The organism is Burkholderia sp. 9775_39 (assembly GCF_015712225.1).
Taxonomy (GTDB): Bacteria; Pseudomonadota; Gammaproteobacteria; order Burkholderiales; family Burkholderiaceae; genus Burkholderia; species Burkholderia cenocepacia.
On sequence record NZ_JACCQC010000005.1, the window covers coordinates 112273 to 326443 of the forward strand.

The 214171-nt window shown below is 68.2% G+C and carries 193 protein-coding genes and 2 pseudogenes (1 of these 195 cut by a window edge); 99 read left to right on the forward strand and 96 right to left on the reverse strand.

What is annotated here, in order from left to right; all coding sequences use genetic code 11:
- The 3 genes from nirB to H0X90_RS08870 all read right to left on the reverse strand — a co-directional run.
- Positions 1–238, reverse strand: the 5' portion of a protein-coding gene (gene nirB / locus H0X90_RS08860; protein WP_077189395.1) for a nitrite reductase large subunit NirB. Its footprint begins 2360 nt before the window's first position; 238 of the gene's 2598 nt are visible here — the first part of the coding sequence; it begins with the start codon at positions 236–238; the stop codon falls past the left edge of the window.
- Between the two features lie 21 nt (positions 239–259).
- On the reverse strand, positions 260–1585 hold the full coding sequence (locus tag H0X90_RS08865; RefSeq protein ID WP_006494732.1) for an MFS transporter: 1326 nt from the start codon (positions 1583–1585) through the stop codon (positions 260–262).
- Between the two features lie 145 nt (positions 1586–1730).
- Entirely contained in the window at positions 1731–2012 is a 282-nt protein-coding gene (locus tag H0X90_RS08870; RefSeq protein WP_155123390.1) for a hypothetical protein, read from the reverse strand.
- Between the two features lie 228 nt (positions 2013–2240).
- Between H0X90_RS08870 and cobA the strand changes: the two genes are divergently transcribed.
- The 6 genes from cobA (at position 2241) to H0X90_RS08900 (ending at position 7335) form a co-directional block, all read left to right on the forward strand.
- The gene (gene cobA / locus H0X90_RS08875; protein ID WP_006488745.1) at positions 2241–3002 is read left to right on the forward strand and encodes a uroporphyrinogen-III C-methyltransferase; all 762 of its coding nucleotides are present in this window, start codon (positions 2241–2243) and stop codon (positions 3000–3002) included.
- A gap of 120 nt (positions 3003–3122) precedes the next feature.
- Positions 3123–3719 (forward strand): ANTAR domain-containing response regulator, encoded by a 597-nt coding sequence (locus tag H0X90_RS08880; RefSeq protein WP_006494730.1) that lies wholly within the window; start codon positions 3123–3125, stop codon positions 3717–3719.
- A gap of 5 nt (positions 3720–3724) precedes the next feature.
- Positions 3725–4777 (forward strand): CmpA/NrtA family ABC transporter substrate-binding protein, encoded by a 1053-nt coding sequence (locus H0X90_RS08885; RefSeq protein ID WP_077189393.1) that lies wholly within the window; start codon positions 3725–3727, stop codon positions 4775–4777.
- Between the two features lie 112 nt (positions 4778–4889).
- Positions 4890–5489, forward strand: a complete 600-nt coding sequence (locus tag H0X90_RS08890; RefSeq protein WP_006483783.1) for a uracil-DNA glycosylase family protein — start codon at positions 4890–4892, stop codon at positions 5487–5489.
- Between the two features lie 89 nt (positions 5490–5578).
- Positions 5579–6520, forward strand: coding sequence for a helix-turn-helix transcriptional regulator (locus tag H0X90_RS08895; protein ID WP_006483777.1), 942 nt, complete (start codon positions 5579–5581; stop codon positions 6518–6520).
- Positions 6521–6636: 116 nt separating this feature from the next.
- On the forward strand, positions 6637–7335 hold the full coding sequence (locus H0X90_RS08900; protein ID WP_034202256.1) for a fumarylacetoacetate hydrolase family protein: 699 nt from the start codon (positions 6637–6639) through the stop codon (positions 7333–7335).
- A gap of 54 nt (positions 7336–7389) precedes the next feature.
- Here H0X90_RS08900 and H0X90_RS08905 read toward each other — a convergent pair whose 3' ends face one another.
- From H0X90_RS08905 to H0X90_RS08920, 4 genes are all read right to left on the reverse strand, one after another.
- A complete protein-coding gene (locus tag H0X90_RS08905; RefSeq protein WP_006494727.1) occupies positions 7390–7929 on the reverse strand; it encodes a DUF4303 domain-containing protein in 540 nt (179 codons plus the stop codon).
- A 126-nt stretch (positions 7930–8055) separates the two neighbouring features.
- The gene (locus H0X90_RS08910; protein WP_048988112.1) at positions 8056–9267 is read right to left on the reverse strand and encodes an MFS transporter; all 1212 of its coding nucleotides are present in this window, start codon (positions 9265–9267) and stop codon (positions 8056–8058) included.
- Between the two features lie 228 nt (positions 9268–9495).
- Positions 9496–11079, reverse strand: coding sequence for a trypsin-like peptidase domain-containing protein (locus H0X90_RS08915; RefSeq protein WP_171984136.1), 1584 nt, complete (start codon positions 11077–11079; stop codon positions 9496–9498).
- A gap of 343 nt (positions 11080–11422) precedes the next feature.
- Positions 11423–12901, reverse strand: coding sequence for a PLP-dependent aminotransferase family protein (locus H0X90_RS08920; RefSeq protein ID WP_077189391.1), 1479 nt, complete (start codon positions 12899–12901; stop codon positions 11423–11425).
- A gap of 173 nt (positions 12902–13074) precedes the next feature.
- Here H0X90_RS08920 and H0X90_RS08925 point away from each other — a divergent pair, with 173 nt between their 5' ends.
- Positions 13075–14277 carry a GNAT family N-acetyltransferase gene (locus H0X90_RS08925; protein ID WP_077189390.1) on the forward strand — a complete coding sequence of 401 codons (1203 nt, stop codon included), beginning with the start codon at positions 13075–13077 and terminating at the stop codon, positions 14275–14277.
- A gap of 24 nt (positions 14278–14301) precedes the next feature.
- Here H0X90_RS08925 and H0X90_RS08930 read toward each other — a convergent pair whose 3' ends face one another.
- Both H0X90_RS08930 and H0X90_RS08935 read right to left on the reverse strand, forming a co-directional pair.
- Entirely contained in the window at positions 14302–14784 is a 483-nt protein-coding gene (locus H0X90_RS08930) for a DUF3331 domain-containing protein (protein ID WP_077189389.1), read from the reverse strand.
- A gap of 41 nt (positions 14785–14825) precedes the next feature.
- Positions 14826–16034 (reverse strand): CynX/NimT family MFS transporter, encoded by a 1209-nt coding sequence (locus tag H0X90_RS08935; protein ID WP_077189388.1) that lies wholly within the window; start codon positions 16032–16034, stop codon positions 14826–14828.
- A gap of 216 nt (positions 16035–16250) precedes the next feature.
- Here H0X90_RS08935 and H0X90_RS08940 point away from each other — a divergent pair, with 216 nt between their 5' ends.
- The 5 genes from H0X90_RS08940 to H0X90_RS08960 all read left to right on the forward strand — a co-directional run bounded on the left by H0X90_RS08940 (position 16251) and on the right by H0X90_RS08960 (position 22503).
- Entirely contained in the window at positions 16251–16991 is a 741-nt protein-coding gene (locus H0X90_RS08940) for a GNAT family N-acetyltransferase (protein WP_034202247.1), read from the forward strand.
- 348 nt (positions 16992–17339) lie between these two features.
- Complete coding sequence (locus tag H0X90_RS08945; RefSeq protein WP_034202246.1) at positions 17340–18404, forward strand: 2,3-butanediol dehydrogenase; 1065 nt, start codon at positions 17340–17342, stop codon at positions 18402–18404.
- 286 nt (positions 18405–18690) lie between these two features.
- Positions 18691–20784 (forward strand): HAMP domain-containing histidine kinase, encoded by a 2094-nt coding sequence (locus H0X90_RS08950; protein ID WP_227739700.1) that lies wholly within the window; start codon positions 18691–18693, stop codon positions 20782–20784.
- A 110-nt stretch (positions 20785–20894) separates the two neighbouring features.
- Positions 20895–21551, forward strand: a complete 657-nt coding sequence (locus H0X90_RS08955; RefSeq protein ID WP_048988266.1) for a VC0807 family protein — start codon at positions 20895–20897, stop codon at positions 21549–21551.
- An 85-nt stretch (positions 21552–21636) separates the two neighbouring features.
- The gene (locus H0X90_RS08960; protein ID WP_077189434.1) at positions 21637–22503 is read left to right on the forward strand and encodes a CPBP family intramembrane glutamic endopeptidase; all 867 of its coding nucleotides are present in this window, start codon (positions 21637–21639) and stop codon (positions 22501–22503) included.
- Positions 22504–22534: 31 nt separating this feature from the next.
- Here the strand turns inward: H0X90_RS08960 and H0X90_RS08965 are convergent, their stop codons facing one another.
- The 6 genes from H0X90_RS08965 to H0X90_RS08990 all read right to left on the reverse strand — a co-directional run bounded on the left by H0X90_RS08965 (position 22535) and on the right by H0X90_RS08990 (position 28810).
- Entirely contained in the window at positions 22535–23515 is a 981-nt protein-coding gene (locus tag H0X90_RS08965; RefSeq protein ID WP_006483965.1) for an aldo/keto reductase, read from the reverse strand.
- Between the two features lie 158 nt (positions 23516–23673).
- Complete coding sequence (locus H0X90_RS08970) at positions 23674–24345, reverse strand: MarC family protein (protein ID WP_006483966.1); 672 nt, start codon at positions 24343–24345, stop codon at positions 23674–23676.
- A 137-nt stretch (positions 24346–24482) separates the two neighbouring features.
- Positions 24483–25283, reverse strand: coding sequence for an enoyl-CoA hydratase-related protein (locus tag H0X90_RS08975; RefSeq protein ID WP_077189386.1), 801 nt, complete (start codon positions 25281–25283; stop codon positions 24483–24485).
- A gap of 38 nt (positions 25284–25321) precedes the next feature.
- On the reverse strand, positions 25322–26644 hold the full coding sequence (gene paaK, locus H0X90_RS08980; RefSeq protein ID WP_006483970.1) for a phenylacetate--CoA ligase PaaK: 1323 nt from the start codon (positions 26642–26644) through the stop codon (positions 25322–25324).
- A gap of 59 nt (positions 26645–26703) precedes the next feature.
- Positions 26704–28260, reverse strand: coding sequence for a 3-hydroxyacyl-CoA dehydrogenase (locus H0X90_RS08985; protein ID WP_077189385.1), 1557 nt, complete (start codon positions 28258–28260; stop codon positions 26704–26706).
- Positions 28261–28666: 406 nt separating this feature from the next.
- Entirely contained in the window at positions 28667–28810 is a 144-nt protein-coding gene (locus H0X90_RS08990; protein ID WP_193372798.1) for a hypothetical protein, read from the reverse strand.
- On the opposite strand from H0X90_RS08990, the gene H0X90_RS08995 reads away from it, so the two are divergent.
- Positions 28809–29897 carry a calcium:proton antiporter gene (locus H0X90_RS08995; RefSeq protein WP_006483972.1) on the forward strand — a complete coding sequence of 363 codons (1089 nt, stop codon included), beginning with the start codon at positions 28809–28811 and terminating at the stop codon, positions 29895–29897. The two genes, H0X90_RS08990 and H0X90_RS08995, sit on opposite strands and share 2 nt — an antisense overlap.
- A 114-nt stretch (positions 29898–30011) precedes the next feature.
- Here the strand turns inward: H0X90_RS08995 and H0X90_RS09000 are convergent, their stop codons facing one another.
- From H0X90_RS09000 to H0X90_RS09025, 6 genes are all read right to left on the reverse strand, one after another.
- A complete protein-coding gene (locus H0X90_RS09000) occupies positions 30012–30869 on the reverse strand; it encodes an amidohydrolase (RefSeq protein WP_034202241.1) in 858 nt (285 codons plus the stop codon).
- Positions 30866–31888 carry a hydroxyacid dehydrogenase gene (locus tag H0X90_RS09005; protein WP_006494697.1) on the reverse strand — a complete coding sequence of 341 codons (1023 nt, stop codon included), beginning with the start codon at positions 31886–31888 and terminating at the stop codon, positions 30866–30868. Before H0X90_RS09005 ends, H0X90_RS09000 begins: the two co-directional genes overlap by 4 nt.
- Positions 31885–32967 carry a LacI family DNA-binding transcriptional regulator gene (locus H0X90_RS09010; RefSeq protein ID WP_077189384.1) on the reverse strand — a complete coding sequence of 361 codons (1083 nt, stop codon included), beginning with the start codon at positions 32965–32967 and terminating at the stop codon, positions 31885–31887. The genes H0X90_RS09005 and H0X90_RS09010 overlap by 4 nt, the downstream gene beginning before the upstream one ends.
- Positions 32968–32975: 8 nt before the next feature.
- Positions 32976–34862: a TRAP transporter large permease subunit gene (locus H0X90_RS09015; protein WP_077175686.1), complete on the reverse strand. Its 1887-nt coding sequence runs from the start codon at positions 34860–34862 to the stop codon at positions 32976–32978.
- 3 nt (positions 34863–34865) lie between these two features.
- Positions 34866–35897: a TRAP transporter substrate-binding protein gene (locus H0X90_RS09020; RefSeq protein ID WP_062910446.1), complete on the reverse strand. Its 1032-nt coding sequence runs from the start codon at positions 35895–35897 to the stop codon at positions 34866–34868.
- A 280-nt stretch (positions 35898–36177) separates the two neighbouring features.
- The gene (locus tag H0X90_RS09025; RefSeq protein WP_006482957.1) at positions 36178–37086 is read right to left on the reverse strand and encodes a LysR substrate-binding domain-containing protein; all 909 of its coding nucleotides are present in this window, start codon (positions 37084–37086) and stop codon (positions 36178–36180) included.
- Between the two features lie 113 nt (positions 37087–37199).
- Between H0X90_RS09025 and H0X90_RS09030 the strand changes: the two genes are divergently transcribed.
- Both H0X90_RS09030 and H0X90_RS09035 read left to right on the forward strand, forming a co-directional pair.
- Positions 37200–38138: a 2-hydroxyacid dehydrogenase gene (locus tag H0X90_RS09030; protein ID WP_077189383.1), complete on the forward strand. Its 939-nt coding sequence runs from the start codon at positions 37200–37202 to the stop codon at positions 38136–38138.
- Between the two features lie 64 nt (positions 38139–38202).
- The gene (locus H0X90_RS09035; protein WP_006482968.1) at positions 38203–39567 is read left to right on the forward strand and encodes an MFS transporter; all 1365 of its coding nucleotides are present in this window, start codon (positions 38203–38205) and stop codon (positions 39565–39567) included.
- 25 nt (positions 39568–39592) lie between these two features.
- Here the strand turns inward: H0X90_RS09035 and H0X90_RS09040 are convergent, their stop codons facing one another.
- Complete coding sequence (locus H0X90_RS09040) at positions 39593–40561, reverse strand: LysR family transcriptional regulator (RefSeq protein WP_006494690.1); 969 nt, start codon at positions 40559–40561, stop codon at positions 39593–39595.
- Between the two features lie 362 nt (positions 40562–40923).
- Here H0X90_RS09040 and H0X90_RS09045 point away from each other — a divergent pair, with 362 nt between their 5' ends.
- The 4 genes from H0X90_RS09045 (at position 40924) to H0X90_RS09060 (ending at position 45256) form a co-directional block, all read left to right on the forward strand.
- Positions 40924–42099 (forward strand): HPP family protein, encoded by a 1176-nt coding sequence (locus tag H0X90_RS09045; RefSeq protein ID WP_012493375.1) that lies wholly within the window; start codon positions 40924–40926, stop codon positions 42097–42099.
- Positions 42100–42222: 123 nt separating this feature from the next.
- Positions 42223–42636 (forward strand): MarR family winged helix-turn-helix transcriptional regulator, encoded by a 414-nt coding sequence (locus tag H0X90_RS09050; RefSeq protein ID WP_006482973.1) that lies wholly within the window; start codon positions 42223–42225, stop codon positions 42634–42636.
- 14 nt (positions 42637–42650) lie between these two features.
- Positions 42651–44438, forward strand: coding sequence for a chloride channel protein (locus H0X90_RS09055; RefSeq protein WP_006494688.1), 1788 nt, complete (start codon positions 42651–42653; stop codon positions 44436–44438).
- Between the two features lie 485 nt (positions 44439–44923).
- Positions 44924–45256, forward strand: coding sequence for a hypothetical protein (locus H0X90_RS09060; RefSeq protein WP_006482964.1), 333 nt, complete (start codon positions 44924–44926; stop codon positions 45254–45256).
- Between the two features lie 98 nt (positions 45257–45354).
- Here H0X90_RS09060 and H0X90_RS09065 read toward each other — a convergent pair whose 3' ends face one another.
- Both H0X90_RS09065 and H0X90_RS09070 read right to left on the reverse strand, forming a co-directional pair.
- Entirely contained in the window at positions 45355–45675 is a 321-nt protein-coding gene (locus H0X90_RS09065; RefSeq protein WP_006478890.1) for a pyrimidine/purine nucleoside phosphorylase, read from the reverse strand.
- Positions 45676–45847: 172 nt separating this feature from the next.
- Complete coding sequence (locus H0X90_RS09070; protein ID WP_006482963.1) at positions 45848–46750, reverse strand: LysR substrate-binding domain-containing protein; 903 nt, start codon at positions 46748–46750, stop codon at positions 45848–45850.
- Positions 46751–46932: 182 nt separating this feature from the next.
- Here H0X90_RS09070 and H0X90_RS09075 point away from each other — a divergent pair, with 182 nt between their 5' ends.
- From H0X90_RS09075 to H0X90_RS09085, 3 genes are all read left to right on the forward strand, one after another.
- On the forward strand, positions 46933–48117 hold the full coding sequence (locus H0X90_RS09075; protein ID WP_060211183.1) for a M20 aminoacylase family protein: 1185 nt from the start codon (positions 46933–46935) through the stop codon (positions 48115–48117).
- Between the two features lie 43 nt (positions 48118–48160).
- Entirely contained in the window at positions 48161–49480 is a 1320-nt protein-coding gene (locus tag H0X90_RS09080; protein WP_006482956.1) for an MFS transporter, read from the forward strand.
- Positions 49481–49719: 239 nt separating this feature from the next.
- Positions 49720–50262: a cysteine hydrolase family protein gene (locus H0X90_RS09085; RefSeq protein ID WP_077056853.1), complete on the forward strand. Its 543-nt coding sequence runs from the start codon at positions 49720–49722 to the stop codon at positions 50260–50262.
- 189 nt (positions 50263–50451) lie between these two features.
- Here H0X90_RS09085 and H0X90_RS09090 read toward each other — a convergent pair whose 3' ends face one another.
- The 5 genes from H0X90_RS09090 to H0X90_RS09110 all read right to left on the reverse strand — a co-directional run bounded on the left by H0X90_RS09090 (position 50452) and on the right by H0X90_RS09110 (position 55616).
- Complete coding sequence (locus tag H0X90_RS09090) at positions 50452–51555, reverse strand: porin (RefSeq protein WP_006482966.1); 1104 nt, start codon at positions 51553–51555, stop codon at positions 50452–50454.
- Positions 51556–51618: 63 nt separating this feature from the next.
- Complete coding sequence (locus H0X90_RS09095; protein WP_012493376.1) at positions 51619–52038, reverse strand: DoxX family protein; 420 nt, start codon at positions 52036–52038, stop codon at positions 51619–51621.
- Positions 52039–52213: 175 nt separating this feature from the next.
- Positions 52214–53491, reverse strand: coding sequence for a cytochrome c (locus tag H0X90_RS09100; protein ID WP_006482958.1), 1278 nt, complete (start codon positions 53489–53491; stop codon positions 52214–52216).
- Between the two features lie 2 nt (positions 53492–53493).
- Positions 53494–55113 (reverse strand): GMC family oxidoreductase, encoded by a 1620-nt coding sequence (locus tag H0X90_RS09105; protein WP_006482972.1) that lies wholly within the window; start codon positions 55111–55113, stop codon positions 53494–53496.
- A complete protein-coding gene (locus H0X90_RS09110) occupies positions 55113–55616 on the reverse strand; it encodes a sugar dehydrogenase complex small subunit (RefSeq protein ID WP_077189382.1) in 504 nt (167 codons plus the stop codon). The genes H0X90_RS09105 and H0X90_RS09110 overlap by 1 nt, the downstream gene beginning before the upstream one ends.
- 310 nt (positions 55617–55926) lie before the next feature.
- Here H0X90_RS09110 and H0X90_RS09115 point away from each other — a divergent pair, with 310 nt between their 5' ends.
- The 4 genes from H0X90_RS09115 to H0X90_RS09130 all read left to right on the forward strand — a co-directional run bounded on the left by H0X90_RS09115 (position 55927) and on the right by H0X90_RS09130 (position 65576).
- Positions 55927–61989 carry an alpha-2-macroglobulin gene (locus H0X90_RS09115; RefSeq protein ID WP_077189381.1) on the forward strand — a complete coding sequence of 2021 codons (6063 nt, stop codon included), beginning with the start codon at positions 55927–55929 and terminating at the stop codon, positions 61987–61989.
- A gap of 10 nt (positions 61990–61999) precedes the next feature.
- On the forward strand, positions 62000–64243 hold the full coding sequence (gene pbpC, locus H0X90_RS09120; RefSeq protein WP_006494682.1) for a penicillin-binding protein 1C: 2244 nt from the start codon (positions 62000–62002) through the stop codon (positions 64241–64243).
- Positions 64244–64446: 203 nt separating this feature from the next.
- Positions 64447–64734: a hypothetical protein gene (locus H0X90_RS09125; RefSeq protein WP_077189380.1), complete on the forward strand. Its 288-nt coding sequence runs from the start codon at positions 64447–64449 to the stop codon at positions 64732–64734.
- A gap of 143 nt (positions 64735–64877) precedes the next feature.
- Positions 64878–65576 carry a hypothetical protein gene (locus H0X90_RS09130; RefSeq protein WP_077189379.1) on the forward strand — a complete coding sequence of 233 codons (699 nt, stop codon included), beginning with the start codon at positions 64878–64880 and terminating at the stop codon, positions 65574–65576.
- Positions 65577–65595: 19 nt separating this feature from the next.
- Here H0X90_RS09130 and H0X90_RS35720 read toward each other — a convergent pair.
- Both H0X90_RS35720 and H0X90_RS09135 read right to left on the reverse strand, forming a co-directional pair.
- A pseudogene (locus tag H0X90_RS35720) lies at positions 65596–65742 on the reverse strand (GNAT family N-acetyltransferase); the annotation flags it as partial.
- 91 nt (positions 65743–65833) lie between these two features.
- Positions 65834–67081 (reverse strand): multidrug effflux MFS transporter, encoded by a 1248-nt coding sequence (locus H0X90_RS09135; protein WP_006488708.1) that lies wholly within the window; start codon positions 67079–67081, stop codon positions 65834–65836.
- Between the two features lie 286 nt (positions 67082–67367).
- Between H0X90_RS09135 and H0X90_RS09140 the strand changes: the two genes are divergently transcribed.
- Positions 67368–67913 carry a hypothetical protein gene (locus H0X90_RS09140; protein WP_034202228.1) on the forward strand — a complete coding sequence of 182 codons (546 nt, stop codon included), beginning with the start codon at positions 67368–67370 and terminating at the stop codon, positions 67911–67913.
- Positions 67914–68013: 100 nt separating this feature from the next.
- Here H0X90_RS09140 and H0X90_RS09145 read toward each other — a convergent pair whose 3' ends face one another.
- The gene (locus H0X90_RS09145) at positions 68014–68910 is read right to left on the reverse strand and encodes a glutamate/aspartate ABC transporter substrate-binding protein (protein WP_006488707.1); all 897 of its coding nucleotides are present in this window, start codon (positions 68908–68910) and stop codon (positions 68014–68016) included.
- Between the two features lie 409 nt (positions 68911–69319).
- On the opposite strand from H0X90_RS09145, the gene H0X90_RS09150 reads away from it, so the two are divergent.
- Positions 69320–70975: a S8 family peptidase gene (locus H0X90_RS09150; protein WP_077189378.1), complete on the forward strand. Its 1656-nt coding sequence runs from the start codon at positions 69320–69322 to the stop codon at positions 70973–70975.
- Between the two features lie 713 nt (positions 70976–71688).
- The gene (mgtA, locus tag H0X90_RS09155; protein WP_077189377.1) at positions 71689–74454 is read left to right on the forward strand and encodes a magnesium-translocating P-type ATPase; all 2766 of its coding nucleotides are present in this window, start codon (positions 71689–71691) and stop codon (positions 74452–74454) included.
- Between the two features lie 110 nt (positions 74455–74564).
- Here mgtA and H0X90_RS09160 read toward each other — a convergent pair whose 3' ends face one another.
- Positions 74565–74849, reverse strand: a complete 285-nt coding sequence (locus H0X90_RS09160; protein WP_069351966.1) for a transcriptional regulator — start codon at positions 74847–74849, stop codon at positions 74565–74567.
- Positions 74850–74920: 71 nt separating this feature from the next.
- A complete protein-coding gene (locus tag H0X90_RS09165; RefSeq protein ID WP_006481620.1) occupies positions 74921–75796 on the reverse strand; it encodes a LysR family transcriptional regulator in 876 nt (291 codons plus the stop codon).
- Positions 75797–75847: 51 nt separating this feature from the next.
- On the opposite strand from H0X90_RS09165, the gene H0X90_RS09170 reads away from it, so the two are divergent.
- From H0X90_RS09170 to H0X90_RS36175, 7 genes and pseudogenes are all read left to right on the forward strand, one after another.
- Positions 75848–76126 carry a hypothetical protein gene (locus H0X90_RS09170; protein WP_058903203.1) on the forward strand — a complete coding sequence of 93 codons (279 nt, stop codon included), beginning with the start codon at positions 75848–75850 and terminating at the stop codon, positions 76124–76126.
- Between the two features lie 197 nt (positions 76127–76323).
- On the forward strand, positions 76324–77406 hold the full coding sequence (locus H0X90_RS09175) for a serine hydrolase (protein ID WP_006481625.1): 1083 nt from the start codon (positions 76324–76326) through the stop codon (positions 77404–77406).
- Positions 77407–77450: 44 nt separating this feature from the next.
- Positions 77451–77684, forward strand: a complete 234-nt coding sequence (locus tag H0X90_RS09180; protein ID WP_006481634.1) for a hypothetical protein — start codon at positions 77451–77453, stop codon at positions 77682–77684.
- A gap of 73 nt (positions 77685–77757) precedes the next feature.
- Positions 77758–78213, forward strand: a complete 456-nt coding sequence (locus H0X90_RS09185) for a MarR family winged helix-turn-helix transcriptional regulator (protein WP_006481621.1) — start codon at positions 77758–77760, stop codon at positions 78211–78213.
- A 67-nt stretch (positions 78214–78280) separates the two neighbouring features.
- On the forward strand, positions 78281–78844 hold the full coding sequence (locus H0X90_RS09190) for an isochorismatase family protein (protein WP_006481616.1): 564 nt from the start codon (positions 78281–78283) through the stop codon (positions 78842–78844).
- Positions 78841–80268 (forward strand): DHA2 family efflux MFS transporter permease subunit, encoded by a 1428-nt coding sequence (locus H0X90_RS09195; protein WP_077189376.1) that lies wholly within the window; start codon positions 78841–78843, stop codon positions 80266–80268. The genes H0X90_RS09190 and H0X90_RS09195 overlap by 4 nt, the downstream gene beginning before the upstream one ends.
- Positions 80267–80419, forward strand: a pseudogene (locus H0X90_RS36175) (transcriptional regulator); the annotation flags it as partial. The gene H0X90_RS09195 and the pseudogene H0X90_RS36175, both read left to right, overlap by 2 nt.
- 12 nt (positions 80420–80431) lie before the next feature.
- Here the strand turns inward: H0X90_RS36175 and H0X90_RS09200 are convergent.
- A complete protein-coding gene (locus H0X90_RS09200) occupies positions 80432–82150 on the reverse strand; it encodes a SulP family inorganic anion transporter (protein WP_077189374.1) in 1719 nt (572 codons plus the stop codon).
- A gap of 452 nt (positions 82151–82602) precedes the next feature.
- Here H0X90_RS09200 and H0X90_RS09205 point away from each other — a divergent pair, with 452 nt between their 5' ends.
- Positions 82603–83844: a mechanosensitive ion channel family protein gene (locus H0X90_RS09205; protein WP_077189373.1), complete on the forward strand. Its 1242-nt coding sequence runs from the start codon at positions 82603–82605 to the stop codon at positions 83842–83844.
- Positions 83845–83884: 40 nt separating this feature from the next.
- On the opposite strand, the gene H0X90_RS09210 is transcribed toward H0X90_RS09205, so the two are convergent.
- On the reverse strand, positions 83885–85306 hold the full coding sequence (locus H0X90_RS09210) for a PLP-dependent aminotransferase family protein (RefSeq protein ID WP_006494666.1): 1422 nt from the start codon (positions 85304–85306) through the stop codon (positions 83885–83887).
- Between the two features lie 152 nt (positions 85307–85458).
- On the opposite strand from H0X90_RS09210, the gene H0X90_RS09215 reads away from it, so the two are divergent.
- Complete coding sequence (locus H0X90_RS09215; RefSeq protein WP_060263404.1) at positions 85459–87783, forward strand: FdhF/YdeP family oxidoreductase; 2325 nt, start codon at positions 85459–85461, stop codon at positions 87781–87783.
- Between the two features lie 12 nt (positions 87784–87795).
- The gene (locus H0X90_RS09220) at positions 87796–88716 is read left to right on the forward strand and encodes a bestrophin family protein (protein WP_077189372.1); all 921 of its coding nucleotides are present in this window, start codon (positions 87796–87798) and stop codon (positions 88714–88716) included.
- On the opposite strand, the gene H0X90_RS09225 is transcribed toward H0X90_RS09220, so the two are convergent.
- Complete coding sequence (locus tag H0X90_RS09225; RefSeq protein WP_077189371.1) at positions 88709–90760, reverse strand: FUSC family protein; 2052 nt, start codon at positions 90758–90760, stop codon at positions 88709–88711. The two genes, H0X90_RS09220 and H0X90_RS09225, sit on opposite strands and share 8 nt — an antisense overlap.
- A gap of 155 nt (positions 90761–90915) precedes the next feature.
- Between H0X90_RS09225 and H0X90_RS09230 the strand changes: the two genes are divergently transcribed.
- From H0X90_RS09230 to H0X90_RS09250, 5 genes are all read left to right on the forward strand, one after another.
- Positions 90916–91818 (forward strand): LysR family transcriptional regulator, encoded by a 903-nt coding sequence (locus H0X90_RS09230; RefSeq protein WP_006483836.1) that lies wholly within the window; start codon positions 90916–90918, stop codon positions 91816–91818.
- A gap of 404 nt (positions 91819–92222) precedes the next feature.
- Entirely contained in the window at positions 92223–93782 is a 1560-nt protein-coding gene (locus tag H0X90_RS09235) for a DHA2 family efflux MFS transporter permease subunit (protein WP_077189370.1), read from the forward strand.
- A gap of 287 nt (positions 93783–94069) precedes the next feature.
- Complete coding sequence (locus H0X90_RS09240; protein ID WP_006483835.1) at positions 94070–94402, forward strand: hypothetical protein; 333 nt, start codon at positions 94070–94072, stop codon at positions 94400–94402.
- A 127-nt stretch (positions 94403–94529) separates the two neighbouring features.
- Positions 94530–96119, forward strand: a complete 1590-nt coding sequence (locus H0X90_RS09245; RefSeq protein WP_077189369.1) for an ABC transporter substrate-binding protein — start codon at positions 94530–94532, stop codon at positions 96117–96119.
- 119 nt (positions 96120–96238) lie between these two features.
- The gene (locus H0X90_RS09250) at positions 96239–97492 is read left to right on the forward strand and encodes a hypothetical protein (protein WP_006483521.1); all 1254 of its coding nucleotides are present in this window, start codon (positions 96239–96241) and stop codon (positions 97490–97492) included.
- 18 nt (positions 97493–97510) lie between these two features.
- Here H0X90_RS09250 and H0X90_RS09255 read toward each other — a convergent pair whose 3' ends face one another.
- The 4 genes from H0X90_RS09255 to H0X90_RS09270 all read right to left on the reverse strand — a co-directional run bounded on the left by H0X90_RS09255 (position 97511) and on the right by H0X90_RS09270 (position 102094).
- Positions 97511–98818 carry an Nramp family divalent metal transporter gene (locus tag H0X90_RS09255; protein WP_077189368.1) on the reverse strand — a complete coding sequence of 436 codons (1308 nt, stop codon included), beginning with the start codon at positions 98816–98818 and terminating at the stop codon, positions 97511–97513.
- Positions 98819–98913: 95 nt separating this feature from the next.
- Complete coding sequence (locus H0X90_RS09260; protein ID WP_043205542.1) at positions 98914–100170, reverse strand: oxalate decarboxylase family bicupin; 1257 nt, start codon at positions 100168–100170, stop codon at positions 98914–98916.
- Between the two features lie 337 nt (positions 100171–100507).
- Positions 100508–101842, reverse strand: coding sequence for a type II toxin-antitoxin system HipA family toxin (locus tag H0X90_RS09265; protein WP_077021182.1), 1335 nt, complete (start codon positions 101840–101842; stop codon positions 100508–100510).
- A gap of 3 nt (positions 101843–101845) precedes the next feature.
- Positions 101846–102094: a helix-turn-helix transcriptional regulator gene (locus tag H0X90_RS09270; protein WP_006483523.1), complete on the reverse strand. Its 249-nt coding sequence runs from the start codon at positions 102092–102094 to the stop codon at positions 101846–101848.
- A 258-nt stretch (positions 102095–102352) separates the two neighbouring features.
- Here H0X90_RS09270 and sapR point away from each other — a divergent pair, with 258 nt between their 5' ends.
- The 10 genes from sapR to H0X90_RS09320 all read left to right on the forward strand — a co-directional run bounded on the left by sapR (position 102353) and on the right by H0X90_RS09320 (position 110297).
- Complete coding sequence (gene sapR / locus H0X90_RS09275) at positions 102353–103246, forward strand: sap1 transcriptional regulator SapR (RefSeq protein ID WP_034202212.1); 894 nt, start codon at positions 102353–102355, stop codon at positions 103244–103246.
- A 17-nt stretch (positions 103247–103263) separates the two neighbouring features.
- Positions 103264–103827 carry a D-alanyl-D-alanine dipeptidase gene (gene ddpX, locus H0X90_RS09280; RefSeq protein WP_006496987.1) on the forward strand — a complete coding sequence of 188 codons (564 nt, stop codon included), beginning with the start codon at positions 103264–103266 and terminating at the stop codon, positions 103825–103827.
- Positions 103828–103897: 70 nt separating this feature from the next.
- The gene (locus tag H0X90_RS09285; protein ID WP_077189367.1) at positions 103898–105499 is read left to right on the forward strand and encodes an ABC transporter substrate-binding protein; all 1602 of its coding nucleotides are present in this window, start codon (positions 103898–103900) and stop codon (positions 105497–105499) included.
- A gap of 10 nt (positions 105500–105509) precedes the next feature.
- Positions 105510–106580, forward strand: coding sequence for an ABC transporter permease (locus tag H0X90_RS09290; protein WP_006483536.1), 1071 nt, complete (start codon positions 105510–105512; stop codon positions 106578–106580).
- A 66-nt stretch (positions 106581–106646) separates the two neighbouring features.
- Positions 106647–107561: a nickel transporter permease gene (nikC, locus tag H0X90_RS09295; RefSeq protein WP_060211196.1), complete on the forward strand. Its 915-nt coding sequence runs from the start codon at positions 106647–106649 to the stop codon at positions 107559–107561.
- A 1-nt stretch (position 107562) separates the two neighbouring features.
- A complete protein-coding gene (locus H0X90_RS09300; RefSeq protein ID WP_077189366.1) occupies positions 107563–108477 on the forward strand; it encodes an ABC transporter ATP-binding protein in 915 nt (304 codons plus the stop codon).
- A complete protein-coding gene (locus H0X90_RS09305) occupies positions 108474–109250 on the forward strand; it encodes an ABC transporter ATP-binding protein (RefSeq protein ID WP_034202208.1) in 777 nt (258 codons plus the stop codon). Before H0X90_RS09300 ends, H0X90_RS09305 begins: the two co-directional genes overlap by 4 nt.
- 129 nt (positions 109251–109379) lie before the next feature.
- Positions 109380–109634: a GlsB/YeaQ/YmgE family stress response membrane protein gene (locus tag H0X90_RS09310; protein WP_006483522.1), complete on the forward strand. Its 255-nt coding sequence runs from the start codon at positions 109380–109382 to the stop codon at positions 109632–109634.
- Between the two features lie 41 nt (positions 109635–109675).
- Complete coding sequence (locus H0X90_RS09315) at positions 109676–109858, forward strand: hypothetical protein (protein WP_125346432.1); 183 nt, start codon at positions 109676–109678, stop codon at positions 109856–109858.
- A gap of 106 nt (positions 109859–109964) precedes the next feature.
- Positions 109965–110297: a hypothetical protein gene (locus tag H0X90_RS09320; RefSeq protein WP_006496978.1), complete on the forward strand. Its 333-nt coding sequence runs from the start codon at positions 109965–109967 to the stop codon at positions 110295–110297.
- 21 nt (positions 110298–110318) lie between these two features.
- On the opposite strand, the gene H0X90_RS09325 is transcribed toward H0X90_RS09320, so the two are convergent.
- The 3 genes from H0X90_RS09325 to H0X90_RS09335 all read right to left on the reverse strand — a co-directional run bounded on the left by H0X90_RS09325 (position 110319) and on the right by H0X90_RS09335 (position 113278).
- Complete coding sequence (locus H0X90_RS09325) at positions 110319–111191, reverse strand: LysR substrate-binding domain-containing protein (protein ID WP_006496977.1); 873 nt, start codon at positions 111189–111191, stop codon at positions 110319–110321.
- A 106-nt stretch (positions 111192–111297) separates the two neighbouring features.
- Entirely contained in the window at positions 111298–112197 is a 900-nt protein-coding gene (gene bla / locus H0X90_RS09330; RefSeq protein ID WP_012493385.1) for a class A beta-lactamase, read from the reverse strand.
- Positions 112198–112408: 211 nt separating this feature from the next.
- Positions 112409–113278, reverse strand: coding sequence for a peptidoglycan DD-metalloendopeptidase family protein (locus H0X90_RS09335; protein WP_006489809.1), 870 nt, complete (start codon positions 113276–113278; stop codon positions 112409–112411).
- Between the two features lie 499 nt (positions 113279–113777).
- Between H0X90_RS09335 and H0X90_RS09340 the strand changes: the two genes are divergently transcribed.
- The 3 genes from H0X90_RS09340 to H0X90_RS09350 all read left to right on the forward strand — a co-directional run bounded on the left by H0X90_RS09340 (position 113778) and on the right by H0X90_RS09350 (position 117780).
- Positions 113778–114674 carry a LysR substrate-binding domain-containing protein gene (locus tag H0X90_RS09340; protein ID WP_006496975.1) on the forward strand — a complete coding sequence of 299 codons (897 nt, stop codon included), beginning with the start codon at positions 113778–113780 and terminating at the stop codon, positions 114672–114674.
- 46 nt (positions 114675–114720) lie between these two features.
- Positions 114721–115107, forward strand: a complete 387-nt coding sequence (locus H0X90_RS09345; RefSeq protein WP_006489793.1) for an ester cyclase — start codon at positions 114721–114723, stop codon at positions 115105–115107.
- 510 nt (positions 115108–115617) lie between these two features.
- Positions 115618–117780: a hypothetical protein gene (locus H0X90_RS09350; RefSeq protein WP_102898570.1), complete on the forward strand. Its 2163-nt coding sequence runs from the start codon at positions 115618–115620 to the stop codon at positions 117778–117780.
- An 83-nt stretch (positions 117781–117863) separates the two neighbouring features.
- Here the strand turns inward: H0X90_RS09350 and H0X90_RS09355 are convergent, their stop codons facing one another.
- Positions 117864–118604, reverse strand: coding sequence for a sulfite exporter TauE/SafE family protein (locus tag H0X90_RS09355; protein ID WP_006496972.1), 741 nt, complete (start codon positions 118602–118604; stop codon positions 117864–117866).
- 131 nt (positions 118605–118735) lie between these two features.
- Positions 118736–119737: an aldo/keto reductase gene (locus H0X90_RS09360; protein ID WP_006489795.1), complete on the reverse strand. Its 1002-nt coding sequence runs from the start codon at positions 119735–119737 to the stop codon at positions 118736–118738.
- A 141-nt stretch (positions 119738–119878) separates the two neighbouring features.
- On the opposite strand from H0X90_RS09360, the gene H0X90_RS09365 reads away from it, so the two are divergent.
- A complete protein-coding gene (locus H0X90_RS09365) occupies positions 119879–120790 on the forward strand; it encodes a LysR family transcriptional regulator (RefSeq protein ID WP_077189365.1) in 912 nt (303 codons plus the stop codon).
- Between the two features lie 43 nt (positions 120791–120833).
- Here H0X90_RS09365 and H0X90_RS09370 read toward each other — a convergent pair whose 3' ends face one another.
- Entirely contained in the window at positions 120834–121988 is a 1155-nt protein-coding gene (locus tag H0X90_RS09370; protein WP_006489833.1) for a porin, read from the reverse strand.
- A 380-nt stretch (positions 121989–122368) separates the two neighbouring features.
- Here H0X90_RS09370 and H0X90_RS09375 point away from each other — a divergent pair, with 380 nt between their 5' ends.
- Both H0X90_RS09375 and H0X90_RS09380 read left to right on the forward strand, forming a co-directional pair.
- Complete coding sequence (locus tag H0X90_RS09375) at positions 122369–123466, forward strand: OpgC domain-containing protein (RefSeq protein ID WP_006489829.1); 1098 nt, start codon at positions 122369–122371, stop codon at positions 123464–123466.
- A gap of 61 nt (positions 123467–123527) precedes the next feature.
- Positions 123528–124466, forward strand: a complete 939-nt coding sequence (locus tag H0X90_RS09380) for an esterase family protein (protein ID WP_006489813.1) — start codon at positions 123528–123530, stop codon at positions 124464–124466.
- Between the two features lie 64 nt (positions 124467–124530).
- Here the strand turns inward: H0X90_RS09380 and H0X90_RS09385 are convergent, their stop codons facing one another.
- The 3 genes from H0X90_RS09385 to H0X90_RS09395 are packed head-to-tail and all read right to left on the reverse strand — an operon-like array spanning position 124531 to position 127991.
- Positions 124531–126132, reverse strand: coding sequence for a GMC family oxidoreductase (locus H0X90_RS09385; RefSeq protein WP_006489815.1), 1602 nt, complete (start codon positions 126130–126132; stop codon positions 124531–124533).
- A 26-nt stretch (positions 126133–126158) separates the two neighbouring features.
- On the reverse strand, positions 126159–126692 hold the full coding sequence (locus H0X90_RS09390) for a sugar dehydrogenase complex small subunit (protein ID WP_077189364.1): 534 nt from the start codon (positions 126690–126692) through the stop codon (positions 126159–126161).
- 15 nt (positions 126693–126707) lie between these two features.
- Entirely contained in the window at positions 126708–127991 is a 1284-nt protein-coding gene (locus H0X90_RS09395; protein WP_006489831.1) for a c-type cytochrome, read from the reverse strand.
- 312 nt (positions 127992–128303) lie between these two features.
- On the opposite strand from H0X90_RS09395, the gene H0X90_RS09400 reads away from it, so the two are divergent.
- Positions 128304–129062, forward strand: a complete 759-nt coding sequence (locus H0X90_RS09400) for an SDR family oxidoreductase (RefSeq protein ID WP_060268218.1) — start codon at positions 128304–128306, stop codon at positions 129060–129062.
- Between the two features lie 264 nt (positions 129063–129326).
- Here H0X90_RS09400 and H0X90_RS09405 read toward each other — a convergent pair whose 3' ends face one another.
- Complete coding sequence (locus tag H0X90_RS09405) at positions 129327–130199, reverse strand: NmrA family NAD(P)-binding protein (protein ID WP_060268215.1); 873 nt, start codon at positions 130197–130199, stop codon at positions 129327–129329.
- 86 nt (positions 130200–130285) lie between these two features.
- Here H0X90_RS09405 and H0X90_RS09410 point away from each other — a divergent pair, with 86 nt between their 5' ends.
- Positions 130286–131215, forward strand: coding sequence for a LysR family transcriptional regulator (locus H0X90_RS09410; RefSeq protein ID WP_226244752.1), 930 nt, complete (start codon positions 130286–130288; stop codon positions 131213–131215).
- A 54-nt stretch (positions 131216–131269) separates the two neighbouring features.
- On the opposite strand, the gene H0X90_RS09415 is transcribed toward H0X90_RS09410, so the two are convergent.
- Positions 131270–132364 carry a TrkA family potassium uptake protein gene (locus H0X90_RS09415; RefSeq protein WP_012493390.1) on the reverse strand — a complete coding sequence of 365 codons (1095 nt, stop codon included), beginning with the start codon at positions 132362–132364 and terminating at the stop codon, positions 131270–131272.
- 60 nt (positions 132365–132424) lie between these two features.
- The gene (locus H0X90_RS09420) at positions 132425–133759 is read right to left on the reverse strand and encodes an FAD-binding oxidoreductase (protein ID WP_077189363.1); all 1335 of its coding nucleotides are present in this window, start codon (positions 133757–133759) and stop codon (positions 132425–132427) included.
- Positions 133760–133959: 200 nt separating this feature from the next.
- Between H0X90_RS09420 and H0X90_RS09425 the strand changes: the two genes are divergently transcribed.
- Positions 133960–134607 carry a hypothetical protein gene (locus H0X90_RS09425; protein ID WP_006485969.1) on the forward strand — a complete coding sequence of 216 codons (648 nt, stop codon included), beginning with the start codon at positions 133960–133962 and terminating at the stop codon, positions 134605–134607.
- A gap of 118 nt (positions 134608–134725) precedes the next feature.
- Here H0X90_RS09425 and H0X90_RS09430 read toward each other — a convergent pair whose 3' ends face one another.
- Positions 134726–135001: a hypothetical protein gene (locus H0X90_RS09430; protein WP_012493391.1), complete on the reverse strand. Its 276-nt coding sequence runs from the start codon at positions 134999–135001 to the stop codon at positions 134726–134728.
- A 177-nt stretch (positions 135002–135178) separates the two neighbouring features.
- Positions 135179–135388, reverse strand: coding sequence for a hypothetical protein (locus H0X90_RS36180; RefSeq protein ID WP_011547465.1), 210 nt, complete (start codon positions 135386–135388; stop codon positions 135179–135181).
- A gap of 486 nt (positions 135389–135874) precedes the next feature.
- Here H0X90_RS36180 and H0X90_RS09440 point away from each other — a divergent pair, with 486 nt between their 5' ends.
- Together H0X90_RS09440 and H0X90_RS09445 are read left to right on the forward strand one after the other, a co-directional pair.
- Positions 135875–136729, forward strand: a complete 855-nt coding sequence (locus H0X90_RS09440; RefSeq protein WP_006485970.1) for a helix-turn-helix domain-containing protein — start codon at positions 135875–135877, stop codon at positions 136727–136729.
- Between the two features lie 118 nt (positions 136730–136847).
- Positions 136848–138515: an ATP-binding domain-containing protein gene (locus tag H0X90_RS09445; protein ID WP_077189362.1), complete on the forward strand. Its 1668-nt coding sequence runs from the start codon at positions 136848–136850 to the stop codon at positions 138513–138515.
- Positions 138516–138579: 64 nt separating this feature from the next.
- On the opposite strand, the gene H0X90_RS09450 is transcribed toward H0X90_RS09445, so the two are convergent.
- Positions 138580–140139 carry a methyl-accepting chemotaxis protein gene (locus tag H0X90_RS09450; RefSeq protein ID WP_006496958.1) on the reverse strand — a complete coding sequence of 520 codons (1560 nt, stop codon included), beginning with the start codon at positions 140137–140139 and terminating at the stop codon, positions 138580–138582.
- A gap of 236 nt (positions 140140–140375) precedes the next feature.
- Between H0X90_RS09450 and H0X90_RS09455 the strand changes: the two genes are divergently transcribed.
- Positions 140376–141890, forward strand: a complete 1515-nt coding sequence (locus tag H0X90_RS09455) for an MDR family MFS transporter (protein WP_060268209.1) — start codon at positions 140376–140378, stop codon at positions 141888–141890.
- A gap of 63 nt (positions 141891–141953) precedes the next feature.
- Here the strand turns inward: H0X90_RS09455 and H0X90_RS09460 are convergent, their stop codons facing one another.
- On the reverse strand, positions 141954–142952 hold the full coding sequence (locus tag H0X90_RS09460) for a quinone oxidoreductase (RefSeq protein WP_034202196.1): 999 nt from the start codon (positions 142950–142952) through the stop codon (positions 141954–141956).
- Positions 142953–143083: 131 nt separating this feature from the next.
- Here H0X90_RS09460 and H0X90_RS09465 point away from each other — a divergent pair, with 131 nt between their 5' ends.
- From H0X90_RS09465 to H0X90_RS09485, 5 genes are all read left to right on the forward strand, one after another.
- Positions 143084–143956: a LysR family transcriptional regulator gene (locus tag H0X90_RS09465; RefSeq protein WP_052106049.1), complete on the forward strand. Its 873-nt coding sequence runs from the start codon at positions 143084–143086 to the stop codon at positions 143954–143956.
- An 80-nt stretch (positions 143957–144036) separates the two neighbouring features.
- A complete protein-coding gene (locus H0X90_RS09470; protein WP_034202194.1) occupies positions 144037–144597 on the forward strand; it encodes a GNAT family N-acetyltransferase in 561 nt (186 codons plus the stop codon).
- Positions 144598–144606: 9 nt separating this feature from the next.
- Positions 144607–145446, forward strand: a complete 840-nt coding sequence (locus tag H0X90_RS09475; protein ID WP_006485961.1) for a MerR family transcriptional regulator — start codon at positions 144607–144609, stop codon at positions 145444–145446.
- 381 nt (positions 145447–145827) lie between these two features.
- The gene (locus tag H0X90_RS09480) at positions 145828–146031 is read left to right on the forward strand and encodes a cold-shock protein (RefSeq protein ID WP_006485974.1); all 204 of its coding nucleotides are present in this window, start codon (positions 145828–145830) and stop codon (positions 146029–146031) included.
- 280 nt (positions 146032–146311) lie between these two features.
- Entirely contained in the window at positions 146312–146536 is a 225-nt protein-coding gene (locus tag H0X90_RS09485; protein WP_006485967.1) for a hypothetical protein, read from the forward strand.
- A gap of 95 nt (positions 146537–146631) precedes the next feature.
- Here the strand turns inward: H0X90_RS09485 and speB are convergent, their stop codons facing one another.
- The gene (gene speB / locus H0X90_RS09490) at positions 146632–147594 is read right to left on the reverse strand and encodes an agmatinase (protein WP_077189361.1); all 963 of its coding nucleotides are present in this window, start codon (positions 147592–147594) and stop codon (positions 146632–146634) included.
- A gap of 361 nt (positions 147595–147955) precedes the next feature.
- Between speB and H0X90_RS09495 the strand changes: the two genes are divergently transcribed.
- The 5 genes from H0X90_RS09495 (at position 147956) to H0X90_RS09515 (ending at position 153232) form a co-directional block, all read left to right on the forward strand.
- Entirely contained in the window at positions 147956–148627 is a 672-nt protein-coding gene (locus H0X90_RS09495) for a lysoplasmalogenase (RefSeq protein WP_077189433.1), read from the forward strand.
- A 246-nt stretch (positions 148628–148873) separates the two neighbouring features.
- Positions 148874–150457, forward strand: coding sequence for an NAD(P)/FAD-dependent oxidoreductase (locus H0X90_RS09500; RefSeq protein ID WP_006493056.1), 1584 nt, complete (start codon positions 148874–148876; stop codon positions 150455–150457).
- 21 nt (positions 150458–150478) lie between these two features.
- Positions 150479–151411 (forward strand): SDR family oxidoreductase, encoded by a 933-nt coding sequence (locus H0X90_RS09505; protein ID WP_012493394.1) that lies wholly within the window; start codon positions 150479–150481, stop codon positions 151409–151411.
- Positions 151408–152313 carry a metal-dependent hydrolase gene (locus tag H0X90_RS09510; RefSeq protein WP_034202192.1) on the forward strand — a complete coding sequence of 302 codons (906 nt, stop codon included), beginning with the start codon at positions 151408–151410 and terminating at the stop codon, positions 152311–152313. Before H0X90_RS09505 ends, H0X90_RS09510 begins: the two co-directional genes overlap by 4 nt.
- Before the next feature lie 4 nt (positions 152314–152317).
- On the forward strand, positions 152318–153232 hold the full coding sequence (locus H0X90_RS09515) for an alpha/beta fold hydrolase (RefSeq protein ID WP_006496949.1): 915 nt from the start codon (positions 152318–152320) through the stop codon (positions 153230–153232).
- Here the strand turns inward: H0X90_RS09515 and H0X90_RS09520 are convergent.
- Complete coding sequence (locus tag H0X90_RS09520) at positions 153184–153747, reverse strand: putative glycolipid-binding domain-containing protein (RefSeq protein ID WP_006496948.1); 564 nt, start codon at positions 153745–153747, stop codon at positions 153184–153186. The two genes, H0X90_RS09515 and H0X90_RS09520, sit on opposite strands and share 49 nt — an antisense overlap.
- A gap of 124 nt (positions 153748–153871) precedes the next feature.
- On the opposite strand from H0X90_RS09520, the gene H0X90_RS09525 reads away from it, so the two are divergent.
- From H0X90_RS09525 to H0X90_RS09540, 4 genes are all read left to right on the forward strand, one after another.
- Positions 153872–154765: an urea transporter gene (locus H0X90_RS09525; RefSeq protein WP_077189360.1), complete on the forward strand. Its 894-nt coding sequence runs from the start codon at positions 153872–153874 to the stop codon at positions 154763–154765.
- On the forward strand, positions 154740–155516 hold the full coding sequence (locus H0X90_RS09530) for a class II aldolase/adducin family protein (protein WP_062884805.1): 777 nt from the start codon (positions 154740–154742) through the stop codon (positions 155514–155516). Before H0X90_RS09525 ends, H0X90_RS09530 begins: the two co-directional genes overlap by 26 nt.
- A 65-nt stretch (positions 155517–155581) precedes the next feature.
- Complete coding sequence (locus tag H0X90_RS09535; protein ID WP_006487223.1) at positions 155582–155770, forward strand: 4-oxalocrotonate tautomerase; 189 nt, start codon at positions 155582–155584, stop codon at positions 155768–155770.
- A 191-nt stretch (positions 155771–155961) separates the two neighbouring features.
- A complete protein-coding gene (locus tag H0X90_RS09540; protein ID WP_077189359.1) occupies positions 155962–160803 on the forward strand; it encodes an NAD-glutamate dehydrogenase in 4842 nt (1613 codons plus the stop codon).
- Positions 160804–160825: 22 nt separating this feature from the next.
- Here the strand turns inward: H0X90_RS09540 and H0X90_RS09545 are convergent, their stop codons facing one another.
- The 6 genes from H0X90_RS09545 to H0X90_RS09570 all read right to left on the reverse strand — a co-directional run bounded on the left by H0X90_RS09545 (position 160826) and on the right by H0X90_RS09570 (position 165797).
- Positions 160826–161689 carry a class I SAM-dependent methyltransferase gene (locus H0X90_RS09545; protein WP_006487235.1) on the reverse strand — a complete coding sequence of 288 codons (864 nt, stop codon included), beginning with the start codon at positions 161687–161689 and terminating at the stop codon, positions 160826–160828.
- Between the two features lie 7 nt (positions 161690–161696).
- Complete coding sequence (locus H0X90_RS09550; RefSeq protein WP_006487203.1) at positions 161697–162047, reverse strand: glyoxalase/bleomycin resistance/extradiol dioxygenase family protein; 351 nt, start codon at positions 162045–162047, stop codon at positions 161697–161699.
- A gap of 1 nt (position 162048) precedes the next feature.
- The gene (locus H0X90_RS09555; RefSeq protein ID WP_006487211.1) at positions 162049–162225 is read right to left on the reverse strand and encodes a ribbon-helix-helix protein, CopG family; all 177 of its coding nucleotides are present in this window, start codon (positions 162223–162225) and stop codon (positions 162049–162051) included.
- 100 nt (positions 162226–162325) lie between these two features.
- Positions 162326–163156 carry an arylamine N-acetyltransferase gene (locus H0X90_RS09560; protein ID WP_077189358.1) on the reverse strand — a complete coding sequence of 277 codons (831 nt, stop codon included), beginning with the start codon at positions 163154–163156 and terminating at the stop codon, positions 162326–162328.
- 132 nt (positions 163157–163288) lie between these two features.
- Positions 163289–163975, reverse strand: coding sequence for a hypothetical protein (locus H0X90_RS09565; RefSeq protein WP_012493397.1), 687 nt, complete (start codon positions 163973–163975; stop codon positions 163289–163291).
- A 337-nt stretch (positions 163976–164312) separates the two neighbouring features.
- Positions 164313–165797, reverse strand: a complete 1485-nt coding sequence (locus H0X90_RS09570) for an amidase (protein WP_077189357.1) — start codon at positions 165795–165797, stop codon at positions 164313–164315.
- Between the two features lie 344 nt (positions 165798–166141).
- On the opposite strand from H0X90_RS09570, the gene H0X90_RS09575 reads away from it, so the two are divergent.
- The 3 genes from H0X90_RS09575 (at position 166142) to H0X90_RS09585 (ending at position 167895) form a co-directional block, all read left to right on the forward strand.
- The gene (locus H0X90_RS09575; protein WP_012493398.1) at positions 166142–166576 is read left to right on the forward strand and encodes a universal stress protein; all 435 of its coding nucleotides are present in this window, start codon (positions 166142–166144) and stop codon (positions 166574–166576) included.
- Positions 166577–167052: 476 nt separating this feature from the next.
- Positions 167053–167301, forward strand: a complete 249-nt coding sequence (locus tag H0X90_RS09580; RefSeq protein WP_006487226.1) for a hypothetical protein — start codon at positions 167053–167055, stop codon at positions 167299–167301.
- A 120-nt stretch (positions 167302–167421) separates the two neighbouring features.
- Positions 167422–167895, forward strand: coding sequence for a nuclear transport factor 2 family protein (locus H0X90_RS09585; protein WP_048987981.1), 474 nt, complete (start codon positions 167422–167424; stop codon positions 167893–167895).
- A gap of 22 nt (positions 167896–167917) precedes the next feature.
- On the opposite strand, the gene H0X90_RS09590 is transcribed toward H0X90_RS09585, so the two are convergent.
- Positions 167918–168703, reverse strand: a complete 786-nt coding sequence (locus H0X90_RS09590) for a BPL-N domain-containing protein (protein ID WP_006487208.1) — start codon at positions 168701–168703, stop codon at positions 167918–167920.
- 387 nt (positions 168704–169090) lie between these two features.
- Here H0X90_RS09590 and acnB point away from each other — a divergent pair, with 387 nt between their 5' ends.
- Positions 169091–171676: a bifunctional aconitate hydratase 2/2-methylisocitrate dehydratase gene (gene acnB / locus H0X90_RS09595; RefSeq protein ID WP_034202186.1), complete on the forward strand. Its 2586-nt coding sequence runs from the start codon at positions 169091–169093 to the stop codon at positions 171674–171676.
- A 112-nt stretch (positions 171677–171788) separates the two neighbouring features.
- Here acnB and H0X90_RS09600 read toward each other — a convergent pair whose 3' ends face one another.
- The 5 genes from H0X90_RS09600 to H0X90_RS09620 all read right to left on the reverse strand — a co-directional run bounded on the left by H0X90_RS09600 (position 171789) and on the right by H0X90_RS09620 (position 176036).
- Entirely contained in the window at positions 171789–172292 is a 504-nt protein-coding gene (locus H0X90_RS09600) for a DUF4274 domain-containing protein (protein WP_006496938.1), read from the reverse strand.
- A 75-nt stretch (positions 172293–172367) separates the two neighbouring features.
- Positions 172368–172781 carry a PPC domain-containing DNA-binding protein gene (locus H0X90_RS09605; protein ID WP_006487210.1) on the reverse strand — a complete coding sequence of 138 codons (414 nt, stop codon included), beginning with the start codon at positions 172779–172781 and terminating at the stop codon, positions 172368–172370.
- 113 nt (positions 172782–172894) lie between these two features.
- Complete coding sequence (locus H0X90_RS09610; RefSeq protein ID WP_077189356.1) at positions 172895–173917, reverse strand: 2Fe-2S iron-sulfur cluster binding domain-containing protein; 1023 nt, start codon at positions 173915–173917, stop codon at positions 172895–172897.
- 13 nt (positions 173918–173930) lie between these two features.
- The gene (gene hcp, locus H0X90_RS09615) at positions 173931–175598 is read right to left on the reverse strand and encodes a hydroxylamine reductase (RefSeq protein ID WP_077189355.1); all 1668 of its coding nucleotides are present in this window, start codon (positions 175596–175598) and stop codon (positions 173931–173933) included.
- 192 nt (positions 175599–175790) lie between these two features.
- Complete coding sequence (locus H0X90_RS09620) at positions 175791–176036, reverse strand: DUF3079 domain-containing protein (protein ID WP_077189354.1); 246 nt, start codon at positions 176034–176036, stop codon at positions 175791–175793.
- Between the two features lie 183 nt (positions 176037–176219).
- Between H0X90_RS09620 and H0X90_RS09625 the strand changes: the two genes are divergently transcribed.
- Both H0X90_RS09625 and H0X90_RS09630 read left to right on the forward strand, forming a co-directional pair.
- Positions 176220–177146 (forward strand): ADP-ribosylglycohydrolase family protein, encoded by a 927-nt coding sequence (locus H0X90_RS09625; RefSeq protein WP_077189353.1) that lies wholly within the window; start codon positions 176220–176222, stop codon positions 177144–177146.
- A gap of 87 nt (positions 177147–177233) precedes the next feature.
- A complete protein-coding gene (locus H0X90_RS09630; protein WP_077189352.1) occupies positions 177234–177629 on the forward strand; it encodes a RidA family protein in 396 nt (131 codons plus the stop codon).
- 15 nt (positions 177630–177644) lie between these two features.
- Here the strand turns inward: H0X90_RS09630 and H0X90_RS09635 are convergent, their stop codons facing one another.
- The 15 genes from H0X90_RS09635 to H0X90_RS09705 form a co-directional block, all read right to left on the reverse strand.
- Positions 177645–178199 carry a GNAT family N-acetyltransferase gene (locus H0X90_RS09635; protein WP_077189351.1) on the reverse strand — a complete coding sequence of 185 codons (555 nt, stop codon included), beginning with the start codon at positions 178197–178199 and terminating at the stop codon, positions 177645–177647.
- A 172-nt stretch (positions 178200–178371) separates the two neighbouring features.
- Positions 178372–179772 carry an MFS transporter gene (locus H0X90_RS09640; protein ID WP_006487206.1) on the reverse strand — a complete coding sequence of 467 codons (1401 nt, stop codon included), beginning with the start codon at positions 179770–179772 and terminating at the stop codon, positions 178372–178374.
- Between the two features lie 36 nt (positions 179773–179808).
- Positions 179809–181053, reverse strand: a complete 1245-nt coding sequence (locus H0X90_RS09645) for an NAD(P)/FAD-dependent oxidoreductase (RefSeq protein ID WP_077189350.1) — start codon at positions 181051–181053, stop codon at positions 179809–179811.
- The gene (locus H0X90_RS09650; RefSeq protein WP_006487197.1) at positions 181050–182012 is read right to left on the reverse strand and encodes a VOC family protein; all 963 of its coding nucleotides are present in this window, start codon (positions 182010–182012) and stop codon (positions 181050–181052) included. Before H0X90_RS09650 ends, H0X90_RS09645 begins: the two co-directional genes overlap by 4 nt.
- 18 nt (positions 182013–182030) lie before the next feature.
- Positions 182031–183521, reverse strand: a complete 1491-nt coding sequence (locus tag H0X90_RS09655; protein WP_006487205.1) for an aldehyde dehydrogenase — start codon at positions 183519–183521, stop codon at positions 182031–182033.
- Between the two features lie 72 nt (positions 183522–183593).
- Positions 183594–184421 (reverse strand): aspartate dehydrogenase, encoded by an 828-nt coding sequence (locus H0X90_RS09660; protein ID WP_034202181.1) that lies wholly within the window; start codon positions 184419–184421, stop codon positions 183594–183596.
- Positions 184414–186081: a thiamine pyrophosphate-binding protein gene (locus H0X90_RS09665; protein ID WP_006487228.1), complete on the reverse strand. Its 1668-nt coding sequence runs from the start codon at positions 186079–186081 to the stop codon at positions 184414–184416. The genes H0X90_RS09660 and H0X90_RS09665 overlap by 8 nt, the downstream gene beginning before the upstream one ends.
- On the reverse strand, positions 186074–186871 hold the full coding sequence (locus tag H0X90_RS09670) for an SDR family oxidoreductase (RefSeq protein WP_006496929.1): 798 nt from the start codon (positions 186869–186871) through the stop codon (positions 186074–186076). Before H0X90_RS09670 ends, H0X90_RS09665 begins: the two co-directional genes overlap by 8 nt.
- Positions 186868–187725 carry an IclR family transcriptional regulator gene (locus H0X90_RS09675; protein ID WP_006496928.1) on the reverse strand — a complete coding sequence of 286 codons (858 nt, stop codon included), beginning with the start codon at positions 187723–187725 and terminating at the stop codon, positions 186868–186870. The genes H0X90_RS09670 and H0X90_RS09675 overlap by 4 nt, the downstream gene beginning before the upstream one ends.
- A gap of 38 nt (positions 187726–187763) precedes the next feature.
- On the reverse strand, positions 187764–188660 hold the full coding sequence (locus H0X90_RS09680; protein WP_077189349.1) for an alpha/beta fold hydrolase: 897 nt from the start codon (positions 188658–188660) through the stop codon (positions 187764–187766).
- Positions 188661–188678: 18 nt separating this feature from the next.
- Positions 188679–189206, reverse strand: coding sequence for a cupin domain-containing protein (locus H0X90_RS09685; RefSeq protein ID WP_006489904.1), 528 nt, complete (start codon positions 189204–189206; stop codon positions 188679–188681).
- A gap of 34 nt (positions 189207–189240) precedes the next feature.
- Positions 189241–190011, reverse strand: a complete 771-nt coding sequence (locus tag H0X90_RS09690) for an SDR family oxidoreductase (protein WP_006489881.1) — start codon at positions 190009–190011, stop codon at positions 189241–189243.
- Positions 190004–191074, reverse strand: coding sequence for an aromatic ring-hydroxylating dioxygenase subunit alpha (locus tag H0X90_RS09695; RefSeq protein ID WP_006489909.1), 1071 nt, complete (start codon positions 191072–191074; stop codon positions 190004–190006). Before H0X90_RS09695 ends, H0X90_RS09690 begins: the two co-directional genes overlap by 8 nt.
- Positions 191075–191128: 54 nt before the next feature.
- Positions 191129–191440, reverse strand: a complete 312-nt coding sequence (locus tag H0X90_RS09700) for a recombinase-like helix-turn-helix domain-containing protein (RefSeq protein ID WP_077189348.1) — start codon at positions 191438–191440, stop codon at positions 191129–191131.
- Position 191441: 1 nt separating this feature from the next.
- Positions 191442–191759 (reverse strand): non-heme iron oxygenase ferredoxin subunit, encoded by a 318-nt coding sequence (locus H0X90_RS09705; protein ID WP_006489883.1) that lies wholly within the window; start codon positions 191757–191759, stop codon positions 191442–191444.
- A gap of 444 nt (positions 191760–192203) precedes the next feature.
- Between H0X90_RS09705 and H0X90_RS09710 the strand changes: the two genes are divergently transcribed.
- Entirely contained in the window at positions 192204–193283 is a 1080-nt protein-coding gene (locus H0X90_RS09710; RefSeq protein ID WP_077189347.1) for a porin, read from the forward strand.
- A gap of 108 nt (positions 193284–193391) precedes the next feature.
- On the opposite strand, the gene H0X90_RS09715 is transcribed toward H0X90_RS09710, so the two are convergent.
- From H0X90_RS09715 to H0X90_RS09735, 5 genes are all read right to left on the reverse strand, one after another.
- A complete protein-coding gene (locus tag H0X90_RS09715) occupies positions 193392–194285 on the reverse strand; it encodes an IclR family transcriptional regulator (RefSeq protein WP_006489889.1) in 894 nt (297 codons plus the stop codon).
- Positions 194286–194560: 275 nt separating this feature from the next.
- A complete protein-coding gene (gene tecA / locus H0X90_RS09720) occupies positions 194561–195040 on the reverse strand; it encodes a type 6 secretion system effector deamidase TecA (RefSeq protein WP_006496925.1) in 480 nt (159 codons plus the stop codon).
- 340 nt (positions 195041–195380) lie between these two features.
- Complete coding sequence (locus H0X90_RS09725; protein WP_006489891.1) at positions 195381–195587, reverse strand: hypothetical protein; 207 nt, start codon at positions 195585–195587, stop codon at positions 195381–195383.
- A 305-nt stretch (positions 195588–195892) separates the two neighbouring features.
- Positions 195893–196492 (reverse strand): alpha-ketoglutarate-dependent dioxygenase AlkB, encoded by a 600-nt coding sequence (locus H0X90_RS09730; protein ID WP_077189346.1) that lies wholly within the window; start codon positions 196490–196492, stop codon positions 195893–195895.
- Between the two features lie 146 nt (positions 196493–196638).
- On the reverse strand, positions 196639–197784 hold the full coding sequence (locus H0X90_RS09735) for a metallophosphoesterase (RefSeq protein WP_006489901.1): 1146 nt from the start codon (positions 197782–197784) through the stop codon (positions 196639–196641).
- A 187-nt stretch (positions 197785–197971) separates the two neighbouring features.
- On the opposite strand from H0X90_RS09735, the gene H0X90_RS09740 reads away from it, so the two are divergent.
- The 6 genes from H0X90_RS09740 to H0X90_RS09765 all read left to right on the forward strand — a co-directional run bounded on the left by H0X90_RS09740 (position 197972) and on the right by H0X90_RS09765 (position 205168).
- The gene (locus H0X90_RS09740) at positions 197972–198874 is read left to right on the forward strand and encodes a LysR substrate-binding domain-containing protein (protein ID WP_006489897.1); all 903 of its coding nucleotides are present in this window, start codon (positions 197972–197974) and stop codon (positions 198872–198874) included.
- Between the two features lie 381 nt (positions 198875–199255).
- Positions 199256–199549, forward strand: coding sequence for a hypothetical protein (locus H0X90_RS09745; RefSeq protein WP_077189344.1), 294 nt, complete (start codon positions 199256–199258; stop codon positions 199547–199549).
- Positions 199546–200595 carry a multidrug transporter subunit MdtN gene (gene mdtN / locus H0X90_RS09750; protein ID WP_077189343.1) on the forward strand — a complete coding sequence of 350 codons (1050 nt, stop codon included), beginning with the start codon at positions 199546–199548 and terminating at the stop codon, positions 200593–200595. Before H0X90_RS09745 ends, mdtN begins: the two co-directional genes overlap by 4 nt.
- Positions 200576–202624 (forward strand): FUSC family protein, encoded by a 2049-nt coding sequence (locus H0X90_RS09755; RefSeq protein WP_077189342.1) that lies wholly within the window; start codon positions 200576–200578, stop codon positions 202622–202624. Before mdtN ends, H0X90_RS09755 begins: the two co-directional genes overlap by 20 nt.
- On the forward strand, positions 202611–204155 hold the full coding sequence (locus H0X90_RS09760; protein ID WP_006496920.1) for a TolC family protein: 1545 nt from the start codon (positions 202611–202613) through the stop codon (positions 204153–204155). The genes H0X90_RS09755 and H0X90_RS09760 overlap by 14 nt, the downstream gene beginning before the upstream one ends.
- Before the next feature lie 305 nt (positions 204156–204460).
- Positions 204461–205168, forward strand: a complete 708-nt coding sequence (locus H0X90_RS09765) for an MgtC/SapB family protein (protein ID WP_006483946.1) — start codon at positions 204461–204463, stop codon at positions 205166–205168.
- 48 nt (positions 205169–205216) lie between these two features.
- Here H0X90_RS09765 and H0X90_RS09770 read toward each other — a convergent pair whose 3' ends face one another.
- Positions 205217–205936, reverse strand: a complete 720-nt coding sequence (locus tag H0X90_RS09770; RefSeq protein WP_006496918.1) for an autoinducer binding domain-containing protein — start codon at positions 205934–205936, stop codon at positions 205217–205219.
- Between the two features lie 73 nt (positions 205937–206009).
- On the opposite strand from H0X90_RS09770, the gene H0X90_RS09775 reads away from it, so the two are divergent.
- From H0X90_RS09775 to H0X90_RS09785, 3 genes are all read left to right on the forward strand, one after another.
- On the forward strand, positions 206010–206453 hold the full coding sequence (locus H0X90_RS09775) for a DUF4902 domain-containing protein (protein WP_012493405.1): 444 nt from the start codon (positions 206010–206012) through the stop codon (positions 206451–206453).
- Between the two features lie 210 nt (positions 206454–206663).
- Positions 206664–207272: an acyl-homoserine-lactone synthase gene (locus tag H0X90_RS09780; RefSeq protein ID WP_077189341.1), complete on the forward strand. Its 609-nt coding sequence runs from the start codon at positions 206664–206666 to the stop codon at positions 207270–207272.
- Between the two features lie 52 nt (positions 207273–207324).
- Entirely contained in the window at positions 207325–208089 is a 765-nt protein-coding gene (locus H0X90_RS09785) for a hypothetical protein (RefSeq protein ID WP_006496917.1), read from the forward strand.
- A gap of 204 nt (positions 208090–208293) precedes the next feature.
- Here the strand turns inward: H0X90_RS09785 and H0X90_RS35730 are convergent, their stop codons facing one another.
- Complete coding sequence (locus H0X90_RS35730) at positions 208294–208584, reverse strand: hypothetical protein (RefSeq protein ID WP_058903259.1); 291 nt, start codon at positions 208582–208584, stop codon at positions 208294–208296.
- Positions 208585–208884: 300 nt separating this feature from the next.
- Here H0X90_RS35730 and H0X90_RS09795 point away from each other — a divergent pair, with 300 nt between their 5' ends.
- Complete coding sequence (locus H0X90_RS09795; protein WP_006496915.1) at positions 208885–209271, forward strand: VOC family protein; 387 nt, start codon at positions 208885–208887, stop codon at positions 209269–209271.
- A 281-nt stretch (positions 209272–209552) separates the two neighbouring features.
- Here H0X90_RS09795 and ribA read toward each other — a convergent pair whose 3' ends face one another.
- On the reverse strand, positions 209553–210203 hold the full coding sequence (gene ribA, locus H0X90_RS09800) for a GTP cyclohydrolase II (protein ID WP_006480964.1): 651 nt from the start codon (positions 210201–210203) through the stop codon (positions 209553–209555).
- A gap of 177 nt (positions 210204–210380) precedes the next feature.
- Here ribA and H0X90_RS09805 point away from each other — a divergent pair, with 177 nt between their 5' ends.
- Complete coding sequence (locus H0X90_RS09805) at positions 210381–210842, forward strand: CBS domain-containing protein (RefSeq protein WP_006486040.1); 462 nt, start codon at positions 210381–210383, stop codon at positions 210840–210842.
- Positions 210843–211000: 158 nt separating this feature from the next.
- On the opposite strand, the gene H0X90_RS09810 is transcribed toward H0X90_RS09805, so the two are convergent.
- Positions 211001–211330, reverse strand: a complete 330-nt coding sequence (locus H0X90_RS09810; RefSeq protein ID WP_006486030.1) for a DUF4148 domain-containing protein — start codon at positions 211328–211330, stop codon at positions 211001–211003.
- Between the two features lie 512 nt (positions 211331–211842).
- Between H0X90_RS09810 and H0X90_RS09815 the strand changes: the two genes are divergently transcribed.
- Positions 211843–212241, forward strand: a complete 399-nt coding sequence (locus tag H0X90_RS09815; RefSeq protein ID WP_006486027.1) for a GreA/GreB family elongation factor — start codon at positions 211843–211845, stop codon at positions 212239–212241.
- A 177-nt stretch (positions 212242–212418) separates the two neighbouring features.
- Here H0X90_RS09815 and H0X90_RS09820 read toward each other — a convergent pair whose 3' ends face one another.
- The gene (locus tag H0X90_RS09820) at positions 212419–213498 is read right to left on the reverse strand and encodes a porin (protein WP_006486033.1); all 1080 of its coding nucleotides are present in this window, start codon (positions 213496–213498) and stop codon (positions 212419–212421) included.
- Positions 213499–214171 lie beyond the last annotated feature (673 nt).

Below are 214171 nucleotides of genomic sequence, written 5' to 3' on the forward strand. Positions count from 1 at the left end.
GCGCGTTCAGGCGCAGGTCGAACTGCGGATGACGCTCGAAGAAGCCGGGTTCGACGAGCGACAGATCGTCCGCCGACTTGCCCGCGAAGAATTCGGACAGATGCACGCGATCGTAGGCCGCGCGCGGTTCCTCGCCGAGCACCGTGACCTGCGGCGCGCCGGCCGCGGCGGCCTCCGCCGCGACGCATTCGAGAAGCTTGTGGCCGACCATGCCGTGGCCGATGACGATGAGTTTCATGATGGCGGTTCCTTCGGTCGATCAGTTCGCGGCGTTGGCGGCGGCCAGCGCGCGATCGCGCAGCTCGGCTTCGCGCGCCTTGTGTTCTTCGCTGAAGCGCACGGCCATCGCGCACAAGGCGGTCGCGGTGACCGCCAGGCCGAGCAGGCTCAGCGCCTGCTGGACGTCGCCGACACCCTTCAGCAGGAAAGCCGCGGCGACCGCGCCGACGTTGCCGCCCGCACCGACGATCCCCGCGACGCCGCCGAGCGCCTTGCGATCGATGAACGGCACCAGCGCGTAGGTCGCGCCGCACGCCATGTGCGTGAAGAGGCCGAAGGTCAGCATCGCGACGAGCGCGATGCCGATGCCTTGCGCATGCGAGAACCAGATCAGCCCGAGCCCTTCGCCGATGATCAGCGCGCACAGCAGCGTCGCGCGCACGTCGAGGCTGCGGCGCGCAGCGATCTTGTCGGACAGCCAGCCGCCGAGCGCGCGGGCGAACAACGCGAGCAAGCCGAACATCCCGACCGCGAAACCGGCGTCCTTCAACGACAGCTTGAAATGATCGACGTAGTACAGCGCGGCGATGTTGTGGATGAACACCTCGACGCCGAAGCACGCGCCGTACGTGACGAACAGCATCCACACGCGATAGTTGCCGCACGCCGCGAAGAAGCTCGCCCAGCCGCCCTTCTTGCCGCTGTCGATCGTCACGCCTTCCTTGCGCAGCGCGACGAAATCGCCTTGCGGGCAGTCCTGCGTGAAGCGCCAGTACGCCCACGCCATCACGAGCATCGCCACGCCCGGCACGACCAGCGCGATGCGCCACGACGCATCCTCGCCGAAGCCGAGCATCAGCCCCGCGGCAACGAGCAGCGGCATCAGCGCCTGCGTCGCGCCCGCGCCGGCATTGCCCCAGCCGGCCGTCGTCGCGTTCGCGGTGCCGACCACGTTCGGCGCGAACATCACCGACGTGTGGTATTGCGTGATCACGAAGCCCGCGCCGATCGCGCCGATGCCGAGCCGGCAGATCAGGAACCACAGGTAGTCGTGCGTGAACGACACGGCGAACACGGGGATCGCGCCGAGCAGCAGCAGGCCCGCATACACGCGGCGCGGGCCGAAGCGGTCGCACAGCGGGCCGACCAGCAGCCGCACGGCGATCGTCGCGGCCACCGCGGCGATGTTGATGTTGGCGACTTGCGCCGCGGTGAGATGGAATTCGCGCGCGATCAGCGGCATCAGCGGCGCGCACGCGAACCACGCGAAGAAGCATACGAAGAACGCCATCCACGTCAGATGGAACGCGCGCATCGGCGCGGTGCGGAGGCTGAAGAGATCGATACGGGTAGCTTTGTCGGTCATGTCATCCGCCAAACGAAAAACGGCGTCCTGCGCACCCGGTCTCGTCGAGACCTGATGCGTAGGACGCCGTTGCCCATGAAGCCCGTTGCCGGGCGCTTCGGTATTCGGTACTGCGGACGGATCGCCATTGACCCGCCCGAACGAGCTAACGCAAGCGACGTGCCATGTCGGCGTCAATCGCGCCGGAAACCCCACCGCACAAAGCGCAGCGGGTATCGGGCACGTCGCCGCGACGCGCGACGCGCTCTCCGTCGCGATGCACCGAGGCACAGATGTGGTGCGCTGCAGCACTGTCGTCGTGCGGCATCGCGGTGCACGCGGGCGCGGCACGCTGCACGCCGATGCGGCATCGCGACTGCTCGCGCGTCGCGAGCACATGCACGCTCGCGGCCATCGCACGGTGCGCCGCGTCGCGCAAAGGCGCCATCGTCGCGCCGGTTGGCCCGGATATTGCTGAACCTTCACTACACCGGCAACGGCGCCGGTGGGCAGTCCCCGCAAACCCGGCCCGCCCTTCACGGCGAGCCTTTCCGGACAACGGCGTCCCTCCGTGCACGGCACGGCCGGATGCCGGTGCGTTTCGACCGCCCGCCGCCGCCGAGCAACAACGCGAAGCAGACCGCCGCAGGCATGCGATGCGGCACAGGAACACGACATGACGACAGGCAAAGTCACGCTGCTGGGCGCCGGCCCCGGCGACCCCGATCTCCTCACGCTGAAGGCGGTGAAGGCGCTGGCCGCCGCCGACGTGCTGCTGCTCGACGATCTCGTCGCGCCCGGCATCGTCGAACTCGCGCCGCAGGCGCGCGTGATCCGCGTCGGCAAGCGCGGCGGCTGCCGCTCCACGCCGCAGGCGTTCATCGAGAAACTGATGCGCCGCCATGCGCTGCGCGGCGCGCACGTGGTGCGCGTGAAAGGCGGCGATGCGCTGCTGTTCGGGCGCGCCGGCGAAGAACTCGCGACGCTGCGCGCGGCCGCGATTCCGGTCGAGATCGTCAACGGCATCTCGTCGGGATTCGCGGCCGCCGCGAGCCTCGGCATCTCGCTCACGCATCGCGAACACTGCCAGGGCGTCACGTTCGTCACCGCGCATCGCCAGGACCACGGCGAACCCGACTGGGCCCGGCTCGCGGCGACCGGCACCACGCTCGCGATCTACATGGGAATGAGCCGCGTCGACAGCATCGCGGCGGGCCTGCTCGCCGCGCTCCCCGCGTCGACGCCGGCGGCGGCCGTGCAATGGGCCGGTACGCCCGAAGAGCGTCGCTGGACCGGCACGCTCGACACGCTCGCAAGCGGCATCGAAACCGCGCGGCTCGGCAGCCCGGCCGTGATCCTCGTCGGCGGCGCGATCGGCGAAACGGCCGCGCAGGAGGCGGACGCGGCAATCGGCGCGGCGCTGCCGCGGGCCGCCTGACATGGGCGGCATCGCGCGGCTTCGGCCGCTCCCCGTTTCGTTCACCCCCGGCCGCGCGTGCGGCCCGACTGCCTCGTTCGCCCCTTGCACCGACGCATCGCTGCCCCTGTCGCCCGCCTCATGAGTTCGTCCGCCCTGCCCGTCCGCCTGCGCGTGCTGCTCGTCACCGATACCGACAAGCCGATCGGCGAACTCGGCAATGCGCTCGCGCGCCTCGGCTACGAGATGCTGAACGACGTCGCGACGCCCGCGCGCCTGCCGGCGGCCGTCGAGGAGCAACGCCCGGACGTCGTGATCATCGATACCGATTCGCCATCGCGCGACACGCTCGAACAGCTCGCCGTCATGCATGCGACCGCGCCGCGCCCCGTGCTGATGTTCAGCCACGACGCCGACCAGGAACTGATCCGCGCGGCGGTCGGCGCGGGCGTCAGCGCGTATCTCGTCGAAGGGTTGTCGGCCGAGCGCCTCGCGCCGATTCTCGAAGTCGCGCTCGCGCGCTTCTCGCACGACGACGCGCTGCGCCGCCGGCTGGCCGACGTCGAGCGCGAACTCGAGGAACGCAAGCTGATCGACCGCGCGAAACGCGTGCTGATGGACCAGCGCAAGCTGTCCGAACACGATGCGTATGCGGCGCTGCGCAAGCGCGCGATGGATCAGGGCCTGCGCATCGTCGACGTCGCGCGACAATTGCTCGACGCGTCACCCCAGTCATGAGTGCCATGCATACCTCTCCTCCCGCCGCGCCGGAACGCGCGCATCTTCGCCTCGGGTTCGTCGCGCTGAGCGACGCGGCCCCGCTGATCGTCGCGCAGCGCCTGAATCTCGGCGCCCGTCATGGCCTCACGCTCGAATTGAGCCGCCAGCCGTCGTGGGCGGCCGTGCGCGACAAGCTGCTCAGCGGTGAGCTCGACGCCGCGCACGCGCTCTACGGGCTCGTCTGCGGGCTGCAGCTCGGCATCGGCGGCCCGCGGGCCGACATGGCCGCGCTGATGGTGCTGAACCGCAACGGGCAGGCGATCACGTTGTCGGGCGGCCTCGCCGGCGCGTACCGCGAAACCGCCAACGTGCGTACCGCGTTCGCGACGCTCGGCCGCAAGCCGCTGCTCGCGCAGACCTTCCCGACCGGCACGCACGCGATGTGGCTGAACGCGTGGCTCGCGTCGCACGGCGTCGATCCGCTGCGCGACGTGCGCAGCGTCGTGATTCCGCCGCCCGAGATGGTCGCCGCGCTCGCGGGCGGCGAGCTCGACGGCTTCTGCGCGGGCGAGCCATGGCACGCGGTGGCCGAAGCGTGCGGCGCGGGCCGCACCGTCGCCGTCACGAGCGAGATCTGGCCCGATCATCCGGAGAAGGTGCTCGCGACCCGGCGCGACTTCGTCGCGCTGTATCCGGCCACCGCGCGTGCGCTGGTCCGCACGCTGGTCGATGCGTGCGCATGGCTCGACAGCGCCGCGCACCGCCGCGAGGCGGCCGACTGGCTCGCGTCGCCCGACGCACTCGGCGTGCCGGCCCGGCTGATCGCGCCGCGCCTGCTCGGCGACTACGGCGCGGGGCCGTTCGCCACGCCGCCGCTGCCGATCCGCTTCCACGACGGCGGCGCCGTGAACCGGCCCGATCCGCGCGAGGCCCTGTGGTTCCTGTCGCAATACCGGCGCTGGGGCATGCTCGACGGTTCGCACGACGATGCGGGGATCGCCGCGGCGATCGCGCAAACCGCGTTGTATGATGCTGCGGTCGCCGAAGGCGGCGCAGCGGGCCCGTCGCGGGCGTGACGCGCGCCGCACGGTGCAGCCCGCGTGTGCCGCCGGGCCACGGCGCCCGGCCGCTGCCCGCCCGCGCCGCCCACGCGGCACCGCCTTGCCACTCCGTCCCCGCTCCGAATCGATGCCGAAACGAACGCGCGCGCCGCTCGACGTGCTGCTCACCGAAATCCGCGCGTGCCGTGCATGCGAAGCCGACCTGCCGCTCGGCCCGCGCCCGGTCGTGCGCGCCCATCGCGACGCGCGCATCCTGATCGTCGGGCAGGCGCCGGGCGCACGCGTCCATGCGAGCGGGATTCCATGGGACGACGCGAGCGGCAAGCGGCTGCGCGACTGGCTCGGCGTCGACGCCGAGACCTTCTACGACGAGACGCGCTTCGCGATCGTGCCGATGGGCTTCTGCTACCCGGGCCGCGGCGCGAGCGGCGACAACCCGCCGCGCCCCGAATGCGCGCCCCTGTGGATCGACCGGCTGCTGGCCGAACTGCCGTCGATCCGGCTCACGCTGCTGATCGGCCAGTACGCGCAGCGGCATTTCCTGCGCGGCGCGCGCAAGGCGACGCTGACCGATACCGTGCAAGCCTGGCGCGACTACGGCCCGGCCGTCCTGCCGCTGCCGCATCCGTCGCCGCGCAACCAGGCCTGGTTCAAGCACCATCCATGGTTCGACGCCGAGGTCGTACCCGAGCTGCGGCGCCGGATCGCGCCGCTCGCGGCAGGCTGAGCGGGGCCCGCGAGCCGGCGCCCGTCCCCGGCGCGCCCGGTTCGCTGTACCATCGCGGCTCAACCGCGTCACGAACAGCACAATCCTTCATGCCCTCCACCGCCCCGCCGCGCCTGTACGGGATGCCCGAACGCAGCGACCGGCTCGATTTCTACATCCGCGACCAAGCGTCGCGCCAGGCGATCACCGAGCCGCACCGGCACGCGTATTTCCAGATCCAGTTCAACCTCGGCGGCGACACCGAGCAGCGCATCGGCGGCGTCACGCGGCCGTTTCCGCGCGGCGCGCTCGCGTTCGTGCTGCCGCACCGCGAGCACCTGATTCCGCATCCGGAAGGCGCGCACTTCATCGTGATCAATTTCAGCCAGGCGTTCCTGCGCGCCGATCTCGACGTCGATCCGCTCGATCTCGAGGACGTGCCCGCGCACCGCTTCCCCGAACTGACGCCGTTCCGCTTCCAGGAGCACCTCGATTTCATCCTGACCGGCGATACGTACGACGAAGCGCGCCGCCTCGCGCTGTGCATGCTCGACGCCGATCGCGTGCGCACCTTCGGCTCGACCACGTTGCTGCGCGGCTACCTGCTGCAACTGATCGGGCTCGTCTGCACGCAGTACGCGGGCGCGCTCGACAAGCTCGCGCAGCGCGGCGCCCAGCGCGCCGGCCGGCGCGACGCGCTGGCCCGCGTGCTGCGCCACGTGCGGGCGAACCTGACGCGTGAGGACCTGACGCTCGCCGCGACCGCCGAAGCCGCGTTCCTGTCGCCGAACTACCTCGCGCACCTCGTTCGCAAGGAAACCGGCAGCACCTTCACCGATCTCGTCACCGAGCGCCGGATCGCGCTCGCGCAGTCGCTGCTGGCCCACACCAGCCGGCGCATCGCGGACATCGCACGCTCGGTCGGCTTCCGCGACGAAGGGTATTTCGCGCGGCGCTTCCGCGCGCGGGTCGGCGTGTCGCCGAAGGCGTACCGCGACGCGAACGCCGCGCTGCCCGCCGCCGACGACACGCAGGCGGCCGCCGACGCGTAGTTTTGTCCCGGTAAAACGCAGTTGCGTCGCATCCGGGCGCATGCGCGTCGGGTATCGTTGCACGCATGCCGGCCGCTGCGCCGGCCATCCGTCTTCCTACCGAACGAGGCCATCCGATGTCCGCCTATGTCATCGACGCCGCCGAGCGTCCTTCCGTCGAAGTCGAACAGTCGTCCGCGCGCTTTCCGGTGCGCCGCGTATTCTGCGTCGGCCGCAACTACGCCGACCACGCCCGCGAAATGGGCGCCGACCCCGACCGCGAACCGCCGTTCTTCTTCACCAAGCCCGCCGACGCGATCGTTCCGGCCAGCGGCACGGTCGCCTATCCGCCGCTGACGAACGATCTCCATCATGAAATCGAGCTGGTCGTCGCGATCGGCAAGGACGGCCGGTCGATCGACCCGGCCGACGCGCTGTCGCACGTGTGGGGCTACGGCGTCGGCGTCGATCTGACGCGCCGCGACCTGCAGGCCGAAGCGAAGAAGCTGAGCCGGCCGTGGGACTGGGCGAAGGGGTTCGACGCGTCGGGCCCCGTAACCGCGCTGCGCGCGGCGACGGCCACCGGCCATCCGGCCGCCGGCCGCATCTGGCTCGCGGTCAACGGCGACACGCGCCAGCAAGGCGACCTGGCCGACATGATCTGGCCCGTGCCCGACGTGATCGCGTACGTGTCGCGCTCGGTCGAGCTGAAGGCCGGCGACCTGATCTTCACCGGCACGCCGGCCGGCGTCGGCGCGCTGCAGCCGGGCGATCGCGTGACGGGCGGCGTCGACGGCATCGCGACGTTCGAATTCGTGGTCGGCGCGAAGCCGTAACGCCGCACGCACGGCGGCGCCTGTCCGGGCCGCCGCGCGAGATCCCGGTGCCGGTCAGTCGTAGCGGCGCAGAAAGGCGTCGGCGACGGCCGGCGGATTCAGCGCTTTCGCCGACGCGTTTTCCAGCGCCTCGGCCGCATCGTCGTCGCTGATCGACACGAACAGCGTGATCGCCGCCCGGTCGTCGCCCGTGCCGAACACGCCGTCGCGATCGAGCAGCCGCAATGCCTCGATCATGTCGGCGTGCAGTTGCCGGGAAAATTCGCTGAAGCGCGACGGGACGAACTGCGGGCTCAGCACTTCGTCGGCCAGCCGGCCGCAGATCGCGTTGAACGGCGAAGCCTCGGCCGCCGCGTACGCCCACTCGGCCACGCCCCACACGAACCACGGGTCGTCGTCCGCCACCGCCTGCCGCGCGCGGACCCGGCGCAGCCCTTCGACCGAATTGGCCGCCGGCACCACCGTCATCGCTCCACTGTCGGTGTACAACGCAAACGCGTAGAAATGCTCGTCCGGGTGCAACGCCCGCAGCGCCCGGAAGGTCGCCCTCGCGGCATCGGCAATATCCCGCTGGAAATCAGAAAAGTCGCTCATCGCATCCTCGTCCAGTCGCCTTTTGCGCTCGTCGGGACACGCGGCGCGCGGCTCGTGCGTCGTCTCCCGGCATGCGGCGGATTGTCCGTCATTCGGCCGCGCACCGGTACCGGGGCGCACCCGCGCTCACCGCCCGGCGTCCTGTCCGTCGAACACCCGCACGCACACGGCGGCCGCCAGCGCGATCGCCGCCGACAGCAGCATCATCGCGAGCGGCAGGTAGCCCGCGTTGCCGACGGTCAGCAGCGCGCCCGTCAACGACGACAGCGCGGCGCCGCCGCCGATCGTCATCGCGCCGGCCAACCCCGACGCGCTGCCCGCCAGTTCCGGGCGCACCGACACCGCGCCCGCGTGGGCGCCCGGGTTGCTCAGCCCGTTGCCGATGCCGACCAGCACGCACGGCCCGAACCATGCGAGCGCGTGCGTCGCGCCGCCGACCATCAGCGCAAGCCCGATCAGCGGCCCCGCGCACGCGACGACCCGCCCGCCCAGGATCGTCGTGGCCAGCGCGTAGCGGCGCGCGCCCCGCGCGGCCAGCAAGCTGCCGCACACGAAACCGGCCGTGATCGTCCCCATGTAGACGCCGATCTCCGCCGGCGCGATGCCGAATCGCGTTTTCGCGGCGAGCGGCGCGCCGGCCAGGAACGCATAGAACGCGCCCGTCGAAAACGCCATGCACAGCGCATAGGCCCAGAAGCGGCGCGCACGGAGCAGCGCCGGATACGCGCGAAGCTGCTGCCCGAAGCTCGACGACCGGCGCGTATGGGTTTCGACGAGATCGCGCGCGCACCAGGCGAACAGTGCGACGCCGACCGCGCCAAGCAACCAGAAGCTCGCGCGCCAGCCGACCGTCTGGTCGAGTGCGCCGCCGAGCGTCGGGCCGAGCATCGGCGCGAATGCGGCCGCCATCGCCGCATAGCCGATCCGGCTCGCCGCGCGCGCGCCGCCGCCGGTGTCGCGGATCGCCGCCATCGACACCGGATAGACCGACGTGATCGCCGCCTGCATCAGCCGGCAGCCGAGAAACACGCGGATATCGGCCGCCATCGCGCAACCGAGCGACCCGAGCGCGAATAGCGCGACGCTCGTCAGCACGATCGGCCGCCGCCCGAACCGGTCGGACAGCGGCCCCGTCACGAACTCGAGCGATGCGGCCACCGCCGCATACCCGCCGAGCGACAGCGCGACGAGCGCATAGTCGGTGTGCAGGTCGCGCACGATCGCCGGCAGCGACGGCAGGAACAGGCTCAGCGGCAGGACCGACAACGCGCACAGCAGGATCAGCGTGGCGTGCCGCGGCGACGCCGGGTCGGACGCGGTCGACAGGTTCGATGACAAGCGGATGCCCTCCCGCGCACGGGCCGCACGGCCGTGCGCAACACAAAAAAAAGCCCCCGAACGAGTCGGGGGCGCATGGGTGCCAGCGCGATCCCGCTACCGGACCCTGCGCCTGTGGATGACTACGATGAAGCAAGCCGTTTTCATGCTGAATGGCTCCTGGATGCGTGGCGGACCGCCAGCGATATCGGACGATGTTAGGCGGACGACGGCAGCCGCGTCAACGCCCTAACGCGCGCGCACCGACACGAACTTCCGCGCGTTGTTGCGCTGGATCAGCACGGCGATCACGCTGCCGCCGCTCGCTTCGAGCGTCTGCACGTCGTCCGGCGTCTCGAGCAGCGTGTCGTTGAGCTCCAGCACCACGTCGCCCGGCTGGATACCGGCGCGCGCGGCCGGGCCATGCACCGCATCCACCATCATCCCGACCGCGAGCCCGGTCGAACGGCGCTCGTCGTCGCTCAACGCGTGCATCGTCAGGCCGAGGCGGTCGCCGTGGTCGCCTGCATCGCCCGCCCCCGAACCCGGCCCCGGCCGCGCGGCGGCCTTCGGCCCGGCCATGCCGACCGTGGTGGCCGCGCTACCGCCCGCGTCGTCGGCGCCGGTGATCGTCAGCATCATCGGCGCACGGTTGCGGATCACGCGCAGCCGCGCCTTGCCGCCCGGTGGCAGCGCGCCGGCCAGATCGTTCAGTTCGGCCGAGTGGCCGATCGTCTTGTCGCCCACCTTCACGATCACGTCGCCGGGCTTCAGGCCGGCCGCGGCGGCCGGCGAGCCGGGCGCGACCCCGTTGACGAGTGCGCCTGCCGGACGCGGCAGTCCGAACGCCGCGGCCAGGCCAACGCCCACGTCCTGCACGTCGACGCCGAACGCATTGCCCGACGACGCCTCCGCCGCGAGCGGCGGAGCCTGCTGCGCCTGCATTTGCGCCTGCTGTTGCGCACGCAACTGGGCGCGCACCTTAGTCGCGAACGCGATCGGGACGGCAAACGTCGTGCTCGCGTAGCGGTCGGCGCCCGTATAGACCTGCACCGCGATGCCGATCACGTCACCCGCGCGATTGAACACCGGGCCGCCCGAGTTGTCGGGGTTCGGTGCGATGTCGGTTTCGAAGAACGGAAACGCGCTGCCGTCCGGCAGCCGGCGCGACGTCGCGCTGACGATGCCGGCCGTGACCGTGTTGCCCGAGCCGTCCGGCGCGCCGATCGTCATCACCGGTTCGCCCGCGCGCACTTTCGACGAATCGCCGACGCGCACGAACGGCAGCTTCGTCGCGTCGACGCGCAGCACGGCCACGTCGCTTTGCGGATCGACGGCCAGCACCGTCGCCTTGAATTCGCGCCGGTCGGTGAGCCGCACCGTCACGTCGGTCGCCTCGTCGACCACATGAGCGGACGTGAGGATCAGGCCATCGGCGCTGACGATGAAGCCCGAGCCGCTGCCGGACACCGCACGCGGCGCGGTATCGGGCGCCGGCGCCTGCGGTCCCGGCGCGGACGGCGGTGCGCCATGGCGGAAGAACGCGGCGAGCGGATCGTCGGGATCGAGCATGGCAAAGGCCGGGCCGCCGGTTTGCGGGTCGGGCGTGGCGGCCATGATGGTCACGACCGCCGGGCCGTAGCGCTCGACGATCGCCGGGAAGTCGACCGGCATCGCGTAAGGCGCGGCGGGCGGCCGCGCCTTCATCGCGGGCGGTGCGGCGGGCGGTGCGAGGGTGCCGGCGATGGCGGCGGGCGGCGGCAAGATTCCGGCAAGCACGCCCCCGATCAACGCGGTGCGAAGCACGGCGCGAGCAAGCGTCTGGCAGACCACGGTGCACCTCCCCCGGGCAGTCGCGACGCCACCCTGCGCGAGACGCGCAGGCGCCCGACGAGCACCGGTACACGCCTCCATTTATAGCCCACGCGCCGGTTGGAACATACGAATCGAAACCCGTATGCCCGGAGGTGCCCGGGCGGCGGAACCGCGAGGGCGGCCGTTTCGAACAAAGTGCGCGGTTCGTCAATCCGAATATCCACCACGCATTGGGGTGGACGTCGGTGCCGGGGTCTTCGTCACGGTCTGCGGCCGGGCATGCCATCTGTCGCACATCACGGACAGGCCGAGCGCAATCACGATCACGCAGCAGGAAGTTCGAGGTGGCGAAACCCTACCATCACGCGTGCCCCGCGCCCACCCGCTCCGCGATCGCCGACACCATCCGCAACATCGGCTCGAACGCATCGGCCGACGTATTGCCGAAACCGAGCACGAGCCCGTTGCCGGCGCGCGCCGCATCGATCGCGAAACCCGACAGCGGAAACGGCCCGATGCCATGCGCGCGCGCCGCTTCGACGATCGCGCGATCGCGATAACGCGCCGGCAGCCGCAGCGCGAGATGCAGCCCGCACGGGCCGCCCTCGACCTGGTGCGGCACGCTCAGGCTGCTATCGAGCGCGGCGAGCAGCAACCGCCGCCGGTCGCGATACAGCCGGCGCATCCGTCCGAGATGCCGGCCGTACTCGCCCGTCTCGATGAAATCGGCCAGCGCGAGCTGCACGTGGCGCGTCCCGCCGCGCAGCATCTCCGGCAGCGCCGGCCGCACGGCGGCCAGCAACGCGTCGGGCAGCACGAGAAAACCGATCCGCAGCGCCGGAAACATCGTCTTGCTGAACGAGCCGAGATAGACGACCGGCGAATCCGGCGCGAGCCCGTGCATCGCGCCGATCGGCTCGCCGGTGTGACGGAATTCGCTGTCGTAGTCGTCCTCGATGATCCACGCGCGATGGCGGCGTGCCGCATCGATCAACGCGAGCCGGCGCGAGATCGACAGCACGGCGCCGGTCGGGAACTGGTTCGACGGCGTCGTGTAGACGAGGCGCGGCGGCCGCTCGCGCCAGTCGTCCGGTTCCGCACGCAGCCCTTCCACGTCCACCGGCATCGGCACGACGTCGAGGTCGGCCGCCTGCATCGCGGTGCGCGCGCCGCGATAGCCGGGCTCCTCGACCCACACCGTATCGCCCGGATTGGTCAGCAACTGTGCGCACAGCGCGATCGCGCCTTGAGCGCCTTCGGTGATCACGATCTGTTCGGGATCGCAGCGCACGCCGCGCGTGACGGCCAGATGGCGCGCGATCGATTCGCGCAGGGCGGATTCGCCGAGCGGGTCCCCATACGCGAGCAGCTCGCGGCCGGCACGGCGCAGCGCGCGGTCGATCGCGTGCCGCCACGCATCCACCGGGAAATGCGACAGCGCGGGCACGCCCGGCCGGAAGCCCTCCGATTCGCCGGTGCCGACGAGGCTCGGACGAATCCGGCCGAGCCGCTGCGCGACGGCCGGCGGCGCGGTCCGCCTGCGCGGCGGCGCCGGCCGCGACAGCCCGACGACCCGCGTGCCGCGACGATCCGACTGCAGGAAACCTTCGGCGACGAGCTGCTCGTACACGGCGGCCGTCGTATTGCGCGACACGCCGAGCGTTTCGGCCAGCGCGCGCGTGCCGGGCAACCGCGTGCCGGCCGGCATCGCGCCGCCGAGGATCGCGTCGCGCAAGCGGCGCAGCAACTGGCGCTGCAGCGACGGTGCGCCGGGCGTACGTGCCAGCGGCGCATCGAGCGGCAGCAACGGCGCGGCGCCGGAAGGAAAGGCAGTCGTCATCGGAATATCGCGGCGTGAAAAGTCGAACCTGCGGTGATTGGCGAACGGCGGGCGATCACGGCTCGTGGCACCATAAATTTGCCCTTCTCTGGCGCTTCTCATGGTACCTCGCCGGGACTACGATCGTCTGCATGCCGGCATGTCGCCGGCCGCCAACCGAAGCGAGATCGACCTTGCCCACGCTCACCAACGCTTTCCAGCAGCCCATCGGCCAACCCGTTCCCGACTGGTCCGCGCGTCCGCGCCCCGAGCGCATCGCGCTCGAAGGCCGTTACTGCCGGCTCGAACCGCTCGACGCCGAGCGCCATGCGGCCGACCTGTACGCGGCCTACGCGCGGGCGCCCGACGGCAGCGACTGGACCTATCTCGCGCACGGCCCGTATGCCGACGAGTCGAGCTACCGCGACTACGCGCGCGGCGCGCAGGCGAGCACCGATCCGCTGCACTACACGGTGATCGACCGCGCCACGGGCCGCGCGGTTGGCACGCTCGCGCTGATGCGCATCGATCCGGCCAACGGCGTGATCGAGGTCGGCTCCGTCACGTTCTCGCCGCTGCTCAAGCGCACGCCGGTTTCGACCGAAGCGCAGTTCCTGCTGATGAAGTACGCGTTCGACACGCTCGGCTACCGGCGCTACGAATGGAAGTGCGACGACCTGAACGCGCCGTCGCGCAAGGCGGCCGCCCGGCTCGGCTTCCGCTACGAAGGCACGTTCCGGCAGGCGATCGTCTATCGCGGCCGCAATCGCGACACCGCGTGGTTCTCGATCATCGACGGCGAATGGCCGGACGTCCGCGCCGCGTTCGAAGCATGGCTCGCACCGGAGAACTTCGATGCCGAAGGCAACCAGCGCCAGCCGCTCACCGCGATACGCCACGCGCAGGCCAGCGCGCGCGACGCAGCCAGCCGCGCGAACGACGCCACGCGCGTCACGGTGCGCCCGCTCGTCGCCGCCGACGAAGCCGCGTGGCGTCCGCTGTGGCAGGGTTACCAGAAGTTCTATGACACGGCGCTGAGCGACGCGGTGTTCGCGACGACCTGGGCGCGCCTGATGGATCCGGCCGAGCCGATGTTCGTGCTCGGCGCGTTCGACGCGTCCGGTGCGCTGGTCGGGATCGTGCATTCGATCTACCACCGCTCGTGCTGGACCGAAGGGCCGTACTGCTATCTGCAGGACCTGTACACGGCGCCCGACGCGCGCGGGCAACGTGTCGGCCGCGCGCTGATCGAGGCCGTGTACGAACGGGCCCGCGAAGCCGGCGCGAGCCGCGTGTACTGGCTCACGCACGAGACCAACACGGCCGCGCGCGCGCTGTACGACAAGCTCGCGAACAACGCCGGTTTCATCCAGTACCGGCACGACCTGAAGAAGTAACGTCGCCGCTCCGACGGCCGATGTTCAGCCCGGAACATCGGCCGGATCGCGTGCGTCGCCGTCCCGCGGCGCGCCATCGCACGCCGCACCGTCCCTACCCGGCACCGACGCCGGGCAGATCATCTCGTCGCCGTTGGCCGGCACCGGTCGCCGCACCGGCCGGAACACCGGCTCGCCCGGCTCGATCGGCTGCCCGGAAAGCGCGCAGCGACCGGGCTGCAACGCGACGCGCAGCCGCCAGCGCTGCTCGCCGTAGTGACACCGGCCGCTCTCGACCCATCGCACCAGCAGTCCGTCGTCGCCCGCCTCCAGCACCGTGACGAACAGTTGCGGGCGCAACGGCGACGCCGCGGCCGTCCCCTGCTCCGGAATCGGCGCGCGGCCGATCGTCACGAGCGGGTGGGCGATCACGCCGCCGCGCGACGGCATCGCGTCGTCTTCGTCGAACGCGGACGCGTCGCACGACAGGTCTTCTTCGCAGATCGGGCTTTCCATGGTGTTGAGCATGCTTGACGAATTTCCGTGCAGGTTGAACGACGCCGGCGCGTTCAGCGCCGGCCCATCGGTTCGCGCAGCAGGGACAGGCCGATCGCCGCGCCGACGGCGGCGGCCGCGAGCATCAGCCCGATGCCGCCCGACCAGCCGAACGCACCGACGATCGCGCCGATCGTCAGCGGCCCGATCACCTGGCCGAGATAGTTGCCCTGCACGACCCAGCCGATGCTGAGCGGCGCCAGCGACGGCGACGGGGCGGAGCCCGGCGCGCACGCGAGAATGGTCGCGGGCAGCATCCCGGCCATCGCCGAAAACGCGAACCCGAGCGCGACCGCGAGCGGCGCGGGTGTCGCCGCGCCGAAGAGGCCCGCGCCCGCCGCGCCGATCGCGACCGACGTCGCCGCCATCACGATCCCCGGTCGCGCCCCGCGCGACAGCAGCCAGCCGGCCGTCAGGTTGCCGATCACGCACGCGGCGACGATCGCCGCGCTGATCAGCCCCGCCGCGCCGACCGCGACGCCGAGGCGCTGCATCAGGAACACCGGCAGGAACGTCATCACCGCGAAGAACTGCACGTTGTAGGTCGCGAAGCCCAGTGCGAGGAGCGTGGTCGAGCGCGACGCGAGCACGGTGCGCAGCGCGGGGCCGATGCGCGTCGTCGCCTGCCGCGACGGCGCGTCGGCCGACGTCGTGACCGGCACCGCGGCCGCCGCGACGAGCGTCAGCGCCGCGGCCGCGAGCCAGCCGTTGCGCCAGCCGCCGAGCAGCGGCCCGACCAGCATCGACAGCGCCATGCCGGCCGGCATGAAGGTGCTCCACAGGCCGAACGCGAAATTGCGCCGTTCGGGCGGCGTCACGCGGTTCAGCACGGCCGGCGCGGCGACCACCACGATCACGAACCCGAGGCCTTCCGCGAAGCGCGTGGCCAGCAACAGCGCGAAGCTGCCGGCCCAGGCGCCGGCCACGCTCGACAGGCCGAGGATGACGAGCCCCGTCACCAGCAGCCGCCGGTCGCCCCAGCGCCGCACCAGCAGGCCGGCGGCGATCCCGCCGAACACGCCGACGAACGGAAACACCGACATGATCCCGCTCAGAGACGCCAGCGAGCCGCCGAACTCGTGCTGCAGCGACGGCAAGCCGATCGTCGCCTTGCCGACGTGCAGCGCCGACACGATGCTCGCCAGCACGACGTTCGCGACGGCGGCCCGGTAGCTGCGCGCCGGCAGCGTGGCGGCATCGGCCGCGACAGGCGATTCGGTCATCTTCACCTCCGTTGAAGCGGCGGCGTGCAACGGGATGTCTCACGCGACCGCAATCGGACTGGCGCACATGATACAAATTGAAGTTAACTTCAAGTAAAGGGGCAGCGCGCGCAACGATCCGTTTCGGCGATGGTGACAATGGCCGGCGCGACACGCGACGGCATCCTGGTCTAAGCTGTCCGCTTCGTCCGACAACGCCGCGCCGCGTCCCTCCTTATGTCAACCGCCTCCCCTGCACCGGCCACGCTGTTTCCGCTCGACGAAGCCTGGACGGATTTCCCCCGCCGCAAGGCGGCCGTGCGCACCTTCATCGCCGGGTACTGCGCCGCGCGCGGCCGGCGCGATGCGCCGCTGCACGACGGCCCGGACGGCCATGTCGTGCAGTTCGACGGCGCGATGGGCCGGCCTTTCGAGCATTTCATGATCGAGGGCGCGCCCGTGTCCGGCGCCGGCCCGTTTGCGGTTGGCGCGTGGATCACGCGCTACGGCGCGGCACCGCTGCCGCCCGCGCTGCACGGCCGGACGCGCCGGCTGACCGACGAGCATTTCATGGCCGCCGACATCGACGGGCTGTCCGGCGACGACGCGCTCGCGCTTTCGCTGGCCTGCGACACGCCTGGCGCGATCGACGCGTTCAACGCCAGCGGCGCCTTCGCGCCGTTCCAGCCGAATCCGGCCGCGTTCCTGTTCGCGCACCGGCTCGACGGACAGATCGCGGCCACCGCGCGCTACGGCTTCGCGTCGCCGCGCGATATCGTCGTCGACCGCGTCGGGACGGCGGACGCATACCGCCGCCGCGGCCTGGCGACGCAACTGCTCGCCGCGATCGTCGCGCACGCACGGCACCGGGGTGCGCGCCGCGTGTGGCTCATATCGACCGAGGTCGGCCAGCCGCTGTACCGCGCCGCCGGATTCACGCCGCTCGCCGCGGTCGCCGTGGACGAAGTCGTCGCCTGAACGCGGATCGAACGGCGCCGCCCGTCGCCGTTCGTCTCGCGATTCGTCTCATTGCGCTGAGACGAACGTCCCGGCGTCTCACGCGCTTCGTTGTGACGCTATCGCAGCAAATTCGACGCTCCGTTCCTTCCAAATCGTTGCCGTTCGGCGGACAGCGACATGGTGCAGCGCACCCGACGCACGTTTTCCGGCCGCCACGCATCGCCCCGCTTCACGCTGGCCCCGTTCCTGCATACCGGTCGAACGCGCAATCGCGCGACGGGCGCGCCGGCAACATCGCCGCACGCCCGACGACAACCTGACGGAGACAGCAACGTGAGTACACCGGCACCGATCACTCCCCCCAGCATGAAGGCCGCCGTCTGGCACGGCCGCCACGACATCCGCGTCGAAGAGGTTCCCGTTCCGGAACGCCCGCCGGCAGGCTGGGTCACGATTCGCGTGCACTGGTGCGGCATCTGCGGCTCCGACCTGCACGAATACGTCGCCGGGCCGGTGTTCATCCCGGTCGACGCGCCGCATCCGCTGACCGGCCTGAAAGGCCAGTGCATCCTGGGCCACGAGTTCAGCGGCGAGATCGCCGAGCTCGGCGCGGGCGTGTCGGGCTTCGCGGTCGGCGACCGCGTGACGGCCGACGCATGCCAGCATTGCGGCACCTGCTGGTATTGCCGGCACGGGCTGTACAACATCTGCGAGAACCTCGCGTTCACGGGGCTGATGAACAACGGCGCGTTCGCCGAATACGTGAACGTGCCGGCCGAACTGCTGTACAAGCTGCCCGACCATTTCCCTACCGAGGCCGGCGCGCTGATCGAACCGCTCGCGGTCGGGCTGCATGCGGTGAAGAAGGCCGGCAACATCGTCGGGCAGACCGTCGTCGTGGTCGGCGCGGGCACGATCGGCCTGTGCACGATCATGTGCGCGAAGGCCGCGGGCGCCGGACGCGTGATCGCGCTGGAAATGTCGGCCGCGCGCAAGCAGAAGGCGCTGGAGGTCGGCGCGAGCGCGGTCGTCGATCCGAAGACGTCCGACGCGATCGCGGAAGTCCGGGCGCTGACGGGCGGCTACGGCGCGGATGTCTCGTTCGAGTGCATCGGGCACACGGCCACCGCGAAGCTCGCGATCGACGTGATCCGCAAGGCCGGCAAGTCGGTGATGGTCGGCATCTTCGAGGAACCGGCGCCGTTCAACTTCTTCGACATCGTGTCGACCGAGAAGGAAGTGATCGGCTCGCTCGCGTACAACGGCGAATTCGCGGACGTGATCCGCTTCATCGCGGACGGCCGCATCGACGTGCAGCCGCTCATCACCGGGCGCATCGCGCTCGGCGACATCGTCGCGCACGGCTTCGAGGAGCTGGTCAACCACAAGGACCGCAACGTGAAGATCATCGTCCAGCCGGCCGTTTCCTGAGTGCACACGCGCGGCCGCGGCATCGATTCCCGCCGCGCCGCGCCGGCCGCCGTACAGGCGTATAGCGGCCCCCCCTCGAGCGTCGCCCCGGTGCGCGGGCGGCGCGCCTGCGTGCGCATCCCTTCGCTCTGTCGTCACCGTCCAAGGCAGCCGCCATGTCGCGCTCCCTCCGGAAGCGGCGCGCCCAAACATTCGCAATCCCTAACATTCACCGCAACGCGCGATCCGCACCGGTGCGCGATCAGGGTTTCTCCGCACCAAGCACGATGCGTCCGGCGTCGACAGGATGGTGGCGCAACGCGATCCGGTGCCGCGTGCGATCCGGCTTCCCGGGCGCGATCGTTGCCGCCCCGTCACGACGGAACACCTGTCGAACCTCACGGCGCCACGGCGCCGACAGGCCGAGAATACGGGCCTCCCAGGGATAGTTCGCAAAACACGGTGTGCCATGAATCTCTCGTTCAATCGGGAACGCGCAAACGACGTTCGCTCGCTGACGATCCAGCAGAAAACCCATCTCGGCTTCGCGCTCGTCACCACGCTGCTGGCCTTGCTGTGCGGCACGATCATCGCGGGCAGTGTCCGCCAATACCGGCAGGAAAACGCCGACCTGCAAAGCTTCGAATTCGTCCACGGCGCGATGATCGCCGCCAACATGATCTCGGCCGAACGCGGCCCGACGAACGACCTGCTCGTGCGCGCGCAGCCCGACGCCGCGACGGAGCGGCGCAACCTGCGCGCCGCGCGCGAGCGTTCCGACCGCGCGCTCGCGCATTTTCGGGCCGGCATCGGGCACGCGGCGGCGCTCGACGACCGCGAGCGCGGCAACCTGCTGCACGCGGTCGATGCGATCCGGATCACGCTCGCCGATGCGCGCGCGGAAGTCGACGCACTCGACGCGCGGCCGCTCGCGTCCCGCACGGTGCGCGACATCCAGCATGCGCAGGCGCGCCTGTTCCGGGTCGTCGACACGGTGTCGCTGCTGATCGACGGCGCGATGACCGACACGGCCATGCGCGACCCGCGCACGTCGGGCGCGATCCTGCTCGCGCGGCTGCTGAGCGACCTGCGGGAGTACGCGGGACGCACGGGCTCGCTGCTCGTCGCGCCAATGTTCGCGCGGCAGGCGCTCGATCGCACGCAGTTCGCGGAGATCATGCTGATGCGCGGACGCATCGAACAATTGCGCGCACTGATCGACGGCGCGCTCGGCGCGCGGCTCGACGATGCGGACGTGGCCCGCGAGTACGCGCAGCTCAACGCGGCGTTCGACCGTCATCTGCTGCCGCTCGTCGACGCGATCGTCGCGAACGGCCGGACAGGCGCCTACGCGATGAGCGCCGGCGATTTTTCGCGAACGATCGTCCCGTATTTCGGGCCGTGCGAGCGGCTGCGCGACCGCGTGATCGACGCGGCGCGGCGCCGCGCCGTCTCGGACCGGAACACCGCGCGGATCAAGGTGGCGGTATCGGCATGCGCGACCGCGCTCAGCGTCGCGATCCTGCTGTCGCTCGCGCGCGGCACGCAGCGGCTGCTGTCGACGCCGCTCGATGCGCTCGGACGCCGGATCGTCGCACTCAGCGACGGCGATACGACGCCCGTCGCGATGCCGAGCGGCGTCGGGCCCGAGCTCGCCCGCATCGACCGGGCACTGGAGACCTTGCGCCATGCGCATGTGCGCCGCGACATGCTCGAACGCCAGCGCAACGACATGCTGACGCTGTTCTCGCACGACATGCGCGCGCCGCTGACGTCGCTGATCATCCTGATCGACGCGCAGGAACACCGCGCGAACGACGCACCGACAAAGCGGCAATTCGAGAGAATCGGCAGGCTCGCCCGCCATACGCTGGCGATGGCCGACGGTTTCGCGCAGTTGTCGCGCGCGGAAGCCAGCGAATACGAGCGCGTGCCGGTCAACCTCGCCGACCTGATGAACGAGGCGCGCGACGCCGTATGGCCGCTCGCGCATCGCAAACGCATCTCGATCGACGACGTGCCGCGCCGCGACGACACGATCGTGCACGGCGACCCTGCGTTGCTGTCGCGCGCGCTGATCAACCTGCTGGATAACGCAATCAAGTACAGCCCGTCGCTGACGAGCATCGAATGCCGGGTGGAACCGGGCGCCGACGGCCGGGCCGTGCACTGCACGATCCGGGACCGCGGCTGCGGGATCAGCCACACGGACCAGACGCGGCTGTTCGAACGCTACCGGCGCTTTCGCACGGCCGGGCAACCGGACACGGGCGGCGTGGGGCTCGGGATGGCGTTCGTCAAGGCCGTCGTCGAACGGCACGCGGGCGACATTCACGTGCAGAGCGCCGTGCTGCAGGGCACCACGATCACGATCGCGCTGCCGGCGGCGGCGAACCCATGACGTCGCAACCCCGCGCGATTCTTCGATATACTGAACCGAACCCTTTTCGGGGCAACCGGGGGGCAACCCGCCTTCCTCGCGTCCGCCCCGCCTGCGTGGAAGCGCGCACCGTGAAACCGCGAACCGGACTGATTCTCGAACTCTTCGTCAACCTCGTGCTGCCCTGGGTGGCCTATCGGGTCGCGCATCCGTATTTCGGCGAAACCGGCGCGCTGTACGCGTCGGCGGTTCCGCCGATCATCTGGTCGATCGTCGAATTCATCCGCTCGCGCCGCGTCGACGCGGTGGCGGCCATCGTGCTGCTCGGCATCACGCTGTCGATCGTCGGGATGGCGTTCGGCGGCAGTCCGCGCACGCTGCTGATGCGCGAATCGATCGGGTCGGGCACGATCGGCATCGTGTTCCTGCTGTCGTTGTTCCGCGAACGCCCGCTGATCTACTATCTGGCCCGCGCGACCGTGGCCCGCGAGATGGACGGCGGCGCCGCGCACTTCGAAGCCGTCTGGGACGCGCAGCCGGGCCTGCGGCAGATGCTGCGGCTGATGACGTTCGTGTGGGGCGCCATCATGACGGTCGAGATGCTGCTGCGCTGGTGGATGGTCGTCAACTGGCCGGTCGAACGCGTGCTGGTCGTGTCGCCGGTCATGGGCTACACGGTGTTTGCCTGCCTGCTGCTGTGGACGTTCTGGTACCGGCGGCGGATGCGCGTGCGCAACAGCGTCGACATCCCGGGCCGCGGCGGCGTCACCGAAACCGCCGGCCGCTGACACGCGGCGCGCCGGCTGCCCGGCAGCGTGTCACGGCACCTGCTGTATGATGCGCGGCGTCTCGTCCGCCCATCCGCTTCCCGTCATGTCCCTTTCGCTCCTTCCGTGTGCCACGATCTGGCTCGCCCTGTTCGCGGCCGCCGCATTCGCGTGGCATCGCCCACTGCACGGCCTGAGCATCGGCCTCGCCGCGCTCGGCTACGCGGGCGCGCTGGCATTCGGCCAGCTCGCGCCGATCACGCTGGCGCCATTCGCGCTGCTGATCGCGGCCGGCTGGGGCGTGCTGCCCGCGCGCCCGCTCGCGGTGCGCATCGCCGCGCATCTCGTCTTCGCCGCGCTCGCGATCGCGCTGAGCCTGCACCTGATTCCCGGCTTCCACAATCCGCGCGTGATCGCGCCGACCCGTTTCACGCCGGACGCCGTGCCGTTCACGATGTACCTGAATTTCGACAAGCCGCTCGTCGGCCTGTGGCTGTTGTGGGCGCTGCCGTGGGTCGCGCCCGACGTCGCGCTGTCGCGCGCGCTGCGCACCGGTGCGGTGGCGGCCGCCGCAACGGCCGCCGCGTGCCTGGCCGGCGCGCTCGCGTTCGGGATGGTCGGCTGGGCCCCCAAATGGCCGCCGTCCGGCTGGCTGTGGCTCGCGAACAACCTGCTGCTGGTGACGCTCGCCGAGGAAGCGCTGTTCCGCGGCTACGTCCAAGGCGGGCTGACCCGCGTGTTGCGCGCGTATTCCTGGGGCCCGTGGGTCGCGCTCGCGGCCGGCGCGGTGCTGTTCGGCGCCGCGCACGCAGCGGGCGGCTGGCAATGGATCGTGCTCGGCACGGTGGCCGGCGTCGGCTACGGGCTCGCGTGGCGGCGCGGCGGCCTGCTCGCCGCCGCGCTCGCGCATGCGGGGCTGAACGTCGTCCACTTCGGCCTGTTCACCTACCCGATGCTCGCCGCCGCGCGCTGAACGCGGTGCGCGGCGCCGCCCGCGTTGCCGCTCAGTTGAACCCGGCCACCGCGTGCGGCACGTACGGGCGTTCGAGCGTCGCGATTTCGTCGTCGGTCAGCTTCAGCGCGAGCGCCCCGAGCGCATCGTCCAGTTGCTGCGGCTTCGAAATGCCGACGATCGGCGCGGTCACGCCGCGCTTTTGCGCGACCCACGCCAGCGCGACCTGCGCCCGCGGCACGTTGCGCGCGGCGGCGATCGCCGCGACGGCCTCGACGACCGCCTTGTCGGCATCGATCGTCGCGTTGTACAGCTGCTGGCCGACCTCGTCCTTCTGCTGCCGTTCCGACGATTCGTCCCAGTTGCGCGTCAGGCGCCCGCGCGCGAGCGGGCTCCACGGAATCACCGCGATGCCTTCGTCCTCGCACAGCGGCAGCATTTCGCGCTCTTCCTCGCGATACAGCAGGTTCAGGTGGTTCTGCATGCTGACGAAGCGGGTCCAGCCGTGCTGCTTCGACGTGTGCAGCGCCTTCGCGAACTGCCATGCGAACATCGACGAGGCGCCGATATAGCGCGCCTTGCCGGCCTTCACGACGTCGTGCAGCGCCTCGAGCGTCTCCTCGATCGGCGTGCCGTAGTCCCATCGGTGAATCTGGTAGAGATCGACGTAGTCGGTGCCGAGCCGCTTCAGGCTCTGGTCGATGTCGGTCATGATCGCCTTGCGCGACAGCCCGGCGCCGTTCGGCCCCGGCCGCATCCGGTAGAACACCTTGGTCGCGATCACGACGTCGTCGCGCTTCGCGAAATCGCGCAGCGCGCGGCCGACGATCTCCTCCGACGTGCCGTCCGAATACATGTTCGCGGTGTCGAAGAAGTTGATGCCGGCCTCGATCGCCCGCTGGATGATCGGCCGGCTTTCCGCTTCCGGCAGCGTCCACGGGTGCGTGCCGCGCAACGGCTCGCCGAACGTCATGCAGCCCAGCACCAGCTTCGACACGTCCAGCCCGGTCGACCCGAATTTCACGTATTCCATTGCACGCCTCGCCACTCAAGTTGGGGTTGCGGCCGGATGCGCGCCGCGCATCCGCCAGACGTCGCATGGTATCCCGCATGCGGCGAACGCGTATGACCGCGCGCCGCGTGCAGGCTGCGTGAAAGGTCGAACCTTGACGGCCGGACCGGGCGGCCCGGTTACTTGACCTGGTCGGCGATCGGCTGCAGGAACGCGGAGAAGCCGGTCAGCATGATCTGCACGCCGATGCACAGCAGCAGGAACGCCGACACGCGCTTCGCGACCTTGGTTCCTTCGCTGCCGAGATAGCGCGCGAGCAGCGCGGAGCGGCTGTAGACCTGCCAGATCACGAGCGCGACGAGCACGGACACCGCGATCGACACGATGCTCGACAGCATGAATTCCGACAGCTTGTGCGTGCGGTTCGCGTTCAGCGCGATCGCGGTCGCGATCGAGCCGGGACCGACCGTCAGCGGCACCGTCAACGGGAAGAACGCGCGCGTCATGATCGCGTTCGCGTCGATCGGCTTGACCGGCGTGTCGCCGCCGCCCGGCCCGTCGGGCTCGTTCAGCATCTGCCAACCGGCCACCGCGACCGCGAAGCCGCCGCCGATCCGCAGCGCTTCCATCGAGATCCCGAAGAAATGCAGCACCGGCGTGCCGGCGAAGAACGCGACCATCAGGACGACGAACGCGTTGAACGCGACCTTCCTCGCGAGCAGATCCCGTTCGTACGCGGTGAGCGCCTCGGTCCGTTCGAGAAACAGGAACGCGATGCCGATCGGATTGATGATGCCGATCAGGCCGGTAAAGCCGAACAGGATCTCGGAGACAAGGCGGTTGACGATCATCGTGCGAAGCATCGGTCGGGGCTGGGCCGGCAGCGCGCCGGGGGTCACGCATTGTAGTGCAAGCGCTCGCGCCCGAGACGCAAAATACGGCCGGCCCGGTTGCGCCGACGGTCGCGGTCGAGTTTCGTCGTGCAGCCTTATTCGGCGCCCGCCTCCCACGCCGGCGGCCGCTTCGCGAAGAAGGCCGCGAAGCCTTCCTTCGCTTCCGGCGTCGCCCGCACCCGCGAGATCGTCTGCGCGGTGAACGCCGCGCGTTCGTCCGACGGCGGGTATTCGCCGATCGCATCGAAAAAGCGCTTGATCTCCATCAGCGCGTGCGGGCCGTTGCGGCCCAGTTCCGCGAGCGTCCGTTCGAGCGTGTCGTCGAGCGCATCGAGCGGCACGGCCTGATGGATCAGCCCGATCGCGACGGCTTCGGCGGCCGCGAGCTGCGTCGCGGTCAGCGCGAGCCGGCGCGCCTGGCGCTGGCCGACCGCCTCGACCAGATACGGGCCGATCACGGCCGGCAGGATCCCGAAACGCGCCTCGCTGACCGAGAAGCGCGCGCGATCGCTGGCAATCACGATGTCGCAGGCCGCGCACAACCCGACCCCGCCGCCGAACGCGTGGCCCTGCACGCGTGCGACCGTCGGTTTCGGGCACTGCCGGATCGCGCGCATCATCGCGGCGAACCGCTCGGCGTCGCGCAGGTTCGCGGCCGCGTCGTTCGCGCTCGCACGCTGCATCCACTGCAGGTCGGCGCCCGCGCAAAATGCGCGACCGTCCGAACGCAGCACGATCGCACGCACGTCGTCGCGCCGGCCGAGCGTCGTGAACGCGTCGGTCAGCTCCGCGATCATCGTCTCGTCGAACGCGTTCAGCACGTCGCCGCGCTGCAGCGCGACGGTCGCGATGCCGCGCGCATCGACCGTGACGGCCAGGGTCTTCAATTCATCCATCGAACAGGTTTCCTCGGGTAGAACGGCACACTTCGACATCAGGCGGCCTGACGGCGATCGATCACGCGGCGCGCCTTGCCGGTCGCGGTCGCCGGAATGCCGCCGGCTGCCAGCACCGTCACGCCCGACGACACGCCGACCATCGTCTTGATCCGGTGCTGCAACTCGCGCGCGAGCGCCGCGCGCTCGCCGTCGGTGACGGACGCCGCCGCCTCGGAGCGCAACTCGACCGCGAGGTCGAGCCGGTCCATGTGACCGTCGCGCGACAGCGTGATCTGGAACTGGCCCGACAACAGCGGCAGCGCGACGACGATCTCCTCGATCTGGCTCGGAAACACGTTCACGCCGCGCACGATCAGCATGTCGTCGGAGCGGCCCGTGATCTTCGCGAGCCGGCGCATCGCGCGCGCGGTCGGCGGCAGCAGCGCGGTGAGGTCGCGCGTGCGGTAGCGGATCACCGGCATCGCCTCCTTCGTCAGCGACGTGAACACGAGCTCGCCCTGGCTGCCGTCGGGCAGCACCTCGCCGGTGACGGGATCGATGATCTCCGGGTAGAAATGGTCTTCCCAGATCACCGGGCCGTCCTTCGTCTCGACGCATTCGCACGCGACGCCCGGGCCCATCACTTCCGACAGCCCGTAGATGTCGAGCGCGTCGATGCCCACGCGCGTCTCCACTTCATTGCGCAGCGCCTGCGTCCACGGCTCGGCGCCGAAGATGCCGATCTTCAGCGACGATTCGGCCGGGTCCATCCCCTGCCGCACCATCTCGTCGATCAGATTCAGCATGTACGACGGCGTGACGAGGATGATCTTCGGCTCGAAGTCGCGAATCAGTTGCACCTGCTTCTCGGTCTGGCCACCCGACATCGGCACGACCATGCAGCCGAGCCGCTCCGCACCGTAGTGAATCCCGAGGCCGCCGGTGAAGAGACCATAGCCGAACGCGTTGTGCAGCGTATCGCCCGGGCGGCCGCCGGCCGCGCGGATCGAGCGCGCGGTCACGTTCGCCCACGTGTCGATGTCGCGCGCGGTGTAGCCGACCACGGTCGGCTTGCCGGTCGTGCCGCTCGACGCATGCACGCGTACGACCTGCTCGCGCGGCACCGCGAAGAGGCCGAACGGATAGTTGTCGCGCAGGTCGTTCTTGGTCGAGAACGGGAACTTCGCGAGATCGGCGAGCGATTTCAGGTCGTCCGGATGCACGCCGGCCGCGTCGAACGTGCGGCGATAGTGCGGGACGTTGTCGTACGCGTGGCGCAGCGACCACTTGAGGCGTTCGAGCTGCAGCGCCTGCAGTTCGTCGCGGCTGGCGGTCTCGATCGGCTCGAGGGCGGCGGCGGGATGCGTCGGGTGAGTCATCGGGGTGCTCCTCCAATGGCGTGATGTCGTTATCGTGTTCGAAGTAACGGGGCGGGCGGCTACGACCGGAACGTGCGGCCGGCCGCATGCAGCGCGGCGAGGCGCGGCGACACGCGATAGCGGTCCTCGCCGTAGCTCGCCGCGAGGTTCGACAGCACGCGGTGCACGCGGCCGAGGCCGATCGCGTCGGCCCACGCGAGCGGGCCGCACGGATAGTTCACGCCCTTCTCCATCGCGAGATCGAGGTCGGCCGGCGAGCACACGCCCTGGTTCACCGTGTCGGCCGCTTCGTTCGCGAGCATCGCGACGGTGCGCATCGCGACCATCCCCGGCACGTCCGCGACGCCGACGACACGAAAGCCCGCCTGCTGGAACAGGCCGACCGCATCCGCATAGGCCGCGTCGCTGCACTGGAGCGCGCGGGTCAGCGCGACGAGCCCCGCCTGTGCGTAATCGCGCGCGAGATCGACGAGCACGAGATCCGCCACGCCCGTTTGTGCGGCGCGCGCGGTGGCCGTGCGGCCGTCGGTCAGCGCGATCGACGCGCGGCCGGCCGTGGCCAGCAGATCGTCCGGCTGCGCACCGGCCTGACGGGCGCCTGCGATACGGTCGACGAAGCGCGCATGCAGCGCGGCGGCCGGGCCCTCCTGCGCAAACAGCACGACGTCCGCCGGCGCGGCGCGCGGCGGTTCGAGATCGGGGGCAGGCGGCGTCGCGCCGTCCGCATACGAATAGAAGCCGCGTCCGGACTTGCGTCCGAGGAAGCCCGCGTTGACGAGTTCCTGCTGGATCAGCGACGGCGTGTAGCGCGGGTCGTTGAAGTACGCGCGGAACACCGACTCCGTCACCGCGAAGTTCACGTCGTGGCCGATCAGGTCCATCAACTCGAACGGCCCCATCCGGAACCCGCCGGCTTCACGCATCACCGCATCGATCGACGCCGGTGCGCCGCCCTGCTCGTTCAGCACGCGCAACGCCTCCGCGTAATACGGCCGTGCGATGCGGTTCACGATGAAGCCCGGCGTCGATTTCGCCATCACCGGTTGCTTGCCCCACGCAGCGGCGGTCGCATACAGCATCTGCGCAACCTCGGGCGCGGTCGCGAGCCCGCTGACCACCTCGACGAGCGCCATCAGCGGCGCGGGATTGAAGAAATGCAGGCCGGCGACGCGCTGCGGCACGCGCAGCCCGGCCGCGATCGACGTGATCGAGATCGACGACGTGTTGGTCGCGAGCACGCACGCGTCGTCGACATGACGTTCGAGCGTCGCGAAAATCTCGCGCTTCACGTCGAGCCGTTCCGCCGCCGCCTCGACGATCAGCGCCGCACCCGCGAAATCGGCCAGCGCGCGCACCGCGCGGACCCGGTTGCCGGCCGCGTCGGCCTGCGCCGGTTCGAGCCGGCCCTTCTCGGCCAGCCGGGCGAACTGGGCCCGGATGCCGGCCAGCGCCTTGTCGCAGGCCGCTTCGTTCAGGTCGTACAGCAGCACCGCATGGCCGGCCGCCGCCGCGACCTGCGCAATGCCCGCGCCCATCGCGCCGGCGCCGATCACGCCGACGACGGCCGACGGCACGAGTGCGCCCGAGTTCACCGAATGTGCAGAGGAAACAGCCATCGCTTGCGATCCGTCATGAAGTGGAAGTGCGAGCGATTATAAACCGACCGGTCGGTAGATTTATGTCAGGGCGAGCCCGAATTTGTCGTGCAAGACATCGTTACGGAAACTGCAACGACAAAAAAATCGAAACGTCGGGCAACTTTTTATCAACCGAAAGGTCAACGTAAGCGTTCGAATATGAGATAGTGACCCCCGAACGCCTGATAAAATTCGACAAATTGCCGGATTTCAGGGGGAAAGCGTGTCGCGCCGTCACCGCCGTCCATCGCCGCCCGCCCTGTCGGGGTCGAATCGAGCCGCCGGCCACGCGTCGTCACGTGCGCTCGTCTCGCCATCCGCGGGCAACTGCATCGAACCGTTTCATCCCGCGACGGGCCTCGGCCCGCCCGCGCCCCTCGCCGCCTCACGGCAGCGAACCCAGGGCAGCGCCGTTGCGCGCCGCCACCTTTTCGGTTTCATCGTCCTCGTTCGGCGGATAGTACGGCCGGGCTTCGTCAACCCGTGACGGCGCGTCGCGCGCCGCCACTCGCATAAGGAAACCCTCCATGCCGCTGTCGTCCAACCAGCTCCCGCGCTGGACCCTCTGGGCCCCGCTTGCCGCCTGGCTGGTACTCGCGCTGTCGCGCGCGGTGCCGGCCGAAGGCCTCGTCATCGCGGTGTTCGCCGCCGCGCTCGCCGGCGCCGTGTTCGCCGCCGTCCACCACGCGGAAGTCGTCGCGCACCGCGTCGGCGAACCGTTCGGCACGCTCGTGCTCGCGGTCGCCGTGACCGTCATCGAGGTCGCGCTGATCGTGTCGGTGATGCTCGGCGCGGGCCCGGAGAAATCGGGCCTCGCCCGCGACACCGTGTTCGCCGCCGTGATGATCATCTGTAACGGCATCGTCGGCATCTGCCTGCTGGTCGGCGCATGGAAGCACGGCGAACAGGACTTCCAGGGGCGCGGCGCGAGCAAGGCGCTCGCGGTGCTCGCGTCGCTGTCGGTGCTGTCGCTCGTGATGCCGAACTACCTGAGCGCCGCCCCGGGCCCGTTCTTCTCGAAATCGCAGCTCGCGTTCGCCGGCGTCGCGTCGCTCGTGCTGTACGGCGCGTTCGTGTTCGTGCAGACCGTGCGCCACCGCGACTACTTCCTCGCCGCGCACGACACCGCGGACGAAGCGGTGCACGCGGCGGCGCCGAGCAACCGCACCGCGATCACCAGCATGGTGCTGCTGTTCGCGAGCCTCGTCGCGGTCGTGCTGCTCGCGAAGCTGCTGTCGCCGGCCGTCGAGCATGCGGTGCTGAAGCTCGGCGCGCCCGAAGCCGCGGTCGGTATCGTGATCGCCGCGCTCGTGCTGCTGCCGGAAGGGCTCGCGGCCGTCACCGCCGCGCGGGCGAACCGCCTGCAGACCAGCATGAACCTCGCGCTCGGTTCGGCGCTCGCGAGCATCGGGCTCACGATCCCGACCGTCGCGGCCGTGTTCATCTGGGTCGGCCAGCCGCTCACGCTCGGGATCGGCGCGATGGAAACGGTCCTGCTCGCGCTCACGCTGCTGGTCAGTACGCTCACGCTGAGCCAGGGGCGCACGACGGTGCTGCACGGCGTCGTGCACGTCGCGCTGTTCGCCGCGTACCTGTTCCTGTCGATCACTCACTGACGCTCCAATGCAAGCGGCCCGGCGGATTCGCTCCGGCGGGCCGCTTGCACTTCTTCAAGTCCCTTCCCTGTCCTTCGCTTCGCGCCGCCGTGACCCAACGGGGGCGGCAGCGCGTCACGCGACGGTTTCGCGCTGCGTGTCCGTCTCGAATCCATAGAGCGCAGCCGCGTTGTCGACCAGGATCGCGCGGGCAATCGCGTCGTCCGCCGCGCAATCGTGCAGCCAGCCGAGCAGGCGTGCATCGTCCGGCAGCGGCGATGCGTTCGGATGCGGCCAGTTGCTGCCCCACACGCAGCGTGTCGAATGGCCGCGCGCGAGCACGGCGGCGAGACGCGCGACGTCGTCGTAGCCCGGTGCGCCGGATTGCGACGTCTCGTACGGCGCGGACAACTTCACCCATGCGTGGCCGCGATCGAGCAGGCGTCGCAGTGCGACAAAGGACGGTGCATCCGGGGCGACGGGCGTCAGGAATTTGCCCGTGTGATCGATCACCACGCGCGCCGGCAGCCGCGCCAGCGTCGGCTCGATATCGGCCAGTGTGCGACCGTCGAACTGCAGGTCGATATGCCAGCCGAGCGGCGCGATCCGCGCGGCCATCCGTTCCAGATCGCTCCATTGCGCGGTGCCGCCCGCCAGCATCATGAAGCGCACGCCGCGCATGCCGGCGGCATGCAGCCGCTCCAGCTCCGCATCCGGCACGTCGACCGGCAACGTCGCGACGCCGCGCGCCTGCGGACCGAACGCGGCCAGTGCAGCGAGCGTGCATCGGTTGTCGGCGCCATAGCCGGTCGGCTGTACGATCACCACGCGCGTGAGGCCGAGCGCGCGCTGCACGCGCCGATACGCGTCCGCCGGCGCATGGGGCGGCCGAAACGTCGCCGTCGGCGCGAGCGGGTACGCATCGTCGTAGATATGGATATGGCAATCGCACGCGTCCGGGAACCGCGTGCCGCCCACGCCGTCGCGGATCATCGCCCGCCCGGCGCGACGGATGCGTGCGACGCGCGCCAGCGCGCGAGCCGCGTCGCCTGCGCGGCGTTGACCGCGCCGGTCGGCACACGCCCGTCGAGCAGCGCGGCGAGCTGGTCGACCGTCTCCAGCGCCTGATGCTCGATCGCCGGCAGCGTCAGCCCGCCGATGTGCGGGGTCGCGATGACGCGCGGATGCGCGGCGAGCGCGGGCGTCGGCATCTGGTCCGCAGCACGGCCGACGTCGAGCGCGCAACCGGCCAGCCGCCCGCTGGCGAGCGCGTCGGCCAGCGCCTGCTCGTCGACGAGTTCGCCGCGCGACGCATTGATGAAGCACGCGCCCGGCTTCATCGCCGCGAATGCCGCCGCATCGATCAGGTTCGCGGTGGCCGGCGTGGCCGGCGCAAGGCAGACGACGTAATCCGAATCGCGCAGCACCGTGGCGGCGTCGACCTGTTCGGGCGGCGGTGCGTCGACCCGCACGTACGGATCGCTGACGAGCACGCGCATGCCGAGCGCCGTCGCGACGGGGGCGAGATGGCGCGCGATCTGCCCATAGCCGATCAGGCCGAGCGTGCTGCCGCGCAGTTCGCGCCCCATCCGTGGCACCGGCGGCGCGCCACGATGGTACGCGTCCGCGTAGCCGCCGATCCCGCGCGCGAGGTCGATCATCGCGCCGACGACCCACTCGGCGACGGCCGGCCCGAAGCCGGGGCTCGCCTGCGTGACCAGCACGCCGAACGCGCTCGCCGCGGCGACGTCGACCGTCCGGATGTCGACCGCGCAACGCAGGAACGCGGCAAGTACCGGCAACCCCGCGAACAGCGCGCGAGGCGCCGGGGTCTGCCGGTACGCGATGATCGCGTCGCATCCCTGCGCGGCGGCAATCAGTTCGTCCGTGTCGAGTTCGCGATCGTGCGGGTTGCAGGTGACGTCCGCGATCGCGCGCAGCGCGCGCAACGCCCTGGCGCCGAAGTAGTGGTCGATCATCCCGCTCGGATGCGTGACGTAGACGCGCGTCATGCGTGACCTCCGTTCGTGCCGGCCGCCTGCGCCGGCGGCGGCGCGACCGAGGCGCGCTCCACGAGCGTCACGTCCGCGAACACGCATGGCCCGGCGGACGGTGCGTCGCCCTCCTGCCGCATCACGCGCCGCACCATCTCGCCGGCCATTTCGGTGACCGGCAGTTGCACCGTGGTCAGCGCCGGCCACGAGATCGCCGACAGGAAATGACCGTCCATCCCGATGACGGAGACATCGTCCGGCACCCGCAAGCCGCCGTCGCGCAGCCCGGCCATCAGGCCGAGCGCGAACAGGTCGTTGACCGCGACGATGCCGGTCGGCCACGCGGGATCGGCCGCGAGCTCGACGCCGAGCGCACGCCCGACGTCGACGATCACCGAGTCGCCGTATTCGTTCGCGGGACCGCCGTCGAGCACGCGCGCCTGGGTGGCGCCGCCCGCCTCGCTTGCCACGGCGAGAAAGCCGCGGATCTTGTCGCTGCGGCTCACCGTGATGCCGGCCACCGTCGCGAACGCGAGCCGCGTATGGCCGGCGTCGACGAGCCGGCGTGTCGCGAGCCGCGCGGCCGCCTCGTTGTCGGCCGTCACGTGATCGACCTTCGATTGCTCGCCGGGTGTCGCGCGACGGTCGTAGCTGACGACCGTCATCCCGCGTTCGGCCGCGCGCTCGAGGTGGCTTTCGTCGGCGAGCGACGAGATCACGATCACGCGCCGCACGCCGTGCGCGTACAGATCGTCGAAGAACGACGCCTCCTTGCGCGCATCGCGGTAGGTGTTGCCGATCAGCACGCGATGGCCATACCGTTCCTGCGCGCAGGCCTCGATCTCGCGCGCGATGTAGCCGTACATCGGGTTCGCCATCGACGGCACCAGCAGCCCGACGAGCGGCGTCTGCCCCGTCTTGAGCTGGCGCGCGAGCGTGCTCGGCCGGTACTGCAGCGCGTCCATCGCCGCCTTCACGCGTTCGAGCGTCTCCGGCTTCATCTGGTCGGTGCGTCCGTTGAGCACGTTCGAAACCGTGCTGACCGAAACGGCCGCATGACGGGCCACGTCCTGAATCGTACTCATGTCGTCTTGCATAGAACGGGCTACAGGCCGAAATGGGCCGGCAGCCACAACGAAAACGCCGGTGCGAAGATCAGCGCCACGAGGGCGGCGAACAGCACCAGCAGATATTTCACCATCGGCCGGGCCACGCGCCCGACCTCGGTGCCCGTGATCGCACAGGTCGTGAACAGCCCGAGGCCGACCGGCGGCGCGAACAGCCCGAACCCCATCGCCACCACCACGACCGTGCCGAAATGCAGCGGATGGATGCCGAGCTGCAGCGCGATCGGCGCGAGCAGCGGCCCGAAGATGATCAGCGCGGGCGCGCCTTCGAGCACGGCGCCGAACACGATCATCAGCAGCGCCGCCAGCAGCAGGAACATCGTTGCGCCGTATTGATGGGCAAACGCCGTCATTGTGCCCGAGACGAGGGCCGGAATCTGCTCGATCGACAGCGCGAACGACACGCTCGACGCCGCCGCGACGATGAACAGGATACCGCTCGCCATCGACGCGGCGCGCACGAACACACGGCCGACCGAGCGCCACGTCAGTTCGCGGAACGCGAGCCAGCCCACGACGAGCGCGTAGACCACCGCGAACGCGGACACTTCGGTCGACGTCGCGATCCCCGACGTCACGCCCTTGCCGATCATCGCGACCATGACCAGCGCGACGAGCGCGCCGCCCGCGAGCGGCAGCCACGCGCGACGCTCGCCGAACACCTCGGCCACGTCGATCCCGCGCCCGGTGATCACCGTCACGACCGCGAGCGACGCGGCCAGCACGGCCGCCGGCACGATCCCCGCGACGAACAGCCCGGCGATCGAGATGTTCGCGACGAAGCCCATGATGATCATGTTCACGCACGGCGGAATCGTTTCGGCCATCACCGCGCTGCACGCGAGCAGCGCGGCGGTTTCGTTGGGGTCCTGCCGCGCGCGGCGCACCGCCGGCATCACGACGCCGCCCACCGCCGCGATATCGGCCAGTTTCGAGCCCGACACGCCGGAAAAGCACGCCGTCGCGAAGATCACGATCAGGCCGAGCCCGCCCCGCACGCGCCCGAAGATCCGCAGCAGCAACTCGACGAGCCGCGCGGACATCCCGTTGGTCTCCATCAGCAGCCCGGCCAGCACGAAGAACGGCACCGCGAGCAGCACGAAGTGATCGGCGCCGGCCATCACCTGTTGCGAGTAGACCAGCAGCGGCAGCGTCGGATCCGCGAGGAAATACAGCAGCGCCGAAAACGCCAGCACGAACCCGATCGGCACGCCGAGCACCAGCCCGCCGACGAAGCCCGCGACCAGCAGCGTGCCCGGCGCGACCGCATGCGCGGGCCACAGCGCGTTCCAGCCGTACACGGCGCCCGCGAGCGCCGCGCAGCACGCGAACGTGCCGATCACCCGGCGGCGCGGCGCGTTCAGCGCATTCGCAAGCGCGAATACCGTCATGAACAGCGCGCCGAACATCATCGGATACCCGTTGATCCAGCCCGGCAAGCCGCCCGTCGTCAACTGGTCGTACGAATCCGTGAGCAACTGGCACGACGACACCAGCAGGTTCAGCGCGACGGCCGCCACGATCCAGTGGCCGACCTGGATCAGCGCGCCCTGCCAGCGTGCCGGCAGGCGGCCGCGAAACACGTCGATGCCGACATGCTGGCTGCGCCCGAGCACCGTCGCCGCGCCGAAGAACACGAGCACGATCATCAGCGCGCTGGCCACTTCCTCGGCCCAGTCGACCGGGTCGTGCAGGAAATAGCGGAACACGACCGACACGAACACGACGAGCACGTCGACGCCGAGCACCGCGGCCGACAGGTACTCGAGCCAGCGCAGCAGCGCATCCAGCACGCGGGCGGCGCGATGCGCCGGTTGGCCTGCAGCGGGAGCCGGCGCGGCGCCCGACACGGAGTGCATGTCCATCGCTCAACCCCGCGCGGCGGCGATCGCCGGAAACAGCGGCGCGGTGGCCGGATATTGCTTCGCGAACGCCACATACAGGCGGTCGTGCATCGTCTGCCGCAACGCCGCGCGCTCGGCGTCGGCCAGCGGGTAAAACGCCATGCCGCGCTGCTTCAGCGCCTGCTCCGCCTGCGCGGCCTTCTGCGCGGCAATCGCACGCTGCTGCGCGGTCGCGTCGGCCACCGCGCGATCGAAGGCCGGCCGCAGATTGGCCGGAATCCGGTCGAGCGCACGCCGCCCCATCACGACGGTCATCGCCGCGAACACGTGGCGCGATTGCCAGCACGACTTCACGATCTCGTCGAAGCGGCTCGCGAGCACCGTGGCGGGATCGTGCTCGAGACCGTCGACGACGCCCGTCTGCACGGCCATGTACAGCTCGCCGAACGGAATCGGCGTCGGCACCGCGCCCATCGCCTTGAAGGTATCCATGAACGCGGGCGTCGGCAGCACGCGCAGCTTCGTCCCCTTCAGCCCGGGCAACGCCGTCACCGGCTGCTTCGTGAATACGCAGCGCCCGCCGAAATGCGAACCCCAGGTCAGCACCGAGCATCCGGCGCGCTTTTGCAGCAGCGCGTTCAGGCTCGTGCCGACCTGACCGTCGAGCGCCTTCGCGACGTGCGCGTAGCTGTCGAACAGGTAGCCGAGATCGAGCATCCCGAGCTCCGGCGCGATCGTGGCCCAGATCGACGAGCCCGAGATCATCATGTCGATCGCGCCGATCTTGACCTGCTGCACGACATCGTTTTCCTTGCCGAGCTGGCTGTTCGGAAAGTAGTCGACCCGGATCGCGTCGCCCACGCTCGCCTTCAGGTTCGCGGCGAGACGCTCGTACCACACGTAATGCGCGGCGTTCTGGTCGGCCGGCATCGAGGACGAGCAGCGCAGCGTGACGACCGGCTGCTGCGCGCGCACGCCTTCCGGCAAGCCGCCCGCGGCCGCCAGCGTGGCGGCGGACACCGTCTGCAGAAAGCGCCGCCGGTTGTAGGTATTCATGAGCCGTCTCCTTTGCGAGTGCGTCTCGCGACGCAACTGTATCGATTTAGTGTATCGATACAGTAATACGACGACCGATGAGAGAAAAATGGGGGTTTCCCCTGTTCAGGACAAAAAATCCGGATCGTGTGGCGCGTATTTCGGGCGGAATTCGTATGAAAAATCGCCGTTTTTCACGCGTTGGAGGGACGCCGCAAACAATTCGCGCCCCCGTCGTCGATCATCCGACGACCGACTTTCGGTGGTACGCGGCAGGCCGCTCAGGCGAGCAGGCGCACCGCTAAACGCCCGGATCGTCCGCGCTGTCCGTCAGAAACCGCTCGACCATCGCGTTGAACACCGGCAGCGCCGGATTGTCGTTGTCCGCGCGCCATGCGAGATACAGCTCGGCCGCCACGTTGACGCCGGCCAGCGGCCGGAACACCACGCCGTCCACATGAAGCTCGCGCGCCGACGCCGGCACCAGCGCCGCACCGAGCCCCGCGCGCACGAGGCCGAGGATCGTATGCGTCTGGCCGACGTAGTGCAGGTAGTTCGGCAGCCGCCCGGCGCCCGCGAACATCCCCGAGATCATGTCGTGGAAATACTTGCCCTCGTTCGGCGAATACGCGATGAACGGCTGCCGGTCGAGCTCGTCGGGGCCGATCTGCTCGTAGGTCGCGAGCGGCGCGCCCTCCGCGACCGCGACGAGCATCGGTTCGCGCTGCACGAGCCGGTATTCGAGCGGCTGGCGCGCCGCGCGCTGGCGCACGAAACCCGCGTCGAGCATCCGCGACGCGAGCGCGTCGATCTGCACGGTCGACACCATCTCGCGCAATTCGACGTCGACGTCCGGCAACGCATGCGCCGCGTGCGCGAGCAGCACCGGAATCATCCGGTACGCACTGACGGCCGTGAAGCCGAGCGTGATGCGCCCGGCCCCGCCATGCGCGACGCGCTGCGCGGCCTGCTCGGCGCGCGCGGAAAATTCGAGGATGTGCCGCGCGTCCCGCAGGAAGCGCTCGCCGGCCGCGGTCAGGCTGACCTGCCGGCTGCTGCGCTCGAGCAACGCGATGCCGAGCGCGTGCTCGAGCAACTGGATCTGCCGGCTGAGCGGCGGCTGGGTCATGAAGAGTCGCCGGGCCGCGCGGCCGAAATGCAGCTCTTCGGCGACCGCGACGAAACAGCGAAGCTGGTGCAGTTCAATCATTCAAATCTTGAATCAATCGATAGTCTTTTGATGTTAGACCGATATCGATACGATTTCTATACTCGGTTCCACCTGATGCACGGCCCGCGCCGCGCACGACGACCGAGACCTTCATGACCATCGACATCCTGCTGACCCAGCCGCTTCCCGACACCATCGACGCCGAACTGTCCGCCCGTTATACCGTGCACCGGCTGTATGCGGCCGAGCAACCGGACGCGCTGCTCGATCGCGTGGCGCCGCGCATTCGCGGCGTCGTGACGGGTGGCGCGAACGGCCTGTCCGCCGCGCTGATGGACCGGCTCGCCGCGCTCGAGATCATCGCGATCAACGGCATCGGCACCGACGCGGTCGATCTCGACCGCGCCCGGGCGCGCGGCATCCACGTGACGACGACCCCCGACGTACTGACCGACGACGTCGCCGACATGGCGCTGGGCCTGATCCTGATGACCCTGCGCGACCTCGGCGCCGGCGAGCGGATCGTGCGCGCCGGCCGCTGGGGCAAAACGGCGCAGCCGCTCGCGACGCAGGTCACCGGCAAGCGGCTCGGCATCGTCGGGCTCGGCCGTGTCGGACGCGCGATCGCGCAGCGCGCGCAGGCATTCGGGATGCCCGTCAGTTACTTCGGCCCGCGCGAGCATCGCGACAGCGGCTATCGCTTCGTGCCCGACCTCGCCGCGCTCGCACGCGACAGCGACGTGCTCGTGATCGCGGCCTCGGCCGATCACGGCAACGTGCTGGTGACGGCCGATGTGCTCGCGGCGCTCGGCCCCCAAGGATTCCTGATCAATGTCGCGCGCGGCAAGCTGGTCGACGAAGCCGCGCTCGTGCGCGCGCTGGCCGACGGCACGATCGCCGGCGCCGGTCTCGACGTGTTCGCGAACGAACCGCACGTGCCGGCCGCGCTGCTCGAACTCGACCGCGTCGTCGTGCAGCCGCACCGCGCGAGCGCCACGCACGAAACGCGCGAGGCAATGGGCCGCATCGTGCTCGCGAACCTCGCCGCATGCTTCGCGGGCCAGCGCCCGCCGACCAGCGTCATCCGCTGAGCGCCACACCGCCCGCCCGTTACAACACCGGATGCCTCCGCACGACGGAGGCCAGGAGACACGCATGTCCCATCGATCCAGCGGCGCTGCCGTCGCCGCCTCGCCCGCCGCCTCGCGCACGATCGGCCGCGTCCGTTACGCGGTCCTCGCGCTGATTTTCGCGGTCACCGTCGTCAACTATGCGGACCGCGCGACGATGTCGATCGCCGGCACCGGCGTCGCGCACGATCTCGGGCTCACGCCGGTCCAGCTCGGCGTCGTCTTTTCCGCGTTCGCTTGGGCCTATGCGATCGGCCAGATTCCGGGCGGCTGGCTGCTCGACCGCTTCGGCGCACGGCGCGTGTATGGCCTGAGCCTGTTGCTGTGGTCGGTGTTCACGATGCTGCAGGGCACGGTCGGCGCGTTCGCCGTGCAGGGCGCGGCCGCGACACTCGCGCTGTTCGTGATGCGCTTCATGCTCGGCCTCGTCGAATCGCCGGCGTTTCCGGCCAATTCGCGGATCGTCGCCTGCTGGTTCCCGACGGCCGAACGCGGCACCGCGTCGGCGCTGTTCAATTCCGCGCAGTACATGGCCGTCGTGCTGTTCACGCCGGCGATGGCGTGGCTCACGCATGCGCTCGGCTGGGAGCACGTCTTCCTGTGGATGGGGCTGCTCGGCATCGCGCTCGCCGCGCTGTGGTTCGCGTGGTATCGCGAGCCGCACGGCCATCCGCGCGTGACCGACGCGGAGCGTGACTACCTGCGTGCTCACGGCGCGCTCGTCGATCTGGAAGCGAACCGCGTGCGCGAGCGGCCGCGCGTGTCGTGGCACGACGTGTCGCAACTGTTCCGCCACCGGAACCTGTGGGCGATCTACATCGGCCAGTACTGCATCACGGCGCTCACCTACTTCTTCATCACGTGGTTCCCGATCTACCTGATCAAGGGGCGCGGGATGACGATCATGGAAGCCGGCTGGGTCGCCGCGCTGCCGGCGATCTGCGGCTTCACGGGCGGCGTGCTCGGCGGCGTGCTGTCGGACTGGCTGATCCGGCGCGGCATGCATCCGTCGAGGGCGCGCAAGACGCCGTTCGTCGCGGGGATGGCGATGGCGACGCTGCTCGTGCTCGCGAACGGCGCATCGTCGAACGCGGTCGTGATCGCGCTGATGACGATCGCGTTCTTCGGCAAGGGGCTCGCAGCGGTCGGCTGGGCCGTGCTCGCCGACACGGCGCCGGAAGGCATGGTCGGGCTGAGCGGCGGCGTGTTCAACGGCCTCGGCAACATCGCCGGGATCGTCACGCCGCTCGTGATCGGCTACTTCGTCGCCAGCACCGGCTCGTTCGCCGGCGCGTTGTGGTTCGTCGCCGCGCACGGACTGATCGGCATTGCGGCGTACGTATGGCTCGCGGGCCGCTTCGAGCGCATCCGCATCGCGCCGGCCGCATGAGCGCCGCGGCCGCACGCCGGCGCCGTCACGCGCGCTGGCGGCTGCTCGGCACGTGCTCCGTCGTCAGCCGGTCGAGTTCGCGCAGATCGTTCTCCAGCGCGGGCGTGAGCGTCGTGCGCAGGTGGTCGAGGAAGGTGCGGATCTTCGCATCGAGATAGCGGCGCGTCGCGTAGACCGCATAGACGCTCACTGTCTGCAGCCGGTACTCGGGCAGCACGCGGATCAGGCGCCCTTCGCGGATATCGTCGAGCACCGTATACAGCGCCACGCACGCGATCCCGCGCCCGGCGCGCACCGCGACGCACAGCGCGTCCGGCACGTTGACCTGGAACGGCGCCGGCTGCAGCTCGTAGACGGTTTCCTCGCCGTCGCTGCGCTCCAGGCGCCATTCGCCGGCCGGCGACGCGGGCGTGTCGAGGCGCAGGCACACGTGGTTCGGCAGTTCGTCGGGCGTCTGCGGCGTGCCGTGCCGCGCCAGGTATTCGCGCGACGCGACCAGTACGCTGCAGCTCGTGCCGCAGGTCTGCGCGACATAGCCCGAATCGGGCAGCTGCGACGCGGTCACGATCGACACGTCATACCCCTCTTCGACCAGGTTCGGCATCCGCTGCGCCAGCGTCAGCTCGACCGATACGTCGGGGTTGTCCTCCTGGTAGCGGACGATCGACGACACGACATGACTCTGCCCGAGCCCCGTCATCGCGTGAATGCGCATCTTGCCGCTCGGCCGCAGCAGCGCGTTACGCGCCTCCGCGTTCGCGTAGTCGATTTCCGCGAGGATCGATTTCGCGCGCTCGAAATAGCGCTCGCCGCTTTCGGTCAGGCCGAGGTGGCGGGTCGTGCGATGCAGCAGGCGCGTCTGTACGTGGGCTTCGAGGTTCGAGACCGCGCGCGACACCTGCGCGGTGGTCGCGTCGATTTCCTTCGCGACCGCAGTAAAACTGCCGGCTTCGACGACGCGCACGAACAGGCGCATGTTTTCGAGCATGTCCATTGAATTGGCTTGGGGAGAGTCAGTGGGGAGGCGTCGGCGGCGCTCGCGTCAGAGGGGCAACGGAACACGGCCGCGAACCACGTCGAATCGATCACCGTGCCGGGGAGAAGGCGGGAGAGCGGGCATCGCGTACGGGGTTCTGGCATGACGGGGGAATTCAGTGCGCCGAATTGTACGCCGCTGCAGACGAATTTGGGCGATTGTGCGCACGCAAGTTCTCATCCGGTGAAAGCATTTTGCAAGACTTGCGCGTCGCACGCGTGCAACGACGCGATGCCGCGCGACAATTTGTATCACAACACGATATAATTCCGCGCTTGGCCGCCGCGCCCTCGCGTTGTCATTTTTACCGCTTACCGTCCATGTCGTCAGGCTCCTCCCCGTCGCGCCGCACGTTGCGGCAGTGGCTGCACAGCTTCATTCCCCATCCGATGACACTCGGCTGGCGCGAGCGCCTGCGCTCGTGCACCGGCGCGCTCGTCGGCATCGCGACGGTCGGCGTCACGATGCGGCTGCTGCCCGGCGTGCCGGGCCTCGTGCCGCTGCTCGTCGCGCCGATGGGCGCGTCGGCCGTGCTGCTGTTCGCGGTGCCGGCGAGCCCGCTCGCGCAGCCCTGGTCGATCATCGGCGGCAATCTCGTCGCGGCGACGGTCGGCGTCGCGTGCGCGCAATGGATCGCCGATCCGATCACGGCCGCCGCGGTCGCGATCGCCTGCGCGATCGGCGGCATGTTCGCGTTGCGCTGCGTGCATCCGCCGTCGGGCGCCGTCGCGCTCACGGCCGTGGTCGGCGGTCCGGCGATCCATGCGCTCGGCTTCGGCTTCGTCCTGCAGCCGATCGCGCTGCAATCGGCGATCCTGCTGTCGGCCGCGCTCGTCTATCACGCGCTGACCGGGCACCGCTACCCGCACGGCGGCGTGCGCCCCGAAGCGAAACCGCAGACCGGCGGCGCCGCCCCGGCGCGCGGCGGCTTCACGCGCGGCGACCTCGACGCGGTGCTGAAGCGCCGCAGCGAATGGCTCGACGTCGATCCGGACGATCTCGAAACGCTGCTGCGCGAAACCGAAATGCAGGCTTATACGCGCACGTTCGGCCAGTTGAAGTGCGCCGACCTGATGACGAAGCATGCGATCGAGGTCGCGCCGTCGACGTCGGTCGCGGCCGCGCTCACGCTGCTCGATCGCCACCGCGTGAAGGCGCTACCGGTGGTCGACGGCGAAGGCCGCCTGACCGGCATCGTCACGCGCGCCGACCTCACGCGTCAGTTGCGCCGTCCGGCCCCGCTGTGGCAGCGCCTGTCCGCGCGGTTGCCGCAATCGTTCGGCGGCCAGCCCGCGAGCGTCGCGTCCGTGATGACGCGCGACGTCGCATCGGTGCCGGAAACCATGCCGATTACGGCGCTCGTGCCGCTGTTCACGCATTCGGGCCACCACCATATTCCGGTCGTCGATGCGTCGCGCCGGCTCGTCGGCATCATTACGCAGACGGATCTCGTCACGGGCCTGTATCAGCAGACCCAAATGCTCGAGGCCGCGTAGCGCGCACCCCGTCACGTCACCGCCTGCGACACGCGGAATGCGATCATTCCGCCTGATTTCGGCCATTTATATCATGTTGTGATATATTTACCGCCACCGTAACCGACTGCCCGACCGACCTCGATGAACGATACCCGACGCGCGCTGACGAAAGGCGATTTCCAGCAACTGTCCGAGTTCCGCTACCAGATGCGCCGCTTCGAGCGCTTCTCCGAACGCGCCGCGCAAAGCGAAGGCGTGACGCCGCTGCAATACCTGCTGCTGCTGCACATCAAGGGCTATCCGCATCGCGAATGGGCGACCATCGGCGAACTCGCGGAACGCCTGCAGGCGCAGCACCACGGCGTCGTGGCGCTGGTGACGCGCTGCGAAGCGCTCGGGCTCGTGAAGCGCAAGCCGAGCGAAGCCGACCGCCGCCAGGTCGAAGTCCACCTCGAGCACGCCGGCGAAACGCTGCTCGCCCGCCTCGCGGCCATGCATCGCGCCGAACTGAAGTCGCTCAAGGACACGTTCCAGGTTCCCCAGATCGATTACTGACCCTTGCCACTCCGATGAACGCCCCACATAAACGCGATTTCTCGACCAACGAACGCCTGCCCAGGATCGCGTTGCTTGCCGCCGTGATCGGCCTGCTCAGCACGCTTGCCGCGTTCGTGCTGCTGAGCCTGATCCACCTGTTCACGAACCTGTTCTTCTTCCAGCAGTTCTCGTTCGCCGATCATTCGCCCGCGAACAACACGCTCGGCGCCTGGGTGATCGCCGTCCCGGTGATCGGCGGGCTGATCGTCGGCCTGATGGCGCGTTTCGGTTCGGAGAAGATTCGCGGCCACGGCATTCCGGAAGCGATCGAGGCGATCCTGTTCGGCAAGAGCCGCATGTCGCCGAAGGTCGCGATCCTCAAGCCGCTGTCGTCCGGCGTCGTGATCGGCAGCGGCGGCCCGTTCGGCGCCGAAGGCCCGATCATCATGACGGGCGGCGCGCTCGGCTCGCTGATCGCGCAGTGCGTGCACGTGACCGCCGCCGAGCGCAAGACGCTGCTCGTCGCCGGTGCAGCCGCCGGCATGACCGCCGTGTTCGGCACGCCGGTGGCCGCCGTGCTGCTCGCGGTCGAGCTGCTGCTGTTCGAATGGCGCCCGCGCAGTTTCCTGCCGGTCGCGCTGGCGTGCGCGGTGGCCGGCTTCGCACGCGCGGTGTTCTTCGGCGTCGATCCGCTGTTTCCGCTGACGACCGCCGCGCCCACGCCCGTCGCGCTGCTGTCGTGCATCGTCGCGGGCCTGCTGTCGGGTGCGCTCGCATGCGGCCTGTCGGCGGCGCTCTACCGCGTCGAAGACACCTTCGCGAAGCTGCCCGTGCACTGGATGTGGTGGCCCGCGCTCGGCGCGATCGTGATCGGCGTCGGCGGCTGGCTCGAGCCGCGCGCGCTCGGCGTCGGCTACGACGTGATCGGCGACCTGCTGCACCAGCACATCGCGCTGAAGATCGCGCTCGCGCTGCTGATCGTGAAGGCCGTGATGTGGGTGATCGCGCTCGGCTCCGGCACGTCGGGCGGGGTGCTCGCCCCGCTGCTGATGCTCGGCGCCGGCCTCGGCACCGTGCTGTCGCCGGTCTTGCCGGGCGGCGATCCGGCGCTGTGGCCGCTCGTGTGCATGGCCGCGACGCTCGGTGCGACGCTCGGCGCCCCGCTCACCGCGATCGTGTTCGCCTTCGGCCTCACGCACGACACCAATGCGCTGCTGCCGCTGCTCGCGGCGACGCTCGTCGCGCACGGCTTCGCGACCATCGTGATGAAGCGCTCGATCATGACGGAAAAGATCGCACGCCGCGGCTACCACATCTATCGCGAATACGGCGTCGATCCGCTGGAGCGGCACGACATCGGCGAAGTGATGACGTCGGCCGATCTGCTCGTCGCGATCGACGGCACAGCGACGCTCGATACCGTCGAGACGCAATACTTCGGCGCGAAGCAGACACACCGCGCGTACCCGGTCGTGCAGAACGGCCGCCTGCTCGGCCTCGTCGATCGCGCGACGCTCGACGCGCAACGTGCGCAGGCCGGCGCCGACACGCCGATCTCGGCCGCGTTCGCCGATCGTGCACCGGCCGTCGCGCTGGCGCACGAAACGTGCCGCGTCGTCGCGTCGCGCCTCGCGATGCTCGGCCTCGAACGGCTGCCGGTGGTCGCCGACGAGCAATCGCTGCGCATCACGGGGATCGTGTCGCGCAGCGACCTGATCAAGCCGGCGCTCCAGCACTTCGACGACGAACACAAGCGCGAGCGCTTCCGTCCGGTCGTCCCGGTCAACCTGCGCGGCATCGGCTCGCGCAAGGCCGGCTGACGTCGTTCGCGTGCGCGGCGCTCTGCCGCGCGCCGCTTCCCTGCCTCACGCCGCGCCACGATACGGTGCGCCCGTCGCGCGCCGCATCGCCTTCCCGTCGCTTTCCGCCGTTTAAAGTTGGTTAACAATTCAACAGACGAAAGTTTGTCATCATGGTGCTCATGCGACGGGGCCATCCAATAGCCATTCCACTTCGCCATTCGATAAAGAGTCGCGGCGCGGCATGCACGTACATGCCGCCTGCCGCGACCGTCACCTCACCACACCACGACCGGGCAGCGCACCGACCGCGCCACGCATGACGTCGAGCCGTACACGACGCATGCCGCGCCGCAGCAACATGCGCAGCATCCGAGCCGCCATTTGGCAAGCGCGTTAACAACTTGTTTCGGAATGACCGGAACCGTGCCCGCCCGATGCGATCTCACTTGCACGCAGCACTGCTGCGCATCCCACTCAATCAATCACGACTCGAGGGAGATAACGTGAACGTGAAATACTTACCGCTCATCGCATTGACCGTGGCAATTTCTGCTCATGCCGCTGAACCTGCCGTGCAAAACGTGGGACAAAGCCAGAAAGACGCTCCCGACGTTTCGGCGTGCATCGCCAAGACCTGGGCCGACAAGTCGCAACAACAGGTGATCTCGCAGAACGTGCTGGCCAACGGCCTCGCGACCGATGTGTACGCACCGGGCCAGCAGCCGCCGAACGGCGCCGCCGCGATGGTGCGTCCGTCGTGGAAGCCGGGTGCGAAGACGTGGGTCGGCGTGCGCGGCGATGCAGCGTCCGCCGGCGACATCAACGCCTGCCTGTAACGATGTAACGAGAACAGGCGCACCGGATGGCCTTGCGCCATCCGCTTGCGACGAGCCCCGCTTCGGCGGGGCTTTTTCTTTGCGGCGCGGAAAGCGTCTTACAGGTAGCTGCAGACGTAATCGAGCGTCTCGAGCACTTCGATGTCGAAGCGGCTCTTGCCCGGCACCGAGAACGATTCGCCGGCGCCGTAGGTCTGCCATTCGCTGCTGCCGTCGAGCTTCACGCGGCACTTGCCGGCCTGCACTTCCATCAATTCGGGCGCATCCGTGCCGAAGTTGAGCGCGCACGGCAGGATCACGCCGAGCGTCTTGCGCGTGCCGTCCGGGAAGAGCACGGTATGCGACACGCACTTGCCGTCGAAATAGACGTTCGCGCGCTTGACGACCGATACGTTGTCGAATTGGGTTGCACTGGTCATGTGATGCCTCTGATTGCTGGATGCCGGATGGCGATGGAGTTGGAGGCCGGCCGGAGCGGCGGGCCGGCCGCTATGATACCGGCTCGCGCAACGTGTATCGGAATGGCGCGCTACCGGTGCGTGCCGGGCCCACGATCGTCAGGATTGCTACGTGATTCTGTGGGGCGCCGGTTCACCGCAACCCCTTGCGCCGCGCGGAATCGCGCAGGCAATCGAGCAGCATCGCCGCGGCCGGCGTCAGCGGGCTGTCGCGGCGCGTGACGACCTGAACCGATACGCCCGGCAGGCGCTCGCGAATCGGCAGCACCGCGAGCTGCTCGCGCGCCCACTCGCCTTGCAGCAGTTGCTCGGGCATCGATGCGATCAGGTCGCAGCCGGTCATCAGGCTGTGCGCGAGACCGAAGCTCGGGCATTCGACGACGCGCGCCGGCACCGGCAGCCCGTACGCGACGAACGAATTGAACAACACCTGCGTGGAGCTTTCCGGCGACGGATTCATCAGCCAGTCGGCCTCGACGAGATCGGCGAGCGACGTGGCCGACGCGAGCGGATGCCCTTTGCGCGCGACGATCAGCGAGCGGCTCGCGTAGAGCTCCGCATGATCGAACTCGGCGGCGAGCAGTTCAGGCACGACGACGGCCACCGCGAAATCGAGCGAGCCGTCGTGCAGGCGCGGCAGCGCGACCCCCGGGAACCCTTCGACCAGATTGACGCGCGCCACCGGAAAGCGGCGCCGGAACGCACGGAATGCATCGGGCAGGATCGTCACCGCCGCCGCGGGCGTGATCGCCGCCGCGACGGAACCCGTCATCGCGCCCTGCGCCTGCTCGATGTCGTCGCGGGCGCGCTGCATTTCGGCGACGATCAGCCGCGCGCGCACCTGCAGTTGCTGGCCGAACGCGGTGAGCTGCACGCCGCGCGCGGTGCGCACGACGAGCGACACGCCGAGCGCGATCTCCAGCTCCTTCACCGCCTTCGTCAACGCGGCCGGCGACACGTTCAGGCGCCGCGCGGCCGCGCGAATGCTGCCCTCCTCCGCGGCGGTGACGAACGCTTTCAGCTGATGGTATTTCATGGGGCAATGCGTGATCCGTGGAAACCCTGTGCGGCGCGCGGCGCCATCGCTCAGGGTATTCCCGAGCGGCAACCGACGGTGTGCACCAAAGCAATTTAGCAGCTTCTGGTACGCAAAAGAAATTTATATGCTTGGTCGTCGCATGCGCATCAGACGCCCCACCCGGCCCCACAGGAGACACCATGCTGCAAGCCGTGAACCCCGTCATCCCCGGCATCGCCGCGATCGCCCCCGAGCTCGTCGAAGTCCGCCGCCGCATCCACGCCCATCCCGAACTCGCATTCGAAGAGACGCTCACCAGCGATCTCGTCGCCGAACTGCTCACCGGCTGGGGCTACGACGTGCATCGCGGCATCGGCAAGACAGGCGTGGTCGGCGTGCTGCGCGCAGGACAAGGCACGCGTACCGTCGGCCTGCGCGCCGACATGGACGCGCTGCCGCTCGCGGAAACCACGGGCCTGCCGTACGCAAGCCGCCACGCGAACAAGATGCACGCATGCGGCCACGACGGCCACACCGCGATGCTGCTGTGCGCGGCGCGCCACCTCGCGGCGACGCGCCATTTTTCCGGCACGCTGAATCTGATCTTCCAGCCGGCCGAGGAAAATTTCGGCGGCGCGAAGGCGATGATGGACGACGGCCTGTTCGACCGTTTCCCGTGCGACGCGATCTTCGCGATCCACAACATGCCGGGCCGCGCGGCCGGCGACATGGCGTTTCGCACCGGCGCCGCGATGGCGTCGGCCGACCGCGTGACGATCACGCTGCGCGGCGTCGGCGGCCACGGCGCGATGCCGCATTTCGCGCGCGATCCGATGTCGGCCGCGGGCAGCATCATGGTCGCGCTGCAGACGATCGTCGCACGCGAAGTCGACGCGCAGCATGCGGCCGTGATCACGGTCGGCAGCGTGCAGGCCGGCGAGACGTTCAACATCATTCCGGAAACCGTCGTGATGAAACTGTCGGTGCGTGCGCTGAACGCCGACGTGCGCGCGCTGCTCGCGCGCCGTATCGACGCGCTCGCGAAGGGGCAGGCGGAGAGCTTCGGCGTCACCGCGGAAGTCGACTACGACTATGGCTACCCCGTGCTCGTCAATCACGCGGAACCGACCGCGTTCGCGGCCGACGTCGCACGCCAGATGCTCGGCGCCGACCGCGTCGAAACCGAAGCCGCGCCGCTGATGGGCAGCGAGGATTTCGCGTTCATGCTCGAAGCGCGCCCCGGCTGCTACGCGTTCATCGGCAACGGGATCGGCAGCAAGGGCGGCTGCATGGTGCACAACCCCGGCTACGACTTCAACGACGACATCCTCGCGATCGGCGCGAGCTACTGGGTTCGCGTCGCCGAAGCCTGGCTCGCGGCCTGACGGCCCTTCACCACGCAGTTTCGCGCTCAACCGGGGGAACCCCATGGAAACGTCCGCCCTTCCGTTCGCCGGTACGCCGGTCGATGCCCGCGCCGCCGCGAAGAAACGCCGGCTGATCGCGGCCGCCGCCGTCGGCAACGCGCTCGAGTTCTACGACTTCACGGTCTACAGCTTCTTCGCGATCCTGATCGGCAAGCTGTTCTTTCCCGTGCATTCGTCGTTCGGGCAGTTGATGCTCGCGGTCGCGAGCTTCGGTGTCGGCTTCGTCACGCGTCCGCTCGGCGGGCTCGTGATCGGCATGTATGCGGACCGCGCCGGCCGCAAGAAGGCGATGATCCTCACGCTGCTGCTGATGGCGCTCGGCACCGCGACGATCGCGATCGCGCCGACCTTCGCGCAGATCGGCATCGCCGCGCCGCTGCTGCTCGTGCTCGCGCGGCTGCTCCAGGGGTTCGCGTCGGGCGGCGAAGTCGGCGCATCGACGACGCTGCTGCTCGAACAGGCGCCGCAGCATCGTCGCGGCTTCTACGCATCGTTCCAGTTCTCGAGCCAGGGGCTCGCCGCATTGGCGGGCGCACTCACCGGCGTTGCGTTGACGTCGACGCTGACGGCCGCGCAGCTCGAAAGCTGGGGCTGGCGCGTGCCGTTCATCATCGGCACGCTGTTCGTGCCGATCGGCTACTGGCTGCGCCACACGGTCGAGGAAGTGCCCGCTGCCGCGCCGGCCGCCGCGCACGACGAGCCGGTCGCCTCGCTGCCGCTCGCCGACGTGCTGCGCCACCATGGCAAGGCCGTGTTCGCGGGTCTCGGCGTGACGATCGGCGGCACGTCGATCCACTACATCATCGTGTTCTACATGGCGATCTACGGCGTGCAGGTGCTGCACCTGCCGACCTGGCTGTCGATGACGGCCGGCTGCGTCGCCGGTGCGATCCTGATGCTCGTGACGCCGATCGGCGGCCATCTGTCCGACGTATATGGCCGTAACCGGATCGTCTGGTGGACGCGCATCGTGCTGATGGCCGCGATCTATCCGGCGTTCATCGCGCTGAACCGCTGGCCGGGCGCCGCGTCGCTGCTGTCGATCATCGCCGCGCTGTCGATCGTGCATGCGATCAACATCGGTGCGACGGGCGCGATGCTCGGCGAGTTGTTTCCGCGGGCGGTGCGTGCGACGGGCGGTGCGCTGGTGTATAGCGTCGGCGTCGCGATCTTCGGCGGCTTCGCGCAGTTCTTCGTCACGTGGCTGATCTCGGCGACCGGGAATCCGAATGCGCCTGCGTGGTATGCGATCGGGTGTGGCGCGATGACGTTGCTTGCGATTCGTTGCATGGACGAGAAGGCCGGGAAGGCGCTGGATTGAACGGCGGACGATGCGCGGCACGCGAAGCGTCATTGACGTCGCGCGCGCGCATCGGGCATCATCGGCCCATGCACCACGCCACGATCACCCTTTCGACGACCACGCGCACGACCGCCTTCGGCGGGCCCGTGCGGCGAGTGCGCGCAAGATCGTAGCGTCACTGATTCCCACAGGCCCCGCCGGTTCCGGACGGGGTCTCGTCGTTTCTCCGTCCGCATCGGCCACTCAGGAGAAACGCAATGTCCGAAGCCCCTTCCCCGAAACGCGCGCTGCTCGTCATCGACATGCAGGTCGGGCTGTTTCATGGTCCCGATCGTCCGCATGACGGCGAACGCGTGCTGGCCAACATCAACCTGCTGATTCGTCGCGCGCATGAAGCCGGCGCGCCGGTGTTCGCCGTGCGTCACACCGGCCCGGCCGGCTCTCCGATCGCGCCCGACGCGCCGCTCGCCGCGTTACTGCCGGAACTCGCGATCGATACCGCACGCGACATCGTGTTCGACAAGACCCGGCCGAGTTGCTTCGCGGGTACGCGGCTCGCGGCGTGGTTACATGCGGCGGGGATCGGCGAGATCGTGATCGCGGGGATGAAGACGCAATACTGCGTCGATACGACGTGCCGTGCGGCCGCGGACCTCGGGTTTCGCGCGGTGCTCGTGACCGATGCGCACACCTGCACGGATACGCCCGCGCTGCCGGCCGAGCGGATCGTCGCGCATCATAATGCGACGCTTGGCGGGCCGTTTGCGGTGCTGACGACGACCGAGGCATGCGTGTTCTGACGCAGCGCGCCGGTCGGACTGCGGTAAGCGAGTGCGCGCGTTGCAATAGCGTCAGCAGGGACCGTCAATTCGCTGGAATCGGCTTGCCGATCGTTCGATGCGCCATGCCGACTTTCGAGCACAGTAAAAGCAAAAAGGCACGGGGCTTTCGCCACCCGTGCCTTTTTCAGCTACACAGACCGCCCGCACTCAAAACGTATGCATCATCCCCACATACGCACCCGTCTGCGACTCGCCCGTCATCGGGCTCGTCCCCGACGTCGCGTCACGCGGCGTCGCGAGCAGCGAGAAGTTCGAATTTCCGCCGTTGCGCGCATACGCGACCGTGCCGTACAGGAACGTGCGCTTCGACAGGTTGTACGTGGTGCCGAGCACATACATGATCGCGTGCCCTGACGGGTCATGCGACGCATCGCCGCCGCCGTCGCCGACCTTCACGTAGTAGCCACCACCCGTCACGGCCCACTGCGGCGTAGCCGAATAGGTCGCGCCAAGCCAGTAGTGATCGGCACGGTCGGCGACACCGGCCGGGCTGTCCGGCGCCTGGTAGTGCGTATACGCACCCTGGATCTTGAACTTCGACACCTTCACGTTCGCCCCGACGAAGTACTCGCGCGACGCCGTGAAAATGTTGCTGAACTTGCCGTTGTTGTCGCGCAGTTCGTCGTAGATGCCGCGCACGTCGAGCACCGGCGAGTGGTACGAGATCATGATCCCGTCCGAGCGGCCGAAATCGTCGGCCGCGCCGTAGTTGAAGCCGCGCGACTGGTTGCCGAACGCGTATTGCGCCTGCACGTCGAAGCCGCCGATCACCGGGCTGTGATATTCGATGTTGTTGCTGCTCTGCTGCCAGTTGCGGCCACGCACGAGCGAGGCCGACGAAAACGCCTGCTGGACGAACGGGTCGAATTCCCACACGCCGTCGCTGTCGATGAACAGGTTGCGGCCGGCCTGCAGCTGGCCCCACGTGTTGCTCTTCAACCCGACGTACGCGCGCCGTGACCACATGCGCCCGCCGCCCGTCTGGCCGTTCATGACCTGGAACGCGGTTTCCAGGTTGAACACCGTCGACAGCCCGCCGCCGAGATCCTCGACGCCCTTCAGCCCGAACATGCTGGTGCCCCAGTCGCCGCTTTCCGCGCTCCAGCGCGACTTGCTGCCGTTCGGTGTCGCGATGTGGTTCAGGTATTCGATACCGCCGTCGATCCGGCCGTACAGCGTGACGCTCGTCTGTGCAAACGCGGCCGCCGGCGTGGCGGCCGCAATCAGCCATGCGAAGTATTTGAGTCGCAAAATGATGCCCCCTCGAAGTCTCGACCGTCCGACGCGCACCCCATGCACGCGCCTCGGGTCTGCTTATCCGCGATCGATCGAAAAACGTCCGGGGCCCGCCGCGCAGAGCGCGAGCAAGCCGCCCGAGATCGCGATGTTCTTGTAGAAATGAATCATGTTGTTGATCTGCTCGCCGCCCGTCATCGTCCAGTAGTGGTGGCCGATGATGCCGGTACCGATCGTGTACAGCGCAAGCAACAGCGCGAGCGGCCGCGTCTGGAAACCGACGAGGATCGCAATCCCGACGATGAGCTCCATCACGACGGAGATCGCCGCCGAGATGATCGGCGCCGGCGCGCCCTCGCTACCCATGAACGCGATCGTACCGGAGAAGTCGATAATCTTCTTCCAGCCGAACATCACGAACAGGATCACGAGCAGGATTCGGGACAGCAGCAGCAGCACATCGCGCTGGGACGCGAGAAACGGTTGGTTCGGTGTCATGATCTCGATCAACGAAAACGATGCGCGGCGTGCGCGCACCGGATTGCCTGTGAACCAGGACGGGCGGCCGCCTGCGCCGCCCGTCCCGCTCTGCAACAACCGGCATCGGGGCCCGCCCGATGTGCTGTGCTCCTCCTCTTTTCTATTGTTGCCCTGCCTCGCCGCGTGCCGCGTTTCAGCGCAGCTTCGCGACGTCCTGCTCGGTCACCTTCGCGGCCGGATTGCCGAACTGCCCGGTCAGGTAGTTCGTCAGCGCGGCGATCTGCGCATCCGACAGCTCGTGGCGGAACGCGGGCATCCCGACGTCCTCGCTGCCGGCCTTGCGCTGCACGCCGTTCAGGATCACCTGCACGAGGTTGGTCGGATTCGACGCGCCGACCGTCGAGTTGTGGAACAACGGCGGGTAGTAACCGTCCGGCGTGCCCTTGCCCTGCATCTGGTGGCAGGTCGCGCAGTTGCCGAGATACAGCCGTGCCGGATCGATGCCCGACGACGCGAGCGCGACGCCGCGCAGCTTCAGGCCATCCTCGGCCGGCTTGCCCCACGACGAGCGCGACTGCTTCGCGTCGCCGCTGGCGACGGCCGGCACCGTACGGATGTACGTCGAGATCGCGCCGATGTCGGCTTCGGTCATCTTCGAGAAGCTGTGCTCGATCGCCTCGGCCATCGGGCCGGCCGCCTGCGCGAGGCCCGGCACGCTGCCGGTGCGCAAGTACTGGACGAGCTGCTGCTGCGTCCAGCCGCCGATCCCCGCGTTCGGGTCGGACGTGATGTTGTAGCCGTCCCAGCCCGCGAGCACCGAGCCCGACAGGAAGCTGCCGCCCGTTTCGTCGAGCGACTTCTCCTGCATCGCGATGCCGCGCGGCGTGTGGCACGTGCTGCAGTGCGCGAGGCCCTGCACGAGATACGCGCCGCGGTTCCACTCGGCGCTCTGCTCGGGCTTCGGCTGGTACACGCCGTCCTTCAGGAACAGCCAGTTCCAGATCTTCAGCGGCCAGCGCATGCTCAGCAGCGCGGGGATCTCGTTCTTCGGCGGCGCCTGCTTGACCGGTTCGACGCCGTGCATGAAGTACGCGTACAGCGCCTGCACGTCGTCGTCGTTGATCTTCGCGTACGACACGTACGGCATCGCCGGGTACAGGTTGTCGCCGTTCTTCGATACGCCGTGCCGCACCGCGCGCTCGAAGTCCTCGAACGTCCAGTTGCCGATGCCGGTATCGGGATCCGGTGTGATGTTGCTCGTATAGATCTTGCCGAGCATCGGCACCGGCATGCCGAGGCCGCCCGCGAACGGCTTGCCGCCCTTCGCGGTGTGGCATGCCATGCAGTCGCCCGCGACGGCGAGGTATTCGCCGCGCTTGACCTGCGCCGGATCGGCCGAATCGGCCGCGCGTGCGAGGCCGGGCAGCGCGAGGCAGCCGGCGAGGAGGAAGGTGAGAGTAGATTTCCGCACGGTCAGACTTCCTTCTTCAGCGTGTCCGACATCCGCAGCGCGAGCGCCGCGATCGTCAGCGTCACGTTCACCGTACCGACGGTCGGCATCGTCGAGCTGCTCGAGATGAACAGGTTCGGATGGTCGAACGTGCGGCAGTCCTTGTCGACGACCGAGTCGCGTGCATCCGCGCCCATGATCGTCGCGCCCGTGATGTGGTTGTTCGGCGCGAACTCGTCGTTGAAGACGACGTCGGTGCCGCCCAGCACCTTCGCGGCCGTCGCGTAGACCTCGCGCGTGTGCACGGCGCCGCGCTTCACGTAATCGTCGATCGCATACGTGATCTCGGGGCGCGGGATGCCGATCGCGTCGGTGGCCGTCTTGCTCGGCACGATGCGGTTCTCGGGCTGCGGCAGGATCTCGTGGAAGCAGTCGAACTGCACGTAGCGCGCGGAACGGTCGCGGATCTGCGCGTCGAGCTCCTCGTGCTTCATCAGCTTGCCGGCCTTGAAGATCTTCTGCGTCTCCTGGTTGATGCGGGACATGTTCGACAGATGGATCTTCTTCGCGGCTTCGGTCGCGCGGAACGGGCCGTCGCGGAACCCGATCAGCGACGTCATCTCCTGCGGGCCGCGGCCCGGCCACAGCTTCTCGTTCGCGTAGAACGACACACCGGTGCCCGGGTGGTCCATCAGGTTGCGGCCGACCATGTCGGAGCTGTTCGCGACGCCGTTCGGGAAATCGCGGTTCGCGGACATCAGCAGGATCTTCGGCGTCTCGATGCCGTTCGCGGCGAGCACGAAGTACTTGCCTTCGACGCGATGGTCGGCGCCCGTCTTGTCCTTGTAGATCGCGGCGACGATGCGCTTGTCCGGGCCCGTCTCGAGCTTGTAGACGACCGCGCTGTCGATCAGCTTCGCGCCGGCCTGCTCGGCCTTCTCGACGTGGACGATGCCGTTGTACATCGCGCCGATCGGGCAGATCGGCATGCAATTGTTGTTCCCGCAACAGGTGGGCCGGCCGTCGTACGGGCGGCTGTTGCGGGCGACCGGCTCGGTCACCACGTGGAACTTCGGGTCATAGCCGTTGAGCGCGCTCTTGATGGTCTGCTCGTTGAACGACAACGGCAGCGGCGGCATCGGGTACGCCTGCTTGCGCGGCGAGTACAGGTCTTCCTCGGGGCCCGGGCCCCACACGCCGAGTTCCTCCTCGGCGCGCTGATACCAGTGCTCGAGGTCGTCGTACTGGATCGGCCAGTCGCGGGCGACGCCGTACACCGTCTTCATCTTGAAGTCGTTCGGGATGAAGCGCCACGCGGAGGCGGCCCAGTGCCACGTCGTGCCGCCCACCGCGCGGATGTACTGCGAGTTGAACTTGTGCTCGCCCTTCAGGATCAGGTAGTCGTTCGGCGGGCCGTATTCCGGATGCGGGGCCCACGGGCTCGACGGGTACGGCGCCATGAAATCGGTCTTGTCGGGCTGGTTGCGAAAGCGCTCGACGATTTCCCAGCGCGGCATGCGCGGGCCGGCTTCCAGCAGGATCACGGACTTGCCCGCCATCGCGAGCTGGTGCGCAACGATCGCGCCGGCGACACCCGATCCGACGACGACGACGTCGGCTTTTTGCGTATCGGTATCGGCCATCAGGCTTGCCTCTCGATCGGTTTTTCGGCCCAGAAGCCGGGTTTGTTGGGGCAATACGAAGGGATCACGAGCGTATCGGACACCACGCTGAACATTAATGCTTCCTCGTAGGTAATCACGACGTTGTCGACGATGCCGAGATACCACGCGCCGAGAATCGTCAATGCGAGCGATTCCTGGTCGGGATTCAGCGAACCGGATGCGAGCGCACCGGCGAGTTGCGGCAGGCTGTCGGCCGTCTTGAACGAGCCCTTCTGCAAGGCCTGCAGATAGCGCTGGCCGGTGACGCGGCTCAGCCCTTTCTTGCCGGTCAATGCTTCGGAGAGCGTCATGAACGTATCGAGCGGCGCGGTGCCGGGATCGTCGGCCAGGGCCCGCAACGCCAGCGAGCCGGTGAGGCCCGCCGCCGTCAGCGCCAGTGCGCCCTGCAGCCATTGACGCCGCGTGATGCCGGTTGCGGCTGCGTCGTCACGACGCGATTGGGGGGTGTTGTCGTTGTGCATGTTTCCTTCTCTCGAACACCGGATTCGGGAAAACCACGCTTGATATTTCTCAAACATTGGCGCGGACCTGCAATGTACGCGCACAAATCGGATCGAACAATCTTTTTATAGTCTATTAAATGTTCCGCAATCCGGGACAATCGATATTTCGCTGCATTTTTGTGTCGTCGACGCGACAAATCGGCCGCAGGCACGCGCGTGTCGCGTGCCGACCACACACCACACCTGCACGCCGCACTGCGCGCGCATGACGGTCGGTTAGAATTCCGTGCAATCAAACAGAAAGCTTCCCTCCGAGGGCAATCGAGCGATGAAGCAGCGCGACAAGTACAACAAAGAAACGAACCAAACCAACCACACGACCCGGCTGCTCTGGCGCATCGGCGCCGTCGCGGCGCTCGGCGCCGCCGCGGCCCTGTCGCTGCACGCCGGCGCGGCGCGCACGGTGAGCGTGTCGCCGCAAGGCACCGTCACCGAAGTCCGGCAGAGCGTCGTCAAGTTCGACGAACCGATGGTCGCCTTCGGCTCGGCCTCCGCGCCGAATCCGGCGCGCGTGACCTGTAACGATTCGACGGCCGCGCGCGGCCAGGGCCACTGGCTCGACGACAAGACCTGGGTTTACGATTTCGAAAGCGACCTGCCGCCGGGCGTCCGCTGCGCGGTCGCGCTCAACGACACGCTGCGCTCGGTCGCCGGCAATGCGGCGAGCGGCCCGCGTCGCTTCACGTTCCAGACGGGCGGCCCGTTCCCGGTGTCGGTGCGCCCCGGCTCCCGCGAGATCGAGGAGCGTCAGGTCTTCGTGATGAAGCTGAACGGCCCGGCCGAGCCGCGTTCGGCGCTCGCGAACATCTGGTGCGAAGCGGCCGGCATCGGCAACCGCATTCCGGTCACGGCGGCCGACGACGATACGCGCAATGCGCTGCTCGATCATTTCGGGCTGAAGAAGGAGGCGGCGCGCGTGCTGACGCTGTCGTGCTCGCAGGCGCTCCCGGCGAGCGCGAAGATGCAGCTCGTGTACGGCAAGGGCGTCGCGAGCCCGAGCGGCATCGCGAACGAAACCGAACGGCGCTTCGATTTCACCGTGCGCGCACCGTTCGCCGCGAGCTTCTCGTGCGAACGCGAGAACGCGAAGGCGCCCTGCACGCCGCTGCGCCCGCTCACGCTGTCGTTCAACGCACCGATCGCGCGCAAGCAGGCCGAAGCGATCAAGCTGCGCGGCCCCGACGGTTCGCTGTCGCCGACCTTCGCGGCCGACGATCACAGCGAGGAAGTGACGACCGTCACGTTCAACCCGCCGCTGCCCGCGCAAGCCGCCCTGACCGTCGAGCTGCCGTCGGGCCTGCACGACGTGACCGACCGGCCGCTGTCCAACGCCGACCTGTTCCCGCTCGCGACGCGCACCGCGCCGATGCCGCCGCTCGCGAAATTCTCGTCGGGCACCTTCGGGATCGTCGAGCGCTTCGCCGAACCCGGTACGCCGGCGCTGGTGCCCGTCACGCTGCGCAACGTCGAGGCCGACCTGCATATTGCGGGCCTCAATGCGGGCGGCGCGCAATTCGCGAACCTGAAGGTCGAGAACGACACCGCGATCCGTCAATGGATGCGCACCGTCGATCGGTTCGACAACTGGTCGATGACGGCCGGCTCGATCGACGACCAGATTCCCGGCCTGCTGCAACGCAAGGGCCAGCACCCCGTGTACGTGCCGCTCGAAGCCGGCGAAAAGCAGCCGGCGCCGAAGAACCGCCGCATCGACGTGCGCTCGCTGTCGCTGCTGACGGGCGAGCCCGGCGCGCAGGTGCTGACGCTGCCGAAGGCCGACCCGAAGACGCTGCGCCCGTTCGAAGTGGTCGGCGTGCCGATCGACAAGCCCGGCTTCTACGTGCTCGAACTCGCGTCGCCCGCGCTCGGCCGCTCGCTGCTCGCGAAGCCGTCGAGCATGTACGTGCGCACCACCGTGCTCGTCACGAACCTCGGCGTGCATCTGAAGCAGGGCCGCGAGAACAATCTCGTGTGGGTCACGACGCTCGACAAGGGCAAGCCGGTGCCGAACGCGCAGATCCGCGTGTCGGACTGCAACGGCGACGAAATCGCGGCCGGCAAGACCGACGCGCAGGGCCTGCTGAAGATCGACGGGCCGTTCGAGCCGAAGCGCGCGTGCAGCTCGTCGGAGCAGCGCTTCGACGACTACTTCGTGTCGGCGCGCGTCGACGACCCGAAGACGGGCCCCGACATGGCGTTCGTCAGCTCGGGCTGGAACCGCGGGATCGAATCGTGGCGCTTCAACGTGCCGACCGACACCGACAGCGCGCCGACCGTACGCGCGCATACGGTGTTCGACCGCACGCTGCTGCGCGCCGGCGAAACCGTGTCGATGAAGCATTTCATCCGCACCGAGACGCTGCAGAGTCTCGCGTTCCCGTCGCAATACCCGACGCGCGTCGCGATCCGCCATCTCGGCACGGGCCAGACCTACAAGCTGCCGCTCACGTGGGCGGCCGACCACAGCGCGGACTCGCAGTTCACGCTGCCGGCCGCCGCGAAGCTCGGCGAATACAGCGTCGAACTCGAAGGCGGCCCGGAAGATGCGCCGAGCGCCACCTACTACAGCGGCAGCTTCCGGGTCGAGGCGTTCCGCCTGCCGGTGCTGAAAGGCTCGATCGGCGCGCGCGACGCGCAGAAGAGCCCGCTCGTCGCCGCGAAGGAAGCGCCGCTCGCGGTGCAGATCGACTACGTGTCGGGCGGCGGCGCATCGAACCTGCCGGTACAGGTGTCGGCGCTGATGAAGTGGGCGTCGCCGCCGTTCGCCGATCGCTTCGAGGATTTCAGCTTCACGCCGTATCGCCCCGACACGAGCGACGGCAACGCCGACGACGATGCGCAGGACGGCGACAACGCGTCGTCGTCGAACCACGACCCCGACGCGACGAAGCTGATCGCCGACAAGCTGCCGCTGACGCTCGACCGCAACGGCGCGGGCACGGTCACGCTCAAGGGCCTGCCGGACGTCGACGCACCGAAGCGCATCGCGCTGGAGGCGACGTTCGCGGACCCGAACGGCGAAGTGCAGACGATCCGCGGCGACACGATCCTGTGGCCGGCCGCGGTGGTGGCCGGCATCAAGGCCGGCCGCTGGGTGTCGGTCGGCCAGCGCGTGCCGGTGCAGGCCCTGGCGGTCGACCTGCAGGGCAAGCCGCGCGCGTCGGTGCCGATCGAGATCAAGGGCGTCGCGCGCATCACGACGTCGTCGCGCAAGCGGATGGTCGGCGGCTTCTATGCGTACGACAACAAGAGCGATACGCGCGACCTCGGCGTGCTGTGCTCGGGCAAGACCGACGACAAGGGCCGCATGGCCTGCGACGCGACGCTCGAACAGGCCGGCAACGTGCAGCTGATCGCGGTCGCGAAGGACGGCGACGGCCGCACGTCGAATGCGTCGACGTCGGTGTGGGTCACGCGCGAGGACGAACTCTGGTTCGGCGGCGACAACACCGACCGGATCGACGTGATCCCCGAGAAAACGTCGTACGAACCAGGCGAAACGGCCCGCTTCCAGGTGCGCATGCCGTTCCGCTACGCGACCGCGCTCGTCGCGGTCGAGCGCGGCGGCGTGATGGAAACGCACATCGTCGAGCTGAACGGCAAGAACCCGACCGTGGACCTGAAGGTCGGCGACGCGTGGGGGCCGAACGTCTACGTGTCGGTGCTCGCGCTGCGCGGCCGGATTCGCGAGGTGCCGTGGTACTCGTTCTTCACGTGGGGCTGGAAGGCGCCGGTCGAATGGGCGCGCGCGTTCTGGCGCGAAGGCCGCCACTATGAAGCGCCGACCGCGTTCGTCGACCTGTCGAAGCCCGCGTTCCGCTACGGGCTCGGCGAGATCAAGGTCGGCACGGGCGTTCACCGCCTCGGCGTGACCGTGACGACCGACGCGACGCGCTACACGGTGCGCGGCAAGGCGCAGGCGCACGTGAAGGTCACGCTGCCGAACGGCCAGCCGGCACCGGCCGGCACGCAGATTGCCATTGCGGCCGTCGACGAGGCGTTGCTCGAACTGATGCCGAACAACAGCTGGGATCTGCTCGACGCGATGCTGCGCCGGCGCGCGTACGGTGTCGAGACGGCCACCGCGCAGATGGAAATCGTCGGCCGCCGCCACTTCGGCCGCAAGGCCGTGCCGGCCGGCGGCGGGGGCGGCAGCGCGCCGACCCGCGAGCTGTTCGACACGCTGCTGCTGTGGAATCCGCGCGTGACGCTCGACGCCAACGGCAGCGCGACCGTCGAGGTGCCGCTCAACGACGCGCTCACGCGCTTCCGGATCGTCGCGATCGCGGCGGTCGGCCCCGACCGTTTCGGCACGGGCAGCACGTCGATCCGCAGCACGCAGGATCTGCAACTGATCTCCGGCCTGCCGCCGCTCGTGCGCGAAGGCGACGCGTTCCGTGCGCAGGTCACGCTGCGCAACACGACCGACCGCGGGATGCAGGTCGTCGTGACGCCGCACGTGACGGGCCTCGACGTCGCACCGCAAACCGTGTCGCTGGCGGCGAATGCGGCCACCGAAGTCGCGTGGACGATCACCGTGCCCGAACAGGCGCTCGATGCGGCCGGTGCGCTGAACTGGCGCATCGAGGCGGCCGAGCAAGGCGGCAAGCGCGCGTCCGACGCGCTGGCGGTCGCGCAGAAGGTCGTGCCCGCGCTGCCGGTCACGGTGCAGCAGGCGACGCTCGCGCAGGTCGACGGCACGCTGACGGTGCCCGTGGCGGCCCCGGCCGGCGCGGTAAGCAATGCCCAGGGCGTCCCGCGCGGCGGCATCGCCGTGTCGCTGCAGTCGAAGCTCGCCGACGGCCTGCCCGGCGTGCGCCGCTGGTTCGAGCGCTATCCGTACCGCTGCCTCGAACAGCAGACGTCGCGTGCGATCGGGCTGCGCGACCCCGCGCAATGGCAGGCGCTGATCGCGCGCATGCCCGTCTATCTCGACAGCGACGGGCTGGCGAGCTACTTCCCGCCGTCGTCCGACGATTCGCACCATGGCAGCCCGACGCTGTCGTCGTACCTGCTCGTGGTGTCCGACGAAGCCAGCCGTCTCGATCCGCGCTTCGCGCTGCCGGAAGACCTGCGCACGCAGCTCGAAGCCGGGCTCGCGCGCTTCGTCGACGGTCGCCTCGAGCGCAACGCGTGGGCGCCGCGCCAGGATCGCGACCTGCGCAAGCTCGCCGCGATCGAGGCGCTGTCGCGCTATGGCGCCGCGCAGGGCCGCATGCTCGGCTCGATCGAGATCGCGCCGAACCAGTGGCCGACATCGGCGGTGATCGACTATCACGCGATCCTGACGCGCGTGAAGGACATCCCGCAACGCGACGAGAAACGCGCGCAGGTCGACCAGATCCTGCGGGCGCGCCTGACGTACCAGGGCACGCAGCTCGTGTTCTCGACCGCGCGCGACGACGACCTGTGGTGGCTGATGACCAGCAACGAGACCAATGCCGCACGCCTCGCGCTGGAATTCGCGGGCGACCCGGCATGGAAGGATGAAATGCCGCGCGTGACCGCCGGCCTGCTCGCGCTGCAACGCCAGGGCGCCTGGCAGACGACCACGTCGAACGCGCTCGGCCTGCTCGCGGTCGAGCGCTTCTCGCGCACCTACGAGAGCACGCCGGTCGCCGGCACGACGAAGATCGCGCTCGGCGGCAACGAACGCGCGATCTCGTGGTCGCAGGCAGGCTCGGCCGCACCCGCCGATACCCCCGCGTCGGCGGCGCCGTCGGCGTCGGCCACGCCCGCGACCCGCGCGGCCGCCGCGCGCAGCGTGCTGATGCCGTGGCCGCGTGCGTCACAGGGGCCGGCGACGCTGTCGGTCACGCAGGACGGCACCGGTCGCCCGTGGGCGACCGTCGAAAGCCTCGCCGCCGTGCCGCTGCGCGCGCCGTTCGCGGCCGGCTACCGGATCACGAAGACCGTCACGCCCGTATCGGCGGCCGTCAAGGGCGTGCTGACGCGCGGCGACGTCGTGCGCGTGCATCTCGACATCGATGCGCAGAGCGACATGACGTGGGTCGTCGTCAACGATCCGATTCCGTCCGGCGCGACGATCCTCGGGTCGGGCCTCGGCCGCGATTCCGAAGCCGCGACGCAGGGCGAGAAAACGCCGGACGGTGCATGGCCGGCGTTCATCGAGCGCGACTTCGACGGCTATCGTGCGTACTACGACTATTTGCCGAAGGGCAAATTCTCGGTCGAGTACACGGTGCGGCTGAACAACGTCGGCACGTTCGGCCTGCCGCCGACGCGCGTCGAGGCGCTGTATGCACCGTCCGTGTACGGCCTGTGGCCGAACCCGCCGCTGACCGTGAAGCCGGCCGACGCGGGCAAGTAACGAGCAAGTGATGATCGATCTGGCTTTGCCGCGGCCGGCGCGTTTCGCCGGCCGCGTATTCGTCGCCGTCGTACTGGCCGCGCCGCTCGTCGCGCATGCGCTGCCCGGCTACGACGACGTGCGCCGCAACTGGCGCAGTTCCGACTGGGTGCTGCTCGCGCGCGACGGCACGCCGCTGCAGCGCACGCGCATCGACCTCACCGAACGGCGCGGCGACTGGGTGTCGCTCGCCGACGTATCGCCCGCGTTCCGCGAGGCGATCGTCGTGTCCGAGGACAAGCGCTTCTACGAACACAGCGGCGTCGACTGGCGTGGCATCGCCGGCGCCGCGTGGGGCAACCTGTGGAACGAGCGCACGCGCGGCGCGTCGACCGTCACGATGCAGCTCGCGGGCTTGCTCAGCGATTCGCCGCGCCGCTCGGGTCAGCGCTCGCTGCCGCAGAAAGCCACGCAGGCCGTGAACGCGCTGTGGCTCGAACGCAGCTGGCGCAAGGACCAGATCCTCGAGGCCTACCTGAACCTGGTGCCGTTCCGCGGCGAGACGATCGGGCTCGGCGCGCTGTCGCAGGTGCTGTTCGGCAAGGCGCCGTCGGGCCTCGACGCGCGCGAGGCCGCGATCGCGGCCGCCCTCGTGCGGGCGCCGAACGCGGCGCCCGCGAAGATCGCCGAGCGCGCGTGCCGGATCCTGCGCGACATGCATGCCGGGCAGGCGTGCGCGTCGCTCGACGGCTACGTGCAGCTCGTCGTCGCACGCCCAGCCAATACCGTCCGCGACGACGGCGCCGCCCTCGCCCCGCACTTCGCGCGGCGCATCGCGGCCGAGGTCAAGCCGGCGGCCGGCGCGCAGATCCGCACGACGCTCGATGCGCCGCTGCAGCGCTTCGCGCGCGACACGCTGACGCGCGCGCTGACCGAGCTCGACGCGCCCGCGCACCGGCGCAACGTGCAGGACGGCGCGGTGGTCGTGATCGACAACGCGACCGGCGAGATCCGCGCGTGGGTCGGCTCGTCGGGGGCACTGTCGAGCGCGCGCGACGTCGACGCCGTGCTCGCGCCGCGTCAGGCCGGCTCGACGCTCAAGCCGTTCCTCTATGCACAGGCGCTCGACGAGAAGCGGCTGACGGCCGCGTCGCTGCTCGACGATGCGCCGATCAACCTCGCCGCCGGCGGCGGCCTGTACATTCCGCAGAACTACGACAAGGATTTCAAGGGCTGGGTGAGCGTGCGCAGCGCGCTCGGTGGTTCGCTGAACGTGCCGGCCGTGCGCGCGCTCGTGCTCGTCACGCCGCACCGCTTCGCGCGCACGCTGACCGCACTCGGCCTGCCGCTCGCGCAGGAAGGCGATTACTACGGCTTCAGCCTCGCGCTCGGCAGTGCCGACGTCACGCTGCTGTCGCTGACCAATGCATACCGCGCGCTCGCGAACGGCGGCGTCGCGCGCAAGGTCGTCGACCTGCCGGCCGCGGCGCCGACGGCGGCAGCCGGCGCAGCGGCGCCCGCGCGGCCGGACGCCGGCACGCGCGTGTTCAGCGAGGCGGCCAGTTTCGTCGTGACCGACATCCTGTCCGACAACAATGCGCGCGTGCGCACGTTCGGCTTCGACAACCCGCTCGCGACGCGCTTCTTTTCCGCGGTCAAGACCGGCACGAGCAAGGACATGCGCGACAACTGGACCGTCGGTTTCACGTCGCGCTATACGGTCGGCGTATGGGTCGGCAATGCGGACGGCTCGCCGATGTGGGACGTGTCGGGCGTCACGGGCGCGTCGCCCGTGTGGTCGGCCGTCGTCGGCTATCTGCACCGCGACCTGCCGAGCCGTGCGCCGCGTGCGCCGGCCGGCGTCGAGACGCGCCGCATCGCGTTCGAGCGCGACATCGAGCCGGCCCGCAACGAGTGGTTCATCGCGGGCACGGCGGTGGACACGATCCGGCTCGCGGCGCCGGTCACGCCGGGCAAGGACGGCGCGCGCGCGCCGTTGACGATCGGCGCGCCGACCGACGGCACGATCTTCGCGATCGACCCGGACATTCCGCCGAAGAACCAGCGGATCTGGTTCGAGCGCTCGTCCGGGCGCGCGGCGAAGTTCGCGTGGCGGCTCGACGACAAGGTGATCGGGCATGCCGATCGCGTCGCGTGGCTGCCATGGCCGGGCCGGCACCGGCTCGAACTCGTCGATGCGCGCGGCAACGTCGCGGATGCGATCGGCTTCGAGGTGCGCGGCGCGTTCGCGAAGCCGGCCGCGCGCAAGCCCTGAGGCGGCGAGCCGGCCTTACTGGCCGGCCGTATTCGCCTTCGGCGGCCGGCCGGAGAAGTCGAGTGCAGTCGCCCGATTATTCGACCGGACCGGCCAAGCCGCAAATCATTGTGGACGGGATGAATTAGTTCGACAATATCGCGCACGCGGTGCATTCGGGCACCGACGACGAACCGACGCAGGCCGATCCCGGACCGACAACGATGACACCCGAAACCGAGGGCAAACTGCTCCGGCATGGCGTACAGATCATCCCGCTCTGCTTGGACCTGTATGCCGCCGACAGCCTGTGGGACGCGTATCGCAACGGCGGCATCCTGGAATGCCACCAGGCTCGCATGCACCCGATGACCTGCTGGTGGATCACGCCGGACATGGGCGAACACTTCCAGCGATTGCTCGCCAGCCACTGGCACGTGCTCGGGCTCAGCGTTCTGCTGAGCCTGTTGCTCGCTTACGTCATGGCGCCGGCCCGCCACCCGCGCCAATGACGCCTCGGCCCGGCCATACCGCGCGCAAGCCGCCAGCGGCAGACCGAACGGGCCAGCAGCACCGCGGTTCAGCACCTAGAATGACAGCAGCGCCGCATTCCCGACGCGCACCGGTTGCCTCATTCTCTCGATGGCCTGCGACCATGAACATCCGCCACGAACGCTTCACCCGCCCCGCGCTGGGCGTCTTGTGCGTTGCAGCGCTCGCCGCCCTCCAGGCCTGCAACGGCGATGCCTGCTTCGGTGTCGACGTGTGCTTCAACGACAACTCGCAAACCGTCGCGCTGTCGGGCACGGCCGCGACGGGCGACGCGCTCGCGAGCGCGCAGGTCACGGTCAATTGCGCGGTCGGCTCGGCAACGACGCTGACGGACGGCGGCGGCAACTACCGTGTGACGCTCGACGCCGCGCTGCCATGCGTCATCACCGTGGCGTCGGGCGGCGCGAGCCTGCATTCGCTCGCCTATGCGGGCGGCACCTTCAACACGACGCCCGAGACCGAGCTGATGCTCGTCTATCTCGCGGCGCAACTCGGGACGAACACGGCCGGGCTGATCGGCAATTTCCAGGGCAGCCTGCGCTACCAGCGGGCCATGAACAGCCCGGACACCGTGCAGGCCGCGCAATCGGCCGTCGTGACGAACCTGCAGCAGCGCTATGCGGTCTCGCTGGCCGCGCCGGCGTTCCTGACCACCCCGTTCGTGGTCGGGCAACCGGGCGTCGACGGCGATCTCGTTGCGCTGGCGAAGGCTGGCGCGATCGATCCGAACGGACTGCCGGATCCGGTTGCCGTGTCGCTGTTGCAGCAGGCCGGGGCCGCACACCCGCTGCAAGGAATGTGAGCGGGACGGGAATCGACCGTCAGGTGCCCGCTTCGCGCGCGTCGTCGGCCAGCAACGCCCAACGCTCGTGGTCGCGCCATTCGCCGCCGATGCGCAGATAGCGCGGCGAACATCCCGCTTGCCTGAACCCGAGCCGTCCAACCAACGCGATCGACGCACGGTTGCCGGATGGTTCGCGACGATCACGTCAGCGGCGTCGGACCGGGCGACGCGATTCAGCAGGATCCGGCTCGTGGGCCGCGGTCACCACATGGCGCTTACGCCGCCTCCCCGCTCCCGCACACCACCGGCGCCGCCTGCTGCTGCGACAGATACCGCAGCAGCTTCGTCACCATCCACACGACGATGAACGACAACGCGACGAAAAACACCGCCAGCGGCGTCAGCACGTGAATCGACACGAAACCGGCCAGCCCCATCATCGCGGACGACACGAGCAGCAGCGCACAGCCGAGAATCGCGCTCGTCAGGCCGGCGATATGCGGAAACAGCGAATTGCCCTTGGCCATCAGCGTCGGATACATCGCACCGGCGCAGAAACCCATCACGAGCACCGGCGTCGCGAGCGTCCACACGCGCAGGCCGACGGTCAGCGCCAGCACCAGCATCGCGACCGACGCGCCCGCCATCACGCGCGCGCCGATCCGCAGCCGTTGCTCGGCGCTCGGCAGCCCGCGCCCGTGAATCCGGTTCGACAAACCACCGAGGAAATACATGAGGCCGATGCCGAGCGCGAGATAACCGAAGAAGGTCGGCGGCTTGTGCAGCGTGGTCTGGACCATGAACGGCCCGACGATGTTGAACACCAGCAGGATGCTGTAGCACAGCCCCTGGGCGAGGAAGCAGCTCTGGAACACCGGGCTGGCCAGCACCTTGCCCGCGTTCGCCATCAGCGTGCGCGGCTCGAGATGCACCGGCTTCGGCAAGGTCTCGCGGTAGCGCCACAGCAGCGCCCACATCGCCAGCGAGTAGACCAGCAGGAACACGAGGCACGCACGCCAGCCGAACCATTCCTGCAGGTGCGCGCCGATCACCGGCGCGATGATCGGCGCCAGCCCCCATGCGATCGACATGTACGTGAACGCGTGCATCAGCGCCTGGCCGGAAAACGAATCGGTGATGATCGCCTTCGCCAGCAGGTTGGTCGTCGCGATCCCGAAGCCCTGCAGGCAGCGTGCGAGCACGAACGTCTCCAGGTTCGGCGCGCCGAGGGACAGCAGGCAGCCGATCGTGTAGATCACGAGCCCGAACGCGAGCACGCGCTTGCGGCCGTAGGCGTCGGCGATCGGCCCGAAGATCAGCTGGCCGAGCGCGTAGGCCGCCATGTAACCGGACACGCTCGACTGGATCGCCTGCGGCGTGGTCGCGAACGAACGTGCCATGTCGGGCAGCGCGGGCACGTAGATGTCGATCGCGAGTTGGCCGGCGGACGCGAACAGGCAGATCAGGAACAGCAGGAAGCGCGGCGAATTCGACTCGCGCGCGGGAGTGAGCGTGGCGTTCATGACGACTGGGAAGGAGGTCGGACAGCAGTGCCGCACCGTCAATGTTCGAATCTCGAACATGCGTGCGGTCGTGGCGAATTCCGTATTGTGCCTGTTGTTGCATCCGGCGACAGGATTTCCCTGGCGCGGGCGAGGTTGAATGGCCGGTCCCGACATGCGCCGATCGGGCCGCCGGCGGCGGTTTTAATGTTGATTTAAGCCGGCGGCGGCATTGTCTCGGGTGGCTCACTCCGTGAGCCGCACGTCATTGTTGATTCGATCAGTCTCGTTTGATGGAGATACGAAGATGCGATTCCGTTCGTATATGGCGGCGGGCGCGCTGGCGCTGGTGCCCGTGTTCGCGCTGGCCGGGCAGCCCGGCGCGGCGGCCGCCGCCCAACCGATGTTCGTCAATGTCAACGGGCAGGCCGTGCCCGTGAAAGCCGAGACGCGTGTCGTCCAGACGGCCGTCGGCCCGATGAAGGTCAGCACGTGGAGCTGGCACAGCCCGCAAGGCGGTGCGAGCTTCGAGATGCAGACGTCGTCGTCGGGCGGCATGCCGCCCGCGGCAGCGTTGCGGCAAATGCAGGCCGTGCAGTACCGGATGCAGGCGGCGCAGGCGCAGATGGTCGCGATGCAGCAGCAGATGATGGCGCTCCAGCACATCGCGCTCGCCAACGCGTTCGCGATGCCGATGCCGCAGCCCGTCGGGTTCGCGATGGCGCCGTGGGCCATGCCCGAACCGGTCGTCGTGATCGTGCCGGTGCAACCTTCGGCGCGTTCGATGGCGCCCGCTCCCGCCCCGGCGACGCCGGCACGGCCGGCCGCACGCGGGCCTGAAATCAAGGCCTGACGCGCGCGTCCGGCGCACGAGCGACCGGGCCGCAAAGCGAAACCGCCGGCACGTGCCGGCGGTTTTTCATGGGTGGCGCGACATCGCCACGACGCGGTGCTCAGTACTGCGCCTGATCCGTCGGATTCTTGAACAGCTGCTTCATCTCCGCCGACAGCGGATAGTTCAGGCTCACGCCCTTCGGCGGAATCGGCTGCGTGAACCACTGGTCGTACAGCTTCTCGGCCGCGCCCGAGGTCTGCATCTTCGCGATCACGCCGTCGACGACGCGCTTGAACGGCGGATCGTCCCTGCGCATCATGCACGCGTAGTTTTCGTGAACGAGCGGCGTACCGGTGACCGTGTACGCGCCCGGGTTGCGATCCTTCGCGATCTCGCCGTACAGCAGCGGCTCGTCCATCACGAACGCCACCGCGCGCCCGGTCGTGACGTTCATGAACGCTTCGGCATGATCCTTCGCGCTGATGATCGTCATGTTCATCGCCTTCTCTTCGTTGAGCTTGCGCAGCAGGCGCTCGTCCGACGTACCGGCCGTCGTCGCGACCGTCTTGCCGGCCAGGTCCGCGAAGTCCTTCACGCCCGAATCCTTGCGCGTGCTGAAGCGGATGCCGTACAAAAAGATGCTGTTCGAGAACGCGGCCTGCTTTTGCCGTTCGAGCGTATTCGTCGTCGAACCGCATTCGAAGTCGATCGTCCCGTTCTGCAGCAGCGGAATCCGGTTCTGCGACGTAATCGGGATTTCCTTCACCGCGAGGTTCGGCAGGTTCAACTCCGTCTTCAACTGGTCGATGATGCGCGACGCGATGTCCCGCGAATAGCCGATGTTCTTCTGCTGGTTGTCCGAATACGAAAACGGCACCGACGACTCGCGAATGCCCAGCGACACGACGCCCGTGTCCTTGATCTTCTTCAGCGTACCGGTAAGAGCCTGCGCGTGCGCGGTGCCGGCCAGCGCACAAGCCAGCGCGACGGCAAGCCAACGGAAACGACGATCCATGCTTGTCTCCTGACGAAACGTTGATCGAGTCGCGATCGTACGCCCGACAATATTCGCGTCATATCAGGGGAAGCGTAAACCACCTTCCGCCACGGCCGGATCCTGAAAGACGTTTTCCGTGCCGCGCAAACCCGCTCGCCCGCGCCTCCTGCCCGACCGGTCCGCGCACCGGCTCTGTGCCGGTCGTTCCAAACGCGCGTTCATGCTGCGACGCATCAACGTAATCGTTTGCGGCACCGCCTGTTTTTCTCGCGAAACGCACTCAAGAAGCCGCCGCGCACGCCGTTACCCAGTGCATGGCGCGTCGCAGCAACCTGCTGCAACCGTCAGACAAAAACGACAAGGTCCGGCTCGCCCGGACCAGCGCCACCGCCGGCACGACGGTTATCTACGAGGATCGACTTTCAACATGAGAGCCAAACGTTTCAATTTCGCGCTGGCGCGCCTCGCACATGCGCGCATGCTCGCCGGCATGCTGTCCGCCGCCGCCCTGCTGCCCCTCGCCGGTTGCGGCGGAGGCGGCGGCGACGGCAGCAACCCGTCTTCGTCCAACGCGTCACCCGCACCGGCGCCCGCGCCCGCGCCGGCGCCCACGCCCGCGCCGACCACCCCGCCCGCGTCGTCCGGCACCAATGCGTGCACGTCGCAGCAGGCCGCCGTGCAGATGGCCGCGCAGACCGCACCGGTCGAGCCGCCGATCGATCACCTCATCGTCAAGCTGAAGACGCTGACGGCCCCCCGAGCGATGGCGGCCGTCGACAACGGTGCGCGACTCGACGCGGTGATCCAGCGCGCGATGACGCGCTGGACGGCGCCGGTGACCGGCAGCGCCCGTGCGTACGCGAGCACGGTCGCGCAAACGCCGGTGAACGTGCAGGTCGAGCGCACCATCTCGAACGGCGCGGCCGTGCTGTCGCTCGGCCAGCGCATGGCCGCCACCGATGCCGCCGCGCTCGCGCAGGCGTTCGCGGCCGACAGCGATGTCGACTACGCGGAACCCGATCACCCGATGCAGATCCGCGACACGCCGAGCGACCCGCTCTACAACCAGCAGTGGTATCTGTCCGACCCGACCGCCGGCATCGACCTGCCGCCCGCGTGGAACGTGACCAAGGGTTCACCGACCGTCGTCACGGCCGTGCTCGACACCGGCTATCGGCCGCACGGCGACCTCGTCGGCAACCTGCTGTCCGGCTACAGCTTCATCAGCAACGTCAACACCAGCAACAACGGCTTGACGCGCAGCCCGGACGCGACCGATCCGGGCGACTGGGTCACGCAGCAGGAACTCGACAACGCCAACGGCCCGTTCTATCACTGCGCGAGCCAGCCGAGCGACAGCAGCTGGCACGGCACGCGCGTGATGGGCGTGATCGGCGCGACCGCCAACAACGGCACCGGTATCGCCGGCGTATCGTGGCTCGGCCAGATCCTGCCGGTGCGCGTACTCGGCAAGTGCGGCGGCGTGACGAGCGACATCGCCGACGGCATGCGCTGGGCAGCCGGCATTCCGGTGACCGGTGTACCGACGAACCCGCGGCCGGCGAAGATCATCAACCTGAGCCTCGGTGGAGTCGGCGCGTGCAGCACGACGTTCCAGCAGGCGATCGACGACGTGACCGCGAAAGGCGTGACCGTGGTCGTCGCGGCCGGCAACGACGGCCTGTCGACCGGGCTCGACCAGCCCGCCAACTGCCGCGGCGTGATCACCGTCGGCGCGACCGATGCGACGGGCCGCCGCGCATCGTTCAGCAACTTCGGCGCCGATGTCGCGCTGAGCGCACCGGGCGTCAACATCCTGTCGACGTCGAACACCGGCACGACGACGCCGGGCTCGGACACCTATGGCCTCGCGAACGGCACCAGCCTCGCGACGCCGCAGGTGACGGGGGTCGCCGCGCTGATGCTGTCGGTGAACGGCAACCTCACGCCCGCGCAGATCCTGCAGAAGCTGCAAGGCGGCACGCGCGCGGCGAAGCTCGCGGCCGGCACGTCGTGCACCGCGCTGCCGGCCGGCTCGGGCATCCTCGATGCGGGCGCCGCCGTCGCGACCGCGAACCAGTAACCGGCACCGCGTTCGACGCAGCCGCGCGCATGCCGACAAGGTGTGCGCGCGGCTGTTTCGTTGCAGGCTGTCCGGCGCGCCCGCGAACGCACACCGGCGCGATCGAGCATCTCGAAATAACGCCTGACAAAAGGGTTGACGCTTCGCACAGCGAGCCATTACCATCGCCCCCGTCTAGTTACATGGAGTGTTCTGTGAACACCGATGCGAGTTGTAGTTGGTCCCTGGCCAACTTGACTGCTGCCTGAGGAAAACGCGCAGAGCCTCGTCTTCTGCCGCATCCCGGGAAGCAGGATGCGGCGCCCTTCCGGCCTGACCACGGGCCAGATCTCCCGCCGAATTTTTCGATGTTGTCGAATGCACGCGGCGCGCCGTCGCGCGCGTGCGTTCGTGTTGCGCGCGGCGCCAGCCGCGTGCGCTCTCCGTTCGCGTGCCGTCCGGCCGCGCGCCTCGTTGCGCGCGCCGCCGATCGCCCGTGCCGACTATCCGCAACCGACAGGAGTGCAGATGAACTCAGACGACAGTAGTCGATTACCGCTCGCCGGTGCGACGCTGCGCATCGACACGCCGTCCGCATCATGCGCGCCGGCGAGCGTTCCCGCCTTTACCGACCCACAGCCGATCGCGCCTGACGCGACGCGGCGGGGAGCGCTCGTGCGTCGATAACGTCACGGTCGCTCCCCGCCCGCCGCCTCGTGCGCAAGGAGCGACTCATGACGACACGACACAACACCTCGCACAAGAAACAGCGCGGCTTCATCAAGGCCGGCGCCGGCCAGCAGAATGAACCGCGCACCATGCGCGCCGCGCAGGAAGCGGCCCGCCCGCTCGAAGACACGCTGAAGTCGCTGCACACCAGCACGCGCGGCCTCACCTACGACCAGGCCGCCGATCGCCTGCAGCACCATGGTCCGAACGAAATCGCGCACGACAAGCCGCCGCACTGGACCCGGCAGTTGCTGCTCTCGTTCCACAACCCGTTCGTCTACGTGCTGCTGGTGCTGGCCGCCATCAGCTTCTTCACCGACGTCTACTTCGCGGCGCCCGACGAGCGCGACTACGTCGGCATGACGATCCTGCTGACGATGGTCACGATCAGCGCGCTGCTGCGCTTCGTGCAGGAATTCCGTTCGCTGCGCGCCGCCGAGAAGCTCAAGGCGATGGTCCGCACGACCGCGACCGTGCAGCGCGTGGTGACCGACACGGCCGAGCCGTCGCGCCGCGAAGTGCCGATGCGCGACGTCGTCGTCGGCGACATCGTGCATCTTTCCGCCGGCGACATGATCCCCGCCGACGTGCGGCTGCTCGCGTCGCGCGACCTGTTCATCAGCCAGGCGGTGCTGACCGGCGAGGCGCTGCCCGTCGAGAAGTACGACACGCTCGGCGCGGTGGCCGGCAAATCCGCGGGCACGCACGCGGCGAGCGCGGCCAACGGCGCACCGGCGTCGCTGCTCGATCTCGAGAACGTCTGCTTCATGGGCACCAACGTCGTCAGCGGCACGGCGACGGCCGTCGTCGTCGCGACCGGCGAAGAGACCTACTTCGGCTCGCTCGCGCGCAACGTCGTGAGCCACAAGCGCATCGAGACGAGCTTCGACCGCGGCGTCGCGAGCGTCAGCTGGCTGCTGATCAAGTTCATGTTCGTGATGGTGCCGATCGTGTTCATGATCAACGGCCTGACCAAGGGCGACTGGCTGAGCGCCCTCACGTTCGCGCTCGCGGTGGCCGTGGGCCTCACGCCCGAGATGCTGCCGATGATCGTCAGCGCGAACCTCGCGCGCGGCGCGGTCGCGATGGCGCGCCGCAAGGTCGTCGTCAAGCGGCTGAACTCGGTGCAGAACTTCGGCGCGATGGACGTGCTGTGCACCGACAAGACCGGCACGCTCACGCAGGACAAGATCATCCTCGAACATCACCTCGACCTGTCCGGCCACAAGAACGAGGACATCCTGCGGCTCGGCTGGCTGAACAGCTTCCACCAGAGCGGCCAGAAGAACCTGATCGACATCGCGGTCGTCGCGCGCGCCGACGAGATCGGCGAACGCGTGAAGCCGCAGGGTTACAAGAAGATCGACGAACTGCCGTTCGACTTCGTGCGGCGCCGCCTGTCGGTCGTCGTCGAGGATACGCGCGGCACGCATCTGCTGATCTGCAAGGGCGCGGTCGAGGAAATGCTGGCGGTGTCGACGCACGTGCAGGATGAAGACGGCGTACGCCCGCTCGACTACGTGGCCCGCAAGCGGCTGCTCGAGCAGGCCACCGCGTACAACGAGGACGGCTTTCGCGTGCTCGTGCTCGCCACGCGCACGATCCCGCGCGGCGACGAGCGTGCGCAATACCGCACCGCCGACGAACACGATCTCGTCGTGCGCGGCTTCCTGACCTTCCTCGATCCGCCGAAGGAGTCGGCCGCGCCGGCGCTCGCCGCGCTGCGCGAGAACGGCGTCGCGGTGAAGGTGCTGACGGGCGACAACCCGACCGTCACGATGAAGGTGTGCCGCCAGGTCGGCCTCGAACCGGGCAAGCCGATGCTCGGCACGGAAATCGAAGTGCTCGACGATGCCACGCTCGCGCAGGTGGTCGAACGCACGACCGTGTTCGCGAAGCTCACGCCGCTACAGAAGGCGCGCATCGTCAAGGCGCTGCAGGCGAACGGTCACACCGTCGGCTTCCTCGGCGACGGCATCAACGATGCGCCCGCGCTGCGCGACGCCGACGTCGGCATCTCGGTCGACAGCGGCGCCGACATCGCGAAGGAGACCGCCGACATCATCCTGCTCGAAAAGAGCCTGATGGTGCTGGAGGAAGGCGTGATCAAGGGCCGCGAGACGTTCGGCAACATCCTGAAGTACCTGAACATGACGGCCAGCTCCAACTTCGGCAACGTGTTCTCGGTGCTGGTCGCCAGCGCGTTCCTGCCGTGGGAGCCGATGCTCGCGACGCAACTGCTCGTGCTGAACCTGATCTACGACACGTCGCAGATGCTGCTGCCGTGGGACAAGATGGACCCCGAGTTCCTGAAGAAGCCGCGCAAGTGGGAAGCCGGCAACATCAGCCGCTTCATGCTGTGGGTCGGGCCCACGTCGTCGGTATTCGACATCACGACGTACATCCTGATGTGGACGGTGTTCGGTGCGGGCGCGCTGTATCACCTGAACGGCGGCGCGAGCGGCCAGATCGTGATGAACTCGGGCTGGTTCATCGAGAGCCTCGTGTCGCAGACGCTCGTCGTGCACCTGCTGCGCACGCAGAAGATCCCGTTCCTGCAGAGCACGGCGTCGCTGCCGGTGCTGCTGTCGACCTTCACCGCGATCGCGATCGGCTGCTGGCTGCCGTTCTCGCCGTTCGCGGAGGCGATCGGCTTCATGCACCTGCCGGGCACCTACTGGCTGTGGCTCGCCGCGACGATGGTCGGCTACATCGTGCTCGCGCAGATCGTCAAGACGATCTACGTGCGCCGCTACAAGCAGTGGTTCTGATCGCGCGCGGATGACGATGCGCCGGCCCGTGCGCCACCCGCACGGGCCGAACACTCCGATCTGCCGTCGTTCGGCGATGAACGGGCCGCCTCGGCGGCCCGTTTTTTCATTCAGCGGGCATCGTTCGCGCCGAACAGCTGCGCGCACACCGCGCGCCCCTCGTCGGTCAGCGCGGCACTGCCGGTCCCGTCCTCGTTCAGCGTCGTCGCGCTCAGGCCGGCGGCGTCGAGTTGCGTCAACACGCGGCGCAGCGTGCTCATCGGCAATTGCGCGCGCTTCGCGATCTTCGGCAGCGACCATGGCTTGCCGGCCGGACCGCTGGCGGCTTCGTTCAGCGTCGCGAGCGTGGCGACGAGCGCGGGATCGAGCGGGGATTCGTCGGATTCTGAAGTCATCGGTTCGGGTTCGTCGGCCGGCGTCGCGCCGGCATGCAGGAAGAAAGCGATCGCGGACACTATACGCCGCGTCACGCCCCCTTGAGCGCCGCGCGCATGAACGACACGAAACGCGTGGTGACGGGATCGTCGCGATCGGACCGCCACGCGAGCCCCACGCGCCACTTCGCGTCCCGGCCGTCGAGCGGCAGCACCGTCGCGTCGCGCAACAGGTACTGCGCGCTCGACGGGATGAACGCGACACCACCGCCGGCCGCGACCGACGTCAGCACCGATTGCACGTCCTCCGCCTGCTGCATCACGTGCGGCACGAAGCGCCGCGCGACGCACCATCGGTCGATCTGCGCGGCCAGCCCGGGACCACGCGCACGCTGCAGCGCGATGAAGCCGATCTCGTTGAGCACGTCGAGGTCGGCCGGCACGCGCTTGAAGCCGAGATGCGGCGGTACCGCGAGCGCGAGCGCTTCGTCGATCACCTTGAACGACGACAAGCCTTCGTCGGAAGGCAGGCGCAGGAAACCGGCGTCGAGCTTGCCGGTGCGCAGCCGGCGCGTCTGCTCGGACGACGACAGGTCGCTCAGCGTCACCGCGATACCCGGATTGCAACGGCGGAATTCGGCGATCAGTTTCGGCACGAGCGTCAGCACGGACAGGCAGATGCCGAGCCGCAAATGCCCGCGCTGCCCGCTGGTCGCTTCCCGCGCACGCGCCAGGATTTCGTCGGCATCGCGCACGAGCGCCTGCGCGTCGGGCAGGAAGCGTTCGCCGAACGGCGTCAGCTCCGCGCCATGCCGGCCGCGCTCGAACAGCTTGCCGCCGAGGCTCGCCTCGAGCGCGCCGATCTGCTTGCTGAGCGCAGGCTGACTCATGTGCAGCGCATCGGCCGCACGGCTGAAATGGCACAGCTCGGTGACCGTCAGGAATGTGCGCAGCAGTTTCAGTTCCATTCTTTAACGGAATCGTAACGATCGAAATATTCATTTTACCGATCGAATGCAATGGCGTTCAATACGGACATGCCCTTTCCGGAATTCACGTTCATGTCCCTCGATCCAGCGGCCGACTGCGTGGCCGAGCCGTCATGCGATGTCGCGGATGCCAACACCTGCGCAGTGGCCGCCGAGACCCGCGCACCGAAGCGTCGTGCCGAGCGCACGGACGGGCGCAGCCGCCGCTTTCGCTTCGGCGATGCCCTGGAAGACGCGCCGCCACGCGCGGTGACCGGTTCGATCGCGATCAGTTTTGCGGTCGTGTCGCGGCGGAACTGGCCGCGCTGAACCGCGTGGCTGCGCGCCTTTCACCCCACACCCACCGCGGCCGGACAGCGCGAAAACGACCGAAATCCTCCCGCATCACGCGTCAATGCGCGTCATCCCATCGTCATCGCCCCGCGATCGACCGTATAATTTCCCGCACCCGCTGACCGCCCACGCATTCCGCGCAGCCGCATCGCGCGTGAAAAGGAGACTTTCGCTTGACCGGCCTCATCGCGCGCCTGCCTCGCGCCCGGACCACCCTGATCCTCGCCCTGTCGTTCCTGCTGCTCGCATTCGCCGCGAATGCGTCCGCGCAACGCGTACAACCGCATCGCGCCGCCCATGTGCAACCGCATGCCCATACGAAGGCCGTCAAGAAGAAACCCCATCGCAAGAAAAAGGCCGTCAAGCATCGTCGCTCGCGCGTGACGCATCAGGCGGCCAAACGCCACGCGGCGCCCGCGCCGCAGCAGCGGCGCGCGAAACGCACGGCCGCCGTGCGGCCGCGCCCGCCCGCGAAGCCGAAGCTGCTCGCCAGTTGCGGCTATACGCCGCGCGCGGTCGGTTCGCTGCATTCGCGCGCGGCCTACGTGCTCGACGTCGATTCCGGCACCCCGCTGCTGGCGCGCAACGCGCGTACCGTCCGGCCGATCGCATCGATCTCCAAACTGATGACGGCCGTCGTCGCGCGCGACGCCGATCGTCCGCTGAACGGCGTGCTGCGCGTGACCGCGCGCGATCGCGACACGATCAAGTTCACCGGTTCGCGGCTGCAGGTCGGCTCGGAACTGTCGCGCCGCGAGATGTTCCATATCGCGCTGATGTCGTCGGAGAATCGCGCGGCCGCCGCGTTGAGCCGCGACTATCCGGGCGGGCGCGTCGCGTTCGTCAAGGCGATGAACCGCGAAGCACGTCGGCTCGGCATGCGGCATACGCACTTCCGCGAGCCCACCGGCCTGTCGCCGCACAACGTATCGACCGCGGAAGATCTCGCGCGGCTCGTCGGCGCGGCCGCGCAGGATCCGTTGATCCGCTATTTCTCGACCGATCTGTCGACCACCGTGCGCCCCGGCGACGGCGAACTCGTGTACGTGAATTCCGACCCGCTCGTGCGCTACCGCCGCCTGCCGATCCGGCTGCAGAAAACCGGCTTCATCAACGAATCGGGGCACGGCGTCGTCATGCGCATGCGCGTGAAAGGCCGCCGCGAAACGGTCGTGCTGCTCGGTGCGCCGACGCGCGCCGGCGTATCGAGCGACGCCATCCGGATCCATCGCTGGCTGTCCTGTTCGATCCGGTAAACACACGCAGGCAGCCCGCACATTCACGCCAGGGGAGCGACGCCATGCAGGACGAATACCGCTTCAACGCATTCGGTCGGCTGCTCGCCGTCGTGCGCATGGACGGCCGCTGGGCCGTGTTCGATCTCGGCGCCGAAGGCAAGCGACGCCCGGCCAATCTGCAGATTCCGTCCGCGCTCGCCGCGGACGAACTCGGCCAGTATCTCGGCGATCTGCTGCACGAAAACGCGACCCCGCGCTACAGCGAAGTCGTACCGGTCGCACATCGGCGTACGTAATCGCGTGCCGGACGGCGTCGCCAACGGGCAATCAATTCGACAGTTAAACTTGCAAGTTTAACTGTCTTATTCTATGATTCGCCGCATGAACCCGCCACGCAAACCCGGCGTTTCCGCCGACGCCGTCGCCGCCGACCTGACCCTCGCGGTCGGCCAGCTCATCCGCCGGCTGCGCTCCGAGATCGATTCCGAAGGGCTCGGCATGTCCCAGACGAGCGCACTCGCACGGCTTCACCGGCACGGGCCGATGACGACTGCCGATCTCGCGCGCGCCGAAGCGATGAAGCCGCAGTCGATGAAGGCGATCCTCGCGAGCCTCGAGGAAGACGCGCTCGTCGAGCGCGAACCGCATCCGACCGACGGCCGCCAGATCCTGTTCAAACTCACCGCCGCCGGCCTCGACGCACGACACAAGCGCAACGCCGCGAAAAACAAGTGGCTCGGCGCCGCGATCGAGAAGCTCGATCCGCACGACATCGACACGCTCGCCGCCGCCATCCCGCTGATCCGCCGCATCGGCGAGCAATGAACCCGGCCGGCGCGCGACGCGGCATGCGCGCGCACGGCTTTCCCCGCCCTGTCCCCGGAGCCCCATCATGAGCGCAACCCGTCTCGACACGAACACGGCGCTGGTCGTCATCGACCTGCAGAAAGGCATCGTCGCCCTCCCCACCGCGCACCCGGTCGCACCGGTGATCGCCCGCACCCGCGAACTGCTCGACGCGTTCCGCAGCCGCGGCCTGCCGGTCGTGCTGGTCAACGTCGCGGGCGGCGCACCGGGCCGCACCGAGCAAGCGCCACGCACGGCGCAGCTTCCGGCCGACTGGACCGAACTCGTGCCCGAGCTGAACCGCCAGCCGACCGACCACGTCGTGACGAAGCAGACCTGGGGCGCCTTCACCGGCACCGGTCTCGACGCGCACCTGAAGGCAGCCGGCGTCACGCAGATCGTGCTGACCGGCGTCGCGACCAGCATCGGCGTCGAATCCACCGCGCGGCAGGCGCACGAACTCGGCTACAACGTGACGCTCGCCGTCGACGCGATGACCGACCTCAACGCGGACGCGCACGTCAACAGCGTCGAGCGGCTGTTCCCGCGTCTCGGCGAAACGGGCACGACGCAGGACATCGTCGCGCTGCTCGACCGGCGCGGCGCGTGAGCGACAAGCGCATCCGGCCGGCGCCGGGCCACGCGGCCGGCCGGCTCGATCCGTCGATCTGGAAAGTCGGCGCGGTCGCGACGCTCGGCTCGCTGCTGTCGCAACTCGATGCGACGATCGTCAACGTGTCGCTGTCGAGCCTCGCGACCGACCTGCATGCCAGCCTGTCGACGATCCAGTGGGTGACGAGCGGCTACCTGCTCGCGCTGACGCTGGTGCTGCCGCTGAACGGCTGGCTCGTCGACCGCATCGGTGCGAAGGCGCTGTATCTGTGGTGCTTCTCGGCGTTCACGCTCACGTCGGCGCTGTGCGGGCTCGCGTGGTCCGCGCCGTCGCTGATCGCGTTTCGCGTGTTGCAAGGCGTCAGCGGCGGCCTGCTCGCGCCGATGGCGCAGATGATGATCGCGCGCGTCGCCGGCCAGCAGATGGCGCGCGCGATCGGCTACGCGGCGGTGCCGGTACTGCTCGCGCCGATCCTCGGCCCGGTCGTGGCCGGCGCGATCCTGCAGCACACGTCGTGGCGCTGGCTGTTTCTGGTGAACCTGCCCGTCGGCGCGCTCGCGCTCGCACTGGCCGCGCGGTTCCTGCCCGGCGACCGGGACGATGCGCCGCGGCGCGAACTCGACTGGCTCGGCCTCGCGTTGCTGTCGCCGGCGCTCGTGCTGTTCCTGTACGGCGTCGAGCGGATCGGCTCGACGCTCGGCATCGCGGCGGTCGCAAGCTCGGCGCTGCTGCTCATCGCGTTCCTGCGCTTCGAGCGCCGCCAGCGGGAACGTGCGCTGATCGACCTCGCGCTGTTTCGCTCGCGCGTATTCGGCGCGGCAGCGAGCACGCAGTTCCTGTCGAACGGCGCGATGTATGCAGGCCAGATGCTGATTCCCGTGTTCCTGATCCAGGCGTGCGGGCGCTCGCCGGGAGAGATGGGCTGGCTGCTCGCGCCGCTCGGGCTCGGCATGCTCGTCACCTATCCGTCGATGGGCGCGCTGACGAGCCGCTTCGGCGTACGCCGGCTGGCCGCCGCCGGTGCATTGCTCGCGCTCGTCGCCACGCTGCCGTTCGTGTTCCTCGCGCTGACCGGTTACGATCCGCTCGTGCTCGTCCCCGCGCTGTTTCTGCGCGGCATGGGCCAGAGCGCGATCGGCGCGCCGTCGATCGCCGCCGCATATGCGTCGGTCGAGCGCCGCAACCTGCCGATGGCGACCACGTCGCTCAATATCGTGCAGCGGCTCGGCGGCCCGACGTTCACGACGCTGTGCACGCTGTTTCTCGCGTGGCGGCTGCAGGCCGAATCGACGACGGCCGGCGGCACGCAGGCCGTCGCCTATGCGTGGGCGTTCGGCCTGCTGTGCGCGCTGCATGCGGCAAGCTTCGTGACGACGCTGCGGCTGCCGTTGCGATCGTCCGGCGCAGGCGCAGGCGACTGACCTCGATATCCTGCCGGCCGGCGGCGGCCTGCCCGTCCTGCCGAATTTCTCGATCAACCTGCATGTGCCGCGCGGCCAGCACACGCCGGCCGTGACGGAACTGGCCCGCTACCTGCGCAACGGTTTCGCGCGCCTGCGCGCGCTCGCGTAGCGCCGCATCGCGCTACACCGTGCCCGGCTCCTGCGGCGCGGGTGTCGTACCGGCCGCCTCCAGCGCCTGATGCAGCGTGGCAAAGATGCACGTCGCGCCGACCACCTCGGTGATCCCGTGACGATCCATGTCCGCGCGCAGATAACGGTTCACGCGCCCGAACAGCACGCCGATCCCGCGCGCATGCAGCGACCTGACGAGATCGGTCAAGGTCCGCGCGGCCGAATAGTCGACGTCGGTGATCGCGCCCGCATCGACGACGAACCAGCGCGGCGGGACTGGCGCCGCCTCGACGAGTTCGGTCACTTCGGCAGCGAACCGGTGATCGTTCGCGAAGAACAGGTCGGCGCCGAACCGGTAGACGATCAGCCCCGGCGCCGTCATCGCACCGCGCCGGGTAGGCACCGGCTGCCACCGGCCGTTGCCGGCGACGGGTTCGAGCACCATCGTGTGAGGCTGGTAGCTGTGGCGCACATGCCGCATCAGCGACAGCGCGACGGCCAGCAGGATGCCCTGCTCGACGCCGACCGTCACGACGGCCGCGGCCGTGATCAGCGCGAGCGTGAATTCGCCGGGGCTTTCCTCGCGGATCGCCGCGAGACTGCGCACGTTGATCAGCCCGAGCGCGATCGTGAACACGATGCCGGCCAGCACCGCATGCGGCAGATACTGCAAATACGGACTGAAGAACAGCAGCACGACGGCGACGACGACGGCGAACGCGAGATGCCCGATCTGGCTGCGCACGCCCGCGCCGTCGGCCATCGCCGTTTGCGTCGGGCTGCCGTTGACGACGAACGCACCGCCGAGCGCCGCCGCCGCGTTCGCGGCCGCGAGCCCGAGGATGTCGGCGTTGGTGTCGACGTCCTCGCCGTACTGCTGCGCGAATACGCGCGCGGCGGCCGCGCTCTGCGCGATGATCATCACGAAGCACGAAGCGGCAACCGGCACGAGATCGAGAAACTGCTGCCACGTGACGGACGGCCAGCGCAGCGGCGGCAGCCCGCCGGCCACGGGCCCGAGCACCGCGATGCCGTGCGCCGCGAAGCCGAACGCAGCGCTCGCGGCGATGCTGCCCACGACCGCGATCATCGGCATCGGCACGCGCGGCAGGAACCGCTTGCACGCGAGAATCGCGCCGACGACGAGCGCCGCGAGCGCGAGCGTCGGCCGGTGCGTGTGAGCGAGGTGCGTGACGACGTAGTCGAGTTGCGCGAGGCTGCGCGACGCCGGGTACGGCACGGCGAGGCCGAACATGTCGCCGAGCATCGCGATCGACACCTGCACGCCGACGCCGGCGAGAAAACCGACCAGCACCGTGCGCGACAGGAAATCGGCGAGAAAGCCGAGCTTGAAGATGCGCGCGAGCAGCAGCATCGCGGCGGTCAGCAACGCGACCATGCCGGCCAGCGCCGCATAGTCGGCGCTGCCGGCCGGCGCCATCGACGACAGCCGGCTCGCGAAAATCGTCGCGGTCGCGGAATCGGCGGCGACCACGAGATGGCGCGACGCGCCCAAGCACGCGAATGCAACGAGCGGCAGGAACACCGTGTAGAGCCCGGTAACGGCCGGCATGCCTGCGATGCGCGCGTAGCCGAGCACCTGCGGGATATCCATCGACGCGAGCGAAATGCCCGCGACGATGTCGCGTATCGCCGCCGCGCGGCGGATCGGAAGGAGGCCTTTCAGCAGCCGCACGCGTGACGGACGGCTTTCGTTGGAATCTGGCATACGTGAAATGCGTGAGGTCGAAATGACGAGGCCGCGAACGGGTGCGCGACGGTGTCGCGTGTCGCTCACCGTCGCCGGACCGGCCGCGCACCAACGCGAACGACGCACCGACGACGCGTGTGACGTCCGCATGATTGCATGGATCGGCTATCGCGCGCATCGAAGCGCAACAGCCGGCCGTCGCGGCTTCCGGACGATCGCGCCCCGTGAACGACACGTCCGGCGCCCTGCTCGCACACCGGCTTGCGGTGACGTCGATTCGCCGCTCGTCTTCACCTTGATAGAGAGGATACCTGCACAAAGGTGAGCCGATTCGGGAGCCGATCGCCCGCCTTCGCGGCACGCCTCCGGAACCCGATGGCACAATCACGGTCCCTTTCATGTGCCCTTCACCGGGCGCGCGCCGCGTCGCGGCGCCGATTCAACGCACAAGAAGGCCCCAGTCTGCTCCTATGACCCTGAACGAATCCTGGTTGACGCCGCTCGTCGGCATCCTCGTCCTGCTCGCCGCCGCCGGCGCGATCACCGCCGTCGTGCATTTCCTGCTGTTTCGCGTGGTCGCGCGACTCGCGCGGCTGTCCGCCACGCGCGTCGACGACGCGTTGTTCGAATTCGGCGCCTTCAAATGGCTGAACCGCATCGTCCCGTTCGTCGTGATCAAGCTCGGGCTCGGCGCGGTGCCCGGCATTCCGGGCCTGGCCGCGCAGGTCGCCGACAAGGTGCTGTTCGCGCTGATCGTGTTCCTCGTGACGATGACCATCAGCGCGACGCTGTCCGCGCTCGAACACACGCACCGCACGTCCCGGCGCGACCAGCCGCGCCTGTCGCTGAAAGGCGCGATGCAGCTCGTCAAGCTCGTGATGTTCATCACGGCCGCGCTCGTCGTGATCGGTGATGCGACCGGCAAGCAGATCGGCCTGCTGCTGTCCGGCATCGGCGCGATGTCGGCGGTGCTGATGCTGATCTTCAAGGACACGCTGCTCGGCCTCGTCGCCGGCGTGCAGCTGTCGTCGAACGACATGCTGCGGATCGGCGACTGGATCACGATGCCGTCGGCCGGCGCGGACGGCACGGTGATCGACATCACGCTGAACACCGTCAAGGTCGCGAACTTCGATCACACGATCATCACGGTGCCGACGTGGAAGCTGATCACCGAGAGCTACCAGAACTGGCGCGGGATGACCGAGGCGGGCGGCCGCCGCATCAAGCGCGCGCTGTTCATCGATGCGACGAGCGTGCGCTTTCTGTCGAACGACGAGATCGAACGTCTCGAACGCCTGACGCTGCTGAAGGATTACCTCGAAGACAAGGTCGATGCGATCGCGCAATGGAACGGCACGCTGGGTGCGGCCGGCGACTGCCCGGCGAACCGCCGCCAGCTGACCAATCTCGGCACGTTCCGCGCATACGTCGCGAACTACCTGAAGGGCCATCCGCGCATCCGCCGCGACATGACGAACATGGCGCGGCAACTGCCGCTCACGGCCGAAGGCATTCCGCTCGAACTGTACTGCTTCACCGATACGACGACGTGGGTCGACTACGAGACCATCCAGGCCGACCTGTTCGACCACCTGATCGCGGTGCTGCCGGAGTTCGGGCTGCGCGTCTACCAGCATCCGTCGGGCTTCGACATGCGGCAGATGGTCGACACCGCGCAAGCCGGGCTGCAGGCGCCGCACGCGGGCTGATACCCGGCACGGCGGGCGCCCTGCCGTCAGGCTGGGGCGCTCACCGCGCCGCGCACTCCGACGCGAGCCGCCCCAGCACCTTCAGCGCGTCCTCGATCTGCCGCGACCACGGGTAGCTGTAATTGAGCCGGATGAAATGCCGGTAATCGGTGCCGGCCGAGAACATGTGTCCGGGCCCGACCGTGATCCGCTGCGCGAGCGCCAGCGAATACAGCTTCATCGCGTCGACCTGCGGCGGCAGCTCGACCCACAGCACGTACCCGCCCTGCGGCTGCGACAGCCGCGTGCCTTCCGGGAAGAAACGCCGCACCATCGCGCTCATCAGGCTCGCCTGCTGCGCATACTGCTTGCGCATGCGCCGCAGGTGAAAGTCGTAGCCGTCGTATTTCAGGTACTCGGCGATCGCGAGTTGCTCGATCGCGGGCGTCGCGAGCGTATTCAGGAATTTCAGCTTCTCGACCTGGTCGCGGTAGCGGCCCGGCATCGCCCAGCCGATCCGGTAGCGCGGCGACAGGCTCTTCGTGAACGACGCGCAATGCAGCACCAGCCCGTCGCGATCGAACGACTTCAACGCGCTCGGCGCCGTGTCGCCGAAGTGCAGCTCGTGATAGACGTCGCTCTCGATCACCGGCACGCCGTGCTTCGCGAGCAGTTCGACCAGCGCGCGCTTGCGCGCATCGGGCATCTGGAAGCCGAGTGGATTCTGGAAGTTCGGCATCACCATGCACGCCGCGATGCGCTCGCTCGCGAGAATCCGCCCGAGCGCGTCGAGATCGATGCCGTCGCCCGGATGCGTCGCGACTTCCAGCGCACGCATGCCCATCCGCTCGATCGCGTGCAGCATCGCGTAGAAGGTCGGCGACTCCACCGCGATCGTGTCGCCCGGTTTCGCGACCGCCTGCAGGCACAGGTTGATCGCCTCGGTCGCGCCGATCGTCATCACGATCTCGCCGGGCTCGACCGCGACTCCGCGCTCCGCATAGCGCCGCGCGATCTGGCGGATCAGCTCCTGGTTGCCGGGCGGCAGGTCGTCGATCACGCCCCAGCGCGTGCGGCGCCGCCCGATCGCCTGCGCATAGCGCGCGAGGCGCTGCACCGGAAACTGCGACGCGTCGGGATACGGCGAGCCGAGCGGCACCGCGTCGTCGCGCGCGATCGAGCGCAGCGTCGACAGCACGAGCCGGCTCACGTCCACGGCCGACGGCTCGGCGGCCGGCGCGGAGACATGCAATTCCGCCTCGGCCGGCGCCACGGCGCGCGCCCGCACGAAGTAGCCCGACTGCGGCCGGCTTTCGATCAGGCCGCGGCTTTCGAGCACGAGGTACGCGCGCAGCACGGTCGTGACGCTGAGCTGCTGCTGCCGGCTCGCCTGACGCACCGACGGAATCCGCTCGCCGGGCCGGTATACGCCCCGCTCGATCTGCGCCTGGAGATCGTCGGCCAGTTGTTCGTAACGCTTCACGCGCCTCCCTTTCAGCTTCCCTTCAGCAACACAGTTGCGATCCGCACTGTATGAATGGCCGAAACTGTACTCTTTTTTGAAGTGAACAGGTGTACACACAGCGGGACGGGTGCCGCGCGTACTCTGCACGCATCGACCCCGACACCCGCATCATGAAAAAGAAATCCGCCACCGCGCGCATCGAACCGTACACCCACCCGGCCGCCGGCTGGGGCGCGCTGAAAGCCGTCACGATCAACCTGATCAAGGAAAAGGTCGCCGGCGGCAACTACCGCACGCTGCTGCGCCAGAACCAGCCGGACGGCTTCGACTGCCCGGGCTGCGCGTGGCCCGACCGCCAGCACGCGTCGACGTTCGAATTCTGCGAGAACGGCGTGAAGGCCGTGGCCGCGGAAGCGACGAGCAAGCGCGTGACGCCCGACTTCTTCGCCGCGCACACGGTGACCGAACTGCTCGAACAGTCGGATTTCGAGCTCGAACAGCACGGCCGGCTCACCGATCCGATGGTGTACGACGCGCGGACCGACCGCTACGTGCCGATCGCGTGGGACGACGCGTTCGAACTGATCGCCCGCCACCTGCGCGCGCTGCCCGACCCGAACCAGGCCGCGTTCTACACGTCCGGCCGCGCCAGCAACGAGGCCGCGTTCCTGTATCAATTGTTCGTGCGGCGGTACGGCACCAACAACTTCCCCGACTGCTCGAACATGTGCCACGAGGCGACGAGCCGCGGGCTGCCGGCGTCGGTCGGGGTCGGCAAGGGCACCGTCACGCTCGACGATTTCGAGCATGCGGACACGCTGCTGATCTTCGGCCAGAACCCCGCGACCAACCACCCGCGGATGATGGGCGAGCTGCGCGAATGCGCGAAGCGCGGCGCGACGATCGTGTCGATCAACCCGCTGAAGGAGCGCGGCCTCGAACGCTTCGCCGATCCGCAAAGCCCGCTGGAGATGCTGACGATGTCGGGCACCAGGATCGCATCGACGTTCATCCAGCCGACGCTCGGCGGCGATTTCGCGCTGATCAAGGGAATGGCCAAGCGCGTGCTCGAACTCGACGACGACGCGCGCGCCGCCGGTGCGCCGCGCGTCATCGACACCGCGTTCATCGGCGAGCACACGGCCGGCTTCGACGCGTTCGCCGACGACCTGCGCGCCGAAAGCTGGTCCGCGCTGACGGCCGAAAGCGGCGTGCCGTACGAGCAGATCGACGCGCTCGCGCGGCTCTATGCGCGCAGCGAACGCGTGATCGCGACGTGGGGGATGGGCATCACGCAGCACAAGCATTCGGTCGCGACGGTGCAGATGCTGACCAACCTGATGCTGATGCGCGGCAACATCGGCCGCCCCGGCGCCGGCCTGTGCCCGGTGCGCGGCCATTCGAACGTGCAGGGCAACCGCACGGTCGGCATCGAGGAAAAGCCGTCGCAGGCGTTCCTCGACCGGCTCGGCCACGTGTTCGACTTCGAACCGCCGCGCCATCACGGCTACGACGTCGTCGAGACGATCGAAGCGATGCTCGACGGCCGCGTGAAGGTGCTGATCGGTCTCGGCGGCAACTTCGCGATGGCGACGCCCGACACGCCGCGCACGTGGGAAGGCATGCGCCGCTGCGAACTGTCGGTGCACATCACGACGAAGCTGAACCGCAGTCACCTGATCCACGGCCGCGACGCGCTGATCCTGCCGACGCTCGGCCGCACCGAGATCGACCTGCAGGACGACGTCGCGCAAGGCGTGACGGTCGAGGACTCGATGAGCATGGTCCACGTGTCGTACGGGATGAACAAGCCGGCTTCGCCGAACCTGATGTCGGAGCCCGCGATCGTCGCGCACATGGCGCACGCGCTGTTCGGCAGCGACACGATCGACTGGCTCGCGTACAAGGACGACTACGCGAAGATCCGCGATGCGATCGAGGCGACGCTCGACGGCTTCTACGACTACAACACGCGCATCGCGCGGCCGGGCGGCTTTCACCTGCGCGTGGCGTCGCGCGACCGCGAATGGCTCACGCCGACGGGCAAGGCGAATTTCATCGCGCACGCGCTGCCGACCGACACGCCGATCCAGCGTGCCCGCGCGCTGCACGGCGACCGGCTGATGACGCTGATGACGACGCGCTCGCACGACCAGTACAACACGACCGTCTACGGACTCGACGACCGCTATCGCGGCGTGTTCGGCCAGCGCCGCGTGGTGTTCGTCAACCGCGACGATCTCGCGATGCTCGGCCTGAAGGCCGGCGAATGGGTCGACATGGAAACCGTGTGGCACGACGGCATCGAGCGGCGCGCGAACGGCTTCCTGCTCGTCGAGTACGACATCCCGCGCGGCTGCATCGGCGCGTACTACCCGGAAACCAACCCGCTCGTGCCGCTCGACAGCGTCGGCGACGTGTGCAACACGCCGACGTCGAAGTCGGTGCCCGTGTTGCTGCATCGCGCGGCCGCGCCGGCGTCGATCGCCGCCTGACGGAGCACGACGATGATCGTTCGTCCGCGCGAGCACTGGCTGCGGATGCTGCTCGTCTGGAACGGCTCGGTGCTGCCGACCATCCTGCCGCAACTCGTGCTGACGCTCGCGATCAGCCTCGTCGCGGTCTGGGGCGGCGGCCGCGTGCTCGGCGAGAAGGTGCCGCTGAATCCGACGCCGTTCACGCTGATCGGCCTGACGCTCGCGATCTTCGCCGGGTTTCGCAACAACGCCAGCTACGAACGCTATCGCGAGGGCCGGCAGCTGTGGGGCGGCGTGCTGACCGCCACGCGCACGCTGGTGTCGCAGGCGCTCTGCTACGGCGCGGTCGACCATGACGACGCATCGCGCCGCGCGTTCGTGCGCACGGTCGTCGCATTCGTCTACACGCTCAAGCATCAGCTGCGCGGCACCGATCCGGCCGCGGACCTGCGCGGGCTGCTCGACGGCGCGACCTATACGCGCGTCGCCGCTGCCCGGTTTCGTCCGGTCGTCATCGTGCACGCGCTGCGCGAAGCGTTCGCCGCGCGCGCCGATGCGGGCCAGCTCGCCGACACGCGGCTGTGGATGCTCGATGCGCGCCTCGACGATCTCGTCGCGATGGTGAGCGGCTGCGAGCGCATCGCATCGACGCCGATTCCGTTTTCATACGACGTGCTGCTGCACCGGACCATCTACGCATATTGCGTGTTGTTGCCGTTCGGCCTCGTCGATTCGATCGGCGCGGCGACACCTTTTGTAACAGTTTTCGTCGCCTATACGCTGATCGCGCTCGACGCGATCGCGCATGCGATCGCCGAACCGTTCGGCGACGGGCCGAACCATCTCGCGCTCGATGCGATGACGCGGCAGATCGAGCGCACGCTGCTCGAACTGAACTGCGAGCCGCTGCCGGCCGAGGTGACGCCCGGCCCGTCGTACCGCCTCACCTGACCGGCCCCCCCGCCCGATCGCGCCGGCCGCGCAGGAAGTCGCCATGCTCGGCGGCCGCATCCGCGATCCGCCGCAGCAGGACCACGCCATTCAGCAACGCATGCGCGGCGTCGCCGTCGCGCGCGGCCACGCGACGGCGCAACAGGCGGGCCGCCGCGTCGCAGCTCCGTTCGAGCCGCGCGAAATCCGCCCGCGCAACGCGCCCGCGCACCGCCGCCGCCGCGCGGCGCGCGGCCGGTTCCCGCGTGGCCAGTTCAGCGAGCGCCAGCAGGCTGTCGCCGATTCCCCAGATCGCGAGCAGATCGCGCATGTCGTGCTCGATCTGCGTCTGCGGCACGCTGCCCGCGAACCCGAGCTCGCGCGCGAGCCGGTCGGCCGTGCGGCTCAGCCACGCGCTCGCCGACCACGCCCGCGGATCGCGCGCGATCCGCACCAGATCGCGGCGCACCGCGCGATGCAGGCGTCGCCGGCTCGTGCCGGGATCGCCGGGAAACACCAGCGCGAACACCAGCGCACCGAACGCGATGCCGAGCAGCGTCGCGAGCGCGCTGTTCAGGAACGCGGCGTCGCCGATGCGCGCCGTGTTGTTCGGCGACGTGAAATTCCAGAAGAAGATCGAGAACGCGCTGCCCATCGCGGCCGTGCGCGGATGGCGTATCGCCAGGCCGGTGCCGATCAGGAACACGCCGAGGATGTAGGCCAGCATCTCGAAGCCCGACACCGCGGGCAGCAGCGCGAAGTTGCAGACGACGCCCGCGACCGCCGCGCATGCCGTGCCTTTCATGAAACCGACGATCGCGCGCACCGAATTGGGGCGTGTCGAGAACAGTGCGCTCACCACCGCCGTGATCGCGACGAACCCGCCGCCCGCCGGCCACGCGGTGAAGATCCAGATCGCCGACGCGGCCAGCACCGCGATGAACGCGCGGACGCCGTTGTGACACGCGAGCACCGGATCGCGGTGGAACGCATAGCGCACGCGTGCAGGCGGCGGCACCGGCCGCTCGAGCAATGCCTGGCTCGCGAATGCGCGGTCGAAGCCGCCGAGCAGCGCCGACAGCCGGTCGAGCGTGAGCAGGCGCGACGTGTCGGTGCCGGCCGGCACGGCCGCTTCGACCCGCAGGGCGGCGTCCACCCGTACGCGCAGCGCCGCCATCTCGTGCCCCGCGTCGCCCGACACGGCGACCCGGTCGAGCACGCCTGCCGCCTCGTCGACGAGCGGCTCCGGCGCACCGCCGGCGCGCGCCGCATGCTCGCGGATCGCCTGCCCGGCAGCCTGCGCGGCGAGCACGCCGAGCGCCGCCACGCGCAGATGGCCGATCATGTTGCGCACCGGCGGCGCGCCGGCCGCCGCGTATTCGGCCGCCGTGTCGAGTTCGAGCGCGTCCGCGAACAGCCGGTGCACGGCCGCGTCGTTCGGCTCGCGGCGCAGCGCGCCCGCGCCGACCGCCACCGCGCGGTCGAGATAGCGCGCGAGCCGCGTGCGGACGTCCCTCAGCGGCGCGCCCGGTGCGAAGACCGTTTCAAACAGCGCACCGCACAGGATGCCGACCACCACGTACAGAAACCGCGCGACCGCGATATCGAACGCATGCAGAGGCGCCGATACCGCGTCCATCGCGACGATCGCGGCCGTATAGCCCGCGAGCACCGCCGCATACGCACGAAAATTCCGCTGGAACGTCGCGATGCCCGCGCACAGGCCGATCCACGCGGCAAGCGCGGGCAGGAACAATTGCGGCGTCTGCTCGAATGCGCTGGTCAGCGCGAGCGCCACGGTCGCCCCGATCGCGGTGCCGAGAATCCGGTACTGACTCTTCGACAGCCCCATCCCGCGGCTGCCCTGCGCGACGATCCACACGGTCGAGGCGGCCCAGATCGGATCGTCGAGATTCATGCGGAACGCGATATAGAGCGCGAGCAACGACGCGGCGGTATTGCGTAATGCGAAGCCGAGCGCGCCCGGCGGCAAGGTGGGCCACGCATCGCGCAGCGCGGCGCGCACGGCCGCGATCGGCGGCAGGCCGGGGACGGAAAATTTCATGCGTCGAGCATACGAGCGTGCGACGCGCGCCACTACCGGCCGAAACGGAATGCGGTATTGCAGCGCACGGAATAATCTGGACAACTGACATGAAAATGCAGTGGCAGGACCGACAACGGTAAGATGCGCGCAGGTTGAACACGTAACCAATTTGTATGGACCTCGATAGCATCCGAATCTTCTTGCGCGTAGTGGAACGCGGCAGCTTCACCGCCGCGTCCGTGGAACTCGACATGCCGCTCAGTCGCGTGAGCCGCAAGGTCAAGCACCTCGAGGACGATCTCGGCGTGCAACTGCTGTACCGGACCACACGCCGCGTGTCGGTCACCGAAGCCGGGCGCGATTACTACGATCGCTGCCTGCGCGCCGAGGACATCCTGCTCGACGCGGACCGCCAGGTCCGCACGCTTCGCACCGACCCCGAAGGCACGCTGCGCGTGCTGGTGCCCTATGCGATCGGCCTGTTCCAGCTCGAACCGGCGCTCGCCGAATTCCGCCGGCGCTACCCGCTGGTGCAGCTGGTGCTGATCTACGACAACAGTCCGCTCGACCTCGTCGAGCATGGCTTCGACGTCGCGCTGCGCGCGGGTCTGCTGAACGATTCGGGCTACGTCGCGCGCTCGCTCGGCTGGTCACATGCGAAGCTCGCCGCGAGCCCGGCCTACCTGGATCGCACCGGCCGGCCGCGCACGCCGGACGATCTCGCGCAACACGACATCCTGTTCGTCGGCCGCGATGCGCCGGGCCTGACGCTGCGGCTCAGCAACACCGACGGCGAGCGGGCCGACGTCCCGGTGCAGCCCGTGCTGATCTCGAACGAATCGGTCACGGTATTGCGCCAGGCCACGAGCGGCGGCGGCATTGCGCTGATCTCCACGCATTTCACCGCGCGACGGCTCGCGAGGAACGAGCTCGAGATCGTGCTGCCCGACTGGCACCGTACGAACGACGTCGAGCTTCACGCGCTCTATCCGCGCCGCGCGACGCTCGACAGCAAGGTACGGGCGTTCGTCGAGTTCCTCACCGAACTGTTCGCCACCTGGCGAACCGCGCCGTAACCGCCTCGCACGGCCGGCAATCGATGCACGTCGACTACATTATTGCAGCGCAGGAAAGGAATTAATGAGCGCGCAAGCGTTGATCGTCGTTCGCCGCATGGTTAGCCTGTGGCGATGAAAAACGACCACACACGCCACGGCAGCCATGTGAGTGCTGCCCGCCGACGCGTCACGCGCGTCGCGCCCTCCTGAGCGGCGATAGCCGCCCCGCGAAGCCCGCCCCGGCTTCGCCATTCCGATTCACCGATCGAACCGCACACCGCATGCGACCGCGCCGCTTGTCGGGCCGCCGTGCGGCGTGCGTGCGCCCGTTCGTTTCGCGCTTCGTCCCCGCATTGCACGTCACATGCATGCGCGGCGTACGGCGCGCGCCGTACGGCCTTCGTCCATCACGCAGGAACGCCATGTCCTCTCCCTCGTCTTCAGGCCCGCTGTCGGGCGGCCGGCTCGTCATCGGCACGATCGCGGTATCGCTGGCGATGTTCATGAACGTGCTCGATTCGTCGATCGCGAACGTCGCGATCCCGACGATCTCGGGCGACCTCGGCGTGTCGGTCGACGAAGGCACATGGGTGATCACGATCTTCGCGGCGGCGAACGCGGTGTCGATTCCGCTCACCGGCTGGCTCACGCAGCGCTTCGGCCAGGTACGCCTGTTCGTCACGTCGATCCTGCTGTTCGTGTTCGCGTCGTGGCTGTGCGGGATCGCGCCGAACCTGCCGACGCTGCTCGCCGCGCGGATCCTGCAAGGCGCGGTGGCGGGGCCGCTCGCGCCGCTGTCGCAGGCACTGCTGCTCGGCGCATGGCCGCGGCAGAAGTCGTCGACGGCGCTCGCGCTGTGGTCGATGACGGCGCTCGTCGGGCCGATCGCGGGGCCGTCGCTCGGCGGCTGGATCACGTACGACTACAACTGGTCGTGGATCTTCTACATCAACATTCCGGTCGGCTTCTTCGCGGCGGCCGTCACGTGGTTCGTGTTCCGCGATCGCGAATCGGCCACGCGCCGGATGCCGATCGATACGGTCGGCCTGCTGCTGCTCGTACTGTGGGTCGCATCGCTGCAGATCATGCTCGACAAGGGCAAGGATCTCGACTGGTTCAATTCGCCCGTCGTCGTCGCGCTGGGCATCGTCGCGCTGATCGGCTTCGCGTTCTTCCTCGTGTGGGAGCTGAACGAAGCCAATCCGATCGTCGACCTGCGCCTCTTCACGCAGCGCAATTTCGCGGGCGGCACGATCGCGATCTCCGTCGCGTACGGGATGTTCTTCGGCACGCTCGTGCTGCTGCCGCAATGGATGCAGGGCTATCTCGGCTACCGCGCGGTCGATTCGGGGCTCGCCACCGCGCCGCTCGGGGTGTTCGCGATCCTGCTCACGCCGGTCATGGGGCGCCTGCTGCCGCGCACCGATCCGCGCTATATCGCGACGCTCGCATTCGTCGGCTTCGCGGTCGTGTTCATGATGCGCACCACGTTCTACACCGACGTGTCGCACTGGGACCTCGTGCTGCCGACGCTGCTGCAAGGCATTCCGATGGCGATGTTCTTCGTGCCGCTGACGTCGATCATCCTGTCCGGGCTCCCGCCGGAGAAGATTCCGGCCGCGGCCGGCCTGTCGAATTTCGGCCGCACGTTCTGCGGCGCGGTGGGGACGTCGCTGATCAGCAACGCGTGGAACGACCGCACGATCCTGCACCACGTGCGGCTCACCGAACAGGCGAGCGTCACCAATCCGGTTTTCACGCAGCAACTCGACACGACCCGCTCGCTGCTGCACCTGAGCCCCGATTCGGCGCTCGCGTTCTTCAATGCATCGGTCGATTCGCAGGCGGCCGTGATGGGCCTGAACGACATCTTCTACGTGTCGGCGATCATCTTCATCGCGATCATCCCGCTCATCTGGATCACGAAACCGTCGCGCTCGGGCGGCGGCGATGCCGATGCGGCGGCGGCCGGCGCGCATTGACCCGCATGCGTTGCGGCGCCGCTCCGTGCGCCGGCATCGCGACGACCGCGGGATCCGCCGGTAACGGCGAGCACCGAGCAAGCGCCCGTCCGGCAGCGGGCGCTCGTTGTGTATCGAATCGTTTCAACGCGCCAACGGCGTCAAATGCTGCGGGTATACTCCGTCGTCAGCCGCCTGCCGTCTCGTCGTCCGCCAAAAGCGGCCCGATTCCGGGCGGTTTCGTCGCGAAGCTTCGCGTTTCGCTACCCCGCGCCCCAGCCTCGATACGAGACACCCGACGACCGACCATGAAACGATTCCTGCTGCTCCTTCCCGCCGCCCTGCTCGCCGCCTGCGGTTCCGCGCCCTCGTCCGACTCGGCCGGCTCGGGTGCCGCGCCGATGATCTACGTGTCGTCGCAACGCCCGGCGTACGCGGTCGCGAACTGCCTCGACAGCCGCCTGTCGGGCACCGAACAATCGCAGCACAACGGCGTGACCGACATCGCCGTCGGTTCGAATTCGTACTTCGTCACGCTGACGCCGTCGGGCAACGGCTCGGTAATCAAGGTCGTGCGCGGCTCTGGCAGCGAGCCGGCCGAGGAAGCGATGCGCTTCGCGATCGCACGCTGCGCGATCTGACCACCTCCCGCGCCGGGCGCCCGCCCGGCCCGTCGCCACGCGCCAGCCGGCGCGCCCGCCGAATATTTTCATCCGGGTGCCCGTCGATGAGAGAATCGCACCACGATTCCCTTTCGATGGAGCCCGCATGAAGCACCTGCTGTCCCGGCTGTTCGTCAGCACCGCGCTCGTCGCGCTTGTTCCGGCGCTGCCGGCGCAGGCTGCCACGCCGCCCGGCATCTTCGTCGTCGCCACCCAACTCGGCGAATTCACGACCCTCGACCCGAGCGGGATCTACGAGCTGGTGCCGTCCGAATACGTCGCGAACACCTACGAGCGGCTGGTGCGCGTCGACCTGAAGGACCCGACGCGCTTCGACGGACAGATCGCGCAATCGTGGACGGTCGGCGCCGACGGCGTGACCTACACGTTCAAGCTGCGCCCGGGCCTCACGTTCCATTCCGGCAACCCGGTGACCGCCGACGACGTCGCGTGGTCGCTGCAGCGCACCATCCTGCTCGACAAGGGGCCGGCCGGCGTGCTCGCCGATCTCGGCCTCACGAAGGCGAACGTGACGCAAAAGGTGCGCGTGGTCGATCCGCAAACCGTCGTGCTCGAAACCGACCGCAAATACGCGCCGAGCTTCGTGCTCAACGTGCTGAGCGCATGCCCGGCCTCGGTCTTCGATAAAAAGCTGCTGCTGTCGCACCAGCAAGGCAACGATTTCGGCAGCGGCTGGCTGCGCACCAACGACGCGGGCTCGGGCCCGTACCAGCTCGTCAAGTGGACGCCGAACGAAACCATCGTGCTGCAGCGCTTCGACAAATACCGCACGCCATACCCGATGAAGCGCGTGGTGCTGCGCCACGTGCCCGAAGCGTCCGCGCAACGGCTGTTGCTGGAGAACGGCGACGCCGACGCCGCGCGCAACCTGAGCCCCGACAGCCTCGCCGCGCTGTCGAAGGCCGGCAAGATCAAGGTCGCGTCGTGGCCGGTGTCGGCCCTGCTGTACCTGAGCCTGAACACGAAGAACCCGAATCTCGCGAAGCCCGAGGTGCAGCAGGCGATGAAGTGGCTCGTCGATTACGACGGCATCCAGCGCAACGTCGTCAGTACGACCTACAAGGTGCATCAGACCTTCCTGCCCGAAGGCTTCCTCGGCGCGTCGAACGCGCGGCCGTACAAGCAGGACGTCGCGAAGGCGAAGGCGCTGCTCGCGAAGGCCGGCCTGCCGAACGGTTTCGACGTGACGATGGACATGCCGAACGACTATCCGTACCTCGAGATCGCGCAGGCGCTGCAGGCGAACTTCGCGCAGGGCGGCATCCGCGTGAAGCTGATCCCGGGCGACGCGAAGCAGGCGATCGGCAAGTACCGCGCGCGCCAGCACGACATCTTCATCGGCGAATGGTCGCCCGACTACATGGACCCGAACAGCAACGCGCGCGGTTTCGCGTGGAATCCGGACAACTCGGACCAGTCGCCGACCAAGATGCTCGCGTGGCGCAACAGCTGGAACATTCCGCAACTGACGAAGGACACCGAAGCCGCGCTCGTCGAGCCGTCGCCCGCGAAACGCGCGCAGCGTTACGAAACGCTGCAGAAGGCCGTGCTCGCGAACTCGCCGTTCATCATCATGTTCGAGAAGGTCGTGCAGGTCGCCACGCGCCCCGGCGCGACCGGACCGGAAATCGGGCCGATCAACGACCTCGTGTCGTACCGGACGCTCGCGAAGTAATCGCCGCCGCCCGCGCGCGGCCACGCCGGCGCGGGGCCTGCGCCGGGCCGTGCGGCGGCGATCTACAATGGCCGGCATCGCGCGGACACCGCGCCGGGCACACGTAACGGGACACCAACATGCATTCGAGCGAGCACGCAGTCTGCGTGGCGATCAACGACAACAACCGCGCGTGGTACGAAATGCTCGTGCCGTTCCTGCTGTCGCTGCGGCACGCCGGCTACGACGGGCGGATCGCGGTGATCGGCTACGGGCTGTCCGAACGCAAACGGCAGATTCTCGCGAGCCAGTCGGTCGACGTGATCGACGCATCGAGCGCCTATGCGCTGCCGGTCGGCCGCTTCATCGAGGCCGCCGGGTATTGCGCGCGCCATCCGCAGATCCGCAAGCTCGCGCTGTACGACGCGGACATCTGGTTCTGCGCGCCGCAGTTCGACCTGTTCTCGCAGATCGACGACGACCGGCTCCACGTGTGCCCCGACCCGCTGTTCTGCACGTTCGTCGTCACGCCGCTGATCGGCGAGCGGCGCGACCATCACTGGCGCCTCGTCGTCGACGAAGTCAACGCGCGCCACGGCGGTGCGCTGCAAGCCGGGCTCGTCGCCGGAACCGCCGACGCATGGGCGCGTTATGCCGACCACCTGCGCGACTGCATCGCCCGCATCGGCACCGATTTCCAGGAATGCTTCGGCATCGATACGACGTTCCTGCACCTGTGGAGCGCGCAAGGCGAAACGGCGCTGCTCGACCCGGTCCAGAACTTCGTCAGCAAGTACGGCATTCACGAATCGTTCGACGCGGGCACCGGCACGACGACGCTCAGGTACCACGGCGAGCCGATCCGTGCGTTGCACATGACCGGCGACATCCGCTTCCTCGACCGGTGGCGCTACTACGCGAACCACACCGACGCCTCGCTGCGCGACGGCCAGCCGTTCGCGCTGTCGGACGGCACGCCGGCGCCGTCCGATGCGGTCGCCGCCCGCATCGCGGCGGCGGATTACGTGCGTTCGGCCGGGCTGACCGTTGCGTCCGCCGCGATCGAGACAAGCGCGGGCGCGTACCTGCAGGCGATCGACGAACCGGGCGGCACGATGCTCGTCGGCAGCGGCAACCACGAAGTCGTGTTCACCGCGACCCGCGACATCGCACGGCTGAACGTCTACGTCACGCATCCGTCCGGTTCGCCGTCGCCGCTGCTGTGCGAGGTGCGGGTCGACGGCCACGCGCAGCGCAAGGGCACCGAACTGATGGCGCATTTCTGGTACCAGGTGGCGGCCGGCGCCGTCATCACGCTGCGTGCGACGAGCCTCGGCGGCCAGCAGTGCAACGCGATCTGGCGGTTGCGTGAAGCGCCGGACATGCAGCAGTAAGCGCCGGCCCGCACCGGCTCAATTGATGGCCGCCCATACCAGGTACGCATTCAGCCCGACGATCACGACCGTCGCCGCGCCGGCGACGATCCGCAGCGGCATCCGCAGCGCGTAAGCGCCCATCACGTCTTCGCGCGCCGACAGTATCAGCAGCGCGATCATCGGCATCGGCAGCACGAAACTCAGCACGACCTGGCTCGCCACCATCGCCCGCGTGACGTCGCAGCCGAGCGCGACCACCACGAACGCGGGCGCGATCGTCACCGCGCGCCGCACCCAGAGCGACATGCGGCGGTGGATGAAGCCCTGCATCACGACCTGCCCGGCCATCGTGCCGACCACCGAGCTCGACACGCCCGACGTCAGCAGCGCGACGAGAAACAGCGCGCCGGCCGCCGGCCCGAGCACCGGGATCAGCGTGTGATAGGCGTCGCCGATGTCGGTCATGCCCGGCGCAGTCGCGTGAAACGCCGACGATGCCATCATCACCATCGCGAGATTCACGAACCCGGCGAGCCCCAGCGCGACCACCACTTCGCGATTCGAGAACCGCACGAGCCGCCGCCGCTCTCCGTCGTCGCGCGGGGCGGTGCGATCCTGCGTGAGACCCGAATGCAGATACAGCGTGTGCGGCATGATCGTCGCGCCGATGATCCCGACCGCGATCGTCAGCGCCGCGTGATCCGGAATCTGCGGGACCACCAGATGGAACGCGGCCGCGTGCCAGTCCTGCGGCGCGATCAGCAGTTCGCCGAGATAGCACGCGCCGATCACGCCGACCAGCGCCGCGATCGCCGCTTCCAGCGGCCGGAAGCCTCGCTTTTCGAGCGCGAGGATCGCGCAGGTCGCGCACGCGGTCGCGATCATCCCCGCGAACAGCGACGAATGGCACAACAACCCGAACGCGAGCGCGCCGCCGAGAAATTCGGCGAGATCGGTCGCCATCGCGGCGATCTCGGAAGCCATCCACATGCCCCACACGACCGGCACCGGGAAACGGTCGCGGCACAGTTCGGCGAGATTGCGGCCGGTCACGATGCCGAGCTTCGCCGACATCGCCTGGAACAGCATCGCGATCGCGTTCGCGGCCAGCACGACCCACAGCAGCCGGTAGCCGTACGCGGCGCCGGCCTGGATGTTGGTCGCGAAGTTGCCGGGGTCCATGTAGCCGATCGACGCGATCACGGCCGGGCCGACGAACGGCAGCAGCGCGGCGACGCCGGTGCGGCGCCCTTCCAGCGCGGCGCGCGCCGCGCCGTCGGTGTGCTCGGTGGACAGGCCCGGCAGCGCAAGGCCGCCGGCAGGTTTGCTCGGGACGGGAAGCATGGTGGAGTTTCCGTTCGAATGACGCAGACTGATTCGGGAGCGGGCACCGTGGCCGGCATGCCGCCTGCCGGCCACGGCGCTGTGCGAAGACCGCGTTACAGCGGCACGACGTCGGGACGATTGCGCGGAAACTGCGCGATCACGTCCGGCGCGACGTTCAGGTGCGCTTCGACGAGCTTCGGCGGCGTATGCGCGAGCCAGTCGGACAACGACACCTCAGCATAGCGGTCGGTCTTGAAGATCTCGAGGAACACGAGGTCGGTCTGGCCGGTGTTCTGCACGTAGTGCCCGAGGCTCTTCTTCACATAGCCGACGTCGCCCGCGCGGAAATCGGCCGTCTGCGCCTTCGGCCCCGTGTCGAACACCGTCATCCGCGCCTCGCCCTGCAGGTAGTACTGCCATTCGTCGGCGTTCGGGTGCCAGTGCAGTTCGCGCATGCCGCCGGGATGCACGGTGACGAGTGCCGCCGCGACGGTCGTCGACACGTTGAAGTTGGTGCTGTCCGCGATCCGCACCTCGCCGCCGCGCGTCTTTTTGACCGGCTTCATGTCGCCGAGCGAAAAGATGAACGGATGCGGCGGCGCACCGGCCGATGCGGCGGATGCGCGCTGCGCGTCCGCGAGCGGGCCCGGTTCGTCGCCCTGGAAGATCCACAGGTTGTCGAGCGGCACGTTCCTGAACGCGTCGGCCGGCACGCCGAAGTTGAGCGCGAGCACGTCGGGCGGCGTATGCGCGATCCAGTCGGTCAGCAACAGCGTGTTGAATTCCGAGGCGCGGCCGTTATCGAACGCGAGCAGGAATTCGGCGCCGTCGCTGCCCAGGCCCTGCAGCGAATGCGGCAGACCGGGCGGGAAATACCAGAGATCGCCGGTCTTGACGTCCTGCACCGACGGCCGCCCGAGTTCGTCGAGCACCGTGATCCGGCAACGGCCGTCGAGCATGATGGCCCACTCGGCCTGCTGGTGCCAGTGCATCTCGCGAATGCCGCCGCGCGTCAGCCGCATGTTGACGCCGGAAATGGTTTCGGAAATCGCAAAATCGTCCTGCGTCACTTCGCGCGCCCATCCGCCATTTTGAATGCGTTTATGAGCATTATTGAAAGACGCCCAGAATAACGGCATCCCGTTGATATCGGTGGCCGGCGGATCCTGAAAAGACGGGAATTGATTGGCAATGGCCGGATTTTTTGGCCCCGGGTCGGTCAGGCTCTGGCGGTTGCGGGCATTTACCGCGCCTTCCGGCGGACTGTCCGGATTACCGAACGAGGCGGCCTTGGCCGATACCGCGATGCCCGCGGCGGCGATGGCGCCGGCCGTACCGGCCAGCATCTTGCGTCGAGAAAGATTCGTCATGATTTCCTCTTCATCCCTGCAATCGAGAGAATTTCCATTACGGAACACTTGCTGTTTCTTCGAATTACCGAAAATCAAACATCCCGTGACGCAAGTTAAATACAAAGCCACCTGAAAATTAAATGAATTATTAACCTGAATTAATGACTTAATCTGATCGGCTTTAATTTTGTAATTATTGCGATGCAGCAGGGGATGAATGGCGAGGAAAAGAAATCGATATGCGCACCGCGCGATGGCGGCCCACTGCCATCGATTCAGGTGGCCTGCGCGCCACCCGGAACGGAAAAATACGGATGCGCCGGCTTTCACCTGCCCGGCCGGGACCGGGCCCGCGTCACTCCCGCGGCATGTCGGCGAGTCGCTGCGCGGCGAAGCGCAATCCGCCGAGAATGCGTTCGGCGATCCTTGCCGGAAACCCGGCCGGCAGCGCCGCGCCGACCGATTCGATCACATGTGGCGTCATTGCAATGAGTCGTTCGACGATCGGTGTCGCGATATCGCCAAGCAGGCAATGCTCCGCCATCGCAGTGAAGTGCCGGCGCGTGATGTCGCGCATCGCATAGTGCTTGCGCTTGCCGTGCACGGCCATCGCGAGCTTCGCCTTGTGCCACGACCACTGGTTCGCGCCATCCCCTTCGACCGGCCAGATCGACATCACGTCGTAGAGCGGCGTCAGACGGAAGCGGCCGCCCGGCAGCAGGCGCAGGCTGAAGTTCTTCGCATGCCCGTCCGGTGCGGCAAGCATCCAGAACACCACCAACGCGGTGAACAGCGTGTCGAGGTCGGCCTGCGCCGTTTCCGACCGGCGCAGGATGCCGGCCAGATCGGGCACGCCGGGGCCGCCCTGCGATTCGTATTTCAGATGCGGCGGCACGCCGAGCGCTTGGCAGAAATCCTCTTGCGGCAAGCGCAACAGCCAGCCGCCGTCACGATGCAGCGCGCGATCGAAGCGCGCGACCGACAGCACCTTGTGTTCGCCGAAACGCACGATGTCGGCATCCGCCGTCGGCAGGCCGAACGCGCGCAGGATCGCGAGGCACAGCCACTCGTTTTCGACGGAAGTCGTCAGATCCGCACGCTTGTTGCCGACCAGCCCGAGCGGCAACTTGAGGATATGCGTGGTCGGCGTCGCGCCATGCGGACGCATCCATCGCCCGTCGTGAAACAGCAGCGCGGTCTTTTCCTGCGCGCCGGCCAGCGACAGGCGGAAGTCGTCGTCGTCCTGCGCACCGCCCGCCGCCCCGCTCGCCTGATCGAGCACACGCGCCACGTCGTCGTCGGACAACGGCATACCGTCGATCCGGTCATGGCCGGCCGGGGTTTCATCCTCGCCGAGCAACTGCACCGCGCCGACGCAGTCCCGGCCAAGCGCGGCGAGCAGATCGAACGGCTCGGTCGTCGCCGTGCCGAACCGCGACGCAAGCCGGCGCCGAATGGCGTCGCTGTCGGGCAGCAGATTATCGAAGTAGTGATTGACGCGCTCGCCGCGCAACGGCGCATCACCGACGCCGAACGGCAGCGACAGCGACAGCGGGCGGCCTGCATCCGACTGTTTCCAGCCGGCGTCGTACAGCAGCTCCATGTCGCCGCGCGCGGGAATCCGCCAGATTCCGACCCGCACGCCATTGGCCCAGATCGATAGCGCGCGGCTGTGCGATTTGCGTCCCACCGATTACCACTCGACGTTGGCAGCGTCGCGCCCGTCCTTCGTGCGGATGCTGAGCTCGAGACCGTACAGCGCGGTCAGTTCGAGCAACTGCTTGAGCGACAGGCTTTCGGTGCGGAGCGTTTCCAGCGACGACAGGCGCGATTGGCCGACGCCGATGCGCGCCGCCGCTTCGGCTTGCGTCAGCCCCTTGGCCTGACGCGCGGACGACAGGATTTCGCCCAGTTGAGCAGGGGTATTGACGATGAGATTCACGGCTGGAGTCCTGTATGCGATCCATGCAGTATATCTCTGACAGGCATAAACGCAAATTATCTCTGATAGAGATAAACGTAAAATATTCCTGTCAGAAATATTTCCACCCGCCAGTGCGTAGCTCCCCGGTCGTTGCACGCACGCCCATCCCGCTATCGCTCACCACCACCTGATAGTTTTTATCCGCTGGCGTGAATGATTTTGGCTTTGTCAGATAGATGACATCAAATCACTAAATGACAACGATCTAACAGCTCGATGACCTGCGCCTTCGCCCATACCGTCGAATCCCGCTTTGCCGAGCTGACGCCGACCGCGAAGCGCATCGCGAGCTACATGCTCGCGAACCTCGATCGGCTCGGCCTCGAAACCGCCGACCAGATCGCGCAGCAGACCGGCACCAGCGGCATTTCGGTCGGACGTTTCCTGCGCAGCGTCGGTTACCGCAATCTCGACGACCTGAAGCGCGAACTGCGCGGCGGCGGCGATCGCCCGTGGATGATCACCGACCGGCTCGACGAATACCGCCGCATCGCCGGCACGCCATCGGCCGAACGCAACGGCGGCAACGGCAGCGCTGGCAGCGCCGGCACGCTGGCGTCGTCGCTCGAACGCGAGCTCGACGCGATCCGCCACGTGTACCGCCTGGCCGAAGGCCCGGTGTTCGCGCAGGTCGCCGACCGGATCGCGCATGCCGACGCGGTGTTCATCCTCGGCATCCAGTCGACCCGCGGCATCAGCAACGCATTCAGCAGCTACCTCGAATACCTGCGCCCACGCGTGTTCTATTCCGACGGCCAGTCGGGCTCGTACGTCGATTCGCTGAACTCCGAATTCGAGCATCCGTACTGCATCGTCACCGATACGCGCGCGTATTCGCGCAGCGCGCGCCGCTATTGCCAGGCGGCCGCCGAACGCGGGCAGCCATTCGCGCTGGTGACCGACCTGTCGTGCCCGTGGGCGCGCGAATGGCCGGCCGATCTGCTGCAGGTGAAGACCGACGTCGGCCAGTTCTGGGATTCGCTCGCGCCGCTCACCTGCCTGTTCAACCTGCTGATCACGGCCGTGGTCGATCGCCTCGGCCCCGCGATCGACCGGCGCGTCGCGCGCAACCGCGAACTGCAGCGCACGTTCGACCAGTTTGAATCCTGAGCGAGCCCACCCTGCCGATGAACGATCACCGCCTCGTCGAAATCACGCCCGCCACGCATCGCGTCGAGATCGATCTCGTCTACGCGACCGACCGCAACCTGACCGGCAAGCCGATCTACCGCAACGCGCACTGCCTGCTGCTCGAGCCCGCCGAAGCCGCATTGCGCCGCGCGGTGGAGGTCGCCGCGCAGGCCGGCGTCACGCTGCGCCTCTACGACGCCTACCGGCCGCCGCAGGCGCAGCAGGTGCTGTGGGATTTCCTGCCCGATCCGAACTTCGTCGCCGACCTCGGCCGCGGCTCGAATCACAGCCGCGGCACCGCGCTCGACCTGACGCTCATCGGCGCGAACGGCGCGCCGCTCGACATGGGCACCGGCTTCGACGAGATGGTCGCCGCATCGGGCCACTTTCACGCGGGGCTGCCCGAGCACGTGCAACGCAACCGCCTGCTGCTGCTCGGCGTGATGCATGCGGCCGGCTTCGCGCACATCGACAGCGAATGGTGGCACTACGAACTGCCCGGCTCGCGCGCGTTGCCGCAGATCGACAATGCGGCGAGCGGCCCGTGGCGCCTGATGTAACGACGATCCACGCCTCCTTTTTCATGCACGTCCACGTTCAACGACTCAAACGACAGATGGAGAAGCGCACATGACATTCCCGACCTCCCGGCTCGTCGCGGCGCTGGCCGCCGCGTCCGTATTCGCCGCCGTTCCGCTTGCCGCCGCGCATGCGGAAACGCCGAAGGACATGTTCGTGATGGCCACGCTGCTCGACGAATTCACGACGCTCGATCCGGGCGAGATCTACGAGCTGGTGCCGGAGGAATACGTCGCGAACACGTACGACCGGCTCGTGCGCGTCGACCTGCGCGATCCGTCGAAATTCAACGGCGACGTCGCGCAGTCGTGGACCATGAGCCCCGACGGCCTGACCTATACGTTCAAGCTGCGCCCGGGCCTCAAGTTCCACTCGGGCAACCCGCTGACGGCCGACGACGTCGCGTGGTCGATCCAGCGCGCGGTGCTGCTCGACAAGGGGCCGGCCGCGGTGCTGACCGGCATCGGCCTCACGAAGGCGAACGTCGTCGCGAACGTGAAGAAGCTCGACGACGCGACGGTGTCGGTCACGACCGACCGCAAGTACGCGCCGACCTTCGTGCTGAACGTGCTCGGTTCGTGGCCCGCATCGGTGCTCGACAAGAAGTTGCTGCTGTCGCACCAGCAGGGCAACGACTTCGGCAACGGCTGGCTGAAAACCAACGAAGCGGGCTCCGGCGCCTACAGGCTGGTCAAGTGGACGGCCGGCGACAGCGTCGTGCTGCAGCGCTTCGACGGCTACCGGCTGCCGCTCGCGATGAAGCGCATCGTGCTGCGCCACGTGCCCGAAGCCGCGAGCCAGCGCCTGCTGCTGGAGAACGGCGACGTCGACGCGGCACGCGACCTGAGCCCCGACGATCTGGCGTCGGTCGTGAAGTCGGGCAAGGCGAAGGTAGCGGCCTCGCCGCAGGCGACGCTGCTGTATCTCGGCCTGAACACGAAGAACCCGACGCTCGCGAAACCCGACGTGCAGGAAGCGCTGAAATGGCTCGTCGACTATGCGGGGATCCAGGGCAACGTCGTGAAGACGACCTACAAGGTACACCAGACCTTCCTGCCCGAGGGCTTCCTCGGTGCGCTGAACACGAACCCGTACAAGCTCGACATCGCGAAGGCGAAGACGCTGCTCGCGAAGGCCGGCGTGCCCGGCGGCTTTTCGGTGACGATGGACGTGCGCAACGACTATCCGTACACGGAGATCGCACAGGCCGTGCAGGCGAACTTCGCGCAGGCCGGCATCAAGGTGCAGCTGATCCCCGGCGACAACAAGCAGACGCTCGCGAAATACCGCGCGCGCCAGCACGACATCTACATCGGCGAATGGTCGGCCGACTACATCGATCCGCACAGCAACGCGCAGGGTTTTGCGTGGAATCCGGACAACACCGACAAGTCGAGCTATAAAATGCTGGCCTGGCGCAACAGTTGGGACATCCCGCAACTGACGAAGGAAACCGACACCGCGCTCGCCGAACCGACCGCCGCGAAACGCGCGCAACTGTATCAGGCGATGCAGAAGGAAGTGCTCGCACGCTCGCCGTTCGTGATCATGTTCGAGAAAGTCGCGCAGGTCGCGACGCGGCCCGGCGTGAGCGGGCTCGAAGTCGGGCCGATCAACGATCTGGTGTCGTACCGCAACCTGAAGAAGCAATAAGATTCGCCTCATGTCGACTCCCGCCTCCTCCCTCGAAGCACTGCGCACGCTGCCCGCGCGGCGCCCGGCCGTGCGCTGGGCACTGCGCGTGCTGCGCTGGGCGCTCACGCTCGCCGTCACGTTCGCGGGGCTGCTCGCGCTGACGTTCGTGATCGGCCGCAAGGTGCCGATCGATCCCGTGCTCGCGATCCTCGGCGATCGCGCGTCGGCCGAGGCGTACGCGGCCGAGCGCATCGCGCTCGGGCTCGACAAGCCGCTCGTCACGCAATTCCTGATCTATGCGCGCGACGTGCTGCACGGCAATCTCGGCGTGTCGCTGCTGACCGCGAACCCGGTGCTCGACGACATCAAGCGCGTGTTCCCGGCCACGCTCGAACTGGCGACCATCGCGACGCTGATCGGCATCGCGATCGGCGTGCCGCTCGGCGTCGCGGCCGCCGTGAAGCACAACCGCCCGATCGATCACATCGCGCGCTTCGTCGGGCTGATCGGCAATTCGGTCCCGGTGTTCTGGCTCGGGCTGATGGGGCTGCTGCTGTTCTATGCGCGGCTGCACTGGGTCGGCGGCCCCGGCCGGCTCGATCCCGTCTACGACGGCATGGTCGACCCGCGCACCGGCAGCCTGCTGCTCGACGCGGCGCTCGCGGGCGAGTGGGACGTCTTCCGCAACGCGGTGTCGCACATCGCGCTGCCGGCCGCGATCCTCGGCTACTACTCGGTCGCGTATCTCAGCCGCATGACGCGCTCGTTCATGCTCGACCAGCTGAACCAGGAATACATCGTCACCGCGCGCGCGAAGGGCCTGTCCGAGCGACGCGTGATCTGGCGGCATGCGTTCGGCAACATCGCGGTGCCGCTCCTGACCGTGATCGCGCTCACGTACAGCAACCTGCTGGAAGGCTCGGTGCTGACCGAGATCGTGTTCGCCTGGCCGGGGCTCGGCTCGTACCTGACCGGCGCGCTGCTGAACGCCGACATGAACGCGGTGCTCGGCGCGACGCTCGTGATCGGCGCGATGTTCATCACCGTCAACCTGCTGACCGACGCGCTGTACCGCGTGTTCGATCCGCGTGCGCGCTGAGGGCCGCTCCGACATGACCGCTTCCCCCCTGCTTCTTTCATCGTCCATGCCGAAGGTCGTCCAACCATGAGCGCCGAGCGTCTCTCCCTGCGCGCGTGGCTGCTGTCCGACGCGCCCGCGTCGCGCTCGCAGGCCGCATTCGGCCTCGCGTACCGGCGCTGGCGCCGGTTCGCCACGAATCCGCTCAACCTGTTCGGGCTCGCGATCCTGGTCGCGCTGATCGCGGTCGCGATCGTCGGCCCGCTGATCATGCCGCACGATCCGCTGCGCCAGGTGCTGTCCGACCGGCTGTTGCCGCCCGGCTCGCCGTCGCACTGGTTCGGCACCGACCAGCTCGGCCGCGACATCCTCTCGCGGCTGATCGCCGGGTCGCGCCTGACGCTCGGCATCGCGCTGCTGGTCGTCGTGATCGTCGTGCCGATCGGCCTGCTGATCGGCACCACGGCCGGCTATTGCGGCGGCTTCGTCGACAGCGTGCTGATGCGCATCACCGACATCGCGCTCGCATTCCCGAAGATCGTGCTCGCGCTCGCGTTCGCGGCCGCGCTCGGCCCCGGCGTGATCAACGCGGTCGTCGCGATCTCGATCACCGCGTGGCCCGCGTATGCGCGGCTCGCGCGCGCCGAAACGATCCGCATCGCGCAGGCCGACTACATCCACGCGGCGCGGCTGCAAGGCGCGTCGGGCCCGCGCATCCTGCTGCGCTACATCATGCCGCTGTGCATGTCGTCGGTGATCGTGCGCGCGACGCTCGACATGGCCGGCATCATCCTGACCGTCGCGGGCCTCGGCTTTCTCGGCCTCGGCGCGCAGCCGCCGAGCCCCGAGTGGGGCTTCATGGTCGCGTCGGGCCGCAACGTGCTGCTCGACGCGTGGTGGGTCGCGACGCTGCCCGGCATCGCGATCCTGCTCGTGAGCCTCGCGTTCAACCTGCTCGGCGACGGGCTGCGCGACGTCTTCGATCCCCGCCATGGAGCGTGACATGCCGATGCATTCCACCGCCGCGCCGGCACCGCTCTGCGAGATCGACGGGCTGAAGATCGGTTTCCGCGGGCACGACGGCAACGTCACCGACGCCGTGCGCGACCTGTCGCTGACGCTCGCGCCGGGCGAGCGGCTCGGCATCGTCGGCGAATCGGGCTCCGGCAAGTCGCTGACCGGCCGCGCGCTGCTCGGCCTGCTGCCCGACGCCGCGCGCTGGTCGGCGCGCACGATGCGCTTCGCGGGCCACGACCTGCTCGCGATGTCGCCGCGCGAGCGCCGGCGGCTGTGCGGCAGCCAGATGGGCATGATCCTGCAGGACCCGAAATATTCGCTGAACCCGGTGATGACGGTCGCGAAGCAGATGGGCGAGGCGTTCCGGCTGCACGAGCCGGGCCTGCGCGGCCGTGCACTGCGCGAGCGGATCGTCGACGCGCTCGCGGCCGTGCAGATCCGCGACCCGGCGCGCGTCGCCGATGCGTATCCGCACGAGTTGTCGGGCGGCATGGGCCAGCGCGTGATGATCGCGATGATGGTGTCGACCGGCCCGCGCCTCTTGATCGCCGACGAGCCGACCTCCGCGCTCGACGTCGCGGTGTCGATGCAGGTGCTCGCGGTGCTCGACGCGATGATCGCGCGGCACGGCACGGGCCTGATGTTCATCAGCCACGACCTGCCGCTCGTGATGTCGTTCTGCGACCGCGTCGCGGTGATGTATGCGGGCCGCGTGGTCGAGACCTGCGCCGCGCGCGACCTGCGCGACGCCACGCATCCCTACACGCGCGGGCTGCTCGCGGCGAACCCGCCGCTCGCGGACCCGCCCGACGAACTGCCGGTGCTGCGGCGTGACCCGGCATGGCTCGAGCCCGCGCCGCCGGCCGCCGCGAGAACCGATCGACAGGAGGCCGCACGATGATCGACGTCGATCATGCATCGATCCGTTTCCCGACCCGCACGGGTCACGTCGACGCCGTGCGCGACGCGAGCTTCGCGGTGCGCGACGGCGAAGTGTTCGGGCTGGTCGGCGAATCGGGCTCCGGCAAGTCGACGCTGCTGCGGGCGCTGACGGGCCTCGTGCCGCTCGCGTCCGGCAGCCTGTCGATCGACGGCCGCCCGGTGGGCGGCACGCCCGATCGCGCGTTCCGCCGCCACGTGCAGATGGTGTTCCAGGATCCGTATGCATCGCTGCATCCGCGCTTCACCGTCGACCAGACGCTGCGCGAGCCGCTGTCGATCCATGCGATCGGCGACGCCGATGCGCGGATCGCCCGCGCGCTGTCCGAAGTCGGCCTCGGCCCGGCGTTCCGCTTCCGCTATCCGCACCAGTTGTCCGGCGGCCAGCGGCAGCGCGTCGCGATCGCCCGCGCGCTGATCGTCGAGCCGCGCGTGCTGCTGCTCGACGAGCCGACGTCCGCGCTCGACGTGTCGGTGCAGGCCGAGATCCTGAACCTGTTGCGCCGCCTGCATCGCGAACGCAACCTGACGATGATCCTCGTCAGCCACAACCTCGCGGTGATCGGCTTCCTGTGCCAGCGCGTCGCGGTGATGCAGCACGGCGAGATCGTCGAGCAGCTGCGGATCGAGGACGTGCGCGCCGGACGGGTCGCTCGCGACTACACGCGCACGCTGCTGAATGCGACCGAAGGCTACCGCCGTCTCGACCCGGTGGTCGACGCGCCTGCCTCGTGACATCCGCCGGACGCGAACGCATGCGATACTGCGCACGCCACGCGCCGGCTTGCCGCCGCATGGAACCCTTGCGTACCGCACGGGTCAACTTCCTTTCGTCAACAGCTCAATCGCAATAGGGAGGCGTTCATGCTGCAATTCATCGAAACCCTGGTCGTCGGGCTCATCGTCGGCCTCCTCGCCCGCGCGTTCAAGCCGGGCGACGACAAGATGGGCATCCTGATGACCATCGTGCTCGGCGTCGTCGGCTCACTGGTGGCCGGCTATGTCGGCCGCGCCGCCGGCTGGTATGCGCCGGGCCAGGGCGCCGGCTGGATCGCGTCGATCATCGGTGCGATCGTGCTGCTCGTCGTCGTGGGTGCGATCCGCAAGCGCACGAGCTGAACACCGCGCGCCCCACACCAGCGCAAAACGGCCGCTCGATCATGAGCGGCCGTTTTGCTTTCCGGACGACGCTAACCGTTGCCGGCGCAACGGTTACCGCGATCGTTCGTCATGCGATCTTGTCCCATCCGGCGTTTCCCCACCTTGCGGATGCGCAGATCCGGCCTACATTGGTTGAAGCACTGCGCGGTCATTTGCTTATTACCTATATTTTCGTTTTTTGATTCAAGAGGTCCGATGGTTTTGCCGTTTACGCAGATAGCATCGCAGCGTTGACGGACTGCCACCCGAGCGGCCCCGCTGCGACGCGCTTCCTCTCTGGAGCCTGTCATGAAGCATCGCGTGTTCGCCTCGTTCGCCCTGGCTGCCTCGCTTCTGGCCTCGTCCTCGTCATTCGCCGCCGGCGCGTCCGGCATCATCTACTTTTCCGGCATGATCGTCGAGCCGCCCTGCTCGTTCGCGCTCGACACGACCAACGCGGTCCGGGCACACGTGCGCCCCGACTGCCCGCGTCCGGCCGCCGGCCAGATCGCGTTCGTCGACGCGGCGACCCAGCGCTCGCTGAAGACCGCGCTCTTTACGCAAGCCTCCCGCGCAATCGTTTTACCTGACCGTCCGGGCAACGACCATGCACCTATGATCGCCGTCGTGACCTACCAGTAAAGCTCGCCGCGGCGCCGCGCGTCAGTCGCGGTGACGCGCGATCCAGTCGCTGAACGCGCGGATCTTCTGCTGGCTGCCGAGGTTCTCGGGGTAGACGAAGAAGTAGCGTGCGCCCGTTTCGAGCACGATGTCGAACGGCCGTTCGAGCCGGCGTGCGCTCACGTCGTCGTCGACGAGCGTCACGTCGCCGATCGCGACGCCGAAGCCCTGCATCGCCGCGTTCGTCGCAAGATCGAGCGTGTCGAACGTCGGCCCGCGCGCGGGATCGACGCCGCGCTCGCCCGCATGGTCGAGCCATGCACGCCAGTCGCGGTGGTCGCGCGTCGGGTGCAGCAGCGTGTGATGCGCGAGATCGCCGACCGCGCCGAGCGGCGACGTCTGCCGCAACTCGGGCGCGCAAACGGGTGTCAGCCGCTCGTCGAACAGCGGCAGCGCGACGACGCCCGGGCCCGGCGACGTCCCGTAGACGATCGCCGCGTCGAACGGCTCGCTCGAGAAATCGACGACGTGCTGCCACGTGGTCGTGATCTGCACGTGGAGATCGGGATGTTCGCCCTGGAAGCGCATGATGCGCGGCAGCATCCAGCGCATCACGCAGGTCGGCACCTTCAGCGCGAGATCGGTGCGCTGCCGCGTGAGCTTCATCGAGATGTCCTCGATCCGCGCGAAGCTCTCGTCGACCACCGGCAGCAACTGCTCGCCTTCGGCCGTCAGCGTGAGGCCCTTCGCATGCCGCCTGAACAGCGGAAAACCGTAATGCGCCTCGAGCGTCTGGATCTGGCGGCTCACCGCACCCTGCGTGATGCACAGCTGCTCGGCCGCGCGCGTGAAGCTGCGGTGGCGAGCCACCGTCGAGAAGATCTGCAGCGCGTGCAGGGGCGGAAGTCGGCGCATGGCGAACGGGAAACGGAAAACGGCGCGGAAGGACCGCGCGCCGACGCCGGCGCGCGCTGACCGACACGATAAGCCAAACGCCGGCTTTGCGCGAGACGCCGGGTACTCAGGCCGTCGCGGTGAGCGCGCCCGCCGCGATGCGCGCCGCCGAGGCGACGACGTCCGCGCGCGCCGCGGCATCGGCCTGCGGCTGCGTGAACGACACGGCCATCACGATCGGTGCGCGCGCCGGCGGCCACAGCACCGCGACGTCGGTCGTCGTGCCGAAGCCGCCGGTCCCGGCCTTGTCCGCGACGCGCCAGCCGGGCGGCACGCCCGCCGCGATGCCGGTCGCGCCGCGCGCGCCGCCGACCATCCACTCCGTCAGTTGCGCGCGCTGCGGTTCGCGCAGCGCGTCGCCGAGCAACAGCCGCTGCAGCGTGTCGACCATCGCGACCGGCGTCGACGTGTCGCGCTCGTCGCCGGGCGCGGCCTTGTTCAGTTCGGGTTCCCAGTGATCGAGGCGGAAGGTGGTGTCGCCGCTTTCGCGCGCGAACGCGGTGACGGCCTGCGGGCCGCCGAGCACGCCCATCAGCAGGTTGCCCGCGCCCTTGTCGCCCGACTGCAGCATTGCGGCGCACAGCTGCGCGATCGTCATGCCGGTGTCGACGTGGCTCTCCGTAATCGGCGAGCCGGACACGATTTCATAGCGGCGATACAGGATGCGACGCGGCAGCAGCGATGCGTCGAGCGCACCGCGCGCGAGCATCGCGGCGGCCGCCATCACCGCATACGTACCGCACAGCGGGAAGCGTTCGCGTGCGTGATGCGCGATGCGTACGCCGTTCGACGTATCGAGCGCGGCGACGCCGAGCCGCCCGTTCGAGGCCTTTTCGAGCGCGGCGAGTTCGGCTTGTGCGGTGTGGGCGCGCCCCTGGTCGGCGACCGGCGCGGACGTGCACGCGGCAACGAACGGCGCGGCAACGGCGGCAAGCAACAGCGAGCGGCGTGTCGGAGAGTGTTCCATGAATGAGGTCTGTTCTGTCGGAAACGGTGGCTCGAAGCAACGCGGCCGCGCATCCGCGACGCGCGACCGTTCACGCCGACGGCCGGCCCGCGACGGCATTCGCCGCGCATCCCCGAAAGACGCCCGTCGGCCCCGCACGATGGCGGGATTCGCATGAACAGACCCTAGCGTAGCAGCGACCGCCGTCGCGTTCCAGCGAAACGGCCCCGCTTCATCCTTGCGACGAAGGCAGGTACGGCATCGGATTCACCGGCTTGCCGTCGCGTCGCACCTCGAACAGCAGCGCGACGCGCGAGTTGTCGAGATCGCCCATCTCGGCGATCGCATCGCCCTGATGCACGATGTCGCCCGTCTTCACGAGCAGCTTGCGGTTGTGCGCATAGGCGGTCAGGAAATCCGCGTTGTGCTGGACGATGATCAGGCTGCCGTAATCGTTCAGACCGGTGCCCGCGTACATCACGCGGCCGTCGGCCGCGGCGCGAACCGGGTCGCCCGGCCGGCCGGCGATCTGGATGCCGCGATTCTGGCCGGGCCGGAACCCGTCGACGATCTTGCCGGTTGCCGGCCACTTGAGCGCGACGCCGCCCGCATGGCGACGGGTTTCCTTGACGACCTGACGGTCGCTCGCGCTCGATGCGCCGGCCTGCGAAGTGGCTTGCGCGGTTGTCTGCGAATTGCCCTGACTACCCGCCGCGCCATTGCTCGCGACGGCCTGCGTGGCGGCCGCTCCCGCGGGCGGCAACGGCTGCTGCCTGACGATGCGCAGTACCTGCCCCCTGCGCAGCCTGCCGTTCGCGGCCAGCTTGTTCCAGGTGCGCAAGTCGGCCACGCTGCAATCGTTCGCGGAAGCGATGCCCGTCAGCGTGTCGCCGCGTTTCACGACGTACTTCTGCGCGACGAGAATCGGCGCGGGCGGCATCGCGGCGGCCGACGGCGCGGCAGGCGGGCTCGAATCAGCGGGTTTTCCCGCCAGCGTGTCGCTCGGCGGAACGGACTGCGGACTTGCACAACCGGCCATGACGAGCACGGCGGCCAGGCCCGACAGCCACGCCGCCTTGCGGTGAATCTCGCGCGTTTTCATGGACGATCCGACTCCGGTTTGACAATCTTTCAAGCATCTCAAAAACGGAACGGCCGACGTGTAACCGGATGCAAACAATGATGACAAACGATCACGGACCGGATGCCGGCCGGCATTCGCTACCGGTAATACGGTCCGATCCGGAAAAACTTGATGGTGTTTTCGCAGAAAAACGGAAGAATTTTCGTCGCAAAAAACTATGGCTCATTTATTTCAATAGACATGCACCACGACGTTCATCGCCACCACGCGACAAGTTCGGCACCGGCCCACGCGACGCCGATGCACAGGAACAGCAGATGCAGCGCGATCTTGAACGACACGCCCCATGACGAATCGATCTGCATGACAGGCTCCCGGTTGATGTGCGTCCATGATCGACCATCGATCGCGCCCCGAAAATGCGGAAGCGGCGAACCGGGTCTCAGGCCAGCCCTGAGACCGGCGCCGCGGTTCCTGCTAACTTATCGGCCATTCCCCACCCATCGCTCCGCCCATCATGCGCTTCGACCTGACCGACCTGCGGCTCTTCCTGAACATCTGCGAAGCCGGCACGATCACGAGCGGCGCCGAGCGGACACACATCACGCTGCAGGCCGCGAGCGAGCGCATTCGCGGAATGGAGGACGAGCTCGGCGTGCCGCTGCTGCACCGGACCAAGTCGGGCGCACAGGCCACCGATGCGGGCCGTGCGCTCGAACACCACGCGCGCACCGTGCTGCAGCAGATCGATCACATGCGCGGCGAACTGCAGCAATACGGCCAGGGACTGCGCGGCCATATCCGGCTGCTGTGCAACACCGCGTCGCTGAGCGAATACCTGCCCGACGCGCTGGCCGATTACCTGCCGCGCCATCCGAAGCTGTCGATCAGCGTCGAGGAGCGCTCAAGCCAGGAGATCGTCCATGCGATCCGCAACAAGACGGCCGAGGTCGGCATCGTCGCCGATTCGGTCGGACTCGGCGGGCTCGAGCAGAAGCCGTTCCGCGAAGACTGGCTGATCGTCGTCGTGCCGGTCGCGCATCCGCTCGCGTCGCGCGACAAGGTCGCGTTCGACGACATCGCCGGCGAGGACTTCATCGGCCTCACCGACGGCAGCGCGCTGCAGGTGCATCTCGCCGACCAGGCGCGCGCGCTCGGCAGGCGGATCCGCTATCGCGTGCAGTTGAAGAGCTTCGACGCGATCTGCCGCGTGATCGCGAGCGGCGTGGGCATCGGCATCGTGTCGCGGCATGCGGCCGAGCGCGCGATGCAGACGATGGACGTGCGGCTCGTCGAGTTGTCCGATCCGTGGAGCCACCGGAAACTGACGCTCTGCGCGCGATCGTTCGACGCGCTGCCGAAGTACACGCGCGAGTTCGTCGCGTTCCTGTCCGGCGACGCCCCGCCGCAATGACGCGCGTCGCGTTCGACCTGCCCCATCGACTGACGGAGACATGACCATGACCGACACCGATCTCGCCACCCGCTATCGCGCGTATATCGACTGCCTGAACCGGCAGGACTGGTCGTCGCTCGGCGAGTACGTGTCCGACGACGTGATCCACAACGACCGGCCGCTCGGCCTCGCCGGTTACCGCGCGATGCTGGAACAGGACTTCCGCGACATTCCCGATCTCCGCTTCGACATCCGGCTGCTCGCGTGCGAGCCGCCGCACGTCGCGTGCCGCCTTCGCTTCGCGTGTGCGCCGAAGGGAACGTTCATGGGGCTCGCCGTCGACGGCCGCAAGGTCACGTTCGCCGAGAACGTGTTCTACGAATTTCACGAAGGCAAGATCCGCCAGGTGTGGTCGGTGATCGACAAGGCGGCGATCGAGCAGCAGCTGTAGCGCCGTCGAAACGGCGGGGCGGCGCGCACGGCGGGCGGTGGCTGACAGCCCGCGGTGGCAGGTCGAACGCACCTCGATCCTTATGGATAACGTTTTCTTTCAGAAGGCGTCGGAGGCCCGCCTCCATCCGATGCGCTCGCCCGCCGCTTCAAAGCCCTTCGCGCGTGCAATGACAGCCCAGCCACCGAGAAAAATCCCCGAGATTTTCGCGTAATTCCGATTTACCCTCCGCACCATTCCCTCCCGCCATTCGGGTTTCTACCGGCGCATCCGATGTGAAAGTTCATTGACATCGCGTCGATCGATGCCTAAATTTGGAAAACGTTTTCCATTACTGGAGCGCGACGCCGATGACGGCCCGCGCAGGGGGAACGCTTGCGTGCTCGATTTGTGATTCAGGCCGTCCGTCTTCAGGGATCAGGGTTGCAAGGCGGAGGCCGGGTACGGGCATCGTGCGCCGCATCGGCTACATGTGCCCGGCCTTCACCACTATTCAAAACTGGAGACACCATGCATCCGCGCAGCAGATTCACGCTCGGCGCCGCGCTCGGCGCCCTTTCCGTCGTGTTCGTCAGCGCCTGCGGCGGCAACGACGTGACCGATACGCCGCAGCCACCTCCTTCGTCCAGCACGCCCGCGCTCGCGGCGAACTCGCTGCAGGCGCTCGTCTACGGCGCGCCCGACACCAGCGTGCCGGCCGGCACGAACATCCCGGTCACGATGATGGGCCAGATGCGCGCGCTGTTCGACCTGATCCGGAAATCGCCCGATTTCACGCAGGTCGTGATGGATCTCGGCGACGGCACGCCCGTCCACGTGCTCGACACGAATACCGGCGACAAATTCCTGCCCGGCAAGCTCGCGCTCGGCCTGTCGTACATCCTGATCGACATGAAGTCGAAGAACGACCCGCAATACGCAAGCTACCTCGCGACGTACCAGGCGATCACGACCGCGATGATGGCGCAGTCGGGCGGCAACTACACGTATGCGAACACGTCGTGGGGCGAGTACTACTACCTCGTCGCGCTGAACAACCTGAAGGCGCACGGGATGCTCAACGAAGTCTTCAGCGACGCGATGCTCGCGACGCTGCAGCAGCGGCTCACCTTCTGCGACATGTTCGGCCCCGATGCAAGCGGCAAGACCAGCACGTGCCCGGCCGCCGGCACGCCGATCGACATCGCGTCGCTCAACACCGCGCAGAACTACTATGCGGTGTCCTACGGCATTGCCGGGCTGCGCCAGAAGCTCGGCTGGAGCAGCCCGTCGTTCGCATCGAAGACCGACCCGGCGGTCGCGACGATGAACGCGCGCGACGCACTGCTGTACACGCTGACGAACCACATTCGCAACGACTCGTCGGGCGGGTTCTCCGACGAAGCATCGAACACGCACACGACCTACTACGACCAGGCGCGCTTCGACCGCTACAGCACGCTGCTGATCGGCGAAGTGGTCGAGCGCACGTTCGAGATGGGCAACGAAGCGAACCTCACGCCGGAGCTGAAGGGCTATCTGCGCAAATCGGTCGACCTGATCCTGCCGCAGCTGAACCCCGACGGCCAGGGCTTCAACTACGGCCGCTCGATCGGCCCGTACGGCGATTCCGCGTTCATGGAGGTGCTGACGGCCGCGGCCAATGCCGGCGTGCTGACCGACCGGGAGAAACAGGTTGCGTACGCATTCATCTACCAGGCCGCGCGTCGTTTCGACACGTACTGGTACGATCCGTCGCTGCCGACGCCGTCGGTGAACATGTGGGTCAAGGGTCGCGGCACCGACACGTATCGCGGCAAGCCGCGCGTGATGGGCGAAAACTTCAGCCTGTTGCACCAGTACCTGTACGTGAACGCGTGGTGGAACAAGCTCGGCTTCGGCGGCCAGGCGCCGATGGCCGATGCCGACTACCGCGCGTGGCTCGACGCGCTGCCGCGCTACACGCTCACCTGGTACAACCAGCCGGGCGATGCCGCGCATCCGTACAGCGCCGCGCTGCTCACCGTGCGCGACGGCCGTCGCGTGATCAACCTGAATCTCAGCCAGGCGCCCGACTACAACTCGTACACGCCGTATTACCCGGTGCCGTTCTCCGACAAGCTGATCTACGGCACGACCGACCTCGGCTATGCGCTGCTGGTGCCGCAGGTGACGTACAACGCGAAGACCTACATTCCGGTCACGTACTACAGGAACCTGAACGTGCAGGAAAGCAACGGCCAGGTGATCGTGTCGTTCGATACGACGAAGTTCCGGCTCGCGTCGAAGAACGCCGCGTACACGACGGATCTCGACCTGCAGGTGCACACGGTGCTGACCTTCGCGCACGGCTCGGTCTCGCGCAGCGATACGCTGAGCTCGGGCACGCTCGCGGGCAACCTCGCGGTCGAGACGGATTTCACGTCGTTCGCGGATTTCGCGTCGACGCAGGCCAATGGCGACGGCGTGTCGGTGACGTACGCGAACAGCGCCGCGACCGGCTATGCGGCATCCGGGTTCGACACCTGCGCGCTGTCCGCCTTCGACACGGTGAACGGCGCGACGAATCCGTTGTCGACGACGCCGATCGGGCAACTGCATTCGAACTTCGCGTGCACGACGAAGCCGTTCGCACTCGGCGCAGGCGCGACCCGCACGGTCGGATGGACGCTGAAGTACGCCGATCCGGCGTGAGCGGGGCAAGCACCATCCCGTGACCGTTCCCGAAGCCGGTTGCCGAAACCGGCTTCGGGATCATTCAGCATCCGGGCGCGCGCTCACCACCACCCCGACCCCGCCATATACGCGCCGAGCGCGATCAGCCCGACGAAGAAGCAGCGCTTGAACGTCTTCTCGCTCATCACGCGCCGCGCATATTGCCCGCCGGCCATCCCCGCCAGCGCGGGCACGAGCGCGAGCGCCGACACGCCGAGATCGACCGTCTGCAGTGCGCCCGTCACGCGCAATTGCAGGCCGAGCACGATCGTCGACGCGGTAAACGACAGCCCGAGCGCCTGGATCAGATCGTCCTTCGACAACCGCAGCGCCTGCAGGTACGGCACCGCCGGTACGACGAACACGCCGGTGGCGGCCGTCACGACGCCCGTCAGGTAGCCGACCACGGCCGACAGCCATTTTTCGTGGCGCCCCGGCGCGGGCAGCCGCGCGGCCGCCAGCCCCCACAGCCCGTAAAGCACCAGCACCACGCCGAGCGCCGCGTGCGTCCACGTGCTGCCGGCCGCGAGCGCCGGCAACCCGCCCGTCAGCGTACCGACCGTCAGGCCCGCGAGCAGCGGCCACAGCCGGCGCAGCAGCGCGCCGAACGACGGACCGAGCCACAACTGCCACACGTTGGTGATGAACGACGGCACGAGCAGCAGGCTCGCCGCGGCCGACGGCGGCATCGCGAGCGTCAGCAGCCCCATCGCGATCGTCGGCAGCCCGAGCCCGATCATGCCCTTCACCGCGCCGGCCAGCAGGAAGACCAGCACGATGATCGTCAGCGTATGAATTTGCATGGCAGGCATTCCGTCCGTCGAGTACGGCGCCGATGGTGCCTGCCCGCCATGCCGCCCGCCATCTGGTTTTGCCTGAGGCTGGCTCGGGCCCGCCCGTCGGGCCTGTCAGCCCGGCGATTCGACCCCGTGGATCACCCCCGGCCCTGCTCGCTGTCGAGGTGGGCCATTTGAGCGGCCGGATAACGCTCGCCGGCAGCCGCCCCGGCGGGAACCGCCGCTTCGATGCGGATGAGATCATCGACCGTTAGTTGCAATTCAGTCGCCAGCAAACCGTCCTGCAGTTGCGAGCGCTTGCGGGCGCCGACCAGCGGCACGATGTCGGTCCCGCGCGACAGCGCCCACGCGATCGCGACCTGCGCCGGATTGCTGCCTTTCTCGTCGGCGATCGCGCGTAGCGCGTCGACGAGCGCGAGGTTGTGCGCGAGGTTTTCGCCCTGGAAACGCGGGCTCGCCGCGCGGAAGTCGCGCTCGCCCTGCCGCGCCGCGGTCCAACGGCCGCCCAGCAGCCCGCGCGACAGCACGCCGTAGGCCGTCACGCCAATGCCGAGCTCGCGGCATACGGGCAGGATCTCGGCCTCGATCCCGCGCGACAACAACGAGTATTCGATCTGCAGGTCGGCAATCGGCGCGACGGCCGCCGCGCGGCGGATCGTGTCCGCGCCGGCTTCCGACAGCCCGATATGGCGCACGTAGCCGGCCTTCACGAGATCGGCGATCGCGCCGACCGTTTCCTCGATCGGCACCGCCGGATCGACGCGGGCCGGGCGATAGATGTCGAGGTAGTCGGTGCCGAGCCGCTTCAGCGAGTACGCGACGAAGTTCCGGATTGCCGCGGGCCGCGCGTCGTAGCCGGCAAACCCGCCGGCCGGATCGCGCAATGCGCCGAATTTCACGCTGATCCGCACCTGGTCGCGGGTGCGGCCGCGCAGCGCGTCGCGAATCAGCATCTCGTTGTCGCCCATGCCGTAGAAGTCGCCGGTATCGAGCATCGTGATCCCGTGGTCGAGCGCCGCGTGCAGCGTCGCGATGCTTTCGTCGCGGTCGGCCGGCCCGTAGAAATCCGACATCCCCATGCAGCCGAGTGCGATCGCCGATACCTGCGGGCCCGTGCGGCCCAGTTGACGCCTGTCCATGTCCGTTTCCTTCAAATGGTGAGTGGATGAAACGGATTCTGGACGCGCGACGCCGCGCGATAAACGCGAAACGCTCCACCAAACCATTCGACGCTGATTAACAATGGAGCCTGGTTTCCTCCCGCCAAGGTTCTCGTCCGCATGGATCATCTGCAAGCAATGCGCATCTTCGCGCGCGTCGCCCATCTCGGCAGCTTCACGAAGGCGGCCGAGCAACTCCAGTTGCCGCGCCCGACGGTCAGCAACGCCGTCCAGTATCTGGAAAAACACCTGAAGATCCGGCTGCTGCAACGCACGACGCGACGCGTCGCGCTGACCGCCGAGGGCGCGACCTACTACGAACGCTGCGTGCGGTTGCTGGCCGATCTCGACGACGCCGAAACGCTGTTCGAGGATGCCGGCGCGTCGCCGCGCGGCGTGATCCGCGTCGACCTGCCCGAACGGTTCGCGCTGAACCAGGTGATTCCGGCGCTGCCGGATTTCCACGCGCGCTACCCCGACCTGCGCGTCGCGATCAGCGCGACCGACCGCTTCGTCGATCTCGTCGCGGACGGCATCGACTGCGCGGTGCGGGTCGGCGCGCTGTCCGACACGTCGCTCGTCGCGCGGCGCGTCGGCGAGATGGCCCAGATCAATTGCGCGTCGCCCGCCTATCTCGCGCGCCACGGCACGCCGCGCTCGCCGGACGATCTGCCGGACCACGTCGCGGTCGGCTATTTCTCGAGCCGCACGGGCCGCGAGCTGGACTGGGAATATGCGGACATGGATTCAGGCGAGATGCATACGGTGAAGATGCACAGCGTCGTGTCGGTCAACAGTTCGCAAGCGTATCTCGCGTGCTGCCTCGCGGGCCTCGGGCTGATCCAGGCGCCGCGCGACGGGCTCGCGCCGCTGCTCGCCGACGGCTCGCTGGTCGAGGTGCTGCCGGAATGGCGTGCCGGGCCGCTGCCCGTATCGGTGGTGTTTCCGACCGGCCGGCATCTCGCGCCGCGCGTGCGGATCTTCGTCGACTGGCTCGCGGAAACGCTCGGCGGCCTGCGCCGGGCGGACTGACGACGGTCGTGCCGGGGGCCGTGCGCCCCGGCACGACACCCGGTCAGAACTTGTGACGGATCGCGGCGCGCACCGAGAACTGGTTCGCCGATGCCGACGGGCCATCCGTCCCGACGACATAGCCGCCGTCGGCCGCCGTGCCCGTCTTGTCGCCGGCCACCTTCTGCCATGCACCCTGCAGGTACACGTCGGTGCGCTTCGACAGGCTGTAGTCGGCCATCAGGCCGACCGTGTGGTACTTCGGCTTGAACGAGCCGGCCGCCGCATCGTACTTGCCGTCCGTGTACACGTACTGCGCGCCGAGATAGAAATCGGGCGTGAGCTGGTACTTGCCGTTGACCTCGAAATTCTGGAACTTCGTCGCGGTCAGCCCGAGGCCGGCGAACGTCGACGCCGGCAGGTAGACCGTCGATACCGGGTTCTTCACGTCGGTCTTCGTGTAGACGAAGCCGACCGTGGCCGGGCCGAACGTGTAGTTGACGCCGCCGCCGAAGATGCGCAGCCGGTCGGCGACGAAGTTCGCGTCGTCGGCCGCGATCGCGCCCGCGCTGCCGATGCCCGGGTTGTTCGCCTGCAGGTACGCGGCCGCGACCTGCAGCCCGGCCAGCGAATACTGCGCGCCGATGCTGTACTGGCGGTTGTTCGAGAAGCCCGTGCTGTTGCTGAAGCTGTACGTGCCGCCGAACGTCAGGCCGTTCCAGTCGGCGCTCGCGTACTTGACCGTGTTGTTGACGCGGAACGAGTTGTCCGTGTTGTCGTTGTCGAACGGGTGCGAGAACAGCGTGCCGCCCCAGTTGCCGTTCGCGGTCAGCGGCGCGAGATAGTCGACGACGGAATCGTACTGGCGGCCGAACGTCAGCGTACCGAAGCGCGATTCGGACAGCCCGACGAACGCCTGACGGCCGAACATGCGGCCGCCCTGGCCGAGCCGGCCGTTGTTCACGTCGAACCCGTTTTCCAGCGTGAAGATCGCCTTCAGCCCGCCGCCGAGATCCTCGCTGCCCTTCAGGCCCCACCGGCTGCCCTGCGCATACCCGCTCGCGAGCTGGTAATTCGTCTTTCCGACCCCATTGACGTTGACGTTGTTCGTGTAATTGAAGCCTTCGTCGATCAGGCCGTACAGCGTCACGCTGGTCTCGGCGAAGGCCGGCGCGGCGAAGGCAGCGAGCGCGGCGGCAAAAATGACGTGCTTCTTCATGACGGATCTCCGGAGCCGAGGGCCGGGCAGGCCGAGCGCCCGGCGAATGTTGGTCTGTTGTATGTGTGGCCCGCAGGGCGGACGACGCGGTGTGCGGCCGCGTGAGGACAAAATGGTGTCACGTCGGAAACCGTCCGTCCATCGGGTGCGGGTCGTCGCATGCAAAGCGTTGCGCTCGCCCAACTGCGCCGTTGCGCGGACAGCCTGACCGGGCTTATCGGCAGCGGCAGGCCGGACCGCCATCCGCGTAAACCCGGCAGGCGTCGCTTCGATGGCACAATGCGCATCCGTTCGCCATTTCTTCACGAAGTCATGCTTCACCCCGATTCATGCGCGGCGCGTGCCGGCCGTGCACGCGGCCCGCGCCGGAAGGCGCTCCGATGACCGCGCCGGCCCGGGCCGGCCGCTACGCCGAGCTCGATTTCTTCCGCGGCCTCGTGCTGCTCGTCATCGTCGTCGACCACATCGGCGGCAGCATCCTGTCGCGCGTCACGCTGCACGCGTACGCGCTGTGCGACGCGGCCGAGGTGTTCGTGTTCCTCGGCGGCTTCGCGACCGCCATTGCGTACAACTCGCTCGCCGAGCGGCACGACGAGGCCGCCGCGCGCCAGCGCTTCATCCGGCGGGCGTTCGAGATCTACCGCGCGTTCCTCGTGACGGCCGGCCTGATGCTGCTGATTACCGCCGCGCTGAATGCGTTCGCGATCGACGGCCCGAACATGCCGACCAACGATCTCGACGGGCTGCTGCACAAGCCGCTCGCCGCGCTGCGCGACATCCTGCTGTTCCGCCGCCAGCCGTACCTGGCGTCGGTGCTCCCGATGTACGCGTTCTTCGCGCTGCTCGTCCCGCTCGCGCTGCCGCTCGCCCGCACGCAGCCGTGGCTGATGCTCGCGTTCAGCGGATCGCTGTGGTACGCGGCGCCGCACGTCGCGCGCTTCTTGCCGACCGTCGAAGGCGCGCCGTGGGACTTCAACCCGTTCGCGTGGCAGTTCCTGTTCGTGCTCGGCGTGATCGCGCGCTGCCAGCCGGTCTACCAGACGCTCGCGCCCCGGCCGCAGGGCTGGCTGCTGACGGCCGCGTCGCTCGCGATCGTCGCGGCCGGCGCGTACTACCGGCTGCGCATCGAGCCGTTCCCGACCGATCCGTCGATCAAGCAGAATCTCGGCGCGCTGCGGCTCGTGAACTTCCTCGCGATCGCGTGGCTCGCCGCCAAGCTCGTGCACCTCGGCTGGATGAAGAAGGTCGCGCACGCGATGCCGTGGATCGGCACGATCGGCCGGCAGGGGCTGCTGTGCTTCGTCGCGGGCACCGGCATCTCGCTCGCGGTCGATTCGCTGCTCTACCAGGCGACCGAAGGCTATCTCGACGTGCCGCTCGGCCTGACCGCCGACGCCGTCGCGATGGGGCTGCTGTATCTCGTCGCCAAGCTCTACGGTCCGCTCGTCGCGCGGCTGCCGTTCCGTTCGCGGCCATGACGCGCCGCGCCGTCATGCGCCGCTGCTACGATAGCCGGCGCCTCCCCTGAAACGATTCGCCATGCGCCGACTCGCCCTTCCGTTCGCCCTCGCCCTGATCGCCGGCGCGATCGCCACCGCCCATGCCACGCCGCCGGCACCGGCGCCCGCGGCATCGCCCGCGCAGCCGCCGGCCGTCCAGACCGCGACGACCCCGTCGACCGCGCAAGAGCCGTCCGTCAATCCGGGCAGCAGCGTCGTGCTGCGCACGTTCCGCTCGGCGTCGCTGAAGCGCGACTGGTCGTACACGGTCTACCTGCCGCCCGGCTACAACCCGGAAGGCGCGCGCTACCCGGTGATGTACCTGCTGCACGGCAACGCGGGCAACGCGAACGACTGGGTCACGCAGGGCCGGCTGCAGGCCACCGCCGACACGCTGATCGAGCGCCACGACATCCCGCCCGTCGTGATCGTGATGCCGCAGGGCGGCACCGACTGGTACGTCGACCGCAAGGAGAAGATGCAGAGCGCGTTCCTCAACGACCTGCTGCCGGAAGTCGAAGCGCACTTCGCGGTGTCGAACCAGCGCGCGGGCCGCGCGATCGGCGGTGTGTCGATGGGCGGCTTCGGCGCGCTGCGCTTCTCGCTGCTCGAACCGGGGCTGTTCTGCGGCGCGATGCTGCTGAGCCCCGCGATCTATGCGAACGAGCCGCCGCTCAATTCCGCCGCGCGCTACGTCGGCGTGTTCGGCGATCGGCAGTTCGATTCACGCGTATGGCACGAGCTGAACTACCCGGCGCTGCTGCGCGGCTATTTCGCGCGCAGCTGGCGCGTGCCGATGTTCATCGCGGCCGGCGACGACGACCTGACGATCCAGGCGGAGTCGAGCGTGCTGTATACGCATTTGCGCCGCGCGCAGAATCCGGCCGAACTGCGCATCGTCGACGGCGGGCATACGTGGGACGTGTGGCGCGGGTTGCTCGGGCAGGGGCTGAGGTATGCGTTGGAGTGTGTGAAGTAAAACGGGGCTGAACGCGCCCGGGCACGGCGCCAGCACGTGCGCGATGCCGGCCGCCCCGCTTGCGTCACACCTCCGCCCCAATCGTCTTTGCCATCCTGAGCGCCAGCGCATACCCGGTCAGCGTCGGATTGACCACCGACGAACTCGGGTGCACGGCCGTGCTCGCGATGAACAGGTTCGGATGATCGTGCGTCCGGCAATCGCGGTCGACGACCGAATCGGCCGGATCGTTGCCCATGATCGTGGTGCCCATGATGTGAGAACTCGGCACCCACGCATGGATGTCGTTCACGATCTCCGTCGCACCGAACACCTGCTGGAAATCGCGGTAATCGTCGAGCACTTGCGACGCCGCACGCAACGAATAGTCGTACACGTCGTAGTCGGTGCGCGGCGTCGGCAAACCGAGCGCATCCTTGCGATCGCCGAGCGTCACGCGGTTGCGCGGGTCGGGCAGGATCTCGACGTAGCTCGCGATCTTCAGATAGCGCGCCGCGTCGTGGCGGATCCGTGCATCGAGCGCGTCGCCGACGACACCTTGCGCGATCAGCCGCCGCGTGACGATCTCGTTCGGCACCGTGTTGTCGAGAAAATGCCGGATCGCGCCGTGTTCGCGACGAAACGCGCCGTCGCGCCGCGTGTTGATGCTGCCTTGCTGCGTCGGACCACGACCGGCCCACAACGGTTCGCGCGCGAGCATCGCGATCGCGCGGCCGGTGTGTCCCATCATGTTGCGGCCCACCTGGCCCGACGTGTTCGCGACATCCGACATCAGCAGCAGCTTCGGAATCTCGACACCGTGCGCCGCGAGCACGAAGGTCCGCGCGGTCAGGCGCGTGCTGTTGCCATCCGGCGTCATGTAGTGGATCGCGGCGATCTTGCGATTCTCGCCGCGCTCGATCTTGTAGACGACCGCATTCGTCAGCAGCCGCGCGCCCTGCGCGACGGCGCGCAGCACCGGACGATCGCCGGAGAATTGCGCGCCGATCGGGCAGATCGGCGCGCAGTTGTTGTTGCCGGCGCAGGTCGGCCGGCCCTCGTAGGGCCGCGTCGCGCGCGCGTTGGGCTCGTCGACGAAACGATGACCGATCGTCGCGACCTTTTCCGCGACCTGCTGCGTCAGGTACGACCATGGCTGCTGACGCATCGGGTAAGGCTTCGAGCGCGGCGGGAACGGCGCGCCGCCCTGCCCGCTCTGGTCGTCGGTGTCCGAGCCCGACACGCCGATCTGTTCTTCCGCGAGCTGGTACCACGGCTCGAGCTCGTCATAACCGATCGGCCAGTCGCGCCCCTGCCCGTACAGGCTGTGCAGCCGGAAATCGTTCGGCAGCATGCGCCACGTCGCGCCACCCCAGTGCCACGTCGTACCGCCGACGAGCCGCAGGAACGACGGCTTCTGCAACACCGGGCCGACACTGTCGATGTAGCGATCCGAATAGCGGCCGGTGGACGACTTCGGCGCCCACGGCAGATCCGGATACGGGCCGTTGTAGTCCGACTTGTTGCCGTAGTTGCGGAACGCGCGAACGAGCTCGGCCCGCTTCACGTCCGGCCCCGCCTCGATCACGATGACGGACTTGCGCTGCTGCGTCAGCGACTGCGCCACGGCGCCGCCCAGGATGCCCGCGCCGATGACGATAACGTCCGCGTCATAGGAACTGCTCATGATTTCGATCCTCGTTCGAAGGCGGCTCAGCCGGCGTCGGCGGCCGGGCGTGCGGTCCAGTACTCGGGGCGCGCGCGGATGTAGGTTGGAATGACCGTGACGTCGGAGGTCGGCTCGAACATCAGCGCGGTTTCGTAGCCGACCATGCGCGCCTGCCCGCCGTGACCGACGCTGCCGGTGTAGAAGGCTTCGATGATGGCCAGCGCCGTCGCGCGCAATTCGGGGGCGGCGACGCCCAGCGTGCGCACGAACCTATCGACCGGCTGCGTGCCCGTGCCGATCGCGACGGCCAGCGCGCGCAGCCGTGCGGGGAATTCGCGGTCCTGCTCGACGAGGCCGTCGTAGACCGACTGCACGTAGCGCGACGGCAGCGCCGAACGGCGCGTCAAGTACGCGGCCGCCCCGGCAAAGTCCCGCAGCGGCACGGCCTGCGGCGCGGTGGCCGCACGCGCGATCAGCATGCCGGCCGGCAACGCGGCGGCAAGCGCCGCACCGGCCGACAGCTTCACGAGCCGGCGGCGCTGCACATCCGGTGCGCCGCTCACATCGAAATCGTTCATCGCGTGCCTCTCCTGTCAGTGGGCGGGCGCCGTGCGAATCTTCGCGACCTCGGCCGCGCTCACGCGGGCCCGGCCGTTGCCGAATCGTTCGCTCAGGTAGTTCACCAGCGTCACCACTTCGTCATCGTCGAGTTCGGTCTGGAACGCCGGCATGAAATAGTGCGTGGCGCCGTTGTTCACGCTCGCGCCATGCATGACGACCTGCAGCAGGTTCGACGCGGTGGCGGTGCCGACCGCGCTGTTGGCGAACAGCGACGGGAAGAAACCGTCCGTCGTGCCGGCGCCCGTCATCCCGTGGCAGCTCGCGCAATGATCGAGGTAGAGCGACGCACCGGCCGGCGTCTGCCCGCCCGCGGCGGCCGCGGCGCGGATCGCGAGGTAGTCGTCGGCGGGACGCCCCTGGGTCGAACGCGGTGCGGTATCGGCGCCCTTCGCGGCGGGCACGGTCGACAGATACACGGCGATCGCGTTCAGATCGCGTGCGCTCATCCGGCTGAAGCTGTGCTCGACCGCCTCCGCCATCGGGCCCGCGGCCTGCGCCTTGCCCGGGACGTTGCCGGTACGCAGGTACTGGACGATCTGCGCGGTCGTCCACGTGCCGATGCCCGCGTCGCGATCGCGCGTGATGTTGAACGCCTGCCAGCCGGCGAGCGGCGCGCCGGCGAGATAACCGACGCCGGTTTCGTCGTACGCCAGCTCCTGCATCCCGATGCCGCGCGGCGTATGGCAGGTGCCGCAGTGCGCGGCGCCCTGCACGAGGTAGGCGCCGCGATTCCACTCGGCGTCCCGCCCGGGTTTCGGCACGTACGCGCCTTCGCGCAGATACAGCGCGTTCCAGATCTTCAGCGGCCAGCGTACGGTCAGCGGCCACGGGAAATCCGGCGCGCGGTTCGGCTGACGCACCGGCGCGACGCCCTGCATGAAATACGCGTACAGGTTCGCGATGTCGTCGTCGCTGAACTTCGTGTACGACGGGTACGGCATCGCCGGGTACAGGTTGCCGCCGTCGCGCCGCAGCCCCTTGCGCAGCACGTTCGCGAAGTCCTGCTCCGAGTAGCGGCCGATCCCCGTTTGCCGGTCCGGCGTGATGTTGGTCGAGTAGATGTTGCCCATCGGCAGCGGCATCGCGAGACCGCCCGCGAACGGCTGACCGCCCTGCACCGTATGGCACGCGACACAGTCGGCCGCGACGGCCAGCGCCTTGCCCGCGGCGACGCGATCGGCCGCCTGCCCGGCCGCCGACGCGGAGGTCGCGATGAGGAAAAGCACGACAAGGGCGGAAAGGCCGGGCAAACGCATGGAAATCGTTCCTGGAGGAATCCGGTGGAAAAAGCGGTTTCGGGCGCTTTTGCGATGCGGCCCTCTATTCATTCGAAGGCACCGACCGCTTGGCGTGGCCGCACTATATCATCTTCTGTATCGATACACTAAATCGATACAGACTTGCCATTCGGGTAATAATCAGCGAGTGCTCGATCAGCGCCGCGGGATCGATCGCGCTTTGCAAGCGTGCGCGAACCGGCGCGGCGCGCATTTCGACTACATTGCCGAAGTGGCGATGACATCGGTCATCGCCGGCCTCCCCTTACTCGACCCGCAGGAAACCCAGCCATGTCTGTCTCGAAGAAATTCGCCGCCGTCACGGGCGCCGGCTCCGGCATCGGCCGCGCCGCGGCCCTCGCGCTTGCCCAGGCCGGCTTCACCGTCGCGCTGCTCGGGCGCACGGAGGCGTCGTTACGCGAAACGCAGGACGCGATCCGCGCCGCCGACGGCGACGCGCAGGTGTTTCCGGTCGACGTCACCGACGAAGCGTCGGTCGACCACGCGTTTGCACGGATCGCGCAACAATTCGGCCGGCTCGATGTCCTGTTCAACAATGCCGGCCGCAACGCCCCGGTCGTTTCCCTCGATGAATACGAGCTCGACGTGTGGAACAGCGTCGTCGCGACGAACCTGACCGGGGTGTTTCTGTGCGCGCGGGCCGCATGGCGGATGATGAAAGCGCAGACGCCGCAGGGCGGCCGAATCATCAACAACGGCTCGATCTCGGCGCACGCGCCGCGCCCCGACACGATCGCGTACACGGCCACCAAGCACGCGGTGACCGGGATCACGAAGTCGCTGGCGCTGGACGGCCGCCGGTACAACATCGCATGCGGCCAGATCGACATCGGCAACGCCGCGACGTCGCTCACGGAACGGATGACGCAAGGCGTCCCGCAAGCGGACGGCAGCCTGGCGCCCGAAGCGCGGATGGACGTCGCGCATGTCGCGAACGCGATCGTGCAGATGGCGAATCTGCCGCTCGACACCAACATCCTCAACATGACGATCATGGCGACGGCGATGCCGTTCGTCGGTCGCGGATAGCGGGCGCCGAGGTCATACCGGGAGGCCTCGTCCACGAACGGATGCAATGCCTCCCGTCGCTCGATGCGCGTCACCGGTCGGGCCGGTGCAGCACGCCGCGCCGCGCGTGTTCCGTCAACGTATCTTCTTTTTCTCGCCGGTCGACGGCGGCTTACATACGACGAACCGACGACGGTCCTGCCCCTGAACGACATAGGCACGGCGCGGGTACGAAAGGATTGAGCGGCCCCGCAATAGAGCCAGATGGAATGCGAACGCGCGGCGTTACGCCCGCAGGATATCCTCGGCGACATGCTCGAACGGCACGCGCCCGTGGCGAAGTTCCACCGTTGCGTCGCTTTCGAAGCCGATATGGCCGTTGTTCAGCCCGCGATTCAGTTCGATGAAACCATCGATCGCGGCAGTCGAGAACGGGTTCATCGCGAGCACCCCGGCCCATGCGGACGGCTCGAGCGCCACCGGTCGCACCGGCCGATTCAGCACGCGCGCAAAGGCATCCGCGATGTCGGCCGGTGAATACGCGCTCGGCCCCGCCAGCCCGACCTTCCGGACACCGTTCCAGTCTTCCTGCAGCATTTCCGCCGCAACGCGGCCGATGTCTTCGGTCGCGACCATCGGGATCGCCCGTTCGACCGGCCCGAGCAGACTCGGCAGGATACCCTGCACGCGGACCGGCTCGACGACGCGCGCCCAGTTCTCCATGAAGTAGGCGGCCCGCAGGAACGCGACCGGTATGCCCAGTTCGGCCAACCGCTGCTCGGCCGTCCGGTTGGTCGCAATCACGCCGGTGCCGGCCGACCGGTCCGCGCCGACCGACGACAGCAACACGAGTTTCGGCAAGCCCGTCGCGCGAACCGCCGCGGCGACGGCACGCGCCGTCACGTCCGCGTGCCCGAACAGATTTTCCAGCGCATAGTTGGGCGGCTTGACCAGATACGCACCGCGCGCGCCGGCGAACGCCTGCATCAACGCAGCGGAATCGGCCAGATCGGCAACCACCACTTCCGCACCCAGCTCCGCCCAGCGCACCGCCTTCGCTCGATCGCGCACGACCACGCGAACCGGAACCCCTGCATCGATCAGCACCCGGGCGGCGACGGCCCCCGTGCGTCCTGTGACGCCCGTGACAACGTACATGTGTTCTCCCAATAGCCGCTCCACCGGTTGGAGCGATGGTTTCGATGATGTACGCTGACCTCACATAACTCAAATGCATACCGATCATGTCAAACATGCACGAAGCGGATTTACGGTCCGTCGATCTCAACCTGCTCAAGCTGCTCGACGCATTGCTCAAGGAACGCAGCGTCACGCGTGCCGGCATGCGGCTCGGCCTGACCCAGCCCGCTGCGAGCCGCGCGTTGGGCCGGCTGCGCACGCTGCTTCACGATCGTGTCGTCGTGCGCACGCCGAAGGGGCTGGAATTCACGCCGCGCGCGGCATCGCTTGCGCAGCGCGTGTCGCGTGTACTGACGGAAGCGGCAGGCATCGTCGCGCCTGCGGTGTTCGACCCGGCCACCGCGCGCGGACTGTTCTCGATCGCGAGCCTTGATCACATGGCGTTGACGCTGATTCCGGATGTGAATGCGCGGCTGGAACGAAGCGCGCCGGGACTGGATCTCGATGTTCCGCCGTCACGCAGCAATAACGTCGAACTCGTGACGGATGGCACCGCAGGTATCGCGCTCGGCGTATTCGACGACGATACGTTGCCCGCCGGCATCTATCGTCGAAAGCTCTATGACGACAATCTGGTCTGCATCGTGCGGAACGGGCATCCAGCACTGTCGGCGCGGCTGACACCGAAGCGTTTCGCCGCGCTGTCGCACGTGCTGGTGACGATCGGCGGCCGGGGTGGAGAACTCGTCGACGCAGCGCTCGCGCGGCAAGGGCTGCACCGGCGGATTGCAATGCGGCTACCGCATTTCCTGGTGGCGCCGATGGTGGTCGCGAAGAGCGACATGACGCTAGTGCTGCCGCAACGGTTGGCGCGGCATGTCGCGTTGTCGATGCCGGTCACGCTCGTGAAGTTGCCGGTCGAGGTGCCGTCTTTCTCGCCGTCGATGATCTGGCACGAACGCACACACGACGATCCCGCGCATGGTTGGCTGCGGCAGCAGATCGTGGAAGTTGCGCGGGAGATGGGGCGCTAGGTATGGCCTGCAGGCGTACGCGACGCATCGCGCTCGGCGCAACCCGCTTCTCTGTCACACATCCGGATCCGGAATCCGCGCCGACTGAATCACCACCAGCGTATCGCCCGCCTCGATCCGGCACGGCGGATCCTCGTAAAACGAATGAATCTTCCCGCAGCGGTCGAGCCCGACCACGATCGCGCCCGGCACGACGTTCGTCAGGCAGCCGATTTCATGCGGCAACGCCTCGCGCTCCAGCAGCGTCGCGCGCCCGCGCGTCGACAGCATGTCGTTCACGAACGGCACGATGTAGCGGCTATGGACCGCGTCCGCCAGCAACAGCGCGCCGATCTTCGTCGACGACACGATCACGTCCGCGCCGGCCTGCCGCAGTTGCCGCTGGTACAGGTTCTCCTGGATCCGCACGACGATCTTCGTATCGGGCGCGATGCTGCGCACCGACAGCGTCAACAGGATCGCGGTCGGATCGTCCGTCACCGAAATGATCACGGCCTTCGCCGCGCGCACCTGCGCCTGCTGCAGCAGATCCTCGTGCGCCGGATCGCCGAGCAATCCCGTCACGCCAAGCGACGTCGCCGCCTCGAGAGCCTGCTGCTGCGAATCGATCACGATGATCGTCGCCGGATCGACGCCGCTCTCCAGCAACTCGCGCACCGCGATCGACCCCGACAGGCCATAACCGCACACGACGATGTGATCGGACAGTTGCTTCTGCAGGCGTTTCATGCGGAATTCCTCGATGACGCGCTGGATCACGAACTGATACGCCGTGCCCAGGAAAATGAACCAGATGCCGATGCGGATCGGCACGATGAAGAACGCATCGAGCAGGCGCGCCCGCGCCGTGACGGGCACGATATCGCCATAGCCGACCGTCGCGACCGTAACCATCGTGAAGTACACGAGATCGGCCACGGTCATCGGCGTGCTCTTGGTCGAATCGCGCAGGCCGTCGCGATCGAGATACAGCACGAGGAACGCGAGCGTGCACAGCAGCACGACCGCACCGAGGCGGAACAGCAGCGTGCGCCGCGGCGAGGTCGCCGGGCGCGTGAACAGCGTGCGCGCACGCGGCGCCTGCCACGGATTGCGGGCGCGGCGCAAGCGCATGCGCAACGAGCGGCGCTGATCGGATGGCGTGGCCAACGGGGAATCTCCTGAAGGATGCGGGCTCGATTCTACGACGGGAACGCGTGCGCCCGGCCGTCACAGCATGCTGCGCGGCCGCACCATCGTGCCGTCGACGAAACGCCGTGCGCGAAACGCCGACAGGTCGAGCGACGGCGCGCCCGTGTCGATCCATTCGGCAAGCAGCCGGCCGACGATCGGCCCCATCGCGAAACCGTGACCGCAGAACCCCGTCGCGATCGCGAGCCCCGACGGCGTGCCGGGCGCATCGATCACCGGAATGCCGTCGGGCAGCACGTCGATCAGGCCGGCCCACGCCTCGACGATCTGCGCATCCTTCAACGCGGGAAAGATCGCCTTGAGCTTCGCGAGCGCACGCGGCGCATGCGCGCGATTCGGTTGCGGCTGCGGATCGCGCGGCTCGATCGGCCCGGTCGTGCCGTGGATGCGGGCGAGCACGTCGCGCCATGCGGATGCATTCAGGTGCAGCCGGAATTTGTCGCGCTGCGACCAGAACTCCGGCCAGAAGAGGCTCAATCCGCGCAGGTGGCCGAGCGTCAGATCGACGTCGACCTGCATGTCGTCGGCGAGATTGATCGCGCCGTTCTTGCGCTGCCGGATGCCGAGACCATGGCCCCACACGGTCGCCGCGGACACCGGCGCGACCACGTTGGTGCGCATGCAGGTGCCGCGCACGGCCTGCTGCGGCAGCCGGATGCCGACGCCGTCGAGCAGCCGGAAACTGGTCGCGCCGGCCGCGCAGATCACGCGCCGCGTGCGGATCGTGCCGCGTTCGGTCGCGACGCCGACGACCGCGCCGCCGGCCGTCTCGATCGCGGTGACGCCGCAGCCTTCGAAGAAACGCGCGCCGGCCTCGGTCGCGCGCGCCGCGAACGCGGCGGCCACGCGGCGCGGCTCGGCCTGCCCGTCGGTCGCCGTATACAAGCCGCCGAGGGTACGCGCCTGCGTCGACAGCCCGCTCACGCGTTCGTCGATCTGGGCGCGCGTCAGCGTGCGCGTGTCGAGCCCGTGCTCGCGCGCGACGGCGAGCCATGCCTGGAACGACGCCCAGTCGTCTTCGTTGTCGGCCAGGTACAGGCAGCCGCCCTGCCGCCATTCGAGATCGAAGCCGAGTTGTTGCTCCAGGCCTTCCCAGATTCGCATGCCGGCCATCATCAGCGGCACTTCGGCGGATTCGCGCCCCTGCTGGCGCACGAAGCCCCACGCGCGCGTCGATTGCTGGCCGGCGATGCGCGACTTGTCGAGCACGACGGCTTTCAGGCCACGCAGGCCGAGGTAGTAAGCGGCCGCGCAGCCCATGATGCCGGCGCCGGCGATCACGACGTCGGCCTCGACCGGAAACGCCGTAGCGGCGTGGCTCAATGCGTCGTGCAGCGGATAAGTGGTGGTCATTGTTTTCTGTCGGGTATCAATGCATGGCCGGCCAAGCTTATCGCGGCAACGTCGTCACATGAAGCGGGCGGCACGCGATCCGGACCCTGCCCCATCCCCACATCCAGGCTCGCCCGCCGACCGGCCCCGTTTTTTCGGCTTGACGATTCCGGTTCGGCACGAGATAAACTGTATATCCATACAGTGTCATCGCAGTAAAAATGATCCTCCCCCCATTCGATCCTCCCAAGCTGAACGACCTCACCGAATGGTGGACGCACTGCACCTACGCGGACGTGCAGCGCCTGATACTCGAAGTGCAGCACCTCCGCCTGACGCTGTGGGAATTGAAAGCCCACGTCGCGGACGCATCGCGCCGCATCCGCGTGCTCGATCCGGACATGCTCGCGCATGGGTCCGCGCTTCGGCGGCTCGGCTACCTGCTCGAAAAGGAAATCGAGCGCGCGAATCCGATCGGCCGCACGCGCGACGTGTATGCGCCGTTTTCGGACGAATGGCGTGCCCGCGCGGCACTGCGCAGCGCGTTGCGCGCGCAGCCCGAGCCGGCCGAGGCCGGCACGCTGCCGTGCACGATTCCGGAATTTCAGCGCATCACGTGGGCCGAGCTTCGCGATCGCTGGCGTCACCTGAGCGACAGGAAATCGAATCGGCAGAACGTCGAGCAACGGATGGTGCTCGAGATTGCGCGGCAGCGATCCGTGATCCTGGCGCGGGCGCGCAAGCTGGTCGATGCCGCGATCGCCGAAGCGGCGGCGGACGGCAAGCAACTGTTCGCGCTGGATCAGCTCAAACGGCTGCTGTCCGTCGAGCGGGAAGACGGCGAGCCGTTCCTGTACATGCCGGCGTAGCGCGAACGCGCGACCGATGCATGCCGGCTCGACGACGACATGTCGAACGCTCGATCAGCCACGCGGCGATTCAGCCGGAACTGCGGTCTGCGCGGGAGCAGCCGCTGCCCAAGCGCCGTCAGTGCGAATAGCGCGTTTGAGTGCCTGCCGCGCGGTCGAACGGCTGCAGCCTCGCAAGCTGCTCGATGCTCATCGTGACGACTTCGAGCACATGCCGCGCGATTTCGTCGTCGGCCATGCCGGCGTCGACGTACTGCTCGATGCTCATCGTGCGGGGCGGATAGCTGCCGGTTTCGTCATCGACGATGTCGATCCGGGCCGTACGCCGCTCCGGCGACAGCACGACCTGGACAGTTTTGCCGTGAACGACGGTCTGCATGCACAAAGTGGACATTCGCAGTCTCCAATTGCGTTGCCTTCGGACGATCGATATCTCACAACAGGAGTCGTCAATCTACAAATTTCCGGGCGCATTCGCAATATTCAGGCAGGAATTCCAGCCGTTCGGGGCGCCGCGCCGCCGGTCAACCGGAGGCCCGCATTGCACGGGCACGGGCACACGCGGCACTACCTACGCATAGCGGCTCAACCACTCTTCGGAGAATTGTCTCGCGTACGCGACCGCTTCGGCTTCGGTATCGAATTCACCCAGCTTGCGGAACGCAGCCTCACGGCTGAAACCCACCTTCGTGACCTCGACCTGCGCGGCGTATTTGCCGGTCTCCGTCACGCGCGGCTCGCAGTTCATTTCGTATCCGCGCATCAAGAATTTCTTCTGCATCGGTTCAACACTTTTTTGAGACGGCGAAATCGTAGCATGCAGCTTCGTCGACTTCGCAAATGTATCCACGCCGGTTTCACTAGAAGAAACCGTCGATCGATCGCCCTGCCAGCGCCTCCGCCGGCCGTCGCGCGATATCCTGCAAAACGGGCCCAATACCTCGGTTCGGGCGAGCATGCGCCCTGCGTTGGTGCATCGCGCGGCGATTACCTGCCGCCTTGGGTGGAATCGCATCCCGGCCCACCGGAATCCGGGCCGACCGGCGTCGAACGCACCGTCGCGCCCGCGCGCTCGGGCCGGTCGAGCGTAACTTCATGACACACCTTTCACACAAACGCACCTTTCACAACACTGAATGACGACCATTTTGCGGTAAAGTTATCTTTTCCGTGCGTGGCCGGTCGGCTCGCCATTGGACGTCATGAAGACTGTCCGCCGAGACTGCCGCAAGGCGTCGTTCTGAACGTCACGATCCGTTCCCGTAGCATGACCACTGAAGCAATCACCACGGATTCCCTCGCGGTTGCCGAGCGCGTGCGCGAGCTGATGACCCGCAACGGCATCGGCAAGCGCCAGCAGACCACCGAGCTGTGCCGCATCCTCGATCTGAGTTTCTCGCAAGGCCACCGCAAACTGCGCGGCAGCAGCCCCTGGACGCTCGCGCAGATCAAGAAAGTCGCCGAAGCGTACGGCGAACCCGCCGCCCAGTTGTTCGGCGCGCAAACGCTCGACCCCGGCATGGTCGGCGCCTATTCCCAGGAAGCCGTCCTGTATGCGGGCGTCGCCGAGATTCCGTGCACCGCCTGGATCGGCGCGCCGCTCGAAGCCGGCGCGCGCCCCGAGTTCGTCGCGTACGAACAGAACGGCCGCTGGCGCGTGCTGCGCCATACCGGCGTGCTGTACCAGAACGCGTACGACGTGCACAAGATCGAGATCTACCCGCGCCGCGCGGAGAGCGACAAGCTCGTCGTCGCGGTGATCGACCCGGATCGCGTCAGCGCGACCGAGCTGTGCCGCTATCTCGAACGGCAAGGTTTCGCGACGGCCGCATTCGACGGTCTCGCGCCGTTCGTCGACGCGCTGCAGGGCCAGGCCTTCGACGCGGTCCTGACCGAATGGCTGTTCGACGACAGCACGGCCGCCACCGCGATCAAGGCCGTGCGCACGTCCGACAACCCGGGCGCGCCGATTTTCGTGCTGACGGGCGACCTGCTCACCGGCCGCGCGAGCGAAGCCGACATCAGCGAAGTGATCCGCGCGTTCGACGTGGTGTGCTACGAAAAACCCGCGCGCATGGCGATCCTCAGCGCCGATCTCGCGAAGCGGCTCGCGCGCGGCTGACGTCCGCCGGGTCGGCCGCCCGTCGAATGGCCACCGCCCGCGCCGCGGGCATGAGCGGGTTCCTCAGTACAATAGCCGCACCCGTTCACGCCCACGCCGGCATCCGCCGCCCGACGCCATGGCCCGCCTCATCCCCGACGACTGGAAAAGCCTCGCCGCGACCGGCGCGGCCGAACGCGAGCGCGAAACGCTCGCCGCGCTCGAACACGCGCTGCCCGACGGCTACACCGTGTATCACGGCGTCCACTGGACACGCGCCGACCAGGCGTTCTCGGTGTTCGGCGAAGCCGCGTTCGTCGTCGTGAGCCCGGCCGGCCGCGTGCTGCTGATCGAGCAGAAAGCCGGCTTCCTGCGCGAAACGCCGAAAGGGCTCGTGAAGGTCTACCTGCAGAAGGAGCGCAATGTCCCGATCCAGCTCGCGCGCACGCAGGAGACGCTGCACCGGCGCCTGACGGCCGCGCTCGGCGCGGGCGTCTACGGCGTCGAGGCGCTGCTGTACTGCCCCGACTACGCGATCCGCGACGCGTCGATCGCCGGCGTCGCGCCCGAGCGCATCGTCGATGCGTCGCGCAAGGCGCAGCTCGGGCAGGTGATCCTGCAGATCCTGCCCGAGGCCGACGAACCCTTTCCGAACGCGCCGAAGCTCCACCATTTCCTCGCGGACGAGCTCGCGCTCACGCCCGACACGAGCGCACTCGTCGGCCAGGCCGGCACGCTCGTCACCCGGCTGTCGGGCGGGCTCGCCGCCTGGGCGCGCCAGCTCGAATTCGCGCCGTTCCGGCTGCGCGTCACCGGCACCGCCGGCTCGGGCAAGACGCAGCTCGCGGTGCGGGTGATGCGCGATGCCGTCGCGGCCGGCAAACGGGTGCTGTACGTCTGCTTCAACCGGCCGCTCGCCGATTACATCACGCGCATCGCGCCGCCCGGCGCGAAGATCGCGAACTACCACCAGCTGTGCGACTGGGTCGCGCGCGACGGCGGCTATACGCCCGATTTCCAGGTGCCCGGCGAATTCGAACGGCTGGAGGCGCGCTTCGCGCAAGCGCCGATTCCCGAGCGCTGGCGCTTCGACGTGCTGGTCGTCGACGAAGGGCAGGATTTCCATGCGCCGTGGGCCGCCGCGCTCGAGCGCCTGCTGGCGCCGGACGCCGCATGGTGGTGGCTGGAAGATCCGCTGCAGAACCTGTACATGCGCGAACCCGTCGCACTGCCCGGCTGGGTCACGCTGAAGGCACTCACGAACTACCGCAGCCCGCGCGACCTGCTCGAATTCGTGCGCGACGTCGTCGGCCGGGTCGAGCCGCTCGCGGCCGAACTGCGCTCGGGCAGCCCGTTCGACGGCTCCGATCCGTCGGTGTCGGCCTACGGGGACGATGGCGCGTCGGGCGACGCCTCGGCGCAAGCCTGCATCGACGCGACCAAGCGTGCGATCACGCACGCGTTGTCGCTCGGCTTCCGCAAGCAGGACATCGCGGTGCTGTCGTACCGCGGCCGCGAAGGCTCGGTGCTCGCGCCGCTCGACCAGCTCGGCCCGCACCGGATCAAGCGCTTCACCGGCAAGTACGACCTGTTCGGCAACCCCGAGTATCGCGACGGCGATGTGCTGCTCGATTCGATCTACCGTTTCAAGGGTCAGTCGGCGCCGTGCGTGATCCTCACCGAAGTCGACTTCGACACGCTCGACGCGCGTGCCGCGCGCAAGCTGTTTGTCGGTGCGACGCGCGCGACGATGAAGCTGCTGATCGTCGCGTCGTCGCGCGCGGCCGCGCAACTCGCAACGGGTTGACGCCGCGGGTCGACGCGGCCGGCGAGCGAGCGCCGGCCCGTCATCGCGCCGCCGTCATTTCGGTTCAGGCGACGCGGAACGCGCCGACCGCGCGACGCAGCCCATCCGCCTGTTCCTCGAGCGACGCGGCGGCCGCGGCCGCCTGCTCGACGAGCGCCGCGTTCTGCTGCGACACCTGATCCATCTGCGACACCGCGCGGTTCACCTGCTCGATCCCGTCGCGCTGCTCGCTCGACGCGGCCGCGATCTCCGTCATGATGCCCGTCACGCGGCCGATCGCCTGCTGGATGTCCTGCATCGTCGTGCCGGCCATGCCGACGAGCCGCGAGCCGGTCGCGACCCGTTCGACCGATTCGCCGATCAGCGTGCGGATTTCCTTCGCCGCGGACGCCGAGCGCTGTGCCAGCGTGCGCACCTCGCCCGCGACCACCGCGAAGCCGCGGCCCTGCTCGCCCGCGCGCGCGGCTTCCACCGCCGCATTCAGCGCGAGGATGTTGGTCTGGAACGCGATGCCTTCGATCGTGCCGATGATGTCGGCGACCTTCTGCGAGCTCTGGTCGATCTCGTTCATCGTGCCGATCACCTCGCCGACGACCGTCGCGCCGCGCGTCGCGATCTCGCTCGCGCTGTCCGCGCAGGCCTGCGCCTCGAGCGCGTGGTCGGCATTCTGCTTCACGGTCGCCGTCAGTTGCTCCATGCTCGCGGCCGTTTCCTGCAGCGCCGATGCTTGCTCTTCGGTGCGCTGCGACAGGTCGGTGTTGCCGGCCGCGATCTGGTGCGTCGCCGTCGAGATCGCTTCCGAACCCTGGCTGACCTGGCGCACCGTATCCGCGAGGCTGCGCTGCATGCCGGTCACGCCCTTGACCAGCTCGGCCATCTCGTCGCGCGACGACCAGCGCACTTCCGACGTGAGGTCGCCCTCCGACAGGCGGCGGAAATGCGACAGCAGACGATTCACCGGCTGCGTGATCGCGAAATGCAGGCCGATCGCGCAGCCGAGGCACGCGGCCAGCCCGAACGCGATCCCCGCGATCGCGCCCATCCGCATCCAGCCGTAATAGGTCTGCGCGGTGTCGTACACGTCCTTGCCGCGCGCGGCCTGGTACGCATCGAGCGCGTCGGTCGCCTGCGTGAGCGCGACCGACAACGGCGGCGCGACGGTCATCAGCAAGCGGTCGGCTTCGTCGCGCCGCCCTTCGCGGATCGCATCGATCATCGGCTTCAGCGCCTGCCCGATCAGCGCCTGGCGCGCGGCATCGAGGCGGCTCGCGAGCGGGCCTTCGTCGTCGCCGTGCGGCATCGCCGCGTAGCTGCGCCACGCCGTGTCAGCCTTCGCGAGATAGCCCTCGGCCTTCTTCACGAGTTCCGATACGTCCGGCGCTTCCGGATGCAGCAGCGCACGGTCGAGCGTGGTGCGCACGATCGTCAGGTTCAGGCTCGCCGCGGACAGCGCGGTCTTCGCGGCCAGTTGCCGCGTATAGGCCTCGTCGAGCGCACGATTCGAGCTCTGCATGCCCGCGAGGCCGATCAGCCCCGATACGACGAGCAGCACGGCGACGAGGCCGAGCGTGGAGAAAATCCGCGTACGGATCGAGAAACGGGAAAACAGGGCGTTCAGGTTCATGACGGCACGTGAGCGATGAAAAGTGCCGCGGCAATCGGTCCGCGGCACTCTGGATTACGGTTTGCCTGCAAAAAACTTGAGTCCATCCCCGCTTTCCGGCTGATCGTGGTCAATTTTTCTTTCGGGCGGGCAATCTCCTGTTACGACTGCAACATATCGAGGCTGAGCAGAAATTGACTAGTCAATCATCCATGGCTATATTTCGATCCAGTTTTCCTGCCACGGCAGATATCTCGATGACAACCGACACCCTCCTCACTCCGCCGGCCGCCGACGCGGCCCGCCGCGACGCGCCGACCGGGCTGATCGTCGCCGCGCTGCTGCTCGTCATGCTGCTGTCCGCGCTCGACCAGACGATCGTGTCGACCGCGCTGCCGACGATCGTCGGCGAACTCGGCGGGCTCGACCAGTTGTCGTGGGTCGTCACCGCGTACCTGCTGTCGTCCACCGTCGTGCTGCCGCTGTACGGCAAGCTCGGCGACCTGTACGGCCGCAAGATCGTGCTGCAGGCCGCGATCGTGCTGTTTCTCGCCGGCTCGGCGTTGTGCGGCGTCGCGCAGGACATGACGCAACTGATCGGGCTGCGCGCGCTGCAGGGGCTCGGCGGCGGCGGCCTGATGGTCGTCACGATGGCCGCGATCGGCGATCTGGTCCCGCCCGATCGCCGGGCGCGCTACCAGGGGATGTTCGGCGGCGTCTACGGCCTCGCGACGATCGTCGGCCCGCTGCTCGGCGGCTTCCTGGTCGAGCATCTGTCATGGCGCTGGATCTTCACGATCAACCTGCCGCTCGGCCTGCTCGCGCTCGCGGTGATCGGCATGGCGTTCCGGCCGCACACCGCGCACGTGAAGCACCGGATCGACTACCTGGGCGCCGCATTCCTCGCGACCGCCCTCACCTGCGTGATCCTGTTCACGAGCGAAGGCGGCTCGCTGCTGCCGTGGACGTCGCCGCAGCTGTGGATGACGCTCGTGCTCGGGCTCGTCGCGATCGGCGGCTTCATTTATGAAGAGCGCCTGGCGGCCGAGCCGATCATGCCGCTCGACCTGTTCCGTCACCGCACCTTCGTGCTGGTCAGCCTGATCGGCTTCGTGGTCGGCATCGCGCTGTTCGGCTCGGTCACGTTCATCCCGCTCTACCTGCAGGTCGTGAAGGGCTCGACGCCGTCGCAGGCCGGCATGCAGTTGCTGCCGATGATGGGCGGGATGCTCGTGACGTCGATCGTCAGCGGGCGGCTGATCTCGCGGCTCGGCTCGTACCGGATGTTCCCGATCGCCGGGACGCTGATCGGCGGCGTCGCGATGGCGCTGCTGTCGACGCTGACGCTCGATACGCCGCTGCACACGATGTACGCGTACATGGCGCTGCTCGGAATCGGGCTCGGGATGGTGATGCCCGTGCTGACGCTCGCCGTGCAGAACACGGTCGAATTCCGGCACATGGGGGTGGCGACGTCGGGCGCGACGCTGTTCCGCTCGATCGGCGGCTCGCTCGGCGTCGCCGCATTCGGCGCGCTGTTCTCGCACGGGCTGCAAGCGCGGATGAGGCACGCGCTGCCGGCCGGCACCGAGCTGCCGCCCGCGCTCGGCCCGGCCGCCGTGCACCAGTTGCCGGACGCCGTGCGCGACGCGTATCTGCACGCGTTCGCCGGCTCGCTGCACGTCGTGTACCTGTCGGCCGCGACGGTGATCGCGATCGCGTTCGTGCTCGCGTGGTTCGTCGAAGATGCGCCGCTGCGCACGCACAACTGAGCGAGCGGCGGCTCGCGACACGACCGTCGGGTCGAGCCGCGTCGCGAGTCGCCCGCCCCGTCATCACGCCAACAGCACGACACCGCCCGTCGTCGCGCGCGACTCCAGCAACCGGTGCGCATCGGCCGCCTGTTCGAGCGGCAGGCGCGCGCCGATCTCGACGTGCATGCCGCCTGCCAGCCGGTCGAGCGTCGCCCGCGCGGCGTCCCGATACGCGCCGACGTCCCGCGCGATGAAACCGAGCACGCTCGGCCGCGCGAGCGCGATCGAACGGGCCGGGCCCAGCTCGTCGAGATCGAACGTCTGCCGCGTGCCGATCGCGGCCACCTGCCCGATGCTCGCGACCATCCCGAACGGACGAATCGCCCCGAGCGTGCGGGTCAGCACGTCGCCGCCGATTCCGTCGATCGCGTAATCGACGCCCGCACCGCCGCCGAAGGCACGCGCGGCCGCGACGAAATCCGCCTCGCGATAATCGACCACCGCTTCCGCGCCGTGCGCGCGCACCAGCGCGGCTTTCGCAGCCGATCCGACCGTGCCGATCACCCGTGCGCCGAGCGCGCGCGCCCACTGCGTCGCCAGCAGCCCGACGCCGCCGGCCGCCGCATGCACGAGCACCGTGTCGCCGGCGCCGACCTGCCGCACGCGATGCAGCAGCATGTAGACGGTGATCCCCTTCAGCAGCCCGGCGGCGGCGGCTTCGTCGCTCAGCCCGTCTGGAATCGGCAGCACGCGCTCGGCCGGCATCGTGCGCAGGCTCGCATAGCTGCCGGTCGGCATGCCGGCATACGCGACGCGCTGACCGGGCACGAGCTCCGTCACGCCCGGCCCGACCGCGTCGATCACGCCGGCCGCCTCGACGCCGAGCGCGTCCGGCAGCGCGGGCAATGCATGCGCGCCGGTCCTGAAGTAGATATCGACGAAATTCACGCCGATCGCGGTCTGGCGAATCCGTACTTCGCCGGCGCCGGGCGGCGCGACGGGCGCATCGACGCGGCGCAGCACGCCGGCATCGCCGTAACGGTCGATCCCGATCCGGATGGCATTGGCGGTTTGGGTCATGACGTTCCTCGTTATCGAATGAAGTGACACGATCATCCCATCGTGCATAATCGAACGGAATTCACGTTGAACGCCCATCTACTGTGCAAAATTCGACCGATCGTGATCCTGTCGCCTCACCCGCACTGCCGATGAGCTGGGACGACATCCGCTACTTCCTGGCGGTGATGCGCGGCGGCAGCCTGTCGGCCGCCGCGCGGGCGCTGCAGGTCCAGCATTCGACGGTCGCGCGGCGCATCGACGCGCTGGAGTCGGCACTGGGAATCCGGCTGTTCGACCGGCTGCCGCGCGGCTGGCCGCCGACCGACGAAGGGCTGCACCTCGCCGAGCACGCCACGCGCCTCGAAGCCGATGCGCATGCGTTCGCGCGCGCCGCGCACGGTGCGGCGGCGCTCGACGGCGTGGTGCGGGTATCGGCGTCGCCGGTGTTCGCGAGCCATTTCCTCGCGCCGCGCCTGGCTCGCGCGCAGCGCGCGTGGCCGGCGCTGCGGATCGACCTGATGGGCGAGATGCATGCGGCGAACCTGTATGCGCGCGAAGCCGACCTCGCGGTGCGGCTGTCGCGGCCGAGCGAGCCGGGGCTCGCCGCGCGCCGGCTCGGCACGATGCGCTTCGCGCTGTGCGCGGCGCCGGAATGGGCCGATGCGCCGCCCGACACCTGGCCCTTCATCGGCTACGACGACGCGCTCGCGCAAACGCCGCAGCAGCAATGGCTCGAACGCTTCGCGGCCGGGCGCCGCTTTGCGTTCATCGCCAACGACCTCGCCGCGCAGCATCGCGCGTGCGCGGCCGGGGCCGGCGTCGCGCTGCTGCCGCGGTTTCTCGTCGACGATCCGGCCGCGCATGCCGGCGCGCCGCTCGTCGAGCTGACGGCCGCGCCGCATTGCGACATCGAGCGCGAAATCTGGCTCGTCGTTCACCCGGACGTGCGCCGGTCGCCGCGCGTACAGCGCGTCGCCGACGCGATCGCCGATGCTGTGCATGCGGCGGACGGCCGGTTGTAAGCCGCCGAAGCCGCAAACGGCTTTACCACGCGCGGCGACGGCCGGCATAGTAGCGTTTTGATTCCGACCGCCCTGCCGCCATGTCCAACACTCCCGCCTGCGTCGTGCGCGACGCGACCGATGCCGACCTCGAGGCGATCCACGCGATCTATGCGCACCACGTTCACCACAGCGTCGCGTCGTTCGAGGAAACGCCGCCCGACGTCGCCGAATTGCGCGCACGCCGCGACGCGGTGCTGAACCATGGGCTGCCGTATCTCGTCGCCGAATGCGACGGCCGCGTGGCCGGCTACGCGTACGCGACGCCGTACCGCACGCGCAGCGCGTACCGCTTCGCGATCGAGGATTCGATCTACATCGACGACGCGCAGCGCGGCCGCGGAATCGGCCGCGCGTTGCTCGCCGCGCTGATCGCGCGCTGCGAAGGCGGCCCGTGGCGGCAGATGATCGCGGTGATCGCCGACGGCGGCACCGGCGGCTCGACGTCGCTGCATCGCGCGTTCGGCTTCGAACCGGCCGGCCAGCTGAAAGCGGTCGGCTTCAAGCACGGCCGCTGGATCGATACGGCGCTGCTGCAGCGCCCGCTCGGCGAAGGCGCGAACACGCGCCCCGCCTCGCCCGAGCCTGCCCCGGCGCGCTAGAATGGCCGCATGTCAAAACAGACTCATTCCACGCCCGACGAGGCCACGCCGGATTCCCGCAACGAGTACACGGTCGACGAGCTCGCGCGCGTGTCCGATACCACCGTGCGCAACGTCCGCGCCTACCAGGATCGCGGGCTGCTCGCGCCGCCGGAGAAACGCGGGCGCGTCGGCATCTACGACGACACGCACGTCGCGCGCCTGAAGCTGATCAACCATCTGCTCGCGCGCGGCTACACGCTGTCGAACATCCAGGACCTGATCAAGGCGATCGACGAAGGCCACGACCTGCGCTCGATCCTCGGCCTCGAAAACGCGATCGGCGGCCGCTGGTCGCACGAGCTGCCGAAAACCTACTCGCTCGCGCAACTCGCGCAGATGTTCGGCCCGCAGGCGACCACGCAACTGTCGCGCGTGACCGAGCTCGGGCTGCTCGAACGGCGCGGCCTGTCGTTCGTCGCGAAAAGCCCCGCGCTGCTCGAGGCCGCCGCCGCGATGACGAAGGAAGGGATTCCACCGCGCGAACTGCTCGACGTGATCAGCGTCGCGCGGCCGCATTTCGACGCGATCGCGCGGCTGCTCGTCGATCTCGTCGTGAAGCGGCTCGACCGCTATGACGAAGGCACGCTGCCGCCCGCCACCGACGTGCCGGCGCTCGTCGACGCGATCTGGCGGCTGCGCCCGCTCGCGGCCGTGTTCGTCGAAGGCGAGACGAACCGCGCGCTCGAGAATGCGGCGAGCGCGTATCTGGGCGGCCGCGTCGCGACGATTCTCGACAAGAAACTCAGCGACGAAGCCGCGCGGCAGTCCGGTACGAGCGATACGCAGGGCGACGGCGACACCGCGTAAGGCCTTCGCCGTCATGCATGCGTGGGCTTTTCGCGACAACGCGCGCGTGTCCGGCTGGAGGAAAGGCCGACGTCCATGGCAGGTGACGATAGCCGCCAGCATGGGCCGGCAAATGGCCAGCAGCCGCGCCCGCGCGCATTCCAGCCAGACGGCGCCACCGCGCTGCGTCCGTCATCGCAGGCTACGCTGCGAAACAGTTACAAGATAACGGTTGACGCGAGCCCCAGCGACGGTTAGTGTAGGCACCGAAGTCCAAGAAGTCCGATTGCTGTTCATCAATTGCTCGCTCCTCCTCAGCGGTATTCGTTGTCCTCTCCCTCCTTGACGCTTCACGCGCTCTTCCACAGAGCAAATTTCTCTATTTTTTCTCAAGGAATCTTCATGGATACCGGTATCGTCAAGTGGTTCAACGACAGCAAAGGCTTTGGCTTCATCACGCCGGACAACGGCGGCGACGATCTGTTCGCTCACTTCTCGGAAATTCGTGCCGACGGCTTCAAGACGCTGGCTGAAAACCAGAAAGTGAGCTTCGAAACGAAGCAAGGACCGAAGGGTCTGCAAGCGGCGAACATCAAGCCGCTGTAAAGTTTGAAGGGCCCGGCCTCCCACGACGGACGCCGGGTCGCAGCGACATCCCCACGGAGCTTCGTCTCCCCAAGTTGGCGCGACCGGCTTTTTAGCTGCATCTGTTCAGTCAGCAGCTCGCCACGCGCTACACGTCTCGTTGCACTTCATCCCCCCTCTGGCCGCAACGCCTTATTTTCGCTTTCCGACTGCGTCTGATTCGGCTCGCAATGGCTTTGAATCGGCGTAACCGTGCGTATTTCGCACGGCACGCGCGCACTCGAACATCATTAAAATTAAAATGGACAACCAACGAATTCAGCAATACAACGGCTATGCCGTCCAACCCTCGGCGCATCGCCTGCCCGACGGGAGTTTTTCCTCCAACCTGCTGCTCGAACGCGCCGATAGCACGCACGGCGAAGGCCGCTACCAGTTCTATTCGCTCGATTACTTCGCGAGCGAGGCACAGGCGCTCGCGCATTCGGCACGCTGGGCGCGCCACTGGGTCGATACGCGCGGTTGAACGCCGCGCTACTCGCGAGATCCGCGCAGACGGTCATAAAAAAACGGCGGGCAACTGCCCGCCGGCCTTCCGCATCACATGCCCGCTCACCTGCGTCACCGCGCCGCCACCTTCTTCTGCCGCCACAGACACAGCAGATCGCAAGCCACATGCGCGGCCGCGATCGCCGTGATGTCCGCGTGATCGTACGCCGGCGCCACCTCCACCACATCCGCCCCGACCAGATTCACCGCCCCGAGCCCCCGCACGATCGCCAGCGCCTGCGCGGACGAGAGCCCGCCGGCCACCGGCGTCCCCGTTCCCGGCGCGAACGCCGGATCGAGGCAGTCGATATCGAACGTCAGGTACGCAGGCCGCGCACCGACGATCGCGACGATCCGCTCGACCGCCGCCCGCGCACCCTGGTCATGCACCCACGCGGCATCGAGCCGCTCGATCCCGAGAAAGTCGTCGTTCCACGTGCGGATGCCGACCTGCACCGACGTCGCGGGATCGATCAGCCCTTCCTTCACCGCCTTGTAGAACATCGTCCCGTGATTGAGGCTGTCCGGATCGTCGTCGGCCCACGTATCGCAGTGCGCGTCGAAATGGATCAGCGACAGCGGCTTGCCGTAGCGCTCCGCGTGCGCGACCAGCAGCGGATAGGTGATGTAGTGATCGCCGCCGAGCGTCAGCATCTTCGCGCCCGAACGCAGGATCGCGCGCGCATGCTCGACGATCGCCGGCTTGATCGACAACGGGTTGTGCGCGTCGAACCAGCAGTCGCCGTAGTCGACGGCCGCGAGGTCGTCGAACGGGTTGAAGCCCCACGGATACGGATTGAGCTCCGCGAGCTGCACGCTTGCCGCGCGAATCGCGGCCGGCCCGAGCCGCGCACCGGAACGATAGGTCGTCGCGAGATCGAGCGGCACGCCGGAGATCGCGACGTCGATGCCGTCGAGCACGCGCGAGTAATTGCGGCGCATGAACGACAGCACGCCCGCATAGGTGTTTTCGATCGAGGAACCGTACGGCGTCGTGCGACGGATCGCGCCGTCGCCGTGAAGAAGTTCGGTCATGGTCGGACCTGTTTTCGTGGGGTGCCGGCGCCGGCCCGCGCGCTCTGAGGGCGCGGGCCGGGCACGGCATGGATTCATCGGCACGCACCGGCTCGCGCATCCGGTCGCGCGGCCAGGCGGGACATCGACAGCGACAGCGGCAATACCGCGGCGATCATAGCAAGCCGAATCGACGCCGTTGCCCCGGTTCGGCCGGGGCAACGCGCGGAAAAATCCGGCGGCGGCACCGCCGCCCGTCGCGGTCGTTTCCTAGAAGGATTCGCCGGTTTTCGCGCGCCCGTTCTTCCGGATAATGGCCGACAGCCGCGCCCTCGACGGCGCGGCGTCCACCGCAGACAACTACAAACCGGAGACACCCGCCTTGATCGCCACGCTTCCCGCCCCCTACCGCCGGCTGTGGCCGCTCGCCATCGCCGCGGCGCTGCTGTACGGCCTGTCGCTCGCCGTCGCGCCCTATCCGGGCCAGGCCGCCGCGAAAGCTGCGATGGGCATCCTGCTGCTCACGGCAGGCAGCACCTGCGGCGCGCCGCGCGAACGCGCGTGGCTGTGCGCGGCGCTCGCGACCGCCGTGCTCGGCGACGTGCTGCTCGCGCTGCCCGACTGGCCGTTGTCGTTCGTTCTCGGCCTCGGCGCATTCCTGCTCACGCACGTGTGCTACTGCGCGATCTTCTTCCGGTGGCGCGCGCGGCCGCACGGCTGGCGCATCGTCGCGCTCGTCGGGCTGTGGATGGCCGCGCCGGCGTTCTACGCGGCATTCTTCCCGCACCTCGGCGAGTTGCTGGCGCCGGTCGCCATCTACATGCTCGTGCTGTGCGCGATGGCGAGCTTCGCGCTCGCCGCCCGCACGCGCGGCCCGCTGGTCGCGATCGGCAGCCTGATCTTCGTCGGCTCCGACACGCTGATCGGCGTCGGCCGGTTCCTCGGCGGCTTTCCGGGCATCGACTATCTGATCTGGGGCCTCTATGCGCTCGCGCAGGTCACGATCGTGGCCGGGGTTTTCCATGAGACGGCCACCCGATCGATCCGTCCCTGATACCGTTTCAAACGGACCGTCGCGCGCCGGTGGTCCCGTTTCTTCCCTGTCTCGCCCTGCCGGCGGCCTTTTCCGCTCATCCCGCATTGCGGAAACCCGACCGTTCCAAACCCCGCTCAGCCTTTTCCCGTCTGGCTTCCGGCCCTTAGAGCGCCGCTTCTAGCCTCTTGCGGTTTCCGGGTTCACCCACTATCGTTACATCAAACAATGTAACATTCAAAAATGAGCCAAATCGGAGACACCCGGATGAATGCTCGCACGTTGCCTTTCGGTCCACCCGGCCATGACGGCCCGGACGAAACCATCGACATCGCCATCATCGGCACCGGCTTCGCCGGTCTCGGGATGGCGATCCGCCTGAAACAGACGGGCGTGACCGACTTCGTCGTCCTCGAGAAGGCCGCCTCGGTCGGCGGCACGTGGCGCGACAATCATTACCCCGGGTGTGCATGCGACGTGCAATCGCACGTCTATTCGTTCTCGTTCGCGCCGAACCCGCGCTGGACGCGCATGTTCGCGCCGCAGCCGGAAATCCGCGCGTATCTCGAAGACTGCGTGCAGCGCTTCGGCGTCGGCCCGCACCTGCGGCTGAATCACGAGTTGCAGCGCGCCGAATACGACGAAGCCGCGCAACGCTGGCGCCTCACGTTCGCGAACGGCAAGCGGCTGTCCGCGCGCGTGCTGGTGTCGGGCATGGGCGGCCTGTCGCGCGCCGCGCTGCCGGCGATTCCCGGCGTCGAAACCTTCCAGGGCCGCGCGTTCCATTCGCAGCAGTGGGATCACGACTACCCGCTCGAAGGCAAGCGTGTCGCGGTGATCGGCACCGGCGCGAGCGCGATCCAGTTCGTCCCGCAGATCGCGCCGCGCGTGAAAGCACTCGCGCTGTTCCAGCGCACGCCGCCGTGGATCATGCCGAAGCCGGACCGCAACCTGACCGGCTTCGAGAAATGGCTGTTCCGCACGCTGCCGTTCACGCAGAAGATCGTGCGCAGCGGCATCTACTGGATGCTCGAATCGCGCGTGCTCGGCTTCGCGATCCATCCGTCGCTGATGAAGAACGTGCAGAAGCTCGCGCTGCGGCACATCCGCAAGCAGATTCCCGATCCGGAGTTGCGCAAGACCGTCACGCCGAACTACACGCTCGGCTGCAAGCGCGTGCTGATCTCGAACGACTATTACCCGGCGCTGTCGCGCAAGAACGTCGACGTGATCACGACCGGCATCGACCATATCGAAGCCGACGCGGTCGTGACGACCGACGGCAAGCGTCATGAAGTCGACTGCCTGATCTACGGCACCGGCTTCCAGGTCGCCGATCCGTACCCGCGCGGCGCGATCATCGGCCGCGGCGGCCTCGACATCGTCGACGCGTGGCGCGACGGCGCGCACGCGTACCTCGGCTCGACGCTGCCCGGCTATCCGAACTTCTTCATGATCGTCGGCCCGAACACCGGCCTTGGCCACAACTCGATGGTGTTCATGATCGAGTCGCAGATCGAATACATCCTCGGCGCGCTGCAGGCGATGCGTCGCGAGCGCGCGGACGCGATCGAGGTGCGCCCGCTCGTCGAGGCGCAGTTCAACAGCGACCTGCAGGGCAAGCTGAAGAAGGCGATCTGGTCGACGGGCGGCTGCAAGAGCTGGTATCTCGATCCGCGCACCGGCAAGAACACGACGCTGTGGCCAGGCTTCACGTGGCGCTTCCGCCAGGCGACCGCGCGTTTCTCGATCGCCGATTACCACGCGTATCGCGCGCCGCAACACGACACGACCGCGCGGCCCGCCGCCGCGCCGGCCGCTTCCGCTTCCACGTCCGCCGAAGCGGCCTGAGCCAGACAAGGAGCCAACGACATGAGAGATTTCGCCAACAAGGTGGCCGCGATCACGGGAGCCGGCTCGGGCATGGGCCGCGCGCTCGCGATCCAGCTCGCGCAGGCCGGCTGCCACGTGTCGCTCGCCGACAAGAACGGCGTCGGCCTCGCGGAAACCGAACGGATCGTCCGCGCGATCGCGCCGAACGTGCGCGTGTCGACGCGCGTGCTCGACGTCGGCGATCGCGACGCGATGTTCGCGTGGGCCGACGACACCGCGAAGGAGCACGGCAAGGTCAACCTGATCTTCAACAATGCGGGCGTCGCGCTGTCGAGCACGATCGAAGGGATGGAATACAGCGATCTCGAGTGGATCGTGAACATCAACTTCTGGGGCGTCGTGCACGGCACGAAGGCGTTCCTGCCGCACCTGAAGGCATCGGGCGACGGCCACGTGATCAACACGTCGAGCATCTTCGGGATCTTCGCGCAGCCGGGCATGAGCGGCTACAACGCGACCAAGTTCGCGGTACGCGGCTTCACCGAATCGCTGCGCCAGGAACTCGACATGATGAAGTGCGGCGTGTCGGCCACCTGCGTGCATCCGGGCGGCATCCGCACGAACATCGCGCAGTCGAGCCGCGTCGCGAAGAACATGGTCGGCTTCATCGTCGAGAGCGAACAGCAAGGCAAGGACAGCTTCGAGAAGTTCTTCATCACGACCGCCGACGACGCCGCGCGCACGATCCTCGCCGGCGTGCGCAAGAACAAGCGCCGCGTGCTGATCGGCCGCGACGCGAAGGGCGCGGACTGGATGGCGCGCGTGCTGCCGGCCGCGTACCAGGCGCTCGTCGTGCTCGCGACGCGCCGCGAGGCGGCGAAAGCCCGCCGTGCCGCGCGCGGCGCGCCGGCGCCCGCCCCGCTGCACGCGACCTACAACAATGCAGGCAATCAGGGAGGTGAACAATCATGACGACCCCGAACATGATGCCCGTGCGGCGCGACATCCGTTTCGCGCTGCCGCCCGAACGCGCGAAGGACTGGCACGTGCAGGGCGTGCCGGTCACGCACTTCATGAACGCGCTGTCGCTGCTGTTCCCGGCCGGCGAACGCTTCTTCATGGATTCGGTGCGCAACTACCGCGACCGGATCGAGGATCCCGAGTTGAAGAAGCAGGTACTCGGCTTCATCGGCCAGGAAGCGATGCACACGCGCGAGCACATCGAATACAACGACCTGCTGCAATCGTCGGGGCTGCCCGCGCACAAGCTCGACAAGCGCCTGTGGACCATCCTCGGCTGGTTCAAGAAGGTGCTGCCGCACTCGATGCAGCTGGCGATCACGATCGCGCTCGAGCACTACACGGCGATCCTCGCGAACCAGTTGCTGTCGGGCCACGAGCACCGGATCGACGGCTCGGTCGAGGGCTACCAGCAGATGTGGATGTGGCACGCGATGGAGGAAACCGAGCACAAGGCGGTGTCCTACGACGTGTGGCGCACCGTGATGAAGCCGGGCCTCGGCAGCTACCTGCTGCGCACCGGCACGATGCTGACGACGACGGTGTTCTTCTGGGCCATCGTGTTCGACTTCCACGTACGCCTGATGCGCGCGCACCGTCGCGAACACGGCAAGTTCGGCGGCATGTGGCGCCTCGTGAAGTATCTGTACAGCCCGAAGCACGGCGTGTTTCCGAGCATCGCGCGCGAATGGCTCGACTACTTCCGCCCGGGTTTCCACCCGTGGGATCACGACAACCATCAGTACCTGCAGGAGCTCGACACGCTGCTCGACAACATCGACGCGACCAACGCGCGCTACGCGGCGCAAGCCGCCCCGCGCCGCGTGCCGCTGCACCCGGTGCCGCAGGCATGACGCCATGGCGCGCGCTCACGAGATGCTGACCGTCCAGTCCGGCGACGTGAAACTCGCCGTCTACGTAAGCGGGTCGCGGCGCGCGCCGCCGCTGATCCTCGTGCACGGCTATCCCGACTCGGCGGCCGTGTGGGCGCCGGTCCGCGCGCGGCTCGCGAAGCGCTACCGCGTGATCGCGTACGACGTGCGCGGCGCCGGTGCATCCGATGCGCCGCGCCGCCGGGCCGACTACACGCTCGAACGGCTCGCCGGCGACCTGAAGGCGGTGGCCGACGCGACCTGCGGCGGCCGGCCGTTCCACCTCGTCGGCCACGACTGGGGCTCGATCCAGTGCTGGGAGGCCGTGACCGACCCCGCGTTCCGCGGCCGCATCGCGTCGTACACGTCGATCTCGGGCCCGTGCCTCGATCACGTATTCCGCGCGAAGCTGCGGCTCAAGCAGAGCCTGAAGTCGTGGTACATCGGGTTCTTCCATCTGCCGCTCGTGCCATCGCTGGTATGGCGGCTCGGCGGCGCCGCGCTGTGGCCGCGCTGGCTCCAGCTCACCGAACGCGTGCGCGCCGAGCGCGATCCCGTGCAACTGAAGAACGCGCTGAACGGGATGCAGATGTACCGCGCGAACTTTATCGCGCGGGCCCGCCAGCCGCGTGAGCGGTATGCGCAGGCGCCGGTGCAGATCCTGGTGCCGGTGCGCGACCGCTACGTGACGCCCGAGATGTCGGTCGACCTCGACCGGTGGCTCGGCGACCACGTGCGCGAGGAAATCGACGGCACGCACTGGATCGTACTGCGCCATCCGGACCTGATCGCGTCGCGGATCGACCGTTTCGCGTCCGCGCAGGAGCGGCCGGCGGCGACGAACGCCGCGGTTCAGCGCGCCGTCGGCGGCGCCGGCAGGCGTCTGAACAGCGTCTCGTAATCGACGACGAGCCCGTCGTCGTCGATGTCCATCTCGGCCGTGAAATTCCGGAAGATCCCTTCGTAGCGGTAGCGCCGGCCCGGTTCGATGCACGCGTAAGCCTGCTTGACCGGCGCGACCGTCAGGTCCGGCGTCGAGATGTACGCGACGTCGATCGGCCGCCGCTCGCCGCGCGCGAGCCCGAGGCGGCCGATCGGCAGCGAATTGGTGAACGGCGTCGCGGCGATGTCGATGTCGATGCAACCGTCGAGCGCCGGCAACGGGCGGCCCGCGCCGTCGCGCCAGTGGCCGGCGCCGTCGCCGCGCAACGCCAGCGTGCCGCCGCCCATCACCTTGAGCACCGCATAAGTCACGCGCCATTGCGCATCGCACTCGACGCGATACGCGAGCCCGTATGCGCGACCGTACCGCTGGCCGACCACCGCGCTTTCGACGACGATCGCGCCGCCGCTGCGGTCGAACGTCAGATGTTCGACCCCGTCGCCTTCGAGCGACGCCCACCGCACCTCGCGCATCGTTCCACCTCCCGGTTTCCCCATTGCGGGGCATCGTCGCACAAATCCTGACTATCCAGAATTCCCTATTCCGGTGCATGGGATTGTGTCCTATGCTCGCGGCTCGTCCTGTTCCGCCGCCATCATGCCTACCGCCCGCCCCGTCCCGCCGTCGATCGACCTGCGCATCCTGCTGCGCGGCATCGGGCAGATCGTGCTGCAGGCGCATGCGCTCACCGGCGCGCTGCTGCTCGCCGCGCTGGCGCTGACCGACCTGCGGCTCGCGTGCGCCGCGCTGGTCGGCTCGGCCGCCGCCAGCATGACGGCCGTGCTGACGGGCGCCGACCGCCGCGACGTCGGACAGGGCCTGCACGGCTTCAACGGCGCGCTGGCCGCGCTGATCGCCGTGCTGTTCGCGCCCCATCCGCTCGCCGCCGTCGCGCTGGCGCCGCTGGTCGCGATCGGCGCGGCGCTCGTGCAACGCGCGATGCAGGTGCCGCTCGCCCGCTGGCGCCAGTGCCCGTATTCGGGCCCGTGCTTGGCCGTCACCGCGCTGTGGCTGCCGTTTGTCGCATTGCAGCATGCGGACGCCGCAGACGCCGGCCCGGTGCTGACGCTCGCGTCCGCCGCCGACGCGCTGCTGTCGGGCGTCGCCCAGACCACCTTCGCGCAAGGCGCGTGGGCCGGCGCGCTGATCGTCGCCGGCCTCGCCGTCGCATCGCGCCGCGCGGCCGCGTTCGCGCTCGGCGGCGCGGTCGTGTCGACCGTGCTGCTGGTCGCGCTGGGCGCAAGCGGCGCGCTGTTCGCCGACGGCCTGCTCGGCTTCAACGGCGCCCTCGCCGCGCTCGCGCTGATGCCGCGCGGCCCGCGTGCGGCGCTCGCGGCGGCCGCGCTCGCCGCGCTGATCCAGTGGCTCGCGATGCGCGCGGGCATCCCCGCGTTCACGGCCCCGTTCGCGCTCGCATCATGGGTGACCGTCGCTGTCGCGCGCCGCTTTACCCTCGGAGAACCCGATGTCGTCATTCGCACACCGTCCTGATGCCGTGAAGCCCGGCGGCCCGATCTCGGACGCCGAACGCAAGCTGCGGGTCGACCTCGCCGCCGCGTACCGGCTCGTCGCGCTGAACGGCTGGGACGACCTGATCTACACGCATCTGTCCGCGACCGTTCCGGGCGAACCCGGCCACTTCCTGATCAACCCGTTCGGCCTCACGTTCGACGAGGTTCGCGCGTCGAACCTCGTGAAGATCGACCTCGCCGGCCACCGGATCGGCGACAGCGAGCACGCGGTCAACGTGACCGGCTTCGCACTGCATGCGGCCGTGCACGCGGCGCGCGCCGACGCCGTCTGCGTGATGCACCTGCACAATACGGCCGGCATCGCCGTATCGATCCAGCGCGACGGGCTGCTGCCCGCATCGCAGCACGCGTTGCGTTTTCATGGCGACCTCGCGTACCACGACTACGAAGCGCTCGCGTTCTCGCCGGCCGAAGGCGCGCGGCTGACCGCGAGCCTCGGCGCGAAATCCGCGATGCTGCTGCGCAATCACGGCACGCTGACGGTCGGCCGCACCGTCGCCGAAGCGTACGTGCTGATGGATACGCTGATCAAGGCGTGCGACATCCAGGTTCGCGCGCAGGCCGGCGGCGGGCCGCTCGTGCTGCCGGAACCGGCCGTCGCCGCGCGCACCGCCGAACAACTGCGCGACGGCGGCGCGATCGAAGGCGAACTGGAATGGCCGGCGCTGCTGCGCCGCCTCGACCGGATCGATCCGTCGTATCGCGACTGACGCCACGTCCGCACCCGGCCGAATCGTTCATCGTCAATCGTTCAACCTCAACCGGAGCATTTGCCATGCCAACTTTCAATATCCAGCTGTTCGAAGGCCGCACCGTCGACCAGAAGCGCGCCTTCGTCGAAGCGATCACGCGCGTCACGTGCGAGACGCTCGGCTGCGCGCCGGGCTCGGTCGACATCATCCTGACCGACGTGAAGAAGGAGAACTGGGCGACGGCCGGCAAGCTGTGGAGCGACGAGCGCTGAGCGCCGAAGGCGGCGTCGCGCCGGCGTCGCCCGCCCTGCGCTGAACCCTGCACCGCGGCGTCCGCGACGGGCGCCGCAGGCCCGCCCCACCGCCCGCCGCCGTTGTGCGCCCGCACATCGCTTTGTCACGCAATCGGCGCATAATGCCGGACAGACGCAGCCGCCAATGGCCACCCGACGAGGAGACCGCCATGGAAGCGAAGAACGAGGAAGTCGTCGCACACCTGCTCTCCGACGTCGTCGAATTCGCGCGCGCTCGGCTGCCCGAAGCCACGTTCCGGATCGTCGAACCCTTCCTGCGTCATTACTACGATTTCGTCGATGCCGACGATCTGCAGAACCGCAGCATCGCCGACCTGTACGGTGCCGCGATGGCACACTGGCAGACCGCGCAGAAATTCGTGCCCGGCAGCGAACGCCTGCGCGTGTACAACCCGATCCTCGAACAGCACGGCTGGCATTCCGACCACACGGTGATCGAGATCGTCAACGACGACATGCCGTTCCTCGTCGACTCGGTGACGATGGCCGTCAACCGCCTCGGGCTCGCGCTGCATTCGGCGCTGCATCCGGTGTTCCGCATCTGGCGCGGCGCCGGCGGCGGCATCGAGCGGGTCGACGCGGGCGGCGCGACGTCCGGCGACGGCCAGTCGCAACTCGCGTCGTTCATCCATTTCGAAGTCGACCGTTGCGGCGACGCCGCGCTGCTCGACACGCTGCGCGAGGACATCGCGCGCGTGCTCGGCGACGTGCGCGCATCGGTCGAGGACTGGCCGAAGATCGTCGACATCGCGCGCGCGACGATCAAGGAGATGAAGGCGCGCGAATCGACCGCGGAGGACATCGAGGCGCGCGCGTTCCTCGAATGGATGGCCGCCGATCACTTCACGTTCCTCGGCCAGCGCGACTACGCGCTCGTATCGGACGGCACAGGCTTCGGGCTGCGCGGCATCGAGGGCTCGGGCTTCGGCATCCTGCGCGAAGCGCTGCGCACGTCCGGCGCGCCCGACGTGACGCCGCTGCCGCAGGCCGCCGCCGACATCATCACCGGCGCGTGGCCGATCTTCCTGACCAAGGCGAATTCGCGCGCGACGGTGCACCGGCCCGGCTATCTCGACTACGTCGGCGTGAAACTCGTCGGCGCCGACGGCAAGGTCGTCGGCGAGCGCCGCTTCATCGGGCTCTACACGTCGACCGCGTACATGGTGTCGACGGCCGAGATCCCGATCGTGCGCCGCAAGTGCGCGAACATCCTGCGGCGCGCGGGCTTCCTGCCGAAGGGACATCTCGGCAAATCGCTCGTGACGGTGCTCGAAACCTATCCGCGCGACGAACTGTTCCAGGCCGACGAAGACCAGCTCTACGACATCGCGCTCGGCATCCTGCGCCTGCAGGAACACCAGCGCACGCGCCTGTTCGTGCGCCGCGACCGGTTCGACCGCTTCGTGTCGTGCCTCGTGTTCGTGCCGCGCGACAAGTACAACACCGACCTGCGCCGCCGCATCGCGAAGCTGCTGGTCGACGCGTACAACGGCGTGAACGTCGAATTCACGCCGCTGCTGTCGGAATCGGCGATCGCGCGGATTCATTTCGTCGTGCATGCCGAACCGGGCACGATGCCCGACGTCGACACGCGCGAACTCGAAACGCGGCTCGTGCAGGTCACGCGCCGCTGGCAGGACGATCTCGCCGACGCGCTGCTCGACGCATTCGGCGAAGAGCAAGGCAACCGCCTGCTGCAGCGCTATGCCGAGTCGTTCCCGGCCGGCTATCGCGACGACTATCCGGCGCGCACGGCCGTGCGCGACATCGAGCTGATCGAGCGCGTGAAGGATTCGGGCCAGCTCGCGATGAACCTGTACCGGCCGATCGAGGCCGAGCCGCGCGCGTTCCGCTTCAAGGTGTATCGCGCGGGCGACCCGATCGCGCTGTCGCGCAGCCTGCCGATGCTCGAACACCTCGGCGTGCGCGTCGACGAGGAGCGGCCGTACCGGATCCAGACGCAGGATGCCACGCATGCATGGGTACACGATTTCGGCCTCGAGCTCGCCGACGATACCGAGTTCGACATCGAGCGCGTGAAAGGCCTGTTCGAGGATGCGTTCGACCGGATCTGGAGCGGCCGGATCGAGAACGACGACTTCAACCGCCTCGTGCTGCGCGCGCACCTGAGCGCCCGCGAAGTGACGATCCTGCGCGCGTATGCGAAATATCTGCGGCAGGTCGGCTCGACCTTCAGCGACGCGTATATCGAGCGCGCGCTGACCGGCAACCCGGCGATCGCGCGGCAACTCGTCGAGCTGTTCGTGCTGCGCTTCGACCCGCGGATCGGCGACACGCGCGACGTGCAGGCCGAACGGCTGCTGAAGGCGATCGAAGGCGCGCTCGACCAGGTGCCGAACCTCGACGAGGACCGCATCCTGCGCCAGTTCCTCGGCGTGATCAACGCAACCGAACGCACGAACTACTTCCTCGCCGACGCGAACGGCGAATCGAAGCCGTACCTGTCGTTCAAGTTCAACCCGGCGAAGGTGCCCGGCCTGCCCGAACCGAAGCCGATGTTCGAGATCTGGGTGTATTCGCCGCGCGTCGAGGGCGTGCACCTGCGCGGCGGGCGCGTCGCGCGCGGCGGCCTGCGCTGGTCGGATCGCCGCGAGGATTTCCGCACCGAGGTGCTCGGGCTGATGAAGGCGCAGATGGTGAAGAACGTCGTGATCGTGCCGGTCGGCTCGAAAGGCGGCTTCGTCGTGAAGAACCCGCCGCCGCAGAGCGATCGCGAGGCATGGATGCGCGAAGGCATCGCGTGCTACCAGACGTTCCTGCGCGGGCTGCTCGACCTGACCGACAACCTCGCCGGCACCGCGATCGTGCCGCCGCCCGACGTGGTGCGCCACGACCCCGACGATCCGTATCTCGTCGTCGCCGCCGACAAGGGCACGGCCACCTTCTCCGACTACGCGAACGCGATCTCGCACGAATACGGCTTCTGGCTCGACGACGCGTTCGCGTCCGGCGGCTCGGTCGGCTACGACCACAAGAAGATGGCGATCACCGCGCGCGGCGCGTGGGAATCGGTGAAACGGCACTTCCGCGAGATGGGCATCGACACGCAGACGACCGACTTCACCGTGGTCGGCGTCGGCGACATGTCGGGCGACGTGTTCGGCAACGGGATGCTGCTGTCGCCGCATATCCGGCTCGTCGCCGCGTTCGATCACCGGCACATTTTCCTCGACCCGACCCCCGACCCGGCGACGAGCTTCGCGGAGCGCCAGCGCATGTTCGCGCTCGAGCGCTCGAGCTGGGCCGACTACGATACGTCGGTGATTTCGGCGGGCGGCGGCGTGTATCCGCGCACCGCGAAGACGATCCCGCTGTCGCCGGCGGTACAGGCCGCGCTCGGCATCGACGCGCACGCGCTGCCGCCGACCGAATTGATCCGCGCGATCCTGCAGGCGCCGGTCGACCTGCTGTACAACGGCGGCATCGGCACCTACGTGAAGGCGGCGCGCGAAACCCACGCGCAGGTCGGCGACCGCGCGAACGACGCGGTGCGCGTGAACGGCGCGGACCTGCGCTGCAAGGTCGTCGGCGAAGGCGGCAATCTCGGCTGCACGCAGTTCGGCCGCATCGAGTTCGCGCAGCGCGGCGGCCGCATCAACACCGATGCGATCGACAACTCGGCCGGCGTCGATTGTTCGGATCACGAAGTCAACATCAAGATCCTGCTCGGGCTCGTCGTGTCCGACGGCGAGATGACCGAGAAGCAGCGCAACGCGCTGCTCGCCGAGATGACCGACGAAGTCGGACTGCTGGTGCTGCGCGACAACTACTACCAGACGCAGGCGCTGTCGATCGCGGGCCGCTATGCGGTCGAGCTGCTCGACGCCGAGGCGCGCCTGATGCGCTGGCTCGAACGCGCGGGCCGCCTGAACCGCGTGATCGAATTCCTGCCGACCGACGACGAAGTCGCCGAGCGGCAGGCCGCGAAGCTCGGCCTCACGTCGCCGGAGCGCGCGGTGCTGCTCGCGTACAGCAAGATGTGGCTCTACGATGCGCTGCTCGAATCGGACGTGCCCGAGGATCCGCTGGTGGCCGCGATGCTCGTCGACTACTTCCCGAAGCCGCTGCAGCAGCGCTTCAGCGAGCCGATGCGCCGCCATCCGCTGCGCCGCGAGATTCTCGCGACGCATCTGACCAACGCGCTCGTGAACCGCGTCGGCTGCGCATTCGTGCACCGGCTGATGGAGGAAACCGACGCTAAGCCGGGCGATATCGTGCGCGCGTGCATCATGGCGCGCGACGTGTTCGATCTCGATGCGGTATGGCGCGACATCGACGCGCTCGACAACCGCGTCGCCGACGACGTGCAGGCGCGCATGTTCGTCGACGTCGCGCGGCTGCTGGAGCGCGCGGCGCTGTGGTTCCTGCGGCATCTGCAGTCGGGCGCGGTGGCCGACGGCGGCGTCGCCGAGCTGATCGCGCGCTGTCGCGACGCGGCGGCGCGGCTCGCCCCGCAACTGCCGTCGCTGCTGCCGGCCGACGATCTCGATGCGTTGTCCGAGCGGCAGCGCGTGCTGGTCGACGCCGGCGTCGACAGCGCGCTCGCGGTACGCGTCGCGAGCGGCGACATCTCGGCCGCGCTGCTCGACATCGCCGAAGTGGCGGCGACCTGCAACCGCAGCCTCGAACTCGTCGCCGGTGTCTATTTCTCGCTCGGCACGCTGCTCAATTACGGGTGGATCGGCGAACGCGCGGCGAACCTGCCGACGCCGACGCACTGGGACATGCTCGCGCGCGCCGCCGCACTCGCGGAAGTCGCGCGGCTCAAGCGCACGCTCGCGACGAGCGCGCTCGCGGAGTCGCCGGATTCGACCACGCCGGAGACGATCGTCGGCGCGTGGCGTGCGCGCCGCGAAGCCGCGCTGGTGCGCTATGAGCACCTGCTCGCGGATCTGCGCGCGTCCGGCGGCGCGAGCCTCGCGGTGCTGCTCGTGGTCGTGCGGGAGATGGCCGTGCTCGAACGCGCGTGACGAGTGTGACGGACGCGACGGGTCAGACCGTCGCGACCAGCAGCTCTTCCGCGCGGTTCGGCGGCCGCAGGCCGTCGGTGCGCTCGGCGAAGTAACGGCGCGTCAGCTCGGCGGCCGACACGTGTTCGGCCTTCGCGAAGCCGGCCTCCCGTGCGAGCGCCTGGATCTGGTCCGGCATGAAGAAGCTGATGAACGGCGTGCCGCTCGCCCGCGCGCCCTTCGCGGCCATTTCCATCCCCGGGCGCACGTCCGGATCCGCGTTCTCCAGCGGCAGCAGGAACGTCATCGCGAACGTCGAGCCCGGCGCGAGCGACGCGACTTCGCGCAGCGCGGCCGCATTCGCTTCGCGCGTCAGGTACATGCTGACGCCGGTGGATACCACGACCGCCGGCTTGCCGGCATCGAAGCCCGCACCGACGAGCGCGTCGCGCCACGACTGCTTCGCCTCGAAATCCACCGGCACGAAGCGCAGCCAGTCGGGCACGCCGAAGCCGAGCTCGACCAGGCGGCGCTGCTTCCAGCGCTGCGGCGCCGGCTGGTCGACTTCGAACACGGTCACGCGCGACGCCATGTCCGGCCGACGCTGCACGAAGCTGTCGAGCCCCGCGCCGAGGATCACGTACTGGCGCACGCCGCGCGCGGCCTGCTCGGCCACGAGATCCTCGATGAAGCGCGCCCGCGCGACGATCGACGCGCGAAACGGCCGCGTGAACTGCGGATCCATGTCGCCGCGCTGCTGCCAGCCGGGTGCCGGCGCAAGCAATTGCAACCCGATTTCGTCCGTGAGCACATGCGGCGGCGCGTCGAGCTCGACGTGCAGCGCGCGCCACAGCGCGACGCGCGCGGCCGTGCTGTCGGGCGCGTCGTCTTCGCGGATAGCCGTCATGTCGACCTCACTCGCCCTGCTTGCCCGGCGCCTGCAGGCGCCACACCCGGCCGTCCGGATCGCGCACCGTCATGTCGCGCGTGCCCCAGTGCGTGTCCTCGAACGGCGTGACGACCTCGACGATCGGCTGCGGCTGCACCGCCTGCTCGTCGGCCACCTTGAGCACGACCTGCATGTCGGGCGTTTCGCTCGGCGGCACTTCGGCGATGAACAGAAATGGACCGTCGCCGCTGCGCAACTGGCCCGAATTGTGGTCGGTTTCGAACTCCAGCCTGAAGCCCAGCGCCTGAAAGAACTTCGCCGACTTGCCCCAGTTGTGGGTGGTCAGATACACGGCTTCGATCCGCTCGGATGACATGTCACTCCTCCTTGTTGGACGGTTCCGCGCCGGACGGCGGCGCGGCCAGGTACGCGCGCAACGCGTCGGCCACCAGCGCGGACAGCGATTGCTCCGTTTCGATGGCACGATGCTTGACCTGCCGGATCAGGCCGAGCGGCAGGTACACGTTGAATTGCTTCACTTCTTCGTCGGTCATGGATACTAGTATGCTAGCAATCTAGCAAAAGTCAACTGACGGTGATCGCGGGATGGTCGCGGCCCGCGTGCGGGCCGCCGTCGGATGTCGGGGGTTCGCGTTACCGCGCGGGGCGCGCCGCGAGTCGCGCGAACAGCGCGTCGAGATCGAATCCCGCCGTATTGATGCCGATCGTGTCGCGCAGGCACGCGGCCCAGTCGGCAGCATTGTCGAACCTGACCGTGCGCCCGGCCCCCGCCGCGTCGCGCAACGTCAGCGCGGTGTTGAGCAGCGCCGCGCGGCCGTCCGGCAGCACGCGGCACGCGATCAAGTCGTTCACGAAGATCGATTCGGGATAGGTCGACGTGAACCAGTTCGCGGCGTCGTAATCGATCCATTCGGCCGGCTTCAGCGAGAAGCGGTAGGTCGTCTGCCAGCCGTCGGGGATTTCGAACTGCATGTCGAATTCGCCGTCGACCGGCGCGTCGATCACGCGAAACGCGCCGTGCGGCGTCAGTTGCCGCTCGCCCGGCACGAAGCGCAGCGGCGCGGTCAGCGTCGCGCTGCCGAAGCCGATGTCCGCGAGCCACGCGGCCCCGTCGAGGTCGATGCGCAGCAACATGTGCGTCTGCGCGGTGACGATCTCGGGCGGCCGCATCCAGCGCACGCGCGCGATCAGCGGCGTGACGCGAAAACCGATCGTCGTGAGCGCGGTGTAGAACAGCTTGTTGAGTTCGAAGCAGTAGCCGCCGCGGCGGCGTTCGACCACCTTGTCGACGATCGCGGGCAGGTCGAGCGCGACGCGCGCGCCGGTCAGCGGATTGAGGTTTTCGAACGGAATCGCCTGCGGGTGCAGCAGATGCAGCCGGCGCAGCACGTCCAGCGTCGGCGCGGCCGGGCCGTCGTAGCCGATGCGGGAGAAATAGCGCGAGAGGTCGAACGAGTCAGTCATGAACCGGCACCGATAAAAGGGACCCGCCACGATAGCATCGCGCGCAATCCCCATGTTGTGCGGGGCGATTGTTCGTGGTCGACGCGCGCGATGCGGGCCGCGCATCGCGCGCACATCCGCGCCACGTTGACGTTACGGCAGCAGCTTCAGCGCGGACGACGCGACCGACGGCACCGAAATGCCCTGGCTCGTCGCGAACTGGACGGCCTGGCCGAGCGTCGCGGCCAGCGACTGCAACTGGCCCGGCGCGCTTTGCGCGATATACGACGCGGCCTGCATGTTCTGCGGATTCAGGCCCGACTGCAGCAACGACGCGGCGCTCGTCGAACCGAGATTGCCGAGCCCCGACTGCAGTTGCGAATACTGCGTGAGCCCCTGCCCGAGCGACGCGAGCCCGTTGCTGAACGCCTGCTTGTCGATCGGGCCGTGCGTGGCGCCGCCGCTCGCGAACGCCTGGCCGAGCGCCTGCGACACCGATTGCTGCGCGCCGCCCATCTGCGACAGCGTGGCCGGCGACAGTGCATCGGCACCGGACAACTGACTCGCGGCCTGCTGCGCCTGCCCGGCCGCCCCCGTCAGGCCCATCGCCGATGCGAGCGACGACTGGCCGTTCAGCACCTGCTGGTTCGCCCCGACATAGGCCTGCAGCAATTGCGCGACACCGCCCTGCGCAGGCGCCGCCTGCTGCTGCCCGCCGCCGAGCAGCGACGCGCCGAGCGACTGCAGGTCGAGCTGCGCGTGCGCGGCGCCGCTCACCAGGATGCCGAACGCGATGCCTGCCGAGGCCAGATGCCGGCCCGTCGCGCGAATGTGCTTCATGTGTGTTCCTCGTGCCCGAATTGTCGAGGCGATATTGTCGAAGCGCGTCGCGCGCCGCCGCAACGACTGAAACACATCGAAACGAAATCCGGCGGCGGCGCCGCTTGCAATTCGGCGACCGACGAGCCCCGTCACGCAGATTCGCGCGCGTTTGCCGAGCGATGTCGTGCGCGCATCCCGATTCGTTCTCCGGCTGCATCAATGGCGGATGTCGGGTCCGGCGGGCGCCCGCGAACGTCGCGTCGAGCGATGCAAAACGAAACGGGCAGCTCGTCGCCGCCCGCTCCGTCACCCCGGCAACTGGCTACCGGCTACCGGTTGCCCGCCTGCCGCGGCATCACGCGGCCATCCACGCCGGCACGCGCCGGGCCACCCAGTCGGCCGCCCGCTCGTAGCCGCGCGCAAGCTGCAGCACGGCGAGATCGGCGCGCGGACGCCCGATCAGTTGCATCCCCATCGGCAACCCCGCGTCGTTGAAGCCGACCGGCACGTTGATCACCGGGCAGCCGGCCAGCGTCCACGGCACGACCGTTTCCATCCAGCGGTGGTAGGTGTCCATCGCGCGGCCCGCGATCTCCTTCGGCCAGCGCTGGTCGACGTCGAACGGGAACACCTGCGCGGTCGGCGCCGCGATGAAGTCGTAGCGATCGAAGAAGCTCAGCACCGCCTGATGCCACGCGGTCCGTTCGACGCTCGCATCGAACACCGCCGCGCCCTGCAGCGCGAGCAGCCCTTCGACCTCGTAGATCGCCTCGGGCTTCAGCAGCGCACGGCGCGCCGGGTCGCGATAGTGCGCGAGCAGCCCGCCGCCCGACAGCAGGTGCCGGTGCGCGAGCCACAGACGCCAGATCCGGTCGGGTGCGAACGCCGGCAGCGCGGCATCGACGTCGCAGCCGATCTCGCGCAGCGTCGCCAGCCCGTGCTCGCACTGCGCGAGCACGCCGGCCTCGGTCGCGAGATAACCGTTCCAGTCGCCGACCCACGCGATGCGCTTGCCGCGCAGGTCCGCGTCGAGCGGCTGCGCGAACATCGCCGGATCGTCCGCGAGCGACAGCGGATCGTTGCGGTCGTAGCCGGCCTGGATCGCGAGCAGTTGCGCGACGTCGCCGACGGTGCGCCCCATCGGCCCTTCGATGCCGAGCTGCTGCATGAACACGTCGACGCCCGGCCAGCGCGGCACGCGGCCCTGCGACGGGCGAAAGCCGTAGATGTTGCAGAACGCGGCCGGGTTGCGCAGCGACCCGCCGAAATCGCTGCCGTCCGCCACCGGCAGCATCCGCGACGCGAGCGCCGCCGCCGTGCCGCCGCTGCTGCCGCCCGCGCTCTTCGTCAGGTCGTACGGGTTGCGCGTCGCGCCGTAGACTTCGTTGAACGTATGCGAACCGAGCCCGAACTCGGGCGTATTGGTCTTGCCGATGAAGATCGCGCCGGCCGCGCGCATCCGCGCGACGCCGACGGAATCGGCCTGCGGTACGTTCTCGCGGAAGATCGGCGAGCCGTAGGTCGTGCGCAGCCCCTTCGTCATCGCCAGATCCTTCGGCGCCTGCGGCATCCCGTGCAGCCAGCCGCGATACTCGCCGCGCGCCAGCTCCGCGTCCTTTTCCGCGGCTTCCGCCAGCAGCGCATCGCGATCGCGCAGCGCGACGATCGCGTTGATCGCACCGTTCACGCGCTCGATGTGATCGAGATACGCACGTATCGTCTCGACGCACGACACCGCCTTGCTGCGGATCGCCGACGCGAGCTCGCCGGCCGACAGGCGTACGACCGGATCGACGGAAATGGAAGCGGGAGCGAGAAACTGCGGGGCGCCGTGCGGCATGCGGGGTCTCCTGGGAAGCGGTAGCGGATGGCGCGCCGCCGGGCGGCGGCCGACGCTCTACTCTACGCGACGCGCCCCGGGCGACCTCCGATATTTTGCGGCGCAATTCATTGCGGATCCGACTGAATCGCGCTCGCGCGAACGGCCGGCGACGACCGGGCGGAACGGGGCGACGCCGCTCGCTGCCGTTTATGCGCATAAACTTAAATTTCTTATATTTTTAATTGGTGCGTCACGGGACCGCGCGCGTTAACGACATTTTTATGCGCCCGGCCGATCTCTTTAGATCGCTTCGTGCGGCCGCACGCTACGCTGGAAGCACTTCGTTTCCGGGTTCATCGTCCATGCTCAAGCTGCTGGTTCCGGTCGGTCATTCACCGCGCTCGCTTCAGGCCGTCCGGCACGCGACGTTTCTGTATCGCGAGCGCTGCGCATCGGAGGTCGTGCTGATCAACGTGCAGGCGCCGCTGGAATCGACGCGGCTCGAGGCCTATCACCCGCTGTCGCGGTTGCGCGCGATCGAGACGCAATTCGCGACCGACGATCTCGCGATGGCCGAGCGGATCCTGCGCGATGCGGACGTGAAGTTCAGCGTCGTGATGAAGGTCGGGCCGGTGGCCGACACGATCGCGGCCACGGCGGCCGAGACCGGGTGCGACGAGATCGTCGTGGCCGGGCCGCGACGCGATCCGCTGCACGCGTTGATGTCGGTGTTTCGGCGCAGCGTGATGGCGCGGCTGGTGCGGATTTCGAATGTGCCGGTGACGGCGGTGCAATGACGGAAACGGCGCGTCATGCGTGCGCATCGTGCGCACGCTGTCGCGCGGCGCTCAATCGATGACCTTGCGCCAGAACACGAAATAGGCGGCCGCCGAAGACGCCAGCAGCAGGATGGCCCACATCGGGGCAAGACTGATCAGGACGGAAGAGACGTTCAACATTTTGGTTTCCTCACTATTTCGACAGCGATATTCGACATTTGCGTGCTTGCCGGACCCGATGCATCGCCCCCGCATCGCGTGCCGTCAAATCATGCATTCATGCTATCGCTTCGAACGGCCGTGCGACCGCCGCCGCCCGCCCGCACCCTGACATTCGTCAAACTCCCGCGCATTGGCCGCTCGTCGGACGGCGACCGAAAAACGGGACAGGATCGTCCGCTCCGCCAGCGCTTTCAGCAGACGTTTACCGGGGGAAGCCCCAAGTGCTTCGTCGAACGTGTCCGCGTTACGCTTGAGCGACGAGGAGACGAACCATGAGACGAGCCGTACATATCGCCGTTTTTGCACTGCTGGCCTATCTCATCGGCGATCGCGCGATCCTGCACGCGCAGGGCCGCGACGCCAGCCCGCTCGCGTGCGAGCAAGGCGCCGCGCAGGTCAAGGCCGACGCGCTCGGTCGCGGCTTCGGCGAAGCCGCCGCCGGTAGCCAGAGTGAGGCGTTCATGTCGGGCTGCCTGGTGACGGGACGCAGCGATCAGGACGTCGCGATGGCGGCCCGCTGACGCGCCCATCCGGCGACGAGCCGGCCGCGCCCGAAGTCGCGGGCGCCGGTTCGCGCTGCCTGCCCCACTGTCCCGATACGGACGTTGCCGTCCGCCATCCCTGCCCCGTTACGCCCCGACATGACCGATCCGAACACCGCGTTGATCCAGCGCTTCTACACGGCCTTCCAGCAGCGCGACATCGACACGATGCTCGCGTGCTATGCCGACGACATCGTGTTCAGCGATCCCGCGTTCGGCGAGCTGCGTGGCGAGCTCGCACGCGACATGTGGCGGATGCTGGTCGCGCGGGCGCAGGAATTCTCGCTGACGTTCGGCGAAATCGCCGCGGACGACCAGGCCGGGCGCGCGAAATGGCGCGCGGACTACCGGTTCGCCGCGACCGGACGGAGGGTGGTCAACCGGATCGACGCGCGTTTCCGGTTTCGCGACGGACGCATCGTCGAGCATCGCGACCATTTCGACCTGTGGCGCTGGGCGCGTCAGGCGCTCGGGATGAAGGGCGCGCTGCTCGGCTGGACGCCTTTCATGCAGCGCGCGATCCGCGCGCAGGCACGGAAAAATCTCGACGCGTATCGCGCCAAGCGGAAATAGGCCACGCCCCGCGGCCGCATCGCTACGGCTTCATCGTCGCGTCGATCAGGTCGTAGGCCATGTCCGGCACCACGCCGTCCGGGTTCGTCAGGTCGTTCTGGCGATACCAGCTTTCATCGGCCTCCGGATGCGGGCCGGCAAGGCCGACGCGTCCTTTGCCGTAGCGGTACGTGGCGGCGGCGATGTCCTTGTTCGGGTAGATCGCCAGCACGATCCCGCCGGAGCCGATCGGCGCGACCGGGAGCCTCGCGCCGTCCTGATAGTAGATCCAGCGCTTTTTCCCGCGCCAGACGACCGGCGTCACCGTGTCCGCGATGCCGTGAAGCGTCGAGCCCGGCCGGTCGACCTCGGAGTCGATATCGCCGGCAACCAGCCCGAACCCCTGCGCGCCGGCCAGGTAGGCGCCCATGCAGAGCCCCAGGTATCGGCCGCCGTTCGCCACGTAATGCCGCACGGCCCTGATTGCAGGCCGACCGATGCTGGCGGCCGCGCCGGGAATGTCCTGCCCGCCGCCGGGCTGCACATAGAGCGCCGCACCGGCCAGCGCCGCGGGCGTGATCTTGAGCCGTTCCGCCGGCCCCACGTAGATCACCCGGAACCGGTAGTCCGATTCCCGCAGGCGTCTGGCGATGGTTTCGGGGCACCCGTCGCACGCGGCAGGCCCGCGATAGACCAGCGCGACCGGCCGGCTCGCCGCGTCGCGCGCTTCGTCGCCGGGCGCGGCCGCGTGAACGGCCGGCGACGCGACGAGCGTCGCCATCAGGAAAATCGCGTCTCTGGAGCGCATGTCGTGGATCGCCGGAGTCAAGGAAATCGCCGCCGCCCGGGTCGAATCGACAGGGGCGCGACGACTTCCGCCTCCAGTTCCGAAACCCGATTGCAAGCTGCGTGACGGCAAGCGTAGCGGCCCGAACGCGCCCGGTGTGTACCGTTTCCTGCGGGCTTGTGCAGATATGTGCGGCACCGGCGGCCTGAGCCGACACCCTGCACTCGCCCGCCCGACCGCGCCCGACAAGGCCGCCTCCCGCCATGCAACCCCGCCTTCCGTGTTTCGCATTGCCAACTCTTATATAAGACATAAGACATTTGACGTTGCACACCATTGAGATTAGAATCCCGCTCAAAGCAGTGCCTGGAATAGCCCCGGAGTGCCGGCAAGGCCTTCCCCTCAAACGCAATATCAGCAGGTCTCCCCATGCTTGAAAACTTTCGTGCTCACGTGGCCGCCCGCGCCGCGCTCGGTATTCCTCCCCTGCCGCTGACGGCTCAGCAGACCGCCGAACTGGTCGAATTGCTGACGAACCCGCCCGCCGGCGAAGAGCAGACGCTGCTCGAGCTGATCACCCATCGCGTGCCCGCCGGCGTCGACGAAGCCGCCCGCGTGAAGGCCGGCTTCCTGGCCGCCGTGGCCAAGGGCGAGACCGCCTGCCCGCTGATCTCGCGTGCGCACGCGACCGAGCTGCTCGGCACGATGCTCGGCGGCTACAACATCCAGCCGCTGATCGAGCTGCTGTCCGACGAGGCCGTCGCCGCGGTCGCCGCCGACGCGCTGAAGAAAACCCTGCTGATGTTCGACCAGTTCCACGACGTGAAGGAACTCGCCGACAAGGGCAACGCGCACGCGAAAGCGGTGCTGCAGAGCTGGGCCGATGCCGAATGGTTCACGAGCCGTCCGGAAGTGCCGGAAAGCCTGACCATCACCGTATTCAAGGTCACGGGCGAAACCAACACCGACGACCTGTCGCCGGCGCCGGACGCCACCACCCGCCCGGACATCCCGATGCACGCGCTCGCGATGCTGAAGAACGCGCGCCCGGGCATCACGCCGGAAGAAGACGGCAAGCGCGGCCCGGTCAAGTTCATCGAATCGCTGAAGGAAAAGGGCCACCTGGTCGCCTACGTCGGCGACGTGGTCGGCACCGGCTCCTCGCGCAAGTCGGCCACCAACTCGGTGCTGTGGTTCACCGGCGAAGACATTCCGTTCGTCCCGAACAAGCGCTTCGGCGGCGTGTGCCTCGGCGGCAAGATCGCCCCGATCTTCTACAACACGATGGAAGACGCCGGCGCGCTGCCGATCGAGCTCGACGTGTCGCAGATGGAAATGGGCGACGTGGTCGAACTGCGCCCGTACGAAGGCAAGGCGCTGAAGGACGGCAAGGTCATCGCCGAATTCCAGGTCAAGTCCGACGTGCTGTTCGACGAAGTGCGCGCCGGCGGCCGCATTCCGCTGATCATCGGCCGCGGCCTGACCGCGAAGGCGCGCGAAGCGCTCGGCCTCGCGCCGTCGACGCTGTTCCGCCTGCCGCACCAGCCGGCCGACAGCGGCAAGGGCTTCTCGCTCGCGCAGAAGATGGTCGGCCGCGCGTGCGGTCTGCCGGAAGGCCAAGGCGTGCGCCCGGGCACGTACTGCGAACCGAAGATGACCTCGGTCGGCTCGCAGGACACCACGGGCCCGATGACCCGCGACGAACTGAAAGACCTCGCGTGCCTCGGCTTCTCGGCCGATCTCGTGATGCAGTCGTTCTGCCACACCGCCGCGTATCCGAAGCCGGTCGACGTGAAGACGCACCAGACGCTGCCGAACTTCATCAGCACGCGCGGCGGCATCGCGCTGCGCCCGGGCGACGGCGTGATCCACTCGTGGCTGAACCGCATGCTGCTGCCCGACACCGTCGGCACCGGCGGCGATTCGCACACGCGCTTCCCGATCGGCATCAGCTTCCCCGCAGGTTCGGGCCTGGTCGCGTTCGCGGCCGCTACCGGCACGATGCCGCTGGACATGCCGGAATCGGTGCTGGTCCGCTTCAAGGGCAAGATGCAGCCGGGCGTCACGCTGCGTGACCTCGTCAACGCAATTCCGCTGTACGCGATCAAGCAAGGCATGCTGACGGTCGCCAAGCAGGGCAAGAAGAACATCTTCTCGGGCCGCATTCTCGAAATCGAAGGCCTGCCCGACCTGAAGGTCGAGCAAGCGTTCGAGCTGTCGGATGCGTCCGCCGAGCGTTCGGCTGCCGGTTGCACGGTGCGCCTGAACAAGGAACCGATCATCGAGTACCTGAACAGCAACATCACGCTGCTCAAGTGGATGATCGCGCAGGGCTACCAGGATCCGCGCAGCCTGCAGCGCCGCATCGCGGCGATGGAACAGTGGCTGGCCGATCCGCAACTGCTGTCGCCGGATGCCGACGCCGAATACGCGGCCGTCATCGAGATCGACCTCGCCGACATCCATGAGCCGATCGTCGCCTGCCCGAACGACCCGGACGACGTGAAGACGCTGTCCGACGTCGCCGGTGCGAAGATCGACGAAGTGTTCATCGGCTCGTGCATGACCAACATCGGTCACTTCCGCGCCGCGTCGAAGCTGCTCGAAGGCAAGCGCGACATTCCGGTCAAGCTGTGGGTCGCGCCGCCGACCAAGATGGACCAGAAGCAACTGACCGAAGAAGGCCACTACGGTGTGTTCGGCACGGCCGGCGCCCGCACCGAAATGCCGGGCTGCTCGCTGTGCATGGGCAACCAGGCACAGGTGCGCGAAGGCGCGACGGTCATGTCGACGTCGACCCGCAACTTCCCGAACCGCCTCGGCAAGAACACGAACGTGTACCTCGGCTCGGCGGAACTGGCGGCGATCTGCTCGCGTCTGGGCAAGATCCCGACCAAGGAAGAGTACATGGCCGACATGGGCGTGCTCACCGCCAACGGCGACAAGATCTACCAGTACATGAACTTCGACCAGATCGAAGACTTCAAGGAAGTGGCCGACACCGTGCAGATGTAAGCACGCAGTCGGGCTGCGACGGGAAGTCGACGTCGCAGCGCACCGAAAGGCGCCGCGGGCCGAATGGCCGCGGCGCTTTTTTATGCGTCGGCGAACGGACGCGCCCGCGCGGTCAGTCGAGCAGCGCGTGCAGCCGCTCGACCACGTCGAACGGCAGGCCTTCGTCATAGCCGTCCGCTTCGTCGAGATCGACGTACTCGCGGCCGTCGGTCGGCTGCAGCATCAGTGCCGGCACGGGCCGCACGACCGGTACGTCCGGATAATCGTTCGGCCCCGCGCCATCGAAGTCGTGCGGATCGAACCAGATTCCGTGATCGGCGTAATAGCCTTCCGCGTAACGTTGCTCGATCTCGCGCAGCAACCGGAACGTATCCCGTTGATACGACGCGGCGTTTTCGTCCGCATACTGCACGAACCACGCGGCGCCGAGATTCCAGTAGATCAGCAACGCGGTCGCGCGATCGACGTTGCGGTTGTCCAGCAGCCAGCGCAACGCGCGGCCGTTGCCGTCGTAATTGGAGCGTGCGGCGAACCGGTGCCACTGCTCGGGCGTCGCGCCTTCGAGCCAGGTCCGGACGATGTCCCACATTTTCTGTTCGATTTCGGTGTCGTCCATGGAGTGCGTCTTGCGGAATGAGCGGTAACGGGAAGTGCTTCGATGACCGGCGATTCTAGCGCCGCTTCGCGATACTCATGCGGCGTCGCCGCCCGGCTCGCGACGGATCACCAGTTCGTTGAAGCCGGTGCCCGCATCGGGCTCGCGCGAGAAGCGATGCGCGGGCAGCAGCGCGAGCAGGATCTCGGCCGTCGTGCGCACCACGCAACCACTCGCGACATGGCCGCCGGTCACGCGGCCGTCCGCATCCGAGACCGACATGTGCAGATGCGCGCCGTCCGGCGACACCGAACCGGCCAGCGTCAGGATTTCGAGGTCGCCGCGCAGCGCGGTCGGCTGGTCGACGCCGGCGAAGCGCAACTGCGCGACGCTCAGGCTGCCGATGCCCTGGATCACGAAGGCCGCGTGCGCTTCATGCTGGTGTAGCGCTGCCTCAATGGCGCCGCGCAGATCGTCGCCGGGGGAAAGACGCAATGGATGGGCCTGCATGGTCGAGAACCTGTGGGTCGATCGTGGTATCGATCAAGCGTACGTGCTCACCGTGAATCGGGCAAGTCACCCGTTCTTCAGAAGCCCGTACGCGTCGTGGCGCGGCGCAAGCCTCACACCGCGAATCGCTCGCTCGCGAATTGCGCATCCGGCACGCCCGCGGCAACCGCCGCGTCACGTGCCGCCTGTACGAGCGACGGCGGCCCGCACACGTAGATGTCCGGCCGCTCCCCCGCTTCTCCGAGCGCCGCGCGCAACGCGTCGACCGGCGTGCCGCGATACCCGCCCCACTCCCCTTCCGGCCGCCATACGCACAGCTCGACGCGCAACTGCGGCAGCGCCGCCTGCAAGCGCGCCAGCTCGTCGAGCATGAACAGTTCGCTTTCCTGATTGACGCCGAAGAACAGTCGCGCGTCCGCCATTTCCTGATAATCGGCCATGCGCCGCAACATCGACAGGATCGGCGCGAGCCCCGTGCCGCCGGCGACGAACCAGCGTGGCCGCAGGCTATCCGCGACGATGCCGAAGCCGCCCATCGGCACACGGACGATCAGCGAATCGCCCGGCCGCGCCCGCTCGCGCAGGTAGGTCGAAAACCAGCCGCCGGCCCGCAGCCGGATCAGGAATTCGAGGCGACCGTCCCAGTTGCTCGTGTTCGCCAGCGAATACGGGCGGCGCAGGCCGCTGCCCGGCACCTCCAGCTCCGCGAACTGGCCGGGCTCGAACTCCACGGCCGAACCGGACGCGTCGTCGGGCTCGACCTGCAGCTCGACGCGCAGCGTGTCGGCCGCGACCGCCTCGAGCGCCGCGATCCGCGCGGTCCGCACAGGCACCGGATGCAGCAGCACCTTGGTCCGGTCGTACGGCGCGGCGATGCGCAGATCGCCGCGCGGCGTGGTCCGGCACAGCAGGACCGCGCCGTGCTGGCCGGCGGGCAGCACGCCGGCGCTGTCGGGCTGCGCCTCGTACGCGCCGTCGACGACGCTCGCCCGGCATGCGCCGCAGCTTCCGCGCCGGCATTGCGACGGCAGCGTGATGTCGGCGTCGGCCGCGGCCGACAGCAGATCCTGTTCGGCCTCGCAACCGAACGCGAACCGCTCGCCGTCACGGGTCGTGATCTCGATCCGGTAAGTCATCGAACGATCCCGGTCAGGCGGCCTGCCGCGCCAGCGACGCGGCGAGGTCGGCGCTGGCGTCGCCGATCGGCTGGATGCCGAACTGTTCGACCAGCACCGCCAGCACGTCCGGCGTGATGAAGGCCGGCAGCGCCGGCCCGAGGCGGATGTTGCGCAGGCCGAGCGCGAGCAGCGTCAGCAGCACGGCCGCCGCCTTCTGCTCGAACCACGAGATCACCAGCGACAGCGGCAGGTCGTTCACGCCGCATTCGAACGCATCGGCGAGCGCCGTCGCGATCCGGATCGCCGAGTAGCTGTCGTTGCACTGCCCGACGTCGAGCAGGCGCGGAATGCCGCCGATCTCGCCGAACGCGTGGCGGTTGAACCGGTACTTGTTGCAGCCGAGCGTCATCACGACCGTGTCGTCGGGCGCCTGCTCCGCGAACTCGGTGTAGTAGTTGCGGCCCGGCGCCGCACCGTCGCAGCCGCCGATCAGGAAGAAATGGCGGATCTGGCCGGCCTTCACCGCGTCGATGACCTGGTCCGCGACGCCGAGCACCGCATGGCGGCCGAAGCCGACGGTGATCGTCTCTTCCGGCGCGGTGGCCGGGAACCCGGGCAGCGCCTGCGCCGCGCGGATCAGCATCGAGAAATCGTGATGCTCGAGATGGCGCACGCCCGGCCAGCCGACCGGCCCCGTCGTGAAGATCCGCTGCCGGTATTGCGGCATCGGCTCGATGATGCAGTTGGACGTCATCAGGATCGGTCCGGGGAAATGCGCGAAGTCGCTCTGCTGATCCTGCCACGCGCCGCCGTAGTTGCCGACAAGGTGCGGAAAGGCCTTGAGCGCCGGATACGCGTGGGCCGGCAGCATCTCGCCGTGCGTGTACACATGGATACCGGTGCCGGCCGTCTGTTCGAGCAGCGCATGCAAATCGCCGAGATCGTGGCCCGATACGAGGATCGCCTTGCCCGCGACCGGCGACACGCGCACGGCTGTCGGTTGCTGCGCACCGAAGCGGCCGGTGTTCGCGGCGTCCAGCAGTTCCATCACCGTCAGGTTCAGTTGGCCGAGTGCGAGCGCCTGGGCGAGCAGCGCCGTGACGTCGTCGGGTTCGCCGGCGAGAAACGCAAGCGCCGCTTCGACGCCTTCGTAGATATCGTCGCGCTCGTAGCCGAGCACCCGCGCATGATGCGCATACGCGCACACGCCCTTCAGCCCGTACAGCACCAGCGCGCGCAGGCCGACGATGTCCGCGCCGACGTCGTCGAGCCCCTTGTCCACCCCGACAGCTGCCGCTTGCGCGAGCAGGCCGGTCAAATCGGTCGCCGGCTGCCACGTCGCCGGCCCTTGCGGCGCCGGCACGATCGTTCCGGTCGCGCGCGCGTGCGCTTCGCATAGCGCCTTCACGCGGTCGCGCGTCTGCGCCGCTTCACGCAGCAGCGCGACGAAGCGCGCCGCGTGGAAATTCACGTTGGTCAGCGTCGTGAACATCGCGTACAGCACGAACCGGTCGGCTTCGCGATCGGGCTTGCCCGCCGCGCGCGCGATCGCGCCGTATTGCGCGATGCCCGTTACCGCATGGACCAGCAGGTCCTGCAGGTCGGCCGTCGTGGCATCCTTGCCGCAGTTGCCTTTCGACGATGCGCAGCCGGGCCGCGCGCCGGTCCGGTCGGTCTGTTCGCATTGGTAGCAAAACACGGTGCTCTCCTTTCTCGATCATGGGGCGCGGGTCGGCGCGACGGCGGCGGAACGCAGGTCCCTCGCCGCCGGGCATCCCGCCCGCTTCAAGATGCGTATTGCATGCATCTTTTTTCATGATGTTTCGGCGCGCCTTTCGCTACCGTGATGCAGATCAACAAACGGGACGCGCGTGGGTGAGGCAACGTGTCGCTACGATCGCTCGCCGGCCCAGGTTGCGGGTTCGCTGCCGCTTTCATTGCCGTTCTCGTTGCCGACCTCCGCGGAGTCGATGCCCCAGTCGCCGTACCGGTACCAGTCGTCGCCGAGCAGTTCGCTCGGGTGCTGCGTACGGCTGGAGCCGTTGCCGCAACGCATCGCATGTGTCGGACAGTAGTTGTCGCATCCCCAGCAGATCCGCTCCGGATGAACGGGATGCAGCGGAAACTTCTTCGCCATGATAGGTTGCCTTCCCCGTGTCGTGTCGTGCGTTACCGTTCGACTCTAGTGCACCGGCGCACACGGGGCCCTGCGGCATGGTTTCGCACCGGCTGTCGCTCATCGGCTAGGCATGCGGACACGATTGGTCTAGTCTGCACGATATTTCGCGACGCAAGCCGTCCCAACCCGAACGCCTTCCCGATGACAACCATTCCGAACCGACGATCCCGCCTGCGCGGCGGCCTGCTTGGCCTGCTGATCGGCGACGCGCTCGGCGTGCCGTACGAATTCCACGACGCCGCGTCGATTCCGCTTCCCGCCGCGATCGACATGACACCGCCGCCGGGCTTCGCGCGCGCGCACGACGGTGTGCCGCCCGGCACCTGGAGCGACGACGGTGCGCAGGCGCTCGCGCTGCTCGACGCGCTGCTGCGCGAGCACGACCTGAATCTCGACACGTTCGCCGGCAACCTGCTGGACTGGTTTCATCGCGGCGCGTTCACGCCGGACGGCCGCGTATTCGACGTCGGCCTGCAGACGCAGCGTGCGTTCCACGCGCTGGCGGCCGGCGCCGCGCCCGCGGCAGCCGGGCCCGGCGACGAGCGCGACAACGGCAACGGCTCGCTGATGCGCTGCTTTCCCGTCGTGATGGTCGCGGCGTCGCGCGACGACGCGATCCGGCTCGCGCGCAAGCAGAGCGTCGTCACGCACGGCCACGTGCGTTCGCAGCTTTGCTGCGCGCTCTATTGCCTGACGGCGCTGGGCATCGTCGACGGCCAGCCGGCTCCCGACGCGGTGCGCACGGCCGAGGACGAACTGCTCGCGCGCCACGAAGGCACGGCCGATGAAATCGAACTGAAGATCGTGCTCGACGGCCGCTTCGACGCACCGCAAGGATCGGGCTATGTGGTCGACAGCTTCTGGTCGGCGATCCATTGCCTGCTGTCGACGGACAGCTACGAGGATTGCGTGAAGCGCGCGATCGCGCTCGGCAACGACACGGATACGACCGCGGCAATCGCCGGCAGCCTCGCCGGCGTGGTGTACGGCGAACGGGCGTTGCCCGCTCGATGGGTTGCGACGCTGCGCGGAAAAGACAAGGTCGAGGGCTGGCTCGCGAAGCTGTGAATACCGCTGCCGATCGCCCCTGAATCGAAGATGGCGGGCCGATCAGGGCCGCCCCGAACAACCGCATCAACCTGAGAGGATGCTCCGATGCTACGTGCCATCAATCCCCCCGGCGCCACGATTCCCGGCATTTCGCAAGCGATACTCGTCGAAGGTGGTCAACCGCTGTATTTGTCCGGCCATGTTCCGTTCGATGCCGAGGGCGCGGTTGTCGGCGTCGATCATGCAACGCAGCTCGATCAGGTGTTCAGGAACATCGCCGATACGCTTCGCACCGCAGGGGTCGGCTTCGAATCCGTCGCGCGTCTGACGATCTATGTCCGCGATTTCGATTCGAGCCTGTTGCCGCAGATTCGCGAAGTGCGCGACCGCTGGGTCAACACCGCGTGCCCGCCCGCAAGCGCGCTCGTCGGCGTGGCATCGTTGTTCCGCCCGGAGGTACTGGTCGAAGTGGACGCGTTCGCGATCGTTCCTGCCGCGTAATAACCGGCCGCCGCATCAGCCTCGGCCGCGATCGCTCGCCAGCAACCCGTACAGCGCACTGTCCGACACTTCGTCGCCGACGATCCAGCGTTCGCGCAGCAGCCCTTCCCGCACGAAACCGAGCCGTTCAAGCAACCCGGCCGACGCGACGTTGCGCGGATCGATATCCGCCTCGATCCGGTTCAGCCGCAGCGCGCCGAAGGCATGATCGATCATCGCCGACGCCGCTTCGCACATGTATCCGCCGCGCCAGAACGCGCGCCGCAGGCTGAAGCCGATCTCGGCTCGCCGGCACTGCTCGTTCGCATGGAACAGCACGCATTCGCCGAGCGCTTCGCCGGTTTCCCGCAGTTCGAGCACGCAGACCAGGCTCTCCCCGCTCGCGGACGTCTGCACGTTGCGCGCGACGCGCGCCTCGGCCTGCTCGATCTGCGTCATCGGCGAGAACGAGAAGTAGCGCATCGCTTCCGGATCGGACCAGATCTCGAAGAAAGTCGGCGCGTCTGCTTCGCGAAGCGGGCGCAGCACGAGTCGAGCGGTATGCAGCGTGACGGGTTCGAACAGGGACATGGCAATCGTCTGACGAAATCGGGACCGTGAATTAGAACACGCGCGCCACGCGCCAACAATCGCGCGTACGCTCGGCACCCTGCACGCCCCCGCGAGGCGCCCCCGAAACAAAGAGGCCCGGGAGCATCGCCCGGGCCTCTCGGTTCACCTCATCCACCGCTGCGCAATGCGCTTACGCCTCGAGCGCCTCCAGCACCTTCCCCTTCGTCTCGATCCCGACGAAGTGCACGGTCAGCGCCGCGATCAGCGGCACGACGCCGATCAGGTAGAACGCCGGTGCGAGATTCCCGCCGATGATCGCGTGCGGCACGACCATCGGCGCGACGAACGACGCGATCTTCAGCCACGCGCTGCCGAGCCCGCAGCCCGACGCGCGGATGCTCGTCGGATACTGCTCCGGCGTGTAGACGTACGCGGTAATGAAGCCCGACGCCATCAGCCCGAGCGACAGCGAGCAGAAGATCGCGACCACGTACACCGACGACGCGTGATAGATGCCGGCGAGCGCCAGCGACAGCGCGCACAGCACGAACGACCACACGATCACCGGCTTGCGGCCGAGCTTGTCGACCAGCAGCGCGGACGCGAGCGACCCGAGCACGCCCATCACCGAGCCGATCACCGCCAGATTCAGCGCGAGCTGCAGCGGTGCGTGATAGAAGTTCTTGTAGATCGTCGGCAGCCACGTCGACAGCCCGTACTGGATGAACCCGCAGGTCGCCCACAACGTCGCCACCGCGAGCGTGCGCTTGCGATACGCGGCGCTGAACAGGTCGCTCATCCTGCGCTTCGGATGCTGGCGCACCAGTTCGTCGAACGCGGCCACCTGCGTGACGGGCGGCAGCTCGCCGCGCACCGATCCTTCGAACACGCCGACCGCACGCCCGGCTTCCGCGAGCCGCCCGCGCGACGCGAGCCAGCGCGGCGATTCCGGCACGAGGTGCGTGAGCACGAGCGACAGGATCAGCGGCAGCCCGCCGACGAAGTACATGATCTCCCAGCCGAAGCGCGGCACGAGCCACGCGCCGAGCGCCATCGACACGAGCAGGCCGATCGGGAACACGATCTCGTACAGCAGCACGAAGCGGCCGCGGCCATGTGCGCGCGTGATCTCGTTGATGTACGTCGCGGCGACCGGCAACTCGCCGCCGAGCCCGAGCCCCTGCAGGATCCGCAGCAGCACGAACACCTCGAAGGTCGGCGCGAAGCCGCACGCGATACTCGTGATGCCGATCACGGCCGAACTCCACGCGATCGCCTTCACGCGGCCGTGCTTTTCCGCGAGCGCGGGAAACAGGAACGCGCCGATCAGCTGGCCGATCGCGCCGGACGCGATCAGCATGCCGATCTGCGTCGGCGACAGCCCCCATTTGTGAATCAGCAACGGCAGCGTCGCCGCGATCGTGATCACGTCGAAGCCGTCGAAGAACGTCGCGGTGCCGATCAGCACGCGTGCGCGGATCTGCATCGAGTTGGCCGGAAGCCGCTCGAGCCGCGCGATGATCGCGCCGGGCGTGGAGGCGGCAGCTTCCATCGTGGCCCTGCCGGCCACGACGTTGTCGAAAGTGCTCATGCGGGGTGTCTCCTGGATCTCTTTCCGGTGGGCCGGTCAGGCAAGCGCTTGGGTCGTGTCTGCCAGGGCTTCCGTATCCACTGCCCGGCCCTGGTTCATCCACTTGCGCGCGAGTTTCAGCTCACGCGCGTTGTTCACGGCGATGACACCTCTCACATGTCCGTCGCCGACAAAAAACAGCGTCGCACGACGCGCGGCGAGATCGCCGCGCACGACGAGCTGCGCATCGGCCGGCAGATCGCCCAGGATCTGCAGGTTCACGTCGTACTGATCGGACCAGAACCACGGAATCTCCGCGTACGGTGCGCGCACGCCGAGCACGGCCTTCGCCGCCGCGATCGCCTGGTTCTGCGCGTTGGCCCACGATTCGAGCCGCACGCGCCGCTTCAGCCAGCCGTTGTGATGGTTCGCGACGTCGCCGCACGCGAAGATCGCCGGGTCGCTCGTCGCGCCGTATTCGTCGACGACGATGCCGTCGTCGACCGCGAGCCCCACGTCGCTCGCGAGCGATGCGTTGAGCGCGAGGCCGATGCCGGCCACCGCGAAATCGGCGTCGATCGTCGTACCGTCGGCGAGCGTCGCGCGCACCTTCGACGCGTCGTCCGGCCGCGGGTCGAGCGACGCGAGCGCGGCGCCCGTCCGCACGTCGACGCCGTTCGAACGATGCAGGTCGAGCAGGAAGTCGGACACGATCTGCGGCACCGAGCGGCCACACAGGCGCGGCGCGCCTTCGACGACCACGGCTTCGACGCCGAGCTTGCGCGCGGTCGCCGCGACTTCGAGGCCGATCCAGCCACCGCCGATCACGAGCACGCGCCGGCTCGCGCGCAGCTTTTCGCCGAGTGCGGCCGCTTCGTCGAGCGTGCGCAGGTAATGCAGGTTCGGCGTGTTGACGAGCGCATCGGGCAAGCGACGCGACGTACCGCCGGTCGCGATCACGAGCCGGTCATATTCGATCTCGCGGCCGCTTTCGGTTTTCACCACGCGGCGTGCACGGTCGATGGAGGCCGCACGTTCCGGCTGCCATGCTTCGACGTTCAGCGCGTCGAATTCGTCGGGACGCACGACGCGCACGGTTTCGATATCCGCGTCGCCGGCCAGCACGGCCTTCGACAGTGGCGGGCGCTCGTACGGCAGATGCGGCTCGTCGGCGATCATCACGAGACGGCCTGCGTATCCTTCGGCGCGCAACGTCTTCAACACCCAGCCGGCGGCCTGGCCGCCGCCGATCACGACGACCGTGGCCGGCGCGGCCGCTTCCCGCGCGTTCGTTTCGCTCATGATTTGCGCTCCGTCATGAACTTGCCTTCCGGCGCCTTCGCGTTCTTCTGCCGGCGCGTATTGCCGTCGAGGCCGCCGTCGACGGCCCATTCGGCGAACACGGTCGGGCCCGGCTCGAATTCGCGCGGCTGCCATTCGGGCGTCAGCACGTCTTCGTCCGCGTAATACTCGATCAGGCCGCCGGCCGGGTTCTGGAAGTACCAGAAGTACGCGGACGACACCGGATGGCGCCCCGGGCCGAGCTGCGTTTCCCAGCCGCAGCGGTCGATGTGCATGCCGCCGCCGAACACTTCGTGGATGTCGCGCACGGTGAACGCGACGTGGTTCAGGCCGCGTTTTCCGTTCGGCAGCGCGAGCAGGAACAGGTCGTGATGGCCGCCGTGCGGCGCGCAGCGCATGAATGCGCCGCGGCCCGGATAACGATCCGACGTCTCGAAGCCGAGCAGTTCGTGATAGAACTTTTCCTGCGCGTCGAGGCAGTTCGTGAAGAACACGACGTGCCCGACCTCGACCGGCTCCGCGCGCGCATAGACCGGGCTCGGCTGGTCGACGCGCAGCGTCTGGCCCCACACGTTCGACGGCGAGCCCGCGATGTCGAGTGCGCGCTTGCGCGTGACTTCGACGCGAATCGCCATCCCGTTCGGATCGATGCAGCCGACCGCATCGTCCTGTGCGTAATAGCCGGGCTGGCCGGCAAGCTTCGTGCGCAGCGCGTCGAGTTCGGCCTGCGTCGCGACGCCCCACGTGACTTCACGCAGCGTCGGACCGGCCTCGAACGCCGGCGGCAGCGCCGGATCGTCGGCCTTGACGGCCAGCACGGTGCAGCCGTTCAGCGTTTCGAAGCGGGCGCGCGTGTCGTCGTGCGCGACTTCCTTCATCCCCCAGTCGGCGAAAAAGCGCCGGCAGGTGGCGAGATCGTCGACACCGTACGTGATCTGCTCGATTCCCAAGATGCTCATTGCGTCATTCCCCTTCGCTCAGTTCGCCCACGGCAGCGGCGCGTCGTTCAAGCCCCAGTAGAGGCTCTTCTGCTGCATGTATTCGCGGATGCCGAGACGCCCCTTCTCGCGCCCCATCCCGCTCTCCTTCCAGCCCGAGAACGGCGTGGAGATCGAGAACAGCTTGTACGTGTTGATCCAGACGGTGCCCGTCTCGAGCGCCCGCGCGATGCGCCATGCGCGCTTGTAGTCGCGCGTCCAGATGCCGGCCGCGAGGCCGAACACGCTGTCGTTCGCCTGCGCGATCAGCGATGCTTCGTCGTCGAACGGCATCGCGACCAGCACCGGCCCGAAGATTTCCTCCTGGCAGATGCGCGCGCTGTTCGGCAAGCCTTCGAGAATCGTCGGTTGATAGAAGAAGCCGTTCTCGCGCCCGTCGCCCGCCGGCCGCTCGCCGCCGCACAGCAGGCGGCCGCCTTCTTCCAGCCCGAGCGCGACGTAGCGTTCGACCGACTCGCGATGCTTCGCGGTGATCAGCGGGCCCATCTGCGTGTCGGGCCGCGTCGGGTCGCCCACGCGCAGCTTGCGGGCGCCCGCCACCAGGCGCTGCATGAATGCGTCGTACACCGCGCGCTGCACGAACAGCCGCGAACCGGCGATGCAGGCTTCGCCCGACGAGCTGAAGATGCCATACAGCACGCCGTTGACCGCGTGATCGAGATCGGCGTCGTCGCACACGATCGTCGGCGACTTGCCGCCGAGTTCGAGCGACACCGGCATCAGCTTCTCGGCCGCGATGCGCGCGATACCGCGGCCAACCTCGGTGCCGCCGGTAAACGACACCTTCTTCACCAGCGGATGACGCACGAGCACGTCGCCGATCACCGAGCCCTTGCCCGGCAGCACGCTCAGCACGCCCTTCGGCACGCCGGCTTCCTCGCAGATGCGCGCCAGCGCGAGCGATACGAGCGGCGTGACCTCGGCCGGCTTGAGCACCACCGCGTTGCCGCCGGCCAGCGCGGGGGCGAGTTTCTGCGCGTCGGACGCGATCGGCGAATTCCACGGCGTGATCGCGGCGATCACGCCGATCGGCTCGTACACGCTCATCGTCAGGTAGTCGCCGCGCGACGGCGTCAGTTCTTCATCGAGCGTCTCGAGGCAGGCCGCGAAGTAGCGGAACGTGTTCGCGGCGCTGGCCACCAGCACGCGCGTCTCGCCGATCGGCTTGCCGTTGTCGCGGCGCTGCAGGTTCGCGAGCGCTTCGTGGCGCTGCATGATCAGGTCGGCGATGCGGTACAGCACCTGCGCGCGCAGGTGCGGCTTCAGCCCGGCCCAGTCGGCGCGGCGCCATGCGGCGTCGGCCGCCACGACGGCGTCGGCCGCGTCTTCCGCGTTCGCCGTCGACACTTCCATGTTCACCGACTGGTCGGCCGGATAGATGCTCGTGTAAGGCGCGCCACGGCCGCGCCGCCACTCGCCGCCGATCAGGATGTTGCCGTCGGGTACGAGGCGCGTATCGAAAGGAGTCATGTCACAAGTCCCACAAATCTGTCTCTGCACGTCCGCCCTCGCCGTGGCGCGGGCGGACGCTCGATGGTCCGGTCAGATCACGCAGCGGGCCGCGCGGTTGCGCAGCGCGCGAATCGCGCTGTACGCGGTCAGCGCGGACGTCTTCGGGTTGTCGGGCAGCGGCTTGCCGCTCATTTCCAGCGACATCTCGCCGAACGCGCCGCGTGCGGTGATGCGATGCACGTTGCGCGCCACCGCCGGATCGGCGATCAGGCGCACGTGCGTCGCGTCGAGACCGAGGCCCGCGAGCGCGACCGTCGCCGCGACGTTCGCGTTCTTCGGATACAGCCGCGCGGCGTCGCGTGCAGTGCCTTCGAAGATCACCTTTTCCCCGGTCATCGCGCGCAGGTCGCACAATTCCTCGGCCGGCGTGCCGAGCCAGCCGAGCGGCGGCTTGCGGCCGACGTACAGCACTTCGTCGAGGCCGCCCTGCTTCGCGGACGCCAGCGCGTCGATGCCGCCGATCGCACCCGACAACAGCGTCACCGTCGTGCCGCCTTCGTCGGCGGCCTGCGACAGCACGTCGAGCAGCGCGAGATCGGACAGCGCGCCGATCGATGCGACCGCGCAGTCGGTGCCGGCCTTCAGCAGCGGCACGACGTGATCGACGAGCGCGCTGTGGCCCGCGCATTCGAGCGCGAACTCGGGGCGGCGGGCCAGCGCGTCGACCGACGACACGACCTCCACCGCGTCGCCGAGCTCGCCCTGCACAGCCGCGCGCTGGTGTGCCGGCACGATCACGTGTGCGACGCGCAGCGACGCATCGTGCTCGACCGCGTGGTACACGGCCGCGCCGATCGCGCCGAAACCGATCATCGCGACGTCGACGGGCGCGTGCGCGCGCTTCTGGCCGTTATGCATACTGGCGCTCCGTCGGCGCTTCCTTCTTCACCGGCGGCCCCGCGAAGTTCGACGCGAACGAACCGACCGACAGCATGTCGACCTCGACCATCACCGGCCCTTCCTTCGCCATCCCTTCGCGCACGATCGCTTCGGCCTGGTCGAGCGACGTGATCCGGTAGTGCGTGAGGCCGAAGCTCGCGCAGAACTGCGCGAAATCGGGCTGGTGCAGCTGCACGAAGCAACGGCGGCCGCCGTAGTGCGCGTCCTGGATGTTGCGGATCACGCCGTAGCACTGGTCGTTCATCAGCACGATCATCACGTTCGCGTTTTCCTGCACGGCCGTCACGAGCTCGCCGACGTTGACCATCAGGCCGCCGTCGCCGACGAGGCAGACCGTCTTCGCCGCCGTGCCCGCGAGCGCCGCGCCGATGCCCATCTGGATACCCTGGCCGATGCCGCCGCCGAGCGCATGCACGCCCGAGCGCGGCTCGAAGATCTTCAGCAGGCGGTTGCCCCACGTGCTGTTCGAGATCGTCACGTCGCGCACCCAGTTGTAGTCGCGGCCCACCACGCCCTGCAGCGTGTCGACGAGCTTCTTGTACGGCCCGAGGCCCTTCGACACGTCGGCCACCGCTTCCTCGCGGGCCGCCGCGAGATCGGCCGCGAACCGCGGATCGACCGACAGGCGGCCTTCGAGGCGATCGGCCAGTTCGGCCAGCACGCGCTTCGAATCGCCGTGCACGAACAGCGCGTTGCGATAGCCGCGGTTGTCGGCGAGCGCATCGGCATCGACGCGGAACAGCGGCTGCGGCAGCGCGAGCTTGTACTTCAGCGTTTCGTTGCCGCGCAGGCGCGAGCCGACCACGACGAGCGCGTCGCAGGTCTTGTAGAACGCCTCGACGGACGCATGCACGTTGAACGCGCCGAGCGTCGCCGGATGATCTTCCGGCAGCACGCCGCGGCCCTGCACGCTCGTCACGACGCCGAAGCCGAGCTTCACGAGGCGTTCGACTTCCTCGCGTGCATGGCGTGCCCCGCCGCCGAGCCACAGCAGCGGGCGGCGCTTGGCCGCGAGCGCGTCGGCGAGCTTCGCGACGCGGGCGGTGTCGTGCTCGCGCACCGCGACGTGGGCGGGCGCGAGGTCTTCCGGCCATTCGATTTCGGCCGCCTGGATGTCGATCGGAATCTCGACCGACACGGGGCCCGTCGGCGCGGTCTGCGCGATGCGCACGGCTTCGCGGATCGTCGGCAGCACGGTTTCGACGGTGCGCACGCGGAACGCGGCCTTCGAGATCGAGTCGAGCATCGACAACTGGTCGGGCGCTTCGTGGATGTACGCGAGATCCTGGTCGAGATACGGTGTCTCGATCTGCCCGGTCACGTGCAGCAGCGCGGTGCCGGCCGTCAGCGCCTCGACCATCGCGCCGGCCGCGTTGCCGGCCGCCGTGCCCGTGCTCGTGAATGCGACGCCGAGGCCGCCCGACACGCGGGCCAGCCCGTCGGCCATGTTCAGCGCACCCGCTTCGCCGCGCGCACCGACATACCGGATGTTGCCGCGCGAATTGATCGCGTCGAGGATCGGCATGTTGTGGATCGAGATGACACCGAATGCGGTTTTCACGCCGCACTGCTCGAGAAAGGCGGCAATCAGCTCGCCAACCGTGGTTTTTTTAGACATGGCGTGCAAAGCCTCCAGAAACGTCGATATGGCTGCCCGTCGTGTAGGACGACAGATGCGTTGCGAGATAAAAAAGTGCCCAGGCCGCCTCGTCAGGCTTGCCGAAGCGGTTCAGCGGAATGTTCTTCTTGCGGGCGAGCGCGCCCGTCCAGTCCTCCCAGCTTTCGCCGGGCTGCGCCTGCGTGTCGTAGCGGCGGCGCCACTGCCCCGACTCGACGATGCCGATCAGGATCGAGTTCACGCGGATGCGCTGCGGCGCCAGTTCGGTCGCGAGCGACTTCACGAGACTCAGCACGCCGGCACGCGCCGACGACGTCGCGACCATGTGCGGCTCCGGCTGCAGCGCGAGCAGCGAGTTCACGCAGGTGATCGTCGGCGCAGCCGCATCGCGCAGCAGCGGCAGGAATGCGCGCGTCGGGCGGATGATGCTGAAGTACTTCAGTTCGAGTTCTTCGCGCCAAGCGTCGTCGGTCGTGTCGGCAAAGGTCGAGACGCGGCCCTGGCCGGCGTTGTTGACCAGCATGTCGGCGCGGCCGAAACGCGCGGATACCGCTTGCGCGAACGCGGTCACGTCGGCTTCGTCGAGCACGTTGCAGCGCGTGGCCAGCAGTCGTGCATCCGCATACTTGCCGCGCAGCATCGCCTCGGCGCGTGCAAGGCGTTCGTCGTCGCGGCCGCAGATCGCGACCGACGCGCCTGCCTGCAGAAACCGTTCGGCTGTCGCGAGTCCGATGCCGGACGAACCGCCCGTCACCACCGCCACTTGCCCGCTCAGATCGATCTGGATCATCGGAGTCCTAAAGCTTTGAGAAACGTGTGCTCGTCATCCGAGCGGTAATTCAGCCGCCGCGACAGTTCCGCCGCCGCGCGCTGCACCTTGTCGATCAGCCCGTCCGCGATCAGCGCCGCGTCGATCTCCGGACGCGGCACCGTCACCGTGATGCAAGCGACGATCTTCTGCGTCTCGTTGCGCACCGGCGCCGTGACGACCGAGATCCCGCGCTCGAACGACGAATTGCTGACGCCGTAGCCGCGCAGCGCATCCTCGCGGATCACTTCGTACAGCGCGTCGACCGTTTCCGGCGTCGCGCTCGTCATCCGGTTCAGCACGCCTTCCGGATACAGCGCATGCAGTTCCTTCAGCGACAGGTCGCCCATCAGCACGTGGCCGTGTGTCGTTGCATGCGCGGGCAGCCGGGTGCCGACGTTCACGCGGATCGAACTGAACACCGGCGACTGGCTCTGCGCCTTCGCGACGAACACCACGTCGCGGCCGTCGCGGATCACGATGTGCGTCGTGAAGCCGGTCGCATCGCGCAGGCTTTCGATCACCGGCAGGCCGAGATCGGTCAGCTCCAGCGAGCTCAGGTATTCGAAGCCGAGCCGCAGCACCGCGATGCCGAGCTTGTAGTTGCGATCCTTGTCCGCGCGTTCGAGAAAGCCGAGCGATTCGAGCGTCTGCAGCAGACGGAACACCGTCGTGCGCGGAATGCCGAGCCGCTTCGACAGTTCGGGCGCGCCGAGCACGGGCTCGCGCGGCGAGAATTCGGCGAGAATCCGCAACCCGCGTTCGAGGCCCGGCACCACGTAGCTGGCTTCGGCCTTCGCGTTTTCGGATTCGTTTTGTTGCAGCGGTTCGCTCATTTATGCCTCCCGCGAACCAAGGTGAGCGTGGGGGGACTTCATGCCAGCCCCCACTGCGTATCGCACTGCCGGCAGAACGAGTCGATCAGCGCGGAATACGCGGCCGGCGCTTCCACATAGCCGGCGTGCCCTGCCTGCGGAATCACCTGCAGCCCGACGTGCGCGGCCGCGGCGATCCGCTCGCACGCGGCGGGCGGCGTGATCGCGTCGTTCGCGCCGACGGCCACGGCCGTGCGGCCCCGGAAGCCGGCGAGATCGGCCGCGAGATCGGCGTTCGCGAGCAGATGCGTGGCCTGCGCATAGCCGGCCGGCACGATGCGCGCCATGTTCCAGCGCACCCACGCCCGTGCCTCCTCGTTCGCGAAACCGGACAGCATGTTGCCGCTGCGCTGCTCGGCGAGCCCGGCCGGGCCGAGTTCCGCGAGCATCGCGAGCCGCGCGTCGCGGCGCGCTTCGCGGGTCTCGGCCGGTGCGCTGCCGTAGCCGCCCGCGGGCGATACCAGCAGCAGGCCGGCGATCCGCGCGGGCGTCACGCGGGCGAGACCGCCCGCGATGATCGCGCCGAGCGAATGGCCGATCAGGACGCAGCGTTCGATGCCGAGTGCCTCGAGCCACGCGTTCAGCGCTGCCGCGTAATCGGCGGCGGCCGGCGACGCGCCGTGCACGGGCGTCGACACGCCGTAACCGGGCGCATCCCACGCGAGCACGCGCCGCGACGCGCCCAGCGTGTCGAGCTGGCGGACCCACGACGCGGCGCCCGAGCCGATCCCGTGCAGCAGCACGACGGGCAGCGCGCGGCCCGCATGCTGCGCGCCGGCCTCGCGATAACCGATCGTGCCCGCCGCGCCGGCCGCGCAACGCTGCTCGGGAAACTGCCCGAGCAGCGCGGCGAACGCCGCGGTGCGGTCGCGTTCAGGTTTGTCGATGACACTCATTGCTTCACCCGCTCCGTCTCAACGCTTGATCTTCGCGAGCGGCGAATCGGGCGGATACGTCGGCGTGATCGGCTTCGACGAACCGAGCATCACGCACATCAGCGCATCTTCCTCGCCGATGTTGATTTCCGTGCGATACACGCCGGGCGGCACCGAGATCAGGTCGCGCTCGCCGAGGATCGCTTCCCACGTCTCGCCGTCGCGCTCGCAGATCACCTTCATCTTGCCGCGCAGCACGAAGAAGATTTCCTCGACGTCGATATGGATGTGGCTCGGCCCGATGTTGCCGGCCGGGATGACCATCGTCGAGAACGTGAAGTTGCCGGCCGGCACCGTGTTGACGTCTTTCGCGACGCCCGTGCCGCCCGTACCGACATAGCGCATCTGCGCACGGCGGTACTTCGGGTCGTAATCGGCCTGGAACTTCAGCGCGTCCCAGTCGTAGCGCCGCGTCGCATAGCGCGCGACGCGCCCTTCCATCCAGTCGTTGAAGCTTGCGCCTTCCGGCTGGTCCCACGACTTGCGTTCGAGATCGGCGTCCGCCATCGTCCTCTCCTTCATTCCGAGTGAAAACTGCAATTCAGTTCATTACGAAGCCGCCGTTGACCGGCAGCAATTGGCCCGTCACGAAGCGCGCGCCGTCCGACAGCAGGAACAGCACCGGGCCCGTCACGTCGTCGGGCACCTGCGCGCGTGTCAGCGCACGGCCCTGCAGGTAGAACGCATGGCGTTCCGCCGGCACGTACGCGGTCGCCTCGACTTCGGTCAGCCCCGGCGCGATCGCGTTGACCGTCACGCCGTGCGCGCCGAACTCACGCGCCTGCGCATGCGTCATCGCGATCACCGCGCCCTTGCTCGCGACGTACGCGAGCAGCTTCGGCGCGCCCCACAGCGCGGTGTCCGACGCAAGATTCACGATTGCGCCGCGACCCGACCGCGCGAGGTGCGGCAGCGCCGCGTTGCTGACGAGCCATACGCCGCGCACGTTCACGTTCATCACGGCGTCCCACGTCGACACGTCGAGCTCCGTCGACAGCTTGCCGCCCGAGTTCGTGATCGCCGCGTTGTTGATCAGCGCGTCGAGGCCGCCGAGCGCCGCCGCGCCCTGCGCGACGAATGCGTCGATGCTGGCCGGATCGGCGAGGTCGAGTGCGAAGAAATGCGCGGTGTGGCCGGCTTGCGCGAGCTGCGCGGCCAGCGCGCGGCCCTCTTGCGCGAGCACGTCGCCGAACGCGACCTGCGCGCCCGCTTCGACCAGCGCCTTCACGAAGGCGGCGCCGAGACCGCGCGCGCCGCCCGTGACGAGCACGCGGCGACCGGGCAGCGCGACGATCGGAGCGAGCTCAGCCATTCGCGGGCTCCGCGGCGGCATGCGCCGCACGATGCGCGTCGAGCGCGGACAGGTGTTCCTGCGCACGCTGGCGCAGCATCCGGCGCACACGCGTGATGCCGACGTCGTGCTGGTACAGGTATTCGTGATCGCGCGCATGCGGCGCGAGGCTTTCGAGGACGTAGCGATCCTGCTCGAGCACGTCCCAGTGCAGACCCTCGAGGCGGTTGCGGTACATGAAGCGCCACACGTCGCGCTGCCAGCCGCTGACCTTGCGGGTACGCCAGAAATAGACCTGGCAGTGGTCGCCGTCGACCGGCGTCGCGAAGCCGATGATCCCGAAGTTGCCGCCGGGGCCGAACTTCTGCTTGTACGGAATCGCGAGACGCATCCACAGGCAGCCCGTTTCGCCGAGCTCGACCCAGTCGAAGTTCACGTCGCGCTGGCCGATCTTCTCGAACATCAGCCCCGTTTCGGTCTTGCGCACGCGCATGTCGGCCTGCTTGTCGCCTTCGGCCATCGAGTGCGACGTGGCGTGCAGATACGCGCCGTGCATCGGGTCCATCACGTTGTCGATCGCGTACTGGTAATTGCACTTCCAGTTCGATACGCACAGGAAGTGGCCATACTCTTCGGCGACCAGTTCTTCCGGCAGGTTCAGCGGCGCCGGCTCGCCGTGCGCTTCGTCGCCGAACCACAGGAAGATCGCGCCGGCCTTCTCTTCGACCGGATACGACTTCACGCACTTCGTGCCTTCGAGCGGACAGTTCGACACCGCCGGCACGCGATTGACCGTGCCGCCGCCGTCGACTTCGATGCCGTGATACCAGCACGCGATGTTGCCGCCGAGGTTCCAGCCGAGCGACAGGCGCGCGCCGCGGTGCGGGCAACGGTCTTCCAGTGCGTGGACCTTGCCGTCGTGATCGCGCCACAGCACGATCTGCTCGGACAGGCGCGTGAGGCCGACCGGTGCATTCGACACCTGCCAGCTCGGTGCGACGGGATACCAGTAGTTCTTGATGCCGCGGTCGAGATAGTCACGGACCGGGTCGTGTTGGGCTTCGTGTTGGTCGGGGGACGTCATCAGTGTGCTCCGGATTCGGTTGTCGTCGGGTCGGTGGTCACGCGGCGCGCGCGCTCATTCCGCCAGCGCGGCCATTTCGGCGCGAAAGCGCGCCGCGGTCCACGCGGTGCCGTCCGGCGCGCGGAAGCCGATGCGGTTCAGGCCCGCGACGACATCGTCCAGCTCGGTCGCGCCGCTCTCGAACACGCGTTCGAGCGCATCGCCGAGGTCGTTCTCGTACTGCGTGGGTGCGGCCTTGCGGTTCTGCCAGACCAGGTTCTCGACCTGGCCGGGGATTTCGATCTGCCCCTTGCCCGCGATGTTGTTCGGCTGCGGCGCCACCCACGGCTTCAGGAAGGGATTGAAGTTGACGGTCGCTTCTTTCATGTCATTCCACCTTGATCTGGATTTCCTCGCCGGCGAGGCGCACCGCGTACTGCTTCAGCGCGCGCCCGCCCGGACCCTTCAGGCATTCGCCCGTCTTGATGTCGAACACGGCCTCGTGCAGCGGGCATTCGACCGTGCCTTCGTCGACGAACCCCTGCGTCAGCAGCGCGTACGCATGCGGGCACACGTTCTCGAGCGCATACACGTCGTCGCCGACGCGGTAGATCCCGATTTCCACGCCGTCGGTCCGCTTGAACTCGATCGGCGTGTCTTCCGACAGCGCGCCGGCGTGACCGGCGCAAATCCATTGTTCAGACATCTCACACCCTTCCTTCTGATCGACTCTCGGTTTGTTCCGATTTGTTCCATATCCGGAACAGCAGTTTATGGATGGTGATTATAGGAGCGACTTTCCACGAGTAAAACAAAAAGCTGCATGTCTTAGGGAAAACACCGACCGTCAGGTCGACGCACCCTTTCGCCTACCTAATCGAATGTAATTTTTTGTTATTCGACGGGGATTTATCGGCTTTTTCGAGACATCGCGCCGGGTTGCCGGGCGTCGGCACCGCGCCCATCCGTCCCGAAAAATTTATTTTTGATCCGGCGCTCAGCGCCCCTATACTCCATTCCATCAGAGGCACATTGTTCCTTATATGGAACATACAAATGCCCATGCGGCGATGAACATGCGCGACGGCCGGCCGTCCCCGCGCAGGCCGTCACGACACGTATTCATCAGGTTGGAGAGTCAGGAGACAAAATGGTCAAGCATGCGGTAGCAGCGGCAGTCATCGGAATGGGCGCCGCGTCGGGCGCGTGGGCGCAGAGCAGCGTGGTGCTGTACGGCAGCATGGATGCGGGGGTCGCGTACGTGAACAACGTCGGCGGCCACGCGAAGTGGGCGATGATCCAGGGCAATACGCAGCCCGACCGGTGGGGCCTGAAGGGTAAGGAAGATCTCGGCGGCGGGCTGTCCGCGATCTTCCAGCTGGAAAACGGCTTCTATACGAACAACGGCCAGTTCGCGACCGCGAACACGATCTGGAACCGCGCGGCGTCCGTCGGCCTGAGTTCGGAGCGCTACGGCACGCTGACGCTCGGACGCCAGACGCCGCTGACGTTCGACTATCTCGATCCGCTCAGCACGGCGTACCTCGCGATGAGCTGGTTTGCGTTCCACCCGGGCAACATCGACGGGCTCGCCGCGACCGGCAACGTGCCGTACAACAATTCGGTCAAGTACCGTTCACCGACCTTCGCGGGCTTCTCGGCCGCGGCGACGCTCGCGCTCGGCAACACGACGAACTTCTCGACCGGCAAATCGGTCGGCGTCGCGCTGAACTACGTGAACGGGCCGTTCAAGGCGTCGGCCGTCTACTCGAACGAGCACGACCGCGCGATCCTGATCAGCCAGACGGGCATCACATCGTTCCAGGGGCAGAACACCGCGAACGGTTACCTTGCGAACAAGGTCGAGAACATCGGCGCGGGCGCGTCGTACCAGATCGGCGACTTCCTCGTGCACGGCCTCTACACGCGCGTGAAGATGCAGTCGAACGGGTTTTCCGACACGTTCCAGAGCTACGACGCGGGTGTGAACTACCGCAGCAGCGCGTTCAACACGATTGCGGGCGGCGCAGCGACCACGACGCTGGCCGGCCGCCGCTGGACGCAGGTCGAACTCGGCGACATCTACGCGTTGTCGAAGCGCACGCAGCTGTATGCGAACGTGCTTTATGAACACGGTTCGGGCGGTGCGAAGGCCGCGTTCTTCACGGCCGGCGTGTCGAGCACCGCGAACCAGGTGATCGTGCTGACCGGCATCCATCACTCGTTCTGAGCTGGTTTGCGCACCGCACGTGCGGTGCCGGAAAACGACGAGAGCGGCCCGCGGGCCGCTCTCGTCGTATGCGATGCCGCGCACCGCGGCCGGATCGATGCACGAGCGTCAGAACATCGCGACCTTGTGGCGCGCATGCGCGAACGTCGGGTCGCTTTCGAGCGGACGATAGTTCAGCCGTTGCGACAGGTCGACCGCCGCACCGCACACGGCTTCGACGAGCCGCTCCTTCTCGCCGGCCTCGCCGATCTCCGAGCGCGGCACCGTCGCGGTGATCGCCGCGACGATCGAGCCCGAATGATCGCGCACCGGCGCGGTCACGGCCGAAATGCCGCTCTCGAACGCTGCCTCGCTGACCGCATAGCCGAGCCGCGCGTAATGACGCACGCGTTCGTACAGCTCGTCGACGGTGCCCGGCGTGCGCTCGGTGAATTGTTCAAGCTTCTTTTCCGGATAGAGCTGCCGCAGCGCGTCGCGCGTCAGGTCGCCCATCAGCACGTGGCCGTGCACGGTCGCATGAGCGGGCAGGCGCGTGCCGACGTGCACCTTCACCGAACCGAACATCGACGCATTGCTCTGCGCCTTCGCGACGAACACCACGTCACGCTGGTCGCGGATCAGCAGGTGCGTCGACAGGCCGGTCGAATCGCGCAACCGCTCGAGCACGGGCGTGCCGAGATCGGTCAGTTCGAGCGAATTCAGGTATTCGAAGCCGAGCCGCAGCACGCCGACGCCGAGCCGGAAATAGCGGTCGCCATTCACGCGTTCGAGGAAACCGAGCGCTTCGAGCGTCTGCAGCAGGCGGAACGTGGTCGTGCGCGGAATGCCGATGCGCTTCGACAGTTCGGGCGCGCCGAGCACCGGCTCGCGCGCGGAGAATTCGGCGAGGATCCGCAGCCCGCGTTCGAGCCCCGGCACCAGATAGGACGAAGCGCCGCCCGACGACTCGTCGTCGCCAGGCACCGCCGGATCGGGTGCATCGCTCATCGTTGTCTTGACCATGTGGACATGGACGGAAGGAAGTCGGTCACGAAACGGGTCATCGATCGTCGTGGATATTCGGTCATGCTACCTCAGTGCGCGCCTGGGCTCGCACCGGCGCGCGGCGCCGCGCTGCAGCATGCGCGGCCACGCCGCCATGACGCGTCATTCAAGGTCGAGAGGATAGCAGCGTTGGACGGCGCGACGCCATGCGGAAATCGCCGAACGGCGGGAAGGCGGCCGCGCGGCGCGCCCGGGCCACGGTGGCCGGAGCGGGAGACGGGATGCCGCCCCGCCTACAGGCGCGACAGATGGACGCGAATGGTCGTGCGATCGTACGTAAAGCCGCCGGCCGGATCCGGCTGCAGCGCCCGTGCAAGGTCGACCGGATTCATCCATCCGGCGCCCAGCAGCCCGCCGTTGATCGCGCGAATCCGGGTGCCGCCGACCGCAATCGCCGCATGAAAGACATTGCCGCCGCGCGCGAAGCCGACCGCGGTGCCCGCCGGAATGCTCGCGCGCCCGTCCCACTGATCGCCGGTTTCGAAGTTGAACCGCGTCCTCCACAATTGACCGGCCGTATCGAGCAGCGCATCGGGCGCGATCAGCGCGTCGGCACGCAGCAGATAGCGGACATAGGCCGCGGCGTCGTAGCAGACGCCGCGGGATACGTATTCGTCGATGTTCGCCATCCCGAACATCAGCGCCTGCGCGTGTTTTTGCCGTTCGGCGATGCCGGATTGGGCGACATGCCCGCCTAACTGGGTCAGCTGCACGGATAGCTCCTTTCAGGGAAGCGGGACGTCGTCGTCCCGTCGATGCGATAACTTCATATCTTATTACGATATGACTCGGCATTTTCCAGACGCGCTCGCACCATGCGTGGTTCGCATTGACTCGGATGCCGCGAGTCCGCGTGCGGGCTTGCGCCACGCATGTCGCATCGTCGGCGCGATGCCCGAGCATCGAACGGCACGGATCATTTGGCGCGACGGACGCCGGCAGACGATCGCCTCGCGCAGCGAAAAACGAAAACGGAAAACGGTCGGGAAAGCACCGTCCGGAAACGGACGGCACAGAGGAAGACGATCCCCGCGCGGGATCGCCGCGACGGCGTCAGGCCGTCACGGCGTCGTCATATTCGGCGCGGGCAAGCTGGCCGGCGGCGTATGCCTCGGCTTCGCCGCGAAAGCCTTCGCGGCTGAACGCCACGACTTTCACGCCGACGCCGGTCGCCCGCTTCACCGTCAGCGCCCATTGCCATCCGCCGTCTTGCTCGAAGACGTGCAGCGAGGGTTCGAAGGAAGGGTCGAGTACGGTCACGCGTTTTGCTCCTGCCCCGTTGCGCGCTGCATCGGCAGCGCACGGAGGCATGTCGAAAGGGGCGCGCCGGTCTGCCGACGCGTTTCTGCCATTCCACAGTCTAGTCAATAATTGTTGCGACGCACCATCAGAGGTTTCACTCACCTATCGGAACCGGGCGGTCGATCGAATCCATCTGTAAGCCTTGCGGGACGGGCCTGAGCGCCACGTCGGGCCGCCCCGCCTTGCGTTCGTGCGGCAACGTGCCGCACGCGCGGCCAATTGCTTGCATCGGCCTTTCGTGGATCACCGAAACGGGGCGCGATCTATTCGGCCGCCATCGACACGCGCCGGAACGTCAGGTTGATGCGTTCGCCCTGCACGCCCGGCGCCTTCGGCACGCGGTGCTGCCATTCGGCCTGTGTGCGTCCGCGCATCACGAGCAGGCTGCCATGCACGAGGCGGTACGCGTGCGTGGCGCCAGTCGCGCGATGGCGAAGATCGAACATCCGCATCGCGCCGAGGCTCACGGACGCGATCACCGGCGCGTCGCCGAGTTCGGGTTCGTTGTCCGCGTGCCAGCCGAGGCTGTCCAGCCCGTTGCGATAGCGATTGAGCAGCACGCTGTTGAAACGCACGCCGCACGTCGCCTCGACTGCATGCTTGAGCACAAGCACGCCCGGCGTCCATGGCTGCGGCACGTTGCGGATGCCCGAATAGACGTACACGGCATCCGGTTCGCCCTGCCACGCGGTGAGCCGCGGCAACGGAATGCGTCCGCGCGGCGTGCGGATCGTGTCCTGCCGCCACGCGACCTCGTCGATCAGCGTGGCCAGCGCGCGGTCGGCTTCGGGCGGCGCAAGCCAATCCGGGTACCAGTCCACGTCTGGCGCGGGCGTATCAGCGAAAAGATCGGGCGTCGACATGTCGGCAGGAACGGGCGAGGAACGAACGAGGCATGTCTGCATACTAGCCAACGGCGCCGCGCGCCGCCATGCGCCGTCATTCGACGTGGAAAGAAAAGAACGCGGCCGCGCCCCGCGGTGCACGCGTCTCGCCTCGCGGCCCTCCGCTAGCCGCGCGTCAGCCGGATCAGCGTGATCTCGGACGGCACGCCGAAGCGGTTCGGCGGCCCCCAGTAGCCCGTGCCGCGGCTCGTATACAGCCACATGTCGCCGAAGCGGTTCAGCCCGCCGATCACCGGCTGCTGCAACCGTACGAACGGCGGCCACGGCAGGAACTGGCCGCCATGCGTGTGCCCCGACAACTGCACGGTAAAGCCCGCGCGGTTCGCCGCCTCCGCGCTGCGCGGCTGGTGCGCGAGCAGGATCTTCGTGCCGACGTCGCGCGGCGCACCCGCCAGCGCCTGCGCGGGGTCGCTGCGATGCGCGGGATCGAAGCCCCCCGCCGTGAAGTCGGTCACGCCCGCCAGCACCGCGCGCGCGCCGCCGCGCTCGATCAGCACGTGTTCGTTCAGCAGCACCGTCAGCCCGATACGGCGAAATTCGTCGATCCACGCATGCGCGCCTGCGTAGTACTCGTGGTTGCCCGTCACGAGGAAGGTGCCGTGCCGCGAGCGCATCTGGCCGAGCGGCGCCGTGTGTTCGCGCAGGCGCTTGACGGAGCCGTCCACCACATCGCCCGTCACGGCCACCAGGTCGGCGTCGAGCGCATTGACCGCGCGCACGATCCGTTCGATATAAGGCCGCTTGATCGTCGGCCCGACGTGAATGTCGGACAGTTGCACGATCGTCAGCCCGTCCAGCGCGGCCGGCAGCCCGGCAATCGGAATCGACACGCGCTTGACCGCCGCCGTGCGGCGCGCGCCGACGAACCCGATCGCGGTCACGAGCACCGCGGCCGCCAGCACGCCGAGCGCCGTGTCGGGCGCGGCGCCGCTCCATGCGCCGTCATGTCCGAGATGGCGCCACGCGAGCACGCCGAGCAGCACGATGTCGCGCACGAACGTCAGCACCAGCAGCGACGAGAAGAAGCCCATCGCGAGCGCGCCGGCCCAGCCGACCAGCGTCGCGGCCCAGCCTTCGTCGAAGCGGCGCGAGAACATGCCGACCGGGATCAACACGACGAAACTCGCCAGCACGAGCGCCGCGATCGTCCGTGCGAGCGGCGACGCGAACGCATCGGGAATGATGCGCATCCCGACATACAGATGGAACAGCACGCCGATTGCAATGAACCGGACAAAGAAACTTCGCATGAAACGTTCACCTTCGTTGCACGACCGCTTCCACGACCTGCGTCGCACGGGCCGCGATGCCCGGTGCGGCGCGTCGCGCCCTACGCACGATGGTACACAGATCCCGGTCGCGACGACGGGTCGCGCCTCACGGTGCCGCGCCGTGCGGCTTCGCGCGATAATCGGCCATCCTCCCGCTGCCAGATCCATGCGCTTCGATCTCGTCGACCTCAAACTTTTCACGCACATCGCGGAAGCGAACAGCCTGACGCGCGGCGCCGAACGCGCGCACCTGTCGGTGCCGGCCGCCAGCACGCGCATCAAGCACCTCGAGGAACAGGTCGGCGTGAAGCTGCTGAGCCGCACGAGCCAGGGCGTCACGCTGACCGCGCCGGGCGAGACGCTGCTCGCGCATGCGCGCCGCGTGCTGCGCCAGCTCGAGCAGTTGACCGGCGACCTGCAGGAATATGCATCGGGCGTGAAAGGCCACGTGCGCGTGTTCGCGAACACCACGGCGATGAGCGAGTTCCTGCCGGGCGTGCTGCGCCACTATCTCGTCGACCATCCGGACGTGACGATCGACATGCAGGAGCGGCTGAGTCCCGACATCGTGCGCGCGGTGCAGGAAGGCATGATCGACATCGGCATCGTCGCCGGCGACGTGCGCACCGACGGGCTGCAGGCGATGCCGTACCGGCGCGACCGCCTCGTGCTCGCGACCGCGCTCGGGCATCCGCTCGCCGGCCTGGCATCGACGCCGTTCGTCGCGACGCTCGACCACGACTTCATCGGCCTGCCCGAAGCGAGCGCGATCCACGCGTTCCTGAAACGCGCGGCCGCCGACGTGCAGCGCACGCTGCGCTGGCGCATCCAGGTCAGCAACTTCGAGACCGCGTGCCGGATGATCGAGGCGAACGTCGGCGTCGGCGTGCTGCCCGAAGGCACCGCGCGCCGTCATGCGAAGACGATGGCGCTGCGTCTCGTCGCGCTCGAAGACGACTGGGCCGAGCGCCAGTTGCAGATCTGCGTCGCCGATCTCGATGCGCTGCCGCGCTTCGCGCGCGATCTCGTCGACCTGCTCGTCGAGGACGCGCGCGGTCAGCCCGACTGAGCGGATTCGCATGCGTTCGACGGGCAATCGGCGTGTTACGCGCCGATTCCGCTGCGTCGGCATCGCAAATTCCGCTGCGTGATGTCGTCTGACGATCCTTTACAGTCCGTTAGCAACCCTACGCGAGCTTGGGCTGGCAAAATCGCGGCGTTCCGGCCGTCGCTGCCGACACGCGCGGCCGGACCGTCCGGCATGACCGACGGCGCGGCCACCGCCGGCCTCGGCCCATGCCGCAAACGCGTGCCGGATCGCTGGCGGTCCGCATCGCGCTGATTTATGATCGGCTCCGTATCCTGGAATCGTCGTCGCGGCCCGGCCGGTCGCGACGATCCGCATTGCGCCGCGCCCGGCATCCACCCCCAACGTCGAGCTCGTCACCCCATGAGAAAAACAACGCCGCGCGCGCCCCTGCGCATCGCCGCCGTCCTGGCGCCCGCCCTGCCGCTCGCGGGCTGCGCATCGCGCGGCGCACCGTCCTACGTGCTGTTCGGCGCGTACTTCCCGCTGTGGCTCGTCAGCGCGATCGTCGGCATCGTCGGCGCGATCGTCGCGCACCGCGTGTTCGTCGCGACCGGGTGGGCCGCGACGGTGCCTTACCAGCTCGCCGTCTGCACCGCGATCGGGCTCGTGGTCGCCGTGGTCGTCTGGCTCACCGGCACGGGGCCGTTCGCATGAAGGCCGCCGGCATCGCCCGCCCCTCCGTCAAAGGCCGCATGATCGCGCTCGCGATCGTCGCGCTCGGCATCGCGGCGCTCGCGTACGCGTACCACCGCACGACGGCCTACCCGTCCACCGACGACGCGTCGATCGACGCCGACGTCGTGCACGTCGCGTCGCCGGTCGGCGGCCGCATCGTGCAGCTCGCCGTGCATGAAAACCAGCGCGTCGCGAAAGGCGACCTGCTGTACGTGATCGATCCCGTGCCGTACCGGCTGACCGTCGCGCAGGCGCAGGCCGATCTCGAACTCGCGCGCGCGTCGCTCGACACGCGCCGCCGTTCGCTGATCGGCGAGCGCTCGAATGCGTCCGTCGCCGCCGAGCAGGTCAAGCGCGCGACGCAGAACCACGATCTCGCGACGCGCGACGTGAACCGGCTCGCGCCGCTCGCCGCGCAGGGCTACGTCAGCGCACAGCAGTTCGATCAGGCGAAGGTGCGCCAGCGCGACGCGGCCGTGTCGCTCGCGCAGGCGCAGGAGCAGCAGCGCGCGTCCGCGCAGACGATCGGCGACGACGCCGACGCGATCGCGACGCTGCATGCGCGCGAAGCCGCGCTGGCCCGCGCGCAGCATGCGCTCGACGATACGGTCGTGCGCGCGCCGCACGACGGGCTCGTGACGGGCCTGAGCGTGCTTCCCGGCGAAACCCTCGCGCCGAACCAGTCGATCTTCACGCTGATCGACGCGAGCGAATGGTTCGCGGTCGGCAATTTCCGCGAGACGTCGCTGAACCGCATCGCGGTCGGCGACTGCGCGACCGTCTATTCGATGATCGACCGCGGCCGCCCGATGACCGGCAAGGTCGTCGGCATCGGCGCCGGCATCGCGGACAGCGACCGCATCAACCTGCCGCGCTCGCTGCCGATCGTGCAGCGCTCGGTGAACTGGGTGCACGTCGCGCAGCGCTTCCCGGTGCGCGTGAAGCTCGACGAACCCGACGGCAAGCTCGTGCGTGTCGGCGCGAGCGCGATCGTCGAGGTCCGGCATGGCTCGGCCTGCCGCTGACGTCCGCTCGCCGGGCCCGCGCGAAGTCCTGCGGTTGCTCGCGCCGTTTCCGGGACGCGCGGCCATGGCCGTGCGCGTCGCGCTGATCTGCGCGCTCGTCGTGCTCGTGACGAGCGGGTACGGCACGCCCGAAGCCGCGATTTCCGCGTACGTCGTGTTCTTCCTGAACCGCGCCGATCGCGTGACGAGCGCCGTGCTCGCGGTCGCGATGCTGTTGCTCGTCACGATCGTGATCGCGCTCGTGATCGGCGTCGCGATCTTCAGCATCGAGTATTCGGTGCTGCGCGTCGCGTGCATGGCCGTGCTGTCGGTCGGGCTGCTCTACCTGACGTCCGCCAGCAAGCTGCGCCCCGTCGGCGCGATCCTCGCGATGATCGTCGGTTTCGGGCTCGACCAGCTGGGCCTCGCGCCGGTCGGCGAAGCCGCGACGCGCGCGCTGCTCTATGCCTGGCTGATGGTCGCGATCCCGGTCGGCGTCGCGATCGTCGTCAACCTGCTGATCGCGCCGTCGCCGCGCAAGCTCGCGCACGCGCAGCTCGCGAAGCGGCTGCGGCTCGCCGCGCGGCGGCTGCGCGGCGACGACGACGCGCGCGCCGGGTTCGATACCAGCCTGCGCGAAGGCGACAAGCCATTGCTCACGTGGCTCAAGCTGTCGAAGCTCGAAGGCTCGTCGTCGGGCGCGGATGTCGTCGCGTTGCGGCAGGCCGTCGCGTCGAGCACCGCACTGCTCGTGGCGGTGGCGCTCGCGGATCGCGAACCGCAGGCGCGACTGCCCGACGCATTCGTCACGCCGATCGCGACGACGCTCGACGAGATGGCCGCGATCCTCGAACGGGGCGGCTATCCGGTCGACGTGACGCTCGCGCTGCCAGCCGCCGATGCGCTGCCGCCGCTCGCACGCGTCGTCGCGACGGACCTGCACGCCGCGATCACGCGGTTCGCGGAACCGCCCGCGATCGACACGGCGGCCGCGCCGGCCGATACCGCCGACGCGCGCGCCGCCGGCCAACCGGCCGCACCCGCGGCACCTCCCGCGCCGCGCGGCGGCTTCTTCCTGCCGGACGCGCGCACCAATCCCGACCATATCCGCTATGCGCTGAAGACGACGGTCGCGGCGATGTTCTGCTACCTGCTGTACTCGCAACTCGACTGGTCGGGCATCCATACCTGCTTCATCACCTGCTACATGGTGTCGCTCGGCTCGACGGCCGAAACGGTCGAGAAGCTCACGCTGCGCATCGCCGGCTGCATCGTCGGCGCGCTGATCGGCACCGCCGCGCTCGTGTTCGTCGTCCCGTCGCTGTCGTCGATCGGCGAACTGATGGCGCTCGTCTTCGTCGGCGCGTGGCTGTCCGCGTGGGTCGCGTTCGGATCGCCGCGCATCGCGTACGCGGGCTTCCAGGTCGCGTTCGCGTTCTTCCTGTGCGTGATCCAGGGCGCGGGCCCCGGCTTCGACCTGACGCTCGCGCGCGATCGCACGATCGGCATCCTGCTCGGCAACGTGGTCGTGTATCTCGTGTTCACGCGCATCTGGCCGGTCAGCATCGGCAAGCAGATCGACACGGCGCTCGCGGCGCTGCTCGACCAGTGGCGGTGCGTGACGCAGATCGCGCAGCCGGCCGAACGGCGCGCGCTGGCCGCCGACGCGTTCGCCCGTCACGGCGCGATCTCGCAGGAGCTCGGCCTGATCCACTACGAACCGTCGTGGGTGCGGCCGGCCGCGACGTGGCTGGCCACGCGGCGACGCGCGCTCGCGGAACTCGGCGCGCTCGAAGGCCCGCTGTTCCTGCTCGCCGAACGCAAGCCGGGCGACGCGGCGATCGGCGCGCAACTCTCGCGCGTCACTGCCCCGGGCGACGACGAAACGACGCCCCGCACGCCTGCCCCGGCGCCACCGTCGAGCGCCGCCGCCCCCGCCGACCCCGCGCGCGACGCGCTGCTGAACCTGATCGACACGCGGCTCGCGCGGATCGCCGACGCCGCCCGTCAAGCCACACCGAAGGAGCCTGCCCCTCATGCGCGTACCTGAACCACCGGCCGCCTCGATCGCCGCCGCCGCGCTCGCGACCGCCGTCGCGCTGGCCGGCTGCGCGACGTCGTCGATCGATCTGGCGCCGGCGGCGCCCGACCGCCCGTGGCAGCCGCAAACGTCGGCCGCGGGCGACATCGTGGCGGCGCCACCGCGCGCATCCACGCAAGGTGCGCACGACTACACGCTGCCTGCGTCGCCGGCGCTCGCGTCGGTGTCGGCGCCGGCCGCGCTCGATGCCGCGCACGCGTACACGCTGCCCGAGCTGATCGATCTCGCCGAATCGGCGAACCCGCTGACCCGCATCGCCTGGAACGACGCGCGCAACGCGGCGCTCGCGGTCGGCCTCGCCAAGTCCGCCTATCTGCCGCGCCTGTCCGCGACGGCAATGGGCGCGTACCAGGCGAACCACGGCTCGACGTCGACGATCCTCGGCGATTCGTCGAGCAACACCACCGTGCACGGCACGATTTCGGCGCTGTCGCTGCAATGGCTGCTGTTCGATTTCGGCGGCCGCGCGGCGCGCGTCGAAGCGGCCGAACAGGCGTCGATCGCGTCGAACGTCGCGTTCACGGCCGTGCACCAGCAGGTGATCCACGACGTGACCGTCTCGTACTACCGCTACGAAGCCGCCCGCTCGCGCGCGCTGAGCGCGCAACAGGGCCTCGCGAACGCGGACGCGATCCTCGCGGCGTCCCGCGCGCGGCTCAAGCACGGCGTCGGCACGGTCGTCGAGCTCGCGCAGGCGACGCAGAACCGCGCGCAGGCGAACCTCGCGCTCGTGCAGGCGAACGGCGCCGAGAGCGACGGCTACCTCGCGCTCGTCTCCGCGCTCGGCATCTCGCCGCTGTCGAAGCCGACGATCGCCGCGCTGCCGAAGCGGCCGCTGCCGCCCGCGCTCGGCTCGTCGGTCGACGCGATCGTGTCGGACGCGATCGCACGCCGGCCCGACCTGCAGGGCGCGTTCGCGGTCGAAAAGGCCAATCGCGCGAAGATCAAGGCCGCGGAAGCCGCGTTCATGCCGAAGATCTTCCTGTCCGCGTCGACGTCGTATGCGAGCGGCGGCACGGCCATCTCCGCGCTGCCCGCGATCGGCGACCAGGCGCCGACCGTCAACCTGAACGGCAGCCGCTACGGCGGCGGCGTGTTCCTCGGCGTGACGATTCCGCTGTACGACGGCGGCCTGCGCTCGGCCGTGCTGATGCAGGCGCGCAACGACGCGCAAAGCGCGTCCGCGCGCCTCACGCGGACCAAGGAGGAAGCGGTGCGCCAGGTCGTCGCCGCGCAGAACGCGGTGCAGACGAGCCTGGCGTCGCACGACGCCGCGAAGGCGCTCGTCGATGCCGCGCAAACCAGCTACGACGCGGCGCTGACCGCGTACCGGAACGGCGTCGGCTCGGTCACCGACGCGACGATCGCGCAAAGCCAGTTGCTCGCCGCGCGCAACGCGGAAGTCGACAGCTATGCCGGCGCATTGTCGGCCGCCGCCGCGCTCGCGCTCGCGACGGGCACGATCGGCGCGGCGCAGTAGCGCCGCCGCCAGGCGGTTGACGCAGGCGCGCGCCGCCCACTAGAATGCCGCCCATTCTTCCTTCAGGAACCATCGTGGACAGTTGCAGCACTCCGTTGCGTGCGCCGCTTGCCGCCTGAACGCCTGTCCGCCGCAGTTCTCCTGCCACGGCTCGCGTTCCGCGAGCCGCACGCTCATCCCGTTTCACACTGAATGACGCATTCGCGCGGTACAGTACCGCGCGATGACGGCTATCGCCGCGTCGCGTTCGGCCTTGCGCCGCGGCGACGCGCGCCGGCATGCGCTTCTTGCACGGCAGGACAACCATGACTTTCGATTTCGCACTCCGTCTTTTCACCGCGTTCGCCTGCGGCGTCGCCATCGGCCTCGAGCGCCAGATGCGCCAGCGCACGGCCGGCCTGCGCACCATCACGCTCGTCGCGAGCGGCGCATGCCTGTTCGTCACGCTCGGCGTGCTGACCGGCAACGGCGTCGCGGGCGTCACGCAGATCGCCGCGTACGTCGTGTCGGGCGTCGGCTTTCTCGGCGGCGGCGTGATCATGCGCGACAAGGGTTCGATCCAGGGCATCAACACGGCCGCGACGCTGTGGTGCTCGGCCGCCGTCGGCGTGCTGGCCGGCTCCGGTCACTACGTGCCCGCGCTCGCCGGCACGGGTGTCGTGCTGCTCACCAATACGGTACTGCGCGGCGTCAGCCAGGCCATCAACGCGACGCCCGTCTCGAACGCCGACCTCGTGCGCGAATACCAGATCACCGTGATTTGCCTCGCCGCCGACGAAGTGCACATCCGCACGCTGCTGTCGAACGCGATGTATGCGAAGCCGCTGTCGTTCCAGAGCCTCACGAGCGAGGACGTGCCCGACCAGCCGGACCGGCTGAAGGTGACCGCGACGCTGAAGCTGCATCCGAAGGATCAGCAGAAGCTCGAGCAGATCGCGAGCCGGATGAGCATGGAGAAAAGCATTTCCAGCGTGAGCTGGACCGCGAAGGAAGCGGAGCCGATGATGGAGTGAGCCGCGTGGCGGCCGCCGCATCCGGCGCCGCCGTCGCGTTGCGTTGCGTCAGGGTGCTTCGATGAGCCCGGCCGAGATCGCCTTGACGACCGCCTGGACCTTGTTGGTCGCGCCGAGCTTCTCGAGGATGTTGTTCACGTGGAAGTTGACCGTCCGCTCCGAGATGCTGAGGATCTGGCCGATTTCGCACGCGGTCTTGCCCTCGGCCGTCCAGCACAGCACCTCGCGCTCGCGCGCGGTCAGCGTGACGCCCGCCGCCGGCGACAACTTCGGCACCATGAAGCGGCTCATCAGCGAATGCGACAGGTTTGCGAGCCAGTTGGTCTGCAGCGTCAGCATGTTGATCTCGGCCGGCGTCAGCCGGTCGGCATGGCGGGCGATGCTCAGCAGCCCGAACGCGCCGCGCGCCGCCCAGCTCGACTGCGCGACGCCCACCGACAATCCGAAATCGCGCGCGTCCTGCCACAGCGGGCACGGGTCGATCCGGTCGACGTCCGGCCACACGATCATGTTGGTGCTGAGCGCGCCGTCACGAACCGTCGAATCGATCTCGATGTAGTTCTGCGCCTGGTAGTGCGCCATCCAGCCGTCCGGATAGGTATCGAAGATGGCGACGGCCGGCTTCGAAACGGGCAGCGGTACGCGAATGCCGTAACAGCAGTATTCGAATCCGAGCCGCTTGGAATAGGCGGCGATCCGCTGGAAGAGCTGCTGCTCGTCCTCCGCGGCGCTGAATTGTTGGTAGGCATCCTGCCAGCGCAGTTCCATTCTTTCTCCGACAACGTCACGCTGTCATACTTGTCAGGTTTCAGTACCCGTTCGAGGCTGATACATTCCGCGCATGACTTCACCCTTGCTGCACCCTGTCCCCGGCCCGTCCCCGGACGGCTACGTACGCCTGTCAGAAGGCGCACTGGCCGCACTCGTGCTCGACCATGTCGCGAGCGGCCTCGATCCGTCGCTGCTGGCCGAACTGCGTGACAACGCGATCGACGCCCGCCTCGCCGGCTATACCGAATGGCATCGCACGGCCGGTGCCGGCGTCGCCTACGTGACGGTCGGCTGGGACTGGTACCTCGAACGCGCGACGGGCACGTTCGTGATCGCGGGCGGCGACGTTCGCAGCAACGTGATGGCCATCGACGCCAAGGGCGCCGACATCGGCATGTTGCGCACGGCCGCCGCGCTCGCCGCACGGCTCGCCGCCCTCGACTGGCCCGCCGCGGTCGCGTCGGCCCTGCTCGGGCACAACGACGCCTATCATGCCGGTCCGACGCTCCAGTGACAACCGGCCGCGCATTCCTCTGACGATTTTGCAAGACTGGCGCTCTTTATAAGCAAAAGCGGCGCGGTTTTCAATCCCGTTGATCAAGAAACCGTTACCACGTCCCGAATGGCGTCTTTACGCCGTCACCCTGTAAGAGTTACCAGTTACAGGCTCCTCGTGCCGCGCGCTGTAATGCACGCATACAAAAGCACAGATCCGAGGACATCCATGCAGACCTTCGTTCACGAGGAAGGGCGGTTGCCACACGAACTCGCGGCGGATCTCGGGCGCTATCGGCGCCGCGTGTTCGTCGAGCAGCTCGGTTGGGCGCTCCCGTCGGCGAACGAAAGTTTCGAGCGTGACCAGTTCGATCGCGACGATACCGTCTACGTGTTCGCGCGAAACGCCGACGGCGACATGTGCGGATGTGCGCGCCTGCTGCCGACGACGCGCCCGTATCTGCTGAAGTCGCTGTTCGCCGACCTGGTCGCCGAGGACATGCCGCTGCCGCAATCGGCCGCCGTCTGGGAATTGTCGCGATTCGCGGCGACCGACGACGAAGGCGGCCCGGGCAACGCCGAATGGGCCGTGCGGCCGATGCTCGCGGCCGTCGTCGAATGCGCGGCGCAGCTCGGGGCGCGGCAGTTGATCGGCGTGACGTTCGCGAGCATGGAGCGGCTGTTCCGCCGGATCGGCATACACGCGCACCGCGCAGGCCCGCCGAAGCAGGTGGATGGGCGTCTGGTGGTCGCGTGCTGGATCGACATCGATCCGCAAACGTTTGCTGCGCTAGGAATCGAGCCGGGGCAATCCGCCCGGCAAGCTATCGCCGCCTGAGCCGGAACGCGCGTTTCCGTCCGGGGCGGCATCGTAACGAAGGAGAACCAACGTGGACCAGTCTCAGGTCTTTCGCGCGATGATGCCCGGGTTGACGAGCGCCAGCGGCGCCCGCGTCACGGTCGCCTATCCGTCGTTTCCCAGGCCGTTGCCGCTCGTGCGGCTCGACCGCCGCGGGCTCGTGTTTCGTGCCGCCGGCGCCGCACCGCTCGTGTGCGGGCTGCCGCGCCCGGCAACCCTGCTGGTCGCGGACGAGCCGCTGTGCTCGCTGCGCCTCGTGATCCGCGACATCGCCGCGACCGGCGACGGCCGCCACGACCTGACGATGCAGCCGTCCGGCGCCGCCGGCGACGAATTGCTGTGGCACGCGTTGCGCGATCGCGAGCCGTACCGGCGAATTCGGCACCCGCTCGCGCCGGTCGATCTGCCCGCTCCCATCGACGGCGAACCGCACGCGGCGGCCGGCGAAACGGCGGCGCGCCCGTCGCGCAGCGCGGCTTTCCGCCTGCCCTGCCACAGCGACGCGCTGTTCTTCGCGGACTGGCTCGAATATCACTTCGATGAACTGCGCGCGTTGTCGCAACAGCACGGGCCGCAACTGCAGCTCAATCAGCTCGAACGACAGGTTGACGATGACGAGGTCGGCGTGCGTTTCGTCTACGACATCGACGGGCATGCGACGCGACACGCATTGACCGACTGCGCGCGCGAGGCATGTGCATGGATCGAGACGGAGATGCGCAGCAAATACGCGCTGCCCGTCGCGCAAGAGCGGTTTGGCGCGTTTGCCGCGCATGCGCGGGCCGGCGGCATGTGAATGCGGCCGTGCCGCGGGCCGCCACCAGGCGGGTTGCGCGGCGGCAAGTTGTGCAGATACAACGAGCGCTTGCAAACGTCCGGGTTTTCCCTTAAATTTACGTCTGTCTCCTCCATGTCTCCAAACATGGATTCAGCCCGCTCCAGCAGCGGGCTTTTTTATTGCCTGAACAGTTTGCGGGGCCACATCACCTCCTGCGCGCGACTAGCCCGCCGGACCCAAGGTGGCCGGGCGTAGCCAGTAGTAACGCACCGCAAATATCAGCGCGACCGTGACGACCAGGATCAGCAGCAGGTACAACCAGCCCTTTCTGGTCGACGGCAGGTCCGTCAGGGCGCCGACGTCGCCCGTCAGCGCCGCCAACGCGACCATCGCCAGACCGGCCAGCACCAACGTCCCCTTTGCCACCCATCCGAACGCGGCCTCCAGCCCGGCTGCCCATCGCGACTGGCGGTAAGGTCCGGCAACCGGCCGGCGCAGATCGGGCTTACCCATTCGTCAGTTCCCTACCGGCATGCGCGTGCGCGCACGTCGTGCGGCAAGCGCCGCCGATCGCATGAATGCGAAGGTCTTGTTGATGGGTAGCCGCTGCGATGCGGAGTGCGCACACTCGATCGAAATGCATCATGTTTTCTTTCGCGAGACGAGGCTCAGCACAATTCGATTCGTTTGGCCGGGCCGAATCGATATCGTTCGATACAGCCAGTATCGCCCGAAACACGATCCGCTCGCCTCGCCCAATCGCGATCGGCCGGCTTATCATTGGCCGGCCAGCCACTTCCCGTCGAGGTCATCTTGCACGCCCATCTGCGCATTGCCCGCCCGGTCAACAACCTCGCCCGCACCGAACGCATGTATCGCGACGGCCTCGATCTGTCGGTACTGGCGCGCTTCGACGATCACGACGGCTTTTCCGGCGTAATGCTCGGCCGCGAAGGCCTCGACTATCACTTCGAGTTCACACACTGCCCCGACCATCCGATCGCACCATCGCCGACGCCCGAGGATTTGATCGTGTTCTACCTGCCCGATCGGCCGGAATGGGAAGCCGCCTGTGAGCGCGCGACCGCACACGGCTTCATGCCCGTGACGTCGCTCAATCCGTACTGGGAAATTTCCGGCCAGACCTTCGAGGATGCAGACGGTTACCGGATCGTGTTGCAGAACGGTACGTGGCGCTGATGGGCTGACGTGCGTGAGCCGTTACACGGCGGGGTGGTTGCCGCCGGTGGTAGCACATCCGCACTCGCCGGTCGCCAACGATGCAGCGTCAGACGTTCGATATCGATTCGATGGCGTGATCGTTACGGGGGTACGGAAGGACGACTGTGGACTCAATGCAGATGACGCCACAAGCGCGGCACTGGAACGCATGAGGGGAAGGAAGTCGCGATCGTCGCTAGTACCAGCGACGATCGGAAGAATTGCTGACGAGAAACGAGCGCTAGCGCCGCCCGCTCGGGTTACTCGTTTTCCTCGAAGTAATGCCCGAACTTCGTCTGCTTCGTGCGGATATAACGCTCGTTTTCCTCGCGCACGGGCACCGCAAGCGCCACGCGCTCGCAGACGGGAATGCCATGCTTCACGAGCGTGTCGAATTTCTTCGGATTGTTGCTCATCAGCCGCACCGACGTCACACCGAGGATGCGCAGGATCGCAGCGGCCGAGTCGTACTCGCGGGCGTCGTCGGGCAGGCCGAGATCGAGGTTCGCCTCGACGGTGTCGCGCCCCTGCTCCTGCAACGCATACGCGCGGATCTTGTTGCTCAGGCCGATGCCGCGGCCTTCATGGCCGCGCAGATACAGCAGCACGCCGCGGTCTTCGGCCGCGATGTAACGCAATGCGAGATCGAGTTGCTCGCCGCAGTCGCAGCGGTACGAGCCAAACACGTCACCGGTCAGGCATTCGGAATGCAGCCGGGTCAGCACGGACTGCTCGCCCGTCACGTCGCCCATCACGAGCGCGAGATGTTCGGCATCGCTGCCCGATACGCGAAACGCGTATGACGTGAACGTACCGTAGCGCGTAGGCAGCGACGCCGTGGCGACGAGCGTCACGCACTCGTCGGCCTGGCCATTGCCCGGCGTGGGCGATTGGGGACGCGAAGACATCATGAATTCAATCGAAACGTTCAGGAATGTAGGAGTTGTGTGGATGGTGCGTGACGGGAGTTTACCGCTAATCTGGAAACGTCACGCGACTGCCGCCGCCCGCCCGGCTATACTGGGCTCACCGGGTGACGCGCATCACGCCCCGCCTGCCCTGCATCGACCTGCACACGGAGAAAGCGAATGAGCACGACTGTCGCGCAAATTCTCAAGGCCAAGCCGGATTCGGGCCGCACCATCTACACCGTCACGAAGAGCGACTTCGTCTACGACGCCATCAAGCTGATGGCCGAAAAGGGCATTGGCGCGCTGCTGGTCGTCGACGGCGACGACATCGCGGGCATCGTCACCGAGCGCGACTACGCGCGCAAGGTCGTCCTGCAGGACCGCTCGTCGAAAGCCACCCGCGTCGAGGAAATCATGACGGCAAAGGTGCGCTACGTCGAACCGTCACAATCCACCGACGAGTGCATGGCGCTGATGACCGAGCACCGGATGCGCCACCTGCCCGTGCTCGACGGCGGCAAGCTGGTCGGTCTCATCTCGATCGGCGACCTCGTGAAGAGCGTGATCGCTGATCAGCAGTTCACGATCAGCCAGCTCGAACACTATATCCACGGCACGCCCACCGTCACGTCCGCCTGATCCGGCCCAGCAAAAAAGGCCCAAACGCGTCAGCGTCTGGGCGGAAAGCCGCCGGCATGCGGCGACGGAGGTTCTGCTCCTGCGGGCGAACGACGCGCGCAACGGGCGCGCGTCTCGTCAATTCAGCGGTGCGCTCGGGCAGGACCGGGGACGTTCAATCAGTTACCGAAGTAGACCGAGTTCACCGGATTCGGCGCTTCCCGCGTCACGCGACGGCCGGCTTGCGCGGCCCCCGTGGCCACGGCACCGTAACCGCTCGTGTCGGCTTGCGCGAGCATCGGCTGGTTCGGCTGGATACGCTGCTCGGCGGCCTGAATGTTGCTCGGATATTGCGAATCGCTCGCCAGCGGCTTGTAGCCGTTCTGCTCGAGTTGCACGAGTTCGGCCTTGACCTGAGCGCGGGTCAATCCCTGCTCGGACTGCGCGAACGATGCAATCGGAGCGGCAAGGACGGATGCGGCGATAGCTGCGTAGATGATCGACTTCATGATTTACCTCCGGAATATGTTCTCTTTTGACGTCGCCTCGGCAGGACTGTCTGAAGCGATTGAATTCAGTGTAGTGCGCGCCATTCCAAGGGGAAACCCTTAGTTTGAATATACAGCGTTGCATTTTTGGAAAAAATCGCACACTGTTTCCAGACAGGGTCGTTGCAACTTGCTTCATCTACACAACAATCGCTGACGAAAGGCCAACAGCCGGATCACCTGTCCGGAAGGTTGTGTTGTAGAATCGTAAGGTTCTATTCGCCAGTCGATATTCCATCCACCATGTACGCGCTCACGCCCCTTTCGGTTTCGCCGTCCGGCCCGGCCGGCGTGCGCGCGCGTGCCGGCCAGCCGGCACACCCCCTCGCTCGACGCACGGCCCAGGCGCCGCTCGCCCCTGCCCGGCGCCCGATCTGACCGCTCGGTCTCCACCCGGAGCCAGGTTAGACAGGCTCCGGGCGATCCTCATAGGCACGCCACGCCTGCCCCTGCCGATCATTTGGAGAACTGCCATGAAACAACGCCTTTACCAGCTGACCGAACTCGACGTCGCTCGCCTCGAAAAGCACGCCGAGCACAATCCGCGCTTCCAGACGATGCTCGACACGCTGCTCGAACGCGCCGATATCGTTCAGCCCGACGCCATCAAGGCAAACGTCGTCACGATGAACTCGCAGATCACGCTGCTCGACGAAGCGACCCAGGAACAGGCCACCTGGACGATCGTTTATCCGGACGCCGCCAACCTCGAACTCGGCCGCCTGAACGTCTTCTCGCCCGTCGGCATGGCGCTGCTGGGCACGCAACGCGGCCAGATGGTCAAGGTGATGCAGCCGAGCGGCGCCGAAAAGCTGATGAAGGTCGCCGCGATCGTGTTCCAGCCGGAAGCCAACGGCGAATACACGCGCTGAGCCGCCGGTCGACCAGCGCCGCGCGATACGGGCGCAAAACGGAAAAAGCGAGGCACCGGCCTCGCTTTTTTGCATTCGGACGATCCGGATTGCCGCCATCGTGTTCAACAGACGAAAAAAAGGCGCCCGAAGGCGCCTTTTTTGATGCTGCGAAGCGGGTTACCCCGCCCGTCACGCTTAGAAGCGGTGACGCAGACCAACCGTTGCTGCGGTTTGGTTGATCGACGAGCTCGGAGCCGTCGACAGGTCGCCGTTGTAGATCGACGCGCCGCCAGCGTTCTTCGAAGCACGTTGGTACACAGCTTGTGCGTAGACGTCCGTGCGCTTCGACAGTGCGTAGTCAGCTTGCAGACCGAACTGGTTCCAGTGTGCGCTCGAACCATCAACCTTCGCGTTCGTGTACGTGTAAGCAGCACCCAGGCCGAGAGCCGGCGTCAGGTTGTACTTTGCGTTGACTTCGTAGTTGTCAGCGCGCAGCGACGGAACGCCTGCAGCGCGGTTGTCGATACGCGATTGCGTCCATGCAGCGCCGACTTGTGCCGGGCCGAATGCGTAGCCAGCAGCAGCACCGTACGTACGGACACGGCCTTGTGCAGCGATGTTCGTCGCGCCGTTGGCGTTGGTACCGTCACCCAGGTTTGCTTGCGAGTATGCTGCACCCAGCTTCAGGCCTTGGAACTGGTACGACAGGCCGCCGCTGTATGCACGGTTGTTGCCGAAGTTCTGGTTGTTCGAGAACGAGTACGTGCCGCCGAATTGCAGGCCAGCGTAGTTAGCGCTCGTGTACTTGATCGAGTTGTTCAGCGCGACATCACCGTTCGTGCTCAGGCGGTCGTTGTTCAGCGGGTGAGCGAAGTACGTGCCGCCCCACGAACCCGTTGCCGTCAGCGGCGCCAGGTAGTCTTGCGTTGCGTCGTATTGCTTACCCAGCGTGACCGTGCCGTACTGGCTCGACAGGCCGACGAATGCTTGACGGTTGAACATGCCACCGTTGTTGCCCAGACGGCCGTTACCGATGTTGAAGCCGCTTTCCAACGTGAAGATTGCCTTCAGGCCGCCACCGAGGTCTTCCGAACCACGCAGGCCGAAACGGCTCTGGTCGATACCCGAGCCCATCGACCACAGCGACTTGCTGGCGACGTTGCTTTGGTAGGTGATGCCTGCGTCCAGCACGCCGTACAGCGTGACGCTGCTTTGCGCGTGAGCGACGGTAGCGAACGATGCTGCAGCTGCTGCAACGATCAGAGTCTTGTTCATTCGTGGAGCTCCCTTCTAAAAAGAGGCAGGTCTCGCGACCTTGTTCATAAACGGTCTGCAACCGCCCGGGAGCGCCATCGGTCCTGCTGGCGGCGCCCGGATAGTTGCCCGTTTGGGAACCGTGAGTTTAGGGGTGTACCCTAGGGGAGCGATCCGCAAATAAAGAAATAAGCTTTTCCAGAACTAGAAATAATGAAAGTGGGGCCGCGTCATAAGTATTTGTTTTAACGTCTATTTTTGACTTCTTGACGAGGGCTTTTTGGAGGCTTTCATCGCATCATTCTTTCATGTCATCGTCTTGACGGTTGCATAGAAACAACAAGCGGATTCGGTTCGGCACCCCGAAAACGGTAATTTTTACCCGATTCAATCTCAAATATTGGCCATCCCGCATCTAAAACGTCCGCGTCGCCCCTAAACAGGGAGCAGCGCCTGCGCCACGGCAAGATCCGTCAGCCATCGGAAAGCAAAACAGGCGGCTCGCCCCCGCCGTGACACGCGGTAACAGCCTTAACCGCCCGCGTAACCCGGCGCGTGGGCCGGCAGGCTAATGTAAGGCGGCCTCGAATACCGAACAGGAACCGCCATGAATCGACGCTCGTTGCTGCGCGCCATCGGATTGACTGCCGCCTTCGTCGGCACCGGCTGGCTGCGCGCCGCCTCGGCCCAGCCC

Bases quoted from the DNA above. Each gene is read 5' to 3' on its own strand.
- H0X90_RS09645 (WP_077189350.1), bottom strand. From the start codon at position 181,053: ATGAGCGAAACGAACGCGCGGGAAGCGGCCGCGCCGGCCACGGTCGTC.
- H0X90_RS09640 (WP_006487206.1), bottom strand. From the start codon at position 179,772: ATGAGCACTTTCGACAACGTCGTGGCCGGCAGGGCCACGATGGAAGCT.
- H0X90_RS09290 (WP_006483536.1), top strand. From the start codon at position 105,510: ATGTCGACTCCCGCCTCCTCCCTCGAAGCACTGCGCACGCTGCCCGCG.
- H0X90_RS09365 (WP_077189365.1), top strand. From the start codon at position 119,879: ATGGATCATCTGCAAGCAATGCGCATCTTCGCGCGCGTCGCCCATCTC.
- H0X90_RS09135 (WP_006488708.1), bottom strand. From the start codon at position 67,081: ATGAACGCCACGCTCACTCCCGCGCGCGAGTCGAATTCGCCGCGCTTC.
- nikC (WP_060211196.1), top strand. From the start codon at position 106,647: ATGAGCGCCGAGCGTCTCTCCCTGCGCGCGTGGCTGCTGTCCGACGCG.
- H0X90_RS09065 (WP_006478890.1), bottom strand. From the start codon at position 45,675: ATGACCAGTGCAACCCAATTCGACAACGTATCGGTCGTCAAGCGCGCG.
- H0X90_RS09010 (WP_077189384.1), bottom strand. From the start codon at position 32,967: ATGCAAGACGACATGAGTACGATTCAGGACGTGGCCCGTCATGCGGCC.
- H0X90_RS09240 (WP_006483835.1), top strand. From the start codon at position 94,070: ATGAAACGATTCCTGCTGCTCCTTCCCGCCGCCCTGCTCGCCGCCTGC.
- H0X90_RS08870 (WP_155123390.1), bottom strand. From the start codon at position 2,012: ATGGCGCCTTTGCGCGACGCGGCGCACCGTGCGATGGCCGCGAGCGTG.
- H0X90_RS09125 (WP_077189380.1), top strand. From the start codon at position 64,447: ATGACACCCGAAACCGAGGGCAAACTGCTCCGGCATGGCGTACAGATC.
- H0X90_RS09470 (WP_034202194.1), top strand. From the start codon at position 144,037: ATGTCCAACACTCCCGCCTGCGTCGTGCGCGACGCGACCGATGCCGAC.
- H0X90_RS09425 (WP_006485969.1), top strand. From the start codon at position 133,960: ATGATCCTCCCCCCATTCGATCCTCCCAAGCTGAACGACCTCACCGAA.
- H0X90_RS09550 (WP_006487203.1), bottom strand. From the start codon at position 162,047: ATGTCATCCGAGCGGATCGAAGCCGTGTATCTGACCACCCACAACTGG.
- ribA (WP_006480964.1), bottom strand. From the start codon at position 210,203: ATGATGTCTTCGCGTCCCCAATCGCCCACGCCGGGCAATGGCCAGGCC.
- H0X90_RS09685 (WP_006489904.1), bottom strand. From the start codon at position 189,206: ATGGCGGACGCCGATCTCGAACGCAAGTCGTGGGACCAGCCGGAAGGC.
- H0X90_RS09405 (WP_060268215.1), bottom strand. From the start codon at position 130,199: ATGTACGTTGTCACGGGCGTCACAGGACGCACGGGGGCCGTCGCCGCC.
- H0X90_RS09430 (WP_012493391.1), bottom strand. From the start codon at position 135,001: ATGTCCACTTTGTGCATGCAGACCGTCGTTCACGGCAAAACTGTCCAG.
- H0X90_RS08970 (WP_006483966.1), bottom strand. From the start codon at position 24,345: ATGATCGTCAACCGCCTTGTCTCCGAGATCCTGTTCGGCTTTACCGGC.
- H0X90_RS09285 (WP_077189367.1), top strand. From the start codon at position 103,898: ATGACATTCCCGACCTCCCGGCTCGTCGCGGCGCTGGCCGCCGCGTCC.
- H0X90_RS09015 (WP_077175686.1), bottom strand. From the start codon at position 34,862: ATGGACATGCACTCCGTGTCGGGCGCCGCGCCGGCTCCCGCTGCAGGC.
- H0X90_RS09400 (WP_060268218.1), top strand. From the start codon at position 128,304: ATGTCTGTCTCGAAGAAATTCGCCGCCGTCACGGGCGCCGGCTCCGGC.
- H0X90_RS09635 (WP_077189351.1), bottom strand. From the start codon at position 178,199: ATGTCCCTGTTCGAACCCGTCACGCTGCATACCGCTCGACTCGTGCTG.
- H0X90_RS09115 (WP_077189381.1), top strand. From the start codon at position 55,927: ATGAAGCAGCGCGACAAGTACAACAAAGAAACGAACCAAACCAACCAC.
- H0X90_RS08935 (WP_077189388.1), bottom strand. From the start codon at position 16,034: ATGACCGAATCGCCTGTCGCGGCCGATGCCGCCACGCTGCCGGCGCGC.
- H0X90_RS09760 (WP_006496920.1), top strand. From the start codon at position 202,611: ATGCGCGTACCTGAACCACCGGCCGCCTCGATCGCCGCCGCCGCGCTC.
- H0X90_RS09345 (WP_006489793.1), top strand. From the start codon at position 114,721: ATGACCGACACCGATCTCGCCACCCGCTATCGCGCGTATATCGACTGC.
- H0X90_RS09110 (WP_077189382.1), bottom strand. From the start codon at position 55,616: ATGCACAACGACAACACCCCCCAATCGCGTCGTGACGACGCAGCCGCA.
- H0X90_RS09570 (WP_077189357.1), bottom strand. From the start codon at position 165,797: ATGCCGCACGGCGCCCCGCAGTTTCTCGCTCCCGCTTCCATTTCCGTC.
- H0X90_RS09520 (WP_006496948.1), bottom strand. From the start codon at position 153,747: ATGCGCGAGGTGCGGTGGGCGTCGCTCGAAGGCGACGGGGTCGAACAT.
- H0X90_RS09325 (WP_006496977.1), bottom strand. From the start codon at position 111,191: ATGCGCCGACTTCCGCCCCTGCACGCGCTGCAGATCTTCTCGACGGTG.
- H0X90_RS09735 (WP_006489901.1), bottom strand. From the start codon at position 197,784: ATGCGAAGTTTCTTTGTCCGGTTCATTGCAATCGGCGTGCTGTTCCAT.
- H0X90_RS09545 (WP_006487235.1), bottom strand. From the start codon at position 161,689: ATGACGGCTATCCGCGAAGACGACGCGCCCGACAGCACGGCCGCGCGC.
- pbpC (WP_006494682.1), top strand. From the start codon at position 62,000: ATGATCGATCTGGCTTTGCCGCGGCCGGCGCGTTTCGCCGGCCGCGTA.
- H0X90_RS08940 (WP_034202247.1), top strand. From the start codon at position 16,251: ATGTCAACCGCCTCCCCTGCACCGGCCACGCTGTTTCCGCTCGACGAA.
- H0X90_RS09150 (WP_077189378.1), top strand. From the start codon at position 69,320: ATGAGAGCCAAACGTTTCAATTTCGCGCTGGCGCGCCTCGCACATGCG.
- H0X90_RS09185 (WP_006481621.1), top strand. From the start codon at position 77,758: ATGATTCGCCGCATGAACCCGCCACGCAAACCCGGCGTTTCCGCCGAC.
- H0X90_RS09305 (WP_034202208.1), top strand. From the start codon at position 108,474: ATGATCGACGTCGATCATGCATCGATCCGTTTCCCGACCCGCACGGGT.
- H0X90_RS09445 (WP_077189362.1), top strand. From the start codon at position 136,848: ATGGCCCGCCTCATCCCCGACGACTGGAAAAGCCTCGCCGCGACCGGC.
- H0X90_RS09740 (WP_006489897.1), top strand. From the start codon at position 197,972: ATGCGCTTCGATCTCGTCGACCTCAAACTTTTCACGCACATCGCGGAA.
- cobA (WP_006488745.1), top strand. From the start codon at position 2,241: ATGACGACAGGCAAAGTCACGCTGCTGGGCGCCGGCCCCGGCGACCCC.
- H0X90_RS09355 (WP_006496972.1), bottom strand. From the start codon at position 118,604: ATGCAAATTCATACGCTGACGATCATCGTGCTGGTCTTCCTGCTGGCC.
- H0X90_RS09070 (WP_006482963.1), bottom strand. From the start codon at position 46,750: ATGAAATACCATCAGCTGAAAGCGTTCGTCACCGCCGCGGAGGAGGGC.
- H0X90_RS09585 (WP_048987981.1), top strand. From the start codon at position 167,422: ATGACCGATCCGAACACCGCGTTGATCCAGCGCTTCTACACGGCCTTC.
- H0X90_RS09770 (WP_006496918.1), bottom strand. From the start codon at position 205,936: ATGGAACTGCGCTGGCAGGATGCCTACCAACAATTCAGCGCCGCGGAG.
- H0X90_RS08930 (WP_077189389.1), bottom strand. From the start codon at position 14,784: ATGCTCAACACCATGGAAAGCCCGATCTGCGAAGAAGACCTGTCGTGC.
- H0X90_RS08865 (WP_006494732.1), bottom strand. From the start codon at position 1,585: ATGACCGACAAAGCTACCCGTATCGATCTCTTCAGCCTCCGCACCGCG.
- H0X90_RS09055 (WP_006494688.1), top strand. From the start codon at position 42,651: ATGAACGCCCCACATAAACGCGATTTCTCGACCAACGAACGCCTGCCC.
- H0X90_RS09690 (WP_006489881.1), bottom strand. From the start codon at position 190,011: ATGGCTGAGCTCGCTCCGATCGTCGCGCTGCCCGGTCGCCGCGTGCTC.
- H0X90_RS09670 (WP_006496929.1), bottom strand. From the start codon at position 186,871: ATGATCCAGATCGATCTGAGCGGGCAAGTGGCGGTGGTGACGGGCGGT.
- H0X90_RS08880 (WP_006494730.1), top strand. From the start codon at position 3,123: ATGAGTTCGTCCGCCCTGCCCGTCCGCCTGCGCGTGCTGCTCGTCACC.
- H0X90_RS35730 (WP_058903259.1), bottom strand. From the start codon at position 208,584: ATGGGTAAGCCCGATCTGCGCCGGCCGGTTGCCGGACCTTACCGCCAG.
- H0X90_RS09715 (WP_006489889.1), bottom strand. From the start codon at position 194,285: ATGGTCAAGACAACGATGAGCGATGCACCCGATCCGGCGGTGCCTGGC.
- H0X90_RS09200 (WP_077189374.1), bottom strand. From the start codon at position 82,150: ATGCCAGATTCCAACGAAAGCCGTCCGTCACGCGTGCGGCTGCTGAAA.
- H0X90_RS09820 (WP_006486033.1), bottom strand. From the start codon at position 213,498: ATGAACAAGACTCTGATCGTTGCAGCAGCTGCAGCATCGTTCGCTACC.
- H0X90_RS08920 (WP_077189391.1), bottom strand. From the start codon at position 12,901: ATGACGACTGCCTTTCCTTCCGGCGCCGCGCCGTTGCTGCCGCTCGAT.
- H0X90_RS09505 (WP_012493394.1), top strand. From the start codon at position 150,479: ATGAGAGATTTCGCCAACAAGGTGGCCGCGATCACGGGAGCCGGCTCG.
- H0X90_RS08985 (WP_077189385.1), bottom strand. From the start codon at position 28,260: ATGGCTGTTTCCTCTGCACATTCGGTGAACTCGGGCGCACTCGTGCCG.
- H0X90_RS08885 (WP_077189393.1), top strand. From the start codon at position 3,725: ATGCATACCTCTCCTCCCGCCGCGCCGGAACGCGCGCATCTTCGCCTC.
- mdtN (WP_077189343.1), top strand. From the start codon at position 199,546: ATGAAGGCCGCCGGCATCGCCCGCCCCTCCGTCAAAGGCCGCATGATC.
- H0X90_RS09625 (WP_077189353.1), top strand. From the start codon at position 176,220: ATGACAACCATTCCGAACCGACGATCCCGCCTGCGCGGCGGCCTGCTT.
- H0X90_RS09665 (WP_006487228.1), bottom strand. From the start codon at position 186,081: ATGTCTAAAAAAACCACGGTTGGCGAGCTGATTGCCGCCTTTCTCGAG.
- H0X90_RS09075 (WP_060211183.1), top strand. From the start codon at position 46,933: ATGCTGCAAGCCGTGAACCCCGTCATCCCCGGCATCGCCGCGATCGCC.
- H0X90_RS36180 (WP_011547465.1), bottom strand. From the start codon at position 135,388: ATGCAGAAGAAATTCTTGATGCGCGGATACGAAATGAACTGCGAGCCG.
- H0X90_RS09310 (WP_006483522.1), top strand. From the start codon at position 109,380: ATGCTGCAATTCATCGAAACCCTGGTCGTCGGGCTCATCGTCGGCCTC.
- H0X90_RS09705 (WP_006489883.1), bottom strand. From the start codon at position 191,759: ATGTCTGAACAATGGATTTGCGCCGGTCACGCCGGCGCGCTGTCGGAA.
- H0X90_RS09215 (WP_060263404.1), top strand. From the start codon at position 85,459: ATGAAAAAGAAATCCGCCACCGCGCGCATCGAACCGTACACCCACCCG.
- H0X90_RS08960 (WP_077189434.1), top strand. From the start codon at position 21,637: ATGTCCCTTTCGCTCCTTCCGTGTGCCACGATCTGGCTCGCCCTGTTC.
- H0X90_RS08950 (WP_227739700.1), top strand. From the start codon at position 18,691: ATGGTGGCGCAACGCGATCCGGTGCCGCGTGCGATCCGGCTTCCCGGG.
- paaK (WP_006483970.1), bottom strand. From the start codon at position 26,644: ATGACTCACCCGACGCATCCCGCCGCCGCCCTCGAGCCGATCGAGACC.
- H0X90_RS09160 (WP_069351966.1), bottom strand. From the start codon at position 74,849: ATGACTTCAGAATCCGACGAATCCCCGCTCGATCCCGCGCTCGTCGCC.
- H0X90_RS08895 (WP_006483777.1), top strand. From the start codon at position 5,579: ATGCCCTCCACCGCCCCGCCGCGCCTGTACGGGATGCCCGAACGCAGC.
- H0X90_RS09000 (WP_034202241.1), bottom strand. From the start codon at position 30,869: ATGATCCGCGACGGCGTGGGCGGCACGCGGTTCCCGGACGCGTGCGAT.
- H0X90_RS09695 (WP_006489909.1), bottom strand. From the start codon at position 191,074: ATGACGTCCCCCGACCAACACGAAGCCCAACACGACCCGGTCCGTGAC.
- H0X90_RS08965 (WP_006483965.1), bottom strand. From the start codon at position 23,515: ATGGAATACGTGAAATTCGGGTCGACCGGGCTGGACGTGTCGAAGCTG.
- acnB (WP_034202186.1), top strand. From the start codon at position 169,091: ATGCTTGAAAACTTTCGTGCTCACGTGGCCGCCCGCGCCGCGCTCGGT.
- H0X90_RS09420 (WP_077189363.1), bottom strand. From the start codon at position 133,759: ATGACCACCACTTATCCGCTGCACGACGCATTGAGCCACGCCGCTACG.
- H0X90_RS09145 (WP_006488707.1), bottom strand. From the start codon at position 68,910: ATGGATCGTCGTTTCCGTTGGCTTGCCGTCGCGCTGGCTTGTGCGCTG.
- H0X90_RS09180 (WP_006481634.1), top strand. From the start codon at position 77,451: ATGCAGGACGAATACCGCTTCAACGCATTCGGTCGGCTGCTCGCCGTC.
- H0X90_RS09605 (WP_006487210.1), bottom strand. From the start codon at position 172,781: ATGCAGGCCCATCCATTGCGTCTTTCCCCCGGCGACGATCTGCGCGGC.
- H0X90_RS09525 (WP_077189360.1), top strand. From the start codon at position 153,872: ATGCCTACCGCCCGCCCCGTCCCGCCGTCGATCGACCTGCGCATCCTG.
- H0X90_RS09460 (WP_034202196.1), bottom strand. From the start codon at position 142,952: ATGACCCAAACCGCCAATGCCATCCGGATCGGGATCGACCGTTACGGC.
- H0X90_RS09230 (WP_006483836.1), top strand. From the start codon at position 90,916: ATGGACCTCGATAGCATCCGAATCTTCTTGCGCGTAGTGGAACGCGGC.
- H0X90_RS09165 (WP_006481620.1), bottom strand. From the start codon at position 75,796: ATGGAACTGAAACTGCTGCGCACATTCCTGACGGTCACCGAGCTGTGC.
- H0X90_RS09655 (WP_006487205.1), bottom strand. From the start codon at position 183,521: ATGACTCCTTTCGATACGCGCCTCGTACCCGACGGCAACATCCTGATC.
- H0X90_RS09260 (WP_043205542.1), bottom strand. From the start codon at position 100,170: ATGACGAATCTTTCTCGACGCAAGATGCTGGCCGGTACGGCCGGCGCC.
- H0X90_RS08945 (WP_034202246.1), top strand. From the start codon at position 17,340: ATGAAGGCCGCCGTCTGGCACGGCCGCCACGACATCCGCGTCGAAGAG.
- H0X90_RS09500 (WP_006493056.1), top strand. From the start codon at position 148,874: ATGAATGCTCGCACGTTGCCTTTCGGTCCACCCGGCCATGACGGCCCG.
- H0X90_RS09105 (WP_006482972.1), bottom strand. From the start codon at position 55,113: ATGGCCGATACCGATACGCAAAAAGCCGACGTCGTCGTCGTCGGATCG.
- H0X90_RS09225 (WP_077189371.1), bottom strand. From the start codon at position 90,760: ATGAAATTTTCCGTCCCCGGCCTGCCGCCGATCGCGGCCGTGCGCGCC.
- H0X90_RS09025 (WP_006482957.1), bottom strand. From the start codon at position 37,086: ATGATTGAACTGCACCAGCTTCGCTGTTTCGTCGCGGTCGCCGAAGAG.
- H0X90_RS09555 (WP_006487211.1), bottom strand. From the start codon at position 162,225: ATGACCGACGAAGAAGTGAAGCAATTCAACGTGTACCTGCCGCTCGGC.
- H0X90_RS09775 (WP_012493405.1), top strand. From the start codon at position 206,010: ATGACTTCACCCTTGCTGCACCCTGTCCCCGGCCCGTCCCCGGACGGC.
- H0X90_RS09340 (WP_006496975.1), top strand. From the start codon at position 113,778: ATGCGCTTCGACCTGACCGACCTGCGGCTCTTCCTGAACATCTGCGAA.
- H0X90_RS09810 (WP_006486030.1), bottom strand. From the start codon at position 211,330: ATGAAGTCGATCATCTACGCAGCTATCGCCGCATCCGTCCTTGCCGCT.
- H0X90_RS09360 (WP_006489795.1), bottom strand. From the start codon at position 119,737: ATGGACAGGCGTCAACTGGGCCGCACGGGCCCGCAGGTATCGGCGATC.
- H0X90_RS09600 (WP_006496938.1), bottom strand. From the start codon at position 172,292: ATGGACGACACCGAAATCGAACAGAAAATGTGGGACATCGTCCGGACC.
- H0X90_RS09455 (WP_060268209.1), top strand. From the start codon at position 140,376: ATGACAACCGACACCCTCCTCACTCCGCCGGCCGCCGACGCGGCCCGC.
- H0X90_RS09205 (WP_077189373.1), top strand. From the start codon at position 82,603: ATGACCCTGAACGAATCCTGGTTGACGCCGCTCGTCGGCATCCTCGTC.
- H0X90_RS09765 (WP_006483946.1), top strand. From the start codon at position 204,461: ATGACTTTCGATTTCGCACTCCGTCTTTTCACCGCGTTCGCCTGCGGC.
- H0X90_RS09300 (WP_077189366.1), top strand. From the start codon at position 107,563: ATGCCGATGCATTCCACCGCCGCGCCGGCACCGCTCTGCGAGATCGAC.
- H0X90_RS09130 (WP_077189379.1), top strand. From the start codon at position 64,878: ATGAACATCCGCCACGAACGCTTCACCCGCCCCGCGCTGGGCGTCTTG.
- H0X90_RS09375 (WP_006489829.1), top strand. From the start codon at position 122,369: ATGACCGCGCCGGCCCGGGCCGGCCGCTACGCCGAGCTCGATTTCTTC.
- H0X90_RS09040 (WP_006494690.1), bottom strand. From the start codon at position 40,561: ATGGACATGCTCGAAAACATGCGCCTGTTCGTGCGCGTCGTCGAAGCC.
- H0X90_RS09245 (WP_077189369.1), top strand. From the start codon at position 94,530: ATGAAGCACCTGCTGTCCCGGCTGTTCGTCAGCACCGCGCTCGTCGCG.
- H0X90_RS09035 (WP_006482968.1), top strand. From the start codon at position 38,203: ATGTCCCATCGATCCAGCGGCGCTGCCGTCGCCGCCTCGCCCGCCGCC.
- H0X90_RS09020 (WP_062910446.1), bottom strand. From the start codon at position 35,897: ATGAATACCTACAACCGGCGGCGCTTTCTGCAGACGGTGTCCGCCGCC.
- H0X90_RS09675 (WP_006496928.1), bottom strand. From the start codon at position 187,725: ATGAGCGAACCGCTGCAACAAAACGAATCCGAAAACGCGAAGGCCGAA.
- H0X90_RS09030 (WP_077189383.1), top strand. From the start codon at position 37,200: ATGACCATCGACATCCTGCTGACCCAGCCGCTTCCCGACACCATCGAC.
- H0X90_RS08900 (WP_034202256.1), top strand. From the start codon at position 6,637: ATGTCCGCCTATGTCATCGACGCCGCCGAGCGTCCTTCCGTCGAAGTC.
- H0X90_RS09540 (WP_077189359.1), top strand. From the start codon at position 155,962: ATGGAAGCGAAGAACGAGGAAGTCGTCGCACACCTGCTCTCCGACGTC.
- H0X90_RS09440 (WP_006485970.1), top strand. From the start codon at position 135,875: ATGACCACTGAAGCAATCACCACGGATTCCCTCGCGGTTGCCGAGCGC.
- H0X90_RS09620 (WP_077189354.1), bottom strand. From the start codon at position 176,036: ATGGCGAAGAAGTTTCCGCTGCATCCCGTTCATCCGGAGCGGATCTGC.
- H0X90_RS09350 (WP_102898570.1), top strand. From the start codon at position 115,618: ATGCATCCGCGCAGCAGATTCACGCTCGGCGCCGCGCTCGGCGCCCTT.
- H0X90_RS09080 (WP_006482956.1), top strand. From the start codon at position 48,161: ATGGAAACGTCCGCCCTTCCGTTCGCCGGTACGCCGGTCGATGCCCGC.
- H0X90_RS09730 (WP_077189346.1), bottom strand. From the start codon at position 196,492: ATGTCGACGCCCGATCTTTTCGCTGATACGCCCGCGCCAGACGTGGAC.
- H0X90_RS09410 (WP_226244752.1), top strand. From the start codon at position 130,286: ATGTCAAACATGCACGAAGCGGATTTACGGTCCGTCGATCTCAACCTG.
- H0X90_RS09380 (WP_006489813.1), top strand. From the start codon at position 123,528: ATGCGCCGACTCGCCCTTCCGTTCGCCCTCGCCCTGATCGCCGGCGCG.
- H0X90_RS09465 (WP_052106049.1), top strand. From the start codon at position 143,084: ATGAGCTGGGACGACATCCGCTACTTCCTGGCGGTGATGCGCGGCGGC.
- H0X90_RS09475 (WP_006485961.1), top strand. From the start codon at position 144,607: ATGTCAAAACAGACTCATTCCACGCCCGACGAGGCCACGCCGGATTCC.
- H0X90_RS09450 (WP_006496958.1), bottom strand. From the start codon at position 140,139: ATGAACCTGAACGCCCTGTTTTCCCGTTTCTCGATCCGTACGCGGATT.
- H0X90_RS09315 (WP_125346432.1), top strand. From the start codon at position 109,676: ATGAGCGGCCGTTTTGCTTTCCGGACGACGCTAACCGTTGCCGGCGCA.
- H0X90_RS09530 (WP_062884805.1), top strand. From the start codon at position 154,740: ATGTCGTCATTCGCACACCGTCCTGATGCCGTGAAGCCCGGCGGCCCG.
- H0X90_RS09235 (WP_077189370.1), top strand. From the start codon at position 92,223: ATGTCCTCTCCCTCGTCTTCAGGCCCGCTGTCGGGCGGCCGGCTCGTC.
- H0X90_RS09480 (WP_006485974.1), top strand. From the start codon at position 145,828: ATGGATACCGGTATCGTCAAGTGGTTCAACGACAGCAAAGGCTTTGGC.
- H0X90_RS09680 (WP_077189349.1), bottom strand. From the start codon at position 188,660: ATGAGTGTCATCGACAAACCTGAACGCGACCGCACCGCGGCGTTCGCC.
- H0X90_RS09575 (WP_012493398.1), top strand. From the start codon at position 166,142: ATGCTCAAGCTGCTGGTTCCGGTCGGTCATTCACCGCGCTCGCTTCAG.
- H0X90_RS09190 (WP_006481616.1), top strand. From the start codon at position 78,281: ATGAGCGCAACCCGTCTCGACACGAACACGGCGCTGGTCGTCATCGAC.
- H0X90_RS09220 (WP_077189372.1), top strand. From the start codon at position 87,796: ATGATCGTTCGTCCGCGCGAGCACTGGCTGCGGATGCTGCTCGTCTGG.
- H0X90_RS09170 (WP_058903203.1), top strand. From the start codon at position 75,848: ATGGCGTTCAATACGGACATGCCCTTTCCGGAATTCACGTTCATGTCC.
- H0X90_RS09320 (WP_006496978.1), top strand. From the start codon at position 109,965: ATGAAGCATCGCGTGTTCGCCTCGTTCGCCCTGGCTGCCTCGCTTCTG.
- H0X90_RS09085 (WP_077056853.1), top strand. From the start codon at position 49,720: ATGTCCGAAGCCCCTTCCCCGAAACGCGCGCTGCTCGTCATCGACATG.
- H0X90_RS08890 (WP_006483783.1), top strand. From the start codon at position 4,890: ATGCCGAAACGAACGCGCGCGCCGCTCGACGTGCTGCTCACCGAAATC.
- bla (WP_012493385.1), bottom strand. From the start codon at position 112,197: ATGGAACACTCTCCGACACGCCGCTCGCTGTTGCTTGCCGCCGTTGCC.
- H0X90_RS09485 (WP_006485967.1), top strand. From the start codon at position 146,312: ATGGACAACCAACGAATTCAGCAATACAACGGCTATGCCGTCCAACCC.
- H0X90_RS09610 (WP_077189356.1), bottom strand. From the start codon at position 173,917: ATGACTTACCGGATCGAGATCACGACCCGTGACGGCGAGCGGTTCGCG.
- H0X90_RS09050 (WP_006482973.1), top strand. From the start codon at position 42,223: ATGAACGATACCCGACGCGCGCTGACGAAAGGCGATTTCCAGCAACTG.
- H0X90_RS09805 (WP_006486040.1), top strand. From the start codon at position 210,381: ATGAGCACGACTGTCGCGCAAATTCTCAAGGCCAAGCCGGATTCGGGC.
- H0X90_RS09710 (WP_077189347.1), top strand. From the start codon at position 192,204: ATGGTCAAGCATGCGGTAGCAGCGGCAGTCATCGGAATGGGCGCCGCG.
- mgtA (WP_077189377.1), top strand. From the start codon at position 71,689: ATGACGACACGACACAACACCTCGCACAAGAAACAGCGCGGCTTCATC.
- H0X90_RS08990 (WP_193372798.1), bottom strand. From the start codon at position 28,810: ATGGAGGGTTTCCTTATGCGAGTGGCGGCGCGCGACGCGCCGTCACGG.
- H0X90_RS08975 (WP_077189386.1), bottom strand. From the start codon at position 25,283: ATGGATGAATTGAAGACCCTGGCCGTCACGGTCGATGCGCGCGGCATC.
- speB (WP_077189361.1), bottom strand. From the start codon at position 147,594: ATGACCGAACTTCTTCACGGCGACGGCGCGATCCGTCGCACGACGCCG.
- H0X90_RS09780 (WP_077189341.1), top strand. From the start codon at position 206,664: ATGCAGACCTTCGTTCACGAGGAAGGGCGGTTGCCACACGAACTCGCG.
- H0X90_RS09650 (WP_006487197.1), bottom strand. From the start codon at position 182,012: ATGAGCATCTTGGGAATCGAGCAGATCACGTACGGTGTCGACGATCTC.
- H0X90_RS09755 (WP_077189342.1), top strand. From the start codon at position 200,576: ATGGCTCGGCCTGCCGCTGACGTCCGCTCGCCGGGCCCGCGCGAAGTC.
- H0X90_RS09565 (WP_012493397.1), bottom strand. From the start codon at position 163,975: ATGAAGCACATTCGCGCGACGGGCCGGCATCTGGCCTCGGCAGGCATC.
- H0X90_RS09005 (WP_006494697.1), bottom strand. From the start codon at position 31,888: ATGACGCGCGTCTACGTCACGCATCCGAGCGGGATGATCGACCACTAC.
- H0X90_RS09335 (WP_006489809.1), bottom strand. From the start codon at position 113,278: ATGAAAACGCGCGAGATTCACCGCAAGGCGGCGTGGCTGTCGGGCCTG.
- H0X90_RS09370 (WP_006489833.1), bottom strand. From the start codon at position 121,988: ATGAAGAAGCACGTCATTTTTGCCGCCGCGCTCGCTGCCTTCGCCGCG.
- H0X90_RS09745 (WP_077189344.1), top strand. From the start codon at position 199,256: ATGAGAAAAACAACGCCGCGCGCGCCCCTGCGCATCGCCGCCGTCCTG.
- H0X90_RS09560 (WP_077189358.1), bottom strand. From the start codon at position 163,156: ATGACTGACTCGTTCGACCTCTCGCGCTATTTCTCCCGCATCGGCTAC.
- H0X90_RS09255 (WP_077189368.1), bottom strand. From the start codon at position 98,818: ATGCTTCCCGTCCCGAGCAAACCTGCCGGCGGCCTTGCGCTGCCGGGC.
- H0X90_RS09580 (WP_006487226.1), top strand. From the start codon at position 167,053: ATGAGACGAGCCGTACATATCGCCGTTTTTGCACTGCTGGCCTATCTC.
- H0X90_RS09045 (WP_012493375.1), top strand. From the start codon at position 40,924: ATGTCGTCAGGCTCCTCCCCGTCGCGCCGCACGTTGCGGCAGTGGCTG.
- H0X90_RS09140 (WP_034202228.1), top strand. From the start codon at position 67,368: ATGCGATTCCGTTCGTATATGGCGGCGGGCGCGCTGGCGCTGGTGCCC.
- H0X90_RS09515 (WP_006496949.1), top strand. From the start codon at position 152,318: ATGGCGCGCGCTCACGAGATGCTGACCGTCCAGTCCGGCGACGTGAAA.
- ddpX (WP_006496987.1), top strand. From the start codon at position 103,264: ATGAACGATCACCGCCTCGTCGAAATCACGCCCGCCACGCATCGCGTC.
- H0X90_RS09815 (WP_006486027.1), top strand. From the start codon at position 211,843: ATGAAACAACGCCTTTACCAGCTGACCGAACTCGACGTCGCTCGCCTC.
- H0X90_RS09095 (WP_012493376.1), bottom strand. From the start codon at position 52,038: ATGACACCGAACCAACCGTTTCTCGCGTCCCAGCGCGATGTGCTGCTG.
- H0X90_RS09250 (WP_006483521.1), top strand. From the start codon at position 96,239: ATGCATTCGAGCGAGCACGCAGTCTGCGTGGCGATCAACGACAACAAC.
- H0X90_RS09700 (WP_077189348.1), bottom strand. From the start codon at position 191,440: ATGAAAGAAGCGACCGTCAACTTCAATCCCTTCCTGAAGCCGTGGGTG.
- H0X90_RS09395 (WP_006489831.1), bottom strand. From the start codon at position 127,991: ATGCGTTTGCCCGGCCTTTCCGCCCTTGTCGTGCTTTTCCTCATCGCG.
- H0X90_RS09535 (WP_006487223.1), top strand. From the start codon at position 155,582: ATGCCAACTTTCAATATCCAGCTGTTCGAAGGCCGCACCGTCGACCAG.
- H0X90_RS09390 (WP_077189364.1), bottom strand. From the start codon at position 126,692: ATGAACGATTTCGATGTGAGCGGCGCACCGGATGTGCAGCGCCGCCGG.
- H0X90_RS08905 (WP_006494727.1), bottom strand. From the start codon at position 7,929: ATGAGCGACTTTTCTGATTTCCAGCGGGATATTGCCGATGCCGCGAGG.
- H0X90_RS09660 (WP_034202181.1), bottom strand. From the start codon at position 184,421: ATGCATAACGGCCAGAAGCGCGCGCACGCGCCCGTCGACGTCGCGATG.
- H0X90_RS09630 (WP_077189352.1), top strand. From the start codon at position 177,234: ATGCTACGTGCCATCAATCCCCCCGGCGCCACGATTCCCGGCATTTCG.
- H0X90_RS09510 (WP_034202192.1), top strand. From the start codon at position 151,408: ATGACGACCCCGAACATGATGCCCGTGCGGCGCGACATCCGTTTCGCG.
- sapR (WP_034202212.1), top strand. From the start codon at position 102,353: ATGACCTGCGCCTTCGCCCATACCGTCGAATCCCGCTTTGCCGAGCTG.
- H0X90_RS09385 (WP_006489815.1), bottom strand. From the start codon at position 126,132: ATGAGCAGTTCCTATGACGCGGACGTTATCGTCATCGGCGCGGGCATC.
- H0X90_RS08995 (WP_006483972.1), top strand. From the start codon at position 28,809: ATGCCGCTGTCGTCCAACCAGCTCCCGCGCTGGACCCTCTGGGCCCCG.